At 60.0% G+C, this 224,384-nt stretch carries 214 protein-coding genes and 1 tRNA gene (2 of these 215 running past the window's edge); 104 read left to right on the top strand and 111 right to left on the bottom strand.

The window, feature by feature from the left end:
* A protein-coding gene (locus ACYQ6M_RS24585) for a pyridoxamine 5'-phosphate oxidase family protein (protein WP_460076151.1) crosses the window boundary here: on the top strand, positions 1 to 520 show its 3' portion. 128 nt of this gene lie to the left of the window's left edge; only the last 520 of its 648 coding nucleotides appear in the window; the start codon falls outside the window, past its left edge; it ends in the stop codon at positions 518 to 520.
* A gap of 92 nt (positions 521 to 612) precedes the next feature.
* Here ACYQ6M_RS24585 and ACYQ6M_RS24580 read toward each other — a convergent pair whose 3' ends face one another.
* Complete coding sequence (locus ACYQ6M_RS24580; protein WP_460076150.1) at positions 613 to 1,932, bottom strand: aspartate aminotransferase family protein; 1,320 nt, start codon at positions 1,930 to 1,932, stop codon at positions 613 to 615.
* Between the two features lie 111 nt (positions 1,933 to 2,043).
* Between ACYQ6M_RS24580 and ACYQ6M_RS24575 the strand changes: the two genes are divergently transcribed.
* Positions 2,044 to 2,904, top strand: coding sequence for a LysR family transcriptional regulator (locus ACYQ6M_RS24575; protein ID WP_460076148.1), 861 nt, complete (start codon positions 2,044 to 2,046; stop codon positions 2,902 to 2,904).
* 61 nt (positions 2,905 to 2,965) lie between these two features.
* On the opposite strand, the gene ACYQ6M_RS24570 is transcribed toward ACYQ6M_RS24575, so the two are convergent.
* Positions 2,966 to 3,415: a GNAT family N-acetyltransferase gene (locus ACYQ6M_RS24570; RefSeq protein WP_460076146.1), complete on the bottom strand. Its 450-nt coding sequence runs from the start codon at positions 3,413 to 3,415 to the stop codon at positions 2,966 to 2,968.
* A gap of 51 nt (positions 3,416 to 3,466) precedes the next feature.
* Complete coding sequence (locus tag ACYQ6M_RS24565) at positions 3,467 to 4,132, bottom strand: GntR family transcriptional regulator (RefSeq protein WP_460076144.1); 666 nt, start codon at positions 4,130 to 4,132, stop codon at positions 3,467 to 3,469.
* A gap of 109 nt (positions 4,133 to 4,241) precedes the next feature.
* Between ACYQ6M_RS24565 and ACYQ6M_RS24560 the strand changes: the two genes are divergently transcribed.
* The 8 genes from ACYQ6M_RS24560 to ACYQ6M_RS24525 all read left to right on the top strand — a co-directional run bounded on the left by ACYQ6M_RS24560 (position 4,242) and on the right by ACYQ6M_RS24525 (position 14,384).
* The gene (locus ACYQ6M_RS24560) at positions 4,242 to 5,405 is read left to right on the top strand and encodes a pyridoxal phosphate-dependent aminotransferase (RefSeq protein WP_460076142.1); all 1,164 of its coding nucleotides are present in this window, start codon (positions 4,242 to 4,244) and stop codon (positions 5,403 to 5,405) included.
* 139 nt (positions 5,406 to 5,544) lie between these two features.
* Complete coding sequence (locus ACYQ6M_RS24555; protein ID WP_460076140.1) at positions 5,545 to 5,925, top strand: hypothetical protein; 381 nt, start codon at positions 5,545 to 5,547, stop codon at positions 5,923 to 5,925.
* A gap of 200 nt (positions 5,926 to 6,125) precedes the next feature.
* On the top strand, positions 6,126 to 7,193 hold the full coding sequence (locus ACYQ6M_RS24550; RefSeq protein ID WP_460076138.1) for a linear amide C-N hydrolase: 1,068 nt from the start codon (positions 6,126 to 6,128) through the stop codon (positions 7,191 to 7,193).
* A 444-nt stretch (positions 7,194 to 7,637) separates the two neighbouring features.
* Positions 7,638 to 9,731 carry an ATP-dependent nuclease gene (locus ACYQ6M_RS24545; protein ID WP_460076136.1) on the top strand — a complete coding sequence of 698 codons (2,094 nt, stop codon included), beginning with the start codon at positions 7,638 to 7,640 and terminating at the stop codon, positions 9,729 to 9,731.
* A gap of 444 nt (positions 9,732 to 10,175) precedes the next feature.
* A complete protein-coding gene (locus ACYQ6M_RS24540) occupies positions 10,176 to 11,024 on the top strand; it encodes a hypothetical protein (RefSeq protein WP_139314088.1) in 849 nt (282 codons plus the stop codon).
* 71 nt (positions 11,025 to 11,095) lie between these two features.
* Positions 11,096 to 11,923, top strand: coding sequence for a hypothetical protein (locus ACYQ6M_RS24535; protein ID WP_460076133.1), 828 nt, complete (start codon positions 11,096 to 11,098; stop codon positions 11,921 to 11,923).
* Between the two features lie 125 nt (positions 11,924 to 12,048).
* Positions 12,049 to 12,840 carry an ABC transporter ATP-binding protein gene (locus ACYQ6M_RS24530; protein ID WP_023002660.1) on the top strand — a complete coding sequence of 264 codons (792 nt, stop codon included), beginning with the start codon at positions 12,049 to 12,051 and terminating at the stop codon, positions 12,838 to 12,840.
* Positions 12,837 to 14,384, top strand: coding sequence for a permease (locus tag ACYQ6M_RS24525; protein ID WP_460076131.1), 1,548 nt, complete (start codon positions 12,837 to 12,839; stop codon positions 14,382 to 14,384). The genes ACYQ6M_RS24530 and ACYQ6M_RS24525 overlap by 4 nt, the downstream gene beginning before the upstream one ends.
* 113 nt (positions 14,385 to 14,497) lie before the next feature.
* Here ACYQ6M_RS24525 and ACYQ6M_RS24520 read toward each other — a convergent pair whose 3' ends face one another.
* On the bottom strand, positions 14,498 to 15,232 hold the full coding sequence (locus ACYQ6M_RS24520) for a Stf0 family sulfotransferase (protein WP_460076129.1): 735 nt from the start codon (positions 15,230 to 15,232) through the stop codon (positions 14,498 to 14,500).
* A gap of 341 nt (positions 15,233 to 15,573) precedes the next feature.
* On the opposite strand from ACYQ6M_RS24520, the gene ACYQ6M_RS24515 reads away from it, so the two are divergent.
* Positions 15,574 to 16,107 carry a hypothetical protein gene (locus ACYQ6M_RS24515; protein WP_460076127.1) on the top strand — a complete coding sequence of 178 codons (534 nt, stop codon included), beginning with the start codon at positions 15,574 to 15,576 and terminating at the stop codon, positions 16,105 to 16,107.
* A 40-nt stretch (positions 16,108 to 16,147) separates the two neighbouring features.
* Here the strand turns inward: ACYQ6M_RS24515 and ACYQ6M_RS24510 are convergent, their stop codons facing one another.
* A complete protein-coding gene (locus ACYQ6M_RS24510) occupies positions 16,148 to 16,456 on the bottom strand; it encodes a DUF1330 domain-containing protein (RefSeq protein WP_168687362.1) in 309 nt (102 codons plus the stop codon).
* A gap of 56 nt (positions 16,457 to 16,512) precedes the next feature.
* On the opposite strand from ACYQ6M_RS24510, the gene ACYQ6M_RS24505 reads away from it, so the two are divergent.
* Positions 16,513 to 17,568, top strand: coding sequence for an AraC family transcriptional regulator (locus ACYQ6M_RS24505; protein ID WP_460076125.1), 1,056 nt, complete (start codon positions 16,513 to 16,515; stop codon positions 17,566 to 17,568).
* A 60-nt stretch (positions 17,569 to 17,628) separates the two neighbouring features.
* Here ACYQ6M_RS24505 and phnF read toward each other — a convergent pair whose 3' ends face one another.
* Positions 17,629 to 18,369 (bottom strand): phosphonate metabolism transcriptional regulator PhnF, encoded by a 741-nt coding sequence (gene phnF / locus ACYQ6M_RS24500; protein WP_023002654.1) that lies wholly within the window; start codon positions 18,367 to 18,369, stop codon positions 17,629 to 17,631.
* A gap of 132 nt (positions 18,370 to 18,501) precedes the next feature.
* On the opposite strand from phnF, the gene phnG reads away from it, so the two are divergent.
* The 10 genes from phnG to phnN all read left to right on the top strand — a co-directional run bounded on the left by phnG (position 18,502) and on the right by phnN (position 26,199).
* The gene (phnG, locus tag ACYQ6M_RS24495) at positions 18,502 to 18,987 is read left to right on the top strand and encodes a phosphonate C-P lyase system protein PhnG (protein WP_460076122.1); all 486 of its coding nucleotides are present in this window, start codon (positions 18,502 to 18,504) and stop codon (positions 18,985 to 18,987) included.
* Positions 18,987 to 19,613: a phosphonate C-P lyase system protein PhnH gene (gene phnH, locus ACYQ6M_RS24490; protein ID WP_460076120.1), complete on the top strand. Its 627-nt coding sequence runs from the start codon at positions 18,987 to 18,989 to the stop codon at positions 19,611 to 19,613. Before phnG ends, phnH begins: the two co-directional genes overlap by 1 nt.
* 3 nt (positions 19,614 to 19,616) lie before the next feature.
* Positions 19,617 to 20,741, top strand: coding sequence for a carbon-phosphorus lyase complex subunit (locus tag ACYQ6M_RS24485; RefSeq protein ID WP_289807819.1), 1,125 nt, complete (start codon positions 19,617 to 19,619; stop codon positions 20,739 to 20,741).
* A complete protein-coding gene (gene fosX, locus ACYQ6M_RS24480) occupies positions 20,738 to 21,166 on the top strand; it encodes a FosX/FosE/FosI family fosfomycin resistance hydrolase (protein WP_460076117.1) in 429 nt (142 codons plus the stop codon). The genes ACYQ6M_RS24485 and fosX overlap by 4 nt, the downstream gene beginning before the upstream one ends.
* The gene (locus ACYQ6M_RS24475) at positions 21,163 to 22,092 is read left to right on the top strand and encodes an alpha-D-ribose 1-methylphosphonate 5-phosphate C-P-lyase PhnJ (RefSeq protein WP_460076114.1); all 930 of its coding nucleotides are present in this window, start codon (positions 21,163 to 21,165) and stop codon (positions 22,090 to 22,092) included. The genes fosX and ACYQ6M_RS24475 overlap by 4 nt, the downstream gene beginning before the upstream one ends.
* Entirely contained in the window at positions 22,089 to 22,877 is a 789-nt protein-coding gene (gene phnK, locus ACYQ6M_RS24470; RefSeq protein WP_055660045.1) for a phosphonate C-P lyase system protein PhnK, read from the top strand. Before ACYQ6M_RS24475 ends, phnK begins: the two co-directional genes overlap by 4 nt.
* Before the next feature lie 8 nt (positions 22,878 to 22,885).
* Positions 22,886 to 23,590 (top strand): phosphonate C-P lyase system protein PhnL, encoded by a 705-nt coding sequence (gene phnL, locus ACYQ6M_RS24465; RefSeq protein ID WP_289807816.1) that lies wholly within the window; start codon positions 22,886 to 22,888, stop codon positions 23,588 to 23,590.
* Between the two features lie 146 nt (positions 23,591 to 23,736).
* On the top strand, positions 23,737 to 24,486 hold the full coding sequence (locus ACYQ6M_RS24460; RefSeq protein WP_460076111.1) for a DUF1045 domain-containing protein: 750 nt from the start codon (positions 23,737 to 23,739) through the stop codon (positions 24,484 to 24,486).
* Positions 24,483 to 25,628, top strand: coding sequence for an alpha-D-ribose 1-methylphosphonate 5-triphosphate diphosphatase (locus ACYQ6M_RS24455; RefSeq protein WP_168687356.1), 1,146 nt, complete (start codon positions 24,483 to 24,485; stop codon positions 25,626 to 25,628). The genes ACYQ6M_RS24460 and ACYQ6M_RS24455 overlap by 4 nt, the downstream gene beginning before the upstream one ends.
* A 13-nt stretch (positions 25,629 to 25,641) precedes the next feature.
* The gene (phnN, locus tag ACYQ6M_RS24450; RefSeq protein WP_152509107.1) at positions 25,642 to 26,199 is read left to right on the top strand and encodes a phosphonate metabolism protein/1,5-bisphosphokinase (PRPP-forming) PhnN; all 558 of its coding nucleotides are present in this window, start codon (positions 25,642 to 25,644) and stop codon (positions 26,197 to 26,199) included.
* Between the two features lie 18 nt (positions 26,200 to 26,217).
* On the opposite strand, the gene ACYQ6M_RS24445 is transcribed toward phnN, so the two are convergent.
* Together ACYQ6M_RS24445 and ACYQ6M_RS24440 are read right to left on the bottom strand one after the other, a co-directional pair.
* The gene (locus ACYQ6M_RS24445) at positions 26,218 to 26,568 is read right to left on the bottom strand and encodes a hypothetical protein (protein WP_023002643.1); all 351 of its coding nucleotides are present in this window, start codon (positions 26,566 to 26,568) and stop codon (positions 26,218 to 26,220) included.
* Between the two features lie 220 nt (positions 26,569 to 26,788).
* Entirely contained in the window at positions 26,789 to 27,322 is a 534-nt protein-coding gene (locus tag ACYQ6M_RS24440) for a winged helix-turn-helix transcriptional regulator (RefSeq protein ID WP_228870759.1), read from the bottom strand.
* Positions 27,323 to 27,368: 46 nt separating this feature from the next.
* On the opposite strand from ACYQ6M_RS24440, the gene ACYQ6M_RS24435 reads away from it, so the two are divergent.
* The 3 genes from ACYQ6M_RS24435 to ACYQ6M_RS24425 all read left to right on the top strand — a co-directional run bounded on the left by ACYQ6M_RS24435 (position 27,369) and on the right by ACYQ6M_RS24425 (position 29,421).
* The gene (locus ACYQ6M_RS24435) at positions 27,369 to 27,740 is read left to right on the top strand and encodes a VOC family protein (protein WP_460076108.1); all 372 of its coding nucleotides are present in this window, start codon (positions 27,369 to 27,371) and stop codon (positions 27,738 to 27,740) included.
* A gap of 263 nt (positions 27,741 to 28,003) precedes the next feature.
* A complete protein-coding gene (locus ACYQ6M_RS24430; RefSeq protein WP_055660052.1) occupies positions 28,004 to 28,372 on the top strand; it encodes a group I truncated hemoglobin in 369 nt (122 codons plus the stop codon).
* Positions 28,369 to 29,421, top strand: a complete 1,053-nt coding sequence (locus ACYQ6M_RS24425; protein WP_460076106.1) for an adenylate/guanylate cyclase domain-containing protein — start codon at positions 28,369 to 28,371, stop codon at positions 29,419 to 29,421. Before ACYQ6M_RS24430 ends, ACYQ6M_RS24425 begins: the two co-directional genes overlap by 4 nt.
* Before the next feature lie 118 nt (positions 29,422 to 29,539).
* Here ACYQ6M_RS24425 and ACYQ6M_RS24420 read toward each other — a convergent pair whose 3' ends face one another.
* From ACYQ6M_RS24420 to ACYQ6M_RS24400, 5 genes are all read right to left on the bottom strand, one after another.
* On the bottom strand, positions 29,540 to 32,452 hold the full coding sequence (locus ACYQ6M_RS24420) for an AsmA family protein (protein ID WP_460076105.1): 2,913 nt from the start codon (positions 32,450 to 32,452) through the stop codon (positions 29,540 to 29,542).
* Positions 32,453 to 32,735: 283 nt separating this feature from the next.
* Positions 32,736 to 33,887: a DUF1513 domain-containing protein gene (locus tag ACYQ6M_RS24415; protein ID WP_460076103.1), complete on the bottom strand. Its 1,152-nt coding sequence runs from the start codon at positions 33,885 to 33,887 to the stop codon at positions 32,736 to 32,738.
* A complete protein-coding gene (locus ACYQ6M_RS24410; protein ID WP_460076101.1) occupies positions 33,868 to 34,947 on the bottom strand; it encodes an imelysin family protein in 1,080 nt (359 codons plus the stop codon). The genes ACYQ6M_RS24415 and ACYQ6M_RS24410 overlap by 20 nt, the downstream gene beginning before the upstream one ends.
* Complete coding sequence (locus ACYQ6M_RS24405; RefSeq protein ID WP_460076099.1) at positions 34,947 to 36,476, bottom strand: di-heme oxidoreductase family protein; 1,530 nt, start codon at positions 36,474 to 36,476, stop codon at positions 34,947 to 34,949. The genes ACYQ6M_RS24410 and ACYQ6M_RS24405 overlap by 1 nt, the downstream gene beginning before the upstream one ends.
* Positions 36,477 to 36,558: 82 nt before the next feature.
* Positions 36,559 to 37,821, bottom strand: coding sequence for an imelysin family protein (locus ACYQ6M_RS24400; protein WP_075282209.1), 1,263 nt, complete (start codon positions 37,819 to 37,821; stop codon positions 36,559 to 36,561).
* A 308-nt stretch (positions 37,822 to 38,129) separates the two neighbouring features.
* On the opposite strand from ACYQ6M_RS24400, the gene ACYQ6M_RS24395 reads away from it, so the two are divergent.
* The 3 genes from ACYQ6M_RS24395 to ACYQ6M_RS24385 all read left to right on the top strand — a co-directional run bounded on the left by ACYQ6M_RS24395 (position 38,130) and on the right by ACYQ6M_RS24385 (position 40,312).
* On the top strand, positions 38,130 to 38,606 hold the full coding sequence (locus tag ACYQ6M_RS24395) for a tellurite resistance TerB family protein (RefSeq protein ID WP_023002633.1): 477 nt from the start codon (positions 38,130 to 38,132) through the stop codon (positions 38,604 to 38,606).
* Between the two features lie 94 nt (positions 38,607 to 38,700).
* Entirely contained in the window at positions 38,701 to 39,456 is a 756-nt protein-coding gene (locus ACYQ6M_RS24390) for a glutamine amidotransferase (protein WP_460076095.1), read from the top strand.
* Between the two features lie 340 nt (positions 39,457 to 39,796).
* Positions 39,797 to 40,312 carry a DUF1697 domain-containing protein gene (locus ACYQ6M_RS24385; RefSeq protein WP_460076093.1) on the top strand — a complete coding sequence of 172 codons (516 nt, stop codon included), beginning with the start codon at positions 39,797 to 39,799 and terminating at the stop codon, positions 40,310 to 40,312.
* Between the two features lie 263 nt (positions 40,313 to 40,575).
* Here the strand turns inward: ACYQ6M_RS24385 and pyc are convergent, their stop codons facing one another.
* Entirely contained in the window at positions 40,576 to 44,016 is a 3,441-nt protein-coding gene (gene pyc / locus ACYQ6M_RS24380) for a pyruvate carboxylase (protein ID WP_460076090.1), read from the bottom strand.
* 799 nt (positions 44,017 to 44,815) lie between these two features.
* Between pyc and ACYQ6M_RS24375 the strand changes: the two genes are divergently transcribed.
* The 5 genes from ACYQ6M_RS24375 (at position 44,816) to ACYQ6M_RS24355 (ending at position 51,000) form a co-directional block, all read left to right on the top strand.
* Positions 44,816 to 47,956 (top strand): helicase-related protein, encoded by a 3,141-nt coding sequence (locus ACYQ6M_RS24375; RefSeq protein WP_460076087.1) that lies wholly within the window; start codon positions 44,816 to 44,818, stop codon positions 47,954 to 47,956.
* Positions 47,956 to 48,357, top strand: coding sequence for an RNA-binding S4 domain-containing protein (locus ACYQ6M_RS24370; RefSeq protein WP_055660072.1), 402 nt, complete (start codon positions 47,956 to 47,958; stop codon positions 48,355 to 48,357). The genes ACYQ6M_RS24375 and ACYQ6M_RS24370 overlap by 1 nt, the downstream gene beginning before the upstream one ends.
* Before the next feature lie 215 nt (positions 48,358 to 48,572).
* The gene (gene fdxA / locus ACYQ6M_RS24365) at positions 48,573 to 48,905 is read left to right on the top strand and encodes a ferredoxin FdxA (protein WP_031270075.1); all 333 of its coding nucleotides are present in this window, start codon (positions 48,573 to 48,575) and stop codon (positions 48,903 to 48,905) included.
* Between the two features lie 456 nt (positions 48,906 to 49,361).
* Positions 49,362 to 49,946, top strand: coding sequence for a CarD family transcriptional regulator (locus tag ACYQ6M_RS24360; RefSeq protein ID WP_023002626.1), 585 nt, complete (start codon positions 49,362 to 49,364; stop codon positions 49,944 to 49,946).
* Between the two features lie 190 nt (positions 49,947 to 50,136).
* A complete protein-coding gene (locus tag ACYQ6M_RS24355; protein ID WP_055660074.1) occupies positions 50,137 to 51,000 on the top strand; it encodes an RNA polymerase factor sigma-32 in 864 nt (287 codons plus the stop codon).
* Between the two features lie 111 nt (positions 51,001 to 51,111).
* On the opposite strand, the gene ACYQ6M_RS24350 is transcribed toward ACYQ6M_RS24355, so the two are convergent.
* Both ACYQ6M_RS24350 and ACYQ6M_RS24345 read right to left on the bottom strand, forming a co-directional pair.
* A complete protein-coding gene (locus ACYQ6M_RS24350; protein ID WP_460076083.1) occupies positions 51,112 to 52,638 on the bottom strand; it encodes a M48 family metalloprotease in 1,527 nt (508 codons plus the stop codon).
* Positions 52,598 to 53,497 (bottom strand): hypothetical protein, encoded by a 900-nt coding sequence (locus ACYQ6M_RS24345; RefSeq protein ID WP_460076080.1) that lies wholly within the window; start codon positions 53,495 to 53,497, stop codon positions 52,598 to 52,600. Before ACYQ6M_RS24345 ends, ACYQ6M_RS24350 begins: the two co-directional genes overlap by 41 nt.
* 382 nt (positions 53,498 to 53,879) lie before the next feature.
* On the opposite strand from ACYQ6M_RS24345, the gene ACYQ6M_RS24340 reads away from it, so the two are divergent.
* A tRNA-Arg gene (locus ACYQ6M_RS24340) sits at positions 53,880 to 53,956 on the top strand.
* A gap of 97 nt (positions 53,957 to 54,053) precedes the next feature.
* On the opposite strand, the gene ACYQ6M_RS24335 is transcribed toward ACYQ6M_RS24340, so the two are convergent.
* Positions 54,054 to 55,184 carry a TIGR03032 family protein gene (locus ACYQ6M_RS24335; protein WP_460076078.1) on the bottom strand — a complete coding sequence of 377 codons (1,131 nt, stop codon included), beginning with the start codon at positions 55,182 to 55,184 and terminating at the stop codon, positions 54,054 to 54,056.
* A gap of 223 nt (positions 55,185 to 55,407) precedes the next feature.
* On the opposite strand from ACYQ6M_RS24335, the gene ACYQ6M_RS24330 reads away from it, so the two are divergent.
* Positions 55,408 to 58,929, top strand: a complete 3,522-nt coding sequence (locus ACYQ6M_RS24330) for an autotransporter domain-containing protein (protein WP_460076075.1) — start codon at positions 55,408 to 55,410, stop codon at positions 58,927 to 58,929.
* 189 nt (positions 58,930 to 59,118) lie between these two features.
* Here the strand turns inward: ACYQ6M_RS24330 and ACYQ6M_RS24325 are convergent, their stop codons facing one another.
* Positions 59,119 to 59,265, bottom strand: coding sequence for a hypothetical protein (locus ACYQ6M_RS24325; protein WP_023002620.1), 147 nt, complete (start codon positions 59,263 to 59,265; stop codon positions 59,119 to 59,121).
* A gap of 332 nt (positions 59,266 to 59,597) precedes the next feature.
* Positions 59,598 to 60,329: a FadR/GntR family transcriptional regulator gene (locus tag ACYQ6M_RS24320; RefSeq protein ID WP_460076072.1), complete on the bottom strand. Its 732-nt coding sequence runs from the start codon at positions 60,327 to 60,329 to the stop codon at positions 59,598 to 59,600.
* 149 nt (positions 60,330 to 60,478) lie between these two features.
* Here ACYQ6M_RS24320 and ACYQ6M_RS24315 point away from each other — a divergent pair, with 149 nt between their 5' ends.
* Genes ACYQ6M_RS24315 through acuI form a run of 3 tightly spaced genes read left to right on the top strand, consistent with a single transcriptional unit; the run spans position 60,479 to position 62,949 of the window.
* A complete protein-coding gene (locus ACYQ6M_RS24315; protein WP_460076069.1) occupies positions 60,479 to 61,294 on the top strand; it encodes a DUF2182 domain-containing protein in 816 nt (271 codons plus the stop codon).
* Between the two features lie 10 nt (positions 61,295 to 61,304).
* The gene (locus ACYQ6M_RS24310; RefSeq protein WP_023002616.1) at positions 61,305 to 61,931 is read left to right on the top strand and encodes a DUF1326 domain-containing protein; all 627 of its coding nucleotides are present in this window, start codon (positions 61,305 to 61,307) and stop codon (positions 61,929 to 61,931) included.
* Positions 61,932 to 61,956: 25 nt separating this feature from the next.
* Positions 61,957 to 62,949 carry an acryloyl-CoA reductase gene (gene acuI, locus ACYQ6M_RS24305; protein WP_031270065.1) on the top strand — a complete coding sequence of 331 codons (993 nt, stop codon included), beginning with the start codon at positions 61,957 to 61,959 and terminating at the stop codon, positions 62,947 to 62,949.
* A gap of 70 nt (positions 62,950 to 63,019) precedes the next feature.
* Here acuI and ACYQ6M_RS24300 read toward each other — a convergent pair whose 3' ends face one another.
* On the bottom strand, positions 63,020 to 63,412 hold the full coding sequence (locus ACYQ6M_RS24300) for a hypothetical protein (protein ID WP_077291432.1): 393 nt from the start codon (positions 63,410 to 63,412) through the stop codon (positions 63,020 to 63,022).
* Positions 63,413 to 63,932: 520 nt separating this feature from the next.
* Positions 63,933 to 64,838 carry a LysR family transcriptional regulator gene (locus tag ACYQ6M_RS24295; RefSeq protein WP_075282215.1) on the bottom strand — a complete coding sequence of 302 codons (906 nt, stop codon included), beginning with the start codon at positions 64,836 to 64,838 and terminating at the stop codon, positions 63,933 to 63,935.
* Positions 64,839 to 64,936: 98 nt separating this feature from the next.
* Between ACYQ6M_RS24295 and ACYQ6M_RS24290 the strand changes: the two genes are divergently transcribed.
* The 8 genes from ACYQ6M_RS24290 to ACYQ6M_RS24255 all read left to right on the top strand — a co-directional run bounded on the left by ACYQ6M_RS24290 (position 64,937) and on the right by ACYQ6M_RS24255 (position 70,676).
* A complete protein-coding gene (locus ACYQ6M_RS24290) occupies positions 64,937 to 65,551 on the top strand; it encodes an FMN-dependent NADH-azoreductase (protein ID WP_023002612.1) in 615 nt (204 codons plus the stop codon).
* 284 nt (positions 65,552 to 65,835) lie between these two features.
* On the top strand, positions 65,836 to 66,033 hold the full coding sequence (gene rpmI, locus ACYQ6M_RS24285) for a 50S ribosomal protein L35 (RefSeq protein ID WP_023002610.1): 198 nt from the start codon (positions 65,836 to 65,838) through the stop codon (positions 66,031 to 66,033).
* Between the two features lie 26 nt (positions 66,034 to 66,059).
* A complete protein-coding gene (rplT, locus tag ACYQ6M_RS24280; protein ID WP_023002609.1) occupies positions 66,060 to 66,419 on the top strand; it encodes a 50S ribosomal protein L20 in 360 nt (119 codons plus the stop codon).
* Between the two features lie 210 nt (positions 66,420 to 66,629).
* Positions 66,630 to 68,060, top strand: coding sequence for an alanine/glycine:cation symporter family protein (locus ACYQ6M_RS24275; RefSeq protein ID WP_023002608.1), 1,431 nt, complete (start codon positions 66,630 to 66,632; stop codon positions 68,058 to 68,060).
* A gap of 145 nt (positions 68,061 to 68,205) precedes the next feature.
* Complete coding sequence (locus tag ACYQ6M_RS24270; protein WP_460076063.1) at positions 68,206 to 68,733, top strand: MAPEG family protein; 528 nt, start codon at positions 68,206 to 68,208, stop codon at positions 68,731 to 68,733.
* 19 nt (positions 68,734 to 68,752) lie between these two features.
* Complete coding sequence (locus tag ACYQ6M_RS24265) at positions 68,753 to 69,409, top strand: 3'-5' exonuclease (RefSeq protein WP_055660087.1); 657 nt, start codon at positions 68,753 to 68,755, stop codon at positions 69,407 to 69,409.
* A 325-nt stretch (positions 69,410 to 69,734) separates the two neighbouring features.
* Entirely contained in the window at positions 69,735 to 70,007 is a 273-nt protein-coding gene (locus ACYQ6M_RS24260) for a hypothetical protein (protein ID WP_031270062.1), read from the top strand.
* 348 nt (positions 70,008 to 70,355) lie between these two features.
* Positions 70,356 to 70,676 (top strand): hypothetical protein, encoded by a 321-nt coding sequence (locus tag ACYQ6M_RS24255; protein ID WP_139314091.1) that lies wholly within the window; start codon positions 70,356 to 70,358, stop codon positions 70,674 to 70,676.
* 15 nt (positions 70,677 to 70,691) lie between these two features.
* Here the strand turns inward: ACYQ6M_RS24255 and ACYQ6M_RS24250 are convergent, their stop codons facing one another.
* Together ACYQ6M_RS24250 and ggt are read right to left on the bottom strand one after the other, a co-directional pair.
* Positions 70,692 to 72,077, bottom strand: a complete 1,386-nt coding sequence (locus tag ACYQ6M_RS24250; RefSeq protein ID WP_206909032.1) for a multicopper oxidase family protein — start codon at positions 72,075 to 72,077, stop codon at positions 70,692 to 70,694.
* Positions 72,078 to 72,184: 107 nt separating this feature from the next.
* Positions 72,185 to 73,780 (bottom strand): gamma-glutamyltransferase, encoded by a 1,596-nt coding sequence (gene ggt / locus ACYQ6M_RS24245; protein ID WP_023002602.1) that lies wholly within the window; start codon positions 73,778 to 73,780, stop codon positions 72,185 to 72,187.
* Between the two features lie 134 nt (positions 73,781 to 73,914).
* Here ggt and ACYQ6M_RS24240 point away from each other — a divergent pair, with 134 nt between their 5' ends.
* Positions 73,915 to 74,346 carry a GlcG/HbpS family heme-binding protein gene (locus ACYQ6M_RS24240; protein ID WP_023002601.1) on the top strand — a complete coding sequence of 144 codons (432 nt, stop codon included), beginning with the start codon at positions 73,915 to 73,917 and terminating at the stop codon, positions 74,344 to 74,346.
* Positions 74,347 to 74,536: 190 nt separating this feature from the next.
* On the opposite strand, the gene ACYQ6M_RS24235 is transcribed toward ACYQ6M_RS24240, so the two are convergent.
* Positions 74,537 to 75,037, bottom strand: a complete 501-nt coding sequence (locus tag ACYQ6M_RS24235; protein ID WP_460076059.1) for a GNAT family N-acetyltransferase — start codon at positions 75,035 to 75,037, stop codon at positions 74,537 to 74,539.
* 19 nt (positions 75,038 to 75,056) lie between these two features.
* A complete protein-coding gene (phaR, locus tag ACYQ6M_RS24230) occupies positions 75,057 to 75,647 on the bottom strand; it encodes a polyhydroxyalkanoate synthesis repressor PhaR (protein WP_023002599.1) in 591 nt (196 codons plus the stop codon).
* Positions 75,648 to 75,942: 295 nt separating this feature from the next.
* Here phaR and ACYQ6M_RS24225 point away from each other — a divergent pair, with 295 nt between their 5' ends.
* Together ACYQ6M_RS24225 and phbB are read left to right on the top strand one after the other, a co-directional pair.
* Complete coding sequence (locus ACYQ6M_RS24225; RefSeq protein ID WP_460076057.1) at positions 75,943 to 77,124, top strand: acetyl-CoA C-acetyltransferase; 1,182 nt, start codon at positions 75,943 to 75,945, stop codon at positions 77,122 to 77,124.
* A gap of 120 nt (positions 77,125 to 77,244) precedes the next feature.
* On the top strand, positions 77,245 to 77,973 hold the full coding sequence (gene phbB, locus ACYQ6M_RS24220) for an acetoacetyl-CoA reductase (protein WP_077291425.1): 729 nt from the start codon (positions 77,245 to 77,247) through the stop codon (positions 77,971 to 77,973).
* Between the two features lie 69 nt (positions 77,974 to 78,042).
* Here phbB and ACYQ6M_RS24215 read toward each other — a convergent pair whose 3' ends face one another.
* Together ACYQ6M_RS24215 and ACYQ6M_RS24210 are read right to left on the bottom strand one after the other, a co-directional pair.
* Entirely contained in the window at positions 78,043 to 78,864 is an 822-nt protein-coding gene (locus ACYQ6M_RS24215; RefSeq protein WP_460076054.1) for a hypothetical protein, read from the bottom strand.
* 264 nt (positions 78,865 to 79,128) lie between these two features.
* Entirely contained in the window at positions 79,129 to 79,872 is a 744-nt protein-coding gene (locus ACYQ6M_RS24210; RefSeq protein WP_460076052.1) for a DUF3299 domain-containing protein, read from the bottom strand.
* Positions 79,873 to 80,011: 139 nt separating this feature from the next.
* Here ACYQ6M_RS24210 and ACYQ6M_RS24205 point away from each other — a divergent pair, with 139 nt between their 5' ends.
* Positions 80,012 to 80,653, top strand: a complete 642-nt coding sequence (locus tag ACYQ6M_RS24205) for a septation protein A (RefSeq protein ID WP_023002595.1) — start codon at positions 80,012 to 80,014, stop codon at positions 80,651 to 80,653.
* Positions 80,654 to 80,862: 209 nt separating this feature from the next.
* On the opposite strand, the gene ACYQ6M_RS24200 is transcribed toward ACYQ6M_RS24205, so the two are convergent.
* From ACYQ6M_RS24200 to ACYQ6M_RS24185, 4 genes are all read right to left on the bottom strand, one after another.
* Positions 80,863 to 81,285 carry a hypothetical protein gene (locus ACYQ6M_RS24200; RefSeq protein ID WP_055660102.1) on the bottom strand — a complete coding sequence of 141 codons (423 nt, stop codon included), beginning with the start codon at positions 81,283 to 81,285 and terminating at the stop codon, positions 80,863 to 80,865.
* Positions 81,286 to 81,473: 188 nt separating this feature from the next.
* Positions 81,474 to 81,659: a 50S ribosomal protein L32 gene (rpmF, locus tag ACYQ6M_RS24195; RefSeq protein ID WP_006936667.1), complete on the bottom strand. Its 186-nt coding sequence runs from the start codon at positions 81,657 to 81,659 to the stop codon at positions 81,474 to 81,476.
* A gap of 181 nt (positions 81,660 to 81,840) precedes the next feature.
* Positions 81,841 to 82,584, bottom strand: a complete 744-nt coding sequence (gene mtgA, locus ACYQ6M_RS24190) for a monofunctional biosynthetic peptidoglycan transglycosylase (protein ID WP_460076050.1) — start codon at positions 82,582 to 82,584, stop codon at positions 81,841 to 81,843.
* Positions 82,577 to 83,791: an SAM-dependent methyltransferase gene (locus ACYQ6M_RS24185; RefSeq protein WP_023002592.1), complete on the bottom strand. Its 1,215-nt coding sequence runs from the start codon at positions 83,789 to 83,791 to the stop codon at positions 82,577 to 82,579. The genes mtgA and ACYQ6M_RS24185 overlap by 8 nt, the downstream gene beginning before the upstream one ends.
* A gap of 145 nt (positions 83,792 to 83,936) precedes the next feature.
* On the opposite strand from ACYQ6M_RS24185, the gene ACYQ6M_RS24180 reads away from it, so the two are divergent.
* Positions 83,937 to 84,842 (top strand): polyprenyl synthetase family protein, encoded by a 906-nt coding sequence (locus ACYQ6M_RS24180; protein ID WP_023002591.1) that lies wholly within the window; start codon positions 83,937 to 83,939, stop codon positions 84,840 to 84,842.
* Positions 84,843 to 84,950: 108 nt separating this feature from the next.
* Here the strand turns inward: ACYQ6M_RS24180 and ACYQ6M_RS24175 are convergent, their stop codons facing one another.
* The 3 genes from ACYQ6M_RS24175 to ACYQ6M_RS24165 are packed head-to-tail and all read right to left on the bottom strand — an operon-like array spanning position 84,951 to position 87,907.
* Positions 84,951 to 85,895 (bottom strand): prephenate/arogenate dehydrogenase family protein, encoded by a 945-nt coding sequence (locus tag ACYQ6M_RS24175; protein WP_189640120.1) that lies wholly within the window; start codon positions 85,893 to 85,895, stop codon positions 84,951 to 84,953.
* Positions 85,896 to 85,901: 6 nt separating this feature from the next.
* Positions 85,902 to 87,038, bottom strand: a complete 1,137-nt coding sequence (gene hisC, locus ACYQ6M_RS24170) for a histidinol-phosphate transaminase (RefSeq protein ID WP_460076047.1) — start codon at positions 87,036 to 87,038, stop codon at positions 85,902 to 85,904.
* The gene (locus ACYQ6M_RS24165) at positions 87,035 to 87,907 is read right to left on the bottom strand and encodes a chorismate mutase (RefSeq protein WP_055660523.1); all 873 of its coding nucleotides are present in this window, start codon (positions 87,905 to 87,907) and stop codon (positions 87,035 to 87,037) included. Before ACYQ6M_RS24165 ends, hisC begins: the two co-directional genes overlap by 4 nt.
* Before the next feature lie 217 nt (positions 87,908 to 88,124).
* Between ACYQ6M_RS24165 and metX the strand changes: the two genes are divergently transcribed.
* Complete coding sequence (metX, locus tag ACYQ6M_RS24160) at positions 88,125 to 89,327, top strand: homoserine O-acetyltransferase MetX (protein WP_055660107.1); 1,203 nt, start codon at positions 88,125 to 88,127, stop codon at positions 89,325 to 89,327.
* A 4-nt stretch (positions 89,328 to 89,331) separates the two neighbouring features.
* Complete coding sequence (metW, locus tag ACYQ6M_RS24155; RefSeq protein WP_023002586.1) at positions 89,332 to 89,964, top strand: methionine biosynthesis protein MetW; 633 nt, start codon at positions 89,332 to 89,334, stop codon at positions 89,962 to 89,964.
* 158 nt (positions 89,965 to 90,122) lie between these two features.
* On the opposite strand, the gene ACYQ6M_RS24150 is transcribed toward metW, so the two are convergent.
* Positions 90,123 to 91,667, bottom strand: coding sequence for an EF-hand domain-containing protein (locus tag ACYQ6M_RS24150; RefSeq protein ID WP_460076044.1), 1,545 nt, complete (start codon positions 91,665 to 91,667; stop codon positions 90,123 to 90,125).
* A 284-nt stretch (positions 91,668 to 91,951) separates the two neighbouring features.
* Positions 91,952 to 92,728 carry a class I SAM-dependent methyltransferase gene (locus tag ACYQ6M_RS24145; protein ID WP_229005226.1) on the bottom strand — a complete coding sequence of 259 codons (777 nt, stop codon included), beginning with the start codon at positions 92,726 to 92,728 and terminating at the stop codon, positions 91,952 to 91,954.
* 138 nt (positions 92,729 to 92,866) lie between these two features.
* Here ACYQ6M_RS24145 and gloB point away from each other — a divergent pair, with 138 nt between their 5' ends.
* The 4 genes from gloB (at position 92,867) to ACYQ6M_RS24125 (ending at position 95,777) form a co-directional block, all read left to right on the top strand.
* Positions 92,867 to 93,649: a hydroxyacylglutathione hydrolase gene (gene gloB, locus ACYQ6M_RS24140; protein WP_229005227.1), complete on the top strand. Its 783-nt coding sequence runs from the start codon at positions 92,867 to 92,869 to the stop codon at positions 93,647 to 93,649.
* Between the two features lie 125 nt (positions 93,650 to 93,774).
* Positions 93,775 to 93,990, top strand: a complete 216-nt coding sequence (locus tag ACYQ6M_RS24135; protein WP_023002583.1) for a hypothetical protein — start codon at positions 93,775 to 93,777, stop codon at positions 93,988 to 93,990.
* 44 nt (positions 93,991 to 94,034) lie between these two features.
* Positions 94,035 to 94,478 (top strand): cupin domain-containing protein, encoded by a 444-nt coding sequence (locus tag ACYQ6M_RS24130; RefSeq protein ID WP_055660111.1) that lies wholly within the window; start codon positions 94,035 to 94,037, stop codon positions 94,476 to 94,478.
* Positions 94,479 to 94,988: 510 nt separating this feature from the next.
* On the top strand, positions 94,989 to 95,777 hold the full coding sequence (locus ACYQ6M_RS24125) for a DUF1206 domain-containing protein (RefSeq protein ID WP_460076041.1): 789 nt from the start codon (positions 94,989 to 94,991) through the stop codon (positions 95,775 to 95,777).
* A gap of 44 nt (positions 95,778 to 95,821) precedes the next feature.
* On the opposite strand, the gene ACYQ6M_RS24120 is transcribed toward ACYQ6M_RS24125, so the two are convergent.
* From ACYQ6M_RS24120 to ypfJ, 5 genes are all read right to left on the bottom strand, one after another.
* Positions 95,822 to 97,207: a mechanosensitive ion channel domain-containing protein gene (locus tag ACYQ6M_RS24120; RefSeq protein ID WP_460076038.1), complete on the bottom strand. Its 1,386-nt coding sequence runs from the start codon at positions 97,205 to 97,207 to the stop codon at positions 95,822 to 95,824.
* Positions 97,208 to 97,377: 170 nt separating this feature from the next.
* The gene (gene ftsY, locus ACYQ6M_RS24115; protein WP_460076036.1) at positions 97,378 to 98,838 is read right to left on the bottom strand and encodes a signal recognition particle-docking protein FtsY; all 1,461 of its coding nucleotides are present in this window, start codon (positions 98,836 to 98,838) and stop codon (positions 97,378 to 97,380) included.
* 253 nt (positions 98,839 to 99,091) lie between these two features.
* On the bottom strand, positions 99,092 to 100,360 hold the full coding sequence (gene mtaB / locus ACYQ6M_RS24110) for a tRNA (N(6)-L-threonylcarbamoyladenosine(37)-C(2))-methylthiotransferase MtaB (RefSeq protein ID WP_075284649.1): 1,269 nt from the start codon (positions 100,358 to 100,360) through the stop codon (positions 99,092 to 99,094).
* Complete coding sequence (gene dapF / locus ACYQ6M_RS24105; protein ID WP_023002576.1) at positions 100,357 to 101,268, bottom strand: diaminopimelate epimerase; 912 nt, start codon at positions 101,266 to 101,268, stop codon at positions 100,357 to 100,359. Before dapF ends, mtaB begins: the two co-directional genes overlap by 4 nt.
* Before the next feature lie 276 nt (positions 101,269 to 101,544).
* Positions 101,545 to 102,435 (bottom strand): KPN_02809 family neutral zinc metallopeptidase, encoded by an 891-nt coding sequence (gene ypfJ, locus ACYQ6M_RS24100; RefSeq protein ID WP_023002575.1) that lies wholly within the window; start codon positions 102,433 to 102,435, stop codon positions 101,545 to 101,547.
* 221 nt (positions 102,436 to 102,656) lie between these two features.
* On the opposite strand from ypfJ, the gene ACYQ6M_RS24095 reads away from it, so the two are divergent.
* Positions 102,657 to 103,142 (top strand): hypothetical protein, encoded by a 486-nt coding sequence (locus tag ACYQ6M_RS24095; RefSeq protein WP_460076034.1) that lies wholly within the window; start codon positions 102,657 to 102,659, stop codon positions 103,140 to 103,142.
* Positions 103,143 to 103,158: 16 nt separating this feature from the next.
* Here ACYQ6M_RS24095 and ACYQ6M_RS24090 read toward each other — a convergent pair whose 3' ends face one another.
* Positions 103,159 to 103,698, bottom strand: a complete 540-nt coding sequence (locus ACYQ6M_RS24090) for a L,D-transpeptidase family protein (protein ID WP_460076032.1) — start codon at positions 103,696 to 103,698, stop codon at positions 103,159 to 103,161.
* A gap of 192 nt (positions 103,699 to 103,890) precedes the next feature.
* On the opposite strand from ACYQ6M_RS24090, the gene ACYQ6M_RS24085 reads away from it, so the two are divergent.
* Both ACYQ6M_RS24085 and ACYQ6M_RS24080 read left to right on the top strand, forming a co-directional pair.
* Positions 103,891 to 104,574: a response regulator transcription factor gene (locus tag ACYQ6M_RS24085; RefSeq protein WP_023002571.1), complete on the top strand. Its 684-nt coding sequence runs from the start codon at positions 103,891 to 103,893 to the stop codon at positions 104,572 to 104,574.
* Between the two features lie 25 nt (positions 104,575 to 104,599).
* The gene (locus ACYQ6M_RS24080; protein ID WP_062486166.1) at positions 104,600 to 105,106 is read left to right on the top strand and encodes a cyclic nucleotide-binding domain-containing protein; all 507 of its coding nucleotides are present in this window, start codon (positions 104,600 to 104,602) and stop codon (positions 105,104 to 105,106) included.
* A gap of 437 nt (positions 105,107 to 105,543) precedes the next feature.
* Here ACYQ6M_RS24080 and ACYQ6M_RS24075 read toward each other — a convergent pair whose 3' ends face one another.
* From ACYQ6M_RS24075 to ACYQ6M_RS24060, 4 genes are all read right to left on the bottom strand, one after another.
* Positions 105,544 to 106,410: a protein-methionine-sulfoxide reductase heme-binding subunit MsrQ gene (locus tag ACYQ6M_RS24075; RefSeq protein WP_460076029.1), complete on the bottom strand. Its 867-nt coding sequence runs from the start codon at positions 106,408 to 106,410 to the stop codon at positions 105,544 to 105,546.
* Positions 106,411 to 106,889: 479 nt separating this feature from the next.
* Entirely contained in the window at positions 106,890 to 107,495 is a 606-nt protein-coding gene (leuD, locus tag ACYQ6M_RS24070; protein WP_209170835.1) for a 3-isopropylmalate dehydratase small subunit, read from the bottom strand.
* Between the two features lie 38 nt (positions 107,496 to 107,533).
* Positions 107,534 to 108,484, bottom strand: coding sequence for an N-acetyl-gamma-glutamyl-phosphate reductase (gene argC / locus ACYQ6M_RS24065; RefSeq protein ID WP_228932130.1), 951 nt, complete (start codon positions 108,482 to 108,484; stop codon positions 107,534 to 107,536).
* Positions 108,485 to 108,623: 139 nt separating this feature from the next.
* A complete protein-coding gene (locus tag ACYQ6M_RS24060; protein ID WP_031270047.1) occupies positions 108,624 to 109,190 on the bottom strand; it encodes a peroxidase-related enzyme in 567 nt (188 codons plus the stop codon).
* 107 nt (positions 109,191 to 109,297) lie between these two features.
* Here ACYQ6M_RS24060 and ACYQ6M_RS24055 point away from each other — a divergent pair, with 107 nt between their 5' ends.
* Both ACYQ6M_RS24055 and ACYQ6M_RS24050 read left to right on the top strand, forming a co-directional pair.
* Positions 109,298 to 114,109, top strand: a complete 4,812-nt coding sequence (locus tag ACYQ6M_RS24055; protein WP_460076026.1) for an NAD-glutamate dehydrogenase — start codon at positions 109,298 to 109,300, stop codon at positions 114,107 to 114,109.
* Between the two features lie 427 nt (positions 114,110 to 114,536).
* Positions 114,537 to 115,907 (top strand): MFS transporter, encoded by a 1,371-nt coding sequence (locus ACYQ6M_RS24050; protein WP_460076024.1) that lies wholly within the window; start codon positions 114,537 to 114,539, stop codon positions 115,905 to 115,907.
* 96 nt (positions 115,908 to 116,003) lie between these two features.
* Here ACYQ6M_RS24050 and ACYQ6M_RS24045 read toward each other — a convergent pair whose 3' ends face one another.
* The 5 genes from ACYQ6M_RS24045 to htpX all read right to left on the bottom strand — a co-directional run bounded on the left by ACYQ6M_RS24045 (position 116,004) and on the right by htpX (position 124,441).
* The gene (locus ACYQ6M_RS24045) at positions 116,004 to 118,115 is read right to left on the bottom strand and encodes a methyl-accepting chemotaxis protein (RefSeq protein ID WP_460076022.1); all 2,112 of its coding nucleotides are present in this window, start codon (positions 118,113 to 118,115) and stop codon (positions 116,004 to 116,006) included.
* A 229-nt stretch (positions 118,116 to 118,344) separates the two neighbouring features.
* The gene (gene purH / locus ACYQ6M_RS24040; RefSeq protein WP_460076020.1) at positions 118,345 to 119,961 is read right to left on the bottom strand and encodes a bifunctional phosphoribosylaminoimidazolecarboxamide formyltransferase/IMP cyclohydrolase; all 1,617 of its coding nucleotides are present in this window, start codon (positions 119,959 to 119,961) and stop codon (positions 118,345 to 118,347) included.
* A gap of 75 nt (positions 119,962 to 120,036) precedes the next feature.
* A complete protein-coding gene (locus ACYQ6M_RS24035) occupies positions 120,037 to 121,713 on the bottom strand; it encodes a heparinase II/III family protein (RefSeq protein ID WP_055660141.1) in 1,677 nt (558 codons plus the stop codon).
* A 209-nt stretch (positions 121,714 to 121,922) separates the two neighbouring features.
* Positions 121,923 to 123,299, bottom strand: a complete 1,377-nt coding sequence (locus tag ACYQ6M_RS24030) for an RsmB/NOP family class I SAM-dependent RNA methyltransferase (protein ID WP_460076018.1) — start codon at positions 123,297 to 123,299, stop codon at positions 121,923 to 121,925.
* A 164-nt stretch (positions 123,300 to 123,463) separates the two neighbouring features.
* Positions 123,464 to 124,441 (bottom strand): zinc metalloprotease HtpX, encoded by a 978-nt coding sequence (htpX, locus tag ACYQ6M_RS24025; protein WP_460076016.1) that lies wholly within the window; start codon positions 124,439 to 124,441, stop codon positions 123,464 to 123,466.
* Between the two features lie 156 nt (positions 124,442 to 124,597).
* Here htpX and ACYQ6M_RS24020 point away from each other — a divergent pair, with 156 nt between their 5' ends.
* A complete protein-coding gene (locus ACYQ6M_RS24020; RefSeq protein WP_023002557.1) occupies positions 124,598 to 124,861 on the top strand; it encodes a DUF1674 domain-containing protein in 264 nt (87 codons plus the stop codon).
* Between the two features lie 67 nt (positions 124,862 to 124,928).
* Here the strand turns inward: ACYQ6M_RS24020 and ACYQ6M_RS24015 are convergent, their stop codons facing one another.
* Entirely contained in the window at positions 124,929 to 125,585 is a 657-nt protein-coding gene (locus ACYQ6M_RS24015; protein WP_460076013.1) for an SGNH/GDSL hydrolase family protein, read from the bottom strand.
* A 310-nt stretch (positions 125,586 to 125,895) separates the two neighbouring features.
* Between ACYQ6M_RS24015 and ACYQ6M_RS24010 the strand changes: the two genes are divergently transcribed.
* From ACYQ6M_RS24010 to ACYQ6M_RS23990, 5 genes are all read left to right on the top strand, one after another.
* Positions 125,896 to 127,131: an aminotransferase class I/II-fold pyridoxal phosphate-dependent enzyme gene (locus tag ACYQ6M_RS24010; protein WP_460076011.1), complete on the top strand. Its 1,236-nt coding sequence runs from the start codon at positions 125,896 to 125,898 to the stop codon at positions 127,129 to 127,131.
* Complete coding sequence (locus ACYQ6M_RS24005; RefSeq protein WP_460076009.1) at positions 127,128 to 129,872, top strand: DNA translocase FtsK; 2,745 nt, start codon at positions 127,128 to 127,130, stop codon at positions 129,870 to 129,872. The genes ACYQ6M_RS24010 and ACYQ6M_RS24005 overlap by 4 nt, the downstream gene beginning before the upstream one ends.
* An 84-nt stretch (positions 129,873 to 129,956) precedes the next feature.
* Positions 129,957 to 130,604 carry an outer membrane lipoprotein carrier protein LolA gene (locus ACYQ6M_RS24000; protein ID WP_023002553.1) on the top strand — a complete coding sequence of 216 codons (648 nt, stop codon included), beginning with the start codon at positions 129,957 to 129,959 and terminating at the stop codon, positions 130,602 to 130,604.
* Between the two features lie 19 nt (positions 130,605 to 130,623).
* On the top strand, positions 130,624 to 131,586 hold the full coding sequence (locus ACYQ6M_RS23995) for an ATP-dependent carboxylate-amine ligase (protein WP_460076007.1): 963 nt from the start codon (positions 130,624 to 130,626) through the stop codon (positions 131,584 to 131,586).
* Between the two features lie 114 nt (positions 131,587 to 131,700).
* Positions 131,701 to 132,696 (top strand): LLM class flavin-dependent oxidoreductase, encoded by a 996-nt coding sequence (locus tag ACYQ6M_RS23990; RefSeq protein ID WP_460076005.1) that lies wholly within the window; start codon positions 131,701 to 131,703, stop codon positions 132,694 to 132,696.
* On the opposite strand, the gene ACYQ6M_RS23985 is transcribed toward ACYQ6M_RS23990, so the two are convergent.
* Positions 132,697 to 133,308: an NAD(P)H-dependent oxidoreductase gene (locus tag ACYQ6M_RS23985; protein ID WP_460076003.1), complete on the bottom strand. Its 612-nt coding sequence runs from the start codon at positions 133,306 to 133,308 to the stop codon at positions 132,697 to 132,699. It abuts the gene before it with no gap.
* Positions 133,309 to 133,587: 279 nt separating this feature from the next.
* Here ACYQ6M_RS23985 and ACYQ6M_RS23980 point away from each other — a divergent pair, with 279 nt between their 5' ends.
* From ACYQ6M_RS23980 to ACYQ6M_RS23965, 4 genes are all read left to right on the top strand, one after another.
* The gene (locus tag ACYQ6M_RS23980) at positions 133,588 to 133,848 is read left to right on the top strand and encodes a PepSY domain-containing protein (protein WP_075282756.1); all 261 of its coding nucleotides are present in this window, start codon (positions 133,588 to 133,590) and stop codon (positions 133,846 to 133,848) included.
* 2 nt (positions 133,849 to 133,850) lie between these two features.
* Positions 133,851 to 134,504 (top strand): cytochrome b/b6 domain-containing protein, encoded by a 654-nt coding sequence (locus ACYQ6M_RS23975; RefSeq protein WP_209170819.1) that lies wholly within the window; start codon positions 133,851 to 133,853, stop codon positions 134,502 to 134,504.
* The gene (locus ACYQ6M_RS23970; protein ID WP_460076001.1) at positions 134,501 to 135,034 is read left to right on the top strand and encodes a helix-turn-helix transcriptional regulator; all 534 of its coding nucleotides are present in this window, start codon (positions 134,501 to 134,503) and stop codon (positions 135,032 to 135,034) included. Before ACYQ6M_RS23975 ends, ACYQ6M_RS23970 begins: the two co-directional genes overlap by 4 nt.
* A gap of 171 nt (positions 135,035 to 135,205) precedes the next feature.
* Positions 135,206 to 136,792, top strand: a complete 1,587-nt coding sequence (locus ACYQ6M_RS23965; RefSeq protein WP_082444719.1) for an arylsulfatase — start codon at positions 135,206 to 135,208, stop codon at positions 136,790 to 136,792.
* A 108-nt stretch (positions 136,793 to 136,900) separates the two neighbouring features.
* On the opposite strand, the gene ACYQ6M_RS23960 is transcribed toward ACYQ6M_RS23965, so the two are convergent.
* The 3 genes from ACYQ6M_RS23960 to yddG form a co-directional block, all read right to left on the bottom strand.
* A complete protein-coding gene (locus ACYQ6M_RS23960) occupies positions 136,901 to 137,107 on the bottom strand; it encodes a DUF1737 domain-containing protein (protein WP_023002545.1) in 207 nt (68 codons plus the stop codon).
* 17 nt (positions 137,108 to 137,124) lie between these two features.
* Complete coding sequence (locus tag ACYQ6M_RS23955; RefSeq protein WP_077291396.1) at positions 137,125 to 138,009, bottom strand: HpcH/HpaI aldolase/citrate lyase family protein; 885 nt, start codon at positions 138,007 to 138,009, stop codon at positions 137,125 to 137,127.
* A 398-nt stretch (positions 138,010 to 138,407) separates the two neighbouring features.
* The gene (gene yddG, locus ACYQ6M_RS23950) at positions 138,408 to 139,325 is read right to left on the bottom strand and encodes an aromatic amino acid exporter YddG (protein ID WP_296599792.1); all 918 of its coding nucleotides are present in this window, start codon (positions 139,323 to 139,325) and stop codon (positions 138,408 to 138,410) included.
* Positions 139,326 to 139,528: 203 nt separating this feature from the next.
* Here yddG and ACYQ6M_RS23945 point away from each other — a divergent pair, with 203 nt between their 5' ends.
* Complete coding sequence (locus tag ACYQ6M_RS23945; RefSeq protein WP_460075997.1) at positions 139,529 to 139,990, top strand: N-acetyltransferase family protein; 462 nt, start codon at positions 139,529 to 139,531, stop codon at positions 139,988 to 139,990.
* A 72-nt stretch (positions 139,991 to 140,062) separates the two neighbouring features.
* Here the strand turns inward: ACYQ6M_RS23945 and ACYQ6M_RS23940 are convergent, their stop codons facing one another.
* Positions 140,063 to 141,112 (bottom strand): DUF2125 domain-containing protein, encoded by a 1,050-nt coding sequence (locus ACYQ6M_RS23940; protein WP_460075995.1) that lies wholly within the window; start codon positions 141,110 to 141,112, stop codon positions 140,063 to 140,065.
* Positions 141,113 to 141,262: 150 nt separating this feature from the next.
* Here ACYQ6M_RS23940 and ACYQ6M_RS23935 point away from each other — a divergent pair, with 150 nt between their 5' ends.
* Entirely contained in the window at positions 141,263 to 141,781 is a 519-nt protein-coding gene (locus ACYQ6M_RS23935) for a gamma-glutamylcyclotransferase (protein WP_023002540.1), read from the top strand.
* Positions 141,782 to 141,826: 45 nt separating this feature from the next.
* On the opposite strand, the gene ACYQ6M_RS23930 is transcribed toward ACYQ6M_RS23935, so the two are convergent.
* Positions 141,827 to 142,534 (bottom strand): GntR family transcriptional regulator, encoded by a 708-nt coding sequence (locus tag ACYQ6M_RS23930; protein WP_460075993.1) that lies wholly within the window; start codon positions 142,532 to 142,534, stop codon positions 141,827 to 141,829.
* 199 nt (positions 142,535 to 142,733) lie between these two features.
* Here ACYQ6M_RS23930 and ACYQ6M_RS23925 point away from each other — a divergent pair, with 199 nt between their 5' ends.
* Positions 142,734 to 144,194, top strand: a complete 1,461-nt coding sequence (locus ACYQ6M_RS23925) for an NCS1 family nucleobase:cation symporter-1 (RefSeq protein ID WP_088665215.1) — start codon at positions 142,734 to 142,736, stop codon at positions 144,192 to 144,194.
* Between the two features lie 90 nt (positions 144,195 to 144,284).
* Here ACYQ6M_RS23925 and ACYQ6M_RS23920 read toward each other — a convergent pair whose 3' ends face one another.
* Genes ACYQ6M_RS23920 through ftsE form a run of 4 tightly spaced genes read right to left on the bottom strand, consistent with a single transcriptional unit; the run spans position 144,285 to position 147,617 of the window.
* Positions 144,285 to 145,061: a lysophospholipid acyltransferase family protein gene (locus ACYQ6M_RS23920; RefSeq protein WP_152507514.1), complete on the bottom strand. Its 777-nt coding sequence runs from the start codon at positions 145,059 to 145,061 to the stop codon at positions 144,285 to 144,287.
* Positions 145,062 to 145,118: 57 nt separating this feature from the next.
* The gene (locus ACYQ6M_RS23915; RefSeq protein ID WP_075282716.1) at positions 145,119 to 145,844 is read right to left on the bottom strand and encodes a YdcF family protein; all 726 of its coding nucleotides are present in this window, start codon (positions 145,842 to 145,844) and stop codon (positions 145,119 to 145,121) included.
* 52 nt (positions 145,845 to 145,896) lie between these two features.
* Positions 145,897 to 146,949, bottom strand: a complete 1,053-nt coding sequence (locus tag ACYQ6M_RS23910; protein WP_031270020.1) for a cell division protein FtsX — start codon at positions 146,947 to 146,949, stop codon at positions 145,897 to 145,899.
* Positions 146,950 to 146,957: 8 nt separating this feature from the next.
* Positions 146,958 to 147,617, bottom strand: a complete 660-nt coding sequence (gene ftsE, locus ACYQ6M_RS23905; protein ID WP_031270017.1) for a cell division ATP-binding protein FtsE — start codon at positions 147,615 to 147,617, stop codon at positions 146,958 to 146,960.
* A 194-nt stretch (positions 147,618 to 147,811) separates the two neighbouring features.
* Here ftsE and ACYQ6M_RS23900 point away from each other — a divergent pair, with 194 nt between their 5' ends.
* The 3 genes from ACYQ6M_RS23900 to ACYQ6M_RS23890 are packed head-to-tail and all read left to right on the top strand — an operon-like array spanning position 147,812 to position 149,714.
* Positions 147,812 to 148,750 carry a zinc-ribbon domain-containing protein gene (locus ACYQ6M_RS23900; RefSeq protein WP_460075990.1) on the top strand — a complete coding sequence of 313 codons (939 nt, stop codon included), beginning with the start codon at positions 147,812 to 147,814 and terminating at the stop codon, positions 148,748 to 148,750.
* A gap of 2 nt (positions 148,751 to 148,752) precedes the next feature.
* The gene (hpt, locus tag ACYQ6M_RS23895; protein WP_035907880.1) at positions 148,753 to 149,316 is read left to right on the top strand and encodes a hypoxanthine phosphoribosyltransferase; all 564 of its coding nucleotides are present in this window, start codon (positions 148,753 to 148,755) and stop codon (positions 149,314 to 149,316) included.
* Positions 149,317 to 149,318: 2 nt separating this feature from the next.
* Positions 149,319 to 149,714: a response regulator gene (locus ACYQ6M_RS23890; RefSeq protein ID WP_023002531.1), complete on the top strand. Its 396-nt coding sequence runs from the start codon at positions 149,319 to 149,321 to the stop codon at positions 149,712 to 149,714.
* A gap of 355 nt (positions 149,715 to 150,069) precedes the next feature.
* On the opposite strand, the gene ACYQ6M_RS23885 is transcribed toward ACYQ6M_RS23890, so the two are convergent.
* From ACYQ6M_RS23885 to argH, 4 genes are all read right to left on the bottom strand, one after another.
* On the bottom strand, positions 150,070 to 152,652 hold the full coding sequence (locus ACYQ6M_RS23885; protein WP_460075988.1) for a TIGR02302 family protein: 2,583 nt from the start codon (positions 152,650 to 152,652) through the stop codon (positions 150,070 to 150,072).
* A gap of 138 nt (positions 152,653 to 152,790) precedes the next feature.
* On the bottom strand, positions 152,791 to 154,065 hold the full coding sequence (gene lysA, locus ACYQ6M_RS23880) for a diaminopimelate decarboxylase (protein ID WP_077291392.1): 1,275 nt from the start codon (positions 154,063 to 154,065) through the stop codon (positions 152,791 to 152,793).
* 156 nt (positions 154,066 to 154,221) lie between these two features.
* Positions 154,222 to 154,422: an LPS translocon maturation chaperone LptM gene (gene lptM, locus ACYQ6M_RS23875; protein WP_145903830.1), complete on the bottom strand. Its 201-nt coding sequence runs from the start codon at positions 154,420 to 154,422 to the stop codon at positions 154,222 to 154,224.
* 163 nt (positions 154,423 to 154,585) lie between these two features.
* A complete protein-coding gene (gene argH / locus ACYQ6M_RS23870; protein ID WP_023002527.1) occupies positions 154,586 to 155,971 on the bottom strand; it encodes an argininosuccinate lyase in 1,386 nt (461 codons plus the stop codon).
* Between the two features lie 42 nt (positions 155,972 to 156,013).
* Between argH and tlpA the strand changes: the two genes are divergently transcribed.
* Positions 156,014 to 156,676: a thiol:disulfide interchange protein TlpA gene (tlpA, locus tag ACYQ6M_RS23865; protein WP_023002526.1), complete on the top strand. Its 663-nt coding sequence runs from the start codon at positions 156,014 to 156,016 to the stop codon at positions 156,674 to 156,676.
* Between the two features lie 71 nt (positions 156,677 to 156,747).
* Here tlpA and ACYQ6M_RS23860 read toward each other — a convergent pair whose 3' ends face one another.
* The 9 genes from ACYQ6M_RS23860 to ACYQ6M_RS23820 form a co-directional block, all read right to left on the bottom strand.
* Positions 156,748 to 156,960: a hypothetical protein gene (locus tag ACYQ6M_RS23860; RefSeq protein ID WP_055660176.1), complete on the bottom strand. Its 213-nt coding sequence runs from the start codon at positions 156,958 to 156,960 to the stop codon at positions 156,748 to 156,750.
* Positions 156,961 to 157,095: 135 nt separating this feature from the next.
* Complete coding sequence (locus ACYQ6M_RS23855; RefSeq protein WP_023002524.1) at positions 157,096 to 157,356, bottom strand: hypothetical protein; 261 nt, start codon at positions 157,354 to 157,356, stop codon at positions 157,096 to 157,098.
* Between the two features lie 300 nt (positions 157,357 to 157,656).
* On the bottom strand, positions 157,657 to 157,863 hold the full coding sequence (locus ACYQ6M_RS23850) for a hypothetical protein (protein WP_023002523.1): 207 nt from the start codon (positions 157,861 to 157,863) through the stop codon (positions 157,657 to 157,659).
* 58 nt (positions 157,864 to 157,921) lie between these two features.
* Positions 157,922 to 159,412, bottom strand: coding sequence for a class I adenylate-forming enzyme family protein (locus tag ACYQ6M_RS23845; RefSeq protein WP_460075983.1), 1,491 nt, complete (start codon positions 159,410 to 159,412; stop codon positions 157,922 to 157,924).
* 35 nt (positions 159,413 to 159,447) lie between these two features.
* A complete protein-coding gene (locus ACYQ6M_RS23840; RefSeq protein ID WP_023002521.1) occupies positions 159,448 to 160,329 on the bottom strand; it encodes a 3-hydroxybutyryl-CoA dehydrogenase in 882 nt (293 codons plus the stop codon).
* Between the two features lie 138 nt (positions 160,330 to 160,467).
* On the bottom strand, positions 160,468 to 161,400 hold the full coding sequence (locus ACYQ6M_RS23835; protein WP_055660182.1) for an electron transfer flavoprotein subunit alpha/FixB family protein: 933 nt from the start codon (positions 161,398 to 161,400) through the stop codon (positions 160,468 to 160,470).
* A 23-nt stretch (positions 161,401 to 161,423) separates the two neighbouring features.
* Positions 161,424 to 162,173, bottom strand: a complete 750-nt coding sequence (locus tag ACYQ6M_RS23830; protein ID WP_023002519.1) for an electron transfer flavoprotein subunit beta/FixA family protein — start codon at positions 162,171 to 162,173, stop codon at positions 161,424 to 161,426.
* A 324-nt stretch (positions 162,174 to 162,497) separates the two neighbouring features.
* Entirely contained in the window at positions 162,498 to 163,196 is a 699-nt protein-coding gene (locus ACYQ6M_RS23825) for a hypothetical protein (protein ID WP_023002518.1), read from the bottom strand.
* Entirely contained in the window at positions 163,196 to 163,708 is a 513-nt protein-coding gene (locus tag ACYQ6M_RS23820; RefSeq protein ID WP_023002517.1) for an RNA polymerase sigma factor, read from the bottom strand. Before ACYQ6M_RS23820 ends, ACYQ6M_RS23825 begins: the two co-directional genes overlap by 1 nt.
* A gap of 133 nt (positions 163,709 to 163,841) precedes the next feature.
* On the opposite strand from ACYQ6M_RS23820, the gene ACYQ6M_RS23815 reads away from it, so the two are divergent.
* Positions 163,842 to 164,603, top strand: a complete 762-nt coding sequence (locus tag ACYQ6M_RS23815) for a hypothetical protein (RefSeq protein WP_460075980.1) — start codon at positions 163,842 to 163,844, stop codon at positions 164,601 to 164,603.
* Positions 164,604 to 164,705: 102 nt separating this feature from the next.
* Positions 164,706 to 165,035 (top strand): RT0821/Lpp0805 family surface protein, encoded by a 330-nt coding sequence (locus tag ACYQ6M_RS23810; protein ID WP_229005254.1) that lies wholly within the window; start codon positions 164,706 to 164,708, stop codon positions 165,033 to 165,035.
* A 37-nt stretch (positions 165,036 to 165,072) separates the two neighbouring features.
* Here ACYQ6M_RS23810 and ACYQ6M_RS23805 read toward each other — a convergent pair whose 3' ends face one another.
* Genes ACYQ6M_RS23805 through ACYQ6M_RS23785 form a run of 5 tightly spaced genes read right to left on the bottom strand, consistent with a single transcriptional unit; the run spans position 165,073 to position 168,821 of the window.
* Positions 165,073 to 165,765: a rhomboid family intramembrane serine protease gene (locus ACYQ6M_RS23805; protein ID WP_460075978.1), complete on the bottom strand. Its 693-nt coding sequence runs from the start codon at positions 165,763 to 165,765 to the stop codon at positions 165,073 to 165,075.
* A gap of 32 nt (positions 165,766 to 165,797) precedes the next feature.
* Positions 165,798 to 166,373 (bottom strand): cob(I)yrinic acid a,c-diamide adenosyltransferase, encoded by a 576-nt coding sequence (locus ACYQ6M_RS23800; RefSeq protein ID WP_209170797.1) that lies wholly within the window; start codon positions 166,371 to 166,373, stop codon positions 165,798 to 165,800.
* A 40-nt stretch (positions 166,374 to 166,413) separates the two neighbouring features.
* Positions 166,414 to 166,611: a twin transmembrane helix small protein gene (locus ACYQ6M_RS23795; RefSeq protein ID WP_023002512.1), complete on the bottom strand. Its 198-nt coding sequence runs from the start codon at positions 166,609 to 166,611 to the stop codon at positions 166,414 to 166,416.
* Between the two features lie 52 nt (positions 166,612 to 166,663).
* On the bottom strand, positions 166,664 to 167,536 hold the full coding sequence (locus ACYQ6M_RS23790) for an SDR family oxidoreductase (RefSeq protein ID WP_460075976.1): 873 nt from the start codon (positions 167,534 to 167,536) through the stop codon (positions 166,664 to 166,666).
* Between the two features lie 46 nt (positions 167,537 to 167,582).
* Entirely contained in the window at positions 167,583 to 168,821 is a 1,239-nt protein-coding gene (locus ACYQ6M_RS23785; protein ID WP_152509026.1) for a ubiquinone biosynthesis hydroxylase, read from the bottom strand.
* Positions 168,822 to 168,955: 134 nt separating this feature from the next.
* On the opposite strand from ACYQ6M_RS23785, the gene tesB reads away from it, so the two are divergent.
* The 3 genes from tesB (at position 168,956) to ACYQ6M_RS23770 (ending at position 171,854) form a co-directional block, all read left to right on the top strand.
* Positions 168,956 to 169,822, top strand: a complete 867-nt coding sequence (gene tesB / locus ACYQ6M_RS23780; RefSeq protein ID WP_460075974.1) for an acyl-CoA thioesterase II — start codon at positions 168,956 to 168,958, stop codon at positions 169,820 to 169,822.
* A gap of 206 nt (positions 169,823 to 170,028) precedes the next feature.
* Complete coding sequence (locus ACYQ6M_RS23775) at positions 170,029 to 170,763, top strand: FRG domain-containing protein (protein ID WP_460075972.1); 735 nt, start codon at positions 170,029 to 170,031, stop codon at positions 170,761 to 170,763.
* Positions 170,763 to 171,854: a GmrSD restriction endonuclease domain-containing protein gene (locus ACYQ6M_RS23770; RefSeq protein WP_460075971.1), complete on the top strand. Its 1,092-nt coding sequence runs from the start codon at positions 170,763 to 170,765 to the stop codon at positions 171,852 to 171,854. The genes ACYQ6M_RS23775 and ACYQ6M_RS23770 overlap by 1 nt, the downstream gene beginning before the upstream one ends.
* A gap of 207 nt (positions 171,855 to 172,061) precedes the next feature.
* Here ACYQ6M_RS23770 and ACYQ6M_RS23765 read toward each other — a convergent pair whose 3' ends face one another.
* The 3 genes from ACYQ6M_RS23765 to ACYQ6M_RS23755 form a co-directional block, all read right to left on the bottom strand.
* Complete coding sequence (locus ACYQ6M_RS23765) at positions 172,062 to 173,279, bottom strand: CobW family GTP-binding protein (protein ID WP_460075969.1); 1,218 nt, start codon at positions 173,277 to 173,279, stop codon at positions 172,062 to 172,064.
* Between the two features lie 144 nt (positions 173,280 to 173,423).
* The gene (locus tag ACYQ6M_RS23760; protein ID WP_168691769.1) at positions 173,424 to 173,789 is read right to left on the bottom strand and encodes a hypothetical protein; all 366 of its coding nucleotides are present in this window, start codon (positions 173,787 to 173,789) and stop codon (positions 173,424 to 173,426) included.
* A gap of 182 nt (positions 173,790 to 173,971) precedes the next feature.
* A complete protein-coding gene (locus ACYQ6M_RS23755) occupies positions 173,972 to 175,333 on the bottom strand; it encodes a D-alanyl-D-alanine carboxypeptidase family protein (protein ID WP_208984651.1) in 1,362 nt (453 codons plus the stop codon).
* Between the two features lie 445 nt (positions 175,334 to 175,778).
* Between ACYQ6M_RS23755 and ACYQ6M_RS23750 the strand changes: the two genes are divergently transcribed.
* Genes ACYQ6M_RS23750 through ACYQ6M_RS23700 form a run of 11 tightly spaced genes read left to right on the top strand, consistent with a single transcriptional unit; the run spans position 175,779 to position 183,124 of the window.
* Entirely contained in the window at positions 175,779 to 176,633 is an 855-nt protein-coding gene (locus tag ACYQ6M_RS23750) for an urease accessory protein UreD (protein WP_023002505.1), read from the top strand.
* Positions 176,634 to 176,651: 18 nt separating this feature from the next.
* Positions 176,652 to 176,954 carry an urease subunit gamma gene (locus ACYQ6M_RS23745; RefSeq protein WP_006936842.1) on the top strand — a complete coding sequence of 101 codons (303 nt, stop codon included), beginning with the start codon at positions 176,652 to 176,654 and terminating at the stop codon, positions 176,952 to 176,954.
* 23 nt (positions 176,955 to 176,977) lie between these two features.
* The gene (locus ACYQ6M_RS23740) at positions 176,978 to 177,283 is read left to right on the top strand and encodes an urease subunit beta (protein WP_023002504.1); all 306 of its coding nucleotides are present in this window, start codon (positions 176,978 to 176,980) and stop codon (positions 177,281 to 177,283) included.
* On the top strand, positions 177,280 to 177,702 hold the full coding sequence (locus ACYQ6M_RS23735; protein ID WP_055660200.1) for a lysozyme inhibitor LprI family protein: 423 nt from the start codon (positions 177,280 to 177,282) through the stop codon (positions 177,700 to 177,702). The genes ACYQ6M_RS23740 and ACYQ6M_RS23735 overlap by 4 nt, the downstream gene beginning before the upstream one ends.
* Positions 177,702 to 178,133 carry a lysozyme inhibitor LprI family protein gene (locus ACYQ6M_RS23730; protein WP_460075963.1) on the top strand — a complete coding sequence of 144 codons (432 nt, stop codon included), beginning with the start codon at positions 177,702 to 177,704 and terminating at the stop codon, positions 178,131 to 178,133. The genes ACYQ6M_RS23735 and ACYQ6M_RS23730 overlap by 1 nt, the downstream gene beginning before the upstream one ends.
* A 36-nt stretch (positions 178,134 to 178,169) precedes the next feature.
* The gene (gene ureC / locus ACYQ6M_RS23725) at positions 178,170 to 179,882 is read left to right on the top strand and encodes an urease subunit alpha (RefSeq protein WP_460075961.1); all 1,713 of its coding nucleotides are present in this window, start codon (positions 178,170 to 178,172) and stop codon (positions 179,880 to 179,882) included.
* Between the two features lie 33 nt (positions 179,883 to 179,915).
* Positions 179,916 to 180,521, top strand: a complete 606-nt coding sequence (locus tag ACYQ6M_RS23720) for a glutathione S-transferase family protein (RefSeq protein WP_460075959.1) — start codon at positions 179,916 to 179,918, stop codon at positions 180,519 to 180,521.
* The gene (locus ACYQ6M_RS23715; protein WP_460075956.1) at positions 180,518 to 181,060 is read left to right on the top strand and encodes an urease accessory protein UreE; all 543 of its coding nucleotides are present in this window, start codon (positions 180,518 to 180,520) and stop codon (positions 181,058 to 181,060) included. Before ACYQ6M_RS23720 ends, ACYQ6M_RS23715 begins: the two co-directional genes overlap by 4 nt.
* A complete protein-coding gene (locus ACYQ6M_RS23710) occupies positions 181,053 to 181,784 on the top strand; it encodes an urease accessory protein UreF (protein ID WP_023002498.1) in 732 nt (243 codons plus the stop codon). Before ACYQ6M_RS23715 ends, ACYQ6M_RS23710 begins: the two co-directional genes overlap by 8 nt.
* The gene (gene ureG, locus ACYQ6M_RS23705; RefSeq protein WP_023002497.1) at positions 181,781 to 182,398 is read left to right on the top strand and encodes an urease accessory protein UreG; all 618 of its coding nucleotides are present in this window, start codon (positions 181,781 to 181,783) and stop codon (positions 182,396 to 182,398) included. The genes ACYQ6M_RS23710 and ureG overlap by 4 nt, the downstream gene beginning before the upstream one ends.
* A 21-nt stretch (positions 182,399 to 182,419) precedes the next feature.
* The gene (locus ACYQ6M_RS23700; RefSeq protein ID WP_460075953.1) at positions 182,420 to 183,124 is read left to right on the top strand and encodes a hypothetical protein; all 705 of its coding nucleotides are present in this window, start codon (positions 182,420 to 182,422) and stop codon (positions 183,122 to 183,124) included.
* A 67-nt stretch (positions 183,125 to 183,191) separates the two neighbouring features.
* Here ACYQ6M_RS23700 and ACYQ6M_RS23695 read toward each other — a convergent pair whose 3' ends face one another.
* Positions 183,192 to 185,195, bottom strand: coding sequence for a vWA domain-containing protein (locus ACYQ6M_RS23695; protein ID WP_460075951.1), 2,004 nt, complete (start codon positions 185,193 to 185,195; stop codon positions 183,192 to 183,194).
* A 158-nt stretch (positions 185,196 to 185,353) separates the two neighbouring features.
* Between ACYQ6M_RS23695 and ACYQ6M_RS23690 the strand changes: the two genes are divergently transcribed.
* Positions 185,354 to 185,752, top strand: a complete 399-nt coding sequence (locus tag ACYQ6M_RS23690; protein WP_023002494.1) for a DUF1761 domain-containing protein — start codon at positions 185,354 to 185,356, stop codon at positions 185,750 to 185,752.
* Between the two features lie 205 nt (positions 185,753 to 185,957).
* Entirely contained in the window at positions 185,958 to 187,895 is a 1,938-nt protein-coding gene (acs, locus tag ACYQ6M_RS23685) for an acetate--CoA ligase (RefSeq protein WP_023002493.1), read from the top strand.
* Between the two features lie 88 nt (positions 187,896 to 187,983).
* On the opposite strand, the gene ACYQ6M_RS23680 is transcribed toward acs, so the two are convergent.
* From ACYQ6M_RS23680 to trmD, 6 genes are all read right to left on the bottom strand, one after another.
* Complete coding sequence (locus ACYQ6M_RS23680; RefSeq protein WP_205838622.1) at positions 187,984 to 189,408, bottom strand: TadE/TadG family type IV pilus assembly protein; 1,425 nt, start codon at positions 189,406 to 189,408, stop codon at positions 187,984 to 187,986.
* A 150-nt stretch (positions 189,409 to 189,558) separates the two neighbouring features.
* The gene (locus ACYQ6M_RS23675) at positions 189,559 to 190,899 is read right to left on the bottom strand and encodes a pilus assembly protein TadG-related protein (protein ID WP_460075947.1); all 1,341 of its coding nucleotides are present in this window, start codon (positions 190,897 to 190,899) and stop codon (positions 189,559 to 189,561) included.
* A gap of 307 nt (positions 190,900 to 191,206) precedes the next feature.
* Positions 191,207 to 191,764 carry an HNH endonuclease gene (locus tag ACYQ6M_RS23670; RefSeq protein WP_006936861.1) on the bottom strand — a complete coding sequence of 186 codons (558 nt, stop codon included), beginning with the start codon at positions 191,762 to 191,764 and terminating at the stop codon, positions 191,207 to 191,209.
* 383 nt (positions 191,765 to 192,147) lie between these two features.
* Positions 192,148 to 193,560, bottom strand: coding sequence for a 3-isopropylmalate dehydratase large subunit (gene leuC, locus ACYQ6M_RS23665; RefSeq protein ID WP_023002489.1), 1,413 nt, complete (start codon positions 193,558 to 193,560; stop codon positions 192,148 to 192,150).
* Between the two features lie 304 nt (positions 193,561 to 193,864).
* Positions 193,865 to 194,335 carry a 50S ribosomal protein L19 gene (gene rplS / locus ACYQ6M_RS23660; protein ID WP_023002488.1) on the bottom strand — a complete coding sequence of 157 codons (471 nt, stop codon included), beginning with the start codon at positions 194,333 to 194,335 and terminating at the stop codon, positions 193,865 to 193,867.
* Between the two features lie 223 nt (positions 194,336 to 194,558).
* Positions 194,559 to 195,269 (bottom strand): tRNA (guanosine(37)-N1)-methyltransferase TrmD, encoded by a 711-nt coding sequence (gene trmD, locus ACYQ6M_RS23655; protein WP_168687296.1) that lies wholly within the window; start codon positions 195,267 to 195,269, stop codon positions 194,559 to 194,561.
* Between the two features lie 181 nt (positions 195,270 to 195,450).
* On the opposite strand from trmD, the gene ACYQ6M_RS23650 reads away from it, so the two are divergent.
* Positions 195,451 to 195,984, top strand: a complete 534-nt coding sequence (locus tag ACYQ6M_RS23650) for a VanZ family protein (protein ID WP_075282740.1) — start codon at positions 195,451 to 195,453, stop codon at positions 195,982 to 195,984.
* Here ACYQ6M_RS23650 and rimM read toward each other — a convergent pair.
* The 9 genes from rimM to ACYQ6M_RS23605 all read right to left on the bottom strand — a co-directional run bounded on the left by rimM (position 195,933) and on the right by ACYQ6M_RS23605 (position 203,711).
* Entirely contained in the window at positions 195,933 to 196,487 is a 555-nt protein-coding gene (rimM, locus tag ACYQ6M_RS23645) for a ribosome maturation factor RimM (RefSeq protein ID WP_023002485.1), read from the bottom strand. The two genes, ACYQ6M_RS23650 and rimM, sit on opposite strands and share 52 nt — an antisense overlap.
* A gap of 50 nt (positions 196,488 to 196,537) precedes the next feature.
* A complete protein-coding gene (gene rpsP / locus ACYQ6M_RS23640; RefSeq protein WP_023014459.1) occupies positions 196,538 to 196,936 on the bottom strand; it encodes a 30S ribosomal protein S16 in 399 nt (132 codons plus the stop codon).
* A gap of 19 nt (positions 196,937 to 196,955) precedes the next feature.
* Positions 196,956 to 197,279 (bottom strand): chorismate mutase, encoded by a 324-nt coding sequence (locus tag ACYQ6M_RS23635; protein WP_055660229.1) that lies wholly within the window; start codon positions 197,277 to 197,279, stop codon positions 196,956 to 196,958.
* Positions 197,276 to 198,817, bottom strand: coding sequence for a signal recognition particle protein (gene ffh, locus ACYQ6M_RS23630; protein ID WP_460075939.1), 1,542 nt, complete (start codon positions 198,815 to 198,817; stop codon positions 197,276 to 197,278). The genes ACYQ6M_RS23635 and ffh overlap by 4 nt, the downstream gene beginning before the upstream one ends.
* Before the next feature lie 354 nt (positions 198,818 to 199,171).
* Positions 199,172 to 199,786: an exopolysaccharide biosynthesis protein gene (locus ACYQ6M_RS23625; RefSeq protein WP_023002481.1), complete on the bottom strand. Its 615-nt coding sequence runs from the start codon at positions 199,784 to 199,786 to the stop codon at positions 199,172 to 199,174.
* A gap of 134 nt (positions 199,787 to 199,920) precedes the next feature.
* Positions 199,921 to 200,793 (bottom strand): isocitrate lyase/PEP mutase family protein, encoded by an 873-nt coding sequence (locus tag ACYQ6M_RS23620; protein WP_460075936.1) that lies wholly within the window; start codon positions 200,791 to 200,793, stop codon positions 199,921 to 199,923.
* A gap of 10 nt (positions 200,794 to 200,803) precedes the next feature.
* The gene (locus ACYQ6M_RS23615) at positions 200,804 to 202,078 is read right to left on the bottom strand and encodes a TRAP transporter large permease (RefSeq protein WP_023002479.1); all 1,275 of its coding nucleotides are present in this window, start codon (positions 202,076 to 202,078) and stop codon (positions 200,804 to 200,806) included.
* Entirely contained in the window at positions 202,075 to 202,569 is a 495-nt protein-coding gene (locus ACYQ6M_RS23610) for a TRAP transporter small permease (RefSeq protein WP_023014458.1), read from the bottom strand. Before ACYQ6M_RS23610 ends, ACYQ6M_RS23615 begins: the two co-directional genes overlap by 4 nt.
* 149 nt (positions 202,570 to 202,718) lie before the next feature.
* On the bottom strand, positions 202,719 to 203,711 hold the full coding sequence (locus tag ACYQ6M_RS23605) for a TRAP transporter substrate-binding protein (RefSeq protein WP_023002477.1): 993 nt from the start codon (positions 203,709 to 203,711) through the stop codon (positions 202,719 to 202,721).
* Positions 203,712 to 203,963: 252 nt separating this feature from the next.
* On the opposite strand from ACYQ6M_RS23605, the gene ACYQ6M_RS23600 reads away from it, so the two are divergent.
* On the top strand, positions 203,964 to 205,403 hold the full coding sequence (locus tag ACYQ6M_RS23600) for a TrkH family potassium uptake protein (RefSeq protein ID WP_460075931.1): 1,440 nt from the start codon (positions 203,964 to 203,966) through the stop codon (positions 205,401 to 205,403).
* A 158-nt stretch (positions 205,404 to 205,561) separates the two neighbouring features.
* Here the strand turns inward: ACYQ6M_RS23600 and ACYQ6M_RS23595 are convergent, their stop codons facing one another.
* Together ACYQ6M_RS23595 and ACYQ6M_RS23590 are read right to left on the bottom strand one after the other, a co-directional pair.
* On the bottom strand, positions 205,562 to 205,792 hold the full coding sequence (locus ACYQ6M_RS23595) for an EF-hand domain-containing protein (RefSeq protein WP_023002475.1): 231 nt from the start codon (positions 205,790 to 205,792) through the stop codon (positions 205,562 to 205,564).
* Between the two features lie 417 nt (positions 205,793 to 206,209).
* Positions 206,210 to 206,881 carry a YggS family pyridoxal phosphate-dependent enzyme gene (locus ACYQ6M_RS23590; protein WP_023002474.1) on the bottom strand — a complete coding sequence of 224 codons (672 nt, stop codon included), beginning with the start codon at positions 206,879 to 206,881 and terminating at the stop codon, positions 206,210 to 206,212.
* A gap of 257 nt (positions 206,882 to 207,138) precedes the next feature.
* On the opposite strand from ACYQ6M_RS23590, the gene ACYQ6M_RS23585 reads away from it, so the two are divergent.
* The 4 genes from ACYQ6M_RS23585 (at position 207,139) to holA (ending at position 212,247) form a co-directional block, all read left to right on the top strand.
* Complete coding sequence (locus ACYQ6M_RS23585; protein WP_460075926.1) at positions 207,139 to 207,846, top strand: substrate-binding periplasmic protein; 708 nt, start codon at positions 207,139 to 207,141, stop codon at positions 207,844 to 207,846.
* A gap of 152 nt (positions 207,847 to 207,998) precedes the next feature.
* Entirely contained in the window at positions 207,999 to 210,620 is a 2,622-nt protein-coding gene (leuS, locus tag ACYQ6M_RS23580) for a leucine--tRNA ligase (RefSeq protein WP_055660550.1), read from the top strand.
* On the top strand, positions 210,607 to 211,182 hold the full coding sequence (locus ACYQ6M_RS23575; RefSeq protein ID WP_031269989.1) for a hypothetical protein: 576 nt from the start codon (positions 210,607 to 210,609) through the stop codon (positions 211,180 to 211,182). The genes leuS and ACYQ6M_RS23575 overlap by 14 nt, the downstream gene beginning before the upstream one ends.
* Before the next feature lie 24 nt (positions 211,183 to 211,206).
* Positions 211,207 to 212,247: a DNA polymerase III subunit delta gene (holA, locus tag ACYQ6M_RS23570; protein ID WP_075282741.1), complete on the top strand. Its 1,041-nt coding sequence runs from the start codon at positions 211,207 to 211,209 to the stop codon at positions 212,245 to 212,247.
* A 257-nt stretch (positions 212,248 to 212,504) separates the two neighbouring features.
* Here holA and ACYQ6M_RS23565 read toward each other — a convergent pair whose 3' ends face one another.
* The 10 genes from ACYQ6M_RS23565 to hemE form a co-directional block, all read right to left on the bottom strand.
* Entirely contained in the window at positions 212,505 to 213,410 is a 906-nt protein-coding gene (locus ACYQ6M_RS23565) for a ParB/RepB/Spo0J family partition protein (RefSeq protein WP_055660242.1), read from the bottom strand.
* A gap of 106 nt (positions 213,411 to 213,516) precedes the next feature.
* Positions 213,517 to 214,341: a ParA family protein gene (locus ACYQ6M_RS23560; RefSeq protein ID WP_023002468.1), complete on the bottom strand. Its 825-nt coding sequence runs from the start codon at positions 214,339 to 214,341 to the stop codon at positions 213,517 to 213,519.
* A gap of 19 nt (positions 214,342 to 214,360) precedes the next feature.
* Positions 214,361 to 215,002, bottom strand: coding sequence for a 16S rRNA (guanine(527)-N(7))-methyltransferase RsmG (gene rsmG, locus ACYQ6M_RS23555; RefSeq protein WP_055660551.1), 642 nt, complete (start codon positions 215,000 to 215,002; stop codon positions 214,361 to 214,363).
* 14 nt (positions 215,003 to 215,016) lie between these two features.
* A complete protein-coding gene (gene mnmG / locus ACYQ6M_RS23550; RefSeq protein WP_460075923.1) occupies positions 215,017 to 216,903 on the bottom strand; it encodes a tRNA uridine-5-carboxymethylaminomethyl(34) synthesis enzyme MnmG in 1,887 nt (628 codons plus the stop codon).
* Positions 216,904 to 217,201: 298 nt separating this feature from the next.
* Entirely contained in the window at positions 217,202 to 218,551 is a 1,350-nt protein-coding gene (mnmE, locus tag ACYQ6M_RS23545; protein ID WP_206908936.1) for a tRNA uridine-5-carboxymethylaminomethyl(34) synthesis GTPase MnmE, read from the bottom strand.
* A 711-nt stretch (positions 218,552 to 219,262) separates the two neighbouring features.
* On the bottom strand, positions 219,263 to 219,832 hold the full coding sequence (locus ACYQ6M_RS23540; RefSeq protein WP_460075921.1) for a GNAT family N-acetyltransferase: 570 nt from the start codon (positions 219,830 to 219,832) through the stop codon (positions 219,263 to 219,265).
* 64 nt (positions 219,833 to 219,896) lie between these two features.
* Positions 219,897 to 220,478 carry a GNAT family N-acetyltransferase gene (locus ACYQ6M_RS23535; RefSeq protein WP_460075919.1) on the bottom strand — a complete coding sequence of 194 codons (582 nt, stop codon included), beginning with the start codon at positions 220,476 to 220,478 and terminating at the stop codon, positions 219,897 to 219,899.
* 132 nt (positions 220,479 to 220,610) lie between these two features.
* The gene (gene rho / locus ACYQ6M_RS23530) at positions 220,611 to 221,876 is read right to left on the bottom strand and encodes a transcription termination factor Rho (RefSeq protein WP_023002463.1); all 1,266 of its coding nucleotides are present in this window, start codon (positions 221,874 to 221,876) and stop codon (positions 220,611 to 220,613) included.
* Positions 221,877 to 222,175: 299 nt separating this feature from the next.
* On the bottom strand, positions 222,176 to 222,604 hold the full coding sequence (gene hemJ / locus ACYQ6M_RS23525) for a protoporphyrinogen oxidase HemJ (protein WP_023002462.1): 429 nt from the start codon (positions 222,602 to 222,604) through the stop codon (positions 222,176 to 222,178).
* A 4-nt stretch (positions 222,605 to 222,608) separates the two neighbouring features.
* A complete protein-coding gene (gene hemE, locus ACYQ6M_RS23520; RefSeq protein WP_023002461.1) occupies positions 222,609 to 223,637 on the bottom strand; it encodes a uroporphyrinogen decarboxylase in 1,029 nt (342 codons plus the stop codon).
* A gap of 424 nt (positions 223,638 to 224,061) precedes the next feature.
* On the opposite strand from hemE, the gene ACYQ6M_RS23515 reads away from it, so the two are divergent.
* Positions 224,062 to 224,384 carry the beginning of a pyruvate, water dikinase regulatory protein gene (locus ACYQ6M_RS23515; RefSeq protein WP_077291365.1) on the top strand. The gene runs 538 nt beyond the window's last position, so 323 of the gene's 861 nt are visible here — the first part of the coding sequence; it begins with the start codon at positions 224,062 to 224,064; its stop codon lies off the right edge, out of view.

The raw sequence follows: 224,384 nt of genomic DNA, 5'->3' as shown, positions 1-224,384 counted from the left end.
CTTCATTGCCCGCTCGCCGTTTCTGTGCCTCGGTACGCAGAACAAGGACGGCAAGGCGGATGTCAGCCCGCGTGGCGATCCGGTCGGCTTCGTCAAGGTTCTCGACCCGCAAACGCTTGCCATTCCGGACCGTCCGGGAAACAACCGCCTCGACAGTCTGGCCAATATTGTCGCCAACCCGAATGTCGGGCTTCTGTTCCTTGTTCCCGGATTTGACGAGACCTTGCGCGTCAACGGCAGGGCAACGCTTGTAACCGATCCGGATCTTCTTCAAACCATGAGCGTGAAGGACCGTGCGCCCAGGCTCGCCATTGTCGTGAAAGTGAGCGAGGTCTTCCTGCACTGCGCCAAGGCGTTCCGGCGCTCACACCTCTGGGACCCCGAACACCAGCAGGACCGCAGCGAAATGCCGTCGCTTTCCAAGATCATTCTGGACCAGACGACCGGCGCGCCGGATGAAAAGGAAATGCAGAAGCTGGATGCTGCGCTGGAGGAGACCTACCGGAAAACGCTTTATTGAGCGGATCCCGCGCAGTGATTTCACCGGCAGAAGACAGACCGCGGAGGAGCGCTGACGCTCCCCTGCATCGCCTCATACCCTAAGGGGCCATCTCAGGCCCGAGCCGCTTCAATCGCCGACGCCATGATGTCCAGCCCCTGATCGATCTCGTTATCCGAGATCGTCAATGGCGGGGCGATGCGGAAGACCGCGCCCATGGCCGGCAGTTTGACGATGTTCATGCTGAGCCCGCGTGCCATAGCCTCGGCGCCGATCCGGTCTGCCATCGCGAGATCCGGCTGGCGGCTGGCCCTGTCGGTCACGATCTCCAGCCCGAGCAGCAGCCCACGGCCGCGCACATCGCCAACACTCTCAAAACGCTGCTTCAAGCCTTCCAGTCCGGCTTGCAGGCGCTGGCCTGCCGACACCGCACGGCCGATCAGTCCATCCCGTTCCACCACATCCATCACCGCCAGTCCGACAGCAGCGGGCAGAGGATCGGACACATGGGTGGTCAGGAACACGAACCCTTTCCGGTGCGCTTCTTCCTCGATGGCACGGCTCGTCAGCACGGCGGAAAGCGGCAATCCGGCACCCAGGGTCTTGGACAAGGTCAGGATGTCCGGTGTCACCCCATCGCGCTGGAAGGCAAACATATGCCCCGTCCGGCCGATACCGGTCTGGGCCTCGTCCAGGATCAGCAGCATCCCGCGCTCGTCGCACTTCTGGCGCAGTGCCGCGAGATAGCCCACCGGCAATTCGATGATGCCGCCTGACGACAGGATCGGCTCGGCAATGAAGGCAGCAAGATTGCCGGTGGACTGGCTGTCGACCAGCGCAAAGGCATCGTCCAGCTCGGTCTTCCAGTCCAGATTGCCGTTCGCATCAGTAAACCGCGGCCGGTAGGCATTGGGGGCGGGAATTGCAAACGACCCCGGATTGACCGGCCCGTAGCCCCGCCGGTTGTGACTGTAGGTGGCGGAAGCGGCTGCCCCGGTCATGCCGTGCCAGCTCTTGGTAAAGGCCACGATCTCGTGCTTGCCGGTAACCAGCTTTGCCAGACGGATGGCGGCCTCGTTGGATTCCGCCCCGGTGGACAGGAGCAGCACCTTTTCCAGTCCGGGCACGAGAGACCCGAGGCGCTTCGACAGGTCGACGACCGGGCGGGACAGCATGCCGCTGAACAGGTGGTCGAGCTGGCCGATCTGCTCGCGCACGGTGCGCACGATATCCGGATGGGAATGCCCCAGGATGGAACTCATCTGACCGGACGTGAAATCGAGGATTGGTGCGCCTGAGCTGTCATAGACATAACTGCCTTCGGCACGTTCGATGACACGTTGTTCGAACACAGGACCATACCGCAGGACGTGATCCGATACGTCGGACCAGAACCCGGTATCCGTGCTGTTGCTGGCGCTTTCCAATGCCATGATGCGTCTCCTGATCCGGCCGGCTGAACTGACTGCGGCAAGTTTAGGAGAAGCCTTGCATTCAATAAAATTCATAATTTAGATTATGATATTCAATTGGATTGATATCTCATGCCTGTTCTGGAAATCGCCTTGCTACGCAGTTTCATGGAAGTCGCCCGCAGCGGCTCGATCAGCACCGCAGCGCGGCAAGTGGGGCGGACACAATCCGCCGTCAGCATGCAGATGAACCGGCTGGAGGCGATTGTCGACCAGCAGATCCTGCGCCGCACACGCGGGGGTGTGGAACTGACGGCAGCAGGTGACAGGTTTCTGGTCCAGGCGGAACGCATTCTTGCCGTCCACGACGAAGCACTTGCCACCCTGCCGGGGGCAGGCCTGCATGGTCTGATCAGTTTCGGCTGCCCGGAAGACTATCTGACCGCCTTCTTTCCCGATCTTCTGAAAGGGTTTGGCGCGCGGCATGGCGATGTCGAGATCGAGGTAGTCTGTGCCCCGACAACGGAATTGCACCTTCAGCTGCAGCGCAGGCGGATCGATCTTGCCCTGATTTCCGTTCCCGGCGAAGACGCGTCCGCCCGCATCCTGAGGCCGGAAAGCTTTGTCTGGGTGGCCAATCGTCCCGATCCGGAGATCCTGCAAAAGGATGTTGTGCCGCTTGCACTTTCGGCGCCGGACACATTGGACCATCGCGCCGCCCGCACCGCCATGGACCAGGCGGGCAAGCCCTATCGCATCGCCTTTGCCAGCAATGGCCTCGCGGGCCTGCTGGCGATTGCCCGGTCCGGCCAGGCCATCAGTGTGGTGACCCGCTCCGCGGTGCCGCATGATCTCCACATCGTGGAGGCCGGCCTGCCGCCACTTCCCGGCATCGGCGTCACCCTGGCCTACGCGTCGCCAAATCCCTCGGCTGCAACGCAGGCATTCGGAGAATTCGTGGCGGAGAAGCTGCGCAGCCCGGCAACGAGCTGACATCACAACACCGGACCGGGCAATATCCGATCCAGTCGGCCGGATTCCAGGCCGGCAGGCTTCAAGCGCCGGGCGTCCAGATGTAGATAGTGTCCAGTGCGTCCTGCGAGACGGATCGGAACCCGCAGGCGAGGTAAAAATCATTGGCGGGACTGCCGTTGAGGGCCATCAGCCGGATCGGCACTACAGCCGCTTCTGCCTCAGCCTTCAGGCCCTCGACGATATCTCGGCCAAGCCCAAGGCCCTGAAAGGCCGGGCTGACATAGAGATGATCGAGATAGAAATGGTCGGCGTGCCTGCGCACGACAAAAAAGCCGGCTATGCCTTCTTCCACCAGGATGATCCTTGTGTCTGTGGCAACAAAGCTGCCCAGGAAACGGTCCCTGGCCCGGAGAGGGTCAAACCGCCCGACGGCTTCGAGGCTTGGCCGCATTGCCTCGACGCGAATGTCGGCAAGCCTTTCCGCATCGGCCTCGGCTGCCGCTTCAATCCGGTAGATTTTTCGAGACATTCGTTTCCTCGCCAGCGGGAGACAGACGACGCCTGCCGTGTCTGATCACCTTCACGGCGCGGGCAGTCTTGCAGTCAGGCGCTCGACCAGTGCCTCTCCGGCAGCCTCGATGTGACGCCTCAGGATGTCGCAGGCTTCCGCGCCGTCCCGGCGGCGGCAGGCTTCAAGCAGGTCCCGGTGTTCCTGATGAGAGCGCCGGGTGTAGTCGAGCTGCGCCGCCGCTAGCCGCAAGTACCGGTCGCCGGCCTCATTGAGCGCCGCAATCTGTGCCAGCAGCCGCGGCCTTGCGCAGGGTTCATACAGCGCGAAATGAAACGCCTTGTTCAAGGCTCCGAAGTTTTCCAGGTCCGACGCCTCGGCCTTGTCCTGAATGGCTGCGGCCCGGTCGATCTGGCTGTTGGTCAGCTCCGGAATGGCAAGGCGCAAGGCCAGTGTCTCCAGCGCCGCCCGCATTTCATAAACTTCCCTGAATTCTTCCGGATCAAGCGGGGCAACGATGGCGCCCTTGTTCGGCGGCATCTGCACCAGTCCTTCGGCCTCCAACAGGCGCAGCGCATCTCGAACAGGCATCCGGCTGGTCTCGAACAACACCGCCAGCCGTTCCTGACGCAGCGCCTCGCCCGGTCTCAGCTCGCCCGAGACGATTTTTTCCCGCAGGGCATCGGCCACCCGAATGGCCTGATCTCCGGTTCTTTTTGCGCTTGTCCGCTCTGTCATCTGTCCGTCCGGCTGGGTCTTTCCGCCTTCGTAGACAATCAGCGACTTGACTGCAATCCGGCAAATATGTATCCAGTTTTTAAATTTGGATACAAAAAGGATATTACAGATGACCGTCTCGCGATTGAAGGACATTCCGGGAATTGGCGTGGACAAGATGGGACAGGCCGCCGATGACGCCGGAAATTCCGACATGCTTCGGCTGGAGAACCTGGATACGGACCTTCGCCCGCCGGAGGAGGCGCTGGAAGCAACGCTGGCTGCCATCGGCCGGGATGACGCCAACAGCTATCTGCCGTTCCTGGGGACGAATGACATCCGCAGGGCCGCAACCAGCCGGATATCGGCCACCACCGGCCAGCCCTACGACTGGAATACCCAATGCGTCATTTCGGCGGGCGGCCTGTCCGGCATCCTCAACGCCCTGCTGGCAATTCTGGAGCCGGGCGACGAGGTCATCATCACCGATCCCGCCTATGCGGGCCTGCTCAACCGCATCCGCCTTGCCGGCGGCGTTCCGAAGCTGGTTCCGCTGAGGGTCGTCGACGGCGGCTGGCGTCTTGATCTGGAAGAACTGCGCCGCACAGCCAGCGCCAGAACCCGGGCCGTTTTGACCATGAGCCCGTCCATGCCGACTGGCATCGTCCACACGGCGGAAGAATGGAACGCCATTGCGGAAGTCGTGATGCGCACCGGCGCCTTCCTGCTGCACGACGCCGCCATGGAGCGGATTCTCTACACCGGCAAGCCGGTGATCCACCCGGCCAGCCTGGATGGCATGGCGGAGCGCACGATAACGGTGGGCTGCGTTTCCAAGGAATACCGGATGATCGGCTGGCGGGTCGGCTGGACGGTCGGTCCCGCCCCGATCATGGCGGACATCGGCCTTGTCAGCCTCACCAACGTCGTCTGCCAGGTCGGCATCGCAATGCCGGGCGCCGCGGCCGCCATCACCGCGAAAGACGACGGCATCGCCGCCGCAACGGCAACCTGGAAAGCCCGCCGGGACATCATCCTGCAGGCACTTTCGGACCTGCCCGTCGTGCGCCCGGATGGCGGCTGGTCTCTGTTGATCGACACCGCCGAGCTTGGTTACTCCCCGGTGGAAGCCTCCCGGTTGCTGTTCGAAAAGGGGCGGATCGCGGCAACACCGATGACCGGCTGGGGCAGCGAGGACATCGCCGGACGCTACCTGCGTTTCGTCTTCGCCAACGAGCCGGCAGAAAGGCTCGGCGATATCCGCGAGCGGTTGCGCCTCGCCTGGCAGGTCTGACGGCACCTCCCCAGCCACGACACCTCAGGAAAGCCCTGCCCGGGCTTTCTTCCTCCCTCACGCTGTACCGCCGGTCCGCACCGGTCTCATCACCCCGCTTGTGCCCAAGGGCACAACTTTCCTTGAAAGGACGAAAGACTTGACCACCCGCATCCCAACCCTGGCCGCCTGGCTGTTCCGGCTTGCCGCTCTCTGGATGCTGATCGGACTGGTGCTCGGCATCGTCATGGCGGCAAGCCATGACCACGCGCTCGCGCCGGTCCATGTGCACACCAACCTTCTCGGCTGGGCAACCCAGGCCCTGACCGGGCTTCTCTACACGGTAATCCCGGCCATGGCGGACAACAGGTTTGCCCGCCTGCACTTCTGGCTTCATGCGCTTGGTCTGCCGGTGATGATGGCGGCGCTGGCCGCCTATGCGCTTGGCCATACGGCGATGGAACCCGTCATCGCGGTTGGTGCGATCGCGGTCACCGCCGGGCTTGCCTTTTTCACGGTCAACCTGTTCCGGACGCTTTGACCGGACGGGTTTCACCCAACTCGCCCAAGTTCCGTGTCCGGGGCCCGCAGTGGCAACACTGCGGGCCATTTCCGTTTGCCGCTCGAACCGGCACACAATCGCCGGCCTGTCTTGACAGCGTCACACCTGGCCGTCCCTATATCACCAGTTGTGCCGGGAGCGACTCGGCACCCCATCGGCAAACCGCAAGGAGACGGCGCATGAAGATCGGCAAGACCACGATAACGGCAGCCTGCGCATTGGCCATCGCCTCGTCTGGCCTGCTGGCGCCACGCCTTGCGGATGCCTGCACCCGGGTGGTCTATCTGGGTGCCAGCGAGCAGGTGATCACCGCCCGCTCGATGGACTGGAAAACCGATGTCGGCACGAACCTCTGGCTGTTCCCGCGCGGCATGAAACGCAACGGCGAGGCCGGTGAAAACTCCCTGGAATGGACCTCGAAATACGGCAGCGTCATTGCCTCCGGCTACGACATTTCAACGACCGACGGCATGAACGAAGCCGGGCTTGTCGCCAATGTGCTGTGGCTGGTGGAATCCGAGTATCCAGAATACGACAGCTCCAAACCCGGCCTGACGATCGCCGCCTGGGCGCAATATGTGCTCGACAATTTCGCGACCGTTGAAGAGGCCGTCCGCGCGCTGGAGGCCGAACCCTTCACCCTCTTCAGCGACAATGTTCCAGGCGAAGAACGCCTCGCCACTCTGCACCTGTCCCTGTCGGATGCAAGCGGCGACAGCGCCATCGTGGAATATATCGACGGCAAGCAGGTGATCCACCACAGCCGCGCCTACCAGGTGATGACCAACTCGCCGACCTTCGAAGAGCAGTTGGCCCTGAACCAGTACTGGAAGGAAATCGGCGGCACCGTCATGCTGCCGGGCACCAACCGTGCGGCGGACCGCTTTGCCCGCGCATCGTTCTATGTCGACGCCATCCCGAGAACCGAAAGCCCGGTCGAGACGATTGCCAGCGTCTTCGGCGTCATCCGCAATGTCTCCGTGCCGCTCGGCATCACCACGCCCGACCAGCCGAACATCTCCTCCACCCGCTGGCGCACCGTCGCCGACCAGAAGCGCAAGCTCTACTTCTTCGAATCCGTGGTGACCCCGAACATCTTCTGGATCGACTTCAGCCAGGCCGACTTTTCACCGGAAACCGGCAAGGTCATCAAACTCGACCTCGGCCCCAACCAGACCAACATCTACTCCGGCATGGCCAACGCGCACTTCCAGGAAGCAGAACCGTTCCGGTTTCTGGGGCGGTAGGACGCGGGAAGGGCGGCTATGCGTCGCCAAGGCGGACTATCACTGGTTTTCGGTCCGATCGCATAGCCGCAGTTCGTTGCGCTACGCATGAAGGCTCATAGAGGGCGGGGAGCGGGCATTCGCTGCAGTGCAGCGTGTTCTTGTACATTTCGCGAAATCGGACACTCACATCATTCGCCGTTGCTATCTGGGCAGGTTGGTACCACCCTTATAGGCGACGGTAGGCATATGATACTTTATGGCATCGTCAGTAGCATCGATGCGGACGGGACGGCAGTGCTTATTGCCGGTTCGGCGACTTCGGGCCTACCAACCGAGGTCACTCGCGATGTCGGTTACTAGCAGGCGAATAGCCTCTAGGCTGGCAGATTGTGCAGATGCTGTGCCATTGCCACCACCTGGCGCAACTCCTAGTATGCACCGACATTATAGGAGACAATTTGGATGAAGCTTACTCGGTTCAGGGTAACGGACTTCCGTTCAGTTGATGACAGCGGCTGGCTCGACGTCGACGATGTGACGGCGCTGATTGGCGTCAACGAGTCTGGCAAAACGAACTTGCTGCTGCCGCTCTGGAAATTGAAGCCAGCGCGCGACGGCGAAATTCAACCGACCTCGGATTACCCAAAGACGAAATTTGGGGAAATTAGAGACGCACCTGGCGACTACCACTTCATCCAAGCGGAATTTGAGACAGGCGGAGCTGCAAAGGGCATCGCCGAACAGGCCGGTTTGGCTGAAGACATCGCGTCGACGGTTGAGGTTACTCGGTACTTCGACGGAAATTACTCGGTCAGCTTCCCGAAGCACTCCATCAAGAGAACTGCAAATCGTGGTGAGTTGGCGAAGACGATCACCGAAGTGGCCGACAAGGTTCGAGCCGGACAGGTGCTGAAGAAAGAAGGTGAACTGAACACGCAGTTGGCTGACGGGCTGGCCGATGTCGCCGAGAAGCTGCCGGAGGACGACGAACTTAGAGCACCGGCACTTAAAGCCGTCATTGCATCAGTGAAAGCGCTTGTCCCAGAGGAACCGGCGGAGACAAGCGTGATCGTTCCTATGGTCAAGCAGCTGATCCAAGAATTGATAGCCAAATTGGTGGCGATGACCGCCACCGCGCCGGGTGGACGTGAAGGGGTGGTCGACGCTGTGGTGGAGGCGATGCCCCCGTTCGTCTACTATTCGAACTACGGAAATCTGGACTCCGAAATCTACCTTCCTCATGTAGTCCACAACCTTGCGCGGGAAGACCTTGGAGCAAAGGAAGCCGCAAAAGCGCGCACGCTGCGAGTGCTGTTCAGCTTTGTCCGATTGCAAGCCAAGGAAATCCTTGAACTCGGTCGGGACTTCAAAGAGGCGAATAGCCAGGACAGAGAACCCACGGCAGAAGAAATCGCTGAAATCGCTGAAAAGAAGCGAACGCGTTCGATTTTGCTTCAGTCCGCAGGTACGATCTTGACAACGAAGTTCAAGGAATGGTGGAAGCAGGGAGACTACCGCTTCAGGTTCGAGGCGGATGGCAACCATTTCCGTATCTGGGTGGCCGATGACCGCAGGCCGACTGAAGTTGAACTGGAAAACCGCAGCACCGGCCTACAATGGTTCCTAAGCTTCTACCTCGTTTTTCTGGTCGAAAGCCAAGGCAGCCATAAACGTGCAATCCTGCTGCTGGACGAACCCGGTGTGTCGCTTCACCCGCTTGCGCAGCGCGACCTTTCAGCCTTCTTTGAAAGCCTGTCTGGCACCAACCAGATCATGTACACATCGCATTCGCCATTCTTGGTCGATGCCGACCGTCTTGAGCGCGCGCGAAAGGTTTACGTTGCCGAAGACGGGACTACGAAGGCGACGCCGAACCTGCGCCACAGCGAAGGCAAGGACGAACAGGCCGGGGCTGCGTATGCGGTGCATTCCGCGCTGAACTTGAGCGTTGCAGAAAGCCTGCTTGTCGGGTGCCAGCCGGTACTTGTGGAAGGGCCTTCTGACCAGCACTACCTGACGGCAATCAAGGCCCTGCTGGTGTCGGGAGGGAAGATCAAGCCGAAGCGTGAACTGGTCTTTCCGCCTTCCGGCGGGACCAAGACGGCACGGGTAGTTGCCGGCATCCTGACAGGCCGCGACGAAGTGCTTCCGATGATGCTGCTGGATGACGATGGCCCCGGTCGCCAGATGATCGGAAATCTGAAGTCAGGCTTGTACAAGGAAACCCCAGACAAGGTTCTGAATGTTCGCGATTTCGTCGGCTATGACAACTGCGAAATCGAAGACCTGATGCCGTTCGACATCATGGCTGAAGAAATGGACCGGCTGGAACGTGAGCCCGACACGCGGCTGGCCGATGTCATCACGGTCGGCGAGCCTTTCGTGGGTCAGTTAGAAGCGTGGGCGAAACGCGAAGGCGTTACCCTTGAAGACGGCTGGAAGGTGACTCTCGCCGTGAAGGTCAAGCAGAGATTGTTGAACAAAGGCTTAGCGGCGATTCCAGACGACATTGTCGAACGCTGGGTCACGCTGTTCGATGCATTCACTCCAGAGTAATCAGCCCCCCGCCCGTCAAACGGCGCCAACCGTAGTGCACCTCGAAGTCCTTGTGGGCGAATGGCCGGTTCGGTGGGCCGCGTTGCAGCATCTCCACGCGCCGTCGAACTTCCGCTTAGGGCCGATAGCTACCGCAGAAATTGACCTAACGGATGTCGGCTTAGGTAATCGATTTTCCAAGAGCCGACCGTCCGCTCCCTCCCCCAAAATCTGCCAGTCGGCAAAGGCCCCTCGGCTTACCGTTTCACTGGAACCAAACAATAAAATTTCCTCATCTTCCCTTACGTTAATTCTTGCATTACCACACACATCGGCTCACTATCCAGAGCAGTTACTTGTCATACAAAGCCCTGTGACGTGCCATTTCTTGTGCGATTCAAAGCAAAAGAAAGATGTGCCTGCTGAAGGCATTCAAGGCGCGACAGTCGATCTGGAACCTGACGTATGCCAATTACCTTCGCACCTCGTATCGCCATGTTCGGCTTTGACGCCACGGCCTCGCCCAAGTGGCAAATGGTGCCGAGGGGGTGGGAGCGCACGATTGTGGTGCGGGGGGCAGGTGCCCTTATTCCCGAATTGACCCCCAACGACATTGCCAGGGTCACCTATCGCCGTGTCGGCGCCGAACACCATCTGACGCTCAAGGGCCTCAAGGCCGGCAAGGGGTTTGTCCGCTTTGTGCCGAACGCCGGGTTTGCGGGGCCTGTTCCCAACAGCGACATTCTGGAAATCTCGGTCAAGACCGAGGTCAAGATCAACACGGCGTTTCACTATGTGAAGGACAACGCCGGCCACAAGACCAACCGCAACATGGGTGACCTCAACGCCCTGATACGGGGCGTCAACCGGTTGCTGGACACCCAGGCCAACGTGCGGATGTACAGAAAGAGCGCACGCACGATAACGGTTCCACAGAACCTGGGCGCCACGGTACGGTTTTCCAGCCATCTGGCGGGCGTTGCGGCCGCCGAACATGAATGGGACGATGTCACGGCCTTTGCCGATGCTGCCGCGGATTTCAATGTCTTCTTTGTGTGGCAGTATGAGCAGGATGCGACGCCTGCGGTCAACAACACCCGGGCCGGAACCCTGGCCGCCGAGAAGAACTGCCTGATGCAAGATACGATCACCGGCTCGACCCATGCCGAAACCCTGGCACACGAGACCATTCACCTGCGTGGCATCGGCCCGCACAGCGGAACCGCAACGCACCTGATCGCCAGTGGCGCGGTGCGAACGGGGCAGCTGATTTCGCGCGCCCAGGCCAACATCATCAATCCGTCGGGCACATGATGGTTCGACACCGCAACCTGGCCGGATGCATCGCAGGGGCGTTTCTGTTCACCTGGCTTGCAGGAAGCACAATGGCAGACGACATGAACCTTGAGGCAGAGATCGATACCGCGCTGGCCGGAGGCTCTCCGGAGGCTGTGGTGGAGGCAGGCCAGGCCGCCGTCGCTCCCCTGGCCGCGCGCCTGGCTGCGGCGAAGACCACCGGGGAAAAATCGGCCTTGGTGGATCTGCTGTCCGCCGTCGGCGGTGCAGACGCCTTGGCGCCCGTCTTGCCCTATATCGGTGATGCCGACCCGGACCTGCGCGCGCGCGCCAGCGCCGCAGCGCTGAAAGTCGTGCTGGCCAATGGCCCACCGTCTGGCCCCGTCGCCGAGCAGCTTCAAACCGAAGTATTAGCAGCGCTGAAAGCGCCGGACGTGGAAGGCGGCGTTTTGCTGCTGGGGGCACTGGCACCCGGAGCGGAAGAGGCGCTTGAAGCTCACCTTTCCGGCACACGCCTGGTCAAGGCACAACCACAGGAGCCCACGGCCCCCGCAGCCCTGGCAGCCCGGCTGGCGCTTTCGGCCTTGGGGGACGATGAAGCGCGAACCAGCCTCCTGAGGCAAATCCCCGAGGCAGAGCCGGACAGTCTCGTCTTCATGCTGAAGGCCTCGCCCCTGATTGACGCGCCCGAGGTTCTGCATGCCCTGGCCGCAACCACCCTTTCCTCAGACGCCCCGGTCGCGGACGGTCTGCCAAGCGGAGCGGAACCCGCCCGGGAGGTGGCGGACGTCGCGGTCGAGGCGTTTGTCGCACGCCTGAACCTAACCCCTGGCTTCAAGGTGACGCCGGGCGCCATCTACACCGCAGACCAACGGGCCGAAGTCGAACGACTCATCACGGGCTCCATCCCGAACTAGGCGAACCGGTCTTCCAACTCTCTTTTTTGCCCCTGATACTTCTGCCCTGGAGAAATGACCGGATTTTACATTAACGAAAGGTCCCATCGGTAGACTGGAGAAAACCTTCCAGAGACGAGAAAGTGATGCCGTCTTCCAGTAACGCCGCACTCGAAATTCTCAATCTTCACAAGCGTTTCAGCGAACCCGCGGTCAACGATCTCTCGTTGAAGGTGCGGGAAGGCGAATTCTACGCCTTGCTGGGCCCCAATGGTGCGGGCAAAACCACCACACTGCGCATGGTCGCCGGCCTGCTTCAGGCCGATGCGGGGGCGGTCAGGGTCTGCGGCATCGATGCGTTTGCGGATCCGATTGCCGCCAAGCAGGTTCTGGCCTGGGTTCCGGACGAACCCATGGTCTACGACAAGCTGACGCCGCTTGAATATCTCGAGTTCGTGGCAGGCCTCTGGAGCATGCAGCCGGACCTTGCAAGGTTCAAGGCCGACAGCCTTCTGGACGCCTTCGGGCTTGCCCCCCATGCCAATGAGCGCTGCGGCGGGTTCTCGAAAGGCATGCGCCAGAAGGTGGCGCTTGCCGGTGCCCTGATCCACGAACCGCGCCTGATCATCCTCGACGAACCGCTCACCGGCCTTGATGCAGGCTCTGCCCGCCAGGTGAAGAAGGTGCTGACCGGGCTTGTCGCGCAGGGCGTGTCGATCATCATGACGACCCATATCCTGGAGGTGGCGGAGCGCATGGCCGATCGGATCGGCATTATCGCCCGCGGACAGCTTGTTGCCGAAGGAACGCTGGAAGAGCTGCGCCAACGGGCAAGCGCCGGCGGCCATTCCCTGGAGGATATTTTCCTGGAAATCGTGGGCGGCGATGCCGGCGCACATGCGAACACGGCCGAACTCCTTGATGAGAAGGTGGCATGAGAGCGTTGGCGGCCCCTTCCGCCCTGATACGTTTCTCCCGCCATGAATTGCGGCTGGCATGGCGCGACTGGGCCTGGATGTTTTCAGGCTGGCGCAGCACGAGCCTGCGGCGCGCCCTGATCGGCATGAGCATCTTCTACGCGGTCATGCACCTGATTGCCTACGCGGTGCTTTCCCCCCGCTTTGCCACCGGGTTTGTTCTTGACCAGACAGCACAGGCAGCGCTTTCGGTCACGGTGCTGCTCAGCTTCACCATGATGCTGTCACAGGCGATGGAGTCGGTAACCCGTGCGTTCTACGCAAGGGATGACCTGGACCTGATCCTGTCTTCCCCTGCCCCCTCACGTGACCTGTTTCTCGTGCGCATCGTCATGATGGCCTTGACGAGCTGGGCCATGTCGGCGCTGGTCATCTCACCGTTCCTCAACGTTGCGGTGGTGCTTGGCGGGGAGCACTGGCTGGCGGGATATGTGGTTCTTCTGGCGGTATCGCTGAACGCGACCGGGGCAGGCGTTTTGATCACGCTCGCGCTGTTCCGAACGGTTGGCGCGCAACGCACGCGCTTCTACGCACAAATTCTGGCAGCGGTCGTTGGCGCGGCCTTCCTCATCGGGATGCAGGTGGTGGCGATCCTGTCCTTCGGGTCGATGTCGCGGTTCACGCTGTTCGATCCTGCTTTTCTGGCAAGCCATGCGCCGGGTGAGGGCTCGCCGTGGTGGTTCCTCGCCCACACGGTGGCCGGACAGACCAATGCCGTGTTCCTGTTCCTGGCGGTTTCCGTCGTGTTTTTTGCAGTCGGGGCCTGGCGCGGCGCGGTCCAGTTCCGCAGCATTGTCGTGCTCGCACTTGGCGTAACGGAAAAGACCCCGCGCAGCCGCGCTTCCGAGCGGACCTTTCGCAGTTATTCGCCGCTCGGCGCGGTCGTCTTGAAGGAACTCAAGCTCATCGCCCGGGATCCCTGGCTGATATCCCAGACGCTGATGCAGGTTCTCTATCTCATTCCGCCGGCAGTCATGCTCTGGGTCAGCTTTGGCGAGAAAACCGAGATTTCCGTGATCGTCGCGCCGGTTGTCGTCATGGCGGTTGGACAGCTTGCCGGCGGCCTCGCCTGGCTGACCATCTCCGGTGAGGACGCACCCGACCTGATTGCAACTGCCCCCATCTCTGCGTTCACACGCCTGTGGGCGAAAGTGCTGTCGGTGCTGACGATTATCGCAGCAATCGTGCTGCCGATCTCCCTGGGTCTGGCGCTCATATCGCTCTGGGGCGCTGTCATCACCGCTGCCGGCGCCATGACCGCGGCAGCAAGCGCAGTGCTTGTTCAACTCTGGTTCCGGGCGCAGGCCAAGCGCACAACCTTCCGGCGCCGTCAGGTCGCTTCCAAGGCCTCCACGCTTGCGGAGGCCGCCGCATCCATTGCCTGCGCGGCCGGGACGGCCCTCGTCGCGGCGGCAAGCCCGCTGGCGATCCTCCCGGTCTTCCTGCTCCTGAGTGTGCTCGGGATCTCCTGGAGCATCCGCCCGAAACACAGCGCAAGCGCCTGAGGGGCACCGCACTTCAAGCAAGTGGCTGTTGACTGAAATATCGCCAGCCAACCTGCCTATGAGGCGGTGCGAGGGGCAAATCGACCGCCGGAACAACGCCCACGCAAGTTCGCTCAAGGATCCCGTGAAGCTCTACGGGTGCCGCATTCGGCAAGATATCGATGATAGAAATCCGTGTTCAGGCCGCTCGCCTGGCGTTGCAGTGAAGTCGTTTCGATAGCCTGGTCGGGCATGCCCAGCCAGTCCAGCAGGAGCTGTGTTGCCGCATGGGGATCCTGGGCGAAGCGCTCATAGGCGGCATGGAACGGCACGATGCCGTTCTGTCTGAAATAGGCCAGCCAGCTTTCGCAGTCCTGCGAAATCCAGTTCACAAGCCTGTCGATGCTTTCAAAATCGTAGCTGGGCTCGGCGATACGCTCCTGCGCGGAAACCCATTGCTGGGTCTGGATGGCAATGTGAAGCGATACGGCCTGATAGTAGATGTCGCCCCGGTGATTGTAGACGTAGAGGCAGTCGCCGAAGAGCTCCTCAAGCCTCGTCACGCCGAGTTCCCGCAGCAGGTCGAACTGATAATTGTGCAGCATCAGCGAGACCGGCAGACCCGAACCGGCGTCAAAATGCCGGATCGCCCGCACATAGCGCTTCAGCTCTTCTGCCGTTGCGGGCAGATCGTGAAACTCCGGCAGGAAGTGCCTGATCTTCTTGTCGAAATGCCCCTGCCCGAACCACTCGTAGCTTTGCCGGGTCACCTTCGACGCACTCAGCGTTGTTGCCAGCGCCGTGCTGCCCGTTCTCTGGGTGGACGCAAAAACGATCGTGTCGCACGCAAGGCGGTGTGGGGCTGTCACAAAGGTACCTCGCCCGGGAGAAATGTTGGCAACCGCAAGCTTGGGCCGCCTGGATTTGCGGGTCAACAGGCGTTCCGACACATCGCCTTGAAACGGCAGGCAGGAAATACCGGAGGAGCCTTTCCCCTGCCCGCAAGAGACAGCAAGCCGTTTACCGCCTCCTGCGTGCTCAGAAGCCGGACATACAGTTTACTGAACCTGTCCTTAAGCAAATTCGCGTCTAGTCGGCAATGTGCATGCGCCGCGTTGCCGGAAACGGCAAAGGTTCGAGCGTGCGCAGAGCTTACCGCCGCGCGAGGGGCCGGTGTCCGCATATCAATATGCATTTGAGGTATTTTGGAATGAATTTCAGAGCTTTTGTCTCGGTACTGGCCTTGCTGCCGGCAACAGGTGCGGCTGCCGCGCCGTTCAGCAGCGGCGATTGGGAAGCCGCCAGGATCGGCAGCACCTGCCTTGTCTATAACAACGCCCCGGTGCGCGACACCTCCGGCTCGTTGCAGTTCAGCTTCGACGTCAAAGGCTATAATGCGGATTTCACATACGAATATGCGCCCTACACCGAAAACGAAGAAGACCCCTGGGCCGAGACCGACCTGGTTGAAATCACCATCGACGAGGAAGATTCCTGGCTGGGAGGTGAGATGTTTCCCGTCGGCATGCAGGACCCTTACCAGATCTCGATGACCTCCGGCTTCGTGAAGGACATGGTTACCGCGGTGGCAGATGCGCAGACGACGATCGACATTTCCGTCGAGCGCGAAAGCCTGGGCGAAACATGGCTCTACGGCCGCTTCTCGCCGGCCGGCTTCAGCGAGAGCCTCGCCAAGGCCGCCGAGATGTGCGACTTCGACCCGGCCACTTTGCCGGAATCCTGATCGAGCGTCGGCCACGCACCCGTCACGGGCGCTTGTTTCCTCAAGTGCCCGGACCATGCTCGAACCCGCCCAACAGAACGCCGTCACACCGGGCTGCGGCAATCCTGTCTTTCTTCAGCGGGGCATAAAGATCGGACTCATACCAGGCTCGGGCAGTCTGGCTGTCGGGAAACTCGATCAGCACCGGGATATTGGGCGTCCAGTCACCTTCCAGAACGCTATCCATGTCGCCGAGAACACGGTAGCGCCCGCCAAAGTGTTCCACGGTCTCAAAGACCTTGGCGCGATAGGCACCCAGGAGTTCCGGATCGTGGATTTCCCTGACGTCGAAAAACACGAATGCTGCCATGGCGAAGTGTCCTTCCGTTGATTTCTTACCTGCGGCTGGAAATGCTAAACTCGGACATGTCCCGGCTCCATGCTCCACCGTCCGCAAGTTCTGCCCCCGCATCCGCGCGGGAAACGGCAACCCCTGCCGGGTCTGGACCGGCACAGGATCCACTCGCCGACGTTCTGAACCTCGTGCGCCTGACCGGTGCGCTGATGTTCCTGGTGGATGCCAGCGACCCCTGGTGTGTCGATATTCCCCACACGAATGCCTACCGCGCGATCCTTGCAGATCCCGGGCAGCACGTGCTGTCCTATCATGTCGTCCTGGAAGGCTCAGGCCTGGCCTCCATACCGGGCGAGGCGCCCATCCGGTTCAACCGGGGTGACGTTCTCGTCTTCCCGCAGGGTGATGGGTACCGGATGGAAAGCGCAGCTGGAACGCCTCCCGAGTTCAGTGCGGACGAGGTCGTCGACTTTTTCGAAAACCTTGCCGCCGGACGCTTGCCGAGCATCGTTCCGGAAGGCGGTGGCGGAGACCCGCGGGCCTTGTTCCTGTGCGGGTTCCTCGCCTGCGACGCAAGACCCTTCAACCCGCTGCTTGCAAGGCTCGAACGCCGGCTTCTTGTCTCGCCATCCGAAAGGACTGATGACAGTCTGCAAAGGCTGATCGACATAGCCCGGGCAGAAATACAGTCAGACCAGCCCGGCAGCCGCAGTGTACGCCTGCATCTGTGCGAACTGATCTTCATCGAAACGCTTCGTCGCCATGTGCTGTCGCAGGCCCCGGCGAGCGAAGGCTGGCTCGGCGCCCTCACCGACCCGGTCGCCGGTGCCGCGATCACCGCCATACACGCCGACCCGGCATCGGACTGGACGCTGGAACGCCTTGCCCGGCAGATCAACACCTCTCGTACGGTGCTGACCGAACGGTTTGCCGGAAAAATGGGTCAGGGACCGATGCAATATGTGACGTCCTGGCGCCTGCAGCTCGCGGCGCGACAATTGCGGGACAGCAGGTCTTCAATTGCGGAAATCGCCTGGAGCGTGGGCTACCGGTCGGAAGCGGCGTTTTCCCGCGCATTCAAGAAGATGGCGGGCATGTCACCCGGCGCCTGGCGGCGGATTGGCTGATCCTGCGGGCATGGCTCACCGGGCGAAAAAGACGAACCAACCTCGCATCAAAGCGAGCGTCTAAACCTCGCCGCTGACCACCAGCTGCATGCGGTCGGCCGCCACGCGGGCACGGGTGTATTGCAGGGGCTTGCCGGTCATGTCCAGGTTGACGCTTTCCATCACCATCACCGGCTGGCCCAGCGCCAGACCAAGCTGCTGGGCATCGCGGTTTTCCACCAGCTCGGCCGTGATGCGCGTTTCCTTGCGGCGGTAATCGGAAATGCCGGCGCGTTGCAAAGCCGCGGTGATTGATCCGGTGTCGGCATAATCGGCGACGAAATTGGGCACGCGGGACTGTTCGAACCAGCTTGTGGCCGCGATCATCGGCACACCGTCGGCAACGCGCAGGGTTTCCACGCGAATGAGCAGCGTTCCGAGCGGCACGCCAAGCTGATGCGCCAGAAGGGCGTCGGCTTCCTCGACAGCCGAGCCGATCAACCGTCCGGACGGTGCCCGAAGCTGGCCGGAAACGATTTCCGAAAAGCGCGTGCGTGGCCCGATGGGATAGCTGAGCGGGGCTGAGGCAACAAAGGTGCCACGGCCCTGGTCGGCCCGCAGAATACCATCCGACGTCAGCGCGGCGATCGCCCGGCGGACCGTGTGGCGGTTGACGCCGAACCGGCTTGCAAGCTCGGATTCCGGAGGCAGGCGGCTGCCTTTTTCAAAGGCCCCGCTCACGATTTCCGCCTTCAGCGTTTCCATGATCTGGCGCCACACCGCAATTCCGGCGCTACGGTCGAGAGTGCTGTTCGTCGTCATGAGCCCGTCATCAAATTTCGGTACCAAAGAGTCAACCGGATTATTTGTCTAGACAAATAGACAAATCAAGTCTAGGACAAGGGCGTTTTCAAACGCTTTCCGAAGAACCGCCCAACCCAAAAGGCGCGCTTCATGACAGACATTACCTCATCCGCCTCCCCAGACACCCAACCCGGCGCAGCCGTGGGCGCCCGTCAGAAGGTGATCGCGACACTGGCCGCAGCCTCCGCCGAGGCCGTCGCGGAAAAATTCAGCGCACTTCCGCCGCAAAGCTACGAGCTGGTGCGCCAGCCCGAAACCGGACTGGTGATGGTGCGCGGCCGCATGGGCGGCACCGGCAGTCCGTTCAACCTGGGCGAGGTCACCGTCACTCGCTGCGTTGTTCGCCTGGAAACCGGTGAAACCGGCAATGCCTACAGCCTTGGCCGCAACAAGCAGAAAGCGCTGCAGTCCGCCGTGATCGACGCTTTGTGGCAACGCCCTGCAATGCAGGAGCGCATCGAGACGGACATCATCGCGCCGCTGGCCGAAGCCCAGGCAGGCACGCAGGAAACCGTTCGCGAGGAAACCGAGGCCACCAAGGTCAACTTCTTCACCATGGTGCGGGGAGACAACTGATGAGCGCAGCACAACAGACCGCCGCCGCCCCGCTGGCCGCAGGATTTCAGGACCCGGTTCACGATGCGCAGGGCTGCTTTCGAGCGATCATGAATGCCATGGCCCGGCCGGGTACGCGGCAGGCGATTTCCGCCGGCAGTCTGAAGCCGCCCGCACCGCTGACGCAGGTGGCCGCCGCCATTGCCCTGACCTTGTTCGACTACGACACGCCGATCTGGCTCGACAAGCCTCTGATGACGTCGGACGCCGTGAAGACCTTTCTGCGCTTCCACACCGGCTGCCCGATCGTCACCGAACCGGTGGAAGCGGCCTTTGCGCTGGTCAGTGCACCGGTGAGCATGATCCCGCTGGCAAGTTTCAACCAGGGATCGGCCGAATATCCGGACCGGTCGACAACGGTGATCCTGACCGGTCAGGACTTCGGGTCCCATCCGGCCGTCTCCTTTAGCGGCCCGGGCATCAAGGACACCGTTTCCTTTGGCACCGGTCCGGTTCCGCCAGTGTTCTGGGACCAGGTGATTGCCAACAACCGCCAGTTTCCACGGGGTATCGATCTGGTCTTTGCCGGACAGGATGTGCTGTCTGCCCTGCCCCGTTCCACCCGCATCCTCAAAGCGGAGGCCTGATCCATGTATGTAGCCGTAAAGGGTGGTGAAAAGGCCATCCGCAACGCCCACAAGCTCATGGCCAAGCGCCGCCGGGGCGACACCTCCGTTCCCTCGCTGACGCTGGAGCAGATCGCCCAGCAGCTGTCCCATGCTGTCGCCCGTGTCATGGGCGAAGGCTCGCTCTACGACGAGATGCTGGCCGCACTTGCCATCAAGCAGGCGCGCGGAGACCTGATCGAAGCCGCGTTTCTGATGCGTGCCTACCGCACGACCCTGCCACGGTTCGGCTACAGCCAGCCGATTGACACCGCGAAGATGCTGGTGGAACGGCGCGTTTCAGCCACTTACAAGGACCTACCAGGCGGCCAGGTGCTGGGCCCGACCTTCGACTACAGCCACCGCCTTCTGGATTTCGCGTTGGCCGCCGAAGAGGACGGTCTCGAAAAGCCTGTCGAAACAGCTACCGCTGAAGAAGGCAGCATGCCGCGCGTCACCGACCTGCTTGGCGACGAAGGCCTGATGGAGCCGGACCCGGTAACCGACGAGGACGCGCCTGTCGGCGATCTGACCCGCGAGCCCCTGTCCTTCCCGGCAGACCGGGACCTGCGCCTGCAGAACCTTGCCCGTGGCGACGAAGGCTTTCTGCTGGCGTTGGCCTATTCCACCCAGCGCGGCTATGGCCGCACACACCCCTTCGCCGGCGAAATCCGCTACGGCGAGGTCGAGGTGGAATTCTTCGCTGAGGAACTCGGCTTTGCCGTGACGCTCGGCGCCATCAAGGTAACCGAGTGCCAGATGGTCAACCAGTTCAAGGGTTCGGCCAAGACCGCCCCGACCTTCACCCGGGGGTACGGCCTCGTGTTCGGGCAGGTGGAGAGAAAGGCCATGTCCATGGCCATGGTCGACCGTTCCATGCGGTGGCAGGAACTGGGCGAGGAACAGTCCGCCCCGGCTCAGGATGTCGAATTCGTCCTGTCCCATTCAGACAACATCCAGGCGACCGGTTTCGTCGAACACCTGAAGCTGCCGCATTACGTCGATTTCCAGGCCGAACTCGATCTGGTGCGCCGGATGCGCGGCGAATGGTTCGAAAAACGCCGCCAGGAAGAAGAAGAGGGCAGCACTGCCCAGGAGGCGGCGGAATGAGCAGCGGACTTAGTCATATGACGTTCATCGTCAGTGATCTCGAAAGGATGACGAACCTGCTGACGACGGTACTCGGGGCCCGGGAAGTCTACTCCAGTGAAGAGGCCACCTTTTCCCTCTCCCAGGAAAAGTTCTTTCTGGTCGGTGACGTCTGGATCGCGATCATGCAGGGCGAGGCCCTGAACGAGCGCACCTACAATCACGTGGCTTTCAAGATCGAAGAGGAAGACTTCGACACGAAGCTGGCAGCCGTCGAGCGCCTTGGCCTGGAAGTCAAGCCTCCGCGCGCCCGCGTCGAAGGTGAAGGCAGGTCCATCTACTTTTACGACAACGACAATCACCTGTTCGAGCTGCACACCGGAACGCTGGACATGCGCCTCGACCACTATCGCCGGATACTCAGGGAACGGAGTGCTGCGCAATGAACGACACGGCTCAGATTTTCGAACAGGGCGAATACAACTTCGCCTATCTGGACGAGCAGACCAAGCGCATGATCCGCCGGGCAATCCTGAAGGGCATCGCGATACCGGGTTACCAGGTGCCTTTCGCCTCGCGCGAAATGCCGATGCCTTATGGCTGGGGCACCGGCGGGGTGCAGGTCACGGCGGCAATTCTGGGCAAGGACGATTGCCTGAAGATGATCGACCAGGGCTCCGACGACACCACCAACGCGGTTTCCCTGCGCGGTTTCTTTGAAAAGACCGCCGGCGTGCGCACGACCTACGAGACGTCGGAGGCAAGCGTCATCCAGACCCGCCACCGGATTCCGGAAAAGGCCATGCGCGAAGACCAGATCATCGTCTTCCAGGTGCCGATCCCCGAGCCCCTGCGCTTCCTGGAGCCACGCGAAACAGAGACCCGGAAGATGCATGCGCTCGAGGATTACGGCCTCATGCATGTGAAGCTTTACGAGGACATCGCCAAGAACGGCCATATCGCCACGACCTACGCCTATCCGGTGAAGGTCAACGATCGCTACGTGATGGATCCTTCGCCAACGCCGAAGTTCGACAACCCGAAGATCGACCAGATGGCGGCGCTTCAGCTTTACGGTGCCGGACGTGAGAAACGCATCTACGCCATTCCGCCCTACACCAAGGTGAAGAGCCTCGACTTCGAGGACTATCCTTTCGAGGTGCAGAAGTTCGACAAGCCCTGCGGCCTGTGCGGTGCGGAGAATGTCTATCTCGACGAGGTGATCCTGGATGACAAGGGCGGACGCATGTTCGTCTGCTCCGACAGCGACTATTGCGAGGAACGGCGCGCGGACGGCCATCTCGGCCCGATGGCGGCCGATCCGGCGGCACACCAGTTCGGCGCCACCCAGGCAGAGGAGACCGCCCGATGAACGCCTTTCCCTCCGCGGACCCGCTGCTGCAGGTTCATAACGTCACCCGCTACTATGGCGACCGCATCGGCTGCGCCGATGTCTCCTTCGATCTCTGGCCCGGTGAGGTGCTTGCCATCGTCGGCGAAAGCGGCTCCGGCAAGACCACGTTGCTCAACTGCCTGTCGACACGTCTCGCGCCGACGGCCGGAGCCATCGAATACCGCATGCGCGACGGCACCATGCGCAACCTCTATCAGCTGACCGAGGCCGAGCGCCGCCTGCTGATGCGCACCGACTGGGGGTTCGTGCACCAGAATGCTGCGGACGGCCTGCGCATGAACGTTTCCGCAGGCGCCAACGTCGGCGAAAGGCTGATGGCGGTTGGCGAGCGCCACTACGGCAACATCCGCTCCACCGCCGACGACTGGCTGGGACGGGTGGAAATCGACAGCGACCGGATCGATGACGATCCGCGCTCCTTCTCCGGCGGCATGCGCCAGCGCCTGCAGATCGCCCGCAACCTCGTCACGAGACCACGGCTGGTCTTCATGGACGAGCCGACCGGCGGTCTGGACGTCTCCGTGCAGGCACGTCTTCTCGACCTCTTGCGCCGCCTGGTGGCCGATCTCGGACTTTCCGTGGTCATCGTCACCCACGACCTTGCGGTCGCCCGGCTGCTGTCGCACCGGATCATGGTGATGCGCCACGGCAACGTCATCGAAAGCGGCCTGACGGACCAGGTGCTCGACGATCCGCGCGAGCCCTATACCCAGCTGCTTGTTTCTTCCATTCTCCAGGTATGAGGACCGAAATGCCCGTACGCCTCTATCTCAACAACGTCGGCAAGTCCTTCATCATGCACCTGCAGGGCGGAACCGTCATTCCCGTGGTCGAGAAGGTCGAATTCTCGGTGAATTCCGGCGAATGTGTCGTCCTTGGCGGCCCCTCCGGTGCCGGCAAGAGCTCGATCCTCAAGATGATCTACGGCAACTACCGCTGTGACGAGGGTCAGATCCTGGTGACGGTTGGCGATGAAATCGTGAACATTGCCGGGGCCGAGCCGCGCAAGGTTCTGCGACTGCGTGAAGACACGATCGGCTATGTCAGCCAGTTCCTGCGCACCATCCCGCGTGTTTCGGCCGAAGACGTCGTCGCCGAGCCTCTTATCGCCCAGGGCACCAGCGAGGAGGAGGGCGTCGACAAGGCCCGCTCCCTGCTGTCGCGGCTGAATGTGCCCGAGCGCCTGTGGACGCTGCCGCCCGCCACGTTCTCCGGCGGCGAGCAGCAGCGCGTGAACATCGCCAGGGGGTTCATTGCCCATTATCCGATCCTGCTGCTGGACGAGCCAACCGCCTCTCTCGACGCTGCCAACCGGGCCGTGGTCGTCCGTCTGGTGGAAGAAAAGAAAACCCAGGGCGTTGCCATGGTGGGCATTCTTCACGACCAGGACGTCCGGGAGCAGATCGCCGACCGCATCATCGACGTGACCGGTTTCAGCGCGGAGGCAGCCGCCTGAGCCACGAGATGAGGAAAGGCTTGCAGACGGGCGGAAACTGTCACAGAAAAGTCACCGCCCGCCTTTAGGTCACTCCCTCAGAAAGTTGAAGGATGTGGCCCTGCCACATCCCGGCCAAACCACATTTCAAAATCGCGATTTTCTTCATGCGCTACGCCCTCTATTTCGCCGCCGATGCCGACGACCGCCTGATGCAGCTCGGAAATTCCTGGCTCGGGCGCGATCCCTTTTCCGGCACGGCCCTTCCGCAACCGGAGCTGCCCGGCATGACATCGGCACGCTTCCAGGAGTTGACGACCGACCCCCGGCGCTATGGATTTCACGGGACGTTGAAAGCCCCGTTTTCTCTCGCAGCCGATCAGACCGAGGCAGCACTGCTGGACGCCTGCGCAGCCTTTGCGGCAGAAATCGCCCCTTACGAGATAGAAGCGCTCGGCGTGAACAGGCTCGGCCGCTTTCTGGCGCTGACCCCTGAGGCAGAAGAGCCGGCCCTGCGCGCCTTCGCCGGCCTGTGCGTGCGTCGCTTCGAGCCGTTCCGCGCACCACTGTCCGAGGCGGATCTTGAGCGCCGCCGCAAGAGCGGACTGTCGGAAAGGCATGACACCTATCTCGTCAGGTGGGGCTATCCCTATATCTTCGATGAATTCCGCTTCCACCTGACCCTTTCCAACAAACTGGAAGACAACAGCGACATGGAGCGGATGGCAAATGCCGCCCAGGACCACTTTGCGGATGTCATCGGCAAGAAGCGGCTGTGCCGCCACGTTGCGCTCTACACCGAAGCCGAACGCGGCGCGCCTTTCCAGGTCCATACCGTCTTTCAGCTGACCGGCAGCGTCGCTCCCGCCGACGCGCTCAGCCAGGCCGAGCGTCTTTCCCAAGAGGAATCTGCATGAGCAAGCATCCCAAAGTCTTCAAGAATGCCAGTCTGGTTCTCGCAGGCGAAGTGTTCGACGGTTCCCTGACGGTCGATGATGCCGGTCTGATTTCCGGCATCGGGTCGCCGACCGAGGTCGACGGGCATGATTGCGAAGGCGACTACCTGCTGCCAGGCCTGGTCGAACTGCATACCGACCACCTCGAAACCCACTATGCGCCGCGTCCCAAGGTGCGCTGGAGCCCGGTTTCCGCCGTGCAGGCCCACGACGCCCAGATCGCGTGTTCCGGCATCACCACCGTGTTCGATGCGCTGCGCGTCGGCATGGATGAAGACGCGGACCTTGGCTATTCGGATATGCGCGCGCTTGCGGATGCCATTGAAACCGGCCAGCGGGAAAACCGCCTGCGCGCAGACCATTTCATCCACCTGCGCTGCGAAGTGTCTGCACCCGACGTGCTCAGCGCCTTCAAGGTGTTCGAGGACGACGACAGCATCCGCCTGATCTCGCTGATGGACCACACCCCCGGCCAGCGCCAGTTCGTGTCGATGGATGCCTACAAGATCTACTATCAGGGCAAGAAGGGCTTCACCGACGCCCAGATGGACGATTTCATCCGCAAGCGCCAGGCGCGCGCCAGCAGTCTTGCCCCTGAAAACCGCAAGCATCTCTCGGCCATCGCCCAATCGCGCGGCATCGCCATCGCCAGCCACGACGACGCCACCACCGCCCATGTGGAAGAGGCGATTTCACTGCAGACGAAAATCGCCGAGTTTCCAACCACACTGGAAGCCGCCAAGGCTTCGCACGAAGCCGGTATGGCTGTTCTGATGGGGGCGCCGAACGTCGTGCGCGGTGGATCCCATTCCGGCAATATCTCGGCGAAGGCGCTTGCCGAAGCGGGCGTTCTGGATGTGCTCTCCTCGGACTATGTGCCGATTTCGCTGCTGCAGGCTGCGTTCCAGCTGGCTGCAGAGGTCGAGGCGATTGCCCTGCCACAGGCAGTCGCCATGGTCACGGCGACGCCCGCGAAGGCCATTGGCCTGCAAGACCGCGGCACCCTGGAACCCGGCCTCAGGGCCGATCTCATCCAGGTGAAAATGGTTGGTGACATCCCGATCGTGCGCGGTGTCTGGCGCGAGGGCAAACGGGTTGCCTGAGGCTGCGTCCGACATGACAGAAAAACTCGGCCCCGGCCGCATGGTGCTCGTGGTTGGGCCGAGCGGGGCCGGCAAGGACACATTGATGGCCGCGCTCAAGGCCCGTCTGGCGGGCCGGACGGACGTCAGCTTCGCCCGGAGAGCGATCACCCGGCAGGCCGATGTCGAGGCTGAGGATCACGACACGCTTTCGCGCGCCGAATTCGATCAGCTGAGAGCTGCCGGAAAGGTTGCCCTGTGCTGGGAGGCCCACGGGCTCGGCTACGTCATCCCGCAAAGCTACGACCAGGCAATCGAAGCGGGCGCAACCGTGATTGCCAATGGCTCGCGCAAGGTATTGAAGCACGCAGAGGACAAGTACCGAAACGCCAGCGTTCTGCTGATCACCGCGCCAGTCGAAGTCCTTGCCGAACGCCTCGCCGCACGTGGCCGCGAAAGCAGACAGGAAATAGAGGAACGGCTGCGCCGTGCCGACCTTGAACCGGAAAACGTCGCCAATCTGATCCGCATTGAAAACACCGGCACGGTGGAGGATGCGGTCGACAGGATGGTCGCCGCACTCGGCCTTTGACCTCAACCGAACCCGTCTCTAATCCGCAAACGCGCTCTGAACGGCCTGACTGAAAATCAGGGCCCTGGCATCCAGTGCGTCCTGATGATCACCGTCGAACGCGTGAACCATGGTGCGGAACTGTTTTGCTTCTTCGCCCAGTTCGGGCTCCCCGACCGCCCGGCGGAGATGGATCAGGGCGTGTTCGTGCCTGACCACAAGGTCTGCCAGATGGAGGGCGGAACCGATCATGTAGGCCCGATACTGCAGGCGTTTGACATGATCGAGCCTGTGAACATCCGGTTCCTGCAAAAGCTGCCAGAATCCGATGACATTCCTGCAAGCGGTGCGCATCAGGCGACCGCATTTCTCTTCGTCTGACCGGGACATGCTTGCCTCGCAAGATTCGCCTCGACCACTCAAGCGTAGCGCTACACCCGCAAACTGCAATGAACCAGAAGAGTCATGATGCGTCATTACACGCCCAGATTCATTGATTTCGAAATTATTGTTCTTGGACAAAGACTTGTGCAGTGGACTGCGGCCGGGAAAACTTCATTTCGAGGCCAGAAAATACAACCACAGGGTAGAACTTTGGTTCACATCCGGGTCAACGGGCGCCCGCAGCGATCGCCTGATTGATTTTCAAACCCGCATTCACGGCGTGATAGATCGGGAAAGGTGTGCGCTGTGACAGGTCGATGTCCCGCCTCAGCCACTCCTGCTCTTCCAGAACACCAAGGGACTTCGACAGGGCCCGGTCCGTCACCGGTCCGAGGTCTGACTTGATCGCCGAAAACCGGCTTGGCGCCCCGGTTACTGCCAGGATAGGCACCGTCCAGCTGCGTCGCAGTACCGAAAAGGCATCCTCGTTCGGAACGATCTCCTCGATCCGGCTCGCCATGGCAGCAACAACCTTGCCTTTGTCCGTCAGCCGAAACTCGGGCCGCAGGGGATGGCCGTGGCCGGGGTTCCGCTCCAGCAGTCCAAGCTGGAACAGATGTTCAAGGCTTGCTGCAAAAGAACTGCGACTCGCCCCTGTCGCCGCGATCAGCGGGGCTTGCCGACCGGAAACACCTGCATGCAATTGAGCCAGAATTTTCAGCGACCAGGCTTTGGATGTGAGGTTGACAAGAAGCTGCATATTCATATTTTATATCTACTATACTTTTGATACATAGGAAAGTCTCATGCCTCTCGTTTCTCTGGATAATACGATCACTCTCGCCCTCTCCGTTCGCGACAGGCATGCAAGTGCCGACTGGTACGCGGAAAAACTCGGATTCGAGTTGCTCTATCATATGGACGAAGCTGGCTGGAGCGAGCTGGCAACCCGAACCGAAGGCGTGACCCTGGGACTGGGCGAACAATCCGAACCGACGCCCGGAAACACGGTTCCCGTCTTCGGCGTGGCCGATATCGCAGGTGCCCGCAGTGCGCTGGAAGGGGCCGGTGTCAAATTCGACGGAGCGACGGAGACCATCGAAGGCATGGTCAGCACCGCAACCTTCTACGATCCCGATGGCAACGCGCTCATGCTTGCTCAGGACCTGTCCAAATAGGCGGCTCACAAGGAACAGCCCCCCGAAGAACATCGGCACATCCGGTCGGGCGACCGACCGGATACTGTCTGCAGCGGGTTTTCGCAAACATCCAAGGCACGAATTTACGATCTGACAGGCAGCAGGCGACAGAAATACGTCGCACTTCCCAGAGGAAGCTGACGAATGACGCAAAGGAATAGTCGACACAAAATCTTTGCATTGCCAGAATAGTCGACTACTCTCTTATTCTTGATCTCATTCTGAAAATCGAGTTCTGCGGCATGCCTGCGACATTGTTTGAAAAGTACGGCGGCTTCGGGTCGGTGAGCCGCATCGTAATGACCTTTTACGACAAGGTCCTCGATTCCGAAGAGATCGGTGACTTTTTCGACGACGTCGACATGACCCGCCTGATCGATCATCAGACCAAGTTTATCTCCTATCTGTTGGGCGGGCCGGTCAGCTACTCGGAAGAGCGGCTGAGACGGACCCATGCCACCCTTGACCTGAAAAACGAGGACTTTGACGAAGTTGCACGTCTCCTGCGCGAGACGCTGGTGGAACACAAGTTCGACCCTGCAGACATCAAGTCCGTGATGTCGGCAATCGAAGCGCGACGTTCCGCCATCCTTTCGACCGGTGCGACATGAGCATCACCGCCATCAACCAGCAGCTCTTGCGTGCGATCGGGGTCGGCATTGCCGTCGTCAACAGCAAGGACCTCCAGTTCCTGTTCCAGAACGCTCCGTTTTCCGATTGGTTCGGCAAGCCGGAAGCCGTCACCACGCTTGCCGATCTGCTGCCGGATATCGACATCGCACAGCTACGTGAAGCAATCAAAGAGCAGGGACGCTTTTCCGGAGAAGTCTCCGTCAAGCTGAAGCGCCGAACCCTGGTCATCGCCTTGACCGTTTCGCCAGCTGAAGAGCAGGACTTCCTCGTCGTTGAGTGCCAGAACATCACGCGGATCCGCGAACTGGAGTCGATGATCGACAGTTATTCCTCCATGGTAGAGCGGAATACGCGGGAACTGGAACGCGAGAAGGAACGTGTCGAGCGCCTGCTGCTCAACCTGATGCCGCGTTCGGTCTACGAGGAGTTCAAGACCTTCGGCGTCGTCACGCCGCAGCTTTACGAGAGCGTTTCCGTGGTCATGCTCGACTTCGTGGACTTCACGAAATTCTCCGCAGAGCACGACCCGACGGTGACGCTTGGAGAGCTGAACGACATCTTTACCGCATTCGACCGTATCGCCGAGCAATTCGGCTGTGAGCGCATCAAGACCATCGGCGATGCCTATCTTGCCGTTTCAGGCATGCCCGAGCCCTCACCGGATCACATGCGCGCTGTTGCCAACTGCGCCGTGCGCTTCATTCGTTACCTGGAGCGTCGGAACCAGAGCCATCAACACAAGTGGCGGGCGCGTGTCGGACTGGGTACGGGATCGGCAGTCGGTTCCGTCGTCGGAATCCAGAAGTACGTTTATGACGTCTTCGGCTCGGCAGTGAACCTTGCTGCACGACTGCAGGAATTCGCCAATCCCATGTGCGTCGTTGCGCCGGATGCCATGAAGGAATTCCTGGTGGACGAGTTTCACCTGGAAGACCTTGGCAAACGCGAGATTCGCAGCTTTGGAGAAATGCGGCTGATGCGGGTCAGCCCTGGTGTCGAACTGGCCCATCGGGCGCGGCAGTTCTGACCGGACAACAGGTCCGCTGCCAGGCCACTCGCACACCCGAACGAAACCCGCCCGCTCAGTCCCACGGCAAAAGCAAAGGTGCAGCCCCCGAACGCAGCACCTTTGCGCCAATGTGCCGTCAGTTCTTGTTTTTCTTCTTGTTCCCGAAAACGTTGCCCAAAAGGCCGGAAGGCAGACCGAAACCTTCTTCTACCGCTTTCAGAACTTCCTCGTCATCGACCTCGCCGTCCAGAACCTTCTGAACGTCGATCTGGGTCTTGCCGCCGGTCGCCTGGTTGATGACCTTGTTGGCCTGGTCAACCAGCTCCTGGGACGGTTCCTTCTTTCCCTGAAGAATGGAGATCAGCTCACCGCCGGTCTGCTGCAGTTGCTTGTAGGCTGCCTCCGGGTTTTCCAGAATACCCTTGATATCCGGATAGATCCGCGGATCGTTCCACGGACCTTCGATCACGATGGGCACACCTAGGCCGGCCAACTTCTTGTCTTCGCCCTTCCGCCGAGGCTGCGGGGCCTGGCCTTCCAGCGTCGGCACGATCTTCGGCTCCACACGCCAGGAAAGTCGCTGCGCCGGCATGTCCGTCGTGCCCTTGCCGGTCATGCGAACCAGCGGCCCGATCAGCGACAGATCGTCGGTCTTGGCAATGCCGTTCTGGATCTGGAACGTTGACCCGAGCGAGCTGAAATCGGTCTTGGCCGACGGATTGGCCTGCCATCCGAGCAACGTCTCCACCGACAGGCCACGCACCATCTGCGGCACGTTGATGCCCTTGATCGCGCCGTCGGCGAATGTGTAGTTGGCTGTCCCGTTCAGGGCCTGCACCAATGCCTGTTCGCTGCCGCCTTTGGAGGTAACATCCAGGTTGATGTTGGCCTTGCCTTCGATCCAGCTGAAATCGGCTGCATCGCGCAGCAACGGATAGGCATTGAGGTTGGCGAGAGCAAATTTCGCGGCAACTTGAGGTGTTGCGGACGCCCCGTTGAGCGTAACCGTACCGGTGCCGGAGCCGCCGTAAAGTGCCAGCTTTTCCAGGTTCGCAGTCAGCACACCGTTCTTGATGGTGGTCGACAGGGCGCTCTGGTCGATCTTGATCTTGTCCCAGCGGATTTCGCTGGTGGTCAGCTTGAAGTCCGCGTCGATCGCGTTGAGACCGGAGAAATCTATCGGCTCTGTACTCCAGCCACCTGCCCCACCGCGTTTGCCGCCGCCAGCCGAGGAATTTCCGGACGCCTGGCCAGAACCGCCACCACCGCCGCTGCCTGCGCCCGAAGACGATGCGCCGCCGAGATAAGGGTCGAGCACAAGTTCCCGCAGATCCAGCCGCGCCGTAACGCTTGGCTTGCCACCAAGGACGATCCGTCCGTTGGCTTCACCCGACGTATCGTCCAGCGTGAACCGTGTTTCCTCGAATAAAATCGTCTCGCCTGCGACGCCAAAGATGCCCGAAGCCTTGAAGCGCCTCAGACCGCCACCGCTGCCGAGCGGTTTGCCGAGCCACGCCATGAGCCCGCGCAGGTCGGCAGTATCGACGCTGACCGCACCATCAAGCGCACCATCGCGCGAAGCCCGACCATTGAAGCCGGCGCTCACGCGATTGCCTTTCACGCTCACGGAAACCGGCGCAGCTCCCCCCGCCAGCAGGCGAGCGGTGTCGCCTTCGCCGGTCAGGCTGAACGCTTCGCCGCGCCAGGACAAGGCACCGCTGAGCGATATCGGGTTTTCCAGTCCCTGCAGATCGATATCCATGGCAAGGTTCGTCAGGCGGTCCGCTTCCGGATCGCCGCCAACCGCCGACGCAAGCCCAAGTCCGCCAATCTCGCCCTCGGCGATACGTACGGACCCCGTAATATCAAGACCGGCAAGCAGTTCCTCCCCTGTCTGCCCCACGGTTGCAAAGGCGAGGTCGAGGCTGAGTTTGCCGCTTGCAGGCAAATCCCTGCCTGCAAGCTGCAGGAGATCGGCAATCGAACCGTCTTTCAGCACCAGCCGGCCGGAGACTTCAGGAACGCTCCCCGACAGATCCGCGTCCGCCGCACCGCCAAGAGACAGTTGGCCAAGCGTGATGTCGAGATCAGCCAGCGACAGCATGGCCTCGGTGCCTGCAACCTTGGCCGACACGGCAAAAGCACCCGGATCGGCGGCAAGGTCCTGCCCGGCCAGCGCTGCAAGCGCTTTCAGCGAAGGCCCGGCTGCAGATAGGGCCAATTCGGCGCGCATCGGATCCAGGCCGGATTGACCGGTGACCGAGACGCTGTTTTCACCACTGGAAATTTTCAGGTCTACCGGAACCTGCTCCCCGCCCATGAGAGCGAGCGGGTTGGTCAGGGATCCTGCGACGGCGACCGGCATTTCGCGGAACGTGAAGCTGGATGTCAGATCCACCTCACCCGACAGGCTGGGCGCCTGCAGGCTGAGATCAAGGTTGGAGATACGAACCGGCTCGGCAGCATCCGGCGCCTTGTAGGTCACCGTGCCACCGGTGATCTGCAGGCTGTCGACACCAATGCTCTTGAGATAGCCCTCGGGAGCTGCGGCTGTGTCTGCCGGCTCTGCTTCAGACGCAGGCGCAGGCGTGGCTTCCGCCAACGCATCGGTTTCAGCGTCGCCGGTTTCAGCCTCGATCAAGTCGCCAATGTCGCTGATGTCGCGGCGGGGCTCCCAGCTCGTGGTGCCGTTCGGGCCGATTTCCAGATAGATATCCGGCTTGTCCAGGGCAATTCCGGTCACCTGGATATTGCCGGAAACCAGACCACCCCAGGCAAGCCCAAATTCGACACGCTCGGCCTTGGCAAACTCGATCCCGTCGGCACCGGCCTCGCCGGCAAGGCCGATATCTTCCGCGACCAGCGAAAATCCGGGAAACAGCGACAAGGACACAGGTCCGTCCAGGCGCACGCGCCAGCCAAAGCGCTTGTCCACCTGCTCAACTACCTGACGCTTGATTTCGTCCTTGGGCAGGAACAGCGGCACCACCAGAATGATGGTTACCAGCATGAACAGCAGACTGCCCAGTCCGATCAAAAGCCGACGCATTTAGTGTCTCCCCGTCGCGAATCGGTCCCCAATGTAGACCAATCGGGCCGGAACGTCCCCAAGCAGAAGCAACCGCTTTCGCAGGAAAGGAGACAGAACGATCAAATACCGGCACATCGGTCTACAACTCCGCATACCGCCCTTGGGACCGGCATACGATCCCGATCACTGTGCCAGCCGATTTTGACAAAAGCAGGAAGTCTGCCGAATTTGCCCCAGGTTGGCACCATTCAGGCTGAAAACAGCCTGAATAGTGCAGGATCCGGCCGTCCGATGCTCTGTCTCAGGACAGGGCAAACATGTGATTGTCCCAGGAAATGCCCGGTGGGCGAGCCAGAATTTCCGCCGGCTGGGCAGTATCCTCAACAAGAGACAATGCCCCGTTGCCGTCAGATATCAGAAAGCTGCCCTGATCGATCGGCGCAACGCCGCATCCGTCGGCAATGGCCTCGGCACCCAGGAATGCGCCGGTATCGGCCTTCCAGAACAACGTCTGCCCACCCCTTGGAGCAGACGTTGCAATGACCTCACCGCTTGCGTTTGCGGTTACCGAGCCGATGTAGTTCTGAAGGCCTGACGCGATACCTGTCGGAATTTCCGTCAAGATGGGTGCTTCGTCCCGCGAAAATACGCCAACCAGAGGCGGCAGGTCTGTTTCCGGCCCCTCGAACTGACCGCCGACCCAAGCCCGCCCTTGTCCGTCCAGCGCCATATGCCGGAGCGACAGCTGGTGCAGGGAAGCGTCCAGTGCGTGGCTGGCATGAAGATCACCGGTTTCGCGATCCAGGAACACCACGGTCGGCGCCATGGTGTCGAGATTGAGCTTTTCACGCCCCTTGTCCGGATGGGTCATGATGCCGCCATTGGCAACGACAAGCGTGCGCCCGTCCGGCGCGAGCAGGAGGTCGTGCGGACCGATGCCAAGGGTCTCGATCTCGCCGATCCGCTGAACCTCACGGCCACTCATGTCGTAAACGCCAATCACGCCACGGGCTGCGGCATAGTCGTTTTCGACCGCATAGAGCAGTCTGCCATCAGCGGAAAAACAGCCATGTCCATAGTAATGGCGGCCAGGTTCCGCCGTGAGAACCTCCGGCTCCACATCCTGATATGGCCGAACCACGACCGCGAATGTGCCGGGCCGGCGGGCAAAGGCCACAAACCTGGACTTGTCGGGAGAAACCGCGACGCCGTGGCCCCGTCCCGGCAGACCGATCCTGGCCAGAACCTGTCCAAGGTCGTCGACAACACCGACCCCATAATCGCCGTTTTCAAGCTTGTAGGCGCTCACGAACAGCGGCACGCCGTCGGATGCTTCCCGGTTCAGAAGGCTTGCCGCCAGCGTCGAGCCGGAAAATGCCGGCAAGGCGGCAAGGCCGCCGAGTGCTGCCAGAAAACCACGCCGGGACAGGGGCTTAGTCACCATCGAGCGCATTGAAACCTCCAGCAAGTTCCAGGGCACCTGCAAGTTCAAGGGCAATCGTGTCGCGAAGCGATTTCAGCGTGATCGCCAGGACAACCATCTTGTCATAGGCATCGCCTTCTTCGAAGGACTGGCGCAAGGGCGGATCTAGGGTCCCCAGAAGAGTGACAGCATTGCCAAATTCGAAGTCGAGCGTGTCGTATATCCAGGTGAAATCGTCCGGCGTGAGGTCCTTCAGGTCGAGGGAAACAATGGCCTTCTGAATGCCGAGCAGCTCGCCGTTGAGATAGACCACGCTGTTGCCGGAGCGCGAGAACGGAAAGCGCGTCGCCCTGGCCTTGTCCTTGCCGGTTCCCAATGCCGGAAGCACATCCTGATCCCGCGCGATGATCAGCCCCGTGACCAGCGCGTTGAACACGCTTTCCAGCGCTTCCTTCGACGTATGGAACCGCTCGTTGCCGCCTTCGGCTGTCAAGAGCACCTCGCTGTATCCGTCGGGATCCTGCCAGCCGGCAGCGATTTCGCTGGCCATGGCCGCAAGGTTTTCCGAAATTGCCAGTGCATAGCCGCAGCTGAAGTCCTTGCCGTCGTCCGCCTGCCCAAGCCGAACCGCACTGTCCTTGTCGAAAGCGAGCAATTCCAGTGCTGTCAGTCCCTGAACCGCGACGCTCTTGTCCTTGAGCGTCGCCGCAGACAAGGCGTCCTTGTCTTCAGAAGCGAGAAGCTTGCGGATCTGGCGTTGCGTGATGCCACGCGGGTCAGGCAGGAAAGCCAGCCGACTGAGGCGATCGTTGTCGATCAACGGGCCAAACCGCAAGAAATGCACATGGGAGAAATCCCGCACAGTGTCTGAAAAGGCCGTCCTGAACCCCTCGACCGATGCTTCGTCCGCATTTGCGCAGACCGCTCGAACAGCGTCCGGCAGATTTGCAGAGGTTTCGGCAAACGCACCGGTTGCCGGTTGGATATAGGTCTCGATCAGATTGTCGAGTTTCGGCTCGTAGTCCGTGGCGAACGCGGGCTGGGCGATAACGGCTCCGGAAACGAGAGCGGCAAATAGCAAACAGCGCATCAAAGGGACTCCAGAAAACGTATAAGCGATTGTCGGTCGGCGGGCGGAAGCGCAACCACAGCGTCGCGCGCCTGTCTGGCTTCGCCGTCGTGCCACAGGACCGCTTCCAGCAGATTGCGTGCACGGCCGTCGTGCAGGAACCGGGTGTGATTGTTGACAGTCTCGGTCAGGCCAATGCCCCATAGCGGCGGCGTACGCCACTCCTGTCCACTGGCGTCACCCACCGGGCGATTGTCGGCAAGGGCTTCGCCCATGTCATGTAACAGGAAATCCGAATAAGGCCAGATCAACTGGAACCTGTGCGCCGGATTTTCAGCCTTTCGGCTGGTCACGAATTTCGGTTGGTGGCAGGCCGGACAGCCCGACTGGTAGAAAACCTGCTTGCCTTTCAGCACCTCGGGATCATCCACCTCGCGGCGCATCGGCACCGCCAGGTTTTCCGAATAGAAAGTGACGAGATCCATGACCGGGTCCGGAGCTTCCGAGACACCAAGGTTTGCCTGTTCGCCATGAGGCAAGGCGCGGCAAGCTGTCTGCGCCTTGGTGCAGTCGCCGTAATTGTCCGGCATCTCGGGCGTCGAAATGCCGATATCACCGGCAAACGCTGCCGCGGACTGGGCACGGATCGAGGGTTTGGAAGCCTTCCAGCCGAAACGGCCAAGCGTTAACGCACCCGTCGCGGGGTCACGAACCCGGCTGACCTTGCCGGAAATTCCATCACTGTCGATGTCGTTGGGGTCCGCAAGCGCTTCAATGTCGCCGGGATGAATGGCCTGCACCAGACCGAGGCCGATCATGGGCGGGGCCGCGCGAGCCGAAATCATGGTGTCGGGGTGCATGTCGCCATATCCAAGATCCCGGATCCTGAAGACGGGCTTCTGCAACACAGCCTTTTCCCCACCGGCCAGCGGAACCTCGATCTCCTCCACCTCGATATCGAAGCGTCCTTCTCCAGGCAGGCCCGGCACCGCAAAGGTCTGGAACTGACCGCCGTAGGTCGGCTCCGGCACCAGCAGGATATCCTTGTCGGCAAGTGCCTGGCGCTGCGCCTCGGACTGAGGCGGGATGGACAGGCGAAGGAACATTGAAACCGCGTCTTCACCCGCCCGCGGCGGTCGGCCCCGGCCATCCTTCAAGTGACACCCCTGGCAGGAGCGCGCGTTATAGAGCGGTCCCAGGCCATCCGATGCCTGTGTCGACGAGGGAGAAGACGCCCAGAGCTTCTTGAACAGCCCGTTGCCCACCTTGAAGGTGGCCTGTTCTTCGAAGGTCAGATTGGCATTGGAGTGGGAATAGGCATCCCGGTTGATCCGCTTTCGGGACGTACCGGCCCCGCCCTGCATGATTTCAAAGGCTTCAGCGGCTTCGAAATCGGCCGGCGGCTGCAGAACCTTCGCGGCCTTGATCCTGTCCTTGGCCGAAAGATCATCCCGGTGAGACAGCGTATCATCTGAAAGAGCGGTTCCTGCCGCCAGGCAGAAACACAAAAAGACGCCCGTCATGGCGCCCGGTCTGGGGACCAGTCTCATATTCGCATCCTGACTGTAATCCGCGAGCCCCAATTCGCGGACAAGCCGTCAGGCGGCCGATGCCGCCTGACGATCTGTTCGATTATTCGAAAACGGCGCCCGGGTTGTCCAGGCTGTCGGAACCTTCAAACGCGATATCGTCGAGTTCAAGCACCTTGACGACCCGCTCGATGGAAGCTGTCTGGTCAACCAGTGCATCGACAGCGGCCTGCACGACGGCGTTGCCCTCGTCATTGCCTTCGCCGATCATCTGGTCATAGGCTTCGCCGCCTTCGGCCCGGGCCTTCATGGCTTCGAAAGCCGCCAGCGTGGCGTCGAGCTTCGTCTTCATTTCTTCTGCCAGCGCCGGATCCTTTTCCGCCACCAGATCGGCCAGGGAAGCACCGGAAACATCGTTGCCGACCGGGCTCTTGTACGACCCGAAATAGACGTTCCGGATACCGACCACGTCGTTGTAGTGCGACATGTGGGTGTTGTCGGAGAAGCAGTCATGCTCTTCTTCCGGATCATGCAGCATAAGGCCAAGCTTGATGCGCTCACCGGCCAGTTCGCCATAGGAAAGAGATCCCATGCCGGTCAGAATGGTAGCAAGACCACCGGCCTCGCCCTTGCCGGCCAGTTCTTCGCGCGCAGCCCCGTCAGGAGCCCAGGCATTGGCCATTTCTTCAAGATCCGAAATCAGAAGATCGGTTGCGGCCTGCAGATACTGAATGCGGCGCTCGCAATTGCCACCGGTGCAGTTTGCCGGATCAAAGTCGGTGGCAGGGCGGTTGCCGGCACCAGCTTCGGTGCCGTTGAGGTCCTGACCCCACAGCAGGAATTCGATGGCGTGGTAGCCGGTCGCAACGTTCGTTTCCACTTCGCCGGCTTCCTGCAGGGATTCAGCAAGCAGGGTCGGCGTGATTTCGGTGGCATCGATGGTTTCACCACCGACCTTGAGTGTCGGATTTGCAATCACGTTGGCGACGTAGAGATCGTTTTCTTCCGATTCATCACCGTAGGACGCGTCGACATAGTCGATCAGGCCTTCGTCGAGCGGCCATGCATTCACCTTGCCTTCCCAATCGTCGACAATGGCGTTGCCGAAACGGTACGCCTCTGTCTGCTGGTAAGGGTCGCGTGCTTCCTTCCAGGCGGTGCGCGCGGCTTCCAGGTTTGCTTCGGTCGGCTCAGCTACGAGCTTGTCGATCGCGGTCTTGAGCGTCTTGGCCGTTGCGAGCGAGTCCGCATATTTTGCCTGGGCTATGTCGCCGTAGGTCGACAGAACGTCGGAAGGTGCTGCAGCCAGGGCCGGAGTGACGAAAAGGGCAGAAGCGGCCAGAAGGCCAAGCTTGAAAGTATTCATTGATCCATCCCGTAATATGTGTCGCCCGCAGTGCGCGTGGACCGTCTCTGGGCGAAACCTGAATGATTTTGTGGCGCGGAAACACGCGCCGCAGGGAGAGGGAAACCATTTCATGAGGCAGGAAGTCAAGTTATAATTCCAAAAAAATCAATAGTTTAGAACGGTTCCAAAAAGTTGACTTATAAATGCCGGATTTGATTCCCATCTCAAAGTCTTAAAGCCGACATCAACCCTTTGATGGTAAAGAGGGAATGGTATAGCAATAAAAGCCGGCCTGTTTGGGGGGCCAGGCAACAGGAACGACAGACATGCTCAATGCGCTGAAAAGTTTTGTTCGGGAGCTGACCTTTGGTGACAGCGGAGAAAAGACCTTCGCCGAAGACGACAAGCGCCTGGCAGCGGCGGCTCTCTTGTTTCACCTGATCGATATCGATGGCGTGATCGAGGAAAGCGAAAGCTCGAAGCTGCGGGAAATCCTGCGCAAGCACTATGACCTGACGGACAAGGAAACGACCGAACTGATCGCCGCCGCCAAGCAGCGCGACGAGGAAGCGGTCGATCTGTACGGCTTCACATCGGTGCTGAAGCGCACAACCGACGAGGAAGAGCGCCTCGCGATCGTCGAGATGATGTGGGAAATCGTCTATGCCGACGGCCACGTGCACGAGTTTGAGGACAACACAATCTGGCGGGTTGCCGAACTTCTCGGTGTCTCGACACGTGATCGCATGACCCTGCGCCACAAGGTTGCCCAGACTGCCCCGGAGACCGACGAACTGGACTGATCGCCCACGCGATAATCAGCCGGGACGCGTATTTATGCAGGATGAAGTGGCAACGGGACTCGATTTTCGTGCCGACCTCCCTCATATTAAGTCCATGCTTTTTCAGTCCGATCCCGTGAAGAACCGACCGAAAGTCCTGATTGTCCTGCATCAGGAGCATTCCTCGCCCGGACGAGTGGGCCTTGAGCTTGTGAAGCGCGGCTTCGCGCTGGACATCCGCAAGCCTCGGTTCGGCGACCTTCTCCCCGACACCATGGAAAACCATGCCGGCGCCGTGATTTTCGGCGGCCCGATGAGCGCCAACGATCCCGATGCGTTCATTCAAAAGGAAATCGACTGGATCGGTGTTCCGCTTGCCGAGGAAAAACCCTTTCTCGGCATCTGCCTTGGTGCGCAGATGATGGTCAAGCATATGGGCGGCACAGTCACGGGTCATCATGAGAGCCTGGTTGAGATCGGCTATTATCCGCTGCAGCCGACCGAGGCAGGCAAATCCCTGATGGACTGGCCGAAAAAGGTCTATCAATGGCATCGGGAAGGGTTCAACCTGCCCCGCGGCGCCGATCTGCTGGCCTCCGGACCGACTTATCCGAACCAGGCGATCCGCGTCGGGTCTTGCGCCTACGGCATCCAGTTTCACCCGGAACTGACCCACCAGATGATGGTCCGCTGGACGACCAAGGGCGCCCCGCGCATGGAGCTGCCCGGTGCCCAGCAACGCCGCGACCATTTTGCCGGACGCTTCGTTTACGATCCCGCTGTTCGGAAATGGCTTGACCGTTTTCTGGACCTCTGGATCGGCACGGCCGCCGCCCCGGTTTGCCACGGCATGCTGAAGGCAGCGGAATAACCGGCGTATCAGACCCGATACCCCGGCAAGACATTGCTTTAACGAGACCCTGAACTGCCTCCACCGTCATTCCGGACAAGCAAGGCGAAGCCGTGCGCAGATCCGGAACGACAGTGGCGGGGGTTCAGGCGCCTCGAATTCTGCAACAATTGTCACTGGGCTCCCCTTGCGCGTCTCACCTCCGGTGACAGACGAAAGAAAAACAAAAGTCGCCCCAAATAATCCCGAACGGCTTTTGAAATGAGTGTCGCAAGCACCCAATCTTTTAATGACGCCGATTGCGCAACTCTTGCGAATAAGGCTGTCTATGCGGCGAAACAGAAACCACCGGGACACCACGATGACTGTCTTTGTCGCCCTGCTCCGCGCCGTGAATGTCGGCGGAACCGGAAAGCTGCCGATGGCAGATCTTCGGTCCATGGCTGAGGACATCGGCCTTGAAGCTGTTGCCACCTATATACAGAGCGGAAATCTTGTCTTCACGTCAGATCTGGAAGCCGAGGACGTTCTAAACCGGCTCACCGAAGTCCTCACGGCTTATTTCGGCAAGACGCCGGGCGTCATGCTTCGGACCATCCCGGAACTCGAAACTCTTTGCGCGCAAATGCCGTTTCCGGACGCCCCGCCAAACCGCGTACTGGTGACCTTTCTGCCGGAGGCTGCTCTCTCCGATGCCCTCGAGGCAATGGTAGCACCCGATGGCGAAGAGGCCGTCGTCCTTGGACGTGAAATCGTCGTCCGTTACCCTGACGGCTCTGGTCCCTCCAAATTGAAGTTCCCGGCCCTGAAACCCGGCACCGCCAGAAACCTCAACACTGTCCGCAAGCTGCTGGAAATGGCTCGTGAACGAGGCTGACCAGGAAGACAATCCGCCTCTCGTCCACCGTCATTCCGGACAAGTGCAGCATCGCTGCACGCCGATCCGGAATCCAGCGCATCTGCGTGAGCGCAGCGAACCCTCAAGCTGGAGGAAAGACGCGCTTGAAGCGCGAATGATATCTGGCTCCCGGATCTGCACGCGGCTCCGCCGCGCTAGTTCGGAATGACGGGCGAGGTGGACACAAAAAGGCCGCCCGGAATGGATCCGGACGGCCTTTGGTTGGTGCTGTCGCCAGCATCTTAACTTTCGAAGACCACCAGAAGGTCCTTGGCATCGATCTGCGAACCCGGTGAGACTAGGACTTCCTTGACCTTGCCGTCGCGTTCGGCGTGGAGCGCGGTTTCCATTTTCATGGCTTCGATGGAGACCAGCACATCACCGGCGGTGACATCCTGACCGGCGGTGATCGCCACCGTGGAAATGACGCCCGGCATCGGTGCTCCGACATGCGCCGCGTTGCCGTCCTCGGCCTTGCGCATTGCGGCAGCTCCGGTGGCGCCATGGGCGCGGTCCGGAACCTTGACATTGCGCGGCTGACCGTTGAGCTCGAAGAAGACCTTCTTCTCGCCCTTCTCGTCGGTCTCGCCGATCGCCTGGCAGCGGATCACCAGCGTCTTGCCGGCTTCCAGATCGACGGAGATCTCGTCACCCGGTTCCAGGCCGTAGAAATAGACCGGAGTCGGCAGGACGGACGTCGGACCATATTGCTGCTGGGCCTTGTCGAAGTCGGTGAACACCTTCGGGTACATCAGATAGGAAGCAAGCTCGGTGTTGCTGATGCCGTGGCCGGTCTTGTCGGAAACAGTCTTTCGCTCCGCATCCAGATCGGCATCCTTCAGGAGCGACCCCGGCCGCACGGTGATCGGGGTTTCGCCCTTCAGAACCTTCTTCTGAAGCGCTTCCGGCCATCCGCCCGGAGACTGGCCGAGGTCACCGTGCAGCATCTTGACGACGCTGTCCGGGAACGCGACGTCTTTCGCCGGATCCTCGACCTCCGCCACGCTCAGCCCCTGGCTGACCATCATCAGCGCCATGTCGCCGACGACCTTGGAAGACGGGGTCACCTTGACGATGTCACCAAACATCATGTTGACGTCGGCATAGGCCTGCGCCACTTCGTGCCAGCGGGTTTCCAGGCCAAGCGAACGGGCCTGTTCCTTGAGGTTGGTGAACTGCCCGCCCGGCATTTCGTGCAGGTAGACTTCCGATGCCCCGAAGCGCAGGTCGCTTTCGAAGGCACGATATTGGGTCCGCACCGCTTCCCAGTAGAACGAGATCTGGCGGATCGTCTTGGCATCGAGGCCGGTATCACGGTCGGAACCGCGCAGGGCTTCCACGATGGAGCCAAGGCACGGCTGGGAGGTCAGGCCGGACAGCGCGTCCATGGCTGCGTCCACCGCGTCGGCGCCCGCTTCGACCGCTGCCAGAACAGTGGCCGCGGCGATGCCGGACGTATCGTGCGTGTGGAAATGGATCGGCAGGCCGACTTCCTGTTTCAGCGTCCGGATCAGGACCTTGGCTGCTTCCGGCTTCAACAGGCCGGCCATGTCCTTGAGACCCAGGATGTGTGCGCCGGCTGCTTCCAGTTCCTTGGCAAGGCCGACATAGTATTTCAGGTCGTATTTCGGCCGGGCACTGTCCAGCATGTCGCCGGTATAGCAGAGCACGCCTTCGCACAGCTTGCCTGCTTCCTGGACCGCGTCCATGGACACACGCATGTTCTCCACCCAGTTGAGGCAGTCGAACACCCGGAAGAGGTCAATGCCGTTTTCAGCGGCTTCCGCCACGAAATACTTGACCACATTGTCCGGATAGTTGGTGTAGCCGACACCGTTGGAACCGCGCAGCAGCATCTGCAACAGGATATTCGGCGCCTTTTCGCGGATCTTGTGCAGGCGTTCCCACGGGCTTTCGGTCAGAAAGCGCATGGCAACGTCGAAGGTCGCGCCACCCCAGCATTCCAGCGAGAACAGGCTCGGCAGACCGGCTGCATAGGCATCCGCGATGTTGACGATATCGTGGGTCCGCATGCGGGTTGCCAGCAGCGACTGGTGCGCATCGCGCATGGTCGTGTCGGTCACCAGCGTCCGCTTCTGGTCCTTCATCCAGTCGGCAAAACCCTTCGGACCCAATTCGTCCAGCAACTGGCGTGTGCCGGAGGGCTTGGCATCGCCAAAGTTCGGGATGACGGGCGCGGCCACATCCTTCGGCGGACGTGCGCGGCTCTTGGTTTCCGGATGACCGTTCACCGAAACGTCGGCGATATAGGTCAGGAGCTTGGTTGCGCGGTCCTGACGCTTGGTCTGCTCGAACAGGGCCGGCGTCTCGTCGATGAAACGGGTCGTGTAGTTGTTGGCCTTGAAGTCGGCGTGGCTGATGATGTTCTCCAGGAACACCAGGTTTGTCGCCACACCGCGGATACGGAATTCGCGCAGGGCGCGGTCCATGCGCTTGCGGGCGTCTTCCGCCGTCGGAGCCCAGGCCGTGACCTTTTCAAGAAGCGGATCGTAGAAACGGGTGATCACCGCACCGGAATACGCCGTGCCGCCGTCCAGACGGATGCCGAAGCCCGTCGCCCCGCGATAGGCGGTGATGCGCCCGTAATCCGGAATGAAGTTCTGCTCCGGATCTTCCGTCGTGATGCGGCACTGCAGGGCATGGCCGTTGAGACGGATCTTGTCCTGGGAGGGAACGCCGCTTTCCGGCGTGCCGATCTTCTCGCCTTCGCAGATCTTGATCTGTGCCTGGACGATGTCGATGCCGGTGACCTCTTCCGTCACCGTGTGTTCCACCTGAACGCGCGGGTTCACTTCAATGAAGTAGATGGCACCGGTGTCGGCATCCATCAGGAACTCGACCGTGCCGGCGCCGCGGTAATTCACGGCCCGGCCGATCTTCAGACCATATTCACAGAGCTCGGCCCGCTTTTCGGCCGAAAGATACGGCGCCGGAGCGCGCTCGACCACCTTCTGGTGGCGGCGCTGGATGGAACAGTCGCGCTCGAACAGATGAACCACGTTCTCGCCGTCACCCAGGATCTGAACTTCAACGTGGCGCGCCCGCTGGACCAGTTTCTCCAGATAGATCTCGTCCTTGCCGAATGCCGCCATGGCTTCGCGCTTGGCCGCCAGAACTTCCTTGGCCAGGGTCGCTTCGTCCGGAATGACGCGCATGCCGCGGCCACCACCGCCCCAGGAGGCCTTCAGCATGACCGGGTAGCCGATCTCGGCGGACTGGCGCTTGATTTCGTCCATGTCGTCCGGCAGCGGGTCCGTTGCCGGCATCACCGGCACACCCGCCTCGATGGCCAGATTGCGCGCGGCCACCTTGTTGCCCAGGCGGCGCATGGTTTCGGACTTCGGCCCAATGAAGGTGATGCCGGCTTGTTCGCAGGCATCCACGAATTCCGGGCTTTCGGACAGAAGGCCGTAACCGGGGTGAATGGCGTCTGCACCGGAGAGTTTGGCAACGCGGATAATCTCGTCGATGGAGAGGTACGCCTCGATCGGCCCGAGCCCCTTGCCGACCTGATACGCTTCGTCGGACTTGAACCGGTGCAATGCCAGTTTGTCCTGCTCGGCATAGATCGCAACGGTCTTCATGCCCAGCTCGTTGGCGGCACGGAACACCCGGATCGCGATTTCAGATCGGTTAGCAACGAGAATTTTTGTTATCGCCAAACGCCTTCTCCCCCTAATTTTACGCAAAACGAAAAGCCAGTTTCGGCAAGATTTCTACTTTGGTCGGAGGCGCTTGAAAAGGGGCAGAAGCTATGTCCTTTTTTTAACTTGGAAAATAATTTTGCGTCTGCGCCCGTAACTGTAGGAAAACGAACACTAATTCGATTGAACCCCAGATCCTCCCGGACTTTTTGAAAAAAGTGCAGCGCAGCAATTTTAAGATCGGGACAGGCACCGAAACCGCAAAAACCGGCTTGCGTGGCTGCTGACCATTTCGGGACACATTCCTGTCTGCAAGACAAATTCACCCTCAGGACCGCCCAACTGCGTAGACACCGCTCTACCGGAAACCCACTAGATCTTGTGAGAACAAATCCGCAACCTTTATGAATCAGCGATTCGTCCAAGATTCGTTCACCCTGTGTCCCCGGGTAAACGGCATTCTCCCTCCGGCGATGATACGCGTTTATGGAAAATTAATCATTGACAGAGATTCGAGGCAAATCAGCCACAACCGCGCAGAACGACTCAACCTCTTGACCAGATTCAGGATTTTGTGGCTCTACCCACCTTGCAAACCACATGTCGTAGGGAACAAATCCTGAATCGCCCGGAGTCGCCGATTCGGTTTCGGTTTGTTCCAGAGTCGTTCTCCACAACATATTTCAACCGTCAAAAACCTGACCGGCTGGCCAAAAGAATAAGGACATGCCCGCCCCGGCTGTGCTAGACACGCGACACCAGATATAGGCGCCATCCGTTTGCGCCGATCCGAAGAAAGCCGATCACAAGCCTCCCCATGCCCCGTCCCCAGACCCTGCCGCTGCCGCCGTCTGCCCGGTCCCGCACTGTGACGGCCGTGCTCGGACCGACCAATACCGGCAAGACCCACCTCGCCATTGAACGCATGCTGGCCCAGCCTTCAGGGCTGATAGGGCTGCCGCTGCGCCTGCTCGCGCGTGAAGTCTATAACCGTGTTGCCGACCGCGCGGGTCCGGAAGCGGTGGCGCTGGTCACCGGCGAAGAAAAGATCGTCCCGAAGAACCCGCGGTTCTGGGTCTCGACGGTTGAGGCCATGCCGCTGGACCTGAAGACGGATTTCGTCGCCATCGACGAAGTGCAGCTGGCGGGCAACCTCGATCGCGGTCATGTCTTCACCGACCGCATCCTGAATGTTCGCGGTCAATCCGAAACGCTCCTGCTGGGTGCGGCGACCGCACGCCCGCTGCTGGAAAAACTGCTGCCGGGCATCAATGTGGTCACGCGGCCGCGCATGTCCGTGCTGGAATATGCGGGCTCCAAGAAGGTCTCGCGCCTGCCGGCCCGTTCGGCCATCGTCGCCTTCTCGTCAGACGAAGTTTATTCCATTGCAGAGCTCATCCGTCGCCAACGCGGCGGGGCGGCCGTGGTGCTTGGCTCGCTGAGCCCGCGCACGCGCAATGCGCAAGTGGAACTGTTCCAGAACGGCGATGTCGATCACCTGGTCGCGACCGACGCCATCGGCATGGGGCTGAACCTCGATGTCCATCACATTGCCTTTGCGGGTAACCGCAAATATGACGGCTACCAGTACCGCCAGCTGACCGCCTCGGAGATGGGTCAGATTGCCGGACGGGCTGGCCGCCACACCAAGGATGGCACCTTTGGCGTGACCGGACGGGTCGATCCGTTGGACGACGACCTGGTCGAACAGATCGAAAGCCACCACTTCGACAGCCTGAAAGTGCTGCAATGGCGCAACAGTGCGCTGGATTTTTCGTCGGCAAACGCCTTGCGCTCAAGCCTCGACATGGTGCCGCGTGAAGAGGGTCTCGCAAGGGCACCCATTGGCGACGACATCACTGCTCTTGAACATTTATTGCGCGATCCCGCAATATCCGGCATGGCAAAGGGCGGAAATGCGGTCGAATTGTTATGGGACGTGTGTCAGGTCCCCGACTATCGTAAGATCGCCCCGGCGAACCACGCAGAGTTGCTCAACACCATTTACACCCACCTGATGCAGGACAATGCGATTGCCGATGACTGGTTCTCGCGTCAATTGGCCTTCGCAGACCGCACAGATGGTGATATCGACACTCTCGCAAACCGGATTGCACACATCCGGACCTGGACCTATGTCGCCAACCGTCCCGACTGGCTGGCCGATCCGGCCCACTGGCAGGGCGAGACGCGCGACATAGAAGACAAACTATCTGACGCCCTTCACGAGCGGCTGACGCAGCGGTTCGTGGATCGGCGTACAAGTGTATTGATGCGACGTTTGAGAGAGAACGCAATGCTGGAAGCGGAAATTACATCGAGCGGCGATGTGCTCGTGGAAGGTCAGCACATCGGGAATCTGCTTGGCTTCCGGTTTGCCCCTGACGCGGCAGCTGAAGGACCGGACGGCAAGACCGTGCGTGCCGCAGCCCAAAAGGCCCTGACCACCGAAATCGAATCCCGTGCGGACAAGCTCGGCAAGTCCGAGAACTCCGATTTCGTGCTGACGTCCGAAGCCGTGATCCGCTGGCGCGGGGAACCCGTGGCCAAGCTCGTCTCCGGAGAAGAGGTACTGACGCCCGTCGTGCTGCTGCTGGCCGATGAACATCTGACCGGCCCGGCACGCGACAATGTACAAGCGCGGCTTGATCTGTGGGTCAAGGCACAGATCGACACCCTGTTGAAACCGCTTGTCGACCTGAAGGCCGGCGAAGGCCTGGAAGGTCTTGCCCGCGGCATCGCGTTCCGCATCGTTGAAGGCCTCGGCATTCTGGAACGCCAGGAAGCTGCCGACGAGATCCGCCAGCTCGACCAGGACATGCGCGCCAGCCTGCGCAAGCACGGCATCCGCTTTGGTGCCTACACCGTGTTCGTGCCCGCCCTGCTGAAGCCTGCGCCGAGCCAGCTGCTGGCACAGCTCTGGGCCTTGAAGCACGGTTCGCTGGACATGAACGGCATGGCCGAGCTGCCACAGCTGTCTGCATCCGGCCGCACGTCCATCCCGGTTGATGAAACCATCGACAAGGCGCTTTACAAGGTTGTCGGTTTCCGCGTCTGTGGCCCGCGTGCCGTTCGCGTCGACATTCTGGAACGTCTGGCTGACCTGATCCGTCCGCTGATCGCCTGGAAGCCGCTTGATGCGGAAGTCAGCCCGCCGGAAGGCGCGGTCGCAACCGGAGGTGGCTTCACCGTCACCGTTGCCATGACATCGCTGCTCGGCTGCGCCGGCGAGGACTTCTCCGCCGTGCTGAAATCCCTCGGCTACCGGTCCGAGACCAAGGAAGTGCAGCGCCCTGTAGCAGCCAAGCCGGCAACGGAAGCACCGGCAGAAACGCCGGTGGCGGAAACTGCTGCGACCGAAGCGGACACTCCCGCCGAAGCCACCGCTACGGAAGCACCGGCTACGGAAGAAACGGCCGAAGCCGTGGCCGCCGAAGCCGCTTCTGAACCGGCCACTGCCGAAGCTGAAGCGGTGTCCGAACCGGCGAAAGCCCCCGCCGAAGCTGCAGCATCTGCCGAAGGCGCAGCCGCTGAAACCGCTGAAACCGCTGAAACCGCCGCCGTGGACGCAACGCCGGATGCACAGACGGAAGGCGAAACCGCTGCTGCTGAGGCCACTGCGGGTGAAACCGAACTGGAAACGGTGACCATCGAGATCTGGCGTCCGGGCCGGCACGACCGCCGTCCACGCGGCCGTCAGGACCAGCGCCGTGGCGGCGACAACCGCCGGGGCCAGGGCCAGGGTCAGGGTGCCAAAGGTGGTCAGGGCGAGAAGCGTCACGGCAAGGGCGGACCGAAAGGCGAAGGCCGCGGCCGTGGTGGTCATGGCGGCCAGAAGGGCTTTGACGGTGGCAACCGCCGCGACAAGGCCCCAAGGGACAAGCCGATCGATCCGAACTCGCCCTTCGCGGCCCTGATGGCCTTGAAGGCGAATATGGACAGCAAGGACAAGAAGTAATTCCTGCGCCTGAAAACAATGCTGCCGCCGGCAGCCTGCGCATCGACAAGTGGCTCTGGTACGCCAGGGTCACCAAATCCCGCTCTCTTGCCCAGAAGCTGGCGACATCCGGTCATGTCCGGGTGAACAAGGACAAGATCGATTCCGCCAGCAAGACTGTCCGAACCGGCGACGTTCTGACCATCGGCCTGGATCGCCGTATCCTCGTCCTCAAGATCCTTGCCCTGGGCACCAGGCGCGGTCCCTATGAAGAGGCCCGCAAGCTTTACGAGGATCTGTCGCCGCCGCCCCCGCCGAAGGATGCCCCGCCGCCACCTGCGCCTGCACAGCGCGAAGCCGGTGCCGGTCGCCCGACCAAGCGCGAGCGGCGGAAAATCGACGCGTTCCGCGGCGGCGATTGACGCTGTTTCCTGACAAAGCCCGGAAAACAGAAAAACTTTCTCTTTCAGGCCCGGACTGCGTCATCCAGAGCGCTTGCGCCCGTTTGACAAAAACGATACCCAACATCTGCACCAGACGTTATACGTGCGCCTTCTTTGCGAGAGCGGCACGAAACTGACCGCCAGGGCCTTGCGCAAATCGGCTGCAGGCTGCCCGGCGCCGAATGAGGATAGCGATGACCTACGTCGTCACGGACAATTGCATCAAATGCAAATACACCGACTGTGTTGAAGTCTGCCCGGTGGACTGTTTCTACGAGGGTGAGAATTTCCTCGTCATCAATCCGGACGAATGTATCGACTGCGGCGTCTGCGAGCCGGAATGCCCGGCGGAGGCGATTTTGCCTGACACGGAGCCCGGCCTCGAGAAATGGATCGAGGTCAATGCCGAATACTCTGAGAAGTGGCCGAACATCACTGAGAAAAAAGAACCGTTGCCGGACGCTGAAGAGTTTGACGGCAAGGAAAACAAGTTCGAAAAGTATTTTTCGCCGAATCCTGCGTCCTGATTCGCGAAAACTGCTTGTGCGGCAGACTGCCGCAAGACAAACAAGAACTGCTTAAAACGGCGATTCTTCCATCTTTTTCAGGTACCTGCCCGTGGCGACCGGGCGGGGCCCTTGTGATGTTTTGGCACCATTAAAGCTCAGTACTTTAATTTTCCACAAAAGTGTGATACACATGGAAGATAGTCGCCAACCACGAGAACAACCCCCAAAACGGAGTCTTTGAAAACTGTCCCGGGTATCAACAACCGGACAGATCAAGCTCCCGGCAGCTCATATGACTGATCAAGGTTCTAAAGTGGAAAACGTCGACTGACCAGCCCTGACACGCCGCATATCAACAGGCGTTCCATTACGGATCGCTCTGCGGGGTTCGTGTCGCACAAGAACAGGGGACCGCACCGCGGTCCGTCATCGGTCCGAACCCGGACCGCCAACTGCGCAGGAGAGAATACGAGTATGGCAACGAACACCAAAAAGACCGCGCAGCGCCAAGGTTTCAAGACGGGCGAGTACATTGTGTATCCGGCGCATGGCGTCGGCCAGATTACCGCCATTGAAGAGCAGAACGTTGCAGGTCACTCTTTGGAGTTGCTCGTTATCGTTTTTGAACAGGACAAGATGACCCTTCGTGTCCCGGTGGCAAAGATTGCCTCCGTCGGCATGCGCAAGCTTGGCGACCCTGCGGCCGTCAAGAAGGCTCTCGAGACCGTTCGTGGCCGCCCGCGCGTTAAGCGGACGATGTGGAGCCGCCGCGCTCAGGAATATGAAGCCAAGATCAACTCCGGCGACCTGATCGCGATCTCTGAAGTGGTTCGCGATCTTTTCCGCTCTGAAAACCAGCCGGAACAGTCCTACTCTGAACGCCAGCTCTACGAAGCTGCGCTCGACCGTATGGCCCGCGAAATCGCGGCAGTGAACAAATGTTCCGAAACCGAAGCGGTCAAGCAGATCGAACAGAACCTGGCAAAATCTCCGAGCCGCATCAAAGCCGCTGAGGAAGCTGCAGCGGAAGACGACGAGGACAAGGAAGAAGCCGCTTGATCCAAGCGGATTTTCCGAACGCGAAAATCGACGAGGGCCTGGAGAAATCCGGGCCCTTATTCGTTTTGGCACCACCACCTCGCGCGCTGTTCACGCGAAAGTGCACAAAAACTGCCCCAACGGTAGCGATAAGTGATCTAACCTACGCTTCGGTACGTATTTCCCCCGATAACATATCGGAGCGTCGATCATGTCCCAGAGCGAGAAACGTCAACTGGTAAGGGCCGCGATGAAAGCCCCCTACCTCACGCGCGAAGAGGAACTGGAGCTTGCGATCCGCTGGCGACATAACCGGGATGAGAAAGCGCTTGAGAAATTGTCGCTCTCGCACATGCGCCTGGTCATTGCCGTTGCCTCACGCTTCCGCAACTTCGGGCTGTCGCTTGGCGATCTGATCCAGGAGGGCCATGTCGGTCTTCTGGAGGCTGCCGCCCGGTTCGAACCGGAACGGGAAGTGCGCTTTTCCACCTATGCCACGTGGTGGATCCGCGCTTCCATCCAGGACTATATCCTGCGCAACTGGTCGATCGTTCGCGGTGGCACCTCTTCCTCCCAGAAAGCCCTGTTCTTCAACCTTCGGCGCCTGCGTGCCAAGCTCTCCGGCAATCAGACTCCTCTGACCGACAGCGAGCTTCACCAGAAGATCGCCGATGCAATCGGCGTCAAGCAGTCCGACGTCGCCCTCATGAATGCGCGGCTGTCCGGCCCTGATACGTCCCTGAACGCTCCTGTGACCGACAGCGAAGGCTCCAGCGCGGACCGTCAGGACTTCCTGGTGTCCGATGCCCCGTTGCCGGACGAGATCGTGACCGTCAACATCGATGCCGAACGCCGGCGTCGCTGGCTGTCCTCCGCCCTGGAGGTTCTCAGCGAGCGCGAATTGAAGATCGTGCGTGAAAGACGCCTGTCGGAAGAGGGCGCCACGCTGGAATCGCTTGGCGTGAAACTCGGCATTTCCAAGGAACGCGTGCGGCAGATTGAAAGCCGGGCCATGGAAAAACTGAAATCCGCCCTGTTGGCAGCACAGCCGGACAGGGCCGCCTACAGCACCTGACCTCTATCTCCTCCAAGTAACTCTGACGGGCGGACCTTCCGGTCCGCCTTTTTTTGAGTTGCGTCAGTTTTCAATCAGACAAATGCCGGAGCCGAACCGGGAGAAAAACCATCAGTCGACGATCAGCTTGATCGCCGTGCCTGTCGGGATCGCCTGATCGGCGTTCAGATCGTTCAGGATGGAGAAGAATTCCAGCCGCCGTGAAGGCTCGACACCGCTCATGCCGATCGCCAGTTTCCGCGGCGTGTCGCCCGGCTTGGAGGTGACGACCTTGATCCGGAGCGAGCGCAGGCGGGCACGCTCGGTCGGCGACAGCTGCTGGAAGCTTTCCACCGTCTGGTGGAAATCCCGGTCGAACGTTTCATTGGGCGAGCGGCTGGCAAAGATGAAGCGATAGCCTGTCTTGCCGATCCGGATCACCGCAATGCGGAAGGACCAGCCCTGGGTGATGGCCGCCCCGGTGACCGCCGGCAGACCGTTGATCGTCGTTTCGCGAACGCTTTCGGGCAGCAGGCCGTTGATCCAGCCGGAGTTCATGTAATCACGCAGGCCGGAATAGCTGCTGACATCTGCCCCGTCGAACCGGATCGCCGTGCCGTCGCCATTGCTGGCCAGAACCGCTTCGGGTGTGTTTTCCAGAATGTAGCCGGAAGGCACGGTGTAGCTGATGCCGAGCGCCTTGTGCAGGAAGGAACGTCCACGGACGAAGCCTTCAAGCGGATCGTCGCCGAACAGCATGCCGTCGATCTGGCTGAGATAGCGGGTGCGGTCACGCTCGCCGATGCCCGGTGCACCGATCTGCCGGGCCGCGCGGATGGCGATCTGCAAACGTTCCGGCGTGGAAGGGTGGGAAGACAGGAAGTCTGGCGCGGTCGAGCCCGATTTGTCGGCGGACTGGTAGCGGGCGAAGGCTGCCATGGACCGCAGGAACCGTGCAGCGGCATAGGGGTCGAACCCGGCCCTTGCGAGGGTCTTCACACCGATATCGTCGGCTTCAAGTTCCTGCACCTGGCTGAAGCGGGCAAAGGAAAGCTGCGACGAGATGATCGCTTTGCGGGCTTCCTCGCTGTCCTGCACCACGTCGGTCAGGATCTTGTTGGCAAGCTGCTTGGCTTCAGCGCGTTGCTGCCGCTTGATTGCGTGGTTCGCCGTCACATGCGCCATCTCGTGCGCCAGCACGGCGGCAACTTCCGACGTGTCGTTGGCAAGGGCCAAGAGACCGCGCGTGACATAAAGATAGCCGCCCGGCAGGGCGAAGGCGTTGATGGCCGGCGAATTCAAAATGGTGATCTTGTAGCTCTGCGAGGGGTCTTCCGATGCCGCCACCAGCCGGCCGACAACGCTCGCAACAGCCCGCTCCGCGCCGGCGTCCTTGTAGACCCCGCCATAGGTGGCCACCACGCGCGGATGCTCCCGCTCGCCGATATCGGCCGCAAGGTTGGGGCGCAGTGTACCGGGCGTTACCGTGCCGACGGTCGGCCCGTCGCCCAGCAACTGGCAGGAGGCCACCAGAAGCGCGGAACCGCCTGCAACAAGGTTGCGCAGCCAGGTCTGGCGCAGGCCGCGCCGCGCGGGCAAACATGCCGGCTGACGGAAATCAGTTGCTGCTTTGGCCGTCACGTCCTGCCCTTTTGTCATTCAGTACCACCAGTTGCTCCGGATGGCGGAGCACCATAGACGGTCCGTCCCTTTCCTGAACGGAGCCGCGTATTTCGACAACCTGCCCTTCCAGGGCATCCAGCGTCCAGCCGGATCGCCCGAGGGCCGTGTTGACGTCGTCCTCAGCTGAAGCCTTCAGCGTGACCGTGAAATCTGTTTTCCAGTATTTTCCGAAGTTCAGATAACGGGTGCTGCGCGTTTTTCCAAGGGAAACAATACGTCCTCTTGCAATAACATAGTGCCCGGAAGCGTCGCTGAAAGACTTTGGCGCGGCTGCGGAATAGACAAGACGCGGCGATGTCTCGCCCCAAAGACCCGCTCGTGCCAGGCTTGCCTGCGTTTCCGCGGCCCGCAAGGCGTCTGCACACTCAGCTCCGGCATGGCCCGGAGCAAAAATGGCAACGCCTGCCTTCAAAAGTTGCTCCTGCAGAAGCGCGGAATGGCCATCATCCGAAACGAACACCCAGCCGGGCGTTAGCCCCCAGCGGTTTTCCGGTCCAGCCGCGACTGCGGCCAGCTCTAGGTCCGGCCCACTTTCCAGATAGGCTTGCAAGGTGTTCCGGCCGGCATCTTTGCCGCCCGCCTGTCCTGGCGCCTGCACCGGCATCTGGATATCGCTCGCAAGGAAGCGGTCTCCGGCGGCGGACACAAACAGGGCCTCGGTGCTGTCGAAGGTCACCTGAACGGTTTTTTCCCGCACACCGGCGCAAACATCGGCAGCCACGGACGTTTCCGGGCGCTCCACCGGCGCGCGCTCGTCAGCGGCAACGGCCTGGGTCAGCAGAACGGCAACGCAGCCGGCAAGCAACTGCGCGGCAGCCGTGCGCAGGGTTGTCACCCGCCCGGCCTTTCTCCATCCCGTTTTCTGTCGCCGCTGTGGCACGTCCGCTTCCTTCACCTTGGTACGCGACCCTTTTCCGGAACGCTTCCTGCAGGCAGGCAGCGCAAGGCACACGTCACCCGACAACATGAATGGCATCGGGCAAGGCTGAGAAAGCGGTCACGATGATCCAAACTGCTAAGCAGCGAATAAGGCAAGTCCAAGACACGCCAGTAAAACGGCAGTAAAAATCAGGACAACGCGGGAGCAGCCCCAAGGCGCGTCAGCATCCCCCTCGCCGCGCACCGGCTTTCTCGACAAACAATCCCAATCGGCAGCTACAGTCTGTTGCAGCCAGGGGTCGCCACGGACGTCAAATCATGCTAATCGACCGCATAAAGGCCCCGTAGCTCAGCAGGATAGAGCATCAGATTCCTAATCTGAGGGTCGCGCGTTCGAATCGCGCCGGGGTCACCAGTTTTCCTGATTTAGCGAATAAGTTTTTGAGGTTGCCGCGCCATGATACGCTTGTGCTGCATCCCCCAACCGATCGCGCTCTGATGCGAAAGTTCAGCTAAGGGCTGACTGGCCTCTCCTTGTCTTCGACATCGACGGTAACAAGGTTCATCAATTCCTCGCTTCCGAACCCAAGTGACATGGGGCAAGTGACACCGGGGAGGACGCCGATGTCATAGAGCTCGGCGACGGCACCGTCGATACGGAACCATTCCACACAGGCGCCGGTGTCGAGGTCGATGACCTGAACACCGCACCAGGGCTCTGAATCGGCAACCCTCAGCCGTTCATCGAGCGCCAGGCCCTCGAAACGCTGGTAACGTGGTTTGGAGAGCCCCACGAACGCATAACGACCGTGGAAGGATAGGCCGCGCAGGAAACCGGGGCAGAAGGTGAGCGGTTCGAACCGTCCCTCGCTGTCGCCGTCAGCGGGGACTATTGACCCGAGTTCACCGGTGCCTGAATTCAGGAGCCACAACCGGCCGCGGTACCAGCGTGGGGAATGCGGCATGGAAAGCCCCTGGCAAACGATCCGGCCGGTTTCCACCTTCACCACAACGCCGCCGTCGGCGCGCCGGTCTCGCCAGCCGTCAATCGTGTCGGACCGGCTCACCGCCGTGACAAAGACCGGCCTCCCGTCCCTCATCGCCATACCGTTCAGATGGCAGCGGTCTTCGTCGACGATCCGGCTTACGAAGGGCGGCGTCCAGACCGGCCTGAAGCTGTGTCGCTCGGATATTGTCGACAGACAGTTGAACCTCGTATTTACGAACAGGATGCGTCCGTCACGGTCGATGCCCAGATCATGTGCATCGAGGGCACCGGTGACATGAGCAGCGCGCGGCACGAAGCAGGCATCGAATGTGTCGTTGATCCGCTGGTTCGGTTCAAGCACGTTTTCCAGCCGCACGATTTCCGACAACGTGGCCAGGTGAATGGTTCCGCCGCTGACATGAATTCCCATGGCTTTGCTGAAGAACTGCTCGTTGACCATCAGTCCACCGTCCGGATTGCGGCCAAGCAGATAGAACTTGCCGGATTGGTAGGACGAAAAGGCAACCGAGATCTTGAGCGAGGCGAGAAGCCCAACGAGGCCGCCTGACATCGAATAGGTGACGCCTGTTGGTTCATCAGCCCGGGTCTCGCGAATACCGACCGGCAGGTTCCTGTCTTCAGTCGGCATCAGCATCCCGCTTCCATTCGGGCCGAGCTCGCCACAGGCATAGCATTAACCATCTATCATGCTCTTTTCGCAGCACAGTTTTTGTCTGAAGGCATCTGTTTTTGAAGATGTCGAATCAAAGCATTAACCAATCCGGGAGCAAGAATAGCAGTAATTCGTTTTGTCCTGTTTCGATTACTCGCGATTTGTTGACCGGCAAAGGTCGGCAGTCACCGGAAAGACCCGTTGCATGCGTTCCTTCCCCAAGTCCGCAGTACAAAGACAGCTTATGCTGACCTCGGCGCTCGCTGTCCCTGTCGTCTTCGGCTATGCGGGGCGCCAGGCCTATGCCGCCTGCAGCGCACTAGGCGGTGGCACCTATCTGTGCTCGGGCACGCTGAGGACCACGCAAACCATCAACGCAGACAATGCCGACGTCACCATGGCTTCAGGTGCCTCCATCGACACAACCGGCGGCACCGGTAACGCCATCACCGTGACCGGAAACGGCGCCCTCAGCTTCATCAATACGACCGGAGGCCTCATCCAGGGCGAAGAAAATGCCATCGATGTCAGGTCGACAGGTGACGATGGCGCAATCAGGGGGGCGGTGACCATCAATGTCACCGGGGACGTCAGTGCCGTGAAAGGCTACGGCATCAATGCTCTCAACGAGTCAGGGTCGAGCGGGTCGATCACCGTCACCGCAGCCGGCGTCACAAGCGCGACAAAAGACGGCATTTATGCGCGCAACCGTACAACGGCTGGCCGCGACTTGACGATCACGACGACCGGTACGGTCTCCGGCAAAAAGAACGGCATAAATGCACGAAACGACGGCACTGGCCGACTGACCGTCACAACCGCCGACGTTGCCGGCGGGTCGGGAAGTGGCATTTTGGCATGGAACGAAGGGACAGACCTCAGCGTGCGTGCGACAGGCACAGTTACCGTCACAGGTACCGGCTCAGGGCACGACACAAGAGCAGGAGTCGTTGCTCGCAATTACGGTTCCGGATCCCTGACAATCGAAACTGTCGATGTTGTGGCAAGCGGCGGCAGCGAAGTCGATGGCATCTTCGCTGACAACGCGTTTGGCACGGACCTGTCCATCACCGCCACGGGAGCCGTCACTGCTGAAAACAACGGTATTACTGCGACGAACCGAGGGAGCGGCAGCCTCTCCATTACCGCCGCAGATGTCCGGGGCAGCAAAAACGATGGCATCTATGGCCTGATTGAGAGCACTGGCACCAACCTGTGGATCACCGCCACCGGTGGAGTGTCGGGCGGGCGATACGGAGTATTCGCCAAGAACGAAGGCAGCGGCGTGGTGACAGTGACCACCGCAACGGTGACGGGCGGGGCAAAGGACGGCATATACGTTCGAAATTCGACCAGCGGGACGGATATTACGATCACCGCGAATGGTCCCGTTACTGGCGAGGAAAGGGGCATCTACGCCCGCAACGACGGTACCGGAAATACAACTCTCACGGTCACCACTGCTGCTGGGGAGAAGAATTCCGGCATTCTGGCCAAGAACTTCAATTCCGCAGGGGACCTGACGATCACTGCAACAGGTGCGGTTTCCGGTGCCTCATCAGGTCTCTATGCCAGAAACTTCGGCACCGGCGCGCTCAGGATCACGACCTATGACGTTGAAGGTTTCGACGGTGATCACCCAAAAAACACGGCCAACGGCATCAATGTGGAGGCCCATGGTACGGGCCTCGTCATCACCAGCTCGGGTACCGTGAGCGGCACCAGGAGCGGTATTGCCGCCAGGAACATGGGAACCGGTTCCGCAACGATCAGCGCGGTGAACGCCACCGGAGGCACCACCGAGGGTATCTATGCCCTCACCAGTTTTACCGGCACGGACCTGACCGTAACCTCGACCGGCCGAATCTCCGGAGCCACCAACGGCATCAGGGCCCAAAACGACGGCACGGGAACCACCTCCGTCACTGCACATGACGTCTTCGGAACAAATAACGACGGTATCTATGTACTCGGCGCAAGCACAAGCGCCGACATCACCATTACCGGTTCGGTCTATGGCGGCCGGAATGGCGTCGGCCTGGGCGTGGCCGGCCCCAACACGATCACCATCACCGGGACCGGAGCTCTCAGCGGCGGTGACAAAGCAATCAACACGACACTGAATACGCCTGCCAGCGACGACACTGTTGTCAACTATGGAACGGTCACCGGCGACGTCGACCTGGGCGGTGGCACCAATTCCTTCGACAACAGATCAGGTGGCCTCTTCAAGAGTGCTTCGACCGTCAATCTTGGCGCCGGCAACACGCTGACCAACGAAGGCGACCTCTCACCCGGCGGCACCGGAACGATCCAGACAACGGCACTGACCGGCAATTTCGTCCAGACCAGCAGCGGGACTTTTTCCGTAGACATGAACTCGGAAGCCTCGACGGTCGACCGGATCAACATTTCCGGAACGGCGACGCTCTCAGGCAACGTGAAGGTTAACCCGCTGAACCTGGTCGATCCGACCAAAACCCTGACTATCCTGTCCGCGGCAGGCGGTGTCACCAACAACGGGTTGACCGCCAGAGACACCGTTGTGGTGGATTACACGCTCGTTTTTCCCAATGCGACAGACGTGGCAATCGGCAACCAGTATATCGACTTCACACCCGTTGCTCCCGACGGCACATCGCAGCTCAGGACCCAAAACGAGCGCAATGTTGGCGCCAACATGAACGCAATCTACTCTGACGGCGGCGGCGCCATGCACGACCTGCAGTTGGAACTGATGAAGATCGAGAGCATCGAGGCCTACCAGAAAGCCTTGGACCGGCTGCACGGCGAACATTATCTGGTACAGGTCGGGGCGGCGATTGGCAGCCTTCACAATTTCCGTGAATCCCTGTTGTCATGCCCTTCCCGGCTCGATGGCGTCGCGGTTGCAGCCGCCGACGACTATTGTCTTTGGGGCCGGGTCCAGGGCCAGAGGGTCGATATCCGCCAAACCACGTCCACGATCGGCGGCGGAGAGACGAGTTACGGCTTTTCCGGCGGCCTCGAGGTGCCACTCGGCGACGGCATGCGGGTCGGTGTCGCCGGCACGGTAGAAACCAGCGAGCTTTCCACCAACAATTCAGGCACATCCGACGGCATGCGCTACACAATCGGCGCGAAGTTTGAAAAGACCTGGGGCGCGCTGGAGGCAAGTCTGGGTGGCTATGGCGGCCTGGCGCAATACGACACCGACCGTCAGGTCGGTCTCGGCTTTGGTACCGCCAGCAGTGATCAGACCATCTCATTCGCCGGGATCGTCTCCCGGCTGTCCTATGCGTTCGATACCGGTACGTTCCGCGTCGTGCCGATGGTCGACGTCGCTGCGACCCGGGTAGGCTTCGGCGATGTTCAGGAAACGGGAGCCGGATCCGCCAACCTCACCATATCTGGCAGCAACGACTGGATTCTGACTGCAACACCTGCTGTTGGTGTCATGGGCACGTTACACGAAAGTCCCGGTTACAAGATAAATGGCTCCATGAAGACGGGTGTCAGCTTCTTTTCCAACAACGACTACCGCATCCATTCACGCTTCACTGAAGCCCCTTCGGGTGTTCCTAGTTTCGTAACCACGACCAAACTCGATACTACGGTCATGAACCTTTCCGCCGCACTCGAACTGCAGAAGGCCTCCGGCACTTCCTTCAAGCTCGCGTACACCGGCAGTTTCGGAAGCGTGAGCCGGAGCAATGGCGGTTACCTGAGGGCAATCGTTCCATTCTGAAAGCAGGCATGGCCTGACTTTTTCATGACAATGGCGGGATTGCAGGCTTGCAAATGTGACACGGCCGAACAACGCTCGCTCAAGGCCGGATAAAAGGCTACGCGCAAGATATGCAGCCGAAGCAGGTTTCATAAAACAAGTCTGAGCGCGCAGGCAAAGGGCGCCTGCGCCGGACGTTTGTCGGTTGCCTTACGGCGTGACCGGCGTGTGCAGCGTCGTGACCGGGATGCCGGTGGCGACGGAGCCGTCAGTCAGGGCATGGCTGGGGTTGGCGGCCTTGGTGGCGGCGACACCGGCGAGGATCATGGCGACGACGGCGATGCTCCAGAATTTCATGGCACTGCTCCCTATGGTGAAGAGCGCTCCTGCCGCGCAGGCGCAAGCTCTGTTCAGACCTTTACGCCCGCCAGGGGTGACCGGGCGTACAAAAGCCGACCTTTTCAAACAGATGGCGCATCCGGTGACCGTCTCGGCAGACGTGGGAGGCAAATTCGCCACGATTCGAACTTCGACTTTCGTCTATATTAGACTTTAGGATGAGATTGAACAATGCCGTGAAGTTACTTATTCGGCAAGTCTCTGACATGACTTGGCTTTCAGGCTTGGGCGCGACAGAAATCGCCTACCAGCTTCGCATGGACAAGGACAGACATCCCTGAAAAGGGGTGTTATGCGCTGCGCGGCTTGCGCCTTTGCGCCGCCAGTTCCCGCGTATAGGCCGACAAGGCATCCAGATATTGTGCCGCAGCGGTGCTGTCGCGCGCGGCCAGCGCATCGGCCAGGGCCTGATGCAGATCGGCGATCCGTTCGCGGTCGCGCAGGCGGTAGACCAGCATGTTCATGAGTGGCTGCATCGCCTCGAAGGCGGCCGACAACTGGAAGACCAGGATTGGGTTGTCCGTTGCCCGCGCCACGGCCGAATGAAAGGCGACGTCCGACGCGCAAAAGTCCTCGTCGCTTGTGTCACGGTTTCTCTGCCGGGAAATTTCACGGGCAAGTTCGGACAACTGTTCGTCGGTGCGTTTTTCCGCCGCCAGGGGCAGCGCGGCAGCTTCCAGCGCAAAGCGGGCCTCGATGGCGTCTTCCAGCGGAATGTCGTTCATGCCGATCAGGAGCCGCGTGGTCGTCATCAGATTGTCCTGAGCTTCGGCCCAGGTCATGCGATTGACGAAAGCCCCACCGGAAGAACCCCGCTCGCTGCGGATAAGGTTCTGGGCGGCAAGCCGTTTCAAGGCCTCGCGAACAGTCGACCGCGACACACCGAAGCGCTCCGCCAGATCGGCTTCGCTCGGAAGGCGTTCCTCACCGGCAAGGCGGCCTTCGAGAATGGCATTGCGGATGGCATTGGCGATCTGGACCGAAAGACCCTCTTTTTGAATCGTGTTGAATTCAATCGCCAAAAGAACCTCCGAATTTTCGCCTGAACCCCGGCAAACCTAAAGAGACGACCCGACACGGTCAAACAAATTGTTTAAATGTCTGACAATTAAATGTTTGACTTTTAGAGGCTGCCCCCGCAGCCTAGGCGAAAATTTATCAGGAGGATCGGGTGGACACCGTTGCGCGGCTCATGCCTGGCCACAGAGCGTTCTGGCTGACCTTTTATGCCGCCATTCTGGTGGCCTGGGCCATCCTGTTCGCCATGCAGGCAGACGGCCTGAGGGAAACCACGGACTGGCAGCTTACCGGGCTACCCATGGGGCAGCCGCTGGAGGCATTCCTGTCCCTGTGCTCGGCTACAGCCGCCAATGCCGGCTTCGGGGTCGCCGCCCTGATGTGGGCCCTGATGGCCCTGGCGATGATGGCACCAACAGCCTTTCCTGCTTTTCGCACCTATGCGCAGCTGACACAGACTGCCGCCGCAGGCATCTTGCCGCTGGCCGCGCTTGTGGGTGGGTATCTTGCTGTCTGGCTCGGATTTTCGCTTCTGGCCGGTTCTCTTCAGGTCTGGCTGGCAGGACAAAGCCTGCTCGATCCATTCGGCAAATCCATTTCCAACCCGTTGAACGCAGCCCTGCTGCTGCTGGCGGGAGCTTATCAGTTCAGCCGCCTCAAGCAGGCCTGCCTCAGCTCCTGCCGGAACCCGCTGACCTTTTTCTTCAGCCATTGGCAGCCGGGGGCCCGGGGCGGGCTGATGCTTGGCCTCAGACTTGGCGCCGTCTGCCTTGGCTGCTGCTGGGCCTTGATGCTGCTCGCGTTTCTCGCCGGCACCATGAATCTCGCCTTTATGGGAGGCGCCATGGTGCTGATGACACTGGAAAAACTTCCCGACATCGGCGCGAAACTTACCGCGCCGGTCGGCGTTTTCCTCATTCTGGCCGGACTGGTCGTTCTGGTTCTGCCGTTATTACCAATAACCATATAGGGAGAAAATCATGTCCGGCTGGGCCATCAGAGGAGAACTGATCCTCAACTGCAATTGCACCGTCTTCTGCCCCTGCGTGGTATCGCTCGGCAAGCACCCGCCCACAGAGGGTTATTGCCAGGCCTGGGCCGGGGTGCGCATCGACGAAGGCCACTATGAGGGCGAGGACCTCTCCGGGCTCAATGTTGGCCTCGTCCTGGAAATTCCGGGCCTGATGGCCCGCGGCAACTGGAAGGCCGCCGCCTATATCGACGAGCGCGCCAGCGAAGCGGCCTATGACGGATTGATCAAGATCTTCTCCGGCCAGGCCAAGGGCACCACCGGCCTGTTCCGGGTTCTGGTCAGCGAGTTTCTGGGCGCCGAACGTGCCCCCGTCTCCTACACCAACGAAGGCAAGAAACGCCGCCTGATCGTCGGCAAGGCGATCAAGGGCGAGGTGGAGCCTGTGCGCGGCGCCAATCCGGACGAGGATATCGTCGTCAAGAACACCGAATACTGGATGGGTTCGGACATCACGGTCGCCACCGCCACGCAAGGCCGCGTGCGCGCTTACGGCAGGGTCTGGGATTTTGACGGCAGAAGTGCTGAAATCTGCCAGATCGACTGGTCCGGCCCGGCGGCGGAAGCCGCCGCCTGAAACCGAAGAGAAAAGGGAACAGCTCATGACCTTCAAGGCATTGATTGTCGACAAGGACGAAGACGGCAAAACCCACGCCTCGATTGAGAACATCGACGTGAGCCGGTTGCCGGAAGCCGATGTCACCGTTGCCGTGGAATACTCCACGCTCAACTACAAGGACGGCCTGTGCCTTGGCCCGGGAGGGGGACTGGTTCGAAACTATCCGCATGTGCCCGGCATCGACTTTGCCGGAACCGTCGAGGAAAGCTCCGACGACTGGTACAAGCCGGGCGACAAGGTGGTACTGACCGGCTGGCGCGTCGGCGAAGCGTGGTGGGGCGGCTACGCCCAGAAGGCACGGGTAAAGGGCGAGTGGCTCGTCCCATTGCCGGAAGGTCTGACCACGCGCAACGCCATGGCGATCGGCACAGCCGGCTTCACGGCCATGCTTGCGGTCATGGCGCTTGAGGAGCACGGGCTGAAGCCTGAAAACGGGCCGGTACTGGTCACCGGTGCCGCTGGCGGCGTCGGCTCCGTCGCAACCGCCATTCTGGCCAATCTCGGCTACGAGGTTGCCGCCGTCACCGGACGCGAGAGCACCTGGGATTACCTGAAGTCTCTTGGCGCCGCCCGCGTGGTGCCGCGCGATGACGTTGCCGAAACGGTCAAGCGCCCCCTGGAAAGCGAAACCTGGGCGGGCTGTATCGATGCTGTCGGCGGTCCGATGCTTGCACGTGTTCTCGGTCAGATGAAATACGGCGCATCCGTTGCGGCCGTCGGCCTTGCAGGCGGCGCCAATCTGCCGGCAACCGTCATCCCGTTCCTGCTGCGCGGCGTCAACCTGCTGGGCATCGACAGCGTTATGAAGCCTTATGACGGCCGCCTGAAAGCCTGGGAACGGCTGGCGAAAGACCTGCCGATGGACAAGCTGGAAGCGATGATCCACCCGGCTACCCTTGAAGACCTGCCGGCGCTTGGTGCCGACATCCTGAAAGGCCAGGTCAAGGGCCGTGTCGTCGTCGACGTGAATGCCTGAGACAATTCCTTGCCCGGGTGGACAATGCGTCTGCCCGGGCGAATTTCGTCATGGAAATGAATGCAGATCTTCAGGCAGCCGCAGCTTTTTCCTGTGAGCGCATGAAGTCGCGATAAGGCACCGGCCTGTAGCCAAAAAGCAGGTAATCGACCTTGTAGTGGTCGATCAGGGCCACATAGAGATCCTCCGCAATATCGACCACTTCAGTTTGCGGGTTCGCGTTTTCCCGTGGCAACGGCTTCTGGATATCGAGATCCTGCGCGAGCTGGGAAAGATCCATGTTCTCGAACCGGATCAGATAGTCCGGCGCCTTGTTGGAATGCATGTGCATCGTGTACTTGAACTGCGGCGGCACCACGAAGATCTGTTCGTTGAACATTTTCCGGAAGAAGGTCAGCGGGTCCCAGGTTGGCAGGTCAGGATACCGGCTGCGGAAGCTTCCGACATATTTTTCCCGGGTCATGAACCTGTACCCGGACAAGGCCCGGTCGATCGGATCTCGTATAGCAACAATAACCCTGTAGTCATTCCAGCACTCTACAGGTGTATTTGTCGTCGGGAATCCGTGATTCCAGACTTCGTCAAAGCCAAGCCAATCTCTCAGGCTCGTACCAGCTACTTTGGGATTGTGTACAAAAACAATCTTTCGATCGTGGCATATGTTGGGATTCATATCCAAGGTTGTCCGAATTATTGTTCCGTAGCCTCAAAACAACATATTCACGACCTGATTCTCAACAAAGAAATGTATTATGGGACAAAGTTTTACACTAAATAACACGTAAAGATTGAATATGGCGCCTTTCTTAGTGAAATAGCCTTAAATGAATAAACTTAATCGTATACATCAGTTTATAAATTCAGAAACACGATCAAAAATCATGAATATTTGAATTCATAAATATTCCTGGAGGTAAAAAATCTTCTTCATTTCAATAAATTGAATAAATAGACCAAAAAAGAACGGAGCCTCTGACGTATAATCAATTCCCGGAACGTCCGAACTCTGTCTTCAGAAAATCGATCATCACCCGCACCTTGAGTGGCAGATAGGCCCTGCTCGGATAAAGGATCCATGCGGCGGTTTCGAAGTTCGCCGGAGCACACGTGTGGTCGGGAAAGAGATCGACCAGCCTGCCGTCCTTCAGGTCGCTCGCAATCAGCCAGTCGGCCAGCAATGCCGGACCAAGGCCAAGCCTGGCTGCTTCGCGTAGCGCAAGCGCGCTTGAAATTGTCGTTCTGCCGGACACTTCCACATCGAAGGGCGCGTCATCCCCAAGCCTGAAGCGCCAGGCATTGCGAAAATCCGGCAATGCAAAACACAGGCAATTTCGGGCAGACAGGTCACCCGGCGCTTCCGGATGTCCTTCCCTTTCAAGATAGTCCTGCGAGGCCACCACCCGGTAATGGGTTTGCAGCAGCTTTGTGGAAATGAGATCGCCTTTCGGCGCCGCAGCCAGGCGGATAGCAAGGTCCAGTCCTTCGGCCAGTAGATCGAGATTGCTGTCGGAGGGAAAAAGCTCGACCGAGATATCCGGGTACCGGTCGTGAAACACCGGCAGAAGCGGGACGATTCCTTCCAGCACGAAGGCAACCGACGCCGTCATGCGCAAGGTTCCCCGTGGCTGCTGGCTTCTGGCGGCAATGTCCTCGTTCGCCGCTTCGATCTCCTCCACGAGCGGCGCAACCCGCTGGAGATAGGCTTCGCCTGCCTCCGTCAGCGACAGCTTGCGCGTGCTGCGCTGGAAAAGCCTCTGACCAAGCTCCCGCTCGATTGCAGAAACCGTCCGGGACACATTCGAGGCATCGAGATCCAGCGCCCGCGCGGCAGCTGCCAGGCTGCCAAGGTCGCGGACGAGCAGGATTGTCTTGAGGGCTTGCAGATCCATTCATGCAGAATAAGCACGAATATCCTGCGAGCCACAGTGTTTTTCCTCTACATGCGCAGAAATAACCTCCGGGCATCATCCAACCAGGAGATACCCGCATGACACTGCTTCTGCGCATCAATTCCAGTTCCCGCCAGACCGGCTCGCACTCCACCGCCATTGCCGATCATTTCGAGGCAAGCTACCGCCGCAAACATCCCGACTGCCGCGTCATCACGCGAAATGTTGCCGATGGCTCCATCCCGATCATCGGCCAGAAGACCATCGAAGGTTTCTATACCGAGCCCGCCTCCATGACCGCAGACCTGAAGGAAGCGACAGCCCTTTCCGACAAATTGATCGCCGAGCTTCAGGAAGCCGACACCCTGCTGATTGCCGCGCCGATCTACAATTTCGCAGTTCCCGCGGCTCTCAAGGCCTGGATCGACCAGATCGTTCGTGTCGGGCACACATTTTCGTTTGACGGCAACAGCTTTCAGGGACTTGCAAAAACCCGGCGCGCGGTGGTGATTTCCGCCTATGGGGCCGAAGGCTATCTTGACGGCCAGCCCTTTGCCGCGGCCAACTTCGTGCAGCCTTACCTCAAGTTCCTGTTGTCGTTCCTGGGCGTTGAGGATATCCGCTTCATTGCCGTGCAAGGCACCGTCGCCGATCCTGAAAAGGTCTCTGCCAGCCTTCTGGCCGCCCGGCAGGAATGCGATCTGGCTGCCTGATCGGCCTTGCTGGCGCACTCCGATCTCCGCGGCCACTGCTTTTGCCGCGGAGGACCGTGCCGCAGATCTGGCCGAAACCGCCAAAAAAGGCGCGCAAACCGGTTGCATTCCAAGGAAAGCTCCCATATAAGCGCCCGGTCCAGAGTCGTCCGGCTCGTCGTGGACTGGTTTTCTGTGTTCTTGCGCAGACCGTTTTCGACAACCGAGGGCATGCCGTGTCGGCTCTGAATGCACCAACAAAAGAGTATCCGTTCTGAACGGATGCACCAAGGAAAGGATGCAAAATGCCCAAGCTGAAAACGAAGTCCGGCGCCAAGAAGCGCTTTAAAGTGACCGCGACCGGCAAGGTGAAGACCGCGCAGGCCGGCAAGCGTCATGGCATGATCAAGCGCACGAACAAGTTCATCCGCAACGCCCGTGGCACCACCACGCTGAGCGACCAGGATGCAAAGATCGTGAAGCAGTTCCTGCCCTACGCATAAAGCCAGCCCCGAAGGAGATCACCTAAATGTCACGCGTCAAACGGGGCGTTACCGCCCACGCTCGCCACAAAAAAGTAATCAAGGCAGCAAAAGGCTATTACGGCCGCCGCAAGAATACCATCCGCGTTGCCAAGCAGGCCGTCGAGAAAGCCGGCCAGTACGCTTATCGCGACCGCAAGGCCAAGAAGCGCAACTTCCGTTCGCTCTGGATCCAGCGCATTAATGCGGCAACCCGCCAGCACGGCATGACCTATGGCCGCTTCATCGACGGTCTGAACAAGGCCGGCATCGAAGTCGACCGCAAGGTTCTGTCCGACCTCGCCATCAACCAGCCGGATGCCTTCAAGGCCCTGGTTGATCAGGCTCAGGGCGCTCTGGCCGCTTAAGGCAGGCTTCCCGATCCGATTTGAAAAACGCGGTTCATTCGAGCCGCGTTTTTTGTTGCCTGGTGGCTGCCTATCAACCCGGCAATTCAAAGCTGCATTTTCAAGCACCTCTCTTTTTTATTGCAAACCCCGGAAATTGAAGCCTACCCTTCCGGTTCCGATGAGGCTGACCCTTCGTCAGCCTTGCGGAAAACAAGGAGGGTTGGATCCATGCAGCTTGTCGAGGCGTTCTTCGCCCTAATCGGCGACCTGACCTGGGGGTGGGCACTCATCCCGTTTCTCGTCGTCATTGGCATCTTCTTCACGGTCGTTACCGGTTTCGTTCAGCTACGCTTCTTCCTGCGTATGTTCCGCGTATTGTCTTCCAAGAACCAGTCGGGTGATCCCAACGCGATCTCTGCCCGCGAAGCCCTGCTCCTGTCTGTCGGCGGCCGGGTTGGCGGCGGCAATATCGCCGGTGTCGCCGTGGCGATCACGCTCGGTGGTCCCGGCGCGGTCTTCTGGATGTGGGCCGTTGCCCTTGTCGGCATGGCAACCAGCCTGATCGAGTGTTCGCTCGCCCAGCTCTACAAGCGCTCCACGGGTGACGGTACCTATCGTGGCGGACCCGCCCGCACCATCATCCATGGCCTTGGCGCCGATTACCGCTGGCTTGCGGTGCTTTATGCACTCTGCCTCATGGCCTCCTTCGCCTTCGGCTTCAACGCCTTCCAGGGCAACACCGTGGCGGGCGCCGCGGAAGAAAGCCTCGGCATCGGCCGGTTGTGGACGGGCATAGGCCTGACCGTGCTGACCGGCCTGATCGTCTTTGGCGGCATCCACCGCATTGCAAAGGCAGCCGACGTCATCGTGCCGATCATGGCCGTCGGCTATATCGGCATGGCGCTGGTGATCATCCTTCTCAACATCACCGAGGTGCCCGGCGTCATCTATTCCATCGTTCTCAACGCCTTCGGGCTGGAAGAAGTGGTCGGCGGCGGCATGGGCGCAGCCCTTGCGCAAGGCCTGCGCCGCGGGCTGTTCTCCAACGAGGCCGGCCTCGGCTCGGCTCCCAACGTTGCCGCGACGGCGGAAGTCCGCCACCCGATCAGCCAGGGCATCACCCAGTCCTTTTCGGTCTTCATCGACACGATGATCATCTGCACCTGCACGGCGCTGATCATCCTGCTCGGCGATGTCTATGCGCCGGGTGCAGAAGGCGTTGACGGCGTCGTCCTGACCCAGCAATCGCTTGCTTCCCACCTCGGTGGCTGGACGAGCTATTTCCTGACCGGCGCAGTTCTGCTCTTCGCGTTCAGCTCCATCATCTACAACTACTACCTCGGCGAAAACGCCCTCAGTTCGATGACATCCAGCACCATGGCCCTGCACGTTCTCAGGGTCGCCGTTATGGGCGTCGTGTTCCTGGGGGCGACGGCACCGAATGCAACCTCGGTGTTCTTCTTCTCCGATCCGCTGATGGGCGTCCTGGCGGTCGTCAACCTACTGGCTCTGATGATGCTGTTCCCGACGGCAAAGCGGATTCTGGACGACTTCAAGAGCCAGCTTCGGGAAGGTGTCGCCCGACCGGTGCTGAACCCTGACAACTTCGCGGATCTCGACATCGACCGCAGCGCCTGGACCGGCAAGGCGCCGGACTGACGGGCTCAGAAGACGATCTCTTGCACTGGCGCGGCCTCCTGGTCGCGCCAGTCTGTCTGCGCCGGGGCCTTCCAACGCTTTTCTTTTGAAGCCCGGTGTGGTCCTGTTCCCGTGTCGGTTCCGTCAGCAAAAGCGAGGCAGCAGGTTGCCCCTGACAGCGAAACAACATGGCGTCATGAAGGGCATGATCGCGGCGGTAATCGTCGCGGCCACCGGGCTTGGCCTTAGCGCCGTTCACTATCCGCAGGACTGGCTGCCGGACGGCTCGCCGCAAGCCCGCCTTACGCTGGCAGCCCAATGTCTGCTGGCCGGCGCTTTCTGGCTGCTTTTGTCGATAGGCCTTCTGGCCCGGCATCGCTTTTTCACACCGGAGGATATCGACGGCAGCGGACTGACCTCAGGCACCGAAAAGGCCAAGCTGTTGCAGGCCGTGCTCCAGAACACGCTGGAACAGACCACGCTGGCCGCCCTTACCTACATCGCATTCGCAGCACTTGCCCCGGCCGGGTATCTCGGCGCTTTGCCTGCCGCCGCACTCCTGTTCTGGTGCGGACGCGCTCTGTTCTGGAACGGTTATGAAAAAGGCGCGGCCGCCAGGGCCTTCGGCTTTGCCTTGACGTTCTATTCAACCGTTCTTCTGTTTCTGGCCGCCCTCGCTTTTTCCTTCTTTTGATCGGACGGACCTCTTTTTCATGCATCACGTGATCATTTACGACTGCGAATATCTGACCGCGCCCGGCGCCATGAGCCGGCAATGGTGCGGTCCGCTGGATCCGGATCCGAATGTCGCCCAGATTGGCGCGGTGAAACTCTCGCTCGGGGGCGGTTATGACATTCTCGATACATTCAATGTCCTGATCAAGCCGAGGGACAGGTTCGGCAGGCACCCGAATGTAGATCCTTTCTTCACCGAGCTGACCGGCATTACCCAGGCGGACATCGACCGCGAAGGCATTGCCCACGCCGACGCACTGGAAAAATTCGCAGCCTTCGCAGAGGGGGCGAATTTCTGGTCCTGGGGCAAGGACGAACTCACCCTTCTGGCGATCAGTTCCTATATCGAAGGCCTGACACCACCCATCCCCGCCCACCGCTTCGGCAACGCCATCGGCCTGATCTTGAATGCGGGCACCCCCGTTGAGGATATGGGCAAAATGACGAGCGGTCGTCTGGCGGAGTATTTTGGCCTCGAGACGTCGGACGGGCGGCAACACGACGCTCTCGACGATGCCATGTCGGTTGCCGTGAGCCTGCAGCATCTTCTGAGGAATGAGAAACTGACCGCCGAGGACTTCGCTCTACCACTCGCGGTTCGGCTGCCAGAACTGTCGGAACACCGTTCAGCCTGAGTCCTCCCCCCGCAGGTCAAACCTGATTCCCTTTGCCGTCAGGACTTGCCCCTGCCTGCAACGGGCCGGTTCCGGTTACCACCGCTATCCCCGCTTCCCACTGAAAAGTGTCCGATTTTGCGCCACCGCATTAACGATTGTTAATGCGGATCGGCGGTTTTCTGCGGACAAAAAGTTAACAAGAGGTTAACGTGGCACGGTGATTGCGACGTTTCAGGTGAGGCAGCCTTGGGCGTGCCATTCTGAAACAATGAGGCGTTAAATCGTGCGAGTTAACCCGGTTTCTTCTGCAGGTCGTGCCAATGTGAGGCGGAAGCGTCCCTCCGTGGGAGAGACGGAGTCCGAGCGGCAGGCGACCTTTGACACGTATCTCCCCGTTCCCGTGGAACCGGAGCTTGAGCGCGAGCAGATTGCGTTCAGCGCACGCTACCGCCCGAACTCTATTTTCCTCGCCCATCTGATCGCGACGCGAGATGGAGAGCCCCAGACAAGGTTCCGCAGGCAAACTGAGCCTCTCACCGGCGTGAACTCCTATCGGGCAACTGCTGCCTTGCCACGCCAGCGCCCTGCCGGCCGACTGCTCAAGACCGAGCGCTAGGCCAACCTGTTTTAAAGTTCCAGAAGTACCACTGGAGACCTTCAACCCGGGGCATTGCTCCGGGTCTTTTTTTGATTTGCCTGAGCATGCTTCAGGTGAGGATCTTGGAGGGGCATATCACCCGAACTGCAGAGGCTGGAGGCAGAAGCACCGCGCCAAATGACGGCATCGGGAACAAATTCTGCTGACAACCGTTACCCTTAGACAGCAGCGGGCAAACCCCTCACCCGTCAAAGTGTGACGCGCGTCACATTTTTCTGTTGTCAGAGACCCTATATTCAACAACAGATCCGGACTCCCCGGACCTCCGAAAGACTGGCCACGGACTGGCCCACCCCGGAGACTGAAATGCAAGTAAGACCCGTATCGGCCATCCATCCCATGCGCATCCGGCAGAAGCCGGTAACCGCTCCGACTGAAAGAACCGGCTTCGGTTCGACCTCAAATGGTCAGTTTGGCGCTCTGGATGCCGTCCCCGCACATCTCGCCGCACAGGCTTCTCAGCGTGACGCCTATTACGGCGCCCATGCCGAATATGCCACCCAGCTTCTGGCCGGAGACTCGTTTGACGAGCAGACCTGGCTGGAGCGCCGGCAGCATGTCGCGCAATATGCATCCGCCGCCGAAGACGGCGACGAACGCTCCTACACGATCTCCCTGTCTGCCTGACCTGTCGGAAAACGCTCAGGCTTCTACACGCAGGAAACCGGCCAGGCCGGTTTTCTGGTGTTCGATCACATGACAATGGAATGCCCAGTCGCCTGGATTGTCGGCAACCAGGGCCACTTCCATGGTTTCTTCTTCCAGAAGCAGCGCGGTATCCGTCACCAGCGGCGGCAGCTTGCGCTTGTTCGACCGCAGCAACTGGAACGACATGCCGTGCAGATGGATCGGATGATCGTTCGGTGATTCGTTTCGAAAGCGCAGGATGTAGGACTTGCCGTGCCGCATGGTCGCCAGCGGATCGAACGGCCCCGGCACATCCCCGCCCCAGGCCACCCGGTTGATCGACCAGAAAGTATAGCCGAGCGAACCACAGATGCTGGCCTGCGGCGCATCCCCGCCGGGAGACCAGCCGAACACGAAATCCAGAACCTCGGCATTGGCAAGGTCTGCCTGTGGCACAGGGTTCGGCTTGAGTGGCTTCAGTTCTCGCAGGTCCCTGCCGGCTGACGCGCCCTTGGGCTGGAACGTCGCCAGCACCTTGTCGCCATTCGGCTTTTTCAGAACAAGCGTGGCGACCTCGTCTTCACTATCCGGCACACGCAGGGCAACATCAGCCCGCTGGCCGGGCGCAAGCACGATTTCGTCCATCGCCACCGGCTGCGGCAACGGGTTGCTGTCGATTGCGATCACCAGTGCCTCGGCACCGGAAACTGTATATCTGCCGACCCTTGTGAGATCGGTGACAGCCAGACGCAGACGCACGAGAGAGCCCGCGGCAAGTTCATAAACGGGCTGCGGTTGCCAGTTGACTGTCGAAACGGTTCCGAGCGTGCCGCCTCGCGCGGCATTGCGAGGCTTGTAGAAGGCAATGAACTGACCGTCGCCCCCAAGCCGGAAATCACGAATGTTCAGTGGCAGGTCGCTGTCGAAGCCGGCATCTTCCTCGTCTTCCACCACGATCACCCCGGTCATTCCCCGGGCGATCTGTTCCAGCGTGTTGCAATGCGGGTGGTACCAGAAGGTGCCGGCGTCAGGCGGCGTGAACTCGTAGCGGAACGCGTTTCCCGCCTCGATCGGATATTGGGTCAGATAGGGTACGCCATCCATGTTGTTGGCGATCCTGAGCCCGTGCCAATGCACCACCGACGCTTCATCAAGCGCGTTCTTTACGTCGATCGTGGTGGTCTGCCCCTTGCGGAACCGCAGCACCGGTGGCGGACCACTGGGGCTGAAGCTCATCATGTCAGCCGTGACCGTTTCCGGCAGCACCGAATGATTGAGCCTTGAAAGGGTCAGGCTGTGCTCAGCGGCCAGTGCCTGCCTGGCACCAAGTCCACCGGCTGCAAACGCCGTCAGCGCCCCGGCGCCGCCAAGCAGGATCTCCCGCCTCGAAAATCCGGGCATATTGAAAACCTCATATGATTATCGGCGCGTCCAACCGCACCAAACACCCGTGAGGCGGCGATCACAAGGTTCAAATTGACGCGGTCAGGTGGCCTGTCGAAGCCGGGTCAGTAGCCTCCGGCATGCCCGTCCTTGCGTGGATCGGAGCCTGCTGTCAGCAAGTGCCGGGCCTTGTCGATCATGATGGCCTGGGACCCGCCAATCGGGCCGGACGCCGGAACGACGGAATGGCCCAGCGCGCGAAGGCCGTCGAGCGTGGACGGTGGCACCAGTCGTTCCGCCTGCAGTTCGTGGCTGGCGATGTCGAAGAACATCCGCGGGAAGTCGATGGCGGCCTGAACATCCATGCCATAGTCGATGATGTTGGTCAGCACATGTGCATGGCCACAGGCCTGGTAGTGGCCACCCATCACGCCGAAGGACAGGAACGGTGCCCCCTCTTTCAGCACCATCGCCGGAATGATCGTATGCATAGGCCGCTTGCCGCCGTCGATGGAATTGGCATGTCCCGGCTCGGCCCGGAACGAACTGCCACGGCAATGCAGCAGCACACCGGTTTCCGGAGCGACAATGCCGCTGCCGAACCCGCTGAACAGGGAGTTGATGAAGGAAACCGCAAGTCCGTCCCTGTCGACGATCGTCAGGTAGACCGTATCCGTTTGCGGAGCCAGCGCACTTGCCGGGACCGAGTCCATCCGCTTGGTCAGCGACACCTGCCGGGCAAGCTGGTCGATATAATCCGCGCCGATCAACCGTGTGTGGCAGACATCCATATAGCCCGGGTCGGTGATGAATTGCTCCCGGACGCCATAGGCCAGACGCGCGGCTTCCATTTCCAGGTGGAAACGTTCCGGACCGAGCGGATCAAGGCTTTCCAGGTCGAACTGTTCCAGAATACCGAGCATGATCAGGGCAACGATCCCCTGCCCGTTTGGCGGCAATTCGGCCACCGTGTGACCCTTGTAGTCCCTCAACACCGGTGACACCGCTGTCGTGTGGCAAGCGGCCAGATCGTCCTGGGTCATCAACCCGCCGCGCGACTGCAGCGCGCTCACGATGTCGTCGGCAACCGGGCCAGAATAGAAGGCATCCGCCCCGCCCTCGGCAATTGCCGCGAGAGTGTCTGCCAGACGCGGATATTTCAGAACCGTGCCGGTTTTGGGTGCTTCGCCCTTGATCAGGTAGCGCGCGGCCGAAACCTCGTCGGCGCGCAGCTTGTCGACATCCCCGGCCCAGTCGCGCGCAACACGCGGGGCAACCGGAAATCCGTCGCGGGCATATTGAATTGCCCGTTTGAACAGGGACTTGAAACTCTTGGTGCCATGCGCCTTCAGCAACGTTTCCCAAGCCCGAATGGCACCGGGTACGGTCACGGCATGGGGCGACGTGTCGGTGATGTCCTTGACGCCGAGCTCTGCAAGCTTTTGCGGTGTCGCGGCCCGCGGGGCTGCGCCTGAGCCATTGAAACCCGTCAGGCGTCCATCCGGCTCCATGACGATGGCAAAACAGTCGCCGCCGATACCGGTCATATGCGGTTCGACAACACATTGAACGGCAACTGCCGCGATCGCGGCATCAACCGCATTACCACCTGCCTGAAGCACTTCCAGAGCCGCGCTCGTTGCCAGCGGATGAGAGGTCGCAGCCGCTGCTTCGCGTGCAAAAACCGGGGACCGGCCCGGGGCCTGAAAATCACGCTTCACTGAATTCCTCCTGGCCGAAGTGTCTTTCTTTCCGAATCGCAGCAATAGCTTCTCGGGAATGCCGCCTATTCGCCAATGCCATGTTCTGTTAGCAAATCGGTATCGCGGTCAGCACCTTAAGGAGAAGTGGGAAAATGCGCAAACTGACATTATCAACGGCAGAGACCATCATTTCTGCCGCTTTTGAAAAAGCAGCCGAGCTGAATCTGAAACCGCTTACCGTAGCTGTCCTCGATGCGGGGGGTCATGCGATCCTGCTCAAGCGGCAGGACGGATCCTCGATCATGCGTCCGCAGATCGCCACGGGCAAAGCGATCGGTGCACTCGCCGTCGGCACCGGCACCAGATGGCTGAACGCCAATGCAGAGTCCCGTCCGCATTTCGTCAACGCTCTGAACGGCGTTTCCGGCGGTGCCATCGTACCGGTGCCCGGCGGCGTTCTGGTGAAGAACGACGAAGGCGAAACCCTTGGCGCTGTCGGCATTACCGGTGACACGTCCGACAATGACGAAGCCTGCGCAGTCGCCGGCATTGCCGCTGCAAGCCTGGTTGCAGACTGCGGCTGAGGGAAGGACCGGATCTGCCTTCTTTCAAGAAGCCTCACCTACCCTTCACCTCATCCTGAGGAGGGCCGATAGGCACGTCTCGAAGGATGGGCTGCAAACACAAGAGCAAGCGGCCCATCCTTCGAGACTCGAGTGAGCTCGCTCTTCGGGATGAGGCTTTATTTTGACGGCGGTCCGGGCTGACGCCCGTTCAGACCGGCCCCAGGGCTTTGCGATAGATATCCAACGGCCCCGAAGCCGATTGAAGTGTTTTGACCTGCTGCCAATCCCGTCTGAGGACGAGCGACCCGGCCGTTGCCGTTGCAGTCAGAATTTCCGGAAATCCGATCCTGGTGGCTTCCCGTTCTGCGGCAGCGATCAGCTTGATGCCGACACCTGCTTTCCGGAAATCGCGATGCACAAGCAATGCGGTCAGCCAAGCGCCGGGATAAAGGTCCGACCCCGGCGAGGTATCGCGCAGGGAGACCGTTCCCAACGGCCTGCCATCTCCGTCCAGCGCAACCAGACAGCGCGGCAGGCGAGCATTTGGTAGAAGGCACTTTTCCAGATCTTCCCGCGCATCGCCGGGTTGCCCCGGGCCATACCAGTCGGCCCACTCCTCGACAAACCACGTCTCGAGGATTTTCAGCAACACTGGATCATCGCCAAGCGCAATGATGGCGATGTTCATGCGGTCCAGATCACGGCTCATTGCAGGTCGCGTAAACGCCTCAGGACTTCTCGCTGAGCTGGTTGATCTTTTTCTGCATGTCTTCCAGCTGGCGCTTCATGTCGTCGAGATCGTTTCCGCCGGACTTTGCAGGCTTGGCCTGGCTCGCCGGGTTGGCAGTCGCAGCCGGATCTCCCCCTGCGGCCGGAAAGGGCATGAACATCTTCATGGCCCGCTCGAACATCTCGGTGTTGCGCTTGACCTGGTCCTCGATGGCCTCGAACGCCGTTGCGCCGAAAGCTTCGCTCATTTGCGAACGCAGCTTCTCCTGCTCCTTGGTGAGCGAGGTCATGGAATATTCCAGGAAGCTCGGCACGAGGCCCTGCATGCTGTCGCCGTAAAAACGGATCAGCTGGCGCAGGAACGTGACCGGCAGAAGATTCTGCCCCTTGCCTTCCTGTTCGAAAATAATCTGGGTCAGGACCGACCGGGTAATATCCTCACCGGACTTCGCGTCATAGACGACAAAGTCCTCCTCCCCCTTCACCATCACCGCCAGGTCCTCAAGCGTGACGTAGGTGCTGGTGCCCGTGTTGTACAGGCGCCGGTTGGCGTATTTCTTGATGATTGTCGGCTCGTTGGTCTTGGCCATCCGTGAATTCCGCCTATCAGCCTTGTGGCTAGTTTCCCATTTGACGACAAGGCTTTCGCAGGCCTGTCATCTCCTCCGTGTAAGAGACTAAGCCAATCGTATCGGATCGTGCCAGCCTTTTTATGTGCGCTGACGAAAGGATTATACCGCAAATGCGAAAACAGGCCTTCGATACGGAGTGTTACGGTTGACACAAATCTCAGCGCAGTTTCTAGTCCATGCATAATAAGCATCGACAGGTGCCCCTGCGGCACCAGTCCACTACGGTCAATTGGCCTCAAGTCTGGAGAGTATGATGAGCGCTTTCACCGATATCGTCATTGTCAGTGCGACCCGCACGCCCGTGGGGTCGTTCAATGGCGCCTTTGCCAACACCCCGGCGCATGACCTCGGTGCCATTGTCATGAAGGCGGCCATGGAACAGGCCGGCGTCGAAGGCGGCGACATCGACGAAGTCGTGTTTGGTCAGGTTCTGACGGCCGGTCAGGGCCAGAACCCGGCCCGTCAGGCTGCCATCAAGGCAGGCATTGCCGATAGTGCGACGGCCTGGACCCTCAACCAGGTCTGCGGTTCCGGTCTTCGCACCGTTGCCATTGCAGCGCAGCAGATCATCTCGGGCGACGCCACCATCATGATGGCAGGCGGCCAGGAAAACATGTCGCTGTCGCCGCACTGCGCCCATATGCGCGCCGGCTACAAGATGGGCGACTACAAGATGATCGACACCATGATCAAGGACGGCCTTTGGGATGCCTTCAACGGCTACCACATGGGCCAGACCGCCGAGAACGTCGCCGAAAAGTGGCAGATCAACCGCGACCAGCAGGACGAGTTCGCAGTTGCTTCCCAGAACAAGGCGGAAGCTGCCCAGAAGGCCGGCAAGTTCAAGGACGAGATCACCGCGGTAACCTTGCAGGAACGCAAGGGCGAGCGCGTCGTTGCCGATGACGAATATATCCGTCACGGCGCCACGCTGGAAAGCGTCGCCAAGCTGCGCCCGGCCTTCACCAAGGACGGTTCCGTGACTGCCGCCAACGCCTCCGGCATCAACGACGGTGCAGCCGCCATTCTGGTGATGAGCGCCGCCGAAGCCGAAAAGCGCGGCCTGAAGCCGATCGCCCGCATCGCCTCCTGGGCCACTGCGGGTGTCGATCCGGCAATCATGGGCTCCGGCCCGATCCCGGCATCGCGCAAGGCGCTTGAAAAAGCCGGCTGGTCCGCTGCCGACCTCGATCTCGTGGAAGCCAACGAAGCCTTCGCCGCTCAGGCTTGCGCGGTCAACAAGGACATGGGCTGGAACCCGGACATCGTCAACGTCAACGGCGGTGCGATTGCCATCGGCCACCCGATCGGCGCGTCCGGGGCTCGCATCCTGACCACCCTGCTGCACGAAATGAACCGCCGCGACGCCAAGAAAGGCCTTGCAACACTGTGCATCGGCGGCGGCATGGGTGTCGCCATGTGCCTGGAGCGCTAAGCCGCAAAGGCAAAGAAGGATCATGGCCGGGCCTCCGGCCATGATCGGGAACAGCAAACAAGACTGAATTGATGTCAGAGAGCCCAAAGGGCCCGGAACTGGAAGTCAGGAGGAAGGGGAATGAGCAAGGTCGCATTGGTCACGGGTGGTACGCGCGGTATCGGCGAAGCAATTTCGCGGGGTCTGAAAGACGCAGGCTACACCGTGGCGGCCACATATGCCGGCAACACCGAAAAGGCCGAAGCCTTCAAGGCCGAGACCGGTATCCACGTTTTCAAGTGGGACGTTTCCGATCCTGACGCCTGCGCGGCAGGCATTGCCCAGGTGGAAGGCGAACTGGGTCCGGTGGAAGTGCTGGTCAACAATGCGGGCATCACCCGCGACGGCATGTTCCACAAGATGAGCTTCGAACAGTGGCGCGAAGTCCTGTCGACGAACCTCGATTCCATGTTCACCATGACCAAGCCGGTGATCAACGGCATGCGGGAACGGTCTTCGGGCCGCATCATCAACATCTCTTCCATCAATGGCCAGAAGGGCCAGATGGGCCAGGCGAACTATTCCGCGGCCAAGGCCGGCGTGATTGGCTTCACCAAGGCACTGGCGCAGGAAAACGCCTTCAAGGGCATCACCGTCAACTGCGTCTGCCCGGGCTACATCAACACCGACATGGTTGCCGCCATGCCGGAAAAGGTGCTGCAGTCGATCATCTCGGGCATCCCGGTCGGCCGCCTCGGCCATCCGGAAGAAATCGCCCAGACGGTGGTCTACCTGGCGTCCGACGCCGCCGCCTTCATGACCGGCGCGGTGATGACCATCAACGGCGGCCAGTACATCGCCAACGGCTAAGGCTTCAGTAAAAACCAGAACCACGGAGAGGCGCTTTCGGGCGCCTTTCTTTTTCTGCTTTTAAGAACGTTACTCTCCTTGATCCTGCCCGAAACAGACGCGCTGAAGCCAGCCGCGATTAGCCTTCTGATCGGGAACAAAGCCACGTTCATAGTAGCTCCACGCCCAGGCCTTCTCTCGCGAAACCAGGAAAAAATTGCCCCCTCTTCTGCGTTTGGCCAAAGTCAGGAGGGTCAGACGGTCGCCGACCTGCGCGACTTTTTGAGTGGTGGGAAAGTAGATGCAGTGGTCGCTGCCATTGACAGCAGCATACGCTTCAGAGCGTACCAGGGTCGGATACCAGAACCAGCTATAAGCCGTGAGAGCCAGCAGGACCGTGGCGGTTCCAATGCCGAATGGATGAAGAAAAAGCCTTGATGCTGGTCGTTTCAGCCAAGACTCAGTGGTCTTGGCAAATAGCCAGATACAGAAAAGAGCAAGGCTAACATGCAGTAGCATGGCGTGGGACAGGTCACTGGTTGCCCAGGCCAGGTTGCAAAAAAAGATCAGCGTCAAAATGCCTGACGCACCAAACCCCACGACTAAGTCCAGCCAGTAAGGCGATGCGGTTTCAACATCTTCAAAACAACGTTTCTTGTCTGCGAAATGGAGAAACAGCACGCACAGCAAGCGTAGCGACACGCTCATACCTATTGCAATACTGGCGAAGACAACGACAAACAAAACACCCTCCCGGTCAGAGGGGCCGATAAAACGCCACCAAAGCAACAGTCCTGAAAAAATCGCGAGGGCTATCTTCATGGCAGTTTTCAACCTGACCATGAAAATCGGAAATGTGATAATAAACCCTACGATCCCGAGAAACCCAAGAAAAGAAAAAATCTTAATCATCACAAAGGCACCAGAGCTGAAACGAAAGGAACCGCTGCAAGAGTTGAAACGGTTTCTGCTATGGATCAGATCTTGATGAATGCTCCGGTTTTCAATCTAATGCGCAAAATCATCTCGGAATTTGAGCAAAAATTGCACCGGCGAGCAGGTTTCCGACTTTTTTAGTTTCTACCTATCCATCGCGTATTTTTAGCCTGGCACCTCAGACAAACGAATTTCAGCGATCACGCGGCTATTCCAAAAAGCGCCCGTGTGGCGCCTTTTTTATGGGTGCTTCCAGGAGTTTTCCGGAACGGGCCCCTTGAAGAACTTCCAGATCCGGCTCATCGGGTCCGGGGTGGTCTCCTCACCCAGGCTTTGAGCACCTGTGACCTCCATCTCGAAGGCTGCAATCATGTCGACCTGACCGTCCAGAAGCGTGATTTCCTGTCGGGTTGTTTTCAAGGACAGTCGCCCGGTTAGCCGGACCGGTTCATAGACATACTCCGCCCTCCAGCCTGTCGACAGCCGGTAACGGATCATCTGGTTGGGATCGGGCGCCGGCATGTGGCTGCACATGCCCTGTTCGGGAACCAGATAGCCGGCCATTACCTCATCGCTGCCGGGTTCCTGCACGGGGATCACATACCCGGTAATCTCGATGTCCCTCCCGGCCAGAGTCTTGTTGCCGGCAAGCGACGCAGCAGCCCGTTTCTTCGCAACCTCGAAGCGTTGCGACAGCAATTTGTCCGTCGGCACGCCGGCCGCTGCAAGCTGGGCTTCTTCCTGCTGAAGACGACGTTTCAGCGTTAAACGATCCGCGTCAGTCTCAGCCGTCTCGTCCAACTGCTGGCGAAGCCGCAGCACCGTGCCCAGCGACCGCAGCTCTGTGCCGCTCAGTGCGGCAAAGGGGTCCTCATAGGCTGCGGCCTCCGGATCCTTGAGCTGGTCCCAGCGAACAGGCATCGCCGCCAAGGCAGAGACCGTAAACAGCAAGGTGGCTGCGAAGCACAGCATCCAACGTTTCATCTTCACGCTTCCCGGTGCCTCTCTACTGGCCCTGAAATTTTCCGGCTCTATTTTCCGAATCGGACCGGGGTCCTTGACCCTGGCACCCTCCATCACCTATGTCCGGAAGCAGACTTCCTGAACAGGATAACGGAAAAACATGGAATTCGAACACGCCCCGAACGACCCCACCCGCAAGGAACTTTCCCCGCTCCTGAAGCTGGCGCTGGAATTGGGACCGCTCGGCGTGTTCTTCCTGTTCAATGCCCGCGGCGAACAGATCGCAGCGGCCTTCCCCGTGCTGCAACAGGTCGGCAAGCCTATCTTCCTGGCAACTGCCGCCTTCATGGTGGCCATCAGCATCTCGCTGGTCGTGTCACTGTGGCTGACGAAACGCCTGCCGATCATGCCGCTCGTGTCCGGCGCGGTGGTTCTGGTTTTCGGCGCCCTGACGCTGTGGCTCCACGACGAACTGTTCATCAAGCTGAAGCCGACCATCGTCAACTGCCTGTTCGGCACGGTTCTGCTGGGCGGATTGCTGTTCGGCAAGGCGCTGCTCGGCTACGTCTTCGACAGCGCCTTCCGACTGACGGACGAAGGCTGGCGCAAGCTGACATTCCGCTGGGGCGTGTTCTTCTTCGTGCTTGCCGCGATCAACGAGATCGTCTGGCGCAGCTTCTCGACCGATTTCTGGGTCAGCTTCAAGGTCTTCGGCATCATGCCGATCACCCTTGTCTTCACCCTGACCCAGCTGCCGCTGATCCAGAAACACGCGATCGTCGAGGACGGCAAGGACGCCTGACCCCTTCGGTCCTGCCCTGCGCCGTTAGTTAGGACAAGTGCAGCGAAACGCTGCACGCCGATCCGGAAACCGGGTATCGGCGCGAGCCAAGCGAACCCATTCTCTTCAAATGCGGACAGCGCTAAAACGCAAAGGAATTCCGCGTGCCGGCTCTGCGCTCGGCCACGTCACACTTGTCCGGAATAGCGGCAGTCGGCCGGCAAGCAGTCTTAGTGCATGTCCCCATGGCCGAAGGAAACGTCCCGCCGTGCGCCGGTGATGGAAATCGAGAACCCGGCGATCACATCGATCAGCGAGATCGCCATGAGGATGAAGAACAGCGACGTCGCCGCGGGCTGCAGCACCAGGAACTCCACCAGGTAGGCGACGAACACCAGCACTGAGAACATGTGGTCCAGCAGGGCCGTCGTGCCGATGCGGGTCGCCTTCAGAATTTCGATGAACAGGAAGAACAGCCCGACCGTGATGAGCAGATCGCTCGCCAGAAGCTCGAAGGTTGCGCCGGAAACCATCTGTATGGTGATCATCGGCTGCGCCCAGAAGCCAGGCTCTCCCGCGCCCACCGTGAAAGCAAGGGCGTTATAGATCAGCAGCGAGAAAAGCGTGAAAGGAACGGCTGAAAAAAGGCGCATGAACGGCTCCCGAACTCAAGGACACCCGAAGCGGGCGGAAATCGGAGCGAGCTGACACGATCTTGATAGCCAATTCAAGGCGCTGAAAAGAAAAAGGCCGGCCCGTCGAAACAAGGCCAGCCTCAATCTTGATTTGCCATGCGGCGATCCGGTCCGGACGCTACCTGCATTCACGAAGAATACGGGTGTTATGCGTCGTCTTTTGCGGAAAGGATCTGACGGCCCCGGTACATGCCGGTCTTCAGGTCAACGTGATGCGGACGGCGCAGTTCGCCCGAATCCTTGTCCTCGACGTAAGTCGGCTGCTTGAGGGCGTCCGCGGAACGGCGAAAACCGCGCTTGGAGCGCGAGGTTTTTCTCTTTGGAACGGCCATTTTGTTTTTCTCCGTGGTCCATAACCGCGCGGCCCGGACCGGGTTAGCCCGGGGCGTGGCGTCACGCAGCGTGTTGGAATGCGCGGCGTTATACAGGCAACGCCAACGTTTTGCCACCCCATAGAGAAAAAATTCTTGGTCTGGATAGAACAGGCGGTGGCGAAGCGCTATCCACCTTCGTCTATTTCCCCAGAACACAGCCGAAAATCGGCCCCGCGCCCTTCACACGGGCCAGGTTCGTGCCGGCCAGTTTCCGGTGTCCGGAACCTGGTTTGGCGGGGTTCCGGCCACGTGGATTTGGCAAGGCTGTCGCCAATCTGGCAGCTTCGGTCCGTGTCAGGTCCTTGGCGCTCTTGCCGAACCAGGCCTGCGCGGCGGCTTCGGCGCCGAAGATACCCTCGCCCCACTCGGCAATATTGAGGTAGATTTCCAGGATCCGCTTCTTGGACAGGATGGCATCCAGCATCAGGGCCAGCGGCAGTTCCAGCCCCTTGCGGATGTAGGACCGCTCGCCCCACAGAAACAGGTTCTTGGCGGTCTGCATCGTGATGGTGCTTGCGCCGCGAGGCTTCTCGCCTTCGCTCAGTGCTTCGACCTGATCCTGAAGCGCGTCCCACTCGACGCCGTCGTTTTCGCAAAAGCCGCTGTCTTCCGAAGTGATGACCGACCGGACGAGGTTTGGCGAAATCTGCTCAAGCGGTACCCACTGCCGGTCGACCCATAGAAACTGGACATAGCGCCCGATCATCAGCGTGCTTATGGGCGGCACGACGGAATAGATGACAGTAAGAACGGGCGGAAGCAGGACCAGGACCAGCAACAGCTGCAACAAGCGCTTGCGGACAAGGCCGATCATGCCACGGCGGCGCCCCGGCGCGCCCCCGGAGCCTGACTTTCCACCCGTTGCAGGTTTGACCCTAACCATTCAGTTCCCGTTCGTTATCGACAATGAAGTCGCGGACAATCGGCACGGCATCCCTCTCCTTCGACAGGAGGAGCTGGAAGACCATGTTGGATCCGTGCAGGAAACCCAGCTCGACCGCACACAGATAAAACTCCCACATACGGCAGAAAGTTTCGTCATAAAGATCAGCGGCAATCGCCCTCTTGTCTTCGAAGCGAATGCGCCAGTCGCGAATGGTGTAGTAGTAGTGCAGCCGCAGGATTTCCGCATCGCAGACCCATAACCCAAGCCGTTCGGTAGACGCAAAGACTTCCGACAGCGCAGGAACGTAACCCCCGGGGAAAATATACTTGCGAATAAAAGGCCCGGTGGTGCCCGGAGGCGTCATGCGACCGATGGAATGCACGACCGCATAGCCTTTTTCGGTCAGGCATCTGCGGATCTGTCCGAAATACTCGTCGAGGTGGCCGATACCGACATGTTCCATCATGCCGACCGAGATGATCCGGTCGAATTGCCCTTCGAATTCCCGGTAATCCTTCAGAACGAATGTCACCTGGTCCTCAAGACCCGCAGCGCGCACGCGTTCTTCGGCGATTTTCACTTGCTCTGGCGAGACGTTGAGCGAGGTAACCTTTGCACCGGCCTGAGCCATGCGGATGGCGAGTGAGCCCCAGCCGCCGCCGATTTCAAGCACTTCCATCCCTGGCTTCAGATCCAGCTTGGCGACCAGATGGGCCAGCTTGGCCGCCTGGGCTTGTTCCAGCGTGTCGTCAGGCGAGGTGTAATAGGCACAGCTGTAGTTGAGGCCCTCATCCATGAACAGCCGATAGAGGTCGGTTGAAAGGTCATAGTGATGCCGCGCCTGCGACTTTGCCCGTTCGACGCTGTTCTGCTGCTGGCGCCGCCGCAAGAGCTTCCAGCCCTTCCGCAACAGGCCCTGCACGGGATTGGCCCCTAGCGGCGCCCTGTTGATGGAAAACAGGAACATGAAGTCGTAGCAGGTCGACCCTTCCTCCATCGTCAGGGTTCCATCCATATAAGCTTCGCCCGCGGCCAGCTCCGGATTGAGAAAAAGGGATCGGTAAAGCTTTTTGTCATGCAGCCGGATGGTCACTGTCGGACCGTCCTCGCCCGACCCGAATTCGTGCACGGCACCCGCGACGTCGATCACACGCATGCGCCCGCGCTTGATGAAGGATCGCAGAAGGCTCGACAGCAGTTTCATGGAAAAATCTCCAAATGGGTCAGTTTGAAAAGATCGGGCAGGTAGCTCCCGCATTTTTTTGAAATTCGAGCCTTGACGATACAGAGAATTGGTTTCAGGGAAACCCGGACTTTGAAAATGTTGCCGATCCGTCCCGGAGCCAATCGTGACCCTTGACCCAAACCAGCATCTGACATTCCAGGCCAAGTTTGTGGAGGCCACGCTGGAAACGCTTCTGGCCACCCAGGCGCTGCCGGATGAAACCGTGCGCCCTCCAAGGCTGCTTGCCGCCATGCGCCACGGCGCGCTCAACGGCGGCAAGCGACTGCGGCCGGTTCTGGTGATGGAGGCTGCCAACCTGTTCGGGCGGGCGGATGACGGCGTTCTGCAGGCTGCCTGCGCGCTGGAACTGATCCATTGTTATTCGCTGGTCCATGACGACCTGCCAGCCATGGACGACGACGATCTTCGCCGGGGACAGCCAACCGTGCACAAGGCCTATGACGAGGCGACCGCCATCCTGGCCGGCGATGCGTTGCTGACGCTCGCCTTTGACGTGATCACGGGCGAGGCGGTGCATGCGGATGCAGCCGTGCGCCTGCGGCTATCGCGCGAACTGGCCCGCGCGTCGGGCATCGGCGGCATGGCGGGCGGGCAGATGCTCGACCTGGAGTCCGAACACCGCGAGCGCTCCGAGGCGGAGATCCGCCAGCTTCAATCCATGAAAACCGGCGCGCTGCTGCGCTACGCCTGCCGGGCGGGCGCCATTCTGGCGGATGCAGCGGAAGCGGATGTCGACCGGCTGACCCGCTTCGGTGAAGTGATCGGCCTTGCCTTCCAGCTCGCGGACGACCTTCTGGACGTGGAAGCCAGCGCGGAAACAATGGGCAAGGCCACCGGCAAGGATGCGGAGGCCGGCAAGGCGACGCTTGTAGGCCTCTGGGGCACCGACAGGACGCGCAACGAGCTCGGCCGGCTGGTGGAGGAAGCCGAAACGCTTCTCGCGCCCTACGGCAGCCGTGCGGCGATCCTGAGCGCCCTTGCCCGTTTCATCGTCAACCGGACCAACTGACGAGACAAAAAAGCCCTTGAGGGTCGAGCGATCCTCAGGGGCTAGAATGCAATGGGGGCTCAACGCCCGGGAAATTCCCTTGGCAAGACCGGTTCCTGATGGAAGCGGTCACTCTGCCGGTGCGCCGGCCTTGTCCTTGGCATGACGGCCGAAGTCGGGGGCGTCGGTTTCCTGACCGGCCTCGATGATCGAGCGGCGGATACCCCGGGTGCGGGTAAAGAGGTCGAACAGCATCTGGCCATCGCCCCAGCGGATTGCCCGCTGAAGGGCGGAAAGATCTTCGGAAAACCGCGCCAGCATTTCCAGGATCGCGTCCTTGTTGTGCAGGCAGACGTCCCGCCACATGGTCGGATCGGACGCCGCCAGACGCGTGAAATCGCGAAAACCGGACGCCGAATACTTGATGACTTCCGACTTGGTGACCGTCTCCAGATCGTCCGCGGTGCCGACGATGTTGTAGGCAATCAGATGCGGCAGATGCGAAACGATGGCCAGCACCAGATCGTGGTGTCTGGCGTCCATCGTGTCGACGTCGGAACCGCAGGCGCGCCAGAAGGCGCTGAGTTTTTCGAGGGCCTCGGGATCCGTGTCCTCTGCCGGTGTCAGGATGCACCAGCGCTGGTCGAACAGCGTCGGAAACCCGGCATCGGGTCCGGACTGTTCGGTCCCGGCAATCGGGTGACCCGGAATGAAATGCACGCCTTCAGGCACATGGGGGCTGACCTGATCGACGACGGACCCCTTGGTGGAACCGACATCGGTCAGGATCGCGCCTTTTTTCAGCGCAGGCGCAATCCACTTGGCAATGGCCTCATTGGCCCCCACCGGCGCGCAGAGGATCACCAGGTCGGCCCCCTCCACCGCCACGGCGGCGTCGAGCGCATAACTGTCGCCCAGGCCCAGCTCCTCCGCCCTTTGCAGGGTATCCGCAGACCGGGTGGAAATCGCGATTTCCTTGACCAGGCCGCGTTCACGGGCGACCTGTGCGAGCGAGGAACCGATCAGGCCGATGCCGATCAGGGCCATGCGCTCGAAAATGGGAGCAACAGTCATGTGTTCTTATTTCTGTTCCAGAAAGTCCTTCAGGTGGCCAATGATGGCCCGGTTGGCGTCTTCCGAACCGATCGTCATGCGGATCGAGTTCGGCAGCCCGTAATTGCCGACCATGCGCAGCACGCAGCCGCGCTCCAGCAGATAGGCATCGGCATCCGCCGCGCGCTTGCCGTCCTCGTCGGGGAAGTGAACCAGCACGAAGTTGCCGACGCTTGGCGTCACCTTCAGGCCGAGCTTTTCCAGCTCCGCCATCACCCAGGGCAGCCAGGTGTCATTGTGCTCGATCGAGCGCGTGACGAAATCACGGTCACGAACAGCGGCCATGCCGGCGGCAATCGCCATGCCGTTGACGTTGAACGGACCCCGGATGCGGTTGAGCGCATCGATCACATGGGCCGGACCGAAGCCCCAGCCGAGACGCAGATTGGCAAGGCCGTAAATCTTGGAGAAGGTCCGCGTCATGATGACGTTGTCGGACGTCGCTGCCAGCTCGAGACCGCTTTCATAGTCGTTGCGGCGAACATATTCCGCATAGGCGGCATCCAGAACCAGCAGGACGTTGGCCGGCAGGCCCTCATGCAGCCGCTTGACCTCCTCGAACGGCAGATAGGTGCCGGTCGGATTGTTCGGGTTGGCGATGAAGACCATGCGCGTCTTGTCGGTGACCCTTGCCAGGATCGCATCGACATCCGTCGTCAGGTCCTTTTCAGGCGCAATCACCGGCGTTGCCCCGGCGGCGCGGATGGCAATGTCGTAGACCAGGAAGCCGTGTTCGGAATAGATCGCCTCGTCGCCCTGGCCGAGATAACCGTAGGCGATCAGGCTGAGAACCTCGTCGGACCCGGCGCCGCAGATGATGCGGTCCGGATTGAGGCCGTAGACTTCGCCGATGGCCGCACGCAGTTCGGCAGAGGAGCCGTCCGGATAAAGTTCCAGGTTCCGCGCCACGGCTTCAATGGCCGCGCGGGCAGCATCGCTGGTGCCGAGCGGCGTTTCGTTGGACGAAAGCTTGTGAACGGTCTTGCCGTGGCTGCCCTTGGACTTGCCGGGAACATAAGGCGCAATATCCAGAACGCCCGGCCGCGGCTGCGGACGGTTTGCGGTTGCCTTGCCGGCTTCAGTCACTGTCGTCATCTCGTTCATCCCTGAGGCTCCTCGTCCTCGGCAGCAAAAGTGTCGTCCGGATCGCCATTGCCGTCGATCGGTGCGGCATAGCCGCCGACACGTCTCAAAACTTCCGGGGCGGCGCCTGCGGCAAGGCAGGCTGCGCGCACATCCTCTTCCGTCAGCTCGCCGGAAATCGCAAGCAGCGCGTCGACACCGGCGGCGGACCGGAAGAAACTGAGCACTTCAATGCCTTCGTCCATCAGGTTACCAGGCAGAAGATCCGACCAGCGGGCGTCATAAACCGCAATATCGGCGTTGTCGATCATGCTGTCGGCCTTGGCCAGCACCAGCGCCGGCAGGTCCGCGGGACGCTCGTCCAGAATGACGAAGGGCAGCCGCGCCCGCACCAGTGCGCCGGATTCGCTGAGGCCACGCCACCAGGGCAGCTCCGCCCGGTCGATCAGCGCCACAAGGCCCAGGTCACCGGCAGACGCCGTCACCGCGCCGACCACGTCGGCCGCATCGCTTCCCGGCACCAGCTCCACGGAAAAACCGAAATAGAAACGCGCCAGGTCGAGCATCTCGATCAGATCGGCGCTGCCGTCCAGATGGACGGCGGTGTCTGCCTGCAGGCTGGTGCAGGCACAGATGAGATCCCGCCAGATGTGTTCGACGGTTGCCAGCGGCAGGTCGCCCTGGTGGCGCTCCACCATCTGGCGCATCAGGTCGGCGTCACGTTCGGGTTGAAACAGGGCGGGTGCAGCTCCCGCGGCGCGGCCGGCAGCCTGGATACCGGCTTCGGCCTGGGCGCGTTCCATCAGGGCGGTGTGGATGCGTGCATCGATCTCGTCGACCCGTGTCCTGAGGTCGTCCAGCGACAGCCCGCTGTCCGGCAAGTGAGACATGAGGTGGCTCCGGCCTTCGTTTGGGTTCAGCGGCGCATAGTCATAGGCATGTGATTGCCCAAAGGCAAAAGAAAACATTGACTCAGGCGTTCCGGCACGGCTAGGTCGCCAGTCTGGCCGTTCTGCCGGGTGCCTGCCGTTTCCCGGTGGCGGACCGTGGCCCGCTCAACCGGCCTGAAATATTCCCGCCCGGGACAACAGATAATTCTTTAGAGCCATGTCCGCAGACACATCACGTCCAGCCACCCCGGAGGATCTGAAGGCAAGCGAAGCGGTTTCGCCCTCGAGCAAACTTGCGCGCTTTCCCGCAGAAGAACCGCTGGAGCTCGATGCCGGCGTAAAGCTTGGCCCCTGGCAGATTGCGTATGAAACCTATGGCGAGCTCAACGCGGACAAGTCCAACGCCGTTATCGTGTGCCACGCCCTGACGGGCGACCAGTATGTGGCCTCCACCAATCCCGTGACGGGCAAGCCCGGCTGGTGGAGCCAGATGGTCGGCCCCGGCAAGCCGGTCGACACCAATCATTATTTCGTTATCTGTTCCAACGTTCTCGGCGGCTGCCTCGGCACCACAGGACCGGCCTCCATCAACCCGGAGACAGGGCAGCCCTACGGCCTTGCACTGCCTGTCATCACCATTCGCGACATGGTCCGGGCACAGGCGCGCCTTGTCGATCATCTTGGTATCGACACGCTGTTTGCGGTCATCGGCGGCTCCATGGGCGGCATGCAGGTGCTGCAATGGGCGGCCAGCTATCCCGAGCGCGTGTTCTCGGCCGTACCGATTGCCGCGGCAGCGCGGCACACGTCCCAGAACATCGCCTTCCACGAAGTCGGCCGGCAGGCAATCATGGCCGACCCGAACTGGTGCGCCGGCAGTTACCTGCAGGAAGGACAAAGGCCGACCAAGGGCCTGGCGGTTGCCCGCATGGCGGCGCATGTCACCTATATGTCCGACGAATCCCTGCACCAGAAATTCGGCCGCAACCTGCAGGACCGGGACAATGTCACCTTCGGTTTCGACGCGGATTTCCAGATCGAGAGCTACCTGCGCCACCAGGGCATGACCTTCGTCGACCGGTTCGACGCCAATTCCTATCTCTATGTCACCCGGGCGATGGACTATTTCGACCTGGCGCATCAGTTCGGCGGCTCTCTGGCGAACGCCTTCAAGGGAACGAAAACACGTTTCTGCGTCATGTCGTTCACATCCGACTGGCTGTTCCCCACGTCCGAAAGCCGGCGCGTGGTCAAGGCGCTCAATGCGGCGGCGGCCAATGTCTCCTTCGTCGAGATCGAAAGCGACCGGGGTCACGACTCGTTCCTGCTGGACGTGCCGGAGATGTTCCAGACGATTTCCGGCTTCGTCACCGGCGCAGCACACGCCCGCGGCCTGCCCGCACCGGGCGAGGAGGCCTGATCCCGTGAACCTGGCTCCAAGACAGACCAAGAGCGGAGACGTGCGCGGCGACCACAAGGTTGTCGCCTCGCTGGTACCGCACAATGCCCGCGTGCTCGACATCGGGTCGGCCGACGGTGAGCTGCTCGACCTTCTGGTGCGCGAACGCCAGGTGGACGGACGCGGCATCGAACTGTCCCAGGAAGGCGTCAACCGCTGCGTAGCCCGCGGCCTGTCGGTGATCCAGGGCGATGCCGACCAGGACCTGTCCGACTATCCGGACGGGGCGTTCGACGTCGTGATCCTGAGCCAGACCCTGCAGGCGACCCGCGAACCGAAAAAGGTCGTCAGCGAGCTCCTGCGCATCGGCAATCAGGTCGTGATTTCGATCCCGAACTTCGCCCATTGGCGCAACCGGGCCCAGCTCCTGTTCCGCGGCCGCATGCCGGTGACCAAGTACCTGCCTTACGAATGGTACGACACGCCGAACATCCACTTCTGTTCCCTGCGCGATTTCGTCGAGCTTTGCCGGGAACTGGACGCGAATGTCGAAAAGGCCATCGCCCTCAGCGGCCGGGGCAACAAGATCCCGGTCAACGCCCCCTGGTGGGTGTGGAACATCGTTGCCGAACAGGCCGTTTTTCTGCTGAAGCGGTGAGCGGCTGGGTCGACCGGTGGCAGGCTAGGTTTCTAGACTTTCAAGTGAGAATTTAGGGAACTAGATCCCCACCCCTACCCCCTCCTCACAAGGGGGGGACCAGGCTTCACCCTGCATCACCTGGATTCGATTGGGCTACTTTGGCTGGAGGTGCTCGGTCAGCAACGAGCGCCTAGGCATTGTCCTGTCTCTTCCAGCAGAACCATCGAATGACCGGGACTCCCTGCGGGCATAGGCACACCACGCCGCAGAACAAATTTCACCGAATGCGCTCCGTTCAGACCGGCCGGAAAACGGGGAATCGGCTTGTCGATCGAAATGGCTCCGTCCCTAAGCACGCTCAAGGCACCGCTCTTGACCAACTGGATGAGACCGGCTTGACTCGGCAACACGTCATAGGCTTCGGCTTTGCCGCTGGCCACGATATCTTCCGCCGACACATCCACGACCCCATCGGGATAAAAACGGCGCATTTCTGCCTCCAAGCCGGTGGGGTATTCTTCGCGCTTTAGTTCCACAAGACCCTTGTTCGTCAGGCGGTAGCTCCTGTTGCCGCTGTGGACGACGGGACCGCTTTTGATACCCTGTGTCTCCTCCGTCTTGTCACGGTGGCCAGACGGGAGTTTCAACTGGTCGAGCTTGTTACGGCCCGTCATCCGGACTTCCTTGCCCAGAGCACTGACCAACAATGCCCGCGCTTTGATCCAGTCAGAAGTATCTGCCTGATAGGCAACTGGAAATTTGCATTCGGACATAGAAGTAAGATCAACAACCTCTGCCGGCAGTCCGATGACACCCAAGCCCTGCTTGTTGCCGCCACCGACAAATCGCTCGACTCGCCCCGTCGCACCCGTCACGCGCAAAACCATCGGACCAGAGATGTTGGCGACGATATAAAGTGGTTCCTTGCCCTCCTCGATATCGAGCGTCGCAAACGTGGTCTCCTGATCAAGTCCGGCAACCGAAACAGAGGAGAGCGCACTTCCTCCGCGGCCAGCGACAAACACGGCACTGGCTTCGGGCGAAGGCTTTGGCAGCTTGCAGCTTTCTGCTTCGATAAGTTGCGCCGGACGAAGAGGAGAAGGTGGCTCCGCAGCGAGGCGGTCAATCGTCTCAATGATTTCGTCAACAACAACTACACCATTGCCATCGGCATCAAACACCATGAATGCAGTCCCCAGGAAATCGCCCCGCCCATTTCGCCTGCGCGTACCATCGATAGCTTCCTTACTTGACGCAGCTATTTCGGCGGCGGACAGCTTGCCGTCGCCGTCGGTGTCGGCCTTTAACACTGCTGTCTCAAACTGCGATCGCTCGTTGCCCGAGAGGACCATACGGACTCGGTTAATTTCCTCGCGTGACACCTTGCCATCTCCGTCCAGGTCGTTCTTCAGGATCGTGGCCGTCATCCTCAAGCGCATTTCGGCGTCGTTCCGAAGGTCGATGGTCTCAGCCATCTCCCGTGTCAGCTCGCCCGTCGGTGACATCAGGAAGAGGCGAGAGATGAATTGTTCCTTCGTCTTTTCGGTGTTCCTGCTCGCCATCGTGCGAAGATAATTTTCATGATCATTGCGCGTTTGCGGCAGCGCCGCAGATGTGGCGATCAAAAGGGTGGAAATGGCGACCAAGCGACGGAACATGATGAAATCCTTCAAAAATGAGTCGGTCGAACCTGCTCTGGTTTCGACTGCAAATAAGATCATGGGGCGTTCCGGACGAGGATCCGGACGCATATCGAAATTCGTGCCTCAGACCCCAAGGGGACTTTCCAAGTATCAAAAGACCCTTAAGCAGGAACTCGTTACAAATTTGCAAACAATTACGGGAAAAATTAAACTCTACAACCTTAGCATTCTCGTCTTGCCCGGAGTTCCACCAATCGTGTCCGGCAAACTGAATACCCACCTCTCTCTTGTGGCGAGCGAGGTTGGAAGGAGTTTAGGAATAAAAGAAACAGGCAAGGGTCTTCCCAACCAAACCACCAGCCCTAGTCCGCCTTCACCCGCCGATGCACGGACCTGACAGGCTTCAGCCCTGTCGCGACGCCTTCGGGAATGAAGACAGGCCGCAGAACACGGAAGCGGCTTTTCTTGCCGTCGACGGGCAGGCTCTGGAACACGACCTTTTCCGCTTCCATGATCAGAACACCGCCAAAGGCAGGCCAGATGCGGCGGCCGATGCCTTCCCAGGTGCGGGCCGCGCGCAGGATGGTGCGGGCGCGCGAGGGCGGCATGAAGAGAGCTTCCTTGTCCTCGGTCACGTTGAACTGGCAGCTCTTCAGAAGATCCTTGAGCTGGCTGCCCGAATAAGGCCGGCCATAGCCGAAGGGGGAAAGCTCCGACTGCGCCCACAGGCCGCGCCGGTTCGGCACGACGGCGATCAGTCGCCCGCCCGGCACCAGCACCCGCCAGGCTTCCCTGAGAACCGCCGCAGGGTCCGAACAATGGTCGAGAGCGTGTACCAGCATCACCCGGTCGAAATAGGCATCGGGAAACGGCAGGTCCTGGTCTTCCACCAGCGCACAGGCGCTTTCCCGCTCGCGCGGCCAGTGAACCGCACCCTGAGGGGCGGGCATGGCGGCAATCGCCCGGTCAACCGTGTCGAGGTAGGGCCGCATGAACGGGCCCGCGTAACCGATACCGAGCAAAGCCTGGCCGGTAAGGTCCGGCCACATCTTGCGGATAGGCGCGCCGATCAGGCTGCGAAGCAGCCTGCCGAGTGGCAAATCGTAAAAAGCGCGCAAATGAACGACGTCGAGATACATTCAGCCTTGCTCGGTCAAGAAGGGTCGCGGCGATTGAACATGGAACGGCGGGAGAGCGCAAGATCTCTTGCCTTGCCCTTGGCGCCTGACTTTGCCAGTCTGCATCTCAACCAACAGATCTCAGCAGGGAGCCGTTTCATGGCCTTGAGCGACACCACCGAAATTCACCAGTTTACCTGTCTCGACGACAATTTCGGCGTGCTGATTCACGACACTGACAGCGGAACGACCATTGCCGTCGACGTGCCCGACGCCGATGCCTACGAAAAGGCGCTGGAGCAGACCGGCTGGTCGTTGACGCATATTCTGATCACCCATCACCATTGGGACCATGTCCAGGGCCTCGGCACACTCAAGCGGAAAACTGGCGCGACCGTCATCGGTCCCGAGCGTTCGCGGCTGAAGATTGCCGAGTTCGACCGCACCGTTGAAGACGGCGACGACGTCCGGTGCGGACCTTACGAGATCAAGGCGATCTCGACCCCGGGCCACACGCTGGATCAGATCTCCTGGTACATCGCCTCCATCAAGGTGGCCCACACCGGCGACACTCTGTTTTCGCTCGGGTGCGGCCGTGTGTTCGAGGGCGACAGGGACATGATGTGGTCGTCACTTGCCAAATTGATGCGCCAGCTGCCCGATGACACCACCATCTACTGCGGCCATGAATACACGCAGGCCAACGCACGCTTCGCCCTGACCATCGACCCGGACAACGCCGATCTGAAGGCACGGGCAGACGAAGTTGCCGCGCTGCGCGAGAAAGGCGCCGCGACATTGCCGACGACCATGGCGAAAGAGAAAGCAACGAACCCGTTCCTGCGTGCAGGTGAAGCTTCTGTCGCCGCTGCTCTCGGCATGGAAGGCAAAAGTGCTGCCGAAGTCTTTTCCGAGATCCGCATCCGCAAGGACAACGCTTGATCATACCTATAGGACCCGCAGCAGAAATCTTGCGCCGCCTTCCGGTTTTTCTTGGCCGGAAGGCTTAAAACAACGGCTGGTTGCCCCCATATGCACGCTATCGTGATCATGAAGGGGCACACACCATGACACCTGCGAGTTCCGAAGACCACTTGACACGCTCCGCGGAGCAGCGCGCACGGGACGTGGTCAGCCGCATCGTCGGCCAGGCCGAACCGATACCGGGTCATCTGGGCGGCGGACACAGGCTGGACATGCAACTCCTTTACGAGGAAGTGGTTGCGGCCCTGCGCGAAACCATTGATGATCTGGCTTTCTGCACCGGGTCGAAATCCTCCTGAGCGATCCCGTCCCGGAAATCCAGTTGATCCAGCCGGGACTTTTCATGACTTCTACTGCCAGCCTGACCGCCGAAAAGATCGTCGACCTTCTCGACATGCAACCGCACCCGGAAGGTGGCTTTTATGCCGAAACCTTCCGCGACAGCGTCACCGATGATGGCGGCCGGGCTGCATCTACCCTGATCTATTTCCTGCTTCCCGAAGGCATTCTCTCCCGCTGGCACAAGGTTGACGCGGTCGAGACCTGGCACTGGTACGCCGGCAGCCCGCTGGAACTTTCCATCAGCACCGACGGCACCACCCGGCAGGTGCTGACCCTGGGCAACGACCTTCTGGCCGGCGAGCGCCCGCAAGGCATCGTTCCCCGTGACGGCTGGCAGCAGGCCCGCTCGCTCGGTGCATGGACCCTGGTCGGCTGCACGGTTGCTCCCGGATTTCAGTTCGAAGGCTTCGTCATGGCACCGGAAGACTGGCAACCGGGGAGCTGATTTTTCGCTCCCTGTTGGATTCCTTGGAACCAATTCCTGTTTGACGAGTTCTCTCTCCAACGAAAGGAGAGAGGCATGAACGGTATCATCTATCTGGTCGGTCTCGTCGTCGTTGTCGGCGCGATCCTGTCCTTCATCGGACTGGTCTAACCTAGCCCCGATAACCCTGCCGCGCCCCCGGCAGACGATCTCCAACAGTTTGGGCCGGACGCAAGCCCCCGCCACGAACGGCCGCCCCCTGCCGTTCACCCAGCGTCCGGCCCTTTTCCGTTTCTGGCAAGGAATTGAACATGCACAACATTATCTATCTCGTCGGACTTGTCGTCGTGGTTGTTGCCATCCTGTCGTTTCTCGGCCTCGGCTGAGCCGGGGTAACCTCCCGATTATCGCAGGTTTGGCAACCACGCCCTCTGGCACCGCCCGCTGGTCGGCCCGCCAAACATTCTGGCGGAGCCGACTTATAGCGTTCACCGATCGTGAAAATGCCGGGATGGCGGAAAGACCAGGGGAATGAAGTACTCGCACTGGTTACAAGCTGCCGCACGCGCGGGATATCTTTCGCGCGGTATCGTCTATGGCATCATATCCTTCTTTGCCATTCTCGCGTCCATCGGCGCAGGCAGCAGCAAGGGCACCAAAGGTGCCCTTGTCACTCTCTTGTCCCAACCCTTCGGCTCTGTTCTGGTGGCTGTCCTAGTGACAGGCCTGTTCGGTTTTGTCGTCTGGCGGCTGGTTCAGGCCGTTCTGGACGCGGACAACCATGGACGGGACCTGCAGGGGATCGTCGTGCGCCTGGCCCTTCTGGCAAGCGCCGCCACCTATAGCGCGCTCGCCCTCTACGCCATTGGCCTGCTCGGAATTACGGGCACGGATGATGGCAAACTGCTGCCGGGCCTCATGAACGCTATCTCGCAAGCTCTTGGCCAGCGGGTATTCGTGACTGGCTTGTCCCTTGTCTTTTTGGGAATAGCGGTTGCGCATTGGTGGAAGGCCTGTTCAGGCCGATACAGCAAGCACTTCGATGAAAACGAAGCCCCGATGCGGATTGTTCACGTCGTGTCGGTTCTTGGCCTCGGTGCACGCGGGATCGTGTTCGCCCTTCTGTCGGCAATGATCTGGCTTGGCATCGAGGGCGCCTCAACCTCCGGCGGCGATCTGCCGAGCACTCTGGATGCTCTGAAATACATTCAGGGTTTGCCTTATGGGCAGGTCATGCTGTTCGCGCTGGCAGTTGGCCTGATGGTTTTTGCCATCTACTCCTTTGTCGAATCCCGATGGCGCAGGGTCAGCCTTTCCTGACACGCTGCTCAGGATTTGCTTCATCAATCGCCTGTCTGTCAGGATCACCTTGCTGATTTAGCCCCGAATTCCTTCGGCGCATGCTCATCGAGAAGGTCGTCCGACTGGGCGGCTTTTCGTTCCAGTTCAACCTGCTTTTCAAGATCCCGGTCGGCTTCCGTATCGTTCGGCACTTCTGCCGATTGCGGAAACGCCGCCTCTTTACGGGCGATCTTCCCGTGATCCTGATCTCCCTGGTGCCTGTCCGGCAGGAGGTTTTCCAGCGCAGGCGCATCATCGAACCTCAGCCGGTAGATGGGCTCCGGCAGGGAGAAGCCGTTTGATTCAAGCGCGAGCTTGACGAGGCGCATCGCCTCGGAACGGGCCTTCTGGAAATCGGTCCGCGTCTGGTCAATCCAGCCCACAAAACTCAGAACAACGTTGGAATCTCCCAACGCTTCGATCCAGGCATCGGGAGAGGGGTCCTGAAGAATGAACTCCTGGCGGCGAAGCGTCATCAGACCAACGTCCAGTGCCTTGTCGAGGTTGCTTTCCGCATCGACGCCCAATTCGAAGACGAAGCGGCGCCGTGGATTGGTGGAAAAGTTGACGAGGGTGCTCTTGAAGACGATGGCGTTGGGGATGCGGATATGGTTCCCGTCCTTTTCCATCAGGATCGTTGCACGCGACGTGAGACTGATGACAAAGCCCTCGTAGCCTTCAATCCGGACGAAGTCCTTCGGGTTGAACGGCTGCCGGATGCTGAGCATGATACTGGCAATGTAGTTTTCGACCGTGTCCCGGACAGCAAAGCCGACCGCCAGACCCACAATGCCGGCTGCTCCAAGCAAGGTGCCGATGACAGCAGTGGCGCCCAGCACATCAAGCGCAAGCACGATCCCGATCGTGAAGAACAGGATCCTGATCAGCTGCCTGACAAGATCTGCTATGAAGGCATTGGGCGTGAGCCTGTTCCAGGGCCATTCAAACCGCGCGATCAGCAGTCCGGCCGCACTGGCCAGCATCCAGACAAGCAGAGCAACCAGGGCAAGCGGCAGATAGTTCACCCCTTGGGACAGGCGCGCCTGCAAGCGCTCGTAAACCGGAACGAGACGTTCCTCCAGCGCGGTTTCCTCGGTGAGATTGTTCTGGACCGCGACGACGCCGTCGACACGGCCGGCAAGCTCTTCGGCCTTTGTGGCAAGGCTTGCCTCGGTCACGGTTCCGTTCAGGTTGACCACACCTGATCTTACGACGACCGAAATTCCGGAAAGCCCGTCGAGCTGGTCATAGATGCCGTTGATACGCTGCTCGATGGCCTGATCGTCGCCGGCACCGGGCATGGCGGTGATAGCTCCGGCGGGGCTTTCCGATTGTGAAGATGCAGGCAGTGCTCCGGGCAGAAACAGCAGCAGAGCAACAAGAAACGAGTGCAACAATCTGGAAATCATGACGGCCTTTCCGCACTTGTGCCCGGCTGCCGTCAGTAGAAGGGTTTCCGCTCGCGCCAGACTTCGACGCTAACTAAACGCACGTCGGGCTGCGAGGTTCCCCGGCACTGCTTTGCAAATGTCGCAAGGCGCCCAAACGAACGGGTCCAGCGCCTTGCGGGACGCTCGCGTTAAGCCATGCCTGCAATCGCGCTGGCAAAATCCTTGGCCGAAAAGGGCTCGAGATCTGCCACACCTTCGCCGACACCGATGAAATGCACCGGCATTGCGTGCTTGGCGGCAATCGCGACCAGGATCCCGCCCCGGGCGGTACCGTCGAGCTTCGTCATCACCAGTCCGGTCACGCCGGCAACCTTGCCGAAGATCTCGACCTGGTTGAGCGCATTCTGGCCTGTCGTCGCATCGAGCGTCAGCAGGACCGTGTGCGGAGCTTCCGGGTCGTGCTTCTTGATCACGCGGATGACCTTCTCCAGCTCATCCATCAACTCGGCCTTGTTCTGAAGCCGGCCGGCTGTATCGACCAGAAGCACATCGACGCCCTTCGCCTGCGCTTCCTTCATCGCATCATAGGCAAGTCCGGCGGCATCCGCGCCGGTATCGCGCGCAATCACTTCAGCCCCGGTGCGCTCACCCCAGATCTTCAGCTGTTCCACCGCGGCCGCACGGAAGGTATCGCCAGCTGCAAGCATGACGGTCTTGCCTTCGGAACGCAGCTTTTGTGACAGCTTGCCGATGGTGGTGGTCTTGCCCGTACCGTTGACCCCGACCATCAGCACCACATGCGGCTTCTTGCCGGTATCGAGATCAAGCGGCTTGGCGACGGGAACCAGCACCTTCTCAACCTCTTCGGACAGGATCGCCCGGACTTCCTCCGGCGAAATTTCCTTGTTGTAGCGCCCGTCGGACAGACGGTCGGTAATCGCCATCGCCGTGTCGACACCAAGGTCTGCCTGGATCAGGATATCCTCCAGCTCCTCCAGCATGGAGGCGTCCAGCTTGCGCTTGGTGAAGATCGAGCTGATGCCTTCGGTCAGCGATGCGGAAGACCGGGACAGGCCGTTCTTCAATCGCTGGAACCAGGACAGTTTCGGCTCTTCGGCAACAGGTTCAACCGGTGCGGCGGGCACTGGCGCGGCAACAGGCGCTTCTGCGGGAGCCGGCTCGATGACCGGTTCCGGTGCGCTGGCCGTTTCAGGCGTATGTATTTCTGGTGCCTGCGGTTCTGGGGCCAGGGTTTCTGGCGCCTGTGTTGCAGGTTCTGGCGTTGCGGGTTCTCGGCTTTCGGGCTCTTCCGGCCGGGGCGCTTCAGGTTCCGGTGTTTCTGCCTGCTCGGGCTCGACGTCGGGTCCCGTGTCGGTTGGCAGAATGTCTTCCGGCTCCACCGCCGGCTTCATTGGCGAAAGTTCCGGAACGATACCAGGGCTGACATCCATTGCAATCGGCTGGAACGGCTCGTTCAGCGCCGCGACAGGCCGAACGTCCATCTCGACGTCGAGTGCCGGGTCATCTTCCTGCGGTTCTGCGGATGTTGCTTTCTGTGCCGCATCCTCTGCGGCCGGAGCAGCCTCGTCTTCCGGTTTGCTTTTGCCGCCGAAGAGACGTCCAAGAAAGCCGCGCTTTTTCTCGCTCATGAACCTGCCTTAAAAAATCTGCCCGTTACTGCGTTCTTAAACTGTCGCAACTGAAGTGGCCACACATTCCGCCTCATCCTGAGGAGGTCCGACAGGACCGTCTCGAAGGATGGGCAGCATACACGGAGCAAGCGGCCCATCCTTCGAGACAGCGCTCACGCGCTTCCTCAGGATGAGGCTGTTTGTCCGGCTGCAATCCAATCTGACACACACCACAGGCCAGCTCGTCACCACCCGAACCCTGAACCTTTCCTCAGGCAGCCCTGGAAAGGGCTTCGCCCAGAAGATGGCGGCCGGTATGTCCGATAATTCTGGTTTCGACAATCTCACCGGCATTGCCGCTGCCCAGCTCGACCTGCGTGAATTGTTCAGTCCGGCCAAGGCCTTCCTTCTCGATCAGCACGGGGCGGGTCTTGCCGACCTCGGCCTGAAGGTGCCTGACCAGCGCTTCCTCGCCCTTGGCCCTGAGGCGCGCGCCGCGTTCCTTCACGACATTGCGCGGCAGCTGCGGCATGCGCGCTGCCGGCGTACCCTTGCGCGGCGAGAACGGAAAGACGTGCAGATGCGTCAGGCCGCATTCGTCGACGATCCGGAGCGAGTTCTGGAACATGTCCTCGGTTTCCGTCGGGAAGCCGGCGATGATGTCCGCACCGAAAACCATGTCCGGCCGCAGGCGGCGAACCTCTTCGCAGAAGCGGATCGTGTCGGCCCTCAGGTGGCGTCGCTTCATCCGTTTCAGGATCATGTCGTCACCCGCCTGGAGCGACAGATGCAGATGCGGCATCAGCCGTTCGTCTTCGGCGATCACCCGCATCAGGTCGTCATCCGCCTCGATGGAATCGATGGAAGACAGCCGCAGGCGCTTCAGGTCCGGAACCATTTTCAGGATCTTCGCCGACAGCGTACCCAGCTTGGGGGCTCCCGGAAGGTCCGCACCATAGGAGGTGATGTCGACACCAGTCAGCACGATCTCGTTGTAGCCATTGTCGACAAGGCGCTTGATCTGGTCGATGACCACGCCCATCGGCACGGAGCGGGAATTGCCCCGGCCATAGGGAATGATGCAGAAGGTGCAGCGATGATCGCAACCGTTCTGGACCTGCACGAATGCACGCGCACGGCCCGTCAGCCCGTCGATCAGATGGCCTGCGGTCTCCTCGACACTCATGATGTCGTTGACGCGCACTTTCTCGGTTTCGGAAACGCCGAAGGCGGCAACGTCCTGATAGGACTTGCGCTCAAGCTTTTCCGTGTTGCCGAGCACCAGATCCACTTCCTCCATGGAGGAGAAGGTCTCGCTTTCCGTCTGCGCGGCGCAGCCGGTGACGATCACCCTGGCGTTCGGGTTGTCGCGCTTGGCCTTGCGCACGGCCTGGCGGGCCTGACGAACCGCCTCGCCGGTAACGGCACAGGTGTTGATGAGGATGGCGTCCTTGAGGCCGGCAGCCTCCGCCTCGCGCTTCATCACTTCCGACTCATATGCATTGAGCCGGCAGCCGAAGGTCACGACATCGATGCTCATGACGCGGCTCCAGCCGCCAGCGGGGTGTCGCCCGTGGCGGTTTTGCGCCAGGCCAGGGTATCGAGATCGACCTCGCCTTCGAATTCCACTTCCGTCAGACCGGTCATCAGCACGTGGTTGTCGCTCTCGCGCCATTCGATCCCGATGGGACCGCCCGGCAGATGGATTGTGGTCTTGCGACTGGTCCGGCCATCACGCGCGGCGGCAACCCCAACCGCACAGGCAGCCGTTCCACAGGCCAGCGTCAGACCGACGCCGCGTTCCCAAACCTTTACCCGGATCTGGTCGGTATCAAACACATGGGCCAGCGAAATGTTGGCGTATTCCGGAAAGATCGGATGGTGTTCCAGCAAGGGACCCACCCGCTCAAGCTCATAGGCTTCCACGTCGTCGACCCAGAAGATCGCGTGCGGATTGCCCATGTTGACGACGGCCGGCGTGTGCAGGATCGGATCATCGATAGGTCCGATCTGAAGTTCGATCGCACGGGTGTCGGCAAACTCTTCCGCAAGCGGGATTTCGTTCCAGGCAAGCCGCGGTACGCCCATGTCGACAGTCACGCTGCGCGGGCCGTCGGCATCGAACGCGTGCAGCAGCCCGGCACCGGTCTCGATGGTAACAAGCTCCTTGCCGGCTTCTTCCATCAGCAGACGGCCGATGCAGCGCGTGGCGTTGCCGCAGGCGGACACTTCACTGCCATCGCGGTTGTGAATGCGCATGAAGGCATCGACACCCAGCGAGGACCGTTCAACGGTGATCATCTGGTCGAAACCGATGCCCGTCTCGCGGTCGCCCAATGCGGCAATGGCTTCAGGTGTCAGGCGCAGCGGTTTTTCACGCGCATCCCAGACCACGAAATCATTGCCAAGGCCGTTCATCTTCAAAAAGGGTCTGGTTTCAGACGCCATACCGGTTGCACTTCTTCAAAGCTTCAAGGAAAAGCGTCCGCCATCTTGCGGACATTTGCCCCTATATGGCGGAAAACACCGCAAATTACCAGTGGGGCAGGCAGTCATCGCAGATATGCGTAAACGCGCCAGCCCGTTATCACTTGGTCATCATTGCAGGGCTTGCCCCTGCAATCCATCCGTGGCCTTTCAAAGCCGGAAGCGTAGGGAAAAGAACCGATCAAGCGGCATGGATGCCATGGACGTGCCATGGCATGACGCGATGTGTTGGTGCCCTTACAGGCTCGCCGCGCTGAACGTATCGCAGGCATTGAGGTCGCCGGACTGGAAACCCTTCTTGAACCAGCTCGCCCGCTGCGCAGAGGTACCGTGGTTGAAGCTTTCCGGCACGACATAGCCCTGAGCCTGGCGCTGCAACGTATCGTCACCGATCCGGCTGGCCGCGTTCAGTGCCTCGTCGATATCGCCTTCCTCGACAAACCCTTTCTGCCGGGCGGCATAATGCGCCCAGATGCCGGCATAACAATCGGCCTGCAACTCGACACGTACCGATAGAGCGTTGCCTTCCGCCTTGCTGAGCGTACGCCGGGCCTTCTGGAATTCCGGCAGCACGCCAAGCACGTTCTGGATGTGGTGACCGACTTCATGCGCCAGCACATAGGCCTGTGCGAAATCACCGGGCGCATTCAGCTGGTTTGCCAGTTCCTGATAGAAGGACAGGTCGATGTAAAGCTTGCTGTCGGCACCGCAGTAGAACGGGCCGGTGGCCGCACTGGCGTATCCGCAGGCCGATGATACCGACCCTGAAAACAGCACCAACGTAGGCTCCGGGTAAGTCGCACCACCGTTTTCGAAGATCTGACCCCAGGTGTTTTCCGTGTCGGCCAGAACGACGGAGACAAATTGCGCGGTTTCCTGGTCGGCCGCACTGCGAGGGGCCTGCGTCTGATAGGACTGCGTATCGTAACCGCCCCCGCCATCCAACTGGCCGAGAAGTGTCAGCGGGTTGATGCCGGTCAGCCAGGCAATGCCGACGATTATCAGGAGGCCCGTCAATCCGAGGCCACCACCTCTGACCCGGCGACCACCGACGCGCATGCGCGGTCTCCCGCCCATCGAACGCCTGTCTTCAACATTGCTGCTGCCGCGGCGGCCTTTCCAGCGCATGTCCTTGTAATCTCCGTGAAACCGAACTTCGTCATACCAGACAAGACCGCGGAAACCTATGCGGTTGGCCGCCGTCTCTGCCTGTGAGACACTTTTCAAAAAACGCGGCAAGGCGCGTTCGGTTGCCCTCATTGCCAACGGAATCGTGATGCGGGTTACAGAGTTGGCGGTCATGCCGACCTAATATTGCGTCCATGGGGCAGTTATGAAGGATAACGATCATGCCCGACGTAAACGCTCAGCAGGCGCAACGCCTGATCAATTTCGCCACCGAAAGACTTGGCCGGGTGGAAGGCGATGGCCAGTGCTGGACGCTGGTCGACAACGCTTTCCGGCACGTCGGCTTCAACAAGCCGGCCTCCACCTATGTCTGGGGACGGGTGATCAACAACCTGTCGGACGCCCGGCCGGGTGACGTCTTCCAGTTCACCCGCTTAGAAGTCACGGTTCGTGTAACCCAGCCCGACGGCAACTGGGAGGAACAGACGATGTCCCGCGGCGAACCGCGGCACACGGCGATCCTGGAAAGTGTCAACGGCAACAGGGCGACCTTTCTGGAAAGCAACGTCACCGACGACCAGACCGTCAAGCGCAACGGTTTCGGAATTCGCACGGCAACGACGACCGATGACGCCGGCGTCAGGACCTCGACCACGGTCAGTGGCAGTTTCATTATCTACCGGCCACAGGTCAGTGCCAATCCTTAAGACTGTTCGGGCCGGCTCAGGTGTGGATCACCATCTCCGCGCCAAGGTCGATGTTCTGAAGAATCAGGCGCATGTGTTCCGGAGAAACGGCAACGCAGCCTTCCGTCGGTGAATAGCCCTGCCGCGCGATGTGAAAGAAGATCGCGCTACCCTGCCCCTTCACGGCCGGGTTCAGGTTGCAATCCAGCACGACGACGATGTCGTAGAGCCTGTCGTCGCGCCACATCTTCTCGTGGCTGGCCGCAAAAGGCAGTTGCACCGGCCTGTTGTACAGGCGGTGGCCAGGGTCGTCACACCAGCCGGACGCCGGTGTCAGCGGCTCGGTCGGCAGCAGCGTTGCCGGCGGCAAGTCCCGGTCCGGGCGATAGTAGACGTGCAGCAATTCGAACCGGCCCACCGGCGTGCCGCCATCGCCTTCACGCTTGCGCGTGACGATGCCCGACCGGCCGAGCGCACACGGGACCGTGATCCGCCCAAGACTGAGCACGCCGCGTGTCCGGTTCAGAGGCGACGCACGAACCTCCAGCATTCCCGCCGATTTTTTCAAGGTTTTCATGATCCTGTCCGTTCCGCCTGTCCGCTCCGCCGGTCTTCTTGATAAACCACCCCTAAACCCCGCGTGAAGAAGAATTGACGGGACACCGCTTGTGCGGGAACAATTTCCCACGCACATAGAAGCAGGAACGCGCTTGTGTCCTTTGCACAAGTCGTCGTGAAGAGATTTTGGATTCTGGCGAGGGACGCGACGATGACCGCCCGCACGATTTTGATTGTCGATGATGATACCGAACTGCGCGAAGCGCTGGTGGAGCAGCTGTCGCTTTACGATGAATTTGAGACGATCCAGGCGGATTCGGCCACGTCCGGCATCGCCATGGCCAAGGAAGAGCACGTCGATCTGCTGCTGATGGACGTCGGCCTGCCGGACATAGATGGGCGCGAAGCGGTCAAGCTGCTGCGCAAGGGCGGTTTCAAGGCACCGATCATCATGCTGACCGGTCATGACGGCGACAGCGACACGATCCTGGGGCTTGAGGCCGGTGCCAACGACTATGTCACCAAGCCGTTCAAGTTCGCCGTGCTTCTGGCCCGTGTCCGGGCACATTTGCGCCAGCACGAACAGAGCGAAGACGCCACCTTCGCCATCGGCCGCTATTCGTTCCGGCCCGCCGCCAAGGTGATGCAGGACGACAGCGGCTCCAAGGTTCGCCTGACGGAGAAAGAAACCTCCATCCTGAAATTCCTCTACCGCGCCGGCGAAAAGCCCGTGACCCGCGACGTGCTGCTGCACGAGGTCTGGGGCTACAATTCCGGGGTGACCACCCACACGCTGGAAACGCACATCTACCGCCTCAGGCAGAAAATCGAGCGTGACCCGTCCAATGCGGAGCTTCTTGTCACAGAAGCCGGTGGATATAAGCTTGTGCCGTAACCGGTAATCGGCGTATTTCTTGGGCATGAGCCTTGCCCAAGACATTGCGATTCTCAAACAAATCCCGATGCTTTCGGACTTTCAGGACGATCAGCTGCGTCTGCTTGCCTTCAGTGCCGAAAGCATGGATTACAACCGTGGCCAGCGCCTGTTCGATCAGGGCGACCGCGCCGATGGCGGTTTGGTAATCACCAGCGGCACGGTCAGCCTGCAGACGAGGACCAAGGACGGCTTTGAGGAAATCGAGCGCGTCGGTCAGGGCACACTGCTGGGCGAGACAGCTCTTCTTGCGGAAAACAAGCGCCCTTGCCGGGCGGAAGCCGTTGACGGCGTACGCATCATCCGCATTCGCCGCGCGCTCTTCAAACGCATGATCCAGGAATTCCCGGAACTTGCACAGCGCATGCTCGACCAGCGCGCCAGCCAGTTCCGCCAAACGGTTTCAGCCCTGCGCCCCATCGGCGAAAAGATGGCCGAACTGGAGCAGATCAACGCCGAACGCCGCGTGCGCGACGACGAGAAACAGTCGTAGGGCAAAAGTCCCGACGCTGATTGTCTCGCAATTCAAACAGCGGCAGGGTCTGAGTCTCGGCGGGTCTTCGCATTCCCTGGAGATAATCTTCACGTGTCGCCGTCTTTGCCGGACGTGATCCGGTAATCCTGGCCGTTCCACACATCCAAGCTCATCAGAAGATAAGGGGATCGGCATGGATCCCATGGTCAAGCCATGGGATGACGGGACTGGGAAACCTGGAAACTCGGCTTCTCCCATCATGGGGTGGCTCCCCAACCAGACCGGGTCCAATTCCTGAGACCACACCCTCTTTCCGTCATTGCCGGGCCAGACCAGGCAATCCATGCCGTGACCTTTCCGCATGAAACACCCGACCGGGATGGAAGGCACTCGACTTGGGTCCGAGGGCAAAGCCACGGGATGATGGTAGTGGGAGGTGAAGGCTCGGCGATATTTTACGCCCGTTTCAGCCCCAGCTTGGGGCCGAGCAGTCCGCCGATCCATTGAACTATTGCCGCCAAACCAACCCCGAGCCCGATGATCCCGACCCAGATAGCCGGACGGATTGCAACGGAAAGGGCGAAGTTGGCTTGAAACACCCGGTCGGCAGGAATGCCGGTGGCAAGTGCGTACCAGGCAAATTCGATCCCGGCAGTCCCTGCAGCTGCCAGCAGCGCGCAAACCGCCAGAACCAGCGGGTTTGCAAGGCTGAAGCCTGCTTTGACCGCAAGTCTGTAGATCATCAGCAGCACGAACAGGCCTGCCATCAAGGTGGCCTGCGTGACGTCCGACTTGGACTGCAGGAAGAAGTGGAACAGCATGAGAACGCCGATCGGATAGATCAGGGTGTGCAGCCGCTGCCAGTTCCGCCCGAGTTTGCGGATGGCACTGTCAAACGAGGTCGCCCCCAGAACCGCCAGCCCGAACAGCGCGACAAAGCCGATGGTCAGATAGAAACGCAGAACGATTTCAGACACGACCTTGCCGAGGTTCCAGCTTTCCTGCGCAGCGTAAAGCCCCAGGTGCAAGAGCGCATAGGCAAGCACTGTCACACCCAACATGCGCCTGACACCGACGATCCTGTTCCAGGAGAAGATCCTCCGCAGCGGGGTCACCGCCAGGGTCACAAGCAGGAAGCGCACCGTCCAGTCGCCACTGGCATGAAGCTCCATCTCGAAGGGCTCCGGCAGCACTGGCCCGAAGGCGAGGCTGTAGAAGATCTGCAACGCCGGAAGAAGCACGGCAATGAATACAGCCAATCGCAGACCGGAAAGGTTGCCGCGTCGGTCGGTCCAGGGAGCGTATGGTGCCAAGGTCATCATATCCATGCGTTCGGACTATCGCACGAAACGTTCAAGGACACTGAAAAGCTTTTCAAGCCTGCGTGAAGAAGATGAGAGGCGGTTATCCAGCTTTCCCTGTCCCGCTTCACCGGCAAGCGCCTTTCGGCGCCGCCCCTTCGTATTCAGTCCGACAGGAACCACTCATTCCCGCGTTCTTTGTCATCCCGGTTTGACGCGTCAGCGACAAGACCGGGATCCAGTACGCCGTGGGATCAGACCCGAAAAACCTCGCGAACCCAATAAATACTGGATCCTTGCCTGCGCAGGGATGACAAGGTTGATGGGCTTCAGGACAAGACGGCTGAATGCGGTAGCCGTGATCGAAATCCGGAGGATTGACCCTGTGAGTGGAGGATCAGGTCTTGGCGACGCGTCGCGCGCCTTAAAGAACCTGAGGCAACCAAAACAAAAAAGCCGGGTCGTGAAACCCGGCTTTTCAAAAGTCATTGTAGTCCGGCTCAGACCCAGGGGCGGTCGTTGCCCATCTTGCTTTCAAAGGTGTCGATTTCACCGGCCTTTGCCATGGTCAGGCCGATGTCGTCGAGGCCGTTGATCAGGCAATGCTTGCGGAAGCTGTCGATCTTGAAGGCGATATCGCCGCTTTCAAGACCTTTGATTTCCTGGCTTTCCAGATCGATCGTCAGCGTGAAGTTGGCGCCGCGCTCTGCCGCATGCATCAGGGTTTCCAGCTCGTCTTCGGAAACCTGGATCGGCAGAATGCCGTTCTTGAAGCAGTTGTTGTAGAAAATGTCCGCGAACGAGGTGGAGATCACGCAACGGATGCCGAAATCAAGCAGCGCCCAGGGCGCATGCTCGCGTGAGGAACCGCAGCCGAAGTTGTCACCGGCGATCAGGATTTTGGCATTGCGGTAGGCGGCCTTGTTGAGAACGAAGCTGTCGTTCTCCGATCCGTCGTCGTTGGTGCGCATTTCGTGGAACAGCGCGGTGCCGAGGCCGGTGCGCTTGATCGTCTTCAGGAACTGCTTCGGAATGATCATGTCCGTGTCGATGTTCACGATCGGCAACGGCGCTGCGACACCGGTCAGGGTCTCAAATTTTTCCATTCTTCTTCTCTCCTGAAAGGCCTGAAAACGGATGCCGCTTACGCAGCAAGGCTGGTTGTCTGATCGACACCGAGCATCAGATTGAGGTTCTGGACCGCAGCGCCGGACGCGCCCTTGCCCAGGTTGTCGTAGACGGCAACGATCGCAGCCTGCGCCCTGGCGTCATTTGCAAAGACGTGCAGATGCAGCTTGTTGGTGTCGTTGAGCGCCTGCGGGTTGAGGCTGTCGGATTTCTCGAGCGCTTCCAGCGGCGCGACCTCGACAAAACCACCGGGTGCAGAAGCGAAATGATCGGCGATCGCCGCATGCAGCTGCTCGCCCGTCGGCACCTTGGCAAGGCCTGCCAGATTCAACGGAACCACCGTCAGCATGCCCTTGTAGAAATCGCCAACGGTCGGAGTGAACAGTGGAGCTGCGTCGAGCAGGCCGTATTCCGTCATTTCGGGAAGGTGCTTGTGATTGAACCCGAGCGCATAGGGCGCAAACGAATTTGCGCTGGTTCCGGCAGCTTCGTAATCGGCAATCATGCCCTTGCCACCACCGGAATACCCGGAGATGCCGAAATAGGTCAGGTTGAAGTCCGCCGGCAGCAGCTCTGCGGTGATCAGCGGACGAACCGCAGCGATCAGGCCCTGCGGCCAGCAGCCCGGATTGGCGACGCGCATGGCCGCGGCGATGATGTCGGCCTGGTCGAGGTCCATTTCGGCAAAGCCGTAGGCCCAGCCCTCGGCAACCCGGTGGGCGCTGGAGGCGTCAATTACACGAGTGGTGTCGTTCTCGATCAGGGCAACGCTTTCCTTGGCCGCCGCATCCGGCAGGCAAAGAATGGCAATATCGGCCTTGTTGAGGTAGTCGGCCCGGGCTGCCGGATCCTTCCGGCTTTCGTCCGGAATGGAGATCAGCTCAAGGTCGCGGCGCATGGCAAGGCGCTCGCGGATCTGCAGACCCGTCGTACCGGCTTCACCATCAATAAACACGCGCGCAACCATCGCCCGTTCCTCTCCCTCTCATGATCGCCGCCAGTTTCGAACCCCAGGGCCCGAAAGCCGTCAGGCAGATCGGTGCAAAATCGCAAGCGTCATACACCCAATCGCGCGGCTTGTCACCGCCGCGCGACGCTCCGTTATCTCAACGGGCCCTTGAGTGATACTCATCATTCGGGCGCATGTCGGACGCCGCAGCCACCCTGTTGGACATGTTGAAGAAGCCCGTTACCGAGGCGATGTCCCAGATGTCGCGATCCGTAAACCCGACATCGCGCAGGGCTTGCCGGTCGCTTTCCACGATTTCCGCCGGCTTCTCCGTCAACTTGACGGCGAAGTCGAGCATCGCCCGCTGCTTTGGTGAAAGGTCCGCAACGCGGTAGTTCATCACCATCAGTTCCCCCAGCACGGGGTCCCCGGAAAGCTCGCGCACCGCAGCACCATGAGCCGTCAGGCAATAAAAACAGCGGTTGACCGCTGATACCGCAACGGCAATCATCTCTCTCTCGAGCTTGGAGAGTGTACACTCGCCCAGCATGAGGTCGTTGTACATGTCGGTGAAGGCGCGCAGCTTCGTTTCGTCGAACGCATATGCCTTGAGGACGTTGGGAACGAGACCCAGCTTCTCCTGGCACAAGTCGAAATAAGCCTGTGTCTTTTCACTCAATGTTACATTTGAATCGATTTGCAAGGCCGTGACTTTACTTGACAATTTGCTCCTCCCGTCATGAAACCGTTTATGTCGCTGAAATATGAACTTAAGTCTTAGAACGAGCGAGCGACAGAGCCAAACCATACGATCGCCTAAGGGGATGGAAAATGCCGGACAAACACGACGTCGAGAAACTCAAACTCATCGACGCGGTCCAAGCAACCTTGAATCAGGAAGATCCGGCTCTCGCCGAGTTTTCCCGCGCCTTTTATGACCGGGGCGCAGCGGAAGACCTGGTGGCCTACACCGCGGAAGAGCTGACCGGCTTTGCCCGGGACGCCTGGCAGGATTTCCAGAACCACGAACTCGGCACGCATCGTGTCAGCATCGCCGATCCGGCGTTCAAGGCCCAGGGCAGCAAGGTCAAGGGCGTCTCGATTATCGAGATCGTCAACGACAACATGCCCTTCCTGGTCGATTCCGTCATGGACGAGCTGCAGGAAAGCAAGATCGAAGTGCATCTGGTTCTGCACCCGATCTTCATCGTGGAACGGGATGACAACGGCAAACTGACAAGCGCCACGGCCCGCAAGAAACCACCGAAGCGGACCGACCGGCAGGAAAGCCTCATCCATATCCACGTGACACGGATTGATTCGCCCGAAGCCCGCGCGGCCCTCAAGGCGCGGCTCGACAAGGTTCTGTCCGATGTCCGCGCCGTCGTGTCGGACTTCAAGCCGATGCAGGAACGCCTGGCGGAGGCCATCGACACCTACAAGACCACGCAAATTCCCGGCAGCAGCGACGAGTTGTGGGAGGCAATCCACTTCCTGGAGTGGATGGAGAACGACAACTTCATTTTCCTCGGCATGCGCGAATACATGTTCGAAGGCGGCGTCGAGGAGGGCGAGCTTTCCCCCCATGAGGGCACGGGCCTCGGCCTCTTGTCCGACCCGGATGTGCGCGTTCTCCGCCGCGGCACGGAGTTCGTGCAGATCACGCCGGAAATTCGCGAGTTTCTGAAGAAACCCGAACCGCTGATCATCGCCAAGGCCAACGTGAAGAGCACCGTGCACCGGCGCGTGCACATGGATTACGTCGGCGCCAAGCTTTATGACGACGAAGGCAACATGAACGGCGAGCTGCGCATTGTCGGCCTGTTCGCCTCGACCGCCTATACCGAACCGACCAGCACCATCCCGTTCCTGCGCCGCAAGGTTGCCAGCGTTCTGGCCCGCGCCGGCTACGGGTCGGAAAGCCATTCCGGCCGTGCCCTCCGCAACGTTCTGGAAGCTTTCCCGCGTGACGAGCTGTTCCAGATCGAACGGGAGCGCCTGTTCGACTTTTCCATCGCCATCCTGCAGCTGGACGAGCGCCCGCGCATTCGCGTGCTGTCCCGCCCGGACAAGTTCGACCGCTATGTCTCTATTCTGGTCTTCGTCCCGCGTGACCGCTATTCCACCGAAGTTCGCCTGAACGTCGGCACCTATCTGGCCTCCGTCTATGAAGGTCGCGTGTCGGCCTGGTACGTTACCTATCCAGAAGGTCCGCTTGCGCGGGTTCACTACATCATCGGCCGCGATCGCGGGGAAACGCCGACGCCCCAGCAGGAAGAGCTGGAAGCCGCCGTTGCCGACATGGTGCGCACCTGGTCCGACAGCGTGCGCGACGCGCTCAAGGACGAATTCGCGCCTTCACAGGCCCGCAAGCTGGCCGACCGCTACGCGCTTTCGTTTCATGGTGGCTACAAGGAAGTCTACAACGCCCAGTCCGCGGTGTTCGACATCGTCAAGCTGGAAACCCTGTCCGACAAGAACGACACCACCATCACGTTCCACCGCCAGGCCGGCACCAGGGACAGCCGCCTGTCGCTGAAGGTCTATCACCGCGGTTCGCCGATCCCGCTGTCCGCGCGCGTGCCGCTCCTGGAAAACATGGGCTTCCGGGTGATCAACGAGCGGACCTACCGTGTCACGCCGGCCGATGCCCCCTTGTCCTACCTGCACGAAATGACGCTGGAATCGCGCAGCGGCGAAGACATCGTCTTTTCCGATCAGCTGCAATCCCGGCTGGAAAGCATGTTCATGGCAGTCTGGACCGGGCTGGCGGAAGACGACGGCTATAACCGCCTGGTGCTGACGGCGGAGCTTGCCTGGCGCGACGTGGCGGTGATCCGCGCGCTGTCGAGATACCTGCGCCAGGCCGGTATCCGCTTTTCCGAAGACTACATGTGGTCCACGCTCAACAACTACCCGAAGATCGCGGCCAAACTGGTGGAACTGTTCCACCTGCGCTTCAACCCGGATGTCACCGAAAAGGACCGGGACCTTGGCACGGAACGGCTGGAAAGCGAACTGACCGCCGATCTGGAGGACGTCGCCAGCCTTGACGACGACCGCATCCTGCGCCGGTTCCAGAACACGATTGAATCGATCCTGCGCACGAACTTCTACCAGCTCGACAAGAAGGGGCAGCCCAAGCCGACCTTTGCCTTCAAGATCGACAGCCGCCAGATCGACGACCTGCCCCAACCGCGTCCGTTCCGGGAAATCTTCGTCTACAGCCCCCGCGTGGAAGGCGTGCACCTGCGTTTCGGCATGGTTGCCCGTGGCGGCCTGCGCTGGTCCGATCGACCGCAGGACTTCCGCACCGAAGTGCTCGGTCTGGTGAAGGCTCAGCAGGTGAAGAACGCAGTGATCGTCCCGGTCGGTGCCAAGGGTGGTTTCGTGCCCAAGAACCTGCCGCCGATGAGCGATCGCGATGCCTGGTTCAAGGAAGGTACCGAAAGCTACAAGATCTTCATCAACGCCCTTCTGGACGTGACCGACAACCTCGGCGAGGACAACATCCTGCCGCCGGAGCGCGTGCAGCGCTATGACGGTGACGACCCCTACCTGGTGGTTGCAGCCGACAAGGGCACGGCCACTTTCTCCGATACGGCCAACGGCATTTCGGAAGGAAGGCACTTCTGGCTGGGCGACGCTTTCGCCTCCGGCGGGTCCGCCGGCTACGATCACAAGAAGATGGGCATCACCGCACGCGGCGCCTGGGAAGCGGTGAAGCGGCACTTCCGCGAGATGAACCGGGATATCCAGACCCAGCCCTTCACGGCGGCCGGTGTCGGCGACATGTCCGGCGACGTCTTCGGCAACGGCATGTTGCTGTCGAAGGCAACCAGGCTGATCGCGGCCTTCGATCACCGCGACATCTTCATCGATCCGGATCCGGACCCGGCAAAGACCTGGGAAGAGCGCAAGCGGATGTTCGACCTCGGCCGCTCGTCCTGGAAGGACTACAACACCGACCTGATTTCCAAGGGTGGCGGCATCTTCTCGCGCCAGCTGAAGTCCATTCCGCTTTCACCGGAGATGCAGTCCCTGCTCAACCTGAACAAGGGCAGCGCAACGCCGCAGGAAGTGATGACCGCCATCTTGAAGATGGAAGTCGACCTGCTGTGGTTCGGCGGTATCGGCACTTATATTCGCGCCAAGTCCGAGACGGACGCCGATGTGGGCGATCGCGCCAATGACCCGATCCGCATCACCGCATCGGAAATCGGCGCTAAGGTGATCGGCGAAGGTGCCAACCTCGGTCTGACCCAGCTCGCCCGTATCGAGTTCAACAAGAAGGGTGGGCGCTGCAACTCCGATGCGATCGACAATTCCGCCGGGGTGAACTCCTCGGACATGGAGGTCAACATCAAGATCGCCCTCGGCGCCGCGGTGAAATCCGGCAAGCTGACCATCGAGCAGCGCAACGAACTTCTGGCTGAAATGACCGACGAGGTCGCCGAACTCGTGTTGCGGAACAACTACCTGCAGACCCTGGCCATCTCCATGACCGAACTGCGCGGCATGGAAGACTTCGGCTACCAGGTGCGCATGATGCGCCAGCTGGAACAGGCAGGCCTTCTGGACCGGGTGGTCGAACAGCTGCCGGACGAGGCAACACTCGACGAGATGCGCAAGGCCGGGCTGCTGCTGACCCGCGCCGAACTGGGCGTGCTGCTGGCCTATGCCAAGATCACGCTTTACGACGCGCTGCTGGAAAGCTCGGTTCCGGACGACGATTATCTGGCGCGCGAACTGTTCCGCTATTTCCCGGACCAGATGGCCGACACCTACAAGGACGAGATCAGCGGCCACCGCCTGCGGCGTGAAATCATCGCCACGATGCTGGCCAACTCGATGATCAACCGGGGCGGGGCGACCTTCATCACCCGTCTGCGTGACCAGACCGACGCAACCGCGACCGAAATCGCTCAGGGCTTCGTTGCCGTGCGCAACAGCTACGACCTGACCGATCTCAACACGGAGATCGACCAGCTCGACACGAAGATCGACGGCGCTCTGCAGCTGGAGCTCTATTCGGAAATCCAGTCGCTGCTTCTGGAACGGGTCGTCTGGTTCAAGCGCAACGTGTCCTTCGACAAGGGCCTGTTTGCCGTTGTCGAGCGGTTCCGTGCAGGTATCGCCGCACTGCGCGACCGCCTGGAAGCGGTCTTGCCGGAAGAACCCGCCGCGGTCCTGGCGGAGCGCACCGCAGCCTTCGTGGAGCAGGGTGTTCCGGAAAGTCTCGCCCGGCGGATCGCCTGGCTGCCGGCCGAGCGGGCCATTCCCGATATCGTCATCGTGTCGGAAGAAACCGGGGCAGATCTGGATACGGCTGCAAGGGCCTATTTCGAAGTTGCTCACCACTTCCAGCTCGGTGCGATGCTCGAACTCGCCAACGATCTCGACGTCCGGGACTACTACGACGGCCTCGCGCTCGACCGGGCACGGGCCATGCTGGTCTCCGCGCAGCGCGCCCTGGCCATCGCGGCCGTTCGCGCCGGCGGTTTTACAAGCTGGCTGGAAGAACACGAGGCGGAAGTGGGCCGGCGCAAACGCTCTGTTTCCGAAATCCTCGACGGCGGTCTCAGCGTGTCGAAATTCTCCGTGGCGGCAAGCCTGCTCGCGGAAATCTGCGGCACCGCGTAACCGGGCGGAAATCGCGTTATGGGGCCGGCAGTTCCGCTGCCGGCCTTGGCTTTTCAGCGGTATTGCCCTCGCCCCGGCAACGCTATGCGCGAGCGGGGAACGGAGAGCCAGCGGCACCCAAGGCAAAGCGCACCTTCCCAAGATGGTCTTTGGCTCACCGATCCCGGATCTTCGCTGCGCTGCGTCCGGGATGAGGTGATATGTGTTGCCAGGCTGGTGAGAGGCCCACCTTCCCGCACCCTCATCCTGAGGAGCCGCGCAAGTGGCGTCTCGAAGGATGGGCCGCATACGCCAACCGAAACTCTCTCCTGCAACAGACACCGGATATTCGCAAACACCTGTAGGCTTCAGGAGCGGGAAGCGATATGCATGAATGAGTTGGGCTCGTCCCGGCCTTGATCCCCCAGGCAGCGAGTTGCCCTTTTCCATGACAACCGTTTCAGACATCCCGTTGCAATCTACCGACAGGCGCGCCGTCCTCTCCTGGGCCCTGTTCGACTGGGCAGCACAGCCCTTTTTCACGCTGATCACCACATTCGTCTTTGCGCCTTACTTTGCCTCGACGCTGGCCGCGACCCCGGCCGAAGGCCAATCGCTTTGGGGATACGCAACTGCGGCCGCCGGACTGTGCATTGCCTTTGCAGCACCGGTACTGGGCTCGATCGCGGATGCAACAGGCCGGCGAAAACGCTGGATCCTTCTCTTCTCGTTGCCGTTTGTCATCTGTTGCTGGGCATTCTGGTACGCCGCTCCGGGAAGTCCGAACGGCATCGCCATCGCGCTCATCGCCTTTGCCGTCGGCACGCTGTCCATCGAAATCGCGACCGTCTTCAACAACGCCATGATGCCTTCGCTGGTACCGCCGGAACGCATCGGACGCCTGTCCAGTTTCGGCTGGGCACTCGGCTACGCCAGTGGACTGGTCACGCTGGTGATCGCCCTCGGATTTTTCGCCGCCAGCCCCGAGTCAGGCAAGACCCTGCTGGGTTTCGAGCCGGTTCTGGGTCTTGATGCGGCGACCCAGGAAGGCGATCGCGCCGTCGGGCCGTTTTCTGCGCTCTGGTATCTCGTTTTCGTGTTGCCGATGTTCCTCTTCGTGCCGGACGTGCCGCACCAGGCAAAGATCGGTCCGGCCATCCGTGCCGGCCTTGCAAACCTGCGCATGAGCCTGGCCCAGGCACGCACCAACAGGAATATCTTCCTGTTCCTTCTCGCCAACATGATCTTCAAGGACGGTCTTGTCGCCCTCTTCGCGTTCGGCGGAATTTATGCCGCCGGCCAGCTTGGCTGGGGATCCATCGAAATCGGCACTTTCGGCATCATCCTGACCATCACCGGAACACTGGGCCTGCTGCTGGGCGGGCCGATGGATGATCGTTTCGGGGCCAAGCCGGTGATTGTCTTCTCGCTCATCGTTCTGATGATCTGCGGCCTCGGCATGATCTCCATCGACCGGACAACGGTGTTCTTTGTCATCAAGACCGCCGCTGCCCCCGAGGGTGCTCTCTTCGCATCGCTGCCGGAACAGGTGTTCATTGCACTCGGCGGTGTCATCGGCGCGGTGTCCGGCCCGTTGCAGGCCTCCTGCCGCAGTCTTCTGGTCCGCATAGCCCCGCCGCAGCACGTGACCCAGTATTTCGGCCTTCTGGCGCTCTCCGGAAAGGTCACCAGCTTCCTGGCCCCGCTTACCGTCGGTGTGGTAACCGCCCTGACTGCCAGCCAACCCGCAGGCATGTCCGTCATCCTGGTCTTTTTCGGAGTTGGCCTCCTGTTGTTGTTGCGGGTGCGGGAGCGCTAACAGACGCCTTTGCCAGGAACCGGTGCGGGCATTGCCCAAACAAAAACGCGCCAGAAAATCCGGCGCGCTTCATGTTCAGATGTTGCCAGTCTCGCCTCAGGCGACCTGACGAACGCTGGCAAGGAAACCTTCGACTTCCTGCTTGAGCCGGTCGGCTTCGGTCTGCAGGACGTTGGCGGAGGCCGAGACCTGACGGGCGGCATTGCCGGTGTCGTCGGCAGAGGCTGCCACCTTGACGATGTTCTGCGCCACTTCCTGGGTGCCGTTGGAGGCTTCCTGGATGTTGCGGGCGATCTCGTCGGTGGCAAGGCCCTGCTGTTCGACCGAAGCCTGGATGGACGAGGAGATCTCGTTCATCTTTTCGATGGTTTCGGAAATGCCCTTGATGGCATCGACCGATCCGGCGGTTTCCGTCTGCACCGACTGGATCTGCAGGGAGATTTCCTCGGTCGCCTTGGCGGTCTGGTTGGCCAACTCCTTCACCTCGGCGGCAACAACGGCAAAGCCCTTGCCCGCTTCGCCGGCACGCGCCGCCTCGATGGTGGCGTTCAGCGCCAGCAGGTTGGTCTGTTCGGCAATGTCGGTGATCAGCTTGACCACTTCGCTGATCCGGTTGGCAGCTTCCGCGAGCCCCTCGATCTTGCGGTTCGTCGATTGGGCCTGTTCCACGGCGTGGGAGGCAATCTCGGTGGACTGGGTCATCTGGCGGGAAATTTCACCGACCGATGCCATCAGTTCTTCAGCCGCGGACGCAACCGTTTCCACGTTCGACGACGCTTCCTCGGAAGCGGCAGCCACTGCCGTGCTCTTCTCGCTGGTGTCGTCGGCTCCCGCCGTCAGCGTCATCGATGCCGCATTGAGGTCCTGCACCTGGTGCATCACCGTCTGGGTCAGCTCTGAGATCTGGCGGTCGAAATCCTGCGACAGCTCGCTGATCCGGCCTGCACGCTCCAGCTGCTGACGCTGTGCTTCTTCCTGCTCGGCGGCCAGTGCCTCGGCCTGCCGGGCCTTGTCGCGGAAGACTTCCAGCGCCTTGCTGATCTCGCCGATTTCGTCCTGGCGGTCGGTATCGTGGATCGGCTCGTCGTAACGGCGATCGATTAGCGCCTGGATGCTGCGCACGGCGCGCTCCAGCGGACGGCGAACAATCGTGTTACCGACAAGATAGATGGAAAGAGCCACGACGATGAGCAACACGACACCCACGCCGACGATCATGGTCGTGATCGAAGACGAAGCCGCATTGAGGGTCGCCAGCGGCACGTTGACGACCACGGCAAGCTTGGCATCGGTACCGGTCACATGCACCGGCATGACGATGCGGTGCACTTCCGTGCCGAGCGTGTTGGAATATCCGTCATAGGCAAATGGCTCGCCGTTCTTGACCGCCGCCAGAAGCTTGTCCTGCACGGCAAGGTCGGCTTCGGACTGGCCTTCCATCCATGGCTTGCCGAGAACGGCAGGGTCGGCGTGGGCAATCCAGACGCCGTTTTGCGACAGGAGGTGAACCGATCCCGTGTCCAGTGGCCGTTGCTGGCCAAGCACTTCGGACAACGGTGTCAGAAGGATGTCGCCACCGGCAGCACCAATCACCTTGGACCCGTCTCGGATCGGCGAGGAGAACGACACACCGGTCACGGTCTTGCCATCGGCTTCCCAGCTGTAGGGTTCGGTCATGTAGTCCTTGCCGGACACATAGGCACCATTGAACCAGAGGTCGCTGGTCGCACTCAGGTCACCGACGGCGATCTTCTCGATGGGCCGGTAGGCCAGCGTTCCGTCCGCCTTGCGGAAGTAATAGGGCTGCCATTCGCCGTCTTCGGCCCATTTCTCGTCGCCCTTGAACTCGGCATCCTTGCCGTCGAGCTCGTCTCCGGCAACCACGCCCCAGGTGCCCGAAAGGTCCTTGTTGGTCAGCGTCAGGTTTTCAACGACGGCGTTCCAGGCTTCACGGTCGACCGCTCCGGCCTTCTTCATGCCGCCGAGGGAACTTGCCAGCGTCTGTGCGGATTTCAGGCCGTTTTCAAGGCCGCGCTGGACGAATTGCGCCTGCTCGCGTGCCACTGTCTCGGCTTCGGACCGTGCAAGATCTCCCGTAATGCGGGACGCTTCCCATCCGATAAAACTGATGCCGACCACAAGGGCAACCGTCAGGGTCGCCGCACTGGCCCCAATGAGCTTTGTTGTGACCTTCGCTCTTCTAAACACCGGCAATCTCCGCGAATCGCAAGAAAACGGCAGGCGAATACCTGCCAAAGCTTGCTGCAGACTACCCGGTGGGCGTTAACAAGGTCTTCAGTGGGAGGGTTTTTCTTAATGACCCCTGTCATTTTTGACAGTAATTTCGAACCATTAGCTTGCTAATGTTTTACAAGCTCAGATGAAGTGCCGGTTCGAATGAAAACCGGCACTTCAATTCATCGGCGAATACCCGAAATCAGTGCCGGAAATGACGCATGCCGGTCATGACCATGGCAAGGCCTGCGTCGTCGGCTGCCGCAATCACGTCGTCATCGCGCATGGAGCCACCCGGCTGGATAACGGCGGTTGCTCCGGCTTCAGCGGCCGACAGAAGACCGTCGGCAAACGGGAAGAACGCATCGGAGGCGACCACGCATCCCTTCGTCAGCGGTTCGGAAAGACCAGCGGCCTCGGTCGCGTCCAAAGCCTTGCGGGCAGCGATGCGTGCGGAATCCACCCGGCTCATCTGACCGGCCCCGACACCAACGGTGGCGCCGTCCTTGGCGTAGACGATAGCATTGGACTTCACGTGTTTGGCGACCCGGAAGGCGAATTTCAGATCGGCCAGTTCCTGCTCGCTCGGCGCGCGCTTGGTAACGACCTTGAGGTCAAGGTCATCGACCACACCGTTGTCGCGTGACTGGACCAGGAGGCCGCCCGCAACGGACTTGACGAAGAGACCCTTGGCGCGTGCATCGGCGAGGCCGCCGGTGACCAGAAGGCGCAGGTTCTTCTTCGCCGCGATGATTTCGCGTGCCGCGTCGTCCGCATCCGGCGCGATGATCACTTCCGTGAAGATCTTGACGATTTCCTCGGCCGCAGCGGCATCCAGCGTCTGGTTCAGGGCGACGATGCCGCCGAAGGCTGAAACCGGATCGCAGCGCAGGGCCAGCTCGTAGGCTTCCTTCAGGCTTGCGCCTTCGGCCACGCCGCACGGGTTGGCATGCTTGATGATGGCAACAGCACTGGTGCGGGCCGGATCGAACTCGCTCACCAGCTCAAACGCGGCATCGGTGTCGTTGATGTTGTTGTAGGACAGCGTCTTGCCCTGAAGCTGCCTGGCCGTGGCAACACCCGGGCGCTGCTCACCGGTGGTGTAGAAACCGGCCGTCTGATGCGGGTTTTCGCCATAGCGCATGACTTCGGCAAGCGAACCGCCAACCGCACGATGGGCGGGCGTTGCTTCCCCCAGTTGATCCGCCATCCAGTTGGAGACGGCGGCATCATAAGCAGCCGTGCGGGCAAAGGCCTTTTGCGCCAGTTTCTTGCGCAGGGCCAGCGGGGCCTTGCCGCCGTTGGCATCAAGCTCGGAAATCACTGCATCGTAGTCGGCCGGGTCGGTGACCACGGTAACATAGGCATGGTTCTTGGCGGCCGCACGGGTCATTGCCGGTCCACCAATGTCGATGTTCTCGATGCCGGTGGCGTAGTCGGCGCCGGAGGCGACAACGTCCTCGAACGGATAGAGATTGCCGCAAAAGAGATCGATGCCGACGATGTCATGCTCGCTCATCGCCTTCTGGTGGTCGGCATCATCGCGGATCGAGAGCAGACCGCCGTGTACCTTTGGATGCAGCGTCTTCACGCGGCCGTCCATGATTTCCGGAAAGCCCGTAACTTCCGAAATGTCCAGAACCGCAAGCCCGGCTTCCTTAAGCGCCTTGTAGGAACCGCCGGTGGAGACCAGCTCGACACCGCGCTCGGACAGCGCTTTTGCAAAGTCGACAAGACCGGTCTTGTCGAAGACGGACAGAAGGGCGCGCTTGACGGGAACCAGCTCGGGAACGGGTACGGCTTTGGACACAATGGCCATGAATTTGCCTCGCAATTGGGGACGGTCCGGGAGTTGCCGTCGCCCTATCACGTCTTCAGCAAAAGCGGAAGGTCTCTATTCTTCCAGCGGGAGTTCGTCCGGCTCGTCAAAATCGCTGGTGCCGCGCCGGCTGAGTTTGGCCGTCGCTGTCTTGCGGAACTGCCACCCCACGGAGGGGGCCTCGAGCACGGCACCGGAGATCACGATCTGCTCGGTCTTGCGGTGGCCGTAGACATCCGAAAGATAGATGCTTTCTTCCAGCATGACCTCGGTCCCGGGCGCTTCGAATTCCCAGGCTTCGCCGTCCCGGCACACCAGGAGCACCGCTGATCCGCCGCGGATGAGCGAGCTGCGCAGGCCAGGATGCAGGTGAAAGCGGATTGCGTAGCGGTTTTCGCTGTCCACAGGACCGATTGCCGAAAACGTGTCGATGCCGTCCAGCACCGTGCCGTCGCCTGCAAGGCGAATGTCGCGCTCATGCAGGACATGGAACTCGCTGGCATAACCATCATGGGAGGCCGTGATCCGGCTGCCGGCCGCATCGTCTTCCCGCTCCACCGGCACCCTGACCGGACCGGACAGGATAGGTGCGCCCAGAATGTGCCCGAACGGCCGGTTCGACAGGAACCGGCAGGAGGACGTATCCTCGATCACCGCCGTGGAGTGTGCAGGCGTCGAGCGGCTGACCCGGCGCCAGGCCGGATTGGACTTGGGCGAGACGCCGCAATTGACCACGATCCGGTTGTTGCCGGAGGAGAATTCGAACGAAAGACAGCCTGCATGAGCGTCGCCGGAAACGCCGATGGCCGGGGCAGGGCCGGTGTCGATCAGGACAACGGAATTGCCACCGGTTAAGCGCTGATAGCCCGAATGCGGCGCATTCTGCGGCGGGGCGCCCCGTGCATCGTCATAGGCAAGGATGGTGGCGACAAGGTCGCTCGGCGTCGAGCCCATGCCGTTGAAATGGGCGAGGGCCCCGTCGCCATGACGGAAGAAGCGCAGCAGTGGCATCATCCGGTCCACCGACTGCACCATCGCCGGCGGAACCTCCAGCCCTTGCGCTACGAAGGCCTGGCGAACCGGAAGCAGGTCCGCGAGAATGTCGATCAGCGCTTTCGGGTTGCGCGAGATGTGGCCGCCATCGGGCAGGATCTGGCGTGTCAGCTCCTGGTCGAGACGCCGGATGCTCTGGCGTGCAAAGCGGCCCTGTCCGGCCATGGAGATACAGGCGGACGCCATGGCAAGGGCTGCATGCAGGCGCTCGACGCCGTCTTCCGTTTCATTGATGGTCTGGCGCAGGTAACGCACCTGGCGGGCCAGTGACCGCACGAAACTGCGGTAGAACTCGTGATCGCCGTCCTGAAGAATGAAGGGCGAATGCGCCAGCCAGGACAGAATGCGGCGGGTCACGACCGACGCTTCCCAGCCGATGTCGTGCCAACGACCACAGAACTTGATCCAGTCCTCCACCAGCGCCCGGGCATTTTGCCGGGAAATCTGGCTGTCGGCGGCGCGAAGGTCCCGCATCCAGCCGAAGCTGTGAAGCTCACGCTGCCAGTCTTCGTGAACGGCCTGAAGCTCGAACGGAGATCTGCCTTGCGTCTCCACCAGATGGCCGGAGAACAGGAACCGGCCGCCGTAGATATCGGCAGCATTGGTCGCGTCGGCAGTGCGCAGATCCTGTGGCGCGATGAGCAAGCGCGCAGGCACAGCCGAAAACGGCTGCATGCGGAACAGCGGCCCGCCATGCATCCATTTCAAGGAGCGTTGCCAAATATGCAGGGCCACAAGCCGCCAGATGCGGCTTCTTTCACTCAGGCTTGCAGTATTCACCAAACCATCTCCAAAACTGATGGTTTCTGCGCGTTTATGGGGAATCTCCGGTGTCTAATTCAGGAAACGAACCATTAAGGTTAGCATTTCATTTAAAGAATCATTGCAAGTGAACAGTTTATTCCGCGTTAAAACCGGCGGAACCTTGCGGCAAAAAAGCCGTCCATGCCCTTGCTCACCGGATCCAAGGCGGCGCTATGGCAGGGCAGACAGCGAAGATAGCCTTCATTTGTGACACATTCGGCAAGGCCGCCCACCTCTGAGGCCTCGACCGGAACCAGTTCGATTTTTCCGGCCTGCCGCTCCAGAAAACCGGCCACCTGGGCTTCGCCTTCCGCCGCTTCCAGCGAACAGGTACAATAGACGACCAGCCCACCCGGCTTGACCCAGCCCATCACCCTGTCCAGCAATTCGCTCTGTATTTCCGTCAGCTTTTCAATGTCGTATGGCTTCTTGATCCAGGGCACATCGGGGTGCCGGCGGATCGTGCCTGTCGCGCTGCAGGGCGCATCGAGCAGGATTGCATCAAAGAGCTCTTCCGGCTCAAAGGCCCGCAAATCCGCCGCAACCGTTTCAACACTCAGGCCGAGCCGCATCATGTTTTCTTCAAGACGTTTCAGGCGCGCCTTTGAAATATCGACCGCGGTTACACTTGCACCCGCGGCCCCCAACTGCGCGGTCTTGCCACCCGGTGCAGCGCAAAGATCGGCAACACGCAAACCCTTCACGTCACCAAGAAGCCGGGCGGGAAGCGCCGCGGCGGCATCCTGCACCCACCACTGGCCGTCGCCATAGCCTTCAAGTGCATCGACAGCGCCCTTGCGCACGAGGCGGATGCTGCCCGCACCCACAATCTGGCCGTCCAGTTTCCGGGCCCACTCTTCCGGATCCGCTTTCACCGACAGATCCAGCGCCGCTTCGCTTTCGTGAGCCCGCGCGATCTCGCGCGCTGTCTCCACTCCATAGGCTGCCTGCCAGCTTTCCATCAGCCAGTCCGGTGTGTTCAGCACCGCCGGATCGAGATCACCGGTCACTTCGTCCCGCTCGCGCCCGAGCCGGCGCAACACACCGTTGACCAGGCCCTTGTAGGGACGAGCCCGGCGGTCGAGACCGGCATGATCAACAGCAAGAGAGACGGCAGCACGGTCCGGAATATCGAGAAACAGCATCTGTGCAATGGCCACATGCAGGATATCCAGGATCCGGCCCGTTTTTTCCGGGATCGGCCGATCAAGCAACCGATCCAGGATTTCAGCGATTTCACCCCGGTGGCGCAAGGCTGCGCCAATGATTGCGCGAACCAGCGAACGATCGTTACCGGCCAGCGCCCGAAATCCGGAGTGGCCGGATGTGATATCCAGCTCGCCATCGAGAGGCCGTTTCTTGTGAACGACGTTGCCAAGTATATCGGCAGCCACCTTGCGTGCGGCAAACCCCGGCTTTTCGGCCTGTTCGGGTGCCGGTTTGCCTGAAGGCTTCTGTTTGTTGTTCGGCCGTTTGGTCAAGGCTCAATCCATTCACGCGCCCGGCCCTGCTGTTACGGCCGGTATCAAAATCAAGCGCCGCAGACCGGTCTGCCGGTCGCGGCGCATCTGGTCATACTAAAGCCGGGTGGTCATCCGGCAAAGTTGTTTTTGTCAAAGAAGCTGACGTTCCGGGGGACTGTGGCCTATCCCCACGGCCCTTTTGGACGGTGCGGCGCGGAGGACGGCCCCGTCGGACCGGCGCCGCTCCACGGGCCGGCCTGCTGTGGAGCCTGGCGGGTAAACGACATGGGACCGCTTCTGCCGCCCCTGCCACCGGTGCCCAGACCTGCATCCGACAGCTTGCGCAGTTCCTCGATCCGGTTCTGGGTGTTCGGGTGGGTGGAGAACAGATTGTCCATCCGCTCGCCTGACAGCGGGTTCATGATGAACATATGTGCGGTTGCCGGGTTCGCTTCCGCGTCCGGGTTATGGATGTGCTCCACCCCGCGCGAGATCTTCGCAAGTGCTGAAGCCAGCCACATGGGTTCGCCGCAGATCTGTGCGCCCATCCGGTCGGCCGCATATTCGCGCGTCCGGGAGATCGCCATCTGCACGACCATTGCCGCCAGCGGCGCCACGACCATCATCAGGATAACCCCGACGATGCCCAGCGGATTGTTGCGGTTGCCGCCGAAGAAGAAGGCAAAGTTGGCCAGCATGGAAATCGCACCGGCGATTGTCGCCGTTATCGTCATGATCAGCGTGTCGTGGTTTTTCACATGGGCCAGCTCATGGGCCATCACACCGGCAATCTCCTCGGGCGTCAGCATGTCGAGCAGGCCCGTCGTTGCCGCGACGGCAGCGTTTTGCGGGTTACGGCCGGTCGCAAAGGCATTCGGCTGCGGATTGTCGATGATGTAGACCTTGGGCATCGGCAACTCGGCATTCTGCGCCAGCTGCCGTATCATCCGGTAGAACTCCGGCGCTTCGCGCTCACCCACTTCCCTGGCATGATGCATGCGCAGGACCATCTTGTCCGCGTTCCAGTAACTGAACAGGTTCATGGCGGCCGCAATAAGCAGCGCGATCAGCATGCCCGACTGACCGCCGATCATGAAACCGATCCCCATGAACAAGGCGGTCATCCCCGCCAGAAGCATTGCCGTGCGAATGTAGTTCATCGCCGCTTGTTTCCGTTTCTGTCCTGTTTTCGACTGCTTGCAAGAAGGCGCATAATGGCCTTTGTATCCGTCCAACAGATGGGGAGTGCTGCCATTCTTGGCAAGATTACCCTATATACGCCAGACAAGACTGCAATCTGAACGACCCGAAGAGCCATGACAGAAACACCGGACAACCCGACGAGCCGCTACAGCCAGAATGAGGCTCCCTCCCTGAAGACCAATGTCGAGGAAGCTCCGAAGCGGAAATTCGAGGACCTGCCACCTGCAGCCCAGCGCGCCCTGAAGGAAGCCGAAGAACGGCGCAAGGAAATCGACGCAAGACAGCAGAACATGGCCGAAGAGGTCAACGGACGTGGCGGCCTGGAGCCTACCCGCTACGACGATTGGGAGATCAAGGGACTGACCTCGGATTTCTGAGGGAATGTTCAGCCGGTCTGCCTGTCGGATACAGCTCTAACCGCGGCAGGCAATCCAGTCTGCCAACTCAGTTTGCCAACTTGCGCACTTCCGCTGCCACTGCCCTGGCGAGATCGGCCTGTGGCTCCGCATCGAAATGGACGGCATCAACCGGGCTGGCGGAAATCACCGTTCCTGCATCGAAGAAAGCTGCACCATATTCAGCAGCTTTCTCCCGGTAGCAGGCGGCCAGGCGATGGGATTCCGTGACGCTCTGTTCGCTGAACTGTGCCACGAAGGGTGTGCCTGCCAGTGGTGCCAGCGGCGGCGGTGACATCAGCAGCACCTTTGGCGCCCGGCCTTCGACATCGTCGGTTGGCCTGCGGGCAAAATCCAGGAGGCGCCCCATGGCAATCGCGATCGTTTCCGCGTTCATGCAGAACCGGGCCTGAAGGTCGTTGGTGCCGAGCATGATGATCAGAATGTCGATCGGCATATGCGTCTTGCGAACGGTCGCCAGATGCGCGAGACCGTTCTTGTCGCCCTTGACCGGATCCTCGAACACAGTTGTTCGGCCGTTGACGCCTTCTTCGGCCACATAAAACCCGTCACCCAGTTCTTTCTGCAGAAGCCGGGTCCAGCGGACGTCGTGGCCATACCTGGATTTGTCGACCGGATTGAATCCCCAGGTGAGAGAGTCGCCGAAGCAAACGACGCTTACCGGATTTTTTGTTGTTTTCGACATCGTAGAACCTGTCCAGGTGGCGCACTTTGAAAAAGGTCAGGCATATTTCATTTCTGCCGACCGCGCCGATGCCTTCAATTTCTACAGAGTCTTCGTTGACGATCAAGGACTTCCGGGCAATTCCCGCCAACCAAGGACGGAGGGGTGAAATTGTCCCTATGGACAGACCAGACGCCCGGGCAGGCAGTGCGGGAAAATCCGCAACCCTTTGCAGCATTTCCTGTGCCCTGCCCCGCTTGGTTAATAAGGGATTTACCACACCGGCTATAGGGTCTGAGCAAAGTTATGCGTAACGAGTGCCGGATCATTCATGCTTGCCAGCAAAAAAGCCTACCAGCGCGGTGTGTCCCTGCCGAGCTCCAATCCGTTTCAACGCCTTGCCGAACTCCTGAGCGGCGAGACACCGGGGCTCGACCCGATTGTCATGACGATTGGCGAACCGCAACACGCCATTCCTGATTTTACCGCGGAAGTTCTGGCTGAAAATATGGCCGGTTTCCGCCGTTATCCGCCGATCGACGGCTCGCCTGAATTCCGTTCGGCAATCGCATCCTGGCTGGATCGCCGATACAATCTGGGTGGGTTGATCGACGCCGACCATGGTGTGTTGCCGCTGAACGGGTCTCGCGAAGGACTTTCCTTCGGCGCCATCGCCGCCCGCGATCAGCTGAACAAGGGTCTGGACCACCCTGTGGTGATTCTGCCCAACCCGTTCTACCAGACCTATGCTGCCGCAGCGCATGTCGCCGATGCGGAGGCCGTGCTGCTCGACGCGGTTGCGGGAAACAATTTTCTGCCGGATCTCGACAGCCTCGATGCGGAGCTGCTGGAAAGGACCGTCGCCTTTTATGTCGCCTCGCCCACAAATCCGGAAGGGTTTGTGGCCGATACCGCCTATTGGCAGCGCCTGATCGGTCTCGCCCGCAAGCATCGCTTCTATATCTTTGCAGACGAATGCTATTCGGAAATCTATCGCGAGACGCCGCCAATTGGCATTCTGGAAGCGGCCAGGGATCTGAATGAAGAGCAGGGCGGTGGCTTTGCCAACATCATCGTTCTCAATTCGCTGTCCAAACGCTCCAACCTGGCGGGCCTGCGCTGCGGCTTTGCGGCAGGCGATCCCGAGTTCCTGAAAAAATGGGCGAAGTTCAGAGGCCTTGCCGCACCGCAGGTGCCGCTGCCGGCACAGGCAGTTGCCGTCCGGGCCTATCAGGACGAATCCCACGTCATTGAAAACCGCAGGCTCTACAACGAAAAATTCGAAGCTGCCGAAAAACACCTCGGCCCGATCCTTGGGCCGGTCACGCCTGACGCCGGATTCTTCCTGTGGCTGGATATCAGCCGCTGGGGCGACGCCGTTGCGGTCACGAAAGCACTCTGGACCGAAATCGGGCTCAAGGTGCTGCCGGGCAGCTACCTTGCCTCGGACCAGTCGGACGGCAGCAATCCGGGGCGGAACTATATTCGCATCAGCCTGACGGCTCCTCTTGAGCAGACAGAGATCGCTCTGGAGCGTCTGGCAAAATGGTTGGGGGACAAGGCATGAGGCGGGCCAGCGCAGTTCGCGGCAACGGCCGCAGATCTTCGGTTGACCTTCTGGACACCGAGAGCCCACTGAAGCGGTTCATCCGGCGCAATCTTGTCGGGGCCGCGGGCCTCGGTATCATTGCGCTGGCGGCAATGCTCGCGGCAAGTCTTGCCACCTGGTCCGTCAGCGACCCGAGCTTCAATCATGCCACCGGTGGCCAAGTGCGCAACGCCCTTGGAACACCGGGCGCTGTTCTTGCAGACATTCTGATGCAGACCATCGGCCTGGCGACGGCCGTGTTCCTGATTCCTCTGGTTCTGTGGGGCTGGCGGCTTCTGACCGGCCACGCGCTTGGCATCGGCCGCAAGCGCCTGGTCTACTGGCTGATCGGCACAAGCCTTGCCGCAGGTGCCCTGGCGTCGCTGCCGGTTCCCGAAAGCTGGCCGCTGCCGACCGGTCTCGGCGGCTTTTTCGGCGACACCGTTCACCATTTGCCTGCACTCGTTACCGACAACATGACAAGCGGCGCCGCCACGATCGTCGGCGTGCTTGGTCTTGGCGTACCGGCTATCCTGTGCCTGCTGGCAGCTGCCGGTTGGCTGGGCAGCATCGGCGCTCCGTCCGAACGGATCGAGCCTGTGGCCGGCCCTGTCGGTCACGGCAAGGCGGCCGAGCATGACCTCGACTTTGACGACGACGATGGCGAGTCCCGCATCGGTATCTTCATGAGTGCCTTCGTCGGCCAGATGGAGCATTTCGGTCTTCAGGCTGCTGCACAGGTGCGCCGGCTGACCGGCCTGAAGCGCAGCCAGACCCAGGATGAAGAAGAATACTGGGACGAGGATGAGGACGACACCGACTACGAGCCGGAAGACACTCGCCAGGGCAGCCGTCTGAAGGCATTCCGCAAGGCCCTTGCCGGCCGGTTGATGCCGCAAGATGACGACGGCCTGGACGACTTCTACCAGCGTGGCCGTCATGCGGACGACGGAGACGAACCTTACGCGGAAGAATACTACGACGAGGAAGGCGATACCTTCGAGCCGGACGATCTGATGATCGACAAGGGGCCCGTCAACGGTCGTCCCGCGGTCCCGGTCGGCATTGCCGCGCCGGAGGCTCAGCAGGCGCCTGCGCAACCGGCAGCGAATGGCCGCGTCATTCCGCAGGCACCGCGTCCGAAGCAGAGCAAGCGTGCGATCGAGGAAGCCCAGCCATCCTTCCTCGGAGCCCCGGAAGAGTACGAATTGCCTCCGCTGCGGCTGCTGGCCGAGCCAAAGGTGGCCGGCAAGGTGCCGGGTCTGTCCGCCGATGCGCTGGAGCAGAATGCCCGCATCCTGGAAGGCGTGCTTGAGGATTTCGGTGTGCGCGGCGAAATCATCGAGGTTCGCCCCGGTCCGGTCGTGACCCTGTACGAACTGGAACCGGCGCCGGGCATCAAGTCCTCGCGTGTCATCGGTCTTGCGGACGACATCGCCCGCTCCATGAGCGCGATTTCCGCCCGTGTGGCGGTGATCCCGGGCAAGAACGCCATCGGTATCGAACTGCCGAATGCCCGTCGTGAGACGGTTTACCTGCGTGAACTGCTGGCCGCCCAGGACTTCGAAAAGTCCAAGGCCAAGCTGGCGCTGGCCCTGGGCAAGACCATCAACGGCGAAAGCGTTGTCGCGGATCTGGCCCGCATGCCTCACCTGCTTGTGGCCGGTACCACCGGCTCGGGCAAGTCGGTCTCGATCAACACCATGATCCTGTCGCTGCTCTACCGGCTGACGCCCGAGCAGTGCAAGATGATCATGATCGACCCCAAGATGCTGGAACTGTCGATCTACGACGGCATTCCGCATCTGCTGACACCGGTTGTGACCGATCCGAAGAAAGCCGTCGTTGCCTTGAAGTGGACCGTCCGCGAGATGGAAGACCGCTACAAGAAGATGTCCAAGATGGGCGTCCGCAACATCGACGGCTACAACACCCGCATCAAGCAGGCGCTGGAAAAGAACGAAACATTCACCCGCACCGTTCAAACCGGCTTCGACCGCGACACCGGCCAGCCGATCTACGAAGAAGAGCAGCTGCCGCTTGAGGCGATGCCCTATATCGTCGTCATCGTCGACGAGATGGCCGACCTGATGATGGTGGCCGGCAAGGACATCGAAGGTGCTATCCAGCGGCTGGCACAGATGGCCCGTGCCGCCGGCATTCACCTGATCATGGCCACGCAGCGGCCGTCGGTGGATGTCATTACCGGCACAATCAAGGCCAACTTCCCGACCCGTATCTCCTTCCAGGTGACGTCGAAGATCGACAGCCGCACCATCCTGGGTGAAATGGGCGCCGAACAGCTTCTGGGCATGGGCGACATGCTCTACATGGCCGGCGGCGGGCGCATCCAGCGTGTGCACGGGCCGTTCGTCTCCGACGACGAGGTCGAGGATATCGTCAAGCACCTGAAGGTTCAGGGCACGCCGCAATATCTGGAAGCCGTGACCGAGGAAGATGACGAGGCCGAAAGCCCCTACGACGGTGGCGGCGGACTTGCCGGCGGCGACGAGGGCAACGATCTGTACGACAAGGCGGTTGCCATCGTGCTGCGCGACAAGAAGGCGTCGACCTCCTATGTGCAGCGGCGCCTTTCGATCGGCTACAACCGTGCTGCTTCGCTGATTGAGCGGATGGAAAACGAAGGCCTGATCAGCGCCGCCAACCATGCCGGAAAACGAGAAATTCTCGTGCAGAACGGCGTGGAAGAAGATTTTTGATGGTAAACTGCCAAAGCTTTGCCACACACGCTCCCTAGCTAGGGGGAAACGTGTCACACAGAGAACGATTTAGGACATTGCATCATGCTGAAACGCTTCGCTTCCCGCCTGATCAAACCTATGCTGGCAGCCGGTATTGCTGCGGCTCTGTCCCTGTCGGCACTGCTGCCCGCCGCGGCGCTGACCGAGCAGGAACAAAATGCCCTCAGGGATCTCAACTCCTATTTCAACTCGGTGAAGACCATGCATGGCGACTTCATCCAGTTCGGTCCTGACGGAAACCAGTCCGACGGCAAGTTCTACATGGCCCGCCCGGGAAAGGTGCGCTTCTACTACAACAAGCCTTCCGTGCTCGACATTGTGGCCGACGGCAAGTCGGTTTCCGTGCGCGACCGCAAGCTGAACACCCAGGACATCTGGCCTCTTGGCCAGACGCCGCTGCGCTTCCTGCTGTCCGACGACATCGACCTGCAGAAGGACACCAACGTCACCAACGTTCTGGTGGAAGAAGACCTGATCACCGTCACCATCCTGGACAAGACCAAGTTCAACTCCGGTACGCTGACGCTGATCTTCGATGCCAAGGACTACGCATTGAAGCAGTGGACCGTTACCGACCAGCAGGGCTACGACACCTCCGTTGCGGTTTATAACGTTGTGTCCAACGGCCCGACCAATCCGGACCTTTTCAAGATCGATTATCTGGCCAACGCCCGCCAGAAAAACAACTGACAGCCCGGCTGGCCCCAGCATGACGGAAACGGCCGGCCGGCGCGCACTCGTCTTTGACCTGCTTGAGGCCTATTGCGCCCGCAAAGGCTACCGCCTGACGGCGGGCGACGGCCATGGCCATGCCGGCATGGTCGAAAGCCCGTCCGGCAAGCGCTGGTTCTTCAAGGGCACAAGGTTCGACCTCAACACGCTCGGCGCAGCGGAAATCGCAACCGACAAGGCCTATGCCGCGGCCTTTCTGAAGGCCGCAGGCCTGACAGTGCCGGACGGACTTCTGGTTTTCGCACACGACATCCGCACGAGCCGAACTGCGCCGCAAGACCTTCTGGATTTTGCCGGGAACCAGGGGTTCCCGCTTTACGTCAAACCGAACTGTGGCCGGGAAGGGCGGGACGTAGTGCGGGTCGACACCAGTCACACCCTTCAAACGGCCCTGCAAACCCTCGCCAAGAGCAACGACCAGCTGCTGGTGCAACCGGAAATCCGCGGACAGGAACTGAGAATTATCGTTCTGGACGACGATGTGCTGTGCGCCATCGAACGCCATCCGCCTCAGATCACGGGCGACGGTCATCGCAACATTGCCGAGATCATCGGCGCCGATCCGCGCTTCGACGCTGCCGACCCCCGCCTCGTCCTCGAACTGCAGCAACAAGGGCTGATGCTGGAAACCGTTCCCGCGCCAGGCCAGACGGTCACGCTTCTGCCCGTGGTCAATCTGTCCGCGGGCGGCACGGCCAGAATTGTCACCGGCTCGCTCGCCCCGGACCTTGCAGCCCTTGCCCGCGAGGCCGCACAGGCCCTGTCTCTGCGCTATGCCGCCGTTGACCTGATCTTGCCAACTGCGGCCAACGCAGAACCTGTTGTCCTGGAAGTCAACGCCGCGCCAGGTCTCGGCAACCTCGCCCGGCAGGGGTCTGAAGAGACCGCAGTGGTGAAGCATATCTACGAGCGTGTGTTCGAAGCGACATTCGCCGAATAGATCCCGCTGACCCCGGGAGCCATGCCCGTTTAAGCGCCTGGGAAGGCTGCCGACAAAACTTGACCTTGGCGGGTGGGTTTTCAGATCCTACATGGAGCTCCAACGGAGATATCCATGCAGCATTTTTCCCTTCTCGATCTGTCCCCTGTGCCGGAAGGCCAGACAGCGGCCGCGGCTCTAGCAAACACGGTCGATCTGGCGCGGTCCGCGGAACAGGCAGGCTACCATCGCTACTGGTTGGCCGAGCATCACAACATGCCGGGCATCGCAAGCGCCGCAACATCCCTTGTCATCGGCCAGGTGGCGGCAGCAACCTCCACCATGCGCGTCGGCGCGGGCGGTATCATGCTTCCCAACCACTCGCCGCTGATCATCGCCGAGCAATTCGGCACGCTGGCAACGCTGTACCCGGGCCGGATCGACCTGGGCCTGGGCCGCGCCCCGGGCACGGACATGGCGACGGCCAGGGCCCTGCGTCGCCACATGGCCGGTGAGGACAGTTTTCCGCAGGATGTCCAGGAGCTGATGGGCTATTTCAGACCCGCTTCTGAAACCAGCAGGGTGCGCGCGATTCCGGGCGAAGGCACGCAGGTACCGATCTGGATCCTTGGCTCGAGCCTTTACGGCGCGCAACTCGCGGCGGCCTTCGGGCTGCCCTATGCCTTTGCCTCTCATTTCGCACCGGACATGCTGGAAGAAGCGCTGGAGATCTACCGGGCAACCTTCCAGCCGTCACCGCAGCTCGCCAGACCGCATGTGATGGTGGCAGCTGGCGTATTTGCTGCCGACACCGACGAAGAGGCAGATTACCTGCGCTCTTCCCAGTTGCTCGCTTTCGCCCGGTTGCGCATGGGCAACCCCGGCAAACTGCCCCTGCCGGTGGAAAATGTCCCCGCCGAAATTCCGCCCGCCGTTCTGGCGCAGGTCGAACACGCCCTGTCCTGCTCGGCAACGGGATCTCCGGCGACGATCCACGACCAACTGTCGGCAATCATCACCCGCTATCAGCCCGACGAACTGATGATCACCGGCATGATCCATGATCACGGCGCCCGCGTGAAATCCTTCCAGCTCGCGGCCGACGTCCTGAAGGATCTCGTGACAGCTTAGTCAACCATCAAAGGCGCTTCGACAAATCTGGGCGGTTTCTTCCAGCCAGTCTTGCCGCTGGGGATAGGAGCTGCCCACAACGGGCCTGAAGACGTGGCGCTCGTAATCCAGAGCGCCACAATACGGCAGCACGCACCGGCCCCAGATCAGCTCCAGCGGGTCTCCAAGATCTAGCCGCTCTCGCTCCGCCTCGGTGTCGGACGTGTTGAAGACGACGGCCTTGCGGATCGACAGCAGCCCTTCCGGCAGACCGTCGGCAGTCTGCAGCCGGTAGGCAACGCCCGGCACCAGCACACGGTCCATCCAGCCTGCAAGGATCGCCGGTGGTTTGCCCCACCAGTTCGGATGGACGACCAGCAGACCATCGGCGTTCGAAATACCTTCCCTGTGCCGCGCAACGACGGCATCCTCTGAACGGGACAGCACTTCTTCCAGAGTGTCGCCGATCGAGTAGGCTTCCTCTGCTGTCAGACAGGGATCGAACTCTTCGGCGTAAAGATCGTGGTGATCTATCTGGTGCCCCTCGGCCTCCAGAGTTTCACGCGCCTGTTTCGACAGCGCATGGCAGAAGCTGTTGTCCCTGGGGTGCGCCAGAAGGGAAAAGATGCGCAACGGCCTGTTTCCTTGATGCAAATTGAAAATACCGGCTCGAAAATGTGCCGGAGCAATTCCTGTTCCCCTGACTTCGCAATTCATTTCAGCCGTTTCAACCCTGGCAAGACCATTTGCCTGGTTTGACCTTCTGGACGGCTGCCGAAGGATCGAAATCCGCGCGTAAGCATCTGCTTATGATGCCCGGCGTCAGCAGTCCGTCAATCGACCGAAGCCGAGTTTGCGGCCAATCAGGACGAAGACCGCAACGGTCGCAGAAACCTGATGAAGGACACAATCATGCTGAAGAAATCTCTCGCCGTACTCTGCCTCTGCCTTGCTCCGGTCGCCGCGCAGGCCATGCCCGCCGTTGGTGACATGGTCGGCACCAATCCCGAGGAGGCCACCGCAGCCCTGGCCAAGGCCGGTTGCACCGTCAAGGAATTCGAAGCCGAGGACGGCAAGATCGAAGCGAAATGCACCGATGCGCAAAACAAGCTTTGGGAAGTCTACATCGACCCGAAATCCGGCAAGGTCACCAACGTCAAGAACGAAGACTGATCATGGGTGCCTCAAACACCCCGCAATCGAACGAGGGGGCGCAAAGCCCCCCCGAATTGTGGGATCCGCTGGTGCGTATCAGCCATTGGCTGATCGCAGTCGCGGTGATAGCCAACGGTCTCCTCAACAAGCCGGGTGGCACCATTCACATCTGGATTGGCTGGGGAGTTCTCGCCCTGCTTGCTCTCCGTTTTGTCTGGGGATTTCTCGGACCGGCGGAAGCCAGGTTCTCCGCCTTTCCACCTGATCCGCGCGCTGCGGTGTCTCACCTGATCGATCTCGTTCGCGGTAGCCCGCGCCACTACCGCTCCCATAATCCCGCCGGAGCGATCATGGTCTATGCGCTCTGGGCCTGCCTTGTGGTGGTAACCGGAACCGGCCTTTACATGACCGGCGCCAAGAGCCCCATCACGATTGCCGAGGAAAAGGCGGCGGTTGCCGCCGGAGACTGGTCGGTGCTCGTCAAGGACGACGATGATGAAAAGGGCGAAGACAGCAAGGTGCTGGGGGAAGCTGCAAAGGAAGTTCATGAAATCGCAGCCAACCTGATGCTGGTGCTGGCCCTGATCCATGTCGCAGGTGTCGCAGTTGAAAGTCGCGCGACGAGGCGTAATCTGGTCCGACCCATGCTGGTTGGCCGGATCAAGGACAAATGACTTTTACAGGGATCAACCTTCGACAGGGGCGGCGGGAGACAACCGCCCTTGCCGCGTTCATGCTGTTGCAGTCCGTTGCCGCGATCTTTTTTGTCGGCGATGCCTTTACCGATCTTGTGACCGACGTCAGCAGCCCGCATTCCATTTTCGAATTCTTTGTCGCCTTCGTGTTGATCGTCGGCATTTTTCTGGCCGGCTGGCAGTTGCGGCTCACCCTGGAAAGACTGCGCAATCAGGAGCGCGCCCTTGGAGCCGCCCGTGGCGACCTTGCCCGGATCATTGACACTCAGTTTGCCGAATGGGGCCTGACGCCTGCCGAAAGCGATGTCGGCCTCCTGGCCCTGAAAGGCCTGGATCTTTCCGAAATCGCTCAGCTGCGGGGCGCGGCACAGGGAACCGTCCGGGCTCAATTGACCAGAATTTATGCAAAGGCCGGTGTTTCGGGCCGTCACCAGTTCGCGGCCTGGTTCGTTGAGGACCTGCTTCAGGACGGCATTGCGGACAGGGCCACGGTATCCGCTGAGGCCTGAATCTGTTTGGCGACACCAGAACCCGAACATATCCCGGGCAAATCCTGGGCGATTCCCGAATACGACCACTCCGTGCATTAAGCGTAAGTACTATCACAGCTTGGCTCATGGCCGTGTTGCGCCTACTCTGCCAGAGGAATTCACCGAGCGTGTTCAAGGGAGACGGGGATCATGTCTTTTCGACATCTGCTTGCAGGCTTGCCCATCGCACTTCTCATGACGTGCACAACGTCCATGGCGCAAGAGTCAAAACCACCAAACATATTGGTCATCTGGGGCGACGATGTCGGTTGGCAGAATGTTTCCGCCTACGGCATGGGCACCATGGGTTACACCACACCCAACATCGACCGCCTGGCGAATGAAGGCCTCCGCTTCACCGATCACTACGCCCAGCCGAGCTGCACCGCAGGCCGTGCGGCCTTTCTGACCGGCCAGTACCCGATCAGGTCCGGCATGACCACCGTGGGTCAGCCCGGGTCGTCGCTCGGTCTGAAAGCAGAATCGCCAACGCTTGCGGAAGAGCTGAAACAGATCGGCTACCGCACGGGACATTTCGGCAAGAACCATCTGGGTGACCGGAACGAGCACCTGCCCACCGTCCATGGCTTCGACGAATTCTTCGGCAATCTCTATCATCTCAATACGCAGGAAGAAGCCGAACAGCGCGACTACCAGCGTTTCGGCGAAGCCTTTTCCGGCAGCCTTGAGGAATACGAGAAGCAGTTCGGAACACGGGGCGTCATACACAGCTTTGCATCGGAAACCTTCGACGATACCGAACAGCCCAGGTTTGGTGTCATAGGCAAGCAGACGGTCGAGGACACCGGTCCGCTCACCCAGGAGCGGATGAAGAACTTCGACGAGGGAGAAGTCATCCCTCTGGCCAAGGACTTCATGAAAAACGCCCAGGAAGCAGGCGAACCGTTCTTTGTCTGGCTGAACACCAGCCGCATGCATCTCTATACGCGGCTGAACGACGAGTGGCGCTACGCCGCAGAAGCCTATACGACCGAAGCCGACTACCACGGCTCGGGCATGCTGCAGCACGATCATGATATCGGCCTGGTGCTGGACTGGCTCGACCAACAGGGCCTGACGGAAAACACCATTGTCTGGTATTCGACCGACAACGGCCCGGAGCATGCCTCCTGGCCTCATGGCGCCACCACCCCGTTCCGGGGCGAAAAGATGACCACCTATGAGGGCGGTGTGCGTGTCATTTCCATGGTGCGCTGGCCGAATGTGCTGGAACCCGGCCAGGTCATGAACGGAATTCAGGCGCACCAGGACATGTTCACCACCCTTGCCGCAGCTGCCGGCATTGAAGACGTGAACGCCGAAGTGATGGCCGAGAAGCAGCAGTTCATCGACGGGGTCAATAACTTGGCTTACTGGAAGGGCGAACAGGCCAATTCCAATCGCACTCACATCTTTCACTATTACGAAAGCGTGCTGACGGCGATCAGGATGGGACCCTGGAAATTCCACTTCTCGACCAAGGAAGACTATTACGCCAACCTGGTTCCGCGGACCGTCCCACTGGTGTTCAACATCCGTGCGGATCCATTCGAGAGCTACGATTCAACCGATGGCTACGGGCATCTGATGCAGAAGGTATCGTGGCTTATCCAGCCGATGGGCGTGCTCATGGGTCAGCATCTGCAGAGCCTTGCAGACTATCCCCCGGTCCAGGGCGGGGCGTCGTTCAACATGTCGAACATTGTTGAGGACTTCCTGTCGAAGGGGATGCAGTAGCGAACCGAACTTCTTGACCCGACAAAGCGAAACGGCCCCGGAACTTTCCGGGGCCGTTGAATTTTCAGCGCTCGCGCAGAGCAACCTGATTAATGGAACCGACTGCGATCAGTAGTCGCCGAGTTTGATGTCCCGGGAATATTCAACGCCTTCGACTTCCTTTGTCACTGCCTGGCCGCAAATGGTCGCACCACGCGTTGCGTCGTAGGTAAGCGAAGGAGAACCGGACAGCTGCCAGCCCTTGTTGAGAGCCTGGGTAACCCGGTGGCAGAATTCGCTGTCGTCGATGCCGGTGATGAAGCGGTAGAGTTTCATGAGAGCTCTCTTGTGTGTCAGGTCCGGGCAGCGATGGCGTCGGCAATGGCGATCACCCGCTTGCCCATGTCCGCATGTAGCCTTTCAACCATCTTGCCGTCCACCTGGATTGCGCCCTTGCCCGCATTTTCAGGCTCATCGAACAGAGAATTGATCTTGCGTGCCCAGGCAACTTCCTCTTCCGACGGACTGAAGGCTGCGTGGCAGGGGGCGATCTGTTTCGGGTGGATCAGAGTCTTGCCGTCCATGCCCATGTCGACACCCTGGGCGCATTCGGCGGCGAAACCTTCCTCGTCCTGAAACGCATTGTAGACACCGTCCAGAATGTCGATGCCGCCGGCACGCGCTGCCGCAACGCAGGTCATCAGCCAGGGCGTCATGGCGGCGCGGCCGGGTGTGAGGCGTGCCCTTGTTTCCTTGGCCAGATCATTGGTGCCCATCACAAAACAGGACAGCCGCACAGCCGGATCCAGACCGCAGGCGCCGATGGCGGCGGCATTCAGCATGGCGAGCGGCGTTTCCATCATGGCCCAGAGCTTCAGGTCCGCGGACGCCCCCAGAAGCGATAGCTTGTGCGCAACCATCTGCAGGTCGGCCGGGCCGTTGACCTTGGGCACCAGAATGGCATCCGGATTGGCCTTCACCGCTGCCGCCAGATCGTCTTCGCCCCAGGGCGTCTCCAGCCCGTTGATGCGGATCACCACCTCGCGATTGCCATAGGGACGGGCCGAAACGGCCTCGACGATCTGCGTGCGCGCCATGTCCTTGGCATCGGGGGCGACCGCGTCTTCAAGGTCCAGCAGCAGGCAGTCCACATCCAGCGTTGCCGCCTTTTCCAGCGCCCGGGCGTTGGAGCCGGGCATATAGAGAGCGGAACGGCGGGGTCTTGGCTGTGTTGTCATGGGTCGATCCTGCAAGTCGGGAAAACGGATTTCCGGTTAACCTAGGGTGTGGACTCAAAAATGAAGACGAAATGGCATGAGAAATGGCGAAACCGCGTTAGGAAGGGTGCGCGGAGCGGGCTTTCTGCCCGGTCAAGCACGCTGACGACACGCGGTGAAGCCATTTTCATGTCCTTCGGATTTGACCGGATTGGTCCTCCTCAGCGTTGCGAAAGCTTGAAAATGAACCACATTTCCTGCGCCTCCGCGCCTTGAGGAAGACCAATCCGCCTCAAACCATTTCATCTTCATTTTTGAGTCCACACCCTAGTGGATCGCGGCGGCCAGGGGAATTCGCCGAAGGGGGAACGGCTGCGTTCGTGCACCAGGGTACCGCCAAACGCAGTCGCTGCCGTCGATCACGGAAGTTCGTCTGCCTGCATGCTCACCGGCGCTTTCTGCCGGCGCTTGAAGATCATGTCCTTTGCGGCAATCACCGCCCCCAGCGTAATCGCCACACAGGCGATGCCAACGGCAGGTGTCAGCGCCCCGAAGCCAAAGGCAATCAGCAACAGGGTGGACAGGAGCGGCGCCGAATAGGCCGCTGCGCCCAGCACCTGGATGTCGCCATGCTTGACGCCGACATCCCAGGTGAAAAACGCAAGTCCCACCGGAAAGGCGGCAAGCGCCAGCACCGATGCCCATTCCAGCGACGATGCAGGCAGGATCGTTTCCTCCAGCGCCAGATGGCAGATACCCGAAAGGATTGCGGTCATCAGACAGAACCCTGCAACGGCTTCGGTCGGCACCGCACCCAGTCTGCGCGACAGCACGGAATAGCTGGACCAGAACAGACACGAGGCCACCGCCGCCCCATAACCGAGCATCGAGCCGGAGGAGAAACCGACACCTTCCCCGCCGGTGATCAGAAGCACTGCACCGGCCAGGCCCAGAACCGTTCCAATGACATGATGCAGACGCAGCCGTTCCCCCGGTAACAGGGCGGAAAACAGCACGATCAGGAGCGGCCAGGTGTAGTTGATCAGATTTGCTTCCACAGGCGGCGCGTTGCGGATGGCAGTGAAATAGAAAAAATGAAAGCCGAACAGGCCGAACGTGCCGAATGCCCAAACGCCAAGCGGCTGCCTGAGCAACCGGGTTCTGCCAGTCGCGATCAGCCAGATCAGCGCCATGATGCCGGAGAAGCCGAAACAGAGCGTGTTCAACAGGAACGGAGGCACATTTCCGGAACCGGCACCAAACAGGCCAAGGGTCGCCCACATCAGCACAGCTGTAAGTCCGATCAGCGTCGCCCTCAACTTTTGCTTGTCCGCCATTTCCTGTTCCCGTCTTTTCCGTGCATCGCTCATGGCACGAAATCGCCGCAAGCGAAAGGCCGCAGACCCCGGACAGGGCCTGCGTAGCCGACCGTCAGCAATGCCGCAGCCATTAATTGATCGAAGTCCTTGATCAGCGAACCCGTTTCGGGACATGGTGGGCCAAAGTCACACTCTTAATCGATTTGCTTTCCGGGGAAATCATGACGACAACGCAAATCAGGGCCCTTCGGCTGGATGATGCTCATAAGCTTGCGCCGCTTATTGCCGAAAATGCTCAGGCGCTGCGGCGCGGTGCACCGCGTCGTCCCGACGCCTATTACGCCGAACGCATTCTGTCGGACAAGACGGCCGAGGTTCTGGGAGCTTTCGAAGGCGACAAGCTGGTCGGCTTCGCAGTTTTCTTCGACCTGCCGGAACTCATTACGGGTCTCAGGATCGGCCAGATGGATGACATCTATGTCCATCCCGATCACCGCAACAAGGGCACCGGCCGCAAGATGATCGAAACCCTGGTCAGCGAAGGCCAGAACCGCGGATGGCTGCACTTGCGCTGGCTCGTACCGGGCAAGAATACACCTGCGGTTGCGCTCTACGAAAAGATCGCCGAACCCGATCATCGCAAGAGCTACCTGATCCCGATCGAGCGCATCGCCGGCGACTGACGGGGCTTCGCCTTCAGGCAGGTTTCAGTCCGCATACCGCTGTTCAGGGTGCGGACTGAGGCCATCAAGTGATCAGGATCCCGAGGGAAACAACGGCGGGATCTGGCCAAGCGGCAGAAAACCGATGCGAACCACGCCGCGGTCGACCGAGACCGGCAGCGTGATGGTCCGCACACCGTCGACTTCCTTGGCGGCAGGCTCCAGGCTCTTCACCACATTCTGCAGCAGTGAAAAAGTCTGGTCTTCAGGCGGGAACAAGGGCTTCACGCTGTCCAGAAGCGCGTCCGGATTGCCGAGGTTCAGCTCCAGTGATCCGCTCAAGGTGCCGTCACCCGAAAGCACAAGATTGCCGCTTGCCGTGGCCTTGCCAGCCCCGAGCAATATCTCGGTAAGCACCAGTTCGACCGGCAATTCTCCGCCCTGCGCCCGCACAAGCGAAACGAGGTCTGCCCCTGCAAGCAGGGCCGTGCCGCCTTCGATACGGGCATGGCTGCGCAGGGAAATCGTCTGCTGAAGTTCCGGCAGAGATTTGAGGCTGAGGTCCTGAACCGTGACGAAACTTTCCAGCGTCGCCGCGCTCTCGGGTTGCTTGCGCAGATGCACTTCGGACTTTTCAGCCGCAAACAGCCCCCGGGCGAGGGCGGTGTCGAACGCTGCTTCCGGTTTGTCGATCACCGCATCGAACGATCCGAGCGCATTGTCGCTGAACTTCACGCTGGCGCGGGCCGTCTGCCACGTCAGGCCACCCTCGAGGCCGTTCACCGGCACCGACATGGCCGCAGGCGACTTTGCCTCTAAGATCACGTGCCACGGATTATAGATCAAGGCGACGGCATTCAGCCCGCCGAGCGATGCGGCTGTTCCCCGACGGTCGGCCGAACGCATGTCCGCGCAGGAGACCTCATAGCGGAACGGATAGCCGGCAATGGCAAGATCCGCGCAGCTCACATCCAGGCCCTGGTCCGCCATGCGGACAATTTGCCGGTCGAGTTGTTCCCGCAGCACGGACTGCCCATAAAACCAGGCGGCCGACCAGCCAGCAATTACCAGAACGACAGTTCCTGCCAGCAGGATATACCCGCGTCTGGTTGGTTTCGGCGGCTTGGTCTTGATATCGGACACTGGGAGACACTCTCTTCTGGTTCGGGCGATTTCCGGACCGGTCACACTGCCGACAAGGGCCACCTGCAGGACAGGCGCTGCCGGAGTGCCATTGAAACGACCGGTGCAGCTTGCTATCTCCGCAGCTGCGGTAACACAAGACAGGTCGATATGAGCGATTTTTGGGTCTTTGGCTACGGTTCTTTGATGTGGAACCCAGGATTTGATCACCAGCGCGCCGAACCGGCGCTGCTGCGCGGTGCACATCGCTCGCTTTGCGTCTATTCCTGGGTACATCGGGGCACGCAGCAGAGACCAGGTCTCGTCTTCGGCCTCGACAACGGCGGCGCATGCCGGGGCATCGCCTATCAGGTCTCCGGGGATATCTGGCCGCAGGTGCTGGAATATCTGCGCGCCCGGGAACAGACGACGATGGTCTACAAGGAGCACCATCATCACGTCGAGCTCGACAGCGGCGAGAAGGTGGAAGCGCTGGTCTACATGGTCGATCACGGCCATGCCCAATATGCGGGTTCCTTGCCGCTTGAAGAGCAGCTGGAAATCGTAAGAGGCGCTGTCGGCAAGTCCGGCGCCAATCCGGACTATGTCATCAACACCGCCGCCCACCTCCAGGAAATGGGCATTCCCGATACGGGTCTTGCCTGGCTGGCCGAGCGCCTGAAAGCCTGAGCCAGGCTCAGGGACGGCAGTACAGGTCTTGCAGGATGCTAACGCTCAGGGAACACCCCACCAGCGCAATGTCTGCTCGCAATGATATTTCAAGGCTCGCACCGCAGCGGCCTCGTTCCCGGTTTCCAGCGCCTCGATGACCGCCAGATGCTCGTCCATCGCCGAGGCGATCCGATCGGCAAGAAACGGCCGCGCGTGCTGGATGACGGCGATCCGGATGCGGTTTGCGGCATAGGCAGCCGACAGCAGCGAATTTCCAAGTCCTTCACCAAGGTATGTGTGCAGGGACAGGTCCACCTCGATCGCCTTGGGTGGCAGGCTGGCCGCAGGCCCCGTCCGCACCTCGTCGCGCATGGTCTCGTGACGCCGGCGCAAGGCGTCGAGGCCCTCCAGATTTCCCTGTGATATCCGCCGGCGCGCACCTTCCTGGTCCAGCACCAGACGCACGTCCAGACATTCGCGAATGTTGTCCGGGCTAGCTTCCATCACCTGCAGGCCGCGTTTGGGCACTGTCGTCAGGAACCCCTGCGAGCTGGCGTATTTGACGGCTTCGCGCACGGGCGCGATCGGATAGTCCAGCTGGTCGACAAGCTGCGACATCGACAGGAACTGGCCGTTGCGCAGCGATCCGCTGCGCAAGGCTTCGACAAGCGCCTGAAAAGCCTTGTCGTTCAGCAATTCACTCTTGTTTGCGTCCTTCATTGCAGCTCCGTCGATCCGGTCCGGATGATCGCAGGTTGTCGCCACTGGCATTTCCAAGCAAAGCCGAAAGGACCTGCTTGAAATTCCGTATAGTCTGTTACCTAACATGCTTTGTAAAATGTTAGATGCAAGCACAAACTTTTTGCAATGCACAGCCAAGAGCTTCCTGCGTCCGGGAGAACGCAAGAAGACCTGCGAATGTCCGGAAAAACACCGAGGCCGCCGGGGATGCGGCCACATGGAGGAGACTATGGCGAATTTATCTGGCAAATCGGGTCCGCGAGACGGAGGCCTCTACAACGAGGACCTGGCGCCGATCCCGGCTTCGGAGCGCAAGTGGGGCGCCTTCGAAATCTTCAACGTCTGGAACAACGATATCCAGAGCCTGTTCGGCTACACGCTGGCCGCATCGCTGTTCATCACCTATGGCCTCAACGGCTGGATGGTTTTCGCGGCAATCGTGCTGGCCGGTTTCTTCGTCATGGTGCTGGTCAATCTCACCGGCCGCCCGTCGGTAAAGCACGGCGTGCCCTATCCGGTGATCGCACGCGCCTCGATGGGCGTCTACGGCGCCCGTTTCCCGGCGCTGGTACGCGGCATCGTCGCCATTTTCTGGTATGGCGTGCAGACCTACTTCGCCTCCACGGCGGTTGCCTTGCTGTTCAACACGCTGCTCGGCACTGAGGGCGGCGCGGAATTCCTCGGCATGACAACGGTCGGCTGGATTTCCTATCTCATCGTCTGCGTCTTCCAGGTTGCCCTGTTCATGAAAGGCATCGACTGGGTCGGCAAATTCCTGAACTGGGCAGGTCCGTTCGTCTACATCGTCATGATCGCGCTGTGCCTGGTGATCTGGTGGAAGGCCGGCAACGGCATCTTCTCGGCTCTCGGCACCATCTTCGAAGGCAGCGAAGCAACCGACCCGCGCGGTCCTGTTGCGGCCTTTGTCGCGGTGGTCGGCACGATGATCGCCTATTTCGCCGCCGTCGTGATCAACTTCGGCGACTTTTCCCGCTTCGTGTCGGATGAACGCGCCATGAAGCGCGGCAACTTCTGGGGCCTGCCGGTTTCCATGGCCTTCTTCTCCTTCATCGCCCTGTTCGTGACGGCAGGCACCGTGGTGCTGTTCGGAGAAAAACTGGTGAACCCTGCTGATATCGTCGACCGTGTCGACAACGTCCTGCTGACGCTGATCGCTGCCGTCACCTTCTTTGCGGCAACGGTCGGCATCAACCTGGTGGCAAACTTCATTCCGCCGGCCTATGACATTGCCAACCTCAACCCGGAAAAGATCTCGGCCAAGACCGGCGGCATCATCACCGCTGTCATTGCCTTCTTCATCGGCGCGCTATGGGTGTCGGTCATCTCGAACATCGGCATTGCCGCTTTCGTCGATACCCTTGGCGCCTTCCTGGCACCGCTCTACGGCATTCTGGTTGCGGACTACTACCTGGTTCGCAAGCAGAACATCGATGTCGAAGCGCTGTTTTCCTCCGATCCGGACGCCCGCTACCACTACAACAACGGCTGGAACATGAAGGCGATCTTTGCCTTTGCCATCGCCGCACTGTTCTCGGTGGCAACCGTTTGGGTTCCGGCCCTGTCGGAACTCTCCGGCTACGGCTGGGTCATCGGCGCGGTTCTGGGTGGTGTGCTGCATCTGGGCCTGATGCGCCTGCAGACGACCGAAGCCGGCAAGACAGCGCAATAAGGCAGCCTGAAGACAGGTCCAGGCGATGATATCGCCTGGACCCGTTCAAACTGAAAGACCGTCTCAACGCATTGGGGCGGTCTTTTTTTTTCAGACCGGCTGTGCCTTGCGGCGCGTGTCGACTTCTTCGAGCACCGGCGAGGGCTTGCGGGCCGTGCGGGCTTCCTCGATCAGCCGATCGCTGGCCGTCTCGATATCCGTGACCATTCTTTCGTAAAAGGCATTGGGCGCCAGGCCCGGCTCGATCGGCGGCAGAATCTCGACAATCACCGTGCCCGGATAGACCTTCCACGAGGCGCGAGGCCAATAGAGGCCGGCGTTGTGAGCTATCGGGACAACCGGACATTTCAGGTCGCGGTAGAGATGCGCGATACCGAACTTGTATTTCGGCTCTGCCCCGGCCGGCCGGCGGGTGCCTTCCGGAAAGATCAGGATCTGGCGCTTCTCGGCAATCGCCTCCTTTGCAGCCAGCATCATTGCCGCCAGCGCTTCTGACCGCTTGCCCCGGTTGATCGGGATCTGCTTGAACTTGGCTGTGTACCAGCCGAAAATCGGTATCCAGCGCAGTTCGCGCTTCAGGATGAAGGTCGGGCTTCTGAAGAGGGGGATCAGCGCCACTGTCTCCCAGGCGGACTGGTGCTTCATGGCGGCGATGAAACCGCCGTCAGGCAGGTTTTCACGTCCCCGGACTTCCACCTTGATGCCCGCAAAGACACGCATCAGCAGCTGCAACACCCGTGACCAGGTCGGCACCACCCACCAGCCCCAGCGCCGCGGCAGCAGCATGACTGGCGCGAACAGGATCATCAGCACGAACGTGACGAGATAGAACAGGATCTGGAAAAGGGTAGAGCGCAGAAAAACCATGGCACCATAAAGACTGGTCGTGGGTGAAGCCACCGCTCGGCCGTGGTCCGACAGCTGTCAGCGCACACCCTGCACGGTAATCCGAAGTCGGGCGAGGATATACTTCACATATTCGCGCATGAGAAGCCGCATCGTTGCCGGTTCCCTGTACCAGCTGTCCAGCTTCAAGTCCTTGGAAAAGACCGGATAGGCAATCAGGGCGACATTCGGCAGGGCGCCGGCAAGTTCCACCTTGGCACGCGGCAGGTGGTAGGCACTGGTCACGACCAGCAGGGACGAGAACCCGTTCTTCTTGACCCAGTTGGCTGTTTCCACCGCATTGCCGGCTGTATTGAGCGCGACCCGGTCAAGATCGACGCTGTTTTTTTCCAGCGGCATGCTGGACGCAGTAACGGCGGCAAGCTGTTCACGCGTGGTGCCGGGATGAACGCCCGAAATCAGCAACCGGTTGGCACGGCCTTCTTCCAGGAGACGGATTGCCTCGTTGACGCGGGCATGCCCGCCCGTCAGCACGACAATGGCATCCGCATTTGCGGCAGCCGGCACTCTGGCATTGGCAACCTTCTGCGCGAACATGGCAAACTGCCCGACGGTTCCCGCAACAAGAGCCGTGATGACGGCAACGAAAAGGATCCTGAGACCGAAGCGTTTCTTGCGCGCATCGCCGCTTGTGGCGTTCCTGCGCGCTGTGCCCTTGTCCTTTGAAACGGACACACGCCGATCGCCAACGACGGAAGAACCGTCGTCCAGAACGGGGTCTAACACTGTGTCAGCATGGGTCATGGCGCGACTATGATAAGTGATTCGGCCAATTTCACGGCATTGTGCGATAAAATCAATCCACTTTTGCCAAATGGGCCTTGACGGCAAGGCCAGAAGTCAGGGCTGTCAGGATCGCGACGAGGAACACCACACCGAATACACCGAGATAGCCGGGCAGGCTGACAGAGATGCCGCCGAAGAGAGCCGACATCTGGTCCGACCCTGCCTGGCCGGAGCTCTGCCGGGTCAGCATGTCAACCGTCAGAAAGGCCAGGATGGCCGCAACACCGCCGGAAACACCGCCCTTCAGGCCCAGCATCAGGAAGTGGCGCTGGAATTCACGAGCGATGAAACCGTCCTCCGCTCCAACGAAATGCAGAACGGAGACGACGTCCTTGTTGCCGGCCATGGCTGCCTGGGTCGCAAAGACGACGCTCAAGACCATCGAGCCGAGCACAAGCACCATGATCGCAAAGCCGCCCAGCACCACCGCGCCTGCCATGGCCGACAGACGAGACGTCCAGACGGAATGATCGTCGACGCTCGCGCCCGTCACGTTCTGCGAGACCATCGAGCGCAACTGCGACAGGTTCAGAAGTTCCGGATCCCCGACGGTGATCTGAATGAGCCGCGGCACCGGCAGGCCGTCAAGCTGAAGGCCTTCACCCAGCCAGGGCTCCAGCAATGACTTGGTTTCGGCATCGGACAGGGCCCGTACGGAATCGATGCCCGGAAACTCCTGCGCAAGTGCAACGGCCTTGTCGATCTCCCGCAGCATGTCGACGCCTTCGGCCGGGCGGATCTGAATGGTGATCTCACGCACCAGATCGTTCTGCCACGCATCGGCTGCGTCCCACACCACCGACACTGCACCGACCGTCAGACAGGCCAGAAAGCTCATGATGGCCACCACCAGCGTGAGAGCCCGCCCGGCGACTGCCTGTGGCGGAACGATCGCCGCGGAGGGGCGCAACTTGGCATCGTCCCCCTGGGGTGCTTCGTTCTTCGGCCTGGGGGCGGCCTTGCGCGCTGGCTTTCGGCCACGCTTCGGTCGTTCGGCTCGCTTGGGCGGGCGAACACTGGCGGCGCTTGCCTGTTTTTTGTCTGTGTCGTCGGACTGAGCCATCATGCCGCCTAATCGAAAATTGAGAGGCGCCCGTCGGCAAGCACCATGCGCCGGGCGTCCACCTGTTCCAGCAGCGCGATATCGTGGGTCGCGATGACGACAGAGGTGCCGAGTTTGTTCAATTCGATGAAAAGGCGCAACAGACGACGTGCAAGTGGCGGATCCACGTTACCGGTCGGCTCGTCCGCGAGCAGCACCTCCGGCCGGGTGATCAGCGCCCGCGCAATGGCCGCACGCTGCTTTTCCCCACCCGAAAGTACCGGCGGCAGCACATGCATGCGATCCCCAAGTCCGACCCATTTCAACAGATCAATCACATCGGAGCGGTATTCGGATTCGTCCTTTCCCACCACGCGCAGTGGCAGGGCCACATTTTCATAGGTTGTCAGATGGTCCAGCAGGCGAAAATCCTGAAACACCACGCCGATCTTGCGCCGGAGCTTTGGCAATTCCTGCTTGTCGATCACGCTCAGGTCGCGGTTGAAAACCTTTATCAGGCCTCGGGTCGGGCGCAGGGACATGAACAGGAGTCGGATCAGGCTGGTCTTGCCTGCCCCCGAGGGACCGGTCAGGAACTGAAACGACTGCGGCTCGATCTGAAAAGTCAGGTCGCGCAGGATTTCCGATCCCATTCCGTATCTCAATCCGACATTTTCGAAGCGGATCACAAAATTACTCCTGTTGATGGCCCGAACGCTATAGCCTGGCCGTTAACGGTGCATTAATCATATAAAGGTCCATTAAGGACCTGAAAGCCCGTCATAGGATTTGCTTGGCCCTTGTCCAATATTTCGTGCCGGATTTCGACCCCTCGGTTCCAAAGTGAACCGCTAGAGCATGCCATGGCGAAAGGTCTTCGCACATGAAGATCAAATGTCCGGACTGCAGTACGTCCTACGAGATTAAGGTAGAGGCGCTTGGCCCGGAAGGGCGTAGCGTCAAATGCGCCAAGTGCGGCAACCGCTGGTTCGTTTCGCCCGACGATGACGAAGAAGGCAATGTTGCGTTCAGCGCAAAGAACGACGACGAAATTGCACCTCCTTCCGTTGAAGAAGATCCCGCACAGGACGAAGCCGATTGGGCAGCCGACGCGGAAGAAGAAACGTTCGACGCCGAAGCGGATGACGACGACGACGAACCCGAAGCCGCCGTCGCTCCCGAACCCGCAGCCGCCCGTACGGCCAGCGACGAGGCAAAATTCGCTGCGGATCTGAAGGAAGACGCCAGGACCGGTGAGCCTGAAAACAAGGCCGACATCGAATCCATGGCCAAGCGGCCGAAGATCATCGTCAATCCGAACAAGTTCCGGCGGGACCAGATTGGTGCGATCCTCAACTGGATTCTGCGGCGAAATTTTCGGCGCATTGGCGGTGTTGCCCTGTTCGGCGTCGCGGTTGCGGCCTGTGTTTTGTTTGTCCTCATGCGAGACTCGCTCGTCAAACAGTCTCCTGACCTGGCAAGCCTGTTTCGGATGATCGGGTTTGAAGTCAATCTGCGCGGACTTGAATTCCGCAACCTGCGCACCTTCACCGAGGTCGAGGACGGCAAGAAGGTTCTCGTGGTCGAGGGCTCGATCCGCAACCTGCTTGATGAACTGAACTCGGTGCCCGCCGTGCGCCTCTCGATCCGCGGTGCAGACCTGCAGGAAGTTTATGCCTGGACTGTCGAGCCCAGAACAAAATCGCTAAACGCACTGGACGAAACCCGGTTCAGGACGATATTAGCCGACCCTCCGAAAACCGCGTCCGATATCCAGGTCCGGTTTGTTGAACGCGGCCAACGCCAGGTAGTTCTAGAGTGACCATGACATCAGATATCCATACTCTGTTCGATGAAGACGCCATTGCCCAACGTGTTGGCGCGCTCGCAGAGGAAATCGCCGAAGGCAAACCGCAAAATCTTTTGGTTGTCGCGGTTCTGAAAGGCAGCTTCATTTTTGCGGCCGACCTTGTGCGGGCAATGCACCGGGCAGGGCTGCAGCCGGAAATGGAGTTCATGCACCTGTCCTCTTATGGCGCCGGGACTGAAGGCTCCGACACCATCCGGATTTTGCGCGATGTTGAAAGTGACGTTAACGAGCGCGATATTATTTTAGTGGATGATATCCTGGAATCCGGTCGCACGCTCGCCTTCGCGCGGGAGCGGCTGCTGAACAGGGGCGCGCACTCGGTGAAGATCGCAGCTCTGCTGGATAAACCCGAGCGCCGTAAAGCTGCCATATCTGCCGATTATGTCGGTTTTGCCTGTCCTGATAAGTTTGTCGTCGGATATGGTATGGATATGGGCCACGCTTGGCGGCAGTTGCCCTATATTGGATACGTTGTCGCCCCGGACGACGGAGCGGCTGACGGCAACACAGGAGAGTGAGCATGGCTCGCATTCTTCTTACTGAAGACGATGAAGCTGTCCGCAGCTTCGTAAAGCGTGCCCTGGAGCTTGACGGTCATTCCGTTGAAGCGGCCGAGGATGGCGGCGAAGCCGTCGAGGTTCTGACCCGCGAGAAGGGCAGCTTCGACCTGCTGCTGTCCGACATCAAGATGCCCGTCATGGACGGCATTGCCCTGGCTCTGCATACGGCGCGCGACTATCCACGGCTGCCGATCCTCCTCATGACCGGCTTTGCCGACCAGCGTGAACGGGCCAATGGCCTGGAATCCCTGGTCCATGACGTGGTCACCAAGCCGTTTTCGCTCGCCGATATCCGAAAGGCCGTGCGCAACGCCATTTCCGGCGATCTGCCGAGCGAGACCCGCCGCTACGCGTAAGGCCTGCCGCCGCAATTCCGAAACCCAAGACCCCGCTTCGGCGGGGTTTTTGTTTGGGCTGATCACGCCGGTAGTCACCGTATTCCTTCAGAACACAGAGAATTGAGCAAGCGGCCCATCCTTCGAGACAGCGCTTCGCGCTTCCTCAGGATGAGGGTGATCTTGCGGCAAAGAGATATCCGAACGTGGCTGGGATCTCCGCGGGACTTACAAAAGGCCTCACCCCAAAAAGACAACCTCATCCTGAGGAGCGCACGTGTGCGCGTCTCAAAGGACGGGCCACAAACACAAACATAGCCGCCAAAAACAACTGACCCCGCCGAAGCGGGGTCATGAAACCTTGTCAGAAACGGGCCTAGTACCGCTTCAGGAGCCGTTCCAGATAATCGAGCTCCAGCTGCGGCCGGGAAGGATCGGAGAAGCGGCGGCGGAGCTCTTCCAGGATCCGGCGCGCCCGCTGAACATCGATTTCGTCAGGGATGCGCACCCGATTGTTAAAGTCCGGGCCCTCGGTGCGCCGCGGACGGCCAAGAGGGTCTTCGTCCATCGGCGACGCGCCGTTGGGCGATCCCGGGCCTTCGCCCTGACCCATCATCTGCTCCGTCAGGCCCTGCGCGCCGCGCCGAAGGGCATCCAGGGCATCGCCCTGCTCGCCGAGCGCCTGCTGACCCTGTCCATCCCCCAGGGACTGCTGAGCCTCGCCCATGGACTCGCCGGCTTCACCCAGCGCCTGGTTCTGACCCATGCCGTTCTGGCTAAGCTGGTCCATGAGTTCCTGCAGTTGCTGTGCCAGGTCACCCTGGCCCTCCTGAAGCTGCTGAAGCATCTGTTCCAGTTGCTCCTGGGTCAGCTGTTGTCCCTGGCCCTCTTGTTGCTGACCGGGTTGCTGCTGTTGACCGCGACGCTGCTGCTGCTGATCCTGGTTGAACTTGTGGGTTTCATCCATCAGCTGCTGTTGCCGCTGGATCATTTCACCCAGCTGGTTGAGCATCTCCATCATTTCGCTGGACATGCTGTTGGGCATCATCTGCGGCCGGCCTGCTTGCAGGTTTTCCAGCATCTGCTGCATCTGTGCCAGCAGCTCGCGCGCGGCATCACGGGATCCGGTACGCGCCAGTTCCTCGATCCGGTCCAGCATTTCGCTCAGGTCCTGTTCGCTGAGCGTCTGCTGGTTGCCGTCGAAAGGCTGCATGGCCTGCGGGTTCTGGCGCATCTGCTCGGCCAGTGCCTGCATGTATTCGTTCAGGGCTTCCCGCAGTTGCTGGGTCAGCTTGGCGATTTCCTCGTCGCTCGCCCCTTCTTCCAGCGCCTTGCGCAGGGCCTCCTGGGCATCACGCAGCTTGCGTTCGGCTGCGGAAAGGTCACCATCCTCGATCGACAGGGCCAGGTCCCACAAAAGCGGCAACAGGGCCTTGAGGTCTTCGTCGGTCCTCGCGTTCACCAGAGAGCCGTAGGCAAAGCGCATGCCCAGATAGTTGCGCGGCTTGAAGTCGAACATTTCCGGCGCCAGCATCAGGGCGTCGAACGCTATGATGACCTCGCTCTGGCTTTCGGCATCAAGCGCAAGATTACGGCGCTGTTCGACGACAGCGCGGGCCAGAGGCTTGCCGAAGCGTCTCTGGGGCAGCGTGATGCGGTACGCGGGCGATTGCCCTTCCTGACCGGCCTGGTCACGTGCCAGCAGCGACAGATTGACTTCAGAACCGGCCCAGGGATGCGACGTCAGGTCCCGGATGGTTTCCGCCGTCTTGGCTGTGCCGGCGCGCGGCGGCAGTGAAAGCGGGAACTGGGGTGCCTCCACAAGCGGGCGCGGAGCCCGATTGTTGTTGTCCGGATCAGGCAGGGGCGCAATGCGAGCTTCAGCGGCTACAACGCCATAGTCGTCATTCACAAGATAGGAAAACTTGAGCGCACCGCTGAGCTGTTCTTCAGGATCGTCCGTCAACCGGATGTCCGGTGCATCGTCCGGCTTCACCGCGAAGACGTAGCTCAGCATCGGCTCTTCGCCGTTGAGCAGTTCGACGATACCGGTGGTTTCCAGCTCGAGCCGGCGTTCAACCGGCAAAAGCGTTTTCAGATCCGGATCTTCCGTTTCTGTCCCAAGTTCAGGTTCGATCACCTGAGGCTCGGTGTCTTCCGCACGGGCGTAGGTCATCTTGAGATCACGTGCGCCTTGCGTGCGGACCACAAGTATCGACCCTTCCGGCACGGAGATCGGCGCACCCGGGTCGCGCAACTGGGCGCTTTCGCCCGTCAGGTAAATCGGTGGCTCGCTGGTATAAAGCGGCGGCGTGACCCAGGCATCGAGACGGCTGGGCGGTTCCACTGTCTTGAACGGGTTCTGAAAGGCCGAGACCAGCCGGCCGAAATGATCGCCACTGGCTGTCGAAAACCCGATCAGAAGCACACTGGCGGCCAGGACACGAAGCGCCCAGGGATCGCGTCGGAAGGCCTGCGGATCCGGCGCTTTCGAACGGATCGCGGCGACTGCTTCGGCTGTGCGGCGCTGATGCAGGGCCCAGATCGCCTGGCTTTCGCGATCGCTCGCACCGACCGACAATTCGTCTTCAAGCGTTGTCAGGGGACGGTGGGTACGGCCTGAGGATTTCTCGACCCGGGAGAGCGCATCCTCGCGCGTCGGCCAGGCAAGGTGGAAGAGATCCCGCGCCGCCCAAAAGGTGGCGGCAGCGAATACCAGAAGCCCCAGCGGGCCTGCCCAGGCAGGAAGAACCAGCCACAGACCAAGCCAGGACACCCCGACAAACAGGCCGAGTACCACCAGCACCGGAAGCAAAGCACGCCACAGGCGTTCGATGAACAAGGCACGGCGACTTTGGCGCACCAGGCTGTCCAGCCGGGATCGGATCAAGGCCCTCCAGCCGTAGGTCTCGGAAGAAATCTGCCGTTCTTGATCGGGATCGCTGTCGCTCGGGCTCAATGGTACCTCCGGTTTTGCCCCCCGAACTGCCCGTTTCTCCGGAAACGCAGCCCGCTGGACCTGCCCACCATACAATAAGGTGAGGCATAGCGGGCTGTCCGGCAACCTGTCGGTTCAACTAATTGTCAGCCGATCTGTTCACGAACCCTTGAGCCAGTCCGGAATCCGGTCCAGACCGAGCAGGTCTTCGTAGCTGGTCCGGGGCCGGATAACGGCAAATTGGTCTGCATTTACGAGCACTTCAGGCACCAGAAGCCGCGAATTGTAGGTGCAGGACTGGACTGCGCCATAGGCGCCGGCCGAATAGACCGCCAGCATTTCCCCGGCTTCTACCCTGGGCATATCCCGGTTCTGGGCCAGAAAATCACCGGTTTCGCACACCGGACCGACGATATCGGCCTTGATTCGGTCTGTTTCTTTCCCCGGTTCGCGCACCGGGCGAACCTCGTGGTAGGCCTCGTAAAGCGTCGGACGGATCAGGTCGTTCATGGCGGCATCGACAATGACGAAATTCTTGTCGGCGCCTTCCTTCACATAGACGACTTCGGTGACCAGGATGCCGGCGTTGCCGGCAATCATGCGGCCCGGCTCGAACATGACCATGCAGTCCAGTTCGCGCACATGCTTCTTGACCACCTGGGCATAAGCGTCCGGATGCGGCGGCGGATTGTTATCGGTGATATAGGGGATGCCCAGTCCGCCACCGAGATCGACATGGTCGATCGTGTGGCCTTGCGAGCGCAGATCCGTGATCAGTTCGCCCAGCCGTGCAAATGCGTTGTCGAAAGGCTCCAGCTCCGTGATCTGCGAGCCGATGTGCATGTCGATGCCGGTGACCTTGATACCGGGCAGAGCCGCTGCCTCGGCATAAACGTCACGTGCACGCTGCCAGGGAATACCAAACTTGTTCTCGGCCTTGCCGGTCGCAATCTTGGCATGGGTCTTGGCATCGACGTCCGGGTTGATGCGCATGGACACCCGTGCGGTCTTGCCCATTGCAGTGGCAACCCGTGACAGCTGGCGCAACTCGGGCTCGGACTCCACGTTGAAGCACAAGATGTCTTCCTGAAGCGCGTAGGCTTGTTCGGCCTCGGTCTTGCCGACCCCGGAAAAGACGATCTTCGACGCGGGAACGCCCGCAGCCCGTGCACGGCGCAATTCGCCTTCCGACACAACGTCCATGCCGGCGCCCAACTGTGCAAGCGTCTTCAGGACCGCCTGGTTGGAGTTTGCCTTCATCGCATAGCAGACCAGCGACGGGATATCGCTGAATGCGGCGGCAAACACCTGGTAGTGACGGGTGAGCGTTGCCGTGGAATAGCAGTAGAACGGCGTGCCGACTTCACGCGCGATCGTCTCGATCGCCACGTCTTCGGCAAACAGCTCGCCATTCTTGTAATCGAAGTGATGCAAGGGACGGCCCTCATGCGGCTGGATCAGGTTCAGGGCCGGTCGGTGTTACCAGACCGTGCGGAAGCTGATCGGCATTGAAACGATGGAGCGTATCGGTTGCCTCGGCAGAGCCGGCTTGCTCCGATGCGCAGCCGGCTCTGCCGCTGCGCGCATGGTTTATCGGATCATGAAATCCAGGAAAAAAGGCTTGTCGCTTTGCGGCGCTTCCGGCTGAACCGGTGCTGCCACAGCGGGATCAACCGCGGCGTCCGCCTGCTGCACAGGCGCTCCCGGGTTTTCCAGCCCGCCCTTGCGGCCACACCCTGCCAGGGTCACGCTCAGGCAAAGACCGACCAGAGCCAGGGTTTTGAACCGCATTGTCATCACCATCATGCCTTTTTGGATCGACTGCCCCGGGTCCGGGCGGACACGGGAGTTCTTACAAAGTCACATACCGGTCCTTCTCCTCGCATGACACGGCGCGTTCGGCAAGACCAGTTCGCGCCGTGTGTTGCGGGGAATGCCGACCTTCAATGGGCCATCAGGCCTTGGCCAGCTCTTTCAGCCAGCGGCGTGCCTGCTTGCGTACGTTTACCGGCGACGTGCCGCCATAGCTGGTTCGGCTGCGTACGGATTTGTCGACGGACAGCACCTGGAAGATCTCGTTGGTGATCTTCGGCTCCACCGCCTGCATCTCTTCCAGCGAAACCTTGTGCAGTTCGATGCCCTTCTCGACGGCAATCGCCACGATGCGCCCGGTCACGTGGTGGGCGTCGCGGAACGGCAGACCGAGAACGCGAACCAGCCAGTCGGCGAGGTCCGTTGCAGTCGAATAGCCAGAGCCTGCGGCCTTCTTCAGCGCCTTGGTGACAGGCTCCAGATCGCGGATCATGCCGGTCATGGCCGCAAGAGCCAGAGAAACGCTGGCCAGGCCGTCGAAAGCCTGCTCCTTGTCTTCCTGCATATCCTTGGAATAGGCGAGCGGCAGCCCCTTCATCATCACCAGAAGCGCTTGCAGGGAACCGTAGATGCGGCCCGACTTGGCACGCACCAGTTCCGCCGCATCCGGGTTCTTCTTCTGCGGCATGATCGACGAACCGGTCGAAAACTTGTCCGACAGTTTCACGAAGCCGAACTGCGCCGAACACCAGATGACGATTTCCTCGGCAAGGCGCGACAGATGCATGGCTGTGAGAGATGCCGTCGCCAGCGCCTCGATGACGAAATCACGGTCGGAAACGGCATCGAGCGAATTGGCAGACGGACGGTCGAAACCGAGCGCCTTGGCGGTCATGTGCCGGTCGATCGGGAAGGACGTGCCGGCTAGCGCCGCAGCACCAAGCGGGCACTCATTCATGCGCTTGCGCGCATCGCGCACACGGCCCCGGTCGCGGCCGAACATTTCGACGTAGGCCAGCATGTGGTGTCCGAAGGTCACCGGCTGGGCCGACTGCAGGTGCGTGAACCCGGGCATGACGTCGGCAGCATGGGTTTCCGCCTTTTCCGCCAGGGCCTGCATCAGCTCACCCAGCTGGTCGTCGAGCGTATCGAGCGTGTCGCGCACCCACAGGCGGAAATCGGTCGCCACCTGGTCATTGCGCGAGCGCGCCGTGTGCAGGCGTCCGGCAGCCGGGCCGATCAGCTCGGCAAGGCGCGCCTCGATGTTCATGTGGATGTCTTCAAGCGCGCGGGAAAACTTGAATTTGCCGCTTTCGATCTCTGACAGGATTGTGTCTAGACCTTGAACGATCTTGTCGGCATCGTCCCGCGTCACAATGTCTTTTTCCGCGAGCATGCGCACATGGGCTTTCGAGCCGTCGATGTCCTGCTTATATAGCTTCCGGTCGAAGTCGATGGAGGCGTTGATCTCCTCCATGATGGCGTCCGGTCCCTCAGCGAACCGGCCTCCCCACATGCGATTGCTCATGTCCTGTCCCTTAGAAGGCGCCCCCTTGCGGGGTGTGAACGAATGACAAAGCCAACCGAACCAGCGAAAACCAACAGACGCGGCATTGTTGCCGCCGGGCTTGCGGGTGCAGTGGCCGCCGTAGCGGCTCTATACGTGATCGCTGGACCGAATGGCAACATCGCCGGTGCGCAAAGCTGTTCGGCTGCGCTCGATTTTGCGGCGGCGGCCAAGCCTTTCGCCACTGGAGAAGTGGCCGCCTTCCTTCCGGCAAGCGCGCCGCTGGACCTTCAGCACCTGACCTTCAAGGGGCCTGACGACCAGCAGATGGCGCTGTCGGACTTCGGCGGCAAGACAGTGCTCCTCAATCTCTGGGCAACATGGTGCGCCCCGTGCCGCAAGGAAATGCCGGCGCTGGACGAACTGCAGGCGGAGATGGGAGACGACAATTTCGAGGTGGTTGCGGTCAATCTCGACCGGGGCGGACCGGAAAAGCCGAAAGACTTTTTGAACGAGATCGGCGTCGGCAATCTCGCCTTTTATCAGGACAGCTCGAACGATCTTCTGAAGGACTTGCGCAAGGTTGCGCGGGCAACCGGTTTGCCGACAACCATTCTGGTTAGCCCGAAGGGCTGCGAGATCGGCACCATGTACGGCCCCGCCGAATGGGCCTCCGGCGAGGCCAAGGCGCTTATTAAAAACGCAATGGCGGCCCCGGACGCCTGACGTCCGGCTGCCGCCAGAAATATCAAGATCATCAGCCCTTTCGAAGCCGGTGGAGGTGACCCTCCGCCGGATCAGACGCTGATGTCGACCGCGTTGCCCAGACCTGGAATGCGGCGCGACTCGCGCCGGTCTTCTTCCTGGGTTGCCTGGGCCTGTTCCAGCCGCTCGGCGACCTGGCGTTCCTGCTGGTTCTGGTCCCTTACCGCATTGGCAGCAAGTTCGCTGCGAACACTTGCAGCGCTGTAGGCGGCCGAGGAAGAGGAACTGTCGATAGCACTCGGCATGATGGGTTACTCCTTCGCCGTGGTGATGAGGCTTGTCCGCAGCCGTTAGTCACCCGTCATCCTTGCAATCGGGCGCTCCGGCTTTTGTTCGTTCGTCTTGCGCTTCCAGTCGGCTTGTCCGGATGATGCGTCACATCAGGCCAGGATGTTGACCTGTAGTCCGACACCATCTTCCAGCCGACGCGTTTCCGCGCGATTTTCCAGTTGCTCAGCTTGCCGGCTCAGGAATTCTGCCCGGTTCGTGCTGAAACTCGCCTGGCGTTGCGCGATCACGGCTGCAGCTTCGGAGCGTTTGGTCTTGAACGCTTCTGCTTGTTCTGCAACCTGGCCCGCACGCGTGTTGGCCTGGTTCGGCTGATACGCCTGGGATGCTCCATATCCTATTGCTTCAGGCATGGTCGTTCCAATCCTTGGATACGATTTCAAACTTCATCTTGTATGAAATACATGAATTCAAAGGTAAATTTCCAAAACAACTCTCAGAGTTGCTGACTCAATTACTGAATTGATCAGAATATTTTTCTTAAAACTTTACGTAATTATGGATAAGCATCTGAAAGACAGGAACTTTCAGAAGCATCTTTCGAGAAGTGCTTTTCAGGCTTCACCCGAAAAAAGACACCCGGCGGAGCAACGAAAACGGCCCGTGCGGGGCCAATCCGCACGGGCCGTTAACAAAACCGCAAAGGAACGGGATCAGGCGCTGACGTCTACCCGTCCGCCGAGACCGGGAGGTGGTGTGGCCTGTTGAGCCTGAAGATTGTCAGCCCCTTGCTGCAGCAGCGCCACCAGATTGGCGTCCTGCTGGGCGGCCATCTTCATCATCTCTGTCTGAAGCGTCTGGGCTGTCTGTGCCTGGGTCTGCGCAACGAATGTCGTGGCAATGCCAACGCTGTCCATCATTAACTCCTGAGGTTGTGGCCACCCTAACCCCCTACCCTTAATCAGGTGTTAACGAATGTCAGTGCCCCTCCCGCAAGACACTGCGCCGGACCTTGCCGGACGGTGTGCGTGGCAACTGTTCCAGCACCTTGTAAACCTTGGGACGCTTGTATTCCGCCAGGTTTTCTGCCGCATGAGCGGCAAGACGGTCGGCATCCAGCTGTCCGGGGAGGGCCGGCACCACGAAGGCCGTTATCAGGCTGACACCTTCGCGCGCAGGCACCGCCGTCACGGCCACTTCCTGCACCTGCGGGTCAGCTGCCAGCACCCGCTCCACTTCTTCCGGAGCGACCCTGTAGCCGAAAGCGTTCATCAGATCGTCAGCACGGCCTTCGTACCAGAAATAGCCGTCTTCATCCGTACGCGCCCTGTCGCCGGTCAGGAACCAGTCGCCCCTGAATGCGGCCGCTGTTTCCTCGGCACGGTTCCAGTATCCCAGCATCAGGCCCGGTTCATCCCTGTGAACAGCCAGAAGCCCTGTCTCCGTTCCGGACACCGGCACCGGCGTGTCATCCAACTCGCTGAGAATGGAAACCTTCCGGCCTTCCTGGGGTTTGCCCGGGGAACCCGGCTTTACCGGAACGCTGGGGCTGCTGGAGAGATAGGTGGAGATCTCGCTCATGCCGAGCGCTTCATAAAGTTCGCGGCCGGTGCGTTCCCTCCACTCCCGATAAAGACTTGCCGGAAGTGCTTCTCCGGCCGTCAGGCCGTGGCGAAGATCGGGAAAGGAGGCGGGCGTAACAGCGCCATACTTCAGGATACGCCGGTAGAGACTGGGCACGGCGGCAAACAGCGTCGCCCTTGTGTCTGTCATCAGGTCCGGCCAGAGGTCCGGGTCTCGAGGCCCGTCATAAACAACACTGGTCGCGCCATTGGCCCAGGGGTCCATCAAGCCGGCACCCAGCGTATAGGTCCAGTTGAACGCTCCGGCATGAAGCAGTCGGTCGGAAGTGCGGATGCCATACCAGCCGGAATACATGGGCCGGCGCGCACTGGCGGCGCGCTGCGCATGCAGGACGCCCTTCGGCGTGCCGCTGGTACCGGACGTATAGACAAGAAAAGCCGGGTCGTCAGCGTGGGTCTCCGCAAAGTCTCCCGGCTCTGCCTGCTTCAGTCCGACCAAGGCCTCTGGACCCAGCAACGTCGCGCTGCCCGCGTTCGGCAGCACAGTATGTCCGTCGTGCAGCACCAACCGCGCGCCGCTATCGGCCAGGATCGCTTCTGCTTCCGACGCAGTAAGTTGGGAAGACGTCGGGATCGGCACGAAACCACCCGCAATCGCCCCGAAGAACGCCAGCGGAAAATCACTGGAGTGACCGATCCTGAGAAGGATACGGTCACCGGGCGAAAGATCCGTGGCGCGCAAACCCGCGGCAACCGAAAGAACGGCCCGCGTCAGCGAGCCATAGCTCCATGTTTCCAGAAGCGCGCCACCGGCCCCCACCAGTTCCAGCGCCGTCTTGCCCGGGTCCGGGGCGGCGCTGGTCAGGCAATAGCGGGCTAGGTTCATCGTTACCGGGGCTTCTGCGGTGGCTGGCGAACCGATTACCGGGTCGGAACCGGGTGCTCGCCGCGGTAATCATAGAAACCGCGTTGGGTCTTGCGGCCGAGCCAGCCAGCTTCAACATATTTCACGAGCAGCGGGCACGGACGATACTTGGTGTCCGCCAGACCTTCATAAAGCACCTGCATGATCGACAGGCAGGTATCGAGACCGATGAAATCCGCAAGCTGCAGCGGCCCCATCGGATGATTGGCCCCGAGACGCATGGCCTTGTCGATGGAATCAACAGAACCGACGCCTTCATAGAGCGTGTAGATTGCTTCGTTGATCATCGGCAGAAGGATACGGTTGACCATGAAGGCCGGGAAATCCTCTGCGACGGCAATCTGCTTGCCGAGACGGACGCAGAACCCTTTCGAGGCTTCGAAAGTCTCGTCTTCCGTGGCTATGCCGCGCACCAGCTCGACCAGTTCCATGACCGGAACCGGGTTCATGAAGTGGATGCCGATAAAGCGTTCCGGACGATCGGTCGAAGCGGCAAGACGCGTGATCGAGATCGACGAAGTGTTGGTCGCCAGGATCGCTTCGGGCTTCAGGATCGGGCAAAGCTGCGAAAAGATCTTGCGTTTGACCTGCTCGTTCTCGACGGCGGATTCAATCACCAGATCTGCATCACGCAGAAGATCGAGATCTTCGGCTGCCTTGATGCGATCCAGCGCAGCGTTGCGCTCTTCCTCGGTGATCATGGACTTGGACACCTGGCGCGCCAGGTTGCCGTTGATCGAAGCCAGGCCGGATTCGATCCGTTCCATGGAGAGATCGCTCAATCCCACGTCGAAGCCCGCAAGTGCACACACATGCGCAATGCCGCTGCCCATCTGACCAGCGCCGATTACGCCGACTTTCTTGATTTCGACTGCCATCCTGAAAATCCGATCTTTAGAAAACATCCCGATTGGACGGGTTGCGGCTATTTTTGGCAAGTCTTGCGCCGAACAGCAAGAACCCCGGAGCGAAAACTGTTATTCGCCCCGGGGTCCGTGATCAATTTGCCGCAGGTGTTACTCGACGGCAGCCTTCAATTCCGGCAGCACGTCGAAGAGATCCGCCACGAGGCCATAGTCCGCGACCTGGAAGATCGGTGCTTCCTCGTCCTTGTTGATCGCGACGATCACCTTGGAATCCTTCATGCCGGCAAGGTGCTGGATGGCACCGGAAATGCCGCAGGCAATGTAGAGATCCGGAGCAACCACCTTGCCGGTCTGGCCAACCTGCCAATCGTTCGGGGCGTAGCCCGCATCGACGGCAGCGCGCGATGCGCCAACCGCCGCGCCGAGGGCATCGGCCACCGGCATGATGACTTCCTGGAACTTCTCGGAAGAACCGAGCGCGCGGCCACCGGAGATGATGATCTTGGCAGACGTCAGTTCCGGACGGTCGGACTTGGAAAGCTCCTCGCCGACGAATTCCGAAAGACCTGAACCGTCCGTGCCCGCAACGGTTTCAACAGCGGCAGAACCGCCTGCTTCCGCTGCCGCAAACGTGGAGGTCCGCACGGTGATCACCTTCTTGGGATCGCCGGATTTCACGGTCTGGATCGCGTTGCCCGCGTAGATCGGACGCTCGAAAGTGTCCGCGTCGACAACAGCCGTCACGTCGGAGATCTGCATCACGTCCAGAAGGGCTGCGACGCGCGGCAGGGTGTTCTTGCCGTTGGCGGTTGCCGGGGCAACGATCGCGTCATAATCGCCTGCGAGGCCGACGATCAGATCGGCGGTCGGCTCGGCCAGCTGGTGCTCCAGCGCATCGCTTTCAGCAAGCAGAACCTTGGCGACGCCGGAAAGCTTGGACGCGGCATCCGCAACGCCCTGAACGCCCTTGCCGGCGACCAGCACGTGAACGTCAGCACCAAGAGCGACGGCAGCCGTCAGGGCCTTTGCCGTGGCATCGCTCAGTTCGCCACCGGCGTATTCGGCCACAAGAAGTGTTGTCATGTTTTATCCTCCTGCGACGGGTCTTAAAGGACGCCGGCTTCGTTCTTGAGTTTGTCGACCAGCTCGGAAACGGAACCGACCTTGATACCGGCCTGGCGCGATGCCGGCTCGGTGGTGGTGACAACGGTGAGGCGCGGCGTGGTGTCGACACCAAAATCGGCCGGAGACTTTTCGTCGATCGGCTTCTTCTTCGCTTTCATGATGTTCGGCAGGGACGCATAGCGCGGCTCGTTGAGGCGCAGGTCCGTGGTCACGATGGCCGGCAGCTTCAGCTTCACGGTCTGCAGGCCGCCATCCACTTCACGGGTGACATCGACAGTGCCGTCGCCCAGATCGACCTTGGAGGCAAACGTGCCCTGGCTCCAACCGAGGAGGGCTGCCAGCATCTGGCCGGTCTGGTTGCAGTCGTCGTCAATCGCCTGCTTGCCGAGGATCACGAGACCCGGCTCTTCGGCTTCGACGATCGCTTTCAGGATCTTCGCGACTGCCAGCGGCTCGGTGGTGTCGTCGGTCTTCACCAGAATGCCGCGGTCGGCGCCCATGGCAAGGCCGGTGCGCAGCGTTTCGGTGGCCTGTTGCGGCCCGACGGACACGACGATCACTTCACTCGCCTTGCCCGCTTCCTTCAGCCGAAGGGCTTCTTCGACGGAGATTTCGTCAAACGGGTTCATGGACATCTTGACGTTGGCAAGATCGACGCCAGAACCATCCGCCTTCACACGGACCTTCACGTTGTAGTCGATGACCCGTTTTACGGGTACGAGGATCTTCATTTGGTCTCAACCTCTTGCTGGGCCGGCTTTCACCGCACCGCATTCTCCGGCTCTCTGCCCTCATGACGCTAGGTTACAAACGGCAGAATTGAGCCAATCGTGGCGCATGGCGGGGGACGGTACTGACCGACACGGCACCTGTCAATTGCGGTAAAAGGTCTAAGGCGGCAATTTGCCGGGCTTGGAAAAACATGCGTCGCAATGATGATAGTTCGGCAACGCAACAATGCGTGGAAAACCGGGGCTCACCGCAAAAAAGAAACCGCGCGCACCTGTTACGGCAACACGCGGCGACTTCTCTGTTTTCCTGGTGCCGGTCCCCGGTCAGATGCCGGGGGTCTGCGGCGAGAACTTGTCGGACACCGGTTCGGCGAACACGGTCACCCAGGTGCCGTTCTCGTCCCGGCAGGCCGTGCCACGAATGGAAAGGTCCAGCCTGCTGAAGGTGGTCTCGCGAAGGTACTCGCGGCACCAGTGCCCGCTCTTGCTGCGGTAGGTCTTGATCGGCGTCAGGATCTCGCGCCAGTCGCCTTCCTGCCCAACGAACACGGGCTCGCCACTGACTTTCGTTTCCAGCGCTTCCTGGACAGTCTGTGCCAGGAGCATCCGCTCAGTTTCCATATGTGCTGCAAGAGAAGACACGGCACTGTCCATCCGCGTCTGCATCCAGTAGGTGGTAAAGCCGAATGTGCCGGCAACCATCACAAGTGCGGCGGCGATCTGGATCAGCACGCCTGTCCAGGACGCATGCGCATGACGGGGCGCAGGACCTTCGCGCTTGGCGAATTCCTTTTCGATGAGTGCTTCGAACCGTGCCATTGATTCGTCAGGCACCGGCGCGGCAACCGCTTTTTGCAGAATGGTATTGTCCTTGGACATCTGCTCCAGCAGATCATGTCCGCCACCAGTCGCCTCGATCCGGCGAAGCAGAGCTGCACGCTCCTCTTCCGAACCTTCCTCGTCCAGGATCTTGCCGATATCCTTTGCAAGCAGGATCTGTTCGCGCTTTTCGTCAAATGTCATCACATACCCCCTGGCATGCTGCGCAGCCTGACGCCCTGCGGGGCATCGTTCGTGTCCAGCCACTCGCGCAATTTCAGTCTTGCGCGGGCAAGCCGGCTGGTTACCGTTCCAATCGGAACACCGAGTTCATCCGCCACATCCTTGTAGCTTCTGCCCTCAACGGCGATCTTCAGAAGCACCTCGCGGTTGTCTTCTTCCAGCTCGCCAATGAAATCCTGCACTTTCTGGAGTTCCAGGCTGTCGGCGGCGGCTTTCGCGCCGTCGTAGCTTTCCTCGAAATCCAGCATGGCAAGGTCGAAAAGCCTGGCCCGGTTTGCGGTGTCGCGAACCGAATTGAAGTACAGATTCTGCAAAATCCGGAACATCCAGCTGTCGAGCCGGGTGGCCGGATCGAACTGGTCGAGCGATCGGATTGCACGTTCGCATGTCATCTGCACCAGATCGTCTGCCTGATCCGGATTCCGGCACAGCCTTAAAGCAAAACTCCTCAGCTTCGGGAGCAGACGGATCATCTCCGTCTTTAACGTATCTTCAGGCAAGGAGTTCTCCGCAAAACCGCTCTCAGCGAGACAACACGTAAGGAGACCTTTTGATCCCGACTTTTTTTGGACTATCTTCGGGAAGAACAAAGATTGCCCAGGTGTTATGCGTGCGAAGGTCGTAAAACCGCTCTCGTCGACCGCCAAAAACCCCTTATTACGAATTGAATCGCATCAGATGAAACGCGCCCGCCAGATTACATTGCAAGACCGCCTCTCTGCGATGTTTCGCATACTGCCGGGTGTTGCAGCTGCGGCAATGATGTTCTCTCTTGTCTACTTCAGCCCCTTGTTCGACATGAAGGACAGCATTGCCGCGGCCGCAGATTCGCATGGTGATCGCGGCAGGCGCAGCGAACGCGGTGACCGTGGAGGCCGCAGCGAACGTGGAGATCGCGGCGGCGACAGCGGAAGCAAGAGTTCCGGTGGTGACAGCGGTAGCAAGAGCTCCGGCGGTGACAGCACCGGTGGCAGCAGTTCCGGTGGCGGCGACACAGGTGGCAGCCGTTCGGGCGGCGGCGACTCAACTGGTAACAGTTCGAGCGGTAAAAGCTCCACCGGTAACAGTTCGGCAGGAAACAAATCGGCCGGAAGAAGCTCGGAAAGCAAAGGCAACTCCGGTCGCAGCGGAGGCTCCTCTTCTCCTTCCTCTTCCCGCTCTTCGTCGGGTGGATCGTCATCCGGCGGTTCGTCGTCTGGCGGTTCGTCAGAACGAACTTCTTTTAGCTCTGCCACACAAAAGTCCGGTTCAGGCGGTTTTTTAGATCGCATCTTTGGCGGGCGTCAGTTTAATGGTGACAGCGAGCCTTCTGGTGGGTCCCTCAGCGCGCGGGAAGAACGGGAGGCTATCTCCAACGGCTGGCAATAGATCCAAGAGGCGGGATCGGACTTGATTTTTCGTGGGTTTCACGTTCCGAAAGGGACGTTTTTTCTGTTTTTTTTGGCAAATATCCTCACAGGCTGTTCCGTAGTGTCAGTGCAGGACACGCTTGTCTCCCTGCAGGAACCCGCCGCGGCGGAAACCCGCAAACCGGCTTCAAAGCTGCAAGCATCGGACAAATACCGGGCTGAAAGCACGCTTCAAGCTGCGCTGGAGAAGTCTGTTTCCGGCAAAGACCGGAGCTGGAGAAACCCCTCGAGTGGGGCGAGCGGCACAATTACGCCCCTGAAAACCTGGAAAAATACGTCCGGCGACTTCTGCCGCTCCTACCGCGAACGGATCAAGCTGGCTGACGGTCGAATGATCAGCCGCCGGGGAGTCGCCTGCCGCACTGCTGATGCTGTCTGGAAAGCAGCCTAGTTTCCTGACCGGTCCGCATTCTTTTTGAAAACTGTGCCTAGGCGAGATTTCGGTCGAACAGGGGAACACCCCTGCGCCGGAAAAACACGATCAACACGGCCCCCGCCGCCATGCCACCGATATGCGCGATCCAGGCGACATCGCTATCGGACGCAATCACGGCATTGACGATCTGATAAAGAATCCAGCCGCCGAGCAACCATCCGGCGGAAAGGCGCAAGGGTATCCGGCCCAGTGCCAGCACCCACACCTTCACCCGCGGGTGCAGCATCAGATAGGCGGCAACAACGCCTGAAACGGCGCCGGACGCCCCGATCAACGGCACATCCGAATTGACGTCGATGGAGGCGTAGGCCAACCCGCCGGCTATCGCACACAGCAGATAGAAGACCAGGTAACGCAGGTGCCCCATGGCATCCTCGACATTATCGCCGAACACCCACAGGAACAGCATGTTGCCGATCAGGTGCATGTAGCCGCCATGGAGGAAGGCATAGGTGACCACCGACATCCAGTCGGGCAGCATCTGCAGCTCCGGCGACAGATCCCGGATATCGAACAGGACAACCGGGATAAGGCCGAAGGAATAGGAGGACGCGGCCACCGCCTGCTGGGACCCTGCACCCTGATACAGAAGAAAGATCAGGATGTTGGCGGCAATCAGGAAAAGGTTCACAAAGGGGCGGGGAACATGGACCAGCCGATTGTGATCGTGAAGGGGAATGAACATTCAGCGCCAGGCCTCCGGCAAGGGGAACTGACCTAACGGTTCTGTCCAGGCACCCAAAGAACGTCCTGCTCACCCTTTTCATTCAGGTACCGCGAGGCAACGAAGAAATAGTCCGACAGGCGGTTCATGTAGCGCACGGCAGCGGGATTGATCTGCTCGCGGGCTGCCAGTTCCACCATCAGACGTTCTGCCCGGCGCGAGACAGTGCGGGCCAGATGCAGGTAGGCAGCGGCAGGACTGCCACCCGGCAGCACGAAGGAACGCAGCGGCTTGAGCTCCGCGTTGAGGACGTCAATCGCCTGTTCGATCGCCGTGACCTGGGCGTCGGTGATCCGAAGCGGCTCGTACCCAAGGTCCTCACCCGTTTCCGGTGTTGCAAGATCGGCCCCCAGGTCGAACAGGTCGTTCTGGATCCTGCCGAGCGTCTGGTCGACGTCCGGCGCAGACTGCCCGGTCTGAAGGCGAATCAGACCAACCACGGAGTTGGTCTCGTCGACGGTCCCGTATGCCTCGATCCTGAGGTCGCTCTTTCGGCGCCGTTCTCCGGAACCCAGCGCGGTCGTGCCGTCGTCACCCGTCTTCGTATAGATCTTGTTCAGAACAACCATTGTGCCCCCAGTTCCTCCAGTAGTGTCCGGTTATCTTGTCTTAGTGGCCGGTGCCGAAAAAGTAGAGACCGCCCATCACCAGGACAATCACCAGAAACTGAAGACCGACACGCCAGCGCATCAGGAGCTGCGAGCGGTTGGCCGGCCCGTGACGGAACATGTTCCAGATACCGAGCAGCAACACGAGTGCAACCGCGGCGAGGCCGACGGGAATGAGAAAGTTGATCAGATCTGCCATTTCGTTTTCCTTGTTTCACCACTGTCCGGCGCAGCCACCTGTCGGCAGGCAGCTATTCCTCGCCGTCGGCAGCCCAGATGCAGAACCGGTCGAGCAGACTGGTCGGCAGCACCCGTTTGGCCACCGCCATGACGGTGGTCGGAATTGTTACATGATAGCGCGCTTTCGGCCGATTTGCTTCCACCGCATGCACCAGCCGTTTGACCACGGCCTCCGGCGGCAGCTTGAACGGCCCGGGCTCTCCCGCCTCCATCCGGATGCGGCGCTTTTCGTAGGTCTTACGATGCCGTGACGCCTGCAGACCATCCTCGCCGATCCAGCGCTGAAAATTCTCCAGTGCGTTTTGCGTGAACCGGGTATCGATAGGACCGGGTTCGATCAGGCTGACGTGAATGCCGGTGCCTTTCAGTTCCTGGCGAAGCGTGTCCGAATAGGCTTCGAGCGCGAATTTGGAAGCGGTGTAGGCTCCGCGGTACTTGAGTGCCACAAACCCCAGTACGGAGGAACACTGCACGATCCGCCCGGAACCGTTGGCGCGCATTGAAGGCACCAACCGGCGGGTAAGATCATGCCAGCCGATGAAGTTCGCCTCGAAAAGCGACCGCAGGGCTTCCGTCGGCAGGTCTTCCAGCGCACCTGGAACCGCATAGGCGCCATTGTTGAACACCGCGCTCAACGCACCATCGGTCCGATGCAGAACTTCGCTTGCCGTCGCCTCGATGCTGTCCGGATCCTCATAATCCAGGCGAAAGGCTTCGAAACCAAGATTGCTCAACCCGTCAACATCCGCCTGGTTCCGCGCAGTCGGAAAAACACGCCAGTTGCGCCCGCGCATGATGTGGGCCGCCGAAAGGCCGATGCCGGAGGAACAGCCCGTAATCAGGATCGACCGGTGCGCGGAAAAACTCTCCGGATTGGCAATCATCAAATGGAAATCCTGCGGAGTGGAAGACGGTCCGATCCAACTCCTATCAGATAGGTTCGCCGGAAAGCAATTTCGGCACCGGCCCCGCAAAACCGGCAGCTTCCTTGATGAACTGCGTTTTCAGGCCCGGCATCCTGTCCACAATACCAAGTCCGAAATCGCGCATGGCGCGCAACACGTCATTGTCATTGGAAAACAGGCGGTTCAGTACGTCGGTGACAACGCCCATCTGGAACGTGTCGAACCGGCGCCAGCGCTGGTAGCGTTCCAGAACGTCGAATCCGCCGAGATCCTGCCCCAGACGACGGGCATCCACCAGCACTTCGGCCAGTGCCGCGACATCCTTGAAGCCCAGATTGAGCCCCTGGCCCGCAATCGGATGAATGCCATGGGCGGCATCGCCGATCAGGGCGAAGCGCGGCTTGACGAAATCACGCGCCAGCTTCAGCCCGAGCGGATAGGCCCGGCGCGGTCCGTCCAGCTCCAGCGTGCCGAGGTGATGTCCGAAACGGCGTTCCAGTTCCAGTTCGAAAGTAAAGTCGTCAGACCGCACAAGCCGGTCGGCGTCCGCTGTCTTTTCCGTCCAGACCAGCGACGACCGGTTGCCCGGCAAGGGCAGGATGGCAAATGGCCCGGCAGGCAGGAAATGTTCTTCCGCCCGGCCGTTGTGAGGCCGTTCATGCTTGACTGTTGTGACAATGCCGGACTGGCCGTAATCCCAGTTGACCGTCCGGATACCGGCAAGGTCGCGCAGGCGGGAGCGCACGCCGTCGGCTGCAACGAGCAGCCGGCTTTTCAGAAGGGTCCCGTCTTCCAGCGCCAGTTCGACGTGGTCTGGATGAGTGCGAAAGGTTTCCGCGGTGCCCGGTGCGAAAAAACTCACGCCAAGCGCCTTGGCCGCCTTGTAGAGCGCCGGCATCATCACGCCGTTCGGCATCATGTGGGCAAAGGGTTCACCCTCCGTCGCCTCGCCGCCGAACGTCAGGAAGACCGGGCGAACCGCATCGCGAAGCTTGCTGTCGGTGACGATCATTTCGTTGATCGGCTGGGCCTCGCCCGCAATCTTCTGCCAGATGCCGAGTTGCGACAGCATGCGTGAGGCAGCTGCCGCGATGGCTGAGGCGCGTGGATCCTTGTGGAGGTCTTCCATCGGCTTGGGATCGACCACGGCACAGGTGAGGCCGGCATCGCCCTGCTTCAACGCCACCGCCAGAGACAGGCCGACATAACCGCCGCCTGCGATCACGACATCGAACATGTCCGGGACGCTTTTTTTCCTCGCCATCGTCTTCTTCTCCTTGCCTTCGGTTTCCCTAAAGGCATCTTGACTTTAACGTCAACTGCCGTCCAAGAGTGCGGTGCCGGGGCTCCAAGCCTCGAACCAAATCACCTGCCGTCTATCTAACAGGGATCGCGCCGATGAACACGGCCATTGATAATCTTCTCCAGATTCTCGACCTGGAACCGCTGGAACGCAACCTGTTCCGTGGTCGCAGCCCGCAGGTCGGCTGGCAACGCGTATTTGGCGGGCAGGTGATCGGCCAGGCGCTGGTTGCCGCCTCGCGCACCGTGGTGGAAGACCGTCACGTCCATTCCCTGCATGGCTACTTCCTGAGGCCCGGCGATCCGTCAGTCCCCATCATCTACGAAGTCGACCGCATCCGCGACGGTGGCAGCTTCACTACCCGGCGCGTTGTCGCGATCCAGCACGGCGAAGCGATCTTTTCCATGTCCGCCTCCTTCCAGGTGCATGAAGAGGGGCTGGAGCACCAGATCGACATGCCGGACGTTCCGACACCTGAAGATCTGCCCAGCGAACAGGAACTGAAGGAAAAATTCCTGTCGATGGCCCCGGAAAACATCCGCCGCTACTGGGAGCGCGAGCGGCCGATCGAGATGCGCCCGGTCGACATGACCCATTATTTCAGCAAGAAGCCCCTGCCACCGCAGCAGTATGTCTGGGTACGGGCGACGGGCCCACTGCCGGACGACGAACGCATGCACCAGTGTGTCCTCGCCTATGCTTCCGACATGACGTTGCTGGACACCTCGCTGTTTCCCCATGGCACGTCCGTCTTCAGCCCGAAGATCCAGGCCGCCAGCCTGGACCATGCCATGTGGTTTCACCGCCCTTTCCGCGCCGACGACTGGCTGCTTTACGCCACCGACAGCACCTCATCTTCCGGCTCACGCGGGATAAACCGCGGATCTCTGTTCACCAGGGACGGGGCCCTGATCGCCTCGACCGCCCAGGAAGGCCTTATTAGGGTGCTAATGGAGTACTAGAGAGGAAAACTAAGGCTACCTTTCGAATTATCGTTAATAAAACAATCATAGATTGCATCTTATTATTGATTTGGGATTTAGATATCACTATTATATAACTTTGTTGGAATAAATATATTTTTCTTGCGAGTTGGACTAAACAGATAAGTAAATACCGCATAAATATTGGATTATTACAGTTTTTCGATTTAACTAGGAGAGTATAATTGTCTGATTCAATATCTTCTGTTGGTGAGTTAATCGAGGCGATTCGAGCTGAGAAGACTCGCGAAGAAGGAACAGTGTGGTACCGAGGTCAATCGAAGGCGAACTGGCCGCTCTTACCAGGATTTCTCCGACAAGATAACAAAATGTCTGAAGCTAGCCTACTCGCTAGATTCAAACAAAGTGCTGCCTTACTTACTGTGACAAAACCCAACAGTTCATTCGACTGGATATTCCTAATGCAACACTATGGAATGCCTACTCGTCTGTTAGACTGGAGTGAAAATCCTCTAGTTGCACTATACTTTGCTGTCGGCAAAAACCATGAGGATGACGATGCAGCTCTGTGGTTACTGCGCCCAAACAAATTGAACACAAATGCGCACATAAATGACAAGGATGAGCCCGATTACATCCCTTCATTTGATGATGATGAAGTCCAAAGCTATTCGACTGAGCGCGTACGAATTGACAAGAGAATGCAACTTTTTCCAATCGCAACTATCGCAACTAGAAACAATCCAAGAATTCAGGCGCAGCTGGGTACATTTACAATACACCACAACGAAAGGGTCCCGATAGAGGATGTAGGATCCGGCACGCAATGCAAGAAAATTGTTATTCCAGCAAACGCTAAAGTACCAATAAGCGAAGAGCTTTCTCTTCTTGGGATCAATAGGCTAAGCCTCTTTCCAGAAATCGCAAGCATTAGCGAAACACTTAAGGAAATTGTTTAATGGCCTATGTTCAAACTTCAACGCTTAAAAACGCAACAATTATGCTTCTTTATGCAGAAAGAGAAGAGATAAAACTCGATCCGGAATACCAAAGAAGCGGGGGCGTCTGGACACTAAATAAACGCCGCCTACTCATTGATTCCATCCTAAACGACTACGATATTCCAAAGCTATATTTTCATGACTTGGGCGAAACCGAACTGAACGATAGCGGAAAGAGATATTCTGTTATCGACGGCCGTCAACGCCTTGAGACTATTTGGTCTTTTATGGATGGGGACTTCACGCTTTCTGAAGACTTTGAATATCAGAGAGACAACGATGTATTGATGGGCGGATTTACGTATGAGGATATTGCGAAGAAGCACCCGAAAATCAGGATAAAATTTGACTCCTTTGTACTACCAATAGTTCTGGTATCGGTAACTGAAGATGACATTGACTTAATTGAAGACATGTTTTCTAGACTAAATGAAGCAGTTCCTTTAAATGCCGCAGAAAAAAGAAATGCAATAGGTGGTGATTTAGTCGCCGCAATCAATGAGGTATCACAGCATAAATACTTTACAGAATGCGTAAAGTTCAACGATGCTCGCTATAAACACCGTGAAGTAGCAGCCCGATTACTTCTTCTAGAGGATTCACTTCAAGACCGCGGCTCCCTCATCGACACAAAAAGAGAATATCTAGACAGCTTGGCAAGAAGGCTTAGATCTGGGAGCGAAGGGAAAGTTAACTCTCTGAAAGAACAGGTTATTTCCACTCTCAATGACATGGCCGCAGTCTTCTCAAAAAAAGACGACCTTCTTTTGGCACAGGGCATTCAGACTGTTTACTATCTTTTGTTTAGAAGCGCTCAAAGATTCGGTCAATTGAGTCAAATAGACCGCCCCGGACTAATAGAATTCAGAAAATCGTTAGCAGAAAATCGTGAAATTGCCGCCTCAGACTATGAAAACGCCAGTTTCGGCCTTCTTGAGTTTGATCGCCTTAATCAACAAGGCACTAATGATGCAAGCAGCATTAAGGAACGGTATTCTATAATTTCCAACCATCTTAAAATTTCGCTCGATCCATCTATAGTTTCATAGCTTATCTTTTTAGAAGGTTGAAAAACTGATCACCAGATTTCGCAAAAAGCGGATAAGAACCCGGAGCTGGAATAGGCGAAATGTGATATTTCGCAGTACTGGAGATTTTACACAACATAAACTTGTATATCTCCATCTATAATTTCTGCTTATTAAGATAATTATGTTTTCAGATATTTATCGAAATACCTTCACCGATCAGTATAATTATTTTGGTGGACTGGTAAAACCCGACACCGCCAACGGATTGTCGGTCAGGGCCTGGTGATCCGGCGTATCGGGCAGCAAGGCGCCCGAAAAGGCCTCGAACATGCGCCTGACGAACCCTTCCGGCAGGTCCTTGGTGATGAACACCATGCGGGTTCTGTGATCCGCGTCCGGCCAGGCCTCCAGTGTCGCGGGCGGATGGAAGACATGCTGGACACCGTGGATGACGACCGGCCTTTCCGGATCCTCGGCCAGCTGCACGATACCCTTCACCCGAAGCAGTTTCGGTCCGTGCGCCGAACGCAGCAGATCGAGGAACATTTCCAGCGCGGACGCCGGCACCGGTCGATCAGTCGACAGGGTAAAGGCCCGGATGGCATCGCTATGCCGGTTCACGTCATGAGCATGATCGTGATCGTGGCCGTGGTGATGCCCGTGTGAATGGCCATGTGCATGATCGTGACCGTGATGGTGGCCATGCTGCTGGTCTTCATAGGCTTCCGCGTTCAGCCAGGCAGCCACATCCGGGATCTTGCTCTTGGGATCATAAAGACCGGCGTTGAAAAGATTTTCCACAGTTGCATCATCCGCCTGGGCGTCCAGCCGGCGAGCGCCGGGATTGAGCTGTTGCAAACGCTGCTTGAGGGCGTCGAAGGAGGCCCGCGCCTCTTCGCCTTGAACGAGATCGGTCTTGGTGAAGACCAGCCGGTCGGCAACAGCGGCCTGCTTGCGCGCTTCCTCGTGATTGTCGAGGGTCGACAAACCGTTGACCGCGTCCACAAGCGTGATCACGCTGTCGAGCCGGTAGCGCATCACCAGATAGGGATGCAGCATGACCGTGTGCAGGATGGGCGCCGGATCTGCCAGACCCGTCGTCTCGATGATCACCCGGTTGAGCCTGTCCATGCGGCCGTTATCCAGTCGGCGCAACAGGTTTTCGAGCGTCGTGACAAGATCGCCGCGAATGGTGCAGCACAGGCAACCGGAGGCAAGCTCCACGATGCCGTCGCCGGCCTGATCGACAAACAGATGATCGAGCCCGATCTCGCCGAATTCATTGATGATGACCGCTGTGTCCGCCATCGACGGGTCCTTCAGGATCCGATTGAGGAGCGTTGTCTTGCCTGACCCCAGAAACCCGGTCAGGACTGACAGGGGAATGGGGGGCTTCGGACCCTTGGGTTTTTGTCCTTCGGCAACCGGTGTCGGCGAGGCCATGGTATTTCTCCAGATGCATTCGCCGGTCCTTGATCGGACCCGGCGGACTTTCCGCAGACACATAGGCAGAAAGGCGGGTCAGCGCAAATGCTGGTCCCGCCACGTTGGCTTGTTCAGTTGGAAAAACGTCCGGCTGACGCCGAATCACCCCGCGTTGAGGATGATGTCGTCTTCTTCGGAGGCCGCTTCGGCGTCCTTCTTGTCGAGAGCGACAATTTTCCTGTCGGCCTCGTCCTCGGACAGATCCATCGGGGTCAGATCCTGGACGATGTCCGCTTCAGACGCTTCCAGTTCGGCTTCCACGTCTGTGTCGCTGTCGGCTTCGAACTCGAAGTCGTCCAGTTCCTCTTCCGCCTCGACATCAACCACGAGCCGGACAGCCTCCGCCGCCTTTCGCAAGGTGGCGATCACATGGTCGACCGAAACCCCTTCCTCCAGTTGATTGGCGGAAAGTTCCGCAAGGCTGGCAAGAGCCTTGATGGTGGCGGTGGATCTCGGTTCAATCATCATGCGATCTCTCGACCTGTTGTACCGGCATATTCTGTGCCGCAGTGGCATTTTGAGGTCCGGCAGGGAGCACGCCTTTGCCAGAAAAATGCTTACTGCAGTGTTAAGGAGTAGCGTAAATAAAAGGTTAACTCCGTTAACCGCAACGCTACATCATCGGCACCGCCAAAGATCAGGAAATCGAATTACTTGCGAGGACTTGGGGAAGGAACCGGAACGGTGAAATCCAGACCCTTGCGGAAGATCGATCCGGGTGAAGATTTCGAAAGTTCAACCGCGGCTCCCGGGCGTGACACGGTATCGCCACCCTGCGGAATTGCGCCTGCGGTTTTGGCATTGGCCGTCAGCTGCATCTTCGCCCGGATTTCGTTTTCTGCCCGCCGCACGGGATTGGCGACCGGCAGTGGTACGTCTTCCGCGGCAATATCCTCGCCCGCGATGGCTGCGACCGCTTCGCTGGCGGCACCGGCGGGAACGGTGCCCGGGCTGACGGAAGGCGACCCTTTCGGGTTGCCGAGGCCGACATCCAGCGGACGGTAGGCAATCCGGCGAGGTCCGAGGGTACGGTCAAGGATCTTTGCCCAGTCCGGTTTGCCGTTGGACAGCTTGAAACCGCTGTCGTCGAGCTTGTCCTCATCGGACTTGTTGGCCTTGGCGAAGAACAGGAACCCGCCCTGCTTTTCCTTTTCCATGTCGAACCGGGCCATGTAACCCTTGGGACCCGGGCTCTTGTTGCGCCGGCAGTAACCGTCGGCCGGCGGATTGCCGCTGGTGCCCGAAAGGCTCGTGATGCTACGGCCGCCGCGCTTGCGGAACCCTTCGTCAAAAAGCTGGCGTGCAAAGGCGGTGCGCTCCAGACCGGAACCCGCGCCAAGGATAATCGCGATCAAGGTCTTGTTGCCGCGCGTCGCGGAGGCGGCAACATTGTACCCGGAATTGCAGATGTAGCCGGTCTTCATGCCGTTGGCGCCGGGCACGCGCAGCAGGAATTCCCGATTGGCCGACCGCAGCGTCTTCTTGCCGAAGCGGATCCCCGGGTGGTCATAGTAGTTTCGGGATTCCGGAAAGTCCCGGCGCAGCGCCAGGGCCAGAATGGCAAGGTCACGCGCCGTGGTCACCTGCCGGTTGTCTGGCAGACCATGCGGATTGTAGAACCGGGTATTGGACATTCCCAGACGCTGAGCTTCCGCATTCATCATGGCGATGAAGCCGGCTTCAGATCCCGCGATCGACTCGCCGAGCGCTACCGCAACATCGTTGGCCGACTTGATCAGAATGATCTTCAGCGCCGTGTCGACAGTGAACCGCGTCCCGACCTTGAACCCCATCTTGCTGGGTGGTTCGGCCGCGGAGTTCTTGGATTGCACGACCGCGCTGTCGAGCGAGGCGCGGCCTTCGCGGATCGCCTTGAAGGTGACATAGGCCGTCATGAGCTTGGTGAGCGAGGCCGGGTACCACTTGCGCGTGGCGTTTTCCTGCTCGATCACAGCGCCGGAACTCGCGTCGATCAGGACATAGGCACCTATATCCGCCCGTGCCTGGCTCATGGCCAGACTCATCACAAGAGCGGTTACGGTCAGACAAACGGAAGTCAGGCGGCCAATCGGGCTCAAAAACACGGTTTCCCTCGCTCGTCATCCAGCGGATGACACGTCGCAATTGGGCAATGGCAGTATGAATAGCTGCTGTCTTCTTAAAAAACCGGAACATCGGCGCGAGAGCAACCCCTTCCTCAAATCCACTCCACGCCAATCTTTCTTGCAATTGCCTTATTTTTGAGCAACTTTTGCGAGCAGGCATTGATAAGCTGCGGGAAACAGGGACTTTTTTCGCCGGTGTCGTCTTGCCTTTCCACTTGCCGGCCTTGGCCCGGCTCTTGCTAAGATTGCCGAGGGCATATTGCCCATTGCGGCCCGGCGACGGTCTGGACCAATTTGAACAGATGTGAAAAATAACAATGACTGGTGAGCCTGCAGGGGGGGCGGTCAAGCAATGTATGATGCTGGTCTGGCATCAGAAACGGGCGGGAAAGCCGTAGTTCTTCAGCGCGTGAAAGGCATCGGCAAGGTGCGTTTTTCGGCGCCGGACGGCAAAACCCGTCTGACCGATCTGTATCAGAGCGGGTCGGCCAAGGTTCGCCTGCCGAAGGTCTATGATACCCCTGCCACAGCCGTTCTCATCAACACCGCCGGCGGTCTCACCGGAGGTGACCAGCTCGACTATGAAGTCGGCGCTGACGCCGGTGTACACGTAATTGTGACCAGCCAGACGGCCGAACGTGCCTACCGCAGCCCGGGCGGCACCGCCCAGGTGAGCGGCCATTTCACGGTCGGACCCGGTGCGACCCTGGAATGGCTGCCCCAGGAAACCATCCTTTTCAACGCCTCGCGCCTTCGCCGCACGCTGCAGGCGGACCTGGAAGGTGACGCAAGGCTGATGATGGTCGAATCCTTCGTCCTTGGCCGAAAGGCGATGGGCGAGCAGGTCAAGTCCGTATTCTACCGCGACAGCTGGCGCATCCGCCGGGACGGGAAGCTGGTGTTTGCCGACGACATCCGGCTGGATGGCGACCCGGCCGACGCGCTGACCGGCCCGGCTACGGCCGCCGGCGCCCTGGCCGCGGCAACCTTTGTCGATTGCTCCGCCGATGCCGAAGACCGGCTCGCCAGGGCAAGAGAGCTGATCGAAACATTGCCGGATGGAACCGCCCAGGCGGCCGCCAGCGCCTGGAACGGCTTGCTGATAACCCGGTTTGTGTCCAATGATGGCCGCGGCTTGCGCACGGCCCTGATGTCGTTTCTCACCGGATACCGAATGACGGCGCTGCCGCGCGTCTGGTATTGCTGATTTGGAGGACTTTCTTTCATGAACCTGACGCCCCGCGAAAAGGACAAGTTGCTCATTTCCATGGCCGCGATGGTCGCCCGCCGCCGCCTGGAACGGGGCGTGAAGCTGAACCATCCGGAAGCCGTCGCCCTGATCACCGATTTTGTTGTCGAGGGGGCCCGTGACGGGCGCACCGTTGCCGACCTGATGTCCGCGGGCGCCAAGGTACTGACACGCGACCAGGTGATGGAAGGCGTGTCCGAGATGATTCACGATGTTCAGGTCGAGGCCACCTTTCCTGACGGCACCAAGCTCGTGACCGTGCACGAACCGATCCGCTGACCACAATTTCCAAGGAGACGCGCATGATCCCCGGAGAACTGTTTCCCGCCGAAGGCGAGATCGAACTGAACACAGGCCTTGAGACCGTGACGGTGGAAGTCGCCAACACGGGTGACCGGCCGATCCAGGTCGGCAGCCACTATCACTTCTTCGAAACCAATGAAGGCCTGTCTTTCGACCGGGAAAAGACCCGCGGCATGCGCCTGGATATTCCCGCAGGCACAGCCGTGCGCTTCGAACCCGGCCAGTCCAGATCCGTGACACTGGTGCCTTATCGCGGCAGCCGCACGGTCTACGGCTTCAACCAGAAGGTCATGGGCGAATTGTGATCAGATCCGCATCATCTCTTTCGTTTTCGCTGATCGGGCTCGGTCTTCTGCTCGCCGGACCTGTCGCCGCGCAGGAAACACCCAACTGCGAAAATGCCATGACGCAGTCGGAGATGACCCAGTGTGCCAACATCGACTGGCTGAAGGCGGATGCAGAGCTGAACGCGGTCTACAGATCCGCAATGGAAAAGATGACCGAGACCGACGCCTATTTGCCGGAAGGGCTGAAAGGGGCGGTCGAAACATTGCGCGAAGCCCAGCGTGCCTGGATCCCCTATCGCGACAAGGCCTGCGACGCCTACGGTTTTCTGGCCCGCGGCGGAACCATGGAGCCCATGCTGGTCTACGGCTGCCGCGCCGATCTGACCCGCAACCGCATCGATGAGTTGAGACAGCTCAGTGAAGGTCTGGGGAATTGATGCCTGTGCGCGGCCTGACGCTTCCTGCTTTAGCCTTGTTTCTGGCCACTGCCGGCACGGCGGTTGCTGAGGAAGAGAAGGTCAACGACAACATCGACTGCGGCTATCCGCTGACCGAAGCCGAACGCAGCTTTTGTGCCGACAAGGCCCTGGAAGACGCTGACACGCGCATGAACGAAGCCTTCGACCGGCTGCGTGCACGGCTGGTTGAGATCGATGCGGAATTGCCGGAGCACCTGAAGGGCGCCCCCGCCAGCCTCGATGATGCCCAGGCCGCCTGGAAAACCTACGCCGACAAGGATTGCACCGCCTACAGCTTCCCCTTCAGGGGCGGCACACGCGGCAACGAACTGTACCGGAACTGCCTGATCGTCCTCACCATGAAACGCACAGAGGATCTGGATGCGACGGTTGAGGACTACGCGAATTAAACACACCGATTTCTGATCGCCGATTGGAGACTAGATATGGCCTACAAGATGCCCCGCGCCGCTTATGCGGACATGTTTGGACCGACAACCGGCGACAGGCTGCGCCTTGCGGATACCGATCTCATCATCGAGGTGGAAAAGGATTTCACCACCTATGGCGACGAGGTGAAGTTCGGTGGCGGCAAGGTTATCCGTGACGGCATGGGCCAGTCCCAGGCACCCCGTTCCGCCGGCGCTGTCGACACGGTCATCACCAATGTGCTGATCATCGACCACTGGGGTATCGTCAAGGCCGATGTCGGGCTGAAGGACGGCCGGATCGTCGGCATCGGCAAGGCCGGCAACCCGGATGTCCAGAACGGTGTCGACGTCATCGTCGGTCCCGGCACGGAAGCGATCGCCGGGGAGGGCAAGATCCTCACCGCAGGTTCGATCGACGCCCATATCCACTACATCTGCCCGCAGCAGATCGATGAAGCCCTGTGCTCCGGCGTGACCACCATGATCGGCGGCGGCACCGGTCCGGCAACGGGCACCAACGCGACCACCTGTACGCCCGGCCCGTGGCACATCACCCGGATGCTTCAGGCTGCCGACAGCTTCCCGATGAACCTCATCTTCGCCGGCAAGGGCAACGCCTCCCTGCCTGCCGCGCTGGAAGAGCAGGTGATGGCGGGGGCCGCAGCCCTCAAGATCCACGAAGACTGGGGCTCCACACCGGCAACCATCGACAACTGCCTGTCGGTTGCCGATGAATACGACGTCCAGGTGATGATCCACACCGACACCTTGAACGAGTCCGGTTTTGTCGAGAACACCACCGCTGCGTTCAAGAACCGCACCATCCACGCCTTCCACACCGAAGGCGCCGGCGGCGGCCACGCACCGGACATCATCAAGGTGGTTGGCGAACCCAACGTCATTCCGTCGTCCACCAACCCGACACGGCCTTACACGGTCAACACGCTGGAAGAGCATCTCGACATGCTCATGGTTTGTCACCACCTGCACAAGGACATTCCGGAGGACGTTGCTTTTGCCGAAAGCCGCATCCGCAAGGAAACCATTGCGGCGGAAGACATTCTTCATGACATGGGTGCGTTCTCGATCATCTCCTCCGACAGCCAGGCCATGGGCCGCGTCGGCGAAATCATCATCCGCACCATGCAGACCGCGCACAAGATGAAGGTGCAACGCGGCCGCCTTTCGGATGAAACCGGGGAGAACGACAACTTCCGGGTCAAGCGCTACATGGCCAAGACCACCATCAACCCGGCCATCGCTCATGGCCTGGACGAGTACATCGGCTCGGTTGAGGTCGGCAAGCTGGCCGACCTCGTGCTCTGGGACCCGAAATTCTTCGGCATCAAGCCGGCGCTGGTGCTGAAGCTCGGCTCAATCGCGACCGCTCCGATGGGCGACCCGAACGGTTCCATCCCGACACCGCAGCCGGTGCATTACCGGCCGATGTTCGCCTCCTACGGCAAGATGATGACGCACAGCCGTGTCACCTTCGTGTCCCAGGCGGCCTATGACACCGGCGTCAAGCACAAGGCAGGTCTCGACAGCCTGGTGCTTCCGGTCAAGAACACCCGTGGCGGAATCTCCAAAAAGTCGATGATTCACAACAACATGATGCCAAAGATCGAAGTGCATCCGGAAACCTACGAGGTGCGCGCCGACGGCGAACTGCTGACCTGCGAACCTGCCGAAGTGTTGCCGATGGCCCAGCGCTACTTCCTGTTCTAAGCTCCGCAAGAACGCGTTCGGGAGAGGAAAGGCATGTATAAAATCGTCGGATTTCCGCGGACCCGCGCCATGCGGGTGATGTGGCTGCTTGAGGAACTGGGCGAGCCTTACGAGGTTGACCCGGCTCTGCCGCAGTCAGATACCGTCAAGGTGCTCAATCCAAGCGGCAAGGTGCCCGTGCTGGTCGACGGTGACGCCGTCATCACCGATTCCGTCGCAATCTGTACCTATCTGGCCGACAAGCACGGCCGGTTTACCTTTCCTGCCGGAACTCTTGATCGCGCCCGTCAGGACAGCATCACCCAGTTCGGTGTCGATGTGCTGGAAGGCGCGCTCTGGACCGCTGCGAAGAACACCTTCATCCATCCCGAAGATGTCCGTGTTCCGGCGGTCAAGGACGTCTGCCGGCTCGAATTCGAGCAAGGCCTGAAAACGCTGGAAACGCTGATCGGTGACGGCCCCTATGCCATGGGCGAAACCTTCACCATTGCCGACATCATCGTTGGGCACTGCTCCGGCTGGGCACTGGCCGCCAAGTTCGACCTGCCCAAAACAGGGCCGGTCTACGATTATTTCAAACGCCTCAGGGAGCGTCCCGCTTTCCAGGCCATGATGGCAAAGGTGATGGAAGCCGCATGATCCGCGTCGCGAATATCCACAAGGCCGAAACTTGGACCGGCGATGTCACCGACCGGGTCACGCTTGACCGGGAAGACCGGTATCGGCGTAGGGCAGTCCTGACAGGCGCAGCCGGGTTGACCTTCCTGCTGGATGAACCGATGGCGATCCATTTGCGCCATGGCGACGGGCTGGAACTTGAAGACGGTCGGATTGTCGAAGTTCTCGCAGAACCTGAGGAAGTGGTCGAAATTCACGCCGACGACACCGCCCACCTGGTGAAGATCGCCTGGCACCTGGGCAACAGGCACCTGCCGACGCAGCTCATGGGCAACACCCTGCGGATCCGGCGAGACCACGTGATTGAAGACATGGTGGAAAAGCTCGGCGGCCGGCTGACCAGGCTATCCGCGCCCTTCGATCCGGAAGGCGGCGCCTACGGCCATGGTCGCACCCATGGCCACGATCATGGTCACGGGCATTCCCACGACCATCATCATGGGCACAGCCATGACCATGGCCACAATCACGGCCACGGGTCCGGACATTCCCATGACTGAGCCCTCAGCTCCGCGACTGCCCCTGTCACCGCAGGCGCTCTACCGGCTGCAGGCCTTTCTCTCACCGGCCTTTCCGATCGGCGCCTTTACTTACAGCCACGGGCTGGAACAGGTGATCGAGCAGGGCGGGGTGGCAAGTGCGGCGGAACTTGGCGTCTGGCTGCGTGAAATCCTCCGCTTCGGCGCTGGACGAAGCGACGCCATCCTGCTGAAGGAAACCTACAGGTCTGCTCTTGCGGGAGATCGAGCGACCGTTGACGAGCTGCGTGACCTGGGGCTGGCCCTGCAACCCTCCAGGGAGCGGCATCTGGAATCCAGTGCCCAGGGCAGCGCCTTTTTCAGAGCCGTGTGCAACAGCTGGATGCCGGAAGCGGGCACCGAGGCCGCACGCCTGTTTCACGAATTCGCGGGCAAGGAAAACACCTCCTGGCCTTACCCGGTAGTGCTGGGACTTGCAGCTGCGGCTCACGGCTTGCCGGTGGATGCCGCGCTTCACTGTTTCCTGCATGCTTTCGCGGCCAATCTGATTTCCGTCGCCGTGCGGGTGGTACCGCTTGGCCAGAGCGACGGCCAGAAGGTGCTGGCTGGTCTGGAACCGGTGATCTTCGAAATTGCAGAAGAGGCCGAGGCGGCAGGTCTTGACGATCTCGGCACCTCCACCTTCCTTGCAGATATCGCCTCCATGGCACATGAAACCCAGTATTCGAGGTTGTTCCGTTCATGACTTCCCAAAATGGTCCCTTGCGCGTCGGCATCGGCGGTCCCGTCGGTTCCGGCAAGACCACGCTGACCGACAAGCTGTGCAAGGCCATGCGCGACCGCTACTCGCTCGCCGTCATCACCAATGACATCTACACAAGCGAGGACGCCGAAGCCCTGATGCGCTCGCAGGCCTTGACCAGTGACCGCATTCGCGGTGTCGAGACCGGCGGCTGCCCGCATACGGCAATCCGTGAAGACGCCTCCATCAATCTGGCCGCCGTGGCGGACCTGACCAAAAGCATCCCGGATCTCGACCTGATCCTGATCGAATCCGGCGGTGACAACCTGGCCGCAACCTTTTCACCGGAGCTCGCCGACCTGACGATCTACGTGATCGATGTTGCCGCCGGCGAGGAAATTCCGCGCAAGGGCGGGCCGGGCATCACGCGCTCCGATCTCCTGATCATCAACAAGACCGACCTTGCGCCCTATGTCGGCGTCAATCTGGAGGTTATGGACCGGGATGCAAAGAAGATGCGCAAGGAACGACCCTTTGTTTTCGCCAATACAAAGGCGGGAGAGGGCGTCGAATCCGTGGTAGACTTCATCGTCCAAAAGGGTGGGCTGAACGCTTAAATCTTCGATGTTGATGGCCGAATGATCGCTGGCAGACAGGATGCCTGCGCGCATAACAATGCGCTCTGGTGCGATGCGGTCCTGAAAACCGCAGGTGCGAAAACCGAGTTTCATGCAGGGTTCTGGTGCGCTCGGGACAAGGCCCTGCCGCTCTATCCGAACATCGTCACCCTGTCGCCGAAGCAGGGAGCGGATTTTTATGCCGCGCTGCCCGATTTGCCGCAGGGGGCCGGGGTAAAGGACAGTTTCGACAGTCTGGATCTGGCACCTTACGGCTTTCAGAGGCTTTTTACCGGCACCTGGCTGTTTCGTCCGCCGCCAAGTGCCAAACGTGCCTCGATCAGCTCCGATTGGCACAAGGTGGCGACATCGGAAAGCCTGAAGAAGTGGCTGGCCGGCTGGAACGAGAACGAAAGCCTCCATGCCGTTTTCCCGTCCAGACTGCTGGAACGCAAAACCATCGATTTCGCCGCCATCATCAAGGACGGCAAGGTGAAGGCAGGGGCGGTCTTCAACACCGGTCCGAAGCTTGACGGCAAGGATATCCTTGGCCTTTCGAACGTCTTCTGCCGCAAGACCTGGCTCTACAGTGCTCTGCACGATCTGCTGGAACCGTTTCCGAACCGATCGATTTGCACCTACGAAAATGATGCAAGCGTGCTACCGGTCTATCGGCAACTCGGTTTCGAGCCTTGCGGACAGCTTTCCGTCTGGCTGAAACAGTAGCTCCGAACAGAGCGAAGCCCGCAACTTTTCAGCGGCGGGCTCCGATTTTCGTTGATGACCGGTCGCGCTATTTCACCGTCACGGTCTGCCGCGCAACGATTTCCGCGTCACCTGCGGACAGGACGAAGCGCAGCTCGTAAGTGCCCGGTTCTTCCGGTGTCCGCACCTCCACAAGGCCGTTGGAGATGTTGTCCGCAATCTCCCAGGCCCCCGGCGCCGTACTCCAGGCATCCTGAGACGGTTCGGCAAAACCGATGAAGTTGCTGCTGTTGGCAGGGCCGCTCGCCTTTACGCTGACATAGCTGGCAGCCGGAACTTCGGACGGGCCTTCCAGCGTCACCTTCGGATCCGTGATCTTCAACGGTTGGCTGGCCAGGATCTTCGATCCGTCGGACGTCGAGAGAATGTAACGCAGCTCGTAATCGCCCCGAGCCAACGGCGCGATGATCGAAACACTGTCCCCATCCGGACGTTCGTAGGTCACATAGGCCGAAGGGTCGGAGCCGACCGGCGCGATGCCGATCCAGTCGTCGGGCGCCTTCGGGCCGCTCCAAGTCACGTTCAGTCTGCCGGCCGCCTCAACCGTGCTGTCGGCCTGAAGCGTTGCTGCACTTTCGCCAACGGTTAGCGGTTGGCGCGTCAGGATCGTCTGGTCGATGCCGGTGACATAGATGACGTCATAAGTGCCGGCTTCGCTCGGTGCCTGAAGGGTGACGGGAGACCCGTCGGCAGTGCCTTTCCAGCGGCCCTGGTAATCGTCAACCGTGCCGTCCTTCGGAACGATCCCGATCCAGTCCTCCGGCCCGTTCGGACCTTCGAAGGCAATCTCCACCGGCTGACCGGCGGCAACTTCGGGGGCGTAGGTCAGGATTGCCTGGACTTCGGTCACCTTGATCGGCGCCTTTGCCAGAACACGTTCACCGCTATCGGCCCAGACATAGACGATTTCATAGTCGCCCGGCTGGGTCGGCAGGGCCAGTTTGGCGGGATTACCGTCGCGTACATACACCCAGAGATCCCGTTCGAGCCTGTTTCCGTCCGGGGTGACGACACGCAGGAAATCACCATCCTGGCCCGGGCCTTCAAAGGCAACTTCCAGCAGCGAGGTTGCAGCTGCTTCAGGGGAGGCGGGCGTGACACGCGCCTCGGGAAGATTGCCGTCGAGAAGAACAGTCTGCTGTCCGCCCTTGTCGGACACCTCAAGCGATGCACCGCCTGCCTTTTCACCAAGTTCTGCACTGACGACGTAGGATCCCGGCTCGAGCTCGACCTCGACGCTGCCACCTGTCATGCCGGACGCCACCACGGTCTCGTCGTCGACGGTTGCCACTGTCCATTGCACAGGGCCTGAAACAGGCTGGCCGCTTTCCTTGTCGGCCGCCGTCAGGACTGTCACAGGCAGCGGCGCTTTTTCCTCAACCGCGGCGACGCTTTCCTTCAGCGCTTCGGTCAGGCCATCGGCGTCCTTGGCGTTCCAGTAAGTGCCGCCTGTCAGATGCGCAATACAGGCAATCTTGGCCTGATCCGCCTTGGAAGCGATGTCGAAACCGATGACATGGGCCTTGAAATCGACACCGGACTTGGCAAGTGCCTCGGCGAGGGCGCAAGGATCCCCGCCGCAGGTCTCGATACCATCTGAGATCAGGATCAGCCGTCCCGGGCGGTCGTTCTGCGCCAGAAGTTCCGCGGCCTGCCGAAGTGTTTCGGTAATCGGCGTCTTGCCGCGCGGCGTGAGCGCCTTGACGCTTTGCACCAGTTTGGAGCGGTCCAGCTCACTCACCGGCACCAGCGTTTCCACATCGCCGCAATCCGCCTTGCGGCGGTGACCATAGGCCATCACACCAGCCCTGGTTCCATCCGGAAGACCGGCAACAAAGCCTTCGAAGGCAGACCGGGCAATTTCCGCTTTCGCGGTACCGTCGATCTGGCCCCACATGGAATTGGAAGAATCCAGGACGAACAAAAGATCAGAAGGTGTATCCGTCTGTGCCCCTGCAGGGGACATGAACATCGTGCCGCCGATGAGGGCGGCTCCCATAAGTCGAAACACAGGTCGCTTTGAAAAGAGCATGAAACCTTGGGCTCCTGTAATGAATTTTCGAAAAAGCCTTATCCGGAAAGGAGATAGGCGAGACGGGCCGAATTTAGAGACACTTGCAATCCCGAAGTGTGATAAAAGTCGCAAGTAGACAGAATTGCCAAGGAAAAAATGACGTTGGGAGACCTGCAATGATGTTCGACGGTATCAACCTGATTGCAGTTGCTGCGGCCGCCATTGTGTCTTTCCTGTTCGGCGCGCTCTGGTACGGCATCCTCGGCAAGGCCTGGATGAACGCCGCCGGTCTGACCAAGGAGCAGACGAGGCCAAACCCGGTTGTCTTTGCAACGGCCTTTTTCTGCCAGATCATCATGGCATTCGTCTTCGCGGGCGTGATCTATCACACCGGTGGAACCGATATCAGGAACGGCATCATCTCCGCGCTGATGATCTGGGTCGGCATCGTCATGACCACGCAGATCGTCAACCACCGCTTTCAAGGGCTGTCCTGGAACCTGACGCTGATCGACGGCGGTCACTGGCTCGGGGTACTGCTTGTGCAGGGTATCGTGATCGGATGGCTGAGCTGACGTGATCGCCGGGAAATACGCGTAAATCCGTACGAGATTGAAGGTCTTAGGCCTTGCCATAGACCAAAGACTCGCCGACTAAAGTACCAAGTCTAGGATCTGGACGCTTTGAGGGGCCATACGCATAATGGCCCCGGCAAAACAAGGCCGCGGAAGGGAGAACTCGCTTACCGCAGGTCCAATTGTGGTTTCTGGGAGGTTTCACATGACTGAGTCCGTATTTCCCGTTCCCGCGGAGGTTGCCGCGCGGGCGCATGTCGACAATGCCAAATATCAGGAAATGTATCAGCGTTCCGTGGAAGACCCCGACGGCTTCTGGGGTGAGCACGGCAAACGGGTGGACTGGATCAAGCCTTTCACCAAGGTGAAGAACACTTCCTACGACTATCACAACGTTTCGATCAAATGGTTCGAGGACGGCACGCTCAACGTTTCGGCCAACTGCGTTGACCGCCACCTGGAAAAGCGCGGCGACCAGCCAGCGATCATCTGGGAAGGCGACGACCCGAACGAGCACAAGGTCATCACCTACAAGGAACTGCACCGCGAGGTGAACAAGTTCGCCAACGTGCTGCACGGCCAGGGTGTCAAGAAGGGCGACCGCGTCACCATCTATCTGCCGATGATTCCGGAAGCAGCTTATGCAATGCTTGCCTGCGCCCGCATCGGCGCTGTGCATTCCATCGTCTTCGGCGGATTTTCACCGGACAGCCTTGCCCAGCGTATCGAGGATTGCGCCTCTGAATGCGTGATCACGGCAGACGAGGGCCTGCGCGGTGGCCGCAAGGTGCCGTTGAAGGCCAATGTCGACAAGGCTGCCGAAAAAGCGCCGGTAAAGAGCGTCATTGTGGTCAAGCGCACCGGCGGCGACATTGCCATGCAGGCCGGCCGAGACGTCTGGTACCACGACGAGGCGGACCGTGTGTCCGACCATTGCGCACCGGCGGAAATGAACGCGGAAGACCCGCTCTTCATCCTTTACACCTCCGGGTCGACCGGCAAGCCCAAGGGTGTGATGCACACCACCGGCGGCTACCTGGTCTACGCCTCCATGACCCATGAATATGTCTTCGATTATCACGAAGGCGACGTCTACTGGTGCACGGCGGATGTGGGCTGGGTCACCGGTCACAGCTACATCGTCTACGGCCCGCTTGCCAACGGCGCCACCACGCTGATGTTCGAAGGTGTTCCGACCTATCCCGGTCCGGGCCGCTTCTGGGAAGTGTGCGACAAGCACAACGTCAACATCTTCTACACGGCACCCACCGCGATCCGCGCCCTGATGGGCGCCGGCGACGAACACGTCACCAAAACCTCGCGCAAGTCCCTGCGTCTTCTGGGGTCCGTGGGCGAGCCGATCAATCCGGAAGCCTGGACCTGGTACTACAATGTGGTTGGCGACAAGCGCTGCCCGATTGTCGACACCTGGTGGCAGACCGAAACCGGCGGCATCCTTATCACGCCGCTGCCGGGCGCAACCGACCTGAAGCCAGGTTCCGCCACACGTCCGTTCTTCGGCGTCCAGCCGGCGATCGTCGACGCGGAAGGCAAGTTCCTGGAGGGGGCAACGGAAGGCAACCTTGTCATCAAGGACAGCTGGCCGGGCCAGATGCGCACGGTCTATGGCGACCATGAGCGCTTCGTCCAGACCTATTTCGCCACCTACAAGGGCCTCTATTTCACTGGTGACGGCTGCCGTCGTGACGAGGACGGCTACTACTGGATCACCGGCCGCGTCGATGACGTCATTAACGTTTCCGGTCACCGCATGGGCACGGCGGAAGTCGAGAGCGCACTGGTGGCGCATCCGAAGGTTTCCGAGGCCGCTGTGGTCGGCTATCCGCACGACATCAAGGGACAGGGCATCTATGCCTATGTCACGCTGATGGAAGGCGAAGAGCCGAGCGACGACCTGAAGAAGGAACTGGTCAAGCATGTCCGCTCGGAAATCGGGCCGATTGCCTCTCCGGACCTGATCCAGTTCGCACCCGGCCTGCCGAAGACCCGGTCGGGCAAGATCATGCGCCGTATCCTGCGCAAGATCGCCGAAGACAGCTTCGACAGCCTGGGCGACACCTCGACCCTGGCCGATCCGACCGTCGTCGACGACCTGATCGACAACCGCCAGAACCGCGGCTGACCGGCACTCCGGACTATGAAATGCAAAAAGGCTCGCCACCCGGCGAGCCTTTTTTCAGTTTTGTCGATCCGATCCCGGAAGGGTTCAGTTACCTCGAAACGTAGATCTGCTGGATCTTCTTGGCGATATTGGCAAAGGCGTTGATCAGCTCGTCCGAACTCGTCGCCTTGTAGAAATTGCCCGTACTGGCGCAGGACTGCATGTTTCTCGACCCGGCCGAGGTGTTGCTGGTGCCGAAGTAGACGCCGAAGATCGAAATTCCTTCGTCCTTCATGGCCTGGCAGAGCGCGCGCTGAGCCGTTGAGGAATTGTTGCTGTAGCTTTCGCTTTCGCTGCGTTCCTGCCACTGATTGACCGTAACCGTCTCACACTTGTACTGCCAGCCATGGCGTCTGGAATAAACCCAGTCGCATTCTTCCCGTTCGCCGATGTATTCGTAGTACCGGTTGTTGTCCCCGTCGGTCATGATGATCGCGAACTTGAGAACATCCTCGTTGTCATAAGGCTCCGGCTTGCTTGCAAGGGGCCATACGTCCGAATAGTTCGGCGAGATGCTGTTCCAGCCCCAGACCACGCCGGTCTGGCCTGCCGTACCGCCGTTATCATCCAGGTCGGCGATCGCATCGAGCAACTCGTCCCGGTCGGATGTCAGCGGGATCATCTTCGACGTGCTGGAACAATTGTTGCTGCCACCGCCATAAAACACGGCCTTCGGCGGTGGATCGGTCTTGTCGTAGTAATTGTAGGTCTTGTCGGTGTAGCGAACTTCGTAGAGATCTTCGCCGTCGTCGTAATCCTGGCGTTCCGTCACGCATTTGCTGCTGTCGGCATAGCCGAAGAGGCCGCCCTTCACCTTGGAAGCGTAAGCTCCCAGGTTGACCCCCTGGCTGTATGGCACCAGCGAAATACGGACCTTGCTTTCGGATTCTTCGGTTCCATCCGGGATCAGGATGTTCACCAGGCCTTCGGAGGCATCCCGCAGCGTATCCATGTCGTTGCGCATGGACCCGGTAACGTCGACGACGAGGGCCAGTTCGACGTCAAAGCGTGAGTAGGTGACCTGTGAGCTCGTTCCGAAGCTGAATGTTTCCGGGCCGAGGGCACTCTTGCCGTAACCGCCCATGTCGATGAAGTAGTTCTTGAGAGAGGCCGTAGACGTTACCTTGATGGTGCCGTTGTCCGGATCGACGACGAAGTCGAGATTGTCGATTGCCTCGTCCAGGAATTCGACGTCGGCCAGGTTGGCCTTGAAGGAATCCGCCAGTGCCTGCTTGATCTGGTCGTCGCTCATGACGCTGGTCGACAGGTCTGCCGCGACCGAAAGTGCCGCTGCATCAATCGCAAAGGACAGTTTTTCGCGCGCATTCACCGTTCGGGACACGTCGATGGTAATCCCTGCGATCACGACGATCAGGATCACCAGCATACCGAAAATGGGCAAAATGGATGCTTTGCGGTCGCCGGTAAACTCTGCAAGCAGGGGTCGGCAAATGAGACGCTTCAAATACTGCATTACTGCCTCGTCATTTTGTGAGACAGTTACTCTAGAAAAGTACCTAATTCCTTAAACGGAATGTAGAAAATAGGGGGTTGTTTCCGTTTGGTAAACCAATCGGAAAGAATCGAGACTGACGCTTTTCGCTGGCCGGTCGTCCGGCAGGTCTTATTTGGACAGGTAGATCGACTGGATCTTCCGCGCGATGTTTGCGAACGCTCCTATGAGTTCATCGGACGATGCAGCCTGATAGTAGTTTCCCTGGCTTGCGCAGGACTGCATGTTTTTTGCCCCTGCGGATGTATTGCTGGTTCCGAAGTAAACTCCGAAAACCTGGATATTGGCAGCCTTCATGGCCGCACAGATGTCTCGTGAGCGGACGGAAGAGGTGTTGTTGTAGCTTTCGCTTTCACCTGTTTCCCGCCAGGCGTTCACGGCCACTGTGCTGCATTGCCAGGTCGACTTGCCGTTTTTCTTGACCCAGCCGCACTGCTCCTCCTGTTCGATATATTGGTAATACCGGTTGTTGTCGCCGTCAGTCATGATGATCGCGAACTTGAGCGTATCGCCGTCTGAATAGGCCGCAGGCGCGCTGTCCGCAGGCCATACGTTGACGTAGTTCGGCGACAGGCTGTACCAGCCCCAGGCAACCCCGGTCTGACCCGCCGTACCGCCAGTGTTGTTGAGAGCGGAAATCGCCGGCAGCAACGTGGAGCGGCTCTTGGTCAACGGCACCAGCTTGGACGTGGAGGAGCAACTGCTGCTGCCCCCGCCAAAAAAGGTCTGTGCCGGAGGAGGGCTGGACTTCTTGTAGTAGTTATAGGGATCGTCCGTGAGCATGACCTCATAGGTGGAATAATCCTGACGTTCCGTGACGCAGTTGCCGCTGACGCTGTAGAAATCGCCGCCCTTCACCTTTTTTGCATAGGTGCCGAGGTTGACGCCCTGGCTGTAGGGAACCAGCGAAATGCGCACCTTGGCATCGTCTTCTTCCACGTCCTCGGGCAGCAGGATGTTGACCACCGCTGTCGAGGCATCGCGCAGCGTGTTCATGTCGCTTGAGGACATCGAGCCGGTGACGTCCACCACAAGGGCCAGCTCCACATTGAACTTGGAATAGGAGACCTGTGAACTGGTTCCGAAGGCAAAGGTCTCCGGACCCAGGTTCTTCATCATGTAGCCACCGAAATCGATGAAGTAATTCTGCAGGCTGGCCGTCGAGGAGACCTTGATGGTTCCGTTTTCCGCATCGACCACAAAGGTCAGGTTCTTGATGGCTTCGGTCAGAAACTCGGCGCCGTCCAGGTTGGACTTGAAGGAATCCGTCAGCGCCTGCTTGATCTGTTCATCCGTCATGAGCGATGTCGACAGATCCGCCGCCACGGACAGTGCGGCTGCATCGATCGCATAAGACAGCTTCTCACGGGCGTTGACCGTGCGCGAAACGTCCACGGCTGCGCCCATGACGACGATCAGAAAAATCACCATCAACGCAAAGATGGGCAGCACGGCCCCTTCACGTTGCGTGAGAAATCGTCTGTTTATTTTGAAATTCCAGAAAAGAAGAGACATGTATGGCGCCGCCTCAAGGGAGATAAAGACAGCTACTACACACTTTAAGAAAAAACAGTGAATGAACTTTGGGAACGAGGTTAAAGTCTCGTTAAAATCAAATATTCAACGGCATAAATACATCCACTGGATGTCAACTGCCAGTTGCCTGCAACGTGGAATAGGCGCTCCGACGCAGACGCTTTCGAGCCGTCACAAGGGCTTTTGATGACCCCGCCTGAAGGCTCGCAATACGTACCGGGGACTACGGTTCCAGCTCGGTATCCCAGTAGAGGAAATCCAGCCAGCTATCGTGCAGATAGTTGGGCGGGAAACCGCGGCCGTTGTTGTGCAGGTCCTGGATGGTCGGCTGGAACGGCATGTGCATCGGCCACATGTTCAGTTGCTGGCACGACTTGTTGGACTTGCGCAGATTGCAGGGGGAGCAGGCGGTGATGACATTGTCCCAGGTCGTCAGACCACCCTTGGAACGCGGCACAAGGTGGTCAAAGGTCAGCTCATCCTTGGAGCCGCAGTACTGACACTGGAATTTGTCGCGGAGAAAGACGTTAAATCGGGTAAAGGCAGGGTATCGGCTGGGTTTCACGAAGGTCTTGAGAGAGACCACACTGGGTAATCGGAACTCGAAGCTCGGACTTCGAACCGCTGCATCGTATTCGGCAACGATGTTCACCCGGTCCAGGAACACAGCCTTGATGGTATCCTGCCAACTCCACAGCGACAGGGGGTAGTAGCTCAAAGGCCGGTAATCCGCATTGAGCACCAACGCCGGATGGGCGCCCGACGAAACCGCTATCGTCACCTTCCGCTCCTCATTCCCAGAGCATGCCGAATCCACACGCGGATGCGTTGCTCTAACGACTTACGTTGGATCAACTTCCAGCAATCAGGTGCCAACTGACAGCGCGTTGACCTGTCGGAATGTCCGTTATCCGGTCAATCGGACAGCGGAACAGTCCTTTTGTGACGGGAGTATTGTAGTGCCGAGGTGACAGTCTTGTGAAGCCCGGGAAAATCATTTCTGAGTGCAGTTGTCGCCAGATCAGACCCGGCAAAGGATTTTTCTTAACTACATGAATTATTTACGCAAAAGCAAAATCCCCTGCGTCATTGTGACTGTTTTACGGGGAGAAGCAAAAAGGGCGCCTTGCGGCGCCCTTTCTCACGAACCGAAATGCGGTCGAATCAATTCGTCGTCCACTCGCGGATATCGACAAAATGGCCGGCGATTGCCGCCGCTGCCGCCATGGCCGGCGAAACCAGATGGGTCCGGCCCTTGTGACCCTGACGGCCTTCGAAGTTGCGGTTGGACGTCGACGCACAGCGCTCGCCCGGCTTCAGCTTGTCCGCATTCATGGCAAGGCACATGGAGCAGCCCGGCTCACGCCATTCAAAACCTGCTTCCTTGAAGATGACGTCCAGACCTTCTTCCTCGGCCTGTTCCTTCACCAGACCAGACCCCGGGACAACCATGGCGCTGACGCCTGCTGCCACCTTGTGATTGCCGATGACGGCCGCCGCAGCACGCAGGTCTTCAATGCGGCCGTTGGTGCACGAACCGATGAAGGCGCGGTCGATCTTGATGTCGGTGATCTTGGTGCCCGGCTGCAGGCCCATGTATTCCAGGGCGCGCTTCTTGGACTCGCGGCGGTTTTCATCAGCGATTTCGGCCGGATCCGGCACGACACCTTCCACCGAGATGACGTCTTCCGGAGACGAGCCCCAGGAAACGATCGGCGGCAGGTTGGCGGCGTCCAGCTCGATGACCTTGTCGAAATAGGCGTCCGCATCCGAATGCAGGGTCTTCCAGTAGCCGAGAGCCATGTCCCAGGCTTCGCCCTTGGGCGCCTTGGGGCGGCCTTCGATGTACTTGTAGGTGATTTCGTCCGGTGCAATCAGGCCTGCACGTGCACCAGCCTCGATGGACATGTTGCAGACCGTCATGCGGCCTTCCATCGACAGGGCACGGATTGCTTCGCCGGCATACTCGATCACGTAGCCGGTGCCGCCTGCGGTACCGATCTTGCCGATGATGGCCAGAACGATGTCTTTCGCGGTGACGCCGGCAGGGATCTTGCCGTCGACCTTCACCAGCATGTTCTTGGCTTTCTTCTGGATCAGCGTCTGCGTGGCCAGAACGTGTTCCACTTCGGACGTGCCGATGCCATGGGCGAGGGAGCCGAAAGCGCCATGGGTGGAGGTGTGGCTGTCGCCGCACACAATGGTCATGCCGGGCAGGGTGAAGCCTTGCTCGGGACCCACGATGTGAACGACGCCCTGACGCATGTCGAGTTCGGAATAATATTCGATGCCGAATTCCGCCGCGTTCTTGGCCAGCGTGTCGACCTGCAGGGCCGATTCCGGATCATCGATGCCGTGACGGCGGTCGGTGGTCGGAACGTTGTGGTCGACCACGGCAAGCGTCTTCTCCGGCTGGCGCACCTGGCGGCCGGCCATGCGCAGGCCTTCGAATGCCTGCGGGCTGGTAACTTCATGCACCAGGTGGCGATCGATGTAGAGCAGACCGGTTCCGTCCGGCTGCATGTCGACCACGTGGTCGTCCCAGATCTTGTCGTAAAGCGTCCGTGCGTTGGCCATGGGTCTCTCCTCGGTCCATCCGAGCAAACGGTCAAACGGTCTAAAGTTTGCGAAATGCCCGGTGATGCCCGTCGCGGCGCGTCCAGCCGCAAGGGTCTATCCTCGTTTATCGTAGCTAGTGAATGACGCAGCGCCGCCTGAAGGTCAAGCGTTCCGAGTTGAGCTGAATTCAACTCAGATTGACCGGTGCAGGAAGAACGGGGCGCAAAACCCCGGATTTGCATCGGGCTGCGCCGGGGTTTGGCGCAAATGCAAAAAAGGCGGCCCGAAGGACCGCCTTTTCGAAACGTTTTGCCGGGCCGGCTTATTCGGCTGCGTTCTCTGCAGCTTCCTTGGCAGCGGCCTTGGCTTCTGCAGCAGCTGCCTTGGCAGCAGCCACTTCCGCACGCACTTCTTCGTTGAGGCGCTTGGAACGAGCATTGGTGTTTTCGACGATACGGGCAGACTTGCCGCGACGGTCGCGCAGGTAGTAGAGCTTCGCGCGACGGACCTTACCGCGGCGAACCACTTCAACGCCTTCCAGCATCGGGGAGTAGACCGGGAAAACGCGCTCGACGCCTTCGCCGTAAGAAATCTTGCGAACCGTGAAGCTCTCGTTGATGCCGCCGCCGGAACGGGCGATGCAGACGCCTTCGTAAGCCTGGGTACGGGTACGCGTACCTTCGGTGACCTTCACGTTGACGCGAACGGTATCACCAGGAGAAAATTCCGGCAGCTTGCGCTGCTCTTCGATTTTCGCCATTTCCTCAGCATTGAGCTGCTCGATGATGTTCATGGCATATTTCCCTTTTGAATTACAAAGCGGTCAGAGCGTTTTCCGGTTTTGGCCGGAAACGGGTTCACCGACTTTGGGCCATGTTGCTTGTCGGCTGGACTTTCCTGATTTTCCGGTCCTTTTGGTCCGGTTCAGGACGCAGGTCTTTCCAAGGAAAAGACACAACTTCACCCAGCTTCGGCGCGCGTATACAGGAAATTTGCGCCACTGTCATGCGGATTCTTCAATCCACGTCGTCTTCATCCGCCATGTAGGCATCCCAGAGATCCGGCCGCCGCTCGCGTGTCAGGCGCTCGGCTTCGGCCATGCGCCATTCGTGGATCTTCCGGTGATTGCCCGAGGTCAGAACCTCGGGAATGGTCAGACCCTCGAACTCAGCCGGCCGCGTGTATTGCGGGTGTTCCAGCAGGCCACCTTCGAAACTTTCGGTTTCCGCACTGTCCATGTTGCCCATGACGCCAGGGATGAGCCGGACAACAGCGTCCAGCATGGTCAGCGCGCCGATTTCGCCGCCGGACAGGATGTAGTCGCCGACGGAGACTTCCTCCAAACCGCGCGCGTCGATCACCCGCTGGTCGACCCCCTCAAACCGGCCGCAGACGATGACTGCGCCAGGGCCTTCGGCAAGTTCATGCGCACGGTCCTGGGTAAAGGGCGTCCCGCGCGGGCTCATCAGGAGCCGCGGGCGCGGGTCATCAGCGGGGGCCGCCGCATCAATGGCCCTGGCCAGGATATCGGCCCTGAGCACCATACCGGCACCGCCACCGGCCGGTGTATCGTCAACGGAGCGGTGCTTGTCCGTCGCGAAGTCGCGGATCTGGCTGGTTTCCAACTGCCAAAGCCCCTTGTCCAGCGCCCGGCCCGAAAGGCTGTGGCCCAGGGGCCCTGGAAACATGTCCGGGTAGAGCGTCAGAATGGTTGCCTTGAACGTCATTGCGCCTGTCAGTTCTGCTGATTGGCCGGTATGCCCGGGTCCAAAACCGCTCATTGGTTAACGAGCCGTTTACCGCTTTCCTAAAAACCTGTCGAATTCTTCAGGGTAGCCGCCGGAAAGAAAGCTCTGATTAAGGCTCGCAGTATAAAGTGGCAAGAGCGTTTCAATCGGGTTTATTGCCGTGGCAAAATTTCCAGTCCTGCGTTTCAAGCTTCCCCGTTTCATTCAGGTGCATGTCGACCGCCACTATCTCGACATTTCCCTGAGCCGCGTGCTGCCCCTGTTCGCCTTGATGACCTTCGGCGTGCTGGCCGGCCTTGTGTTCAACACCGGCGTCGGCCACCCCTATGACAAGGTCATCCATATCGGCTTTTTCGCACTTCTGACACTGTCGATCCATGCGCTGTTCTGCTGCCGGCTGCGCATTTCCGCCGTCGTCGCCTTCGGCATGGGTCTCGCGGGTGAAGTGGTACAAGGCTTCATTCCCCACCACGAAATGTCGCTGCAGGATGCCTTCGCCAACGGAATCGGGGTTGCACTGGTCGTCGCACTGATTGCGCTGAAGCGTTCCGAGGTTCGGCAGGCTGTTCGCCAGGACGTTCCCGCGGAGGAGCGCGAAGAACTCAACTTGCGCAAGATGGGCTTGCAGCCCGTGCCGACGCGTTACCTGTCCGGCTCGTCTTCCGAAGGCTCAGGAGCTCCTTCGGAGAAGTAATCCTCCGGCAGTGAAGCACTGACCCGGCCGTTCTCCAGATCGATCTCGGGCACGAATTCCTTCGTGAACGGAACATAGAAGCTGCGGCCGCGTTTTGGCCGGACTTCCAGCAGATCGCCGGCTCCGAAATCCTGCACCGCAATGATCTTCCCGAGTGTCTCGCCAGTCTGGTCGAGCACATCGAGGCCGGTCAGGTCGGAATAGTAGAATTCGTCTTCTTCAGGTTCGGGCAGCTGGTCACGGTCGATAAAGAGATCGACACCGTTCAGCTCTTCCGCCTGGTTGCGGTCCGCGATCCCCTTGAACTTGGTGATCACCACCGTCTTCTGCACCCGCGCCCGTTCCACCTCGAAGGACCGTTTGCCGTCCCGGGTGGTCAGAATGCCATAATCGGCAAAGGAAAGCGGGTCATCGCCGTAAGGTTTGACCCGCACTTCCCCGCGAATGCCATGCGCCGCACCGATCTTGGCCATCAGTACCTTCTGATCGTCCTTGGACGTCATCTCAAAAGGCTCCCTGGCCAATGTCTTCCGGTGCGGCTTGGCGCATCTGCTTATTCGGCAGCTGCTTCTTCTGCCGGAGCGGCAGCAGCTTCAGCGGCAGCAGCAGCTGCTTCTTCTTCAGCCTGACGCTTGGCTTCAACGCGTTCCTTCGCCTTTGCGCCCAGCTCGGCTTTCTTCGGGTTGTTGCGCGGCTCACGCTTCAAGAGGCCGGCAGCATCCAGGAAACGGTGAACGCGGTCGGTCGGCTTTGCGCCGCTGTCCAGCCAATGCTGAATACGCTCGACGTTCAGGGTCACGCGGTTTTCGGAATCCTTCGGCAGCATCGGGTCGTAGGAACCGACCTTTTCGATGAAACGGCCATCGCGCGGGGAGCGGATGTCAGCAACAACGATGCGGTAATACGGGCGCTTCTTGGAACCGCCACGTGCCAGGCGAATTTTCGTAGCCATTTTTATGTCTCCAGTTTGTTCAGTTGCCGGCTTCAGCGGCAATGGCTTCGTGGTGCCGGATCACTTCCTTGACGATGAAGTTCAGGAATTTCTCGGCAAAGTCAGGATCGAGATTGGCGTCGCCCGCAAGCTGGCGCAGCCGTTCGATCTGAATTTTCTCCCGCGCCGGATCAGCCGGCGGCAGGTCGTTGGTGGCTTTCAGCACACCCACTTTCTGGGTGCACTTGAACCGTTCGGCGAGCATGTGAACAAGAGCCGCATCAATGTTGTCGATGGACGCCCGAAGAGCCTTCAGTTCGCTCAAGGCGGGGCTTTCACCCAGCTTGTTCTCCGCTTCGCTCATCGTTTCTTGCCCTTGCCCATACCCGGAAACCCGGGAAGTTTCGGACCGCCAAGGCCTGGAAGACCCGGCATGCCCATGCCTGGCGGCAGACCGCCGCCCAACCCGCCGGGCAGGCCTTTCGGCATTTCCATGCCGCCCGGCAACTGGCCGGACTTGGCCATTTCCTCAAGCTGCTTGGGATCGACATCCGGCATTCCGCCGCCGCCAAGGCCGCCCATCAGCTTGCCCAGCATGCCTTTGCCCTTGCCCATCTTCTTCATCATGTCCGCCATCTGGCGGTGCATTTTCAGAAGCTTGTTGACGTCGGCCACATCCATGCCCGACCCGGCTGCAATACGCTTCTTGCGGCTGGCCTTGAGCAGTTCGGGCTTCTGACGCTCGGCCGGTGTCATCGATTCGATGATGGCGACCTGACGCTTGAACATCTTGTCGTCGATGTTCGAAGCCTCGATCTGCTTCTTCATCTTGCCGATGCCCGGCAACATGCCCATCATGCCGGACATGCCGCCCAGCTTTTCCATCTGGCGCAGCTGCTCGGCGAGATCTTCCAGGTCGAAGTGACCCTTCTGCATCTTCTTCGCCATTTTCGCGGCCTGTTCCGCGTCGATGGCTTCTGCAGCCTTTTCCACCAGCGAGACGATGTCGCCCATGCCGAGGATGCGGTCTGCGATCCGGCGCGGGTGGAAGTCTTCAAGTGCGTCTGATTTTTCGCCGGTACCGATCAGCTTGACCGGCTTGCCGGTAACCGCCTGCATGGAGAGCGCCGCACCGCCGCGGCCGTCGCCGTCCATACGGGTCAGGGCGATACCGGTGATGCCGACGCGCTCATCGAAACTCTGCGCCAGGTTGACGGCATCCTGACCGGTCAGACTATCCGCCACCAGCAGGATTTCATGCGGCTGGGCAGCGGCTTTCACCTCTGCCATTTCAACCATCAGCGGCTCGTCGATGTGAATACGGCCGGCGGTGTCGAGCATGACCACGTCATAACCGCCGAGCTTGGCGGCGGACATGGCCCGCTTGGCGATTTCGACCGGGCCCTGGCCGGCAACGATCGGCAGCGTGTCGATGTCGTTCTGCTCACCCAGAACCTTCAGCTGCTCCTGGGCAGCCGGACGGCGAGTGTCGAGCGATGCCATCAGCACCTTGCGCTTGTCGCGCTGGGTCAGGCGACGGGCAATCTTGGCCGTGGTGGTGGTTTTACCGGAGCCCTGCAGACCGACCATCATGATCGACACCGGTGCCGGAGCGTTCAGGTCGATCGGATGGGCTTCTTCACCGAGCATCTCGACCAGCTGGTCATGAACGATCTTCACGACCATCTGGCCCGGGGTCACGGACTTGACCACCTCGGCACCGACGGCACGGTTGCGCACCTTGTCGGTGAAGGAACGTACGATCGGCAGCGCAACGTCGGCCTCGATCAGCGCGCGGCGGATTTCGCGCAGCGCCTCGTTGACGTCGTTTTCCGACAGCGCACCGCGGCCGGTGAGCTTGTCGAAAATACCGCTTAATCGATCGGACAGGCTTTCAAACATCAGTAGTCCTTGAATAGTCTCGGTTTCGGGAAGTCTCCCGAACCATATGGGCAACCGCCGGTCATTTCCAACCGGATCAATCCGCGCAAAGCAGTTTGACACCCGAGGGCGCAACGCGCTGTCGGATGTTAACCTCCGGGAACTCTTTACACCTTTGCGGGTCCCGGTCGGCGGATCGAAATTTCAATCACTCATATGGAGTTCGCGGGGATATGCCCGAAACCCGGGCAAGAGTCAAGGAACTGGCGGAGATTCCCGTTTTCCTTGATCCGGTTTTCTTTCTCTACCCCGTCATCCCGTGGCTCGACCATCGGATCCATGCCGTTTCGTCTTGTCGAACACCTTGTTTTCGGTTCAGGCCATGAACGCTTGGGTGCTGATCGCAATCGACGTCAGGATGGCGATGGTGAGGAGCACCGCGGCCAGACCCAGCAGCAGACCGAAGATGACGACCAGACCGTCGCGCTCGACAATGCCGACGCCGGCGATGAACAGCGCGACCGCCGGAAACCAGCCGCTGAGCGGCACGGGCAGAAACAATGTGAAAGCAATGACGAACAACGCAAGCCCGAGCAAGCGCTCATGTTTTCGTGCAAACAGACCTTCGTACCGGTGGGCCAGCACGCGCTCCAGCCGCATTGTGACGGGACGCAGGCGCACCATCGTTCGCCGCAGCTTGTTGTGATTGAGCGACAGGCGCGCAAGCGGCCTGGGCAGTTTCACGTGCGGAAAACCGAGCACCATCTGGAACGTGGTGACGAGCACCGGCAGACCGGTGACGAGCGAGGAGCCGGGAGGCAACGGCAGAAGCGTCAGCAGGGAAAACAGCACGATCGCCCAGCCGAACGACGTCTCGCCCAGCGCCAACAGCAAATTGCCGAGCGTCAGTGTGCCGTCCCGGTGCTGGTCGCGCGATGTCCGCAGGATCGGCAGCGACAGCGAAGGTCTTCGGCGTCTTTCGCCCTGCATTCAAGATTTCCGTTACAGCTTCTGAGTCGCGCAGGGTCTAACATTCCATCTGCAATAAATCCAACGCCGAGTAGCACGGGTTGGCGTATTTTGCAGTTCGGCAGAGCGACCGGGTTCCGGACAGTCCGGCGGCATCAATCCCGCTTGGACGTCTCGTATTTCGCCGAAACCTCATAATAGTCGTTGAAGCCGATCCGGTCCCGCAGCTCCTTGAAGTCCATGAGATCCGGTTTTCGATCCTGGTCGCTCTTCAGCTGCCGCAGCGTCGCCACCATTGCCTTCATGGCGCTGGCCATCAGGGTCAGCGGATAGGCGGCAATGGCGTAACCGATGTCCTGAAGCTCTTCATGCGAGAGGTCGGGAGTTTCGCCGCCTTCCACGATGTTGGCCATCTTCGGACCCGGCAGTTCCCGGCAGATTTCCTGCATTTCGGCAACCGTCTTGGGCGCCTCGACAAACAGGATATCAGCGCCGAGTTCCTTGAACTTTGCCGCCCGGGCAATTGCCTCGGCAAGGCCGTGCTCATGACGGGCATCGGTCCGGGCAAGGATCAGGATATCGGCCCCTGCCTCCTTGGCATCCTGCGCCGCCCGGATCCGGTCAAAGGCTTCCTCGCGGGAAACGACCGCCTTGCCAGGCGTGTGACCGCAGCGTTTCGGAGCCACCTGGTCCTCGATCATCACCGCCGCAGCGCCTGCCTTGGCCATGCCGGTCACGGTCCGGCGCACGTTCATGGCATTTCCGTAACCTGTGTCGCCATCCGCCAGCAGCGGAATCCGGACCGCATCGGTGATGTTACGCGCCTGATCGAGCACTTCGCCATAGGACATCAGCCCCAGATCCGGCTGCCCGATCCGCGATGCGGAGGCGGCAAAACCGGACATGAAGGTGAGATCGAACCCTGCCTGCTCGATCAGCTTGGCTGACAAGGCATCATAACAGCAAGGCATGACGTGAAGTTTCGGCTGCTCCAGCAGCGCGCGAAGGGTAGCTGCCGGTGACGGCATGACAAAAACCTCAGAACTTGAATGGCAGATAGAGCGCGAGATCGGTCCAGACATACAGGATCGCGACCGAAATCAACATGATCACCAGGAATGGCAGCACGCCACGGGAGACGTCGGACAGTTTCGATCGCGCGACTGACTGGATGACATAGAGATTGAGCCCGACCGGCGGTGTGATCAGGGCGCATTCCACCATGACGACCATATAGACGCCGAACCAGATCGGATCGAAGCCCAATGCCATGGCTGCCGGCAGCAGCACGGGCGTCATGATCAACACCATGGACAGCGCCTCGAACACCAGCCCCATGATCAGAAGCACGATCGAAACCACGATGATGAATGCGAGCGGCGTATCGATGGTCTGGCCGATGAAGACCGAGATATCCTGCGGGATCCGGTAAAGCGTGATCGCCTTGCCGAACACCTTGGCCCCGGCAATGATCAAGACGATGGCAACGGTCGTCACCATGGCATCGAACGCGGCTTCCTTCAGACCCTGCCAGGTAAGCGTACGCAGGATGGGCCCGGTAATCAGAAGCGCCACGGCAAAGCCGATAGCTGCAGCTTCCGTCGGTGTCGCCGCGCCGCTGTAGATGGCGCCGATAACAACAAGCGCCAACAGGATCGAGGGAAATGCCCGCACAGTTGCCCGCATCCGCTCGTCCCAGCTTGACGCCGGCTCCGGCGTGTAGCCGCCGAACCAGCGGGCATAGACCATGGAAAAAACGATGAAGAACACCACAAGCATAAGGCCCGGGCCAACACCCGCCAGGAACAGCGCGATCACCGACTGTTCGGTAACGAAGCCATAGACGATCATCGGGATAGACGGCGGGATCAGAATGCCGAGCGTGCCACCTGCGGCAAGCAGGCCGTAGACGAATTTCCGCTCATAGCCGCGCTGGATCATTTCCGGGATCGCAACTGTTCCGATGGTGGCGGCCGTTGCCACCGACGATCCGGAAATGGCTGCGAAGATGGCGCAGGACAGGATGGTCGCGACGGCCAGTCCACCCGGCCAGTGACCGACCCAGGCATGAACGGCGGCAAAGAGATCCCGCCCGACCCCGCCTTTCAGCAGGATGTTGGACATCAGCAGGAACAGCGGTACCGCCAGAAGAATGAAGCCATCCAGCGTCGACAGGATCGCCTGAGGCGCCATCAGCGGCGAGAAACCACCGAGAATGAGCATTCCAAGGCCGAGACCGCCCAGCGCGAACGCCACCGGCACGCGGATCAGCAACAAGGTGAACAGCGAAGCGAGAATGAGAACCGTCGTCATTCCATCACCACCGCTTCATGATCGCCCGACTTGGGCTTCTGGCCCAGCTCAATGAGGGCCTGCACGAACAGAAGTGCAAACCCGACAGGAACGGACAGTTCGGAGATCCACATGGGAAGGTCCAGCATGGAGCCCGAGGTGCGGCCTCGCTCGAAGGAATCGTAGAAGATCCCGCCACCCTTCCAGGCGACCAAGATGCTGAACACCGCAACAAAGCCCATGGCAACCACATGGCAGGCGCGGCGCCAGCCCGGGCTCAGCTGGTCTGTCAGCGCATCAACCGCAATGTGCCGACCGGCTTTCAACAGCCATGGCATAGCAAGCATGGTGCCCCAGATCAGGCACAGCTGAGACAACTCCGACGCCCAGATGGTCGGTGCAACGAAAAGATACCGGGCCAGAACTTCATAGGTGAGCATGCAGCCCACGGCGACGAACAGCAGCGCGGCGATCCAGGCAAAGGCCTGAAGAAGAAAATAGAAGGCTTTCATGAAACCATCTGTCGATCGAGCAATCGGCAAGGCCGGGAAAAGACGGCCGGTGAAACCCGGTCGCGAAAAGACACCGGAACTCCGGCATCCGTGACTGGAAGCGGCCAGCATGACCGCGGCCGCTTCCGTCGTTCAGGATCCGCGGACCGTCAGAATTTCTGAGCGGCTTCGAGAACCTGCTTGCCGAGGGGGCCCGCTTTTTCGACGAAGTTGTCGTAGACCGGCTGGCTTACGCTTTTCCAGGCGGTCATTTCTTCTGCGGTCGGCGTGTAGATGGTCATGCCGTTCTGCTCCGAAATCTCGTAAGCTTCAGCTTCGATCTGGGACATCCGATCCCGCACATCGGCTTCCGCCTTGAGGGCAGCAGCCTCGATGATCTTCTTGTGCTCATCCGGCAGGCCGTTCCAGAAATCGGTGTTCACCACGACGATGAACTCGATATCCGCATTGTTGGTCACGGTGATCGTGTCCATGACTTCCCAGAGCTTGCGGGATTTCACGCCGGAAACGCCGGTCATGCCGATGTCCACGGTGCCGCGCTGGTAGGCCAGATACTGTTCGGAACCGGAAATCAGCGTCGGCGCACCGCCGGCAACCGTGACAAAATCGCCAAGCGTCTTGCCGAAGACGCGAACCTTCTTGCCTTTCAGATCTTCCGGGGTTTTCAGCGGTCCGCCATTGGACAGCATGATGGAGCCGCCATAAGCCTGCCACCACAGAACGGTGGAACCGGTTTCCGCGATTGCCTCATCCAGCGGTCCGCGCACCGGAGATCCCTTGGCTACGGCCGCACGAACCTTTTCTTCCGTGTCGAACAGGAACGGCTGATAGAAGACGTCGACGGCAGGAATGTCGCCGACATAACGCGTCAGCGACGCAACGCCCATTTCAATGGAGCCGCTGCCGACGGCTGCCGGAACTTCGTTGTCCTTGTAAAGCTGAGCGGAATCGTAGATCTCCACGGCAATGTCGCCGTTGGAGTTTTTCTCTACTTCTTCCTTGAAGAGCTGCAGATTCTGGCCGAGGTGGCTCGTCAGAGGCAACTGCAGCGAAATGCGCAAGGTTGTGTCTGCTGCTTGTGCCGAACCGGCTGCCAGGCCAAGCGCCATTGCCGCGCCAAGCGCCCAGGAAAGTACTTTCATGTTTTCCTCCCAAATTTATGAAATCACTCTGGCAAAGCCTCCCGGTCCGGTCAACATGAACTGGCGTATAGGTGTGTTTTAGAAGCAGTTTTGCCGATCGCCCGCGGGTCAGCCACCCTGCCGGTCATTCCAGGCGATTGGCAGGCCTAAAACCCGACGGCCTTGCTTTTTGCGGTGCACAGGCAGATAACGACAGTCTTTTGACACACACGCCTGCTGTCCTGACAGCCGACCGTTGCGGACGTCCAGTCTATGAATTATCGCGCCATTGCTTTGCCAATCGGACGATTGCTCATCCTGATTTCAGTTCTGATGATCGTTCCGGGTATCGCGGATGTGTTCTCCAGAAACTCGGACTGGCAGGTCTTTCTGGTATCGGCCCTGGTTCTTGGAACCGCAGGCTTGCTCATGACCATGGCTTTCCAGGGAGAACAGCCGCCGAGCCACTTTCGCGAAGCGATCCTGTTCGTCAACGCCGCCTGGTTCACCTTCTCCTTCGCCGGTGCCGTACCCTTCTACTTCAGCGGCCTCGGCATCAGCTTCACCGACGCCTTCTTCGAGACCGCCTCCGGCCTGACCACAACCGGTTCGACAATCCTGACGGGTCTCGACACTCTGCCGCCGGGCATTTTGCTGTGGCGGGCGCTGCTGCAATGGGTTGGCGGCATTGGCGTGGTTGCCATCGGGATCTGGCTTCTGCCGGGTTTGCGCGTTGGTGGCAGCCAGCTCTTCGCGCTGGAATCGTCTGAAAATACCAGCAAGCCCTATGGTCATGTCGGCCCATTCGTCTACCGGCTGCTGGCCCTTTATGCCGGACTGTCGATTGCCTGCGCCACGCTCTACCTTCTGTGTGGAATGACCTTTTTCGAAGCGGTGATCCATTCCATGACCACCGTCTCGACAGGAGGCTTCTCCACGTCCGACCAGTCCTTCGGCCAATTCGACGGCCTCGCCGTTTATTGGGTCGCCTCGGTGTTCATGCTGGGATCCGCTGTGCCGTTCCTCTATCTGATCCGGAGTATCGAGCAACGGCATTGGGTAAAAGACGTCCAGATCATGCTGCTGCTTGCCATTGTCGCCGCAGCTTCGATCAGCGTGTTCCTGTTCGAGCGGTTCATCGGACATGACACGCCGTTCCAGATGTTCACATTCGCGGTCTTCAACGTGGTTTCGGTGATCACCACCACAGGCTATGCCGCCAACGACTACCTGCAGTTCGGTCCGCCCGTGATCGCGATTTTCTTCGTGCTGACGTTCTTCGGCGGCTGCAGCGGATCCACGTCCGGAGGCTTCAAGATGTTCCGGATCGCAATTTTGGGCAGTTACATCCAGGGCCTGTTCCGACGGATGATCCGGCCACACCGGGTGGTCGAGCCGAAATACCAGGGCCGGGCCGTGTCAAATCCGGTTCTGGAAGGTGTGCTTGTCTTCGCCGTTCTTTATGCAGGCGCTTTTGCGGCGTTCTCGCTGGTCTACATGATGCTCGGTCTTGATCTCGAGACGGCGCTCAGCGCCTCCATCACAGCCCTTGCGAATGTCGGTCCCGGCGTTGGCGATACCATTGGTCCGTCCGGTACGTTCCAGTCCCTGCCGGATCTCGCCAAATGGTTTCTGGCGGTTCAGATGATCCTCGGTCGACTGGAAATCCTGGCAGGTATCCTGCTCCTGACACCGGATTTCTGGCTGGACTGAAGCCTGGCCCGACCGGATTGGCTCAATTGTTCGAGTAAAGTTCGAAAGTCCCTTCAAAACGGAAAACCACCGCCGGCGTGACCTTACCGACGGTGGTCTTGTTCGGGCAATCTGGCTGCTGACGCAGCCGACGGGGGGTTTGATTGCCCGAAGCCCGATTACGGCTGGACGGAGGAGAACTCTTCCGGATCCAGAAGGCTGTCCTGATTGCTGTCAGCCGCGTTGAATGCATCTTCGGAAAGGGTCGGGACGGCTGCCGCGATTTCCTCGAAGCTGACATAACCGTCCTGATCGAGATCCACCGCCTCGAACGACATGCCCTGGGCAAGAGCTGCGGAAGACGCGGTAAAGGCACCGATCAGAAGAGCAGCAGTAAGACGTTTGGACATGATATGACCTCCAATGGTTTGGGTCTTGTCAGGTGTCCCGTGTGCCATTCGGCTTTGGGCTCACCTGTCGTTCCGTCCGTTCGTCAGGCCCCTGCGACCCGTCGAACCGGAACGAGACAAACACTGCGGGCCGATCGCGACCGGCAAAGGGCAGCTCTTTGAAACCTTCGCGGCAATGTTGTGTTCCGCCATAGGGATCAGCCACAGGTCGGTCAAACTACCGTCATTTTTAACGATTTTGGGCAGTTCTGGGGCTTTTGCTGGAAAAATCAGTCTGAATATCTATTTGATTTTATTTATAAATTCGAAACAAACTGGTTGAAATGGCTATCCATGTTTCGGTTCGCGACCAGTCCTGCAAACCGAAGCAATACCAGTCCCGGTCTGATTGCCGTTCCGTGAAACGGCAGGCTCTGATCAGGTGTAGTCGCGCGAGCCGAAGATGGCGGATCCGACACGCACGTGCGTGGCCCCAAAGCCGACCGCGACCGGATAGTCGGAAGACATGCCCATGGAAAGCTGCTCAAGACCATTGCGGGCGGCGATTTTTTCCAGAAGCGCGAAATGTTCGCCCGGTGCTTCGTCGACCGGCGGAATGCACATCAGGCCGACAATGTTGAGCCCGACATCTTCCTTGCACTCTTTCACGAAGGCATCGACATCCTTCGGTGCGATGCCTGCCTTCTGGGGCTCTTCACCCGTGTTTACCTGAATGAAACACGGCAGATCCCTGCCCTGCTTTTCCATCTCGGCTTTCAATGCCCTCGCGATTTTCGGCCGGTCAACCGTATGGACGACATCAAAGGTCGCGACCGCTTCCTTGGACTTGTTGGATTGCAGCGGGCCGATCAGATGCAATTCGATACCATCAAAGTCCTCGCGAAGCCCCGGCCACTTGTGCATGGCTTCCTGCACCCTGTTTTCGCCGAAAACCTGCTGACCTGCCTCAAGCACCGGGCGGATCTCGTCCGCTTCGAAGGTCTTGGAAACCGCAATCAACGTTACCGACCCTTCCGGCCTGCCGAACTCGGCTTCGGCACTTCTGATATCTGCCTGGACGTTTGCCAGTCGGTCTGCTGCGGAGGTCATCAGTTGGTCCTTCAAATTGTCAGGTGCTCTGCCGGATCGCGCGTTCCTTCTCATAGGCCCGGTCGCCCCTTGATCTCAAGTGGTCTTTGCAAAGACCCAAGCAACCTGACGTGAGTGCACAGCCGGTGAATTTTCACGCCAGGTATTCAATCAGGTTCACCTTTTCCTAGAGGTTTGCCGATAGTGTCTCGCCGCTTGCATCAAATGAAGATGGAGGGCCCGGTGTGAGGCAACTCGGTTCATTTATCTGCATACTGATGTTGTTCTGCTTTCTGTACGTTCCTGCATCGCGGAGTGAAACCTTCACGTTCGCGGTTGGCGAATGGCCGCCTTTTATTGGCGCGAAGTCACCGGGCTTCGGAAGCCACACCCAGATCGTCAGGCGCGTAATCGAAAAAGCCGGGCATCAGGCGAAATTCGACTTTCTGCCCTGGCAGCGATCGTACCAGATGGTCAGGAACGGGACTTACGCCGCAACCTTTTCCTGGTCCTACACGGATGAACGAAGCGAGGAATTCTATTTTCCCGAACGACCCGTCGGACTGGCGACCTACGTACATTTTTACAAGAAAGACCGGTTTCCGGACGGCATCGGGCCACTGAGCTTCGATGGTCTTCGCAAGGAAGGGCTCTCCGTGGTCGCGGTCAGAAACTACTGGTATGAAGACATGCTGGAGGCTGCCGGTGTCACTGTTGAATATGTGTCGACGGAACAGCTTGCCTGGTCGATGCTTCTGCACGAACGGGCCGATGTCTATATGGAGAGCACGGAAGTCGGCATGATCCGGAAGGCCGTGTTCCTGGGTGACGAAGCAAGCCTGCTCGTTCACTCCCCCACCTTCCTGGAAGTGCCCATGTATCCCATGTTCAGCAGGAAACACCCGGACGGGCGGCGCCTGTTGGAAATCTGGGAAGCTTCAAGCCCGCCTGATCCCGAAACAACGCCGGAAGCGGCCATCCGATAGCTTTACGAATGCGGCGTTGCGAAATAAACAGGCATCTGCAAGATCAATCTCTTCTCACATGTTGACCCCGGACGCGATTTCTGGTGACAGTCCGGCAGTCAATCTTTCAGGAATTCCGCCGGATCCGGCGGCAAGAACAAACGGCACATTTGATGGCAACGGAACGGTACAATGCGCGCGAAGTCGAAGCGCGCTGGCAAAAGGTCTGGAACGACAAGGACGTCTTCGTCACCCACAACGACGATCCCCGCGACAAATACTATGTCCTTGAAATGTTCCCCTATCCGTCCGGCCGCATCCACATGGGCCACGTGCGCAACTACGCCATGGGCGATGTTGTTGCCCGTTACAAGCGCGCCAAGGGCTTCAACGTCCTGCATCCGATGGGCTGGGACGCTTTCGGCATGCCGGCGGAAAACGCGGCCATGCAGAACAAGGTTCATCCCAAGGACTGGACTTACGAAAACATCGCCACCATGCGCGACCAGCTCAAGATCATGGGCCTGTCGCTGGACTGGAGCCGGGAATTCGCGACTTGCGACGTCGCCTATTACACCCAGCAGCAGCGGCTTTTCCTGAAGTTCCTGGAGGCCGGCCTCGTCTACCGCAAGAACGCCAAGGTCAACTGGGACCCGGTCGACATGACGGTTCTGGCCAACGAACAGGTAATCGACGGTCGCGGCTGGCGCTCCGGCGCTCTGGTTGAGCAGCGCGAGTTGACCCAATGGTTCTTCAAGATTTCCGATTACTCGGAAGACCTGCTGGAGGCGATCGACACGCTCGACCGCTGGCCGGACAAGGTGCGTCTGATGCAGAAGAACTGGATCGGTCGCTCCGAAGGCCTGCGTGTGCGCTTCGAGTTCACCGAGGCTGCGCCCACCGGCGACAAGACGCTGGAAATCTTCACCACCCGTCCGGACACGCTGTTCGGTGCGTCCTTCATGGGCCTGTCGCCGGATCATCCGATCTCGACCAAGCTGGCGGAAAGCAATCCGGAGCTGAAAGCCTTCATCGAAGAGTGCCGCCGGGTCGGTACATCCGAAGAAGCAATTGAAAAGGCAGAGAAAAAAGGCCTCGATACCGGTCTGCGCGTCAAGCACCCGCTGGATGCCTCCATCGAGCTGCCGGTATATGTCGCCAACTTCATCCTGATGGACTATGGCACCGGCGCCATCTTTGCCTGCCCGGCACATGACCAGCGCGACCTTGACTTCGCCCGCAAATACGGCCTGCCTGTCACGCCCGTCGTGCTGCCGAAGGACGCCGATCCGGCAACCTTTGATGTAGCCGACGAGGCTTTCACCGACGACGGCACCATCTTCAACTCCGACTTCCTCAACGGTCTTTCCATTCCGGACGCCAAGGAAGCGGTGGCCAAGAAGCTGGAAGAAATCACCGTCGACGGCGCGTCCCAGGCAGAGCGCCAGGTGAATTACCGCCTGCGCGACTGGGGCATTTCACGTCAGCGCTACTGGGGCTGCCCGATCCCGGTCATTCATTGCGACGATTGCGGTGTGGTACCGGAGAAGGACGAGAACCTGCCGGTCCAGCTGCCGGACGACATCAACTTCGACAAGCCCGGTAATCCGCTCGACCGACACCCGACCTGGCGCAACACGTCCTGCCCGAAATGCGGCAAGCCTGCCCGCCGCGAATCCGACACCATGGACACCTTCGTGGACAGTTCCTGGTACTTCGCCCGCTTCACGGCGCCGGACTGCGATCAGCCGACCGACCCGGAAGCCGCCAACGGCTGGCTGCCGGTGGACCAGTATATCGGCGGTATCGAGCATGCCATCCTGCACTTGCTCTATTCCCGTTTCTTCACGCGGGCGATGCAGAAGGTCGGTGCGCTTGATCTGAAGGAGCCGTTCAAGGGCCTGTTTACTCAGGGCATGGTCACCCACGAGACCTATCGCGTCGGCGAAGGTGCGAACGGGCGCTGGATTGCCCCGTCCGAGATCCGTATCGAGGATGTCGACGGCAAGCGCCGCGCGGTTCTTGTCGAAACCGGTGAAGACGTTGCCATCGGCTCCATCGAGAAGATGTCGAAGTCGAAGAAGAACACTGTCGATCCGACCGACATCATCGACACCTACGGCGCCGATACCGCCCGCTGGTTCATGCTGTCCGACAGCCCGCCGGAGCGGGACGTGATCTGGACCGAGGACGGCGTGCAGGGTGCCTGGCGTTTTGTCCAGCGCGTCTGGCGCCTGATCGGCGACATTGCCGAGAAGATCGAACCGCGTGGCGGCAAGGCACCGGAAGTCGACGGCAAGGCGCTTGATCTGCGCCGGGCCAGCCACAAGACCCTGGCGGCCGTTTCCGCCGATCTGGAAGGCCTCGGCTTCAACCGGGCCGTGGCCCGCCTCTATGAGCTGGTCAACACCATCAGCAAGGTCTTCAACGAGGGCGAAGCCGATGCCGGCACCGAATATGCCGTACGTGAAGCAGCCGACTACCTCGTGCAGATGATGGCTCCGATGATGCCGCACCTGGCAGAAGAATGCTGGTCTGCACTCGGCCATGACAATCTGATTTCGGAAGCAAGCTGGCCGCAGGCCGACGAGGCCCTGCTGTCCGACGACACCGTCACCTACCCGATCCAGATCAACGGAAAGAAACGCGGTGAACTGACGATTGCAAAAGAGGCTTCCAAAGACGAGGTCGAAGCGGCTACCTTGGCCCTCGACGCAGTCAAGAAGGCTCTTGAAGGCAAGGCGCCGAAGAAGATTATCGTGGTACCGCAAAGGATCGTGAATGTCGTTGTTTAACAACCTCTTCCAGAGCAGCGGCGCGTTGCGGCGCGCTGCCCTTTGCGCCGGACTGGCAGCTGCCATGGCTCTGGGCGGATGTCAGGTCCGCCCGCTTTACGGCAGCAGCACGGGCGACTTCGGTTCCCAGCCCTCTCCCGTAGCGGCGGAACTTGCGGCGATCGACCTGGAATCCATCTCCAGCCAGTACGCCAACGACGATGCATCGCGTGTTCTCTACAACGAGCTGACCTACCGGTTCGAACGTGGGGCCGGCTCTGGTGCCAAGAAATATCGTCTCAAGGTGTTGATGGACATCGGCAGCTCGGAAGTCGGTGTTGAACAGTTCTCCGACGTGCCTTCCGCCTACACGACCACGATGAACTCGACCTTCGTCCTGAGCGATCTGGCGACCGACGAGACCCTGATGACCGGCCGGGCGTTCAAATCCGCTTCCTACGACTTCTCCAACCAGCGTTTTGCCAACACCCGTGCCTATCGTGATGCGCAGGAACGTGTCGCCAAGGCAGTTGCTGACGATATCGCAGCCCGGATTGCCGGCTATTTCGCCAGCCAGTCTTAACACTGACCCCGGAGGCAAACGGCCGTGACCGTCCTCAAAGCCGCGGAGATTGACCGTTTCGTCGCCAATCCCCCGGAGGCTGGCGGCGTTGTCCTGATCTTCGGTCCGGATACCGGACTCGTATCGGAACGCGCCACCCGCCTCGTCAACAAGGCCTCCGAAGGCGAAAGCGATCCGTTCAATCTGGTCAAGCTTGATGCATCTGATCTCGGTTCGGATCCGAATCGGCTGATCGACGAAGTTCTGACCGTTCCGCTTTTTGGTGGCCGCAGGATCGTCTGGGTGAAGGATGCTTCCTCCCGCAACCTCAATCCTGCAGTCGAACCCGTTCTGAAGCTGGACGACTGGCAGACGCTGGTGGTCCTTGAGGGCGGCGACATCAAAAAGGGCGTCGGCCTCAGAAAGCTGATCGAATCGCACAAACGCGCCGTTGCGCTGCCCTGTTATGCCGACAATGACCGGGGCATCGACCAATTGATCGACGAGGAAACCCGCGAAGCCGGTCTTTCGGTTACCCGGGAAGCCCGGGCAGCACTGCACAGCCTGCTGGGCGGTGATCGCATGGCCAGCCGCGGTGAGCTGAAAAAACTCTGCCTCTATGCCCTCAACAAGGGCCGGATCGACAGCGAGGATGTCGAGGCTATCATCGGCGATGCATCCGCCTTCGAAATGTCGGAGCTGATTGATGCTGCAGCATCGGGAGACCTTGCCTTGCTGGACCACGGGCTGGAACGGCTTGCGGAAGCCGGCTCCAAGGCCTCGGTAATCGCCAACCAGACATTGAAGCATTTTCAACATTTGCACCGGATGCGAATCGATATCGAACAGGGCAAAAACGCCCAGGCCGTCGTAGATGGACAGCGACCGCCTATCTTCTTCTCCCGCAAGCCGAAATTCACCCAGCAGCTGCGGATCTGGTCCCTGACGGATCTGGAACGCGCCATGGACATTCTGAGCGAGGCTACACGCATTTCCCGCCTCAACGATGCCCTTGGTGTACCCGTCCTCTCCGAAGCCCTCCTGAAACTCGGCAGAGCCGCCAGAGCGCGACAACAGCGGCGCTAACGAGTTACCTGCTCCTCTCCCTGAGTCTCCCTGTATTCTTTGCGTTCGCTCACACACCTCCCTCATCCTGAGGAAGCGCGCAAGCGCTGTCTCGAAGGATGGGCGGCAACCACCGGGACATGTCGGCCATTCTGCGAGACGGGCCTGATGACAGTCCTCGGGATGAGGGATGTTGGGGTTCCAGGCTGGCAAAATCAAAACAAAAAAGCCGGAGCAATAATCGCTCCGTCTCTAAAATTTAAAATAAATTCAATATCTTAGCGCGTCTCAACGCCCAGCTTCTTGCAGATCTCGTCGAGCTGTTCCAGCGACGTGTACTTGATCTTCAGGTCGCCCGATTCCTTGCCCGGCTTGTGGCCGACGGTGACTTTCAGACCGAGCGTGTCGGTGAGGCGCTTTTCCAGAGCCTTGGTGTCGGCGTCCTTCGGGGCCTTCTCGGTCGGGGTCTTCTGGCCCATCAGTTTGGCGAGAGCATCCGGGTCCTGGGCGATCTTTTCGGTCTCGCGGACGCTGAGGCCTTTTTCGACGATCAGATCGGCAAGTGCGCTCGGGTCCTCGATTGTGATCAGCGCCCGGGCATGACCGGCAGTGAGCAGGCCTTCGTGCAGATAGTCCTTTACCGAATTCGGCAGCTTCAGCAGTCGCATGGTGTTGGCCACGTGGCTACGGCTCTTGCCGATCACCTTGGCAAGTTCGCCCTGGCTGTAGCTAAACTCGGCGGTGAGCTGCTCATAGCCCATCGCTTCTTCGATCGGGTTGAGATCGGCACGCTGGACGTTCTCGATAATGGCGAGCTCAAGCGCTTCCTGATCGGTCACGTCCCGAATGATGATCGGTGCTTCGTGCAGCCCGGCCCGCTGTGCGGCCCGCCAGCGGCGCTCGCCGGCGATGATCTCGAAACGATTGGCCTTCCCTGCTGCCGGACGTACCAGGATCGGCTGGACGATGCCTTTTGCCTTCAGGGACTCGGAAAGATCCGCCAGGTCTTTCTCGGTGAAGGTTTTGCGCGGGTTGCGCGGGTTGGGCTCCAGATGTTCGATCGGCACCCTGCGGGAGTCGCGAATGATCTTTTCCGGCGGTGCGGCCGCTTCGGGAGCCGAATCCCCGATCAGCGCCGCCAAACCACGGCCCAAACGCTTGTTCTTGACGTCTCTTTCCGCCATACCGCACCTTTTTCTTCTTATATTTCAATAGGATATAGCATGGCGACTGTGCCTCTTCGCCGCCATGCATCAAGGCTCGCCAAAACGGAGCCGAATCGATCGGGCTTTATGCCGCGACGCGTCGCAGTTCGCGCTCACGCTGGATGATTTCAGACGCAAGCCGCAGATAGGCCTGGCTGCCGGCGCATTTCAAATCGTAAAGCAGCGCCGGCTTGCCATAGGACGGAGCTTCCGAAATGCGAACGTTGCGCGGAATGATCGTTTCGTAAACCGCGTCACCCATGGTTTCGCGCACATCGGCGACCACCTGGCTGGAGAGGTTGTTGCGGCTGTCATACATGGTCAGAACGATGCCATGGATGCTGAGTTCAGGATTAAGCGCGTTCTTGACCTGCTCAACCGTGCTGAGCAACTGGCTGAGACCTTCAAGCGCGAAGAACTCGCATTGCAGCGGCACCAGGATGGAGTGCGACGCAGACAAGGCATTGATCGTCAGCAGGTTCAGTGACGGCGGACAGTCGACCAGCACGTAGGTAAAGCCGATCTCCTGGAACAGACGCGAATGGGTCAGGTTCTCGATGGCACTGCGCAGGCGGAACGCCCGGTCACCCGTGGAGGCGATTTCCAGCTCGAGGCCCAGCAGATCCATTGTGGACGGCGCCACCCAAAGACGCTGCACCGCCGTTTCGCGAACGGCCTCTGCAAGGGAGCAGTCACCGCTCAGAACTTCATACGTCGACAGACCACGGTCGCGATGCTCGATACCCAGACCCGTTGAAGCGTTACCCTGCGGGTCAAGGTCAATCACCAGAACTTTTTCGCCAATCGCCGCAAGCGCCGTGCCGAGGTTAATGGCGGTCGTGGTTTTGCCCACCCCACCCTTCTGATTTGCTAGCGCGAGAACGCGCGGCATTTCGGGAAGCATGCTCATTGCTACAACACCTTCCTGGCTACTCCGGCCGGGCTGAAATATTCGAGAAAAGAAGCATCCGGCTCATTGGATCAACAAGACTGTCTTTTTCTATCATGTCGAACTGCCAACGGGCAGTAGCTTCGTTAACTTCTCGCTGAAAATCCTGACCTTTGTGGAAAACAGCCTTTGCGCCGGCTGCCGTAAACGGCTCTGAAAGCTGAAAAAGCAGATCCAGCGACGCCAACGCGCGCGCAGAAACAGCGTCCACCCGGCCGTGCTTCCAATCTTTCGCAACCGATTCGATCCGGCCAGGATGCACTGTCCCCTTGGACCCTGTCTCCCTTAAGGCCGTTCTGAGAAATGCCACCTTGCGCTGGTTGCTCTCGATCATGTGTACATGTGCGTCCGGCTCATCGGCGAGCAGGATTGCGGTCACCACACCGGGAAACCCACCGCCGCTGCCGATATCAACCCAGGTCCTTGCTTCCGGATTACACCATTGGGTTTGCAGGCTATCCGCCACGTGACGGGTCCAGATATCCGGGATGGTCGACGGTGCAATGAGGTTTTGCGCAGGCTGCCATTTCAGAACGAGGTCGACGTAAATCTGGAGTCTATCCAACGTTTCACGTGAAACATCCCCAAACTTATGCACAACCTGTCCAGAGGTATTCAACATCACCGGGCGGCCCATCAGGCAGCCCCTTTCTGGCTCTGGCGCTTCAGATGCGACAGGATCAGCGTGAGCGCGGCGGGTGTCATACCATCCATGCGAGAAGCCTGGCCAAGAGTGGCCGGACGAATGTCGATCAGTTTCTGGCGCACTTCATTGGAAAGACCAATGATCGCTTCGTAGTCGAAACCATCCGGGATCGACAAGGCTTCATCACGTTTCAAGGCTTCGATATCTGCCATCTGACGATCGAGATAAACGGCATAAAGCGCATCTGTCGCAACCTGCTCAGCGATCGCCGGATCAATATCCTTCAGTTCGGGCCAGATGTCCGTCAGGCCCTCGAAGGTGACATTGGGATAGGACAGCAGATCGAAGGCAGACCGGCGAATGCCGTCCTGGTTTACAGGCAGGCCCTTCTTCTGAGCTTCGGAAGGCGTCACGGTCAGTCTCGTCAGAAGATCCCGCGCGGTGGCGATCCTGGCCATCTTGTCTTCAAAGGCTTCTCTACGTGTGGTGGATACGCACCCAATAGCGATACCCAAAGGGGTCAGGCGCTGGTCCGCATTATCCGCCCGCAGGGACAACCGGTACTCTGCACGCGATGTGAACATCCGATAGGGTTCGGTGATGCCCCTGGTGATCAGGTCATCGATCATGACACCGATATATCCCTCGGACCGGTCAACCACGAACGGCGCCTTGCCGGCAGCCTTCAGAGCGGCGTTGAGCCCGGCCACAAGACCCTGTGCCCCAGCTTCCTCATACCCGGTCGTACCGTTGATCTGGCCGGCCAGGTAAAGACCAGAGCACCGCTTGGCTTCCAGTGTCGGACGCAGCTCGCGCGGGTCGACATGGTCATATTCGATCGCGTAACCCGGCTGCAGTACCACCACATCTTCCAGACCCGGAATGGTCTTCAGAAACGCTATCTGCGCATCTTCCGGCAACGATGTAGAAATGCCGTTCGGATAGACGGTGTGATCGTCCAGTCCTTCCGGCTCCAGGAAAATCTGGTGCCCGTCCCTGTCGCCGAAGCGAACGATCTTGTCTTCGATGGATGGACAATAGCGTGGCCCCCGCCCCTTGATCTCGCCTGAATACATAGCAGAGCGAGAAAGGTTCTCACGAATGATGCGATGTGTCTCGGGCGTCGTGCGTGTGATGTGGCACGGGATCTGAGGTGTCTCGATCCTGTCCGTCAGGGTGGAAAACGGAATCGGGTCGTCATCGCCCGGCTGCTCTTCCAGCCTGTCCCAGTGGATCGTCCGGCCGTCCAGCCGTGCGGGCGTACCTGTCTTGAGACGCCCAAGATCGAAGCCGATTTCCTCCAGTGATTCAGACAGCCCGAGTGCCGGCGCTTCGCCGGAGCGTCCCGCGGGTATCTTCTTGTCGCCGATATGAATGAGGCCCCGGAGAAATGTACCGCTCGTCAGCACGATGGCGCGGCAGTTGATCACCCGGCCATCGGCCAGTTCGATACCCGAGACAGAACGTTTTTCGCCGTCAACCGCAAACCGGATCTTGTGGGCTTCGCCTTCAACGACGCTCAGACCTTCGACAGCGGCAATCTCACGCTGCATCGCTTCCCGGTAGAGCTTGCGATCTGCCTGCGCACGCGGACCCCGCACCGCCGGTCCCTTGCGCCGGTTAAGCATGCGGAACTGGATCCCGCCCTTGTCGGCAACATGCCCCATCAATCCATCAAGCGCATCGATCTCGCGAACGAGGTGCCCCTTCCCCAGACCACCGATGGCCGGGTTACAGGACATCACACCGATTGTATCGAAGCGATGGGTGACCAGAGCAGTCGCGGCGCCAGCACGTGCCGATGCCGCCGCAGCTTCACAGCCGGCATGACCGCCACCAATCACCACCACATCGAATGTCAGGTCCAGTTCGTTCATAGTCTCTACCGCTCACGAAACCCGACAGCAGAGCCTCGGGTCCGGGTTTTTCCGGTTCGGTTTTCGGGATCTTTCTCCGGCCTAGGCCAGACTATCACAGGCCGCGCAAACCGGCACTTGTTCGCCGAGACTTATACGTGTGACGCAGCTGTAGGTCAAAGCGGAATTCAGGTCAGCAGACAGATCGTCTGGTGGCGCTGGTCATTTTGCACTTACGGCAGAGAAAATGATTCACGTGAAACATGTTCCGGTAGAGAATCGATCCGCAGTTCACCTGAGATGATTCACGTGAAACAGGTCACTTGCCGATACAGAAATCCCGGAAGATCACATCAAGCAAATCCTCGACATCGATCCTCCCGGTGATCCGCCCGAGAGCATCCGCAGCCCTGCGAAGGTCTTCCGCGCGCAATTCCGCCGGCAGGTGCACCATATCCACGGCAGCTCTCAGGCCGGACAGACAATCCTTGAGATAGTGACGGTGCCGTTCCCGGGTGGCCAGTGGTGCTTCGCCGACAGATATCGTTTCCTCAGCAAAACGGGTAAGCCGGGAAAAAAGTGGGTTCATACCTTCAGCGCTTTTGCTGGAACAAGCAATTTCCTGGATCGTTCCGGAAGAGTCTTGTTCCGGAAGAGTCTCAAGATCAGCCTTCGTTCGAACGGTCCAGACAGGCACGCTACGGCGAAGGTCTTCCGGAAGGCCGGCGACGACATCGTCCTGTTCCACCCCACCAGGCTCCACCGCCCACAGGATGAGATCCGCTCCCCGGCCCCGTTCCTCCGCCCGGCGTATGCCTTCCTTCTCAACCACACCCTCCGTCTTCCGGAGGCCGGCGGTATCGACAAGCGTCACGGGATACCCTGAAAGATCCAGATGAACCTCGATCACGTCCCGAGTCGTTCCGGCTTCTTCCGTGACGATGGCGACCTCCCGTCCTGCGATGGCATTCAGGAGACTGGACTTGCCGGCATTGGGTGCCCCCATCAGCACCACCTGCAAGCCGGACCGTAGACGCTCGCCGCTGCGGGATTTCTCAAGGTGCTCTGCAATCTCACCATGGAGCAGGGTTGCTTCCGCCCAGACTTCATCGGCCACGCTGCCAGGAACATCCTCTTCATCGGCAAAATCGAAGTCTGCCTCGATCATTGCGCGCATATGGATGAGACGCTTTCTCCAGTCGTCATAGAGCTTGCCGAGGGCTCCACCCATCTGACGGACTGCCTGCTTGCGCTGGCTCTCGGTCTCTGCGGCGATGAGATCTGCCAGGCCCTCGACTTCCGTCAGATCCATGCGGCCACGATCGAATGCGCGGCGCGTGAACTCCCCTGCCTCGGCAGGACGGCAATTCGAAAACCGGGAAAGTACGGACAGGAGGCTTGAGACCACGGCACGTCCACCATGGCATTGGAACTCGGCAACGTCCTCTCCCGTGAAGCTGGAAGGCCCTTCAAAGTAGAGTACCAGGGCCTCGTCGAGAACGTCCTTCGTTTCCGGATCCCGGAGCTTGGCCAGCATCGTCTTCCGCGGCTGTGGCACCTTGCCAGCCAGTGTCTCAACGATCTCCCTGGTACCTGGACCAGACACACGGATCATCGCAACGCCCGAAGGCACAGCTCCGCTAGAGAGCGCAAAGATCGTGTCAGCCATGGTGTCTTCCGGTTCGTGGTCGGGTCGTGGACCGCCTCTTTATCAACTCTCGTCACCGCGGAAAAGAACAAGCCTCGCCATTCCGCCGCCGAATCGAAGTTGCTGGCGATACGGCAATCTGTTTCACGTGAATCAATTGTCAGAAAGTACCTGGCTTGGACAGGAGCGGCTTTCCTCTCAGGCGCGGTTCTTGTGCCTCACACGCGCAGCTTCGGCCAGAGAGTACCCAGCCGCCGGCAGTTCCTGTTTCCCCTTCAAATCGGGTCCAGGACGGAAACACACTGAATGAGGGAATTGCATTTCGTTTGGCGAAACTACGTCACAGCCTCACAATCTGTCCGTAAGCTGAACATCGAGTTCTTTCACCCATGTCGTCACACGATGTAAGTGGAGGCGGTTAAGCTCCTGAACACAACAGTAGGCGATGAGTTCGGAGCCGATTCAAAACAGGGGATTCACGTGAAACACCGCGTCCGGGATTTCGCCGTCGTCCTCTGGTCCAACCACTGCAATCAGGCATGAGCTCGGTTTCGAATTTGGCCTGCAAGAAATGTGAGAAAGAAACATTCACCTCAGGTGAAAACTTCGTCTGTCGGATCGGAGCCGATTCAACGTGACGGATTCACGTGAAACAAATTCTGACCCCGGCATGACCCTGTTTCTGTTTCACGTGAATCTCTGCTCGGATTTATCTCCAGCTCGGATAAACCCTCACCCAGTCCGCATCTGCCAATCGTCATACGTCATCCTGTAGAGCAGGTGCCGCTTGAAGGCGTGTCCCTCTGGAAGCTTCGGGTGCTCGAAGTCACCCCTCTCATCCTGCGTCATGCCAATTCGTGTCATGACCTTCTGCGAGGGAATATTGCCGGGAACAGTGAAGGCAACAATCTCTTCGTAGCCAATGGTTTCAAAGCCGAATCGAAGCCAGGCGCGAGCAGCTTCGCTAGCAAACCCCCGGCCCCATGCTGACCGCTTGAGCCTCCAACCGATATCGACACAGCCACCAATCGGCAGCGCCTCTTCATCGTGCACGTCAAGTCCGGCAAAGCCGATGAACTCGCCTGACGCCTTCAGTTCAATCGGTGCGTAAAAAACACCGTGCTTTTCAAAACAGTCCCTAAACATCCCGAACAGCTTCAAGGTCCGATCACGGGTCAGCACATCGGGAAAGTACCGCATCACCACCGGGTCGGCGCAAAGTTGCACACAGGGGTCAACATGCGCTTCCGCCCAACAGCGCAGCACCAACCGTTCGGTTTCAATCTTGAAGGTGTTTCTCATTGTCTGAACTTTAGGCGATGCAGGTCTGTTTCACGTGAATCTGATCAACACACCTGAACAGAAGTCAGACTTGCTTCGGGCCGGACATCCAGTCGGACTTCTTAAGGCGATAGAGCACATGCTTTGCGATCGGATGATCAGCCGGAAGACTGGGGTGAAGAAAGTCCCCATCCTTGTCACGTGTCATGCCGATCTTTTCCATGACCCTTTGCGACGGCAGATTGTCCGGGATGGTGAAAGCCACGATCTCTTCAAGACCGATGGTTTCAAAACCGAATCGAAGCCACTCCCGCGCAGCCTCGCCTGCATAGCCCTTCCCCCAGGCAGTCCGCTTCAGGCGCCAGCCGATTTCGACACAAGGCTCGAACGGCAAGGGTGCCGCATAGGACGGAACGTTCAAACCGACAAAGCCAAGAAATTCTCCCGTCTCCTTGATTTCAATCGGCGCCATGCTGAAGCCGTCCTTCACCGTCTTTTCCCGGCACCGTGCAACCAGCAAGTCGGACTTCTCCCGCGTCAGCACCTCAGGGAAAAATCTCATCACCTCGGGGTCGGCACAGAGCCTGGCAAACGGGTCCAGGTCTTCATCCTTCCATGGACGAAGCAGGAGCCGGTCAGTCTCTAGCAGGAACGAAGCTTCAGGCATCAGAACGGGTCCGATTCAACAAAAGGCAGGATTCACGTGAAACACAGTGGCGGGGTGTCTAATTCTTAACAAAAAGTAAAGGCGCGAACCCTCGCGGGCCGCGCCTTTGAATAGAACCGGATCCGTTTGGGATCAAGTGTTCATGCTGTCGAAGAAATCGTCGTTCGACTTGGTCTGCTTGAGCTTGTCGAGCAGGAACTCGATCGCATCCACCGTCCCCATCGGGTTGAGGATCCGGCGCAGCACGAAGGTCTTCTTGAGACGTTCGGCCGGTACCAGAAGCTCTTCCTTACGCGTACCGGAGCGCTGGATATCGATGGCCGGGTAAACACGCTTGTCGGAGATCTTGCGGTCCAGGATGATTTCGGAGTTACCCGTGCCCTTGAACTCTTCGAAGATGACTTCGTCCATGCGGCTGCCGGTATCGATCAGTGCGGTCGCGATGATCGTCAGCGAGCCACCCTCTTCAATGTTTCGGGCCGCACCGAAGAAGCGCTTCGGCCGCTGCAGGGCGTTGGCATCCACACCACCGGTCAGGACCTTGCCTGAAGACGGGACGACGGTGTTGTACGCACGTCCCAGACGCGTGATGGAGTCCAGCAGGATGACGACGTCCCGGCCATGTTCGGTCAGGCGCTTGGCCTTCTCGATCACCATTTCGGCAACCTGCACGTGGCGGGCGGCCGGTTCGTCGAACGTGGAGGAAACCACTTCGCCGTCGACCGTACGCTGCATGTCGGTCACTTCTTCCGGACGTTCATCGATCAGAAGAACGATCAGATAGCATTCCGGATGATTGGTGGTGATGGACTTCGCGATGTTCTGCAGGAACACCGTTTTACCTGTACGCGGCGGCGCGGTGATCAGCGCACGCTGGCCTTTGCCGAGGGGCGCTACCAGGTCGATAACGCGGGAGGAGAGATCCTTGATCGTCGGATCTTCGATCTCCATCCGGAAACGTTCATCCGGATAAAGCGGCGTCAGGTTGTCGAAGTGAACCTTGTGCCGGGCCTTTTCCGGATCCTCGAAATTGATGGTGTTGACTTTGAGAAGGGCAAAATACCGTTCGCCCTCTTTGGGGCTGCGGATCTGGCCTTCAACGGTGTCCCCTGTCCGCAGCGAAAAGCGGCGGATCTGCGAGGGCGAGACGTAAATGTCGTCCGGGCCCGGCAGATAGTTCGCATCCGGAGACCGGAGAAAGCCGAAGCCGTCCTGAAGGACTTCAACGACGCCTTCGCCGATAATCTCCACATCCTGAGCAGCTAGGTTCTTCAGGATGGCGAACATCAGCTCCTGCTTGCGCATGGTGCTGGCGTTTTCGACTTCAAGCTCCTCAGCAGTCTGGAGCAGCTCTGTCGGTGTTTTTTCTTTTAGGTCTTTGAGTTTCATTTCCCGCATCGAGTTGGGGTCTTTTTTTGTGTTGTTATGGATTTAGGTTTGGAAAGGTCGTTCTGCGCCGGATGGATGGGTCGGCCAGAAGATATCTGAGAGACTTTTAGGCGTGTCCAGATTGTACGGCGACCGCGGAGCGATTGAAAACGAACACTGTGCCGTATGAAGATGCGCGAAAGATACGTTGATTTGCAATAAAGCGCAAGCCCGGAATTCTGCCGGTTTTTTAGGCCACACTTAGAATTCGAAAGGTGAAAATGACGGCCGCATGTCTGCGGCTGTCTCTATTGCCTGTTTCGTGCCGCTTAAAACGGTTTGACGATGACGAAGATGACGATCCCGATCATCAGGACAGTCGGAACTTCGTTGAGTATCCGGTAGTAACGCTGCGACCTTTTGTTCTCGTCGCGGGCGAATTTCTTCACACAGCTGCTGAGATGGCCGTGAACACCGGACATGATCAGGACAAACGTGAACTTGGCGTGGAACCACCCGTCCTGCCAGGCCTGAAGTTCCCAGGCGAGCCACAGGCCAAACCCCCAGGAGGCGATCATGGCCGGATTGATGATGGCCTTGAGCAGCCGCCGTTCCATGATCTTGAAGGTCTCGGACTGTTCCGATCCGATTTCCGTGGCCGCATGGTAGACGAACAGCCGCGGCAGATAGAGCATGCCGGCCATCCACGCGATGATCGAGATGACATGGAGCGCCTTGATCCAGAGAAAGAGATCCATGCGCTTATCCCTTCCTGACCAGCTCGACCATGCGGGCAACGTTTTCCGGATCCGCGTCCGGCGTCACACCATGCCCCAGGTTGAAGACCAGCGGACCCTTGTCGAAGGTGTTCAGGATATGGGCCACGCCCTCTTCCAGCGCCTTGCCGCCGGCCACCAGCCGCATCGGATCGAGATTGCCCTGGATCGGGACCTTCTTCTGAATGTCGAGCGCAACCTGGTCCGGAGCCGTCCAGTCGAAACCGACCGCATCCACACCCGTACCTTCCACGAATGCCATCATCCGAGCCGAGGAAGCTTTCGGGAAACCGATGATCTTTGCATCCGGCCGCACGGCCCGAACACCGTCAACGATCCGGCGTGTCGGTTCGATCGACCAGCGCTTGAAACCGGCTTCATCCAGGACACCCGCCCAGGTATCGAAAATCTGGACCGCATCCGCGCCCGCATCCAGCTGTCGGATGAGATAGCGGATCGAGGCCGTGACGAGCTGATCGACGAAACGCTGCATCAGGTCAGGATCGCGATAGGCGCCCACACGAGCGGCAACCTGATCCTGGGTGGTGTGGCCGGCAACGGAATAGCAGGCAACCGTCCACGGAGCCCCACAGAAGCCCAGAAGCGTCGTTTCCTCTGGCAGCTCCGCACGCAGGCGGGAAACCGTCTCTATGACCGGTTTGAGATGATCCTCGGCACGATCCTGTTCCAGACGATCCAGAAGATCGGCAGACAGCGGTTCCAGAACGGGACCACGTCCTTCTTCAAAACGAACCGGGTACCCGATGGCGTCCGGTACGACGAAGATGTCGGAAAACAGAATGCTTGCATCAAAACCATACCGGCGGATCGGCTGGAGAGTGACCTCTGTTGCAAGGTCGGGCGAATAGCAGAACTCCAGAAAGTTTGCCGCCTTCGAACGCACTTCGCGATATTCGGGAAGATAGCGTCCGGCCTGACGCATCATCCAGATGGGAGGCGGCCAGAGCTTTTCTCCGGAGAGTACCCGCATCACGGACCTGTCTTGGGATTTCATGAGGTCGCCTTTCCCACATTTCAAATCAATAAAGATTCTTATTTTGAATCTGTTTTTTCTATTTGTGCGTGGATTACCGGGATCATTTTCTATCCACAATCCATCAGCCTGATTTTCTCGGCGGGAAAAAATCCGCTACTTGTTAAGCAGATTTCCTCCCCAGGAGTCGATAACAGGATTACGAATTGAATTACAATCACTTGTCCGCTTGTTTACGTTTCGTTAAGGAATTGGGCGGCAGTGGACAATCTGTCGATATGTCACAGCGCCTTTGTGAATCCACATCCATGCACAACCGTTTCGGGATCAGTTTCCGCTCGTTTAAGCATTGTTAATAAATTCGGCTGAGCGGGCATAAACTTCGTGCTAGGCACTGGGTGGCAGACATCTTACCCAAATCATCAACAGGCCTGGGGATGACAACGTGAACAAGTCGAGACACTACTTCCATCTCCATCTCGTGTCCGACTCCACCGGCGAAACGCTGATGACGGTGGCCCGTGCGGCAACGGTCCAGTACGAGAACGTGCAGGAAATCGAGCATGTCTATCCGTTGGTGCGCTCCCAGAAGCAGCTCGACCGGGTAATCACTGAAATCGAAAAGGCACCCGGCATCGTCCTCTATACCCTGGTCGATGTGGAAATCGCCGGCCGGCTGGAACTGAAGTGCCGCGAGTTGGGTGTGCCCTTCGTCAATATCCTGGATCCGGTCTTCGCGGTCTTCCAGTCCTATCTCAATGTCACCCA

This window comes from Roseibium sp. ROS1, assembly GCF_054658215.1.
Note: the sequence above shows the minus strand (reverse complement) of the source record. Positions and strands in the feature narration are given on the sequence as shown.

What these genes read in the sequence shown, in the direction of transcription:
- ACYQ6M_RS23900 (WP_460075990.1), top strand. Translation starts at nt 147,812, where the DNA reads ATGAAGATCAAATGTCCGGACTGCAGTACGTCCTACGAGATTAAGGTA.
- dapF (WP_023002576.1), bottom strand. Translation starts at nt 101,268, where the DNA reads ATGGCGTCTGAAACCAGACCCTTTTTGAAGATGAACGGCCTTGGCAAT.
- ACYQ6M_RS24205 (WP_023002595.1), top strand. Translation starts at nt 80,012, where the DNA reads ATGGAATTCGAACACGCCCCGAACGACCCCACCCGCAAGGAACTTTCC.
- ACYQ6M_RS24035 (WP_055660141.1), bottom strand. Translation starts at nt 121,713, where the DNA reads ATGCATGGCGGGCCGCTGTTCCGCATGCAGCCGTTTTCGGCTGTGCCT.
- phbB (WP_077291425.1), top strand. Translation starts at nt 77,245, where the DNA reads ATGAGCAAGGTCGCATTGGTCACGGGTGGTACGCGCGGTATCGGCGAA.
- ACYQ6M_RS24440 (WP_228870759.1), bottom strand. Translation starts at nt 27,322, where the DNA reads ATGCAGCTTCTTGTCAACCTCACATCCAAAGCCTGGTCGCTGAAAATT.
- ACYQ6M_RS23620 (WP_460075936.1), bottom strand. Translation starts at nt 200,793, where the DNA reads ATGCCGTCACCGGCAGCTACCCTTCGCGCGCTGCTGGAGCAGCCGAAA.
- hpt (WP_035907880.1), top strand. Translation starts at nt 148,753, where the DNA reads ATGACATCAGATATCCATACTCTGTTCGATGAAGACGCCATTGCCCAA.
- ACYQ6M_RS23590 (WP_023002474.1), bottom strand. Translation starts at nt 206,881, where the DNA reads ATGACCTCCGCAGCAGACCGACTGGCAAACGTCCAGGCAGATATCAGA.
- ACYQ6M_RS23540 (WP_460075921.1), bottom strand. Translation starts at nt 219,832, where the DNA reads ATGAGAAACACCTTCAAGATTGAAACCGAACGGTTGGTGCTGCGCTGT.
- rho (WP_023002463.1), bottom strand. Translation starts at nt 221,876, where the DNA reads ATGCGGGAAATGAAACTCAAAGACCTAAAAGAAAAAACACCGACAGAG.
- ACYQ6M_RS24580 (WP_460076150.1), bottom strand. Translation starts at nt 1,932, where the DNA reads ATGGCATTGGAAAGCGCCAGCAACAGCACGGATACCGGGTTCTGGTCC.
- ACYQ6M_RS24240 (WP_023002601.1), top strand. Translation starts at nt 73,915, where the DNA reads ATGCGCAAACTGACATTATCAACGGCAGAGACCATCATTTCTGCCGCT.
- acs (WP_023002493.1), top strand. Translation starts at nt 185,958, where the DNA reads ATGACTGAGTCCGTATTTCCCGTTCCCGCGGAGGTTGCCGCGCGGGCG.
- ACYQ6M_RS24210 (WP_460076052.1), bottom strand. Translation starts at nt 79,872, where the DNA reads ATGAAACGTTGGATGCTGTGCTTCGCAGCCACCTTGCTGTTTACGGTC.
- ACYQ6M_RS23930 (WP_460075993.1), bottom strand. Translation starts at nt 142,534, where the DNA reads ATGCCAGTGGCGACAACCTGCGATCATCCGGACCGGATCGACGGAGCT.
- ACYQ6M_RS24360 (WP_023002626.1), top strand. Translation starts at nt 49,362, where the DNA reads ATGGCAACGAACACCAAAAAGACCGCGCAGCGCCAAGGTTTCAAGACG.
- ACYQ6M_RS24545 (WP_460076136.1), top strand. Translation starts at nt 7,638, where the DNA reads ATGAAGCTTACTCGGTTCAGGGTAACGGACTTCCGTTCAGTTGATGAC.
- ACYQ6M_RS23955 (WP_077291396.1), bottom strand. Translation starts at nt 138,009, where the DNA reads ATGACAACACAGCCAAGACCCCGCCGTTCCGCTCTCTATATGCCCGGC.
- ACYQ6M_RS23925 (WP_088665215.1), top strand. Translation starts at nt 142,734, where the DNA reads ATGGCGAATTTATCTGGCAAATCGGGTCCGCGAGACGGAGGCCTCTAC.
- ACYQ6M_RS23980 (WP_075282756.1), top strand. Translation starts at nt 133,588, where the DNA reads ATGCTGAAGAAATCTCTCGCCGTACTCTGCCTCTGCCTTGCTCCGGTC.
- ACYQ6M_RS24575 (WP_460076148.1), top strand. Translation starts at nt 2,044, where the DNA reads ATGCCTGTTCTGGAAATCGCCTTGCTACGCAGTTTCATGGAAGTCGCC.
- ACYQ6M_RS23825 (WP_023002518.1), bottom strand. Translation starts at nt 163,196, where the DNA reads ATGACATTTGACGAAAAGCGCGAACAGATCCTGCTTGCAAAGGATATC.
- fdxA (WP_031270075.1), top strand. Translation starts at nt 48,573, where the DNA reads ATGACCTACGTCGTCACGGACAATTGCATCAAATGCAAATACACCGAC.
- ACYQ6M_RS23745 (WP_006936842.1), top strand. Translation starts at nt 176,652, where the DNA reads ATGAACCTGACGCCCCGCGAAAAGGACAAGTTGCTCATTTCCATGGCC.
- ACYQ6M_RS24375 (WP_460076087.1), top strand. Translation starts at nt 44,816, where the DNA reads ATGCCCCGTCCCCAGACCCTGCCGCTGCCGCCGTCTGCCCGGTCCCGC.
- phnL (WP_289807816.1), top strand. Translation starts at nt 22,886, where the DNA reads ATGCCCGTACGCCTCTATCTCAACAACGTCGGCAAGTCCTTCATCATG.
- ACYQ6M_RS24350 (WP_460076083.1), bottom strand. Translation starts at nt 52,638, where the DNA reads ATGACAAAAGGGCAGGACGTGACGGCCAAAGCAGCAACTGATTTCCGT.
- ACYQ6M_RS24225 (WP_460076057.1), top strand. Translation starts at nt 75,943, where the DNA reads ATGAGCGCTTTCACCGATATCGTCATTGTCAGTGCGACCCGCACGCCC.
- ACYQ6M_RS23830 (WP_023002519.1), bottom strand. Translation starts at nt 162,173, where the DNA reads ATGAAGATCCTCGTACCCGTAAAACGGGTCATCGACTACAACGTGAAG.
- ACYQ6M_RS24400 (WP_075282209.1), bottom strand. Translation starts at nt 37,821, where the DNA reads ATGAATACTTTCAAGCTTGGCCTTCTGGCCGCTTCTGCCCTTTTCGTC.
- fosX (WP_460076117.1), top strand. Translation starts at nt 20,738, where the DNA reads ATGAGCAGCGGACTTAGTCATATGACGTTCATCGTCAGTGATCTCGAA.
- ACYQ6M_RS24540 (WP_139314088.1), top strand. Translation starts at nt 10,176, where the DNA reads ATGCCAATTACCTTCGCACCTCGTATCGCCATGTTCGGCTTTGACGCC.
- ACYQ6M_RS24275 (WP_023002608.1), top strand. Translation starts at nt 66,630, where the DNA reads ATGCAGCTTGTCGAGGCGTTCTTCGCCCTAATCGGCGACCTGACCTGG.
- ACYQ6M_RS23585 (WP_460075926.1), top strand. Translation starts at nt 207,139, where the DNA reads ATGTTGTTCTGCTTTCTGTACGTTCCTGCATCGCGGAGTGAAACCTTC.
- phnK (WP_055660045.1), top strand. Translation starts at nt 22,089, where the DNA reads ATGAACGCCTTTCCCTCCGCGGACCCGCTGCTGCAGGTTCATAACGTC.
- phnN (WP_152509107.1), top strand. Translation starts at nt 25,642, where the DNA reads ATGACAGAAAAACTCGGCCCCGGCCGCATGGTGCTCGTGGTTGGGCCG.
- ACYQ6M_RS24050 (WP_460076024.1), top strand. Translation starts at nt 114,537, where the DNA reads ATGACAACCGTTTCAGACATCCCGTTGCAATCTACCGACAGGCGCGCC.
- hemE (WP_023002461.1), bottom strand. Translation starts at nt 223,637, where the DNA reads ATGAAATCCCAAGACAGGTCCGTGATGCGGGTACTCTCCGGAGAAAAG.
- ACYQ6M_RS24530 (WP_023002660.1), top strand. Translation starts at nt 12,049, where the DNA reads ATGCCGTCTTCCAGTAACGCCGCACTCGAAATTCTCAATCTTCACAAG.
- ACYQ6M_RS23595 (WP_023002475.1), bottom strand. Translation starts at nt 205,792, where the DNA reads ATGTCCAAACGTCTTACTGCTGCTCTTCTGATCGGTGCCTTTACCGCG.
- ACYQ6M_RS23730 (WP_460075963.1), top strand. Translation starts at nt 177,702, where the DNA reads ATGCCTGTGCGCGGCCTGACGCTTCCTGCTTTAGCCTTGTTTCTGGCC.
- ACYQ6M_RS24095 (WP_460076034.1), top strand. Translation starts at nt 102,657, where the DNA reads ATGCCCGACGTAAACGCTCAGCAGGCGCAACGCCTGATCAATTTCGCC.
- rimM (WP_023002485.1), bottom strand. Translation starts at nt 196,487, where the DNA reads ATGACGTCCAAGGACGATCAGAAGGTACTGATGGCCAAGATCGGTGCG.
- ACYQ6M_RS24390 (WP_460076095.1), top strand. Translation starts at nt 38,701, where the DNA reads ATGCTTTTTCAGTCCGATCCCGTGAAGAACCGACCGAAAGTCCTGATT.
- ACYQ6M_RS24295 (WP_075282215.1), bottom strand. Translation starts at nt 64,838, where the DNA reads ATGGATCTGCAAGCCCTCAAGACAATCCTGCTCGTCCGCGACCTTGGC.
- ACYQ6M_RS24055 (WP_460076026.1), top strand. Translation starts at nt 109,298, where the DNA reads ATGCCGGACAAACACGACGTCGAGAAACTCAAACTCATCGACGCGGTC.
- ACYQ6M_RS24325 (WP_023002620.1), bottom strand. Translation starts at nt 59,265, where the DNA reads ATGAAATTCTGGAGCATCGCCGTCGTCGCCATGATCCTCGCCGGTGTC.
- phnG (WP_460076122.1), top strand. Translation starts at nt 18,502, where the DNA reads ATGACAGACATTACCTCATCCGCCTCCCCAGACACCCAACCCGGCGCA.
- rsmG (WP_055660551.1), bottom strand. Translation starts at nt 215,002, where the DNA reads ATGTTGAATACCTCTGGACAGGTTGTGCATAAGTTTGGGGATGTTTCA.
- ACYQ6M_RS24015 (WP_460076013.1), bottom strand. Translation starts at nt 125,585, where the DNA reads ATGTCGAAAACAACAAAAAATCCGGTAAGCGTCGTTTGCTTCGGCGAC.
- ACYQ6M_RS23690 (WP_023002494.1), top strand. Translation starts at nt 185,354, where the DNA reads ATGATGTTCGACGGTATCAACCTGATTGCAGTTGCTGCGGCCGCCATT.
- ACYQ6M_RS23785 (WP_152509026.1), bottom strand. Translation starts at nt 168,821, where the DNA reads ATGGCGAGGAAAAAAAGCGTCCCGGACATGTTCGATGTCGTGATCGCA.
- ACYQ6M_RS24300 (WP_077291432.1), bottom strand. Translation starts at nt 63,412, where the DNA reads ATGACCCGGGAAAAATATGTCGGAAGCTTCCGCAGCCGGTATCCTGAC.
- ACYQ6M_RS24460 (WP_460076111.1), top strand. Translation starts at nt 23,737, where the DNA reads ATGCGCTACGCCCTCTATTTCGCCGCCGATGCCGACGACCGCCTGATG.
- ACYQ6M_RS23760 (WP_168691769.1), bottom strand. Translation starts at nt 173,789, where the DNA reads ATGATGATTGAACCGAGATCCACCGCCACCATCAAGGCTCTTGCCAGC.
- ACYQ6M_RS24215 (WP_460076054.1), bottom strand. Translation starts at nt 78,864, where the DNA reads ATGATTAAGATTTTTTCTTTTCTTGGGTTTCTCGGGATCGTAGGGTTT.
- ACYQ6M_RS24430 (WP_055660052.1), top strand. Translation starts at nt 28,004, where the DNA reads ATGCCTGCGACATTGTTTGAAAAGTACGGCGGCTTCGGGTCGGTGAGC.
- ACYQ6M_RS24250 (WP_206909032.1), bottom strand. Translation starts at nt 72,077, where the DNA reads ATGCCCGGATTTTCGAGGCGGGAGATCCTGCTTGGCGGCGCCGGGGCG.
- ACYQ6M_RS24435 (WP_460076108.1), top strand. Translation starts at nt 27,369, where the DNA reads ATGCCTCTCGTTTCTCTGGATAATACGATCACTCTCGCCCTCTCCGTT.
- ACYQ6M_RS24080 (WP_062486166.1), top strand. Translation starts at nt 104,600, where the DNA reads ATGAGCCTTGCCCAAGACATTGCGATTCTCAAACAAATCCCGATGCTT.
- ACYQ6M_RS23850 (WP_023002523.1), bottom strand. Translation starts at nt 157,863, where the DNA reads ATGATGGACAGCGTTGGCATTGCCACGACATTCGTTGCGCAGACCCAG.
- ACYQ6M_RS23795 (WP_023002512.1), bottom strand. Translation starts at nt 166,611, where the DNA reads ATGGCAGATCTGATCAACTTTCTCATTCCCGTCGGCCTCGCCGCGGTT.
- purH (WP_460076020.1), bottom strand. Translation starts at nt 119,961, where the DNA reads ATGGCCATTGTGTCCAAAGCCGTACCCGTTCCCGAGCTGGTTCCCGTC.
- rpmI (WP_023002610.1), top strand. Translation starts at nt 65,836, where the DNA reads ATGCCCAAGCTGAAAACGAAGTCCGGCGCCAAGAAGCGCTTTAAAGTG.
- ACYQ6M_RS24150 (WP_460076044.1), bottom strand. Translation starts at nt 91,667, where the DNA reads ATGATCTTATTTGCAGTCGAAACCAGAGCAGGTTCGACCGACTCATTT.
- ypfJ (WP_023002575.1), bottom strand. Translation starts at nt 102,435, where the DNA reads ATGCGCTGGAAAGGCCGCCGCGGCAGCAGCAATGTTGAAGACAGGCGT.
- ACYQ6M_RS23835 (WP_055660182.1), bottom strand. Translation starts at nt 161,400, where the DNA reads ATGACAACACTTCTTGTGGCCGAATACGCCGGTGGCGAACTGAGCGAT.
- ACYQ6M_RS24330 (WP_460076075.1), top strand. Translation starts at nt 55,408, where the DNA reads ATGCGTTCCTTCCCCAAGTCCGCAGTACAAAGACAGCTTATGCTGACC.
- gloB (WP_229005227.1), top strand. Translation starts at nt 92,867, where the DNA reads ATGGCCTTGAGCGACACCACCGAAATTCACCAGTTTACCTGTCTCGAC.
- ACYQ6M_RS24200 (WP_055660102.1), bottom strand. Translation starts at nt 81,285, where the DNA reads ATGCGCCTTTTTTCAGCCGTTCCTTTCACGCTTTTCTCGCTGCTGATC.
- ACYQ6M_RS23805 (WP_460075978.1), bottom strand. Translation starts at nt 165,765, where the DNA reads ATGTTCATTCCCCTTCACGATCACAATCGGCTGGTCCATGTTCCCCGC.
- ACYQ6M_RS23680 (WP_205838622.1), bottom strand. Translation starts at nt 189,408, where the DNA reads ATGCAGTATTTGAAGCGTCTCATTTGCCGACCCCTGCTTGCAGAGTTT.
- lptM (WP_145903830.1), bottom strand. Translation starts at nt 154,422, where the DNA reads ATGCGGTTCAAAACCCTGGCTCTGGTCGGTCTTTGCCTGAGCGTGACC.
- ffh (WP_460075939.1), bottom strand. Translation starts at nt 198,817, where the DNA reads ATGTTTGAAAGCCTGTCCGATCGATTAAGCGGTATTTTCGACAAGCTC.
- metX (WP_055660107.1), top strand. Translation starts at nt 88,125, where the DNA reads ATGTCCGCAGACACATCACGTCCAGCCACCCCGGAGGATCTGAAGGCA.
- ACYQ6M_RS23750 (WP_023002505.1), top strand. Translation starts at nt 175,779, where the DNA reads ATGTATGATGCTGGTCTGGCATCAGAAACGGGCGGGAAAGCCGTAGTT.
- ACYQ6M_RS24310 (WP_023002616.1), top strand. Translation starts at nt 61,305, where the DNA reads ATGTCCGGCTGGGCCATCAGAGGAGAACTGATCCTCAACTGCAATTGC.
- ACYQ6M_RS23700 (WP_460075953.1), top strand. Translation starts at nt 182,420, where the DNA reads ATGATCGCTGGCAGACAGGATGCCTGCGCGCATAACAATGCGCTCTGG.
- ACYQ6M_RS23740 (WP_023002504.1), top strand. Translation starts at nt 176,978, where the DNA reads ATGATCCCCGGAGAACTGTTTCCCGCCGAAGGCGAGATCGAACTGAAC.
- ACYQ6M_RS24005 (WP_460076009.1), top strand. Translation starts at nt 127,128, where the DNA reads ATGAGGCGGGCCAGCGCAGTTCGCGGCAACGGCCGCAGATCTTCGGTT.
- ACYQ6M_RS23615 (WP_023002479.1), bottom strand. Translation starts at nt 202,078, where the DNA reads ATGACGACGGTTCTCATTCTCGCTTCGCTGTTCACCTTGTTGCTGATC.
- ACYQ6M_RS24395 (WP_023002633.1), top strand. Translation starts at nt 38,130, where the DNA reads ATGCTCAATGCGCTGAAAAGTTTTGTTCGGGAGCTGACCTTTGGTGAC.
- ACYQ6M_RS23610 (WP_023014458.1), bottom strand. Translation starts at nt 202,569, where the DNA reads ATGAAAGCCTTCTATTTTCTTCTTCAGGCCTTTGCCTGGATCGCCGCG.
- ACYQ6M_RS23800 (WP_209170797.1), bottom strand. Translation starts at nt 166,373, where the DNA reads ATGGTTGTTCTGAACAAGATCTATACGAAGACGGGTGACGACGGCACG.
- ACYQ6M_RS24000 (WP_023002553.1), top strand. Translation starts at nt 129,957, where the DNA reads ATGCTGAAACGCTTCGCTTCCCGCCTGATCAAACCTATGCTGGCAGCC.
- ACYQ6M_RS24090 (WP_460076032.1), bottom strand. Translation starts at nt 103,698, where the DNA reads ATGAAAACCTTGAAAAAATCGGCGGGAATGCTGGAGGTTCGTGCGTCG.
- ACYQ6M_RS24385 (WP_460076093.1), top strand. Translation starts at nt 39,797, where the DNA reads ATGACTGTCTTTGTCGCCCTGCTCCGCGCCGTGAATGTCGGCGGAACC.
- phnF (WP_023002654.1), bottom strand. Translation starts at nt 18,369, where the DNA reads ATGACGACGAACAGCACTCTCGACCGTAGCGCCGGAATTGCGGTGTGG.
- tlpA (WP_023002526.1), top strand. Translation starts at nt 156,014, where the DNA reads ATGACAAAGCCAACCGAACCAGCGAAAACCAACAGACGCGGCATTGTT.
- ACYQ6M_RS24165 (WP_055660523.1), bottom strand. Translation starts at nt 87,907, where the DNA reads ATGTCTCACTTGCCGGACAGCGGGCTGTCGCTGGACGACCTCAGGACA.
- ACYQ6M_RS23975 (WP_209170819.1), top strand. Translation starts at nt 133,851, where the DNA reads ATGGGTGCCTCAAACACCCCGCAATCGAACGAGGGGGCGCAAAGCCCC.
- trmD (WP_168687296.1), bottom strand. Translation starts at nt 195,269, where the DNA reads ATGACGTTCAAGGCAACCATTCTGACGCTCTACCCGGACATGTTTCCA.
- ACYQ6M_RS24010 (WP_460076011.1), top strand. Translation starts at nt 125,896, where the DNA reads ATGCTTGCCAGCAAAAAAGCCTACCAGCGCGGTGTGTCCCTGCCGAGC.
- ACYQ6M_RS24335 (WP_460076078.1), bottom strand. Translation starts at nt 55,184, where the DNA reads ATGCTGATGCCGACTGAAGACAGGAACCTGCCGGTCGGTATTCGCGAG.
- ureC (WP_460075961.1), top strand. Translation starts at nt 178,170, where the DNA reads ATGGCCTACAAGATGCCCCGCGCCGCTTATGCGGACATGTTTGGACCG.
- ACYQ6M_RS24510 (WP_168687362.1), bottom strand. Translation starts at nt 16,456, where the DNA reads ATGGCAGCATTCGTGTTTTTCGACGTCAGGGAAATCCACGATCCGGAA.
- ftsY (WP_460076036.1), bottom strand. Translation starts at nt 98,838, where the DNA reads ATGAGCGAGAAAAAGCGCGGCTTTCTTGGACGTCTCTTCGGCGGCAAA.
- ACYQ6M_RS23535 (WP_460075919.1), bottom strand. Translation starts at nt 220,478, where the DNA reads ATGCCTGAAGCTTCGTTCCTGCTAGAGACTGACCGGCTCCTGCTTCGT.
- ACYQ6M_RS23560 (WP_023002468.1), bottom strand. Translation starts at nt 214,341, where the DNA reads ATGAGCATGCTTCCCGAAATGCCGCGCGTTCTCGCGCTAGCAAATCAG.
- ACYQ6M_RS23720 (WP_460075959.1), top strand. Translation starts at nt 179,916, where the DNA reads ATGTATAAAATCGTCGGATTTCCGCGGACCCGCGCCATGCGGGTGATG.
- ACYQ6M_RS24505 (WP_460076125.1), top strand. Translation starts at nt 16,513, where the DNA reads ATGTCCCGGCTCCATGCTCCACCGTCCGCAAGTTCTGCCCCCGCATCC.
- ACYQ6M_RS23910 (WP_031270020.1), bottom strand. Translation starts at nt 146,949, where the DNA reads ATGGCTCAGTCCGACGACACAGACAAAAAACAGGCAAGCGCCGCCAGT.
- mtgA (WP_460076050.1), bottom strand. Translation starts at nt 82,584, where the DNA reads ATGGTTAGGGTCAAACCTGCAACGGGTGGAAAGTCAGGCTCCGGGGGC.
- ACYQ6M_RS23855 (WP_023002524.1), bottom strand. Translation starts at nt 157,356, where the DNA reads ATGCCTGAAGCAATAGGATATGGAGCATCCCAGGCGTATCAGCCGAAC.
- ACYQ6M_RS23890 (WP_023002531.1), top strand. Translation starts at nt 149,319, where the DNA reads ATGGCTCGCATTCTTCTTACTGAAGACGATGAAGCTGTCCGCAGCTTC.
- ACYQ6M_RS24125 (WP_460076041.1), top strand. Translation starts at nt 94,989, where the DNA reads ATGAAGTACTCGCACTGGTTACAAGCTGCCGCACGCGCGGGATATCTT.
- ACYQ6M_RS24455 (WP_168687356.1), top strand. Translation starts at nt 24,483, where the DNA reads ATGAGCAAGCATCCCAAAGTCTTCAAGAATGCCAGTCTGGTTCTCGCA.
- ACYQ6M_RS24550 (WP_460076138.1), top strand. Translation starts at nt 6,126, where the DNA reads ATGAAGATCGGCAAGACCACGATAACGGCAGCCTGCGCATTGGCCATC.
- ACYQ6M_RS23920 (WP_152507514.1), bottom strand. Translation starts at nt 145,061, where the DNA reads ATGGTTTTTCTGCGCTCTACCCTTTTCCAGATCCTGTTCTATCTCGTC.
- ACYQ6M_RS24405 (WP_460076099.1), bottom strand. Translation starts at nt 36,476, where the DNA reads ATGAGACTGGTCCCCAGACCGGGCGCCATGACGGGCGTCTTTTTGTGT.
- ACYQ6M_RS24145 (WP_229005226.1), bottom strand. Translation starts at nt 92,728, where the DNA reads ATGTATCTCGACGTCGTTCATTTGCGCGCTTTTTACGATTTGCCACTC.
- ACYQ6M_RS24175 (WP_189640120.1), bottom strand. Translation starts at nt 85,895, where the DNA reads ATGACTGTTGCTCCCATTTTCGAGCGCATGGCCCTGATCGGCATCGGC.
- ACYQ6M_RS23600 (WP_460075931.1), top strand. Translation starts at nt 203,964, where the DNA reads ATGAATTATCGCGCCATTGCTTTGCCAATCGGACGATTGCTCATCCTG.
- ACYQ6M_RS24535 (WP_460076133.1), top strand. Translation starts at nt 11,096, where the DNA reads ATGGCAGACGACATGAACCTTGAGGCAGAGATCGATACCGCGCTGGCC.
- phaR (WP_023002599.1), bottom strand. Translation starts at nt 75,647, where the DNA reads ATGGCCAAGACCAACGAGCCGACAATCATCAAGAAATACGCCAACCGG.
- ACYQ6M_RS24120 (WP_460076038.1), bottom strand. Translation starts at nt 97,207, where the DNA reads ATGATTTCCAGATTGTTGCACTCGTTTCTTGTTGCTCTGCTGCTGTTT.
- ACYQ6M_RS24560 (WP_460076142.1), top strand. Translation starts at nt 4,242, where the DNA reads ATGACCGTCTCGCGATTGAAGGACATTCCGGGAATTGGCGTGGACAAG.
- ACYQ6M_RS24290 (WP_023002612.1), top strand. Translation starts at nt 64,937, where the DNA reads ATGACACTGCTTCTGCGCATCAATTCCAGTTCCCGCCAGACCGGCTCG.
- ACYQ6M_RS23575 (WP_031269989.1), top strand. Translation starts at nt 210,607, where the DNA reads ATGTCGTTGTTTAACAACCTCTTCCAGAGCAGCGGCGCGTTGCGGCGC.
- ACYQ6M_RS24085 (WP_023002571.1), top strand. Translation starts at nt 103,891, where the DNA reads ATGACCGCCCGCACGATTTTGATTGTCGATGATGATACCGAACTGCGC.
- ACYQ6M_RS24135 (WP_023002583.1), top strand. Translation starts at nt 93,775, where the DNA reads ATGACACCTGCGAGTTCCGAAGACCACTTGACACGCTCCGCGGAGCAG.
- ACYQ6M_RS23815 (WP_460075980.1), top strand. Translation starts at nt 163,842, where the DNA reads ATGCGTGCGAAGGTCGTAAAACCGCTCTCGTCGACCGCCAAAAACCCC.
- ACYQ6M_RS23605 (WP_023002477.1), bottom strand. Translation starts at nt 203,711, where the DNA reads ATGAAAGTACTTTCCTGGGCGCTTGGCGCGGCAATGGCGCTTGGCCTG.
- ACYQ6M_RS24130 (WP_055660111.1), top strand. Translation starts at nt 94,035, where the DNA reads ATGACTTCTACTGCCAGCCTGACCGCCGAAAAGATCGTCGACCTTCTC.
- rpsP (WP_023014459.1), bottom strand. Translation starts at nt 196,936, where the DNA reads ATGGCTACGAAAATTCGCCTGGCACGTGGCGGTTCCAAGAAGCGCCCG.
- rplT (WP_023002609.1), top strand. Translation starts at nt 66,060, where the DNA reads ATGTCACGCGTCAAACGGGGCGTTACCGCCCACGCTCGCCACAAAAAA.
- ACYQ6M_RS23755 (WP_208984651.1), bottom strand. Translation starts at nt 175,333, where the DNA reads ATGAGCCAGGCACGGGCGGATATAGGTGCCTATGTCCTGATCGACGCG.
- phnH (WP_460076120.1), top strand. Translation starts at nt 18,987, where the DNA reads ATGAGCGCAGCACAACAGACCGCCGCCGCCCCGCTGGCCGCAGGATTT.
- ACYQ6M_RS23945 (WP_460075997.1), top strand. Translation starts at nt 139,529, where the DNA reads ATGACGACAACGCAAATCAGGGCCCTTCGGCTGGATGATGCTCATAAG.
- leuC (WP_023002489.1), bottom strand. Translation starts at nt 193,560, where the DNA reads ATGGCCAACGCACGGACGCTTTACGACAAGATCTGGGACGACCACGTG.
- ACYQ6M_RS24525 (WP_460076131.1), top strand. Translation starts at nt 12,837, where the DNA reads ATGAGAGCGTTGGCGGCCCCTTCCGCCCTGATACGTTTCTCCCGCCAT.
- ACYQ6M_RS24185 (WP_023002592.1), bottom strand. Translation starts at nt 83,791, where the DNA reads ATGAAACTGCTGTCGAGCCTTCTGCGATCCTTCATCAAGCGCGGGCGC.
- leuS (WP_055660550.1), top strand. Translation starts at nt 207,999, where the DNA reads ATGGCAACGGAACGGTACAATGCGCGCGAAGTCGAAGCGCGCTGGCAA.
- ACYQ6M_RS24515 (WP_460076127.1), top strand. Translation starts at nt 15,574, where the DNA reads ATGAATTTCAGAGCTTTTGTCTCGGTACTGGCCTTGCTGCCGGCAACA.
- ACYQ6M_RS24410 (WP_460076101.1), bottom strand. Translation starts at nt 34,947, where the DNA reads ATGCGCTGTTTGCTATTTGCCGCTCTCGTTTCCGGAGCCGTTATCGCC.
- ACYQ6M_RS23935 (WP_023002540.1), top strand. Translation starts at nt 141,263, where the DNA reads ATGAGCGATTTTTGGGTCTTTGGCTACGGTTCTTTGATGTGGAACCCA.
- ACYQ6M_RS23625 (WP_023002481.1), bottom strand. Translation starts at nt 199,786, where the DNA reads ATGCAGGGCGAAAGACGCCGAAGACCTTCGCTGTCGCTGCCGATCCTG.
- ACYQ6M_RS23765 (WP_460075969.1), bottom strand. Translation starts at nt 173,279, where the DNA reads ATGGCCTCGCCGACACCGGTTGCCGAAGGACAAAAACCCAAGGGTCCG.
- ACYQ6M_RS23845 (WP_460075983.1), bottom strand. Translation starts at nt 159,412, where the DNA reads ATGAACCTAGCCCGCTATTGCCTGACCAGCGCCGCCCCGGACCCGGGC.
- tesB (WP_460075974.1), top strand. Translation starts at nt 168,956, where the DNA reads ATGAACACGGCCATTGATAATCTTCTCCAGATTCTCGACCTGGAACCG.
- ACYQ6M_RS23820 (WP_023002517.1), bottom strand. Translation starts at nt 163,708, where the DNA reads ATGATCCGTCTGCTCCCGAAGCTGAGGAGTTTTGCTTTAAGGCTGTGC.
- ACYQ6M_RS23960 (WP_023002545.1), bottom strand. Translation starts at nt 137,107, where the DNA reads ATGAAACTCTACCGCTTCATCACCGGCATCGACGACAGCGAATTCTGC.
- ACYQ6M_RS23770 (WP_460075971.1), top strand. Translation starts at nt 170,763, where the DNA reads ATGGCCTATGTTCAAACTTCAACGCTTAAAAACGCAACAATTATGCTT.
- ACYQ6M_RS23695 (WP_460075951.1), bottom strand. Translation starts at nt 185,195, where the DNA reads ATGCTCTTTTCAAAGCGACCTGTGTTTCGACTTATGGGAGCCGCCCTC.
- ACYQ6M_RS24445 (WP_023002643.1), bottom strand. Translation starts at nt 26,568, where the DNA reads ATGTCCCGGTCAGACGAAGAGAAATGCGGTCGCCTGATGCGCACCGCT.
- ACYQ6M_RS24570 (WP_460076146.1), bottom strand. Translation starts at nt 3,415, where the DNA reads ATGTCTCGAAAAATCTACCGGATTGAAGCGGCAGCCGAGGCCGATGCG.
- ACYQ6M_RS24425 (WP_460076106.1), top strand. Translation starts at nt 28,369, where the DNA reads ATGAGCATCACCGCCATCAACCAGCAGCTCTTGCGTGCGATCGGGGTC.
- ACYQ6M_RS24485 (WP_289807819.1), top strand. Translation starts at nt 19,617, where the DNA reads ATGTATGTAGCCGTAAAGGGTGGTGAAAAGGCCATCCGCAACGCCCAC.
- ACYQ6M_RS23715 (WP_460075956.1), top strand. Translation starts at nt 180,518, where the DNA reads ATGATCCGCGTCGCGAATATCCACAAGGCCGAAACTTGGACCGGCGAT.
- ACYQ6M_RS23915 (WP_075282716.1), bottom strand. Translation starts at nt 145,844, where the DNA reads ATGACCCATGCTGACACAGTGTTAGACCCCGTTCTGGACGACGGTTCT.
- ACYQ6M_RS23995 (WP_460076007.1), top strand. Translation starts at nt 130,624, where the DNA reads ATGACGGAAACGGCCGGCCGGCGCGCACTCGTCTTTGACCTGCTTGAG.
- htpX (WP_460076016.1), bottom strand. Translation starts at nt 124,441, where the DNA reads ATGAACTACATTCGCACGGCAATGCTTCTGGCGGGGATGACCGCCTTG.
- ureG (WP_023002497.1), top strand. Translation starts at nt 181,781, where the DNA reads ATGACTTCCCAAAATGGTCCCTTGCGCGTCGGCATCGGCGGTCCCGTC.
- ACYQ6M_RS24265 (WP_055660087.1), top strand. Translation starts at nt 68,753, where the DNA reads ATGCATCACGTGATCATTTACGACTGCGAATATCTGACCGCGCCCGGC.
- ACYQ6M_RS23860 (WP_055660176.1), bottom strand. Translation starts at nt 156,960, where the DNA reads ATGCCGAGTGCTATCGACAGTTCCTCTTCCTCGGCCGCCTACAGCGCT.
- rplS (WP_023002488.1), bottom strand. Translation starts at nt 194,335, where the DNA reads ATGAACATCATCGAGCAGCTCAATGCTGAGGAAATGGCGAAAATCGAA.
- ACYQ6M_RS23565 (WP_055660242.1), bottom strand. Translation starts at nt 213,410, where the DNA reads ATGGCGGAAAGAGACGTCAAGAACAAGCGTTTGGGCCGTGGTTTGGCG.
- ACYQ6M_RS24355 (WP_055660074.1), top strand. Translation starts at nt 50,137, where the DNA reads ATGTCCCAGAGCGAGAAACGTCAACTGGTAAGGGCCGCGATGAAAGCC.
- mtaB (WP_075284649.1), bottom strand. Translation starts at nt 100,360, where the DNA reads ATGAGCATCGATGTCGTGACCTTCGGCTGCCGGCTCAATGCATATGAG.
- mnmE (WP_206908936.1), bottom strand. Translation starts at nt 218,551, where the DNA reads ATGGCTGACACGATCTTTGCGCTCTCTAGCGGAGCTGTGCCTTCGGGC.
- ACYQ6M_RS24255 (WP_139314091.1), top strand. Translation starts at nt 70,356, where the DNA reads ATGCAAGTAAGACCCGTATCGGCCATCCATCCCATGCGCATCCGGCAG.
- hemJ (WP_023002462.1), bottom strand. Translation starts at nt 222,604, where the DNA reads ATGGATCTCTTTCTCTGGATCAAGGCGCTCCATGTCATCTCGATCATC.
- mnmG (WP_460075923.1), bottom strand. Translation starts at nt 216,903, where the DNA reads ATGAACGAACTGGACCTGACATTCGATGTGGTGGTGATTGGTGGCGGT.
- ACYQ6M_RS23965 (WP_082444719.1), top strand. Translation starts at nt 135,206, where the DNA reads ATGTCTTTTCGACATCTGCTTGCAGGCTTGCCCATCGCACTTCTCATG.
- argH (WP_023002527.1), bottom strand. Translation starts at nt 155,971, where the DNA reads ATGAGCAATCGCATGTGGGGAGGCCGGTTCGCTGAGGGACCGGACGCC.
- leuD (WP_209170835.1), bottom strand. Translation starts at nt 107,495, where the DNA reads ATGGAAAAATTTGAGACCCTGACCGGTGTCGCAGCGCCGTTGCCGATC.
- ACYQ6M_RS24075 (WP_460076029.1), bottom strand. Translation starts at nt 106,410, where the DNA reads ATGATGACCTTGGCACCATACGCTCCCTGGACCGACCGACGCGGCAAC.
- ACYQ6M_RS23840 (WP_023002521.1), bottom strand. Translation starts at nt 160,329, where the DNA reads ATGGCAGTCGAAATCAAGAAAGTCGGCGTAATCGGCGCTGGTCAGATG.
- argC (WP_228932130.1), bottom strand. Translation starts at nt 108,484, where the DNA reads ATGGTTGCGCGCGTGTTTATTGATGGTGAAGCCGGTACGACGGGTCTG.
- ACYQ6M_RS24475 (WP_460076114.1), top strand. Translation starts at nt 21,163, where the DNA reads ATGAACGACACGGCTCAGATTTTCGAACAGGGCGAATACAACTTCGCC.
- ACYQ6M_RS23790 (WP_460075976.1), bottom strand. Translation starts at nt 167,536, where the DNA reads ATGATTGCCAATCCGGAGAGTTTTTCCGCGCACCGGTCGATCCTGATT.
- acuI (WP_031270065.1), top strand. Translation starts at nt 61,957, where the DNA reads ATGACCTTCAAGGCATTGATTGTCGACAAGGACGAAGACGGCAAAACC.
- ACYQ6M_RS23970 (WP_460076001.1), top strand. Translation starts at nt 134,501, where the DNA reads ATGACTTTTACAGGGATCAACCTTCGACAGGGGCGGCGGGAGACAACC.
- hisC (WP_460076047.1), bottom strand. Translation starts at nt 87,038, where the DNA reads ATGAACGAGATGACGACAGTGACTGAAGCCGGCAAGGCAACCGCAAAC.
- ACYQ6M_RS24565 (WP_460076144.1), bottom strand. Translation starts at nt 4,132, where the DNA reads ATGACAGAGCGGACAAGCGCAAAAAGAACCGGAGATCAGGCCATTCGG.
- ACYQ6M_RS23710 (WP_023002498.1), top strand. Translation starts at nt 181,053, where the DNA reads ATGACTGAGCCCTCAGCTCCGCGACTGCCCCTGTCACCGCAGGCGCTC.
- ACYQ6M_RS23635 (WP_055660229.1), bottom strand. Translation starts at nt 197,279, where the DNA reads ATGAGCGAAGCGGAGAACAAGCTGGGTGAAAGCCCCGCCTTGAGCGAA.
- ACYQ6M_RS24415 (WP_460076103.1), bottom strand. Translation starts at nt 33,887, where the DNA reads ATGCGCTCGATGGTGACTAAGCCCCTGTCCCGGCGTGGTTTTCTGGCA.
- ACYQ6M_RS24020 (WP_023002557.1), top strand. Translation starts at nt 124,598, where the DNA reads ATGACAGAAACACCGGACAACCCGACGAGCCGCTACAGCCAGAATGAG.
- yddG (WP_296599792.1), bottom strand. Translation starts at nt 139,325, where the DNA reads ATGGCGGACAAGCAAAAGTTGAGGGCGACGCTGATCGGACTTACAGCT.
- rpmF (WP_006936667.1), bottom strand. Translation starts at nt 81,659, where the DNA reads ATGGCCGTTCCAAAGAGAAAAACCTCGCGCTCCAAGCGCGGTTTTCGC.
- ACYQ6M_RS24235 (WP_460076059.1), bottom strand. Translation starts at nt 75,037, where the DNA reads ATGAGCCGTGATCTGGACCGCATGAACATCGCCATCATTGCGCTTGGC.
- ACYQ6M_RS23990 (WP_460076005.1), top strand. Translation starts at nt 131,701, where the DNA reads ATGCAGCATTTTTCCCTTCTCGATCTGTCCCCTGTGCCGGAAGGCCAG.
- ACYQ6M_RS24420 (WP_460076105.1), bottom strand. Translation starts at nt 32,452, where the DNA reads ATGCGTCGGCTTTTGATCGGACTGGGCAGTCTGCTGTTCATGCTGGTA.